Raw genomic sequence first — 230,686 nt, forward strand, 5'->3', positions numbered from 1 at the left:
GCCGAAGCGCTTCGTCACATTCTGGAACGCGATCTCAACTTCCGCACCCTCAGGCGCGCTGAAACGCATGTCGTCGAGGGATAACATATTGTCTACCTTCGCCAAATTCATGAAACCGGCCCCTTAGCTACGTTCGGATTTTGAACGGTAGCGGAAAGCGAACTGCTCGAACTGCGACAGGATCCACTGGAACAGAAGCACGAAAAAGACCAATTGCAACGTCCAGGCCAGGGCGCCGGCCATGTCGAAAAGTTGCTGTTGCTGCAGCAGTTGATAGCCAACGCCGCCGGAAGACCCGACGAGTTCGGCGACGACAACGACGCGTGACGCGTTGCCCAGATTGACCTTCCATGCTGTGATGACTTCCGGAAGCACGGCCGGCAGCACCATCGCGGTGAAAAACTTCCAGCGCGAGGGGCGGAAGCTCATGACCATTTCCAGAAGGTCCTTGTCCATTCCGCGCAGTGCGCCAACGACCTGAAACGTGAAAGCCGGCAGCGTCGTCATCACCATGATGAAAATGATGCGGAATTCGACCCCGTGAAACCAGATAATCGCGAAAACGACCCATGAGAGCGCCGGGATACCCTGAAAAAAGGTCAGCGTCGGCGTCAAAAGCCGATCGGCCATTCGGGAGTTCGTGATGGCGACGCCGAGAACCGCCCCGAGCAGGAAAGCGCCCGCCAAGCCGCCGAGGATACGCATCGCGGTCGCCAGAACCGACGAAAACTGGGACCAGGTCGTCAGGATATCCCACACCCTCGCAAAAACGTCGATCAGCGAGGGAAACAGGAATGGCGGGAAAAACAGCGAGGCGACCTGCCACGCAGCGGCAATCAGAACAAAGGGTGCGGCGAGCCAGAAGGCCCACCGCACGGTATCGAATACCGAATCGGCATAGGATTGCCGATCGGAAGCAATGTCCCTCATTCGCCGGATGCTCCGTAGATCGTGGCGTCTGTCGGCATTGCGGGCAGGTAATCCAGTTCAACGCCAACCTTGTACACGCTGCGGATTTCCTCCTGCATGTCAGCAGCCAACGCGACATTGAGCCCGAGCCGGTCGTTCTGTTTGATCAGGGTGGTGTAGTTCTTGCGAACATCGTCCGTGCCGTCACCCGCGATGATGGCCGCAGCCTCCTCGGGGTTTTCCCTGACGAACTTGGCAGCATCCGAATAGGCGGCGTAAAGCGCCTCGACGGCTTCCGGGTTCTCTGCCACCCAATCGCGATGCGCGGCGACGCCGAGATACGGGATCTTTTCGGAGCCGGCGAACTCGGACCAGGCACCCTTGATGTTCAGGTCGATCGACCGGATGGCGTCATTCTGCGCGGACAGCGACGTGAAAGCCGGTTCCCACAGCTGGACGGCAGCAGCACGGTCCGCCATCGCATAACCGACGAGGCCGGGAGGCGCGGTGTTGACGGCGGTCACGGAGGAGAGATCGACGCCCTGCTGCGCGGCAAGCCACCTGAACATCTGGTAGTTCGTTGTTCCTGTCGCGGCGGCCAGATCCTTGCCTGCCAGATCCCCGAGAGACTGGACATCGTCACGCGTGGTCACCACGGCGCCCCAGTAATCGAAGAGGTTGAAGAGGTAAGTCGCCTCGACACCGCGCGCTTCGGCCAGGCCCACGGTCAACAGGGCGGCCGAACCGCCGACCTTGAACTCGCCAGAGTTGAACTGCGCGGCATAGGCGTCGGGCGTGCGCTGCTCGAAAGTGATCGAAAGACCATGCGCTTCATCGAAATTCTGGCTTTCGATGATCGGCGGCAGGAAGGCCCCCAGCGACGGCGGCCCGAACACCACGATGGAGACGTCGGTGAGCGCGTCCTGAGCCGCTGCCGGGCCACAAATTGCAAGGCTCGCCGCGATTGCGGTGGCGGACATCAGGTGTTGAATGCTTTTCATATCTTCCTCCCTTTGCCACGCATTCGAAGGCCATGAAAGCGACCCGTCGCGCGTGATGATGAGAAACGTTACAGTCCGATTGCGCAAATTGTCAAATTAATTATAGTTCATTCCAGAAATTGGATCACAAAAATGATACAATCATGCTGCACATGCGAAGGTCAATTGCATCGAATTCCGATTTATCCAACTATTTCAAAGCCTGTGCTGTTCGCACGTGCCACATCGCCTGCGTGGATAAATCAGATTGTCCTATCCCGGAATGATGCACAATGAGCGTCGGCATCGCCATCGCGGGCTTCGTTCTGCTGGCGATCGGGGCTGCGGTGAAGGGAATTCTCGGCATAGGCCTGCCGATGATCGCCATCCCCGGCCTCGCGCTTCTCGTGGGCTTGCCAAAGGCGCTGGCCATTGTCGCGTTGCCCGTGGCCGCGGCCAATCTGGTTCAAATCTGGCAGTTTCGCCGCTCTGTGCCCGATCGGAAAATTCTTCTGCCGTTCATTGTCGCGGGCGGGATCGGAACGGCACTGGGCACGTCTCTTCTCATCAGCGTTGCCGAAGTCCTGCTCGAGGTCGGGCTCGCGGCCATCCTGGCCATCTATATCGCGATGCGGCTCATGGCGCCTACGTTGACGCTGCAATCACAGGTCGCGCGACGCCTCGCCGCTCCGGTCGGGTTCGCCGCAGGCCTCTTGCACGGGTTCACCGGCATCTCGGGCCCGATCGGAATCACCTATTTCCACGCGCAGCGGCCGACGCGGCCGGAATTTATCTTTTCAACCGGCGCCATGTTTTTCGTTTTCACCGCCGTACAGGTCCCGGTGCTCGGCATGACGGGACTTTATTCGGGCGGCATTCTCACGACCGGGTTTCTCGCCCTGCCCGCGGTTGCCTTCGGCCTTTGGGTCGGCAATGTCCTGGCGCGCCGAATTCCGATCAAGCTCTTCGACAATCTGGTGCTTGGGGTTTTGGGCTGGACCGCCCTCGCGCTGCTGTGGCGCGCGTATCATGGCGGTTAGGCCGCCGCGCGGAACCTTCCGGGATCAGCCGCGCTGCCCCGGAGATCCCACAGTAACGGCGCGCGGGTCAGCCTTTTTGCGCCTCGCATTTTGCGACGAAGGTTTCCAGCGCTGCCGCGAAGGCGTCGGATGCCTCGATGGCGGAAACATGCGCCGCGTCGAGAACGACCATATTCGCGCCTGACGCCAGCCTCACCATCTCCTCCGACCGGGAGACGGGGGCGGATTGGTCATGTGCTCCGGCGATGACAAGCGTGGGACCTGCCCAGGCCGAAAGGGCCGCTGTCGTGTCCCCGCTCTCCAGTGCATGACATGCCGCCGCATAGCCCTCGGGCGGCATTGCTTCCAGCATGGCGCGCACGCGCGCGGTCTCCTGCGGATGCGAATTGCGCCAGCCCTTGGTGAGCCAGCGCTCGAGCGTCGGCGAAACGAGATCGGCGTACCTCCCCTCGCGGGCCGCAAGCGCACGCTCGCGCCACATCTCGACAGGAGGGAAATTGACGGCGGTATTGGCAAGCACCAGCCCGGCCACGCGTTCCGGTGCCTGATCGGCGAGATGCATCGCGGTCATGCCGCCAAGCGAGAGGCCGCACAGCACCGCGCTTTCGATATTTTCCGCGTCCATCACCGCCAGCGCATCCGCCGCGAGGTCTTCGACCGTAAGCGGCGATGCCGGGATATCGGAAACACCGTGTCCGCGCGCATCAAAGGCGACCGTCAACCGGTCAAGCCGCGCCCGCACTGCGTCCCACATGGTGTGATCGGCGGCGAAGGAATTGAGGAACAATACCGGCAGCCCGCCGCCATCGCTGCGCGAAACAGCCAGCCCGTGGCCCTCCGGCGTCGTTATCCTGTGTGTATCTCCCACCGCTCGTCTCCTCTCGGCTTCGATTGCGGCCGTGCTCAACCGGCCGCTTTTTCAGCGCCGAAATGCTTTTTGAGCGCAGTGAAGAATTGTTTTGTCAGATGCTTGGCGACAGATTTCAGGACTCGTTGCCCCACTCCGGCCACGAGGCCGCCAATCTCGCCTTCACCTTCGTAGTCCAGCCGCGACTTGCCCGGCTCCAGTTCAGAGATCGTGAATTTCGCGGTACCGTCGCCGGTGCCCAAAGTGCCGCCACCGGACACCGTGATATGGCAGCTTTCCGGTTCATCCTTGTCGAAAAGGCGAACCTTGCCATCGAAAGACCCGCCGACAGCCGCGACCTTCAACTGCATCTTGACCTCGTAATCGTCCGGGGCGATTTCGGTCATTTCCTTGCAGCCGGGAATGCACTCCGTCAGCACCGCCGGATCCTGCAGCGCATCCCAGAGGTCCTGACGGCTGGCAGCGATTTCTTCGCTGCCGTAGAGTTCCATCTTCATCGGGTTTCTCCCATCAGTTCGAGAGCAAGACCGGATTCGATACTCAGGCGCTGTTCCGGGGTCAGCTGAACGCCATCCAGGATTTCACGCGGCTTCGGATCGCCAATCGGAAACGGCATGTCGGACCCCAGCATGATGCGGTCGGCGCCGACGCAGTCGATCAGCAATTGCAGTGCCCGGGGGTCATGCAGAAGCGTGTCATAATAGAGCAGTGACATCGCCTTGACCGGGTCTGCCATGTCTTCGGGATGAAGCGCATGGTTGTGGCGCAGCCGGCCGATAACATACGGCAGCGCGGCACCGCCAATTCCAACGACGATCTTGGCATTCGAGTATTTCTCGACGTGACCGGAATATATGATCCGGGTGACCGCGATCAGGCTGTCGGTGATACGTCCCAGCGCGTTCGGCATGCCGAAGTCGTGTACCCTGTCGTCGCCCGCATCGAAAACGGGATGAATGGCAACGATGGAGCCCAGGTCATGGGCCGCCTGCCAGAAGGCATCCAGCGCGGGATCGTCGAGTTCGCCACCGCCATTGTTTGGCTGCGTGCCGATCATTGTCCCTGAAAATCCGGCTTCATGCGCCTCGCGGAGCACTTCCGCCGCCGCCGCCCCATCCTGGGTCGGCGTTACGGAGAGACCGACGAAACGACCGCCGTTTTCCTTGCCGGCGGCCAGAAGATGGGCGTTGATGGTGCGCGCCCAGGCCTTGCCTTCCTCGGTGGGCAGGTCATTTCCGAACATGTCGAGCCATCCGGCGACGACCTGCCGATCGATTCCCTGCGCATCCATCCAGCCAAGGCGCTTCTCGATATTCGTGAGGCCGGGCGAAACCGGACGCGTCGCCTTCTTGCCTGAGAAGGAAAAGCTCACGCTCCCGTCCTTCGGCGTAATCGCGACGCTCGGGAACTCCGATGCGCGATCCTGAAGTTCCTCCAGAAGCTTCGGCGGTACCAGATGGGCGTGGGCGTCGATGATCATGTGTTCTCCTTGGCCGAAGCGATGGCGTCGCTGATTGCGCTCATCCGGATCGGCAGTTTGTTCAGGTGGATGTTCCAGGGGCGGAGCGCATCGTGGATCGCGCCGGAGATCGCCGCCGGCGCACCCAGATATCCGCTTTCGCCCGAACCCTTCTGACCAAATTCGGTAAAGGGCGACGGGGTACAATGGTGCACGATCTCGACCTCTGGCACCTCGTTTGACGAAGGCATCAGATAGTCGAGGAAGCTCTGGGTCATCAGATGACCCTCCGCGTCATAGGCAAATTCCTCGAGCAGGGCCGCGCCGATCCCGTGAGCGATACCGCCCAGCGTCATGCCCTTGACGATGTGCGGATTGATGACCGTGCCGCAGTCGTGACCGATGATGTAGCGCCGGATCTCGGGCTTCGCGAGCACCGGGTCGAATGCCATCAGCACGACATGAAACTCGAAGGAATAGCAGGGGTACATCTGTGCCTTGCCATCCTTCGGAAGAGCAACGCCCGTGGGAACCTGCTGAATGAAACTGGCGGTCAGGCCCGGATTGGTGCCTTCCGGCAGGTCGTGGAAACGCCGGTGCGCTATGTCCACCACCTCACTCCATTCGACCTTCCGGCCGTCCGGCCCGTGCACGACGCCCTCGGCATAGGTCACGGCGTCGGGCGCCACGCCCATCGAATGGGCGGCGATGGCGGAAATCTGGCGCTTGATATCGCGCGCGGCATTCGCAGCCGCGCCGCCAAGCATGATCGCCATGCGGCTGCCAACCGGCGAGTTGCCGGGCAGAGAACCGAGACTGTCCGGCCTCACGACACGAATGCGGTCTGGGTCGATTTCGAGCACTTCACCGACAACGGTCGCCGCCAGCGTCTCGTGCCCCTGCCCCGAACTCGTGGTGTGGATTGTCACCGTGACGTCGCCGAGCGCATCGACGTTCACGCGGCTGCCTTCCATCCAGGTGGATGTGCGGTTCTTGGGATTGAGAAGCGGTTCGAAGGATGAGTTGCCGCCGGACGGCTCGAGGCAGGCGGCGATTCCGATTCCAGCGCAGAGGCCGTCCGCACGCAGGCGGTCGCGTTCGGCGACGATGTCCTCGTAGCCCGATTGCGCCAATACCTTGTCGACCACCGCATGATAGTCGCCGCTGTCATATTTGCTGCCGGACGGGATCTCCCACGGAAACTCGTCCGACCGGATGAAGTTCTTGCGCCTCAGCGCGATCCGATCCATGCCGAGGTGCTCGGCAACCCGGTCCATCATGGTTTCCAGCGCGTAGTTGGTCGGAGACTGGCCGAAGCCGCGCACCGCCTCCTGGACCGCCTTGTTCGTGGTCACCGATTGCGCGCGATACTGCACCGAGTTGATGCGATAGGGGCCAACGATCGCTCCGATCGGCTTGCCGAGCTGGAACGGCGCCCGACCGGCGTAGGCGCCGGCATTGTCAAGCGCACGCATCTTCATCGCGTTGATCGTCCCATCGCGGTCAAAGGCAACCTCGATATCGAAAATCCGCTCCGGGCCGTGGGCGTCGCCCGAACGCATGTTTTCCAGGCGATCCTCGATAAGGCGAACCGGGCGTCCGAGCTTGCGCGCCAGATAAGCCGCCAGAACCGTGTGCTTGATCCCGCGCTTCACTCCGTAGGAACCGCCGACATCGACATCGTAATACACGCGAACGTCATTGCCGCGCAGGCCAAGCGCGCGGGCGATCTGGTCGGCGTATTTCGGCATCTGGATCGAGGCCCAGACTTCCAGCACGTTTTCCCAGGCGTTCCACTCACAGATCACGCCGAATGTCTCGATCGGCACGGTGGAGTTGCGACCCCAGGTCACGCGCAGCTTGAGCGTTTCGTCGCTCTTGGCGAAATCGTCCTCGACAGGGCCCCAGTCGAAGGTACGGTCGAGCAGGACATTGGAACCGTGCGACGGATGGACCGGGGTGGAATCCCCTTCCATCGCCTTTTCGGGATCCATCACATAGCCGAGCTTCTCGCCCTTGACCTTGACCTTTTCCGCCGCGTCTTCGGCGAGCGCCCGGCTGGTCGCGACCACGGCCGCAACCCATTCCCCGGCATATCGGTTCTGCCCAACTGCAAGCGGGAAACGGCGCACTTCCGGGGTATCGAGGCCGTTCATCAGCGGATTGACGGCGTTGGAAAGTTCGTTTCCGTCCACGACAGCAACCACGCCCTCCATCGCCAGCGCCTCTGACGCATCGATGTCCTCGATGGTCGCCGCGGGATGTTGGCTGGCGACGAGCGCCACGTGCAGCATGCCCGGGCGTTCGATGTCCTGCACGAAATGGCCTGCACCGGCGACAAAGCGGGTGTCCTCGCGGACCCGACGATCCGACGAAACGTAACGGCCGGAAAATGGTTTGGCGTGCTCGTTCATTGGCCTGCCTCCACCGCCGCAGCGTTGCTTTCACGCAACCGCCTGGCCGCGAGCCGCACCGCTTCGACGATCTGCCCGTAGCCGGTGCAACGGCAGATATTGCCCGAGATCGCTTCGCGGATCTCTTCGTCTGACGGGTCGCGGTTCTTGGCCAGCAAGGTCTTTGCAGCGAGGATCATGCCCGGCGTGCAATAACCGCATTGCAGGCCGTGGGTGGCACAGAAGCTGTCCTGTATGATGTCCATTTCGCCCGGCGCCGGCACGACGCCTTCGATGGTTGTCACCTCCGTCCCGTCGCACTGAACGCCGAGTATGAGGCAGGAGCGCACGGCCTCGCCGTCAATTTCCACGGTGCAGGCACCGCATACACCATGCTCGCACCCGGCATGCGTGCCCTTGAGACCGAGTTCATCGCGCAGCGCATCAAGCAGCGTCACGCGCGGCTCGACATCGATCTGGACCTGCTGGCCGTTGACTGTGAGGTTTGTTTTCATGCCGCCTCTCCCATTGCGGCCACACGCGCGTCTTCCAGCGCCTGCCCGGCGAGACGCGCGGCGGCACGGCGGCGATAGCTCGCAGTGGCGTGAAGATCCTCGACGCATTCGAGATCCTCGAGCGCAGCTTCGACCGCGTCCTGAACATCCTTCTCGCCGAGACCGGTTCCCGCGAGACTCGATACATCGACAGCAACCGGGACATCGCCGACTGCGCCGATGCCCAGCAAGGCCTCGATGCATTTTCCTTCGGCATCCAGCACGACCTGCGCGCCGGCGGAGGCAAAGGCATAGTCGCTGCGACGGGACGCCACTTCACGGAACCCGGCTCCAACGCGACCGGATGGCCGTTTCGGGAAGATGACGCGTGTCAGGAGACCGCCCATCGGGGCCATTGTGACAGTGGGACCGATGAAGAAGTCTTCGGGCGTGATCACCTCTTCCTCACCGTCGGCGAGGAAGACGATCCGGGCATCCAGTATGGTTGCGGCGAGCGCGATCTCCGCGGACGGATCACCATGCGCAACAGATCCACCGACAGTGCCGCGTGCGCGGGTCGGCGGGTGGCCGACATTCGGAAGCGCTGCCGCAAGCAGCGGCACCTCACGGGCGATCAAATCCGAGCGCAAGGCGACCGCCTGACGCACGGCCGCACCGATGGCGATGCCTTCGCCGGAATCCTCTATGGCGCCCAATTCGTCGAGCCGAGTGATGTCCACCAGCAACGACGGACGGGCGAGCCGCATGGCGAGCATGGGCACGAGCGTCTGGCCACCGGCCAGCACACGCGCCTCCGCGTCGTCCGCCAGCGCTTCGCAAGCCTCCGTCACGGAGGCCGGGCGCAGATAGTTGAATGGGGCCGCTTTCACGACATACTCCTCCAGAGGCCTGCCGGGACGGTCAGCTGTTCGGCAGTCCGGGAACCAGCGGCTTCAGCACCGTTTTGTGCTGCTTGGCGATCAGAGGACCATTGGCCTCGGAAGCCGCCTTCGCAGCCTTCCAGCCCTCGTCGCCTCCGAACGACGCCCAAGCCTTGTCACGGGCTTCCTCGTCTTCGTAACGCGTCAGGTAGGTCAGCATGCCACTGTCGGCATCGGTGAACACACCAAGCAGTTCAATGCCGTGCCCCGGCAGGCGCGGCACCACTTCCTCGATGAAACGCTGCCGCACTTTGTCCGCACATCCTTCGACGTGCTCATAGACACGCATTTCATATAGCATTGGAATGACCCACTAACACAATGTTTCTCAATTTGCCCAACGGTACAATGACAATGCGATATGTCAAACGGAAAGTTATACAATTAGTGGTTTAATTTCCAGATTCCTTTGGACGCAATGCAACAATCCATATGCGGCAGCGCAAAAAAGACGGCGAACACGTGCGGATACCGTCTCCGGGAAGGAAAATGTTGCGACAATCCGAAAATTGTCCTATTCGTCGAAAAAGCGCAGAGGATGCAATGGACTGGTACCCGACACTCCCTTTCGGCGAGGGCCCACGCTACGTTCAGATCGTCGCCGCCCTGAAAAGCGACATCGCGAGTGGCCGGGTTGCCGGCGGCCAACGCCTGCCCACCCACAGGGAGATGGCGTCCCAGCTCGGATTGAGCGTGGGAACGATTTCCAAAGCCTACGCGCTTGCCGAACGTCAACGCCTTATTTCGGGGCAAGTCGGGCGCGGCACATTCGTACTGCCGCCTGCAAACAATATCGGCGTCGTCGAATCGACGACTGGCGCGGAGCAGGTCAATATGGCCCTGAACGCGCCTCCGGCCACGGGTGAGGCCGCGATCTTTGCGAAGGTCCTCAACGAGATCGCGGCGGATGACGATTTTCCGTCGTTGCTGAGCTACCTGCCGCACCAGGGTATAAGACGGCACCGCGCGGCGGTTGCCGGGTGGCTCGGACGGCATGGAACCGCCGTTGAGCAGAGCGACATCTACATTACCAACGGCGCGCAGCATGCCATCTCCGTTTCGCTCCGTCTTCTGGCGCGGCCCGGCACACCGGTCCTGGCCGAGAACCTCCCCTATTCGGGGCTGACCGCTCTCGCACTCATGGAAGATTATGTGCTGCACGGCGTGGCGATGGATAACCACGGGCTCGTTCCCGACGCCCTGGATGCCGCGTTGCGAGAAACGGGTTCCAAGGTTCTGTGCTGCACGCCCACGATCCAGACTGCGACCGGTTCGATCATGCCGACGGAGCGCCGTCGCGAGATCGCCGAGATCATTCGTCGCCATGACGCGTGGATCATCGAGGACGACGTGTACAGTTTCCTCTGTCCCGATCCGCCGCCAACGCTTTCGTCCTTCCTGCCCGAGCGCTCATTCTACGTGATCAGTTTCGCGAAATGTCTGATGCCCGGGCTCAGGATCGGCGCATTGCACGCGCCTGCCGCGTTTCGCGACAGGATTGTCAATGCCATCCGCTCCACCGGCTGGATGGCGAACGCGATCATGAGCGAAGCCGTTGTGAGGATGATCGAAAGCGGCGCGCTCGAAAGCCAGATCCGGCTGAAGCGCAATGCGGCTGCGGAAAGAACGATGCTGGCGCAGAGCATTCTGGGCAGCTATCTGCACTCGACGGCGGTGCCCGCTTTCCACGCATGGCTCACCATGCCCGCGGGGCGAACCGCGACAAGTCTCGCCGCTCAGGCCGCGTTCCGCGGCATTACGCTGGCAACGCCCAGCCCGCTGAGCGCCGCATCAGGCGTCGCGCCGGGCATTCGCGTGTGCCTCGGCGCGGCAGAAACGCCCGAGAAACTCAGCTCGGCCCTGCATGTTTTGGGGTCGATTCTTCGGGAGTCCGAGGAGATGGCGTTCGTCTGAACGCCCCAATCCAATGCGGCCGGACTGAAACTCGGCTGCGCCGGCATTTTTCCAAAGCCGGCACCTACGTCCCTCACTCCCACTCGATCTTATACTGGGTGGATAGTGCATTGTTTTCGCGAGTAAACTTGCGACACTTGGGCTGCTGTACCGTCATTGATACCGTCGCAATCTCAAATTATTGAAATCATTAAAATATTTCTTGGATCAAGTTTTCGTTATCTAAATGCGGCGTCCCGGAACGACTGCCAGGGCCGTTCCGGGCAGACGAATCCCCGTCCTCATTTCGCGGCAATGGCACTCCAGTGGCGATAGGCGGTGGTGTGGTCGTCGTCGGAACTGCCTGCCTCAAGTGCCCCACGCCACCAAGAGCCGGTTTGCGCGACCATGGGCAGATTTGCCTCGAGCTCCTCGGACATGGTGGCGGCGATGCCAACATCCTTGGTTAAGAGTCCGAGTGTGAAACCCGAATTGTAGCGCTCGCTTAGCACCTGGGCACCAAGCAGATTCTCGGTCGCGAAATTTCGGCCCGTAGACGTGTTGATGATGTCCAGCATGACAGCACGATCCAGGCCAAAACGTTCGCCGAGGATCAGCGCTTCGCTGGCGGACGCGAAGTTCGAACCGGCGATGAAGTTGTTCAGCGCCTTCATCGCGTGTCCCGAACCGACGCCCCCAGTGGCGATTATCTTCTTTCCGAAGGTCTCGAGCACGGGGCGAAGCCTGTCGACCAGTGCGGCATCCTTCGCGCCGACCATGATCGTCAACGTTCCGTTCACCGCGCCCGGCACGCCACCTGAAACCGGAGCGTCCGCAAACACGACCCCCGACTTTTCCAGTTCGTCCGCCAGCATGCGCGATCCACCGGGCTCCGACGAACTCATATCAACGATGACGTCGCCGGCGGACATTCTGCCAGCAAGCCCGCCATCGCATGTCACAACCTCGCGAACCACGCTTCCGGTCGGCAGCATCGTGATCACGATGCCACTGGCCTCGCCCAATTCGGCCAGATTTGCCGCTGCTGTCGCTCCGATCTCCTGCGCGAAATCCCGGGTGAGAAGATCGTCGACATCGTAAACGGTCAGAGAGAACCCCTTGGCGACAAGGTGCCTCGCCATCGGCTTGCCCATGTTGCCGAGGCCGACCAGTCCTATGTGTTCGCCGCTCATGCGTTCTGCTCCCCGTCGATTTCGTCAAATACTTCCTTCGCTGCCAGCATCGCGTCGACCATGAGCGGGATACCGCAATAGAGATGAGCATGAAGAAACAGGGCCTGAAGCTCCTCGCGAGAGGCACCATTGGAAAGCGCACCGCGCACATGGATCTTGATCTCGTGCCTTCGCCCTGCAGCGGTCAGCATGGCCACGGTCAGCAGGCTGCGCCATTTCAGGTCGATGACCTCATTCTGCCAGCCGTCGCCGAAACAGTGTTCCGTGACGATGGCCTGCATCGGCTTCAGAAAATCGCCGCATTCGCTCACCTGGCGATCCGTCGTTTCTTTTCCAAACATCGCCCGGCGCAATTCAAGCCCGCGCTCGGCATTTTTGCTATTCATCGTCTTTCTCACTTTCTTCGTTGTGCTGGCAGGACTTAGTGGCGAGCCCAGCGTTGCTCCGCAAAAAATCAGCGCTGTCACCCATCGGCGAGCATGAAGTTTGCCGTGCGATCGGCGATCATCATGACGGGCGCATTGGTGTTTCCGGATACGAGCGTCGGCATGACGGAACAGTCCGAAATCCGCAGCCCTTCCATGCCGTGAACCTTCAACTGCGGATCGACGACGGCCATCGTGTCAGTGCCGGGGCCCATCTTCGCTGTCCCGGCCGGATGATAGATCGTCTTGGCGACCGACCGCACGTAATCGCGCATGGCCTTCGGATCCTTCTCGACGCCGGGTTCCGGCAAGGCGCGGCGTTTCACCAGCTTCTCAAGAGACGGCTGCTCGCCGATACGGATGGCCAGTTCGGTTCCGCGCACCAATGTCTCCAGATCCTCGGGATCGGACAGCGAATTGGGTTTGAAGTCCGGCGCGACATTCGGGTCGGATGATTTCAGCTTGACCTGCCCTCGTGACCGCGGCCGCAGGAAGGCAGGTCCGATGGCGATACCGTGGCCGGGCTCCGGATCGCGGTCCACGAAACCGATGAATGTCGGCAGCACATGGAACTGGATGTCAGGCAATCCGGTCCCAGCCGTATCTGCGAAACCGCCGGATTCGATTATGTTCGAAGCGAGAAGGCCGGATTTGCTCGCCAGATACCGGAAGAAATGCTTGAGGGCGGAAAATCCCTTGTCCTGACCCAGAATGGATATCGGGTCGTTCAGTTCGAACTGGACAGTCGATTCCAGATGGTCCTGATAGTTCTCCCCGACGCCCGGCAGGTCATGAACGACATCGATGCCGAGGTTCTGCAGTTCCTCGCCATTGCCTATGCCGGAGCGCTGGAGGAGAACCGGTGTCGCGATGGCCCCGGCGGTGAGCACGACCTCGCGTTTTGCGCGGATGCTTCGACCATCGGCCAGTCGCACCCCGACAACGCGCCGCCCCTCGGTTTCCAGCCGGTCAACCCGTTGTTGCGTCATGATCGTAAGGTTCGGCCGCGCGCGGGCCTCCTGGAGAAACGCCGTCGCGCTGCTCCAGCGTTTCCCGTCATGGGTGGTCGTGTGATAGAAGCCCACCCCCTCCTGCGCCGCACCGTTGAAATCCTCATTGTAGGGAAGGCCCGCCTCCTGCCCCGCGCGTACGAAAGCGCGCGCCAGGGGATGGGCATGAAGATTGCGCGACACGCACAATTCTCCCGCGGAACCGTGATAGTCGTTGGAGAGAAATTCGTGCCTTTCCATGCCGCGAAAAACCGGCAGAACGTCGCTGTATGACCAGCCGGTGCAGCCCATTTGCGCCCAGCTGTCGTAATCGGCAGCCTGTCCGCGGATATAGACCATCCCGTTGACCGACGACCCCCCGCCAATCACCTTGGCCTGCGGGACAATTGTCGAACGGTTTGCCAGCCCGGCATCGCCGTCGCTTCTGTACTCCTTAACCTTTTCGCCTTTCGCGAGCACCCGGAAGAATGTGGCCGGCGTACGGATGTCCCAGCTGTCATCCCAGCCGCCCCACTCAATCAGCAGAACCCGGTTCGAGGATGACGCCGACAGGCGGTTCGCCAGCACGCAACCGGAGGAACCGCCGCCGACCACGATAAAATCATAATCAGACATGGGATGCGGCTCCTACCCGTTGATGACCTGCAGATCGGTGTATTCGGCCAATCCCCACTTGCCGAACTCGACACCCAGGCCGGAGCGCTTGACCCCGCCAAACGGCACGTCCGGGCGGACCGGACCGTGATTGTTGATCCAGGCCGTGCCGCATTCGAGGCGCCGCGCCAGTTCCCGCCCACGCTCCAGGTCCTTGGTCCAGATCGAACCGCCCAGTCCGTTCGGATTGTCGTTGGCTCGGGTGATCACATCGTCGATATCGCTGAAGCGGATAATTGGCAGGACCGGGCCGAACTGCTCCTCGTCGACGAGGCGCACGCCGTTATCGACGTCGGCGACCAATGTGACGGGATAGAAAAGCCCCTCGCCCGCGGCGTCCGGGTCACCGCCCAGAAGAAACCGGCCGCCATGGGCACGCGCATCCTCGACGAGGTTGGCGACCTTGTCGTACTGCATGCGGTTCTGGATCGGACCGAGATGCGTACCTTCCTGCAGGCCGTTACCGACGACGATCCCCTTGGCGAAGTCGGTCAGCTCCCGACACACCTCGTCATAAATATCGTCATGGACGTAAAGCCGCTTGAGCGCGGCGCAGGTCTGGCCGTTGTTGATGAATGCGCCCCAGAAAAGGCCTTCGGCGATCTGCCTGGGATCGCAGTCGGGCAGAACGATCCCGGCGTCATTGCCGCCAAGTTCCAGCGTGAGCCGTTTGATCGTCTCGGACGCGCCGGCCATCACCTTGCCGCCGGTCGTCGACGATCCGGTGAAGACGATCTTGGCGATCCCTTCATGTGCGGACATGGCTCCGCCGATCTCGCCATCGCCGGTGATGCAGTTGACGACACCGTCAGGTAAGACCCCCGCAATCAGTTCGATCATTCGCAAGGTGGACAACGGGGTATAGGGAGACGGCTTGATGATCGCCGTGTTCCCCGACCGGATCGCCGGCATCAGATGCCAGATTGCCGTCATGAGCGGCCAGTTCCAAGGCGTAATCGAGCCGACAACACCAACTGGCTTCTGATAGACGGCAACCCGCCCCTCATTGTCATCCTGAATGATCTCGGGTTCCATACTCAAGCTAGAAGCGTGGCGCGCCCAGCCAACGCATCCACCGAGTTCGAAACGCGAACCCAGGCCATCGAGCGGCTTGCCCTGCTCGAGCGTGACCAGCTTCGCGAGTTCCTCGGAATTGGCCTCGATGACGTCGGCGACCTTGTTGCAGTAGTCCCTCAAGGCAGCATCTCCGGACATCGAATAGGCCGGGAAAGCGTCTTTCGCGGCCGTCACGGCGGCGTCGAGGTGGGCAAGCGTGGAAACCGGCGCCAGTGCGACGACTTCGTTCGTCGCCGGGTTCCTGACTTCCGTGTGCTGTTCGGTGGCAATTTTCTGGCCGCCGATAATCAGGTCATACTTTTCCATTTCCGTTCCTCCAGTTTTCAGGTGGCCGCTCGGTACGGCCCATTGCTATGGCGTTTCCGCCGCTGTTTTTCCGCGCGTTTTTCCCATGCGTGCCGCTTCGCCCGGGACAGGCCGGCGGACGCCGAAAATCTCGAAATTCAGTTTCCGGTGGAGAAGGCCCCAGATCCCCTGCGGAGCGAGCAACATCGTCACGACCGCCACCAAGCCGGTCAGCACGAGGTACCAATTGCCGTAGTCCGAGAAGAGCTCGCGGAGCGCGAAGTACACCACGGCGCCGATAATCGGTCCTTCGACGCGGCCGATGCCGCCGATAATGGTGATGAACAACATCATCACAGCCCAGTTCAGATCGAAGGCTGCGGCGGGCACGACCTGCAGCGACGAGACGAAATAGACCGCCCCGGCGAGACCGACACCCGCGGCCGAAATCACGAAGGTCACGAACCGGATCTTCCAGACATCTATGCCCAGGCTGAGAGCCGCCCTTTCGTTATTGCGCACCGCGCTCAGGGCCAATCCGATATCCGAGCGAAGCACCGCGCTGACGACCACCAGCGATCCGAGCGCGACAGCTCCGGAAATCCAGAAGATCGCGATCGAGAACGTGTTGAAATCAAGTTGGCGGATACTCATCAGCGTCATGCCAAGCTGGCCGCCGAAACCCGGTATCTTGCCACTCAATATCGAGAAGACTTCCGCCACGACCCAGATGCCGATGGCGAAATAGGCGTCGCGCAGCCGAAACAGCATTGGCGCGAGCAACGCCGCTGCTAATCCCGCACCGATTGGAGCGGCAAGGAGCGACACATAGGGATTGAGGCCAAGTCCGTTGGAGACCACGAATGCACTGTAGGCTCCGACGCCCACGAAAGCCTGATGCCCGAAGGAGAGCAGCCCGGCATATCCGGCAAGCAGGTTCCACATCTGCGCCATGGCGAGAACGAGTAGTATCTCGCTGCCTATCCGCATCGTACCCTCGTCGAGATACCAGGGGCCGGCGGCTACAAGCCCGGCGGCAAGCAAACCGAGCGTGGCCAATACGGGCAATGGCAGGACACGGGCGGCGCGATCGGAGCCGTGCGTGGCGGATTTCCGGCTCATGTCCTCACCCCCGCAAAACCCTGCGGTCGGAATAGGAGGACCGCCAGAAACGTCAAATGAGCGAACAGCAGCCCGCTGCCGGGATCGAATTTGAGGCCGACCAGATGAGCGACTCCCAGAAGAAGGCCGCCAAAGAAGGTGTAGAACATCGAGCCGGCGCCGCCGATGATCACCACCTCGAGTGCGATCAGCAGCCGATCGACCCCGGAGAAGGGCGTGAAGCCCGACCGCATGCCCAGCAGCACGCCGGCCACACAGGACATCGCTATGGCGATGCCCATCGCTGCCGCGTAAATTCGGCGATGATCGACGCCGAAGATCTCGATAGTATCCGCATCATCCGCGGCAGCGCGGATGTTCCGGCCGAAGCGGGTTTGCCGGATGATCCAGAACAGCAGTCCGAAACACGCCGCAGTAACGACGAACAAGACGAGCGGCAGCACGCCGATCGACAGACCGCCGAAATCGACGCTTGCGGTCTTGAGCGCACCGGCATCGATTGACCTTAGGTCAGCGCCGAACAGTTCCGCCATGGCGTTGCGCATGATGATCGACAGGCCGAATGTCAGGATCAGCGGCCGCAGCGGGTCGGCTCCGATCACCCTGTTGAGAAGGCCGGCCTGAAGCAGATAGCCTATAGCGACACCGATCAGCGCGACGACAATCACATTGAGAGCCGGCGGCAGACCGAGACTCGTGCTGAGAAAATAGCCGATATAGGCGGCAAGCACGATGAATTCGCCATGCGCGACATTGACGATCCGCATGATGCCGAAGGCGAATGCCAGCCCCAGCCCGAACAGGCCATAGAGCGACCCGATCAGCAATCCGTTTACGATTGTCGATACCCAATCCATGAGTCACATACCAAAATAGGCGTCAGAGATTTCATCCATCGAGAAACCATCGCTGCGGCCGGTCAGGCTGAAGCGGCCCTCGAGAAGGCAATACAGGCGGTCGGAGGCGTCTTTCGCGCGGGCGACGTCCTGTTCAACGAGAATGATCGATACGCCGCTCTCGCGGATCTGACCGAAACAGGCGTAGATTTCCCGGATGACTTTCGGCGCGAGGCCCAGCGAGATCTCGTCGCAGAGCATCAACCTCGGATTCGAGATAAGGGCGCGACCGATCGCCACCATCTGCTGCTGTCCACCGGAGATCTGGCTGACGGGATGGCGGCGCAGATCACGCAGGACCGGAAAAAGCGAATAGACCGCGTCGAGCGTCCAGGCGCCCTCGCGTCCGGTCATGCCGCCAATCTGCAGGTTTTCCTCGACATTCAGCGACCGGAACAAGCGTCGCCCCTCGGGGACGAGGGTTATGCCGGCACGAGCATTGGAAAATACGTGTTCGCGCGTGATGTCGACACCGTCGAATTCGACCGTGCCGTTCTTGGAGGCAAGTGAACCCAGAATGGCCGACAGAAAGGTGGATTTTCCAGCTCCGTTGGCGCCGATGACCGCAACGGTCTCGCCGCTCCCGATCGAAAAATCGAGATCGAACAGGGCCTGGAAATCGCCGTAGAAGGCGTTCAGCTTGCGAATGTCAATGAGCGGCATCGACTTCGATCCCGAGATAGATTTCGCGCACCTCGGCGCTGTCGAGCGTTTCGCGAACAGGGCCTTCCAGCAGTTTCTGCCCGAAATGGAGAACCATGAGACGGTCGGCCACGGCGGTAAGCGCGTGTGCCACGTGCTCAATCCAGATCATGGCGACACCGGCCTTGAGACTGCGAAGAAGCGATACCAGTTCCTTGCCTTCGAGCTCGGTGAGGCCGCCTGCGATTTCGTCGAGGAGCAGAACCTTGGGACGGATCGCGATCGCCTTGGCCAGTTCCAGCCGCTTGCGGTCCAGCAGCGTCAGGGCGCCGGCATTGCGATGCCGCTTGTCATACAACGCGGTCTGCTCAAGAACCTCGCAACTGTATTCCGCCGCTTCCTTGTGATGCATGCCGCCGCCAAAACGGGCTGCGACCAGAACATTCTCGAAGACCGGAATATCGGCGAAGGGTTGCGGCACCTGAAAAGCACGGGAGATGCCGGCGCCTGCCCGCTTGTGGGCCGGCAGATTGGAGATGTCGGCGCCCTCAAGCAGAACCTTGCCGGCATCCGGCCTTATCGATCCGTCCATCAAGTTGAACAGCGATGTCTTGCCGGCGCCATTCGGTCCGAGAATGCCAAGGCACTCATCTTTCCCGACCGAAAACGATATGCCTTGAGCGACATGGATCGCGCCGAAGCGTTTATCCAGTCCTTCCACGCGGAGGACTTCATTTGCGTTATGCATGATCTCGACATCCGGTGTTGCCGGCCGCCGGACTATCCGGCGGCCGGTTTGCAGGGATCAGGCCCGTAATTCAGACAGAAGCTTGAAGTCCGCCTGGGGGTTGATCGCCGGCGCTGTCGGATTGGAGGTGATCAGGAGATCGTACTCGAACGGCCCGTCAGGCGTCCGGAACCACTGCCCCATTGCCATGTCCGTGATTGCGCAACTCTTGACCGGCGACTTGACGAAGTCGATCGGTCCGAGAACGGAATCGATCTGCATTGCGTTGATTGCGTCACGCACGGCTACAGGGTTTTTCGGATCGCCCGATGTCGCGAGAGCATTGAAGCCGACCTCGAACAAGGCATGCATGTAGCCGATCGGCTGCGTCCACTGGCGTCCGGTATCTTTTGTCCACTGCTGGGCGAGCTCCGCCGCGCTTTGCCCCGTCTGTGACGAGGAAAACGGTACACCGGGGCTCCACCAGACTTCGGTCGAGACGCCGTTACCGCGATCGCCGAGCGCTTCCACTCCGGAAGGGAACAGGAATGCCGCGGCGATTGTGACGACCTCCGGCGAGTAGCCCATTTGAGCAGCCTGGTTCCAGAGCGTCACGAAGGACGGCGCAAAAACGAAGCCGGTCATGATGTCGGCGTTCGCATTCTTGAACTTGCCGATCTGGTTGCTGAAATCATCGGTGTCCAGTCGGTAGAACCCGCCTGGGACCTGCTCGTAGCCGGCCTTGATGAATGCGCCGGCAAGGCCATTGTCGGTGTCGGCGAAGACATGGCCGGGAGGATTGTCGACATAGAGATCGCCGACGACCTTGTTGGTGTCCACCGCGTTCCACTGCCCGACATAATTCTTGGCCAGATCACCCGCGGAAAACCCGAAGAAGAAGGTGAATGGATAGCCTTTTTCCGGCGTTGACCCGCGTGCCGCTATGAACGGCTCCCACTGGGTCAGTGTCGAAACGAAGGGGACGCCGACCTGATCAGCGAGCTCACCGCCAGTGATGTGCGAATCGGCATCGTCGGCGAGAAGAATATCCACGCGGTCACGCAGGATCAGGTCGGAAACGACCTGCCCCGCTCTGGCCGGATTGGACTGTGTATCGCGAACAAGGATCTCTACCGGGTAAGACTTACCGCCGATATCGATGCCGTTCGCATATTTTTGGCGAAATTTCTCAACGTTCCACTCGGCCGGCTCGCTGAACTCGGCACGCGGCCCAGTAAGCGATGTGATGTAGCCGATCTTGATGGAATTTTCCTTGGCGCGGGCGATGTTCGGCATCGCAAGCCCTGCGACTGACGCTGCGCTTGCCGCCAAGAAATGCCGGCGCGGCATGATAATAGCCGAGTTTGATGGCCCCTTCGGGGTGTTCTTTCCCATATGATCCTCCCTTTTTGTCCGGAGTACGCCAGCCACTTCCCTCCTCCCGTGGAGGAAACACTGCGAACTCCGATTGGGCCAATCCTGCACGGACACCAAAGGCGAACAACGAGGTTGCGTCGATGCTTAAGTTCGATATTTTCGAACGGTTAGCGGACAAAGCACCTAAAACATGGAGTATTTAGATTGGAGCGCGAAGACCTGCTGAAAGTCGATTTTCATACCCTCCGCGTGCTGGTTACGGTCCATCAATACTCCTCGATCCGCAAGGCTGCGGACAGTCTGGATATGAGCCAATCCTCGATCAGCTATCTGATCGACCGCTTGCGTTCAGTGTTCAACGACGAGCTTTTCGTGCGCCTCGGCCGCGGGATCACGGCAACGCGGAGATGCGATACAATCGTCGAAGGCGCGAAGTCCCTGATTACCCAACTGGACGAACTTGCCTCTGTTGCCGAATTCGAACCCGCATCGACGACCGAGCACTTTGTCCTGAGCTGCAATTTCTACGAGCGCAGCATCTTTCTGCCCCCGCTCACCCACCGTCTGAGCGCCCTCGCACCTCACGTAAAACTGTCGGTCGTGACAGTCGGCGGGCACGGCTTGCAACTGCTGGAGTCGGGGAATTGCGACGTTGTGATATCGCCGCTGCAAGGAGAAACCGGCGGCTTGTACTGCAAACGCCTGATGGCCGAATCCTATGCGTGTTTCGTTTCGGAAGGCAGTCGCTGGGCGAAGGAACCCCTGACGATGGAAAGCTACATGGACGCCAAGCACATCATCGCGAGACCGGCACCTGAATGGAAACCCCATTTCCTCGCGACACTGGACGCGATGGGCGTTTCCATAAGGCCGCAGATCGAGGTATCCGGTTTCGGGGCAATCGACCGCGTCGTAGAGGATACCGACCTGGTTCTCACCGCTTCTGAAGGGTTTTCACGAATATTTTCGCCGAGGATCAAATCGGTAGCGGCACCATTCGAATGCGAATTTCCCTTCTACATGACCTGGCACGGAAGAACCCACGCATCCCCCGCTCATAGATGGTTTCGAAATCAGATAAGCGAGACCGCTCAAGAACTGAAATCGACGTTCGGGGCATCAAAAAAGGCCGGCTAAAAGGGAGCCCCACTGTTGATTTGGGCACCGTGCCATCCGCCCGAAACAATGCACTCAAGAATGCAGGACTTTCACCGACCAACTATCAGCCGACAGGTTGAAGCGTCCGTGAAACGAATTCGGACGCATCACGAACGAGATCCAGGCGGGCGCGATTTTTATATATAAAACAAAGAACTAGAGCGGCACCCGATCTGATTGAATCGGCAGGGATTCCCAAATCAGCGGTTTGATGATTCATGATGTCTGCCGGAGCAAGGAGGCCGGCGGACATGTCCAAGGCTCTGTCGCTCGATCTTCGCACACGTGTTCTCGCCGCTGTCGCCGGCGGTCTCAGCCATCGTCAGGCGGGTGAGCGCTTTGGCGTCAGCGCGGCCAGTGTCAGCCGCTGGCGGACGCGTGAACGCGAACAAGGCGATCCTCGTCCCAAGGCGCTGGGCGGCGATCGACGGTCCGGGCGCATCGACGCCTGCAAGGGATTGATCTTGTCGCTGCTCAAGGAGACGCCCGACATTACCATCCAGGAGATGCGCCAAGCGCTTGCCGCACGCGGCCACGTTTTCGGCTTCGGCACGATCCAACGCTTTTTCAAGCGTCACCGGATCACGCGCAAAAAAAGACCGCGCACGCCAGTGAGCAGGACCGTCCGGACATCCTGAAGCGACGAAGGACGTGGTTCAACGACCAGATCGACCTCGATCCGGCAAGGTTGGTCTTCATCGATGAAACCTGGGCCAAGACGAACATGGCGCGCACCCATGGCCGGGCTCCGCGCGGTGAACGGTTGCGGGTGGGCGTGCCTCATGGCCATTGGAAGACTACGACCTTTGTCGGCGCACTGACGCTGCGGGGCATGATCGCGCCCTTCGTCTTGAACAGGCCGATCAACCGGATCGCTTTCGAGGCCTATGTAGAGCAAGTGCTCGTGCCGGAACTGCGGCATGGCGACATCGTGATCATGGACAACCTCTCCAGCCACAAGGGACCTCGGACCCGCCAGATGATCGAGGCGGCCGGAGCCTCCCTGCTGTTTCTTCCGCCCTACAGCCCAGACTTCAACCCTATCGAGAATGCCTTCTCCAAGCTGAAGGCCATGCTCAGGAAGGCGGCCGAGCGGACCATAGATGACCTGTGGGACAGGATCGGGAGCCTGATCCCGACATTCACGACGCAGGAATGCGCGAACTACTTCGCCGCCGCCGGATACGATGCAGCATGAACGGATTCTGCTCTAGAGAGATTAGCGCCTTCTCACTCCCATTCCATCATATCCTGAAGTCCTAACTGCTTGATTTCATAGGTAGTTCTCGAGCTAGCAAGCCCGCGTACCGTCAGAAATACCGTCAAATACTAAGCATTTGTTTTGTAACCATTTTTCGAAATTCACGTTTCTGTGAAAGCTTGCATCTAACCTCTACCATGGCTCTTTGCCGGTCTAACCAGTCATCAAACACGCTGGTAGACGAATGCTCCTTTGCCCATATGAACCGGGCTCCTAACGTGCACAACTGATCTCAGATCTTCTGCACTCAAAAAAATCCGTCCCCACGTTCGGCAAAGCCCGCTTCCCGCAGACGTTTAGTCAGACGACCCAATCTGGTGCCGCCAATGTTGGTGGGGAAACACTCTTCCTTCGAACAGCTTGCGGGCGGTGCGCACGATTTCGGCCCGGTGAATGATCGGTTGCGGTCCAGTTGAGCGCTCGACATCCATGAGGACGGTCACCTCGCCCGATGGGTGCTCGATAGACATTCGGGAGTAATCGTCATCCTTGAACCGTGCTGTTTCGGCTCGGAGAACCGGTCGCGCTCGACCGGCAAGCCTAGCCGTCCGCGTACCGATTCCAGCTCGGAGATACGCACGTAGCCAAGCTCGGGACATTGCATGCCGAGATCGCAAAGGCCGAAGGCCATATCGGTACCTTCGGGGTCGAGTTCGCTCAGCAGCCATGTGCATTGCGCATCGGGCGTGAAGAGTTTGACGACCGGCAGGAAGTCGGGATCGTCCTCGCCCTGCTCGTCGAGCCTGCGGCGAGTTTGCCATTGCGCAAGAGCTTGTCGCGGATGGATTTGGTCAAGAGTTTCATGATGGTCTCCTTTCGCTAAAGGGTTTCTCAAGGCGCGAAAGAAGACGGCCGGGGGCTCCAGCCGGCCGGTCCACCGGTCACACGGACCCTTGGAGCGGGCAGCCGGTTGACCGGACGGCGCGCCCGGCCAGAAAGCGTCATTCCTTGAGAAACGGTAGCGGAAGGGACCATGAGAGCTGTGCCCATCGATCCTGCCAGCGACAACGGAAAATCGGCGATGCCTTGAACCGGAAAGGCATACTAGCCGTCTAACTGGTCATGAAACTAGACATACACGTGGCAAAAAACCAGCTTTTGAATTCCTATAAATATATGGCATTATTGAATTTATGAGCGATGATAAATGCGACATTGAAGTAGACATAGCAGCCGATCGCGGTGAGCCGATCGGCCTGATAGAGCCTCTAACCATTGGTGAGAGCTCCCGGCAACGCACGCAGCTAATCGATCTCACTGTAGAGCTCGCGCAGCGCTCCGCCGGATTCCGCAAGAGCCTACCCGACGGCGTGATAAAGGCGCTCGCCGATCTCGTTCGGGCGATGAACTGCTATTACAGCAATCTGATCGAAGGGCGCGATACCCATCCGATCGATATCGAGCGTGCTTTGAAGAACGACTATAGCGCCGATCCCGAAAAGCGCGATCTGCAGCTCGAAGCGAAAGCCCATATCGCGGTTCAAGAATGGATCGACGAGGGCGGGATGGATGGCCGCGCCTTCACTGCCGAAGGCATCCGCGAAATCCACCGCCGCTTCTGCGAGCTTATGCCGAAAGAGCTATTGGTGCTAAAAATCGAAAGCACCGGCGAAGAAGTCCCGGTCATCCCCGGTGAGTACCGCACCCGCGATGTCGAGGTCGGCCGGCATATCCCCGTCAGCCCTGGTGCGGTACCGCGCTTCATGGCGCGTTTCGAAGAGGTCTATACGAAGCTGGGGCGAACGGACACGATCCTTGCTGCCGCGACGGCCCATGTCCGAGGTGAATTGTTGACACAGGAAACCTGTCCATGACTTCATCCATACGTCTTAAGAAGACCGAAGAATTGGACGTCAAGTATGATAGATGACTGTTAGGCCGCATTTCGTGCTACGCATCACGCGCGCGTTTCGATGCGACGAGAGTTCGCGCAGCACTTGCGATGTCCACTGCATCTGGAATCAGCGCCTCCTGAAGCACCGGACTCGCCGGAATACGAGTATCGGGGGTAGTCACCCTCTGGACGTCCAGTTTCAACCCCGGCAGCCATTCCCCGAGGCGCATGGCCAACTCCCCCGCAAATCCGCCGGTTCGAACGGCTTCATGCGCGATAAGCACGTTGCCACCCGCTCCTTTCACCACTTCGACGATCGCGTCCCTGTCGAGCGGGTTGAGCCATCTAAGGTCAAGCACCCCGGCTTCGATGCCTTCGTTTGACAGTTGCTCGGCCGCTTCAAGTGCTATTGGCACCATGGCGCCCCAACTCAGGATCGCCAGGTCATGGCCATCCCGCCGCCGCCGTGCCACACCGACCGGCTCAACCCCCTCCGTGATCGCCACATCGGCCTTAGTGAGGTAGAGTTTTCTTGCTTCAATAATGATGCAGGGATCCGGATCGGCCGCCGCCGCCCGCAACAGCGCATATGCATCGGTCGCTGAGGCCGCCAATCCTAGTTTCAGTCCCGGCACATGCGCTAGTATCGCCTCAATCGACTGGGAATGCTGGGCACAGGAGCCCGGGGTTGCCCCCTGCTGAGTGCGCACCACCATGGGAACTGTCGCAGCACCGTCGGTCATGAAGCGAACATTGGCCGCCTGATTGATGAGCTGGTCGATCGCGACGAACAAGAAATCCGCCCACATGATCTCCACGATCGGTTTCATTCCGGCGAGTGCCGCACCGACCGCCGAGCCCAAGATGGCGTTCTCCGCAACAGGGGTGTCGAACACCCGGTCTGCGCCGAAGTCTCTTTGCAGATAACGACTGGCGCCGAATATACCGCCAGCTTTGCCGACATCCTCGCCGTAGACCAAGGTGCGCTGGTCCGTTTCCAATTCGGTGCGCAAAGCCAGATTGACCGCCTCGATATAGCTCATCTCCCGCGTCTCAACGGTAGCGGGGCGGCTCAGCGTAGAGGCGGCCGAGAGTGTGGCCGGAATACGATCACCATCGGGCAAAGCCGAAATCATGACGGCGCGGGCCATCTCATCGACCTTCTCACCCTCTCGCGCGATAAGGGTCTCGGTCTCGCCTGCTGTCATGAGCCTGGCGGCCACAAGCCGTTCGGCCAACGCATCCAGAGGGTCAGCCCGTTCGGCGGAAGTCCGGTCCGATTTGGGCCGATAGTGTTCGATGTCCTTGTTGTAGTGCCCCCAAAGCCGCGGCACACGGCATTCAAGCAGACTTGGTCCCTCGCCTTTGCGCGCCCGATCCGCGGCCATGGCCACGCTGTCGCGCACAATCATCGGATCGGTGCCATCAATCGTCGCAGACGCGATACCATAGCCCGCTGCCCGCTTGGCCAATCGGTCGAGCTTGAACATGGCTGAAGTTGCAGTCATTTCTGACCACCCGTTATTCTCGACAACAAAGATCACCGGCAGTGAACGGGCAGCCGCGAAAGCCAGGGCTTCGTGTGTACCCCCCTGATTGAGCGCGCCATCGCCGATCGTCACCACCGTGACTCCATCAGCACCTCGGCTTTGCTGTGCCATGGCCACACCACAGGCGATGGTGGTACCGGCCCCCACGATGGAATTCTCACCGATGAAACGGGTCCCGGGTGCCATCATATAGGCGGACCCGCCCCGTCCACCATTGATGCCTCCGGCCCGCTGGGCAATTTCCGCGAACACAGCATCGGGATCGAGCCCGCAAGCCAGCGCCCAGCCATGTCCGCGATAAGTGGCAATTACCCGGTCTTGCTCACCCAGTGCACTCAGGGCACCAAGGGGCACAGCCTCCTGCCCGGCGCAGAAATGCATCGAACCATCGATGCTGGGTGGCTTGGTCATGGTCAAGTCCCAGGCCTTCTGCTCGAAAGCCCGGACAAACGCGATTTGCGCTAGCATTTCGCGGGCAAAGTTGTGGTCATCAGATTTGATGGCAGCGGGGGAATCGCTGGACATGTCAGTTCCTTTGGGAGGGTTTTCAGCGGGCGTGAGCCTGGTCACGAGGATCGGCTGATCCGGCGACACACATTTCAGGGACCAGCACGAGGCTTCCTGCCTGCAAGCGCCGCAATGGGTGGGCAATTACAATTCTGCTCAATTTGCGTATCTCGAGATATCAAGTCCCTCGAGGTTCACCTCGGGCTCTCGACCCAGCACGAGATCTGAAACAATGCGGGAAGACCCGCAGGCCATGGTCCATCCGAGTGTACCGTGGCCGGTATTGAGAAAGAGATTTTTGAATGCCGTACCACCAATCACCGGTGGACCGTCGGGCGTCATGGGGCGCAATCCCGTCCATGATTCAACGCGGGAGAGGTCAACGCCTCCAGGAAACAAGGACTGAAGAACAAAACGTACGGTATCGGTGGCCCGCTTGCCCAATCGCTTGTTATAGCCGATGAGCTCCGCCTGTCCTGCCACTCTGACGCGGTCACCCAGCCTGGTGATGGCGACCTTGTAGGTCTCATCCATAATCGTCGACTGCGGCGCGACATGAGGGTCCGAAACCGGGACGGTAATGGAGTATCCCTTCACGGGGTAGACCGGCAACGAAATGCCAATGCCCCTTAGAAGTCTAGGCGAGTAGGATCCCAGGCAGCATACATATGCGTCTGCCTTCTCGTACCCCCTATCGGTCCAGACACCCACTATCTTGCAACCGTCGTACTCAAGTCCGGTAATGTTGACATTGTAACGGAAATCAACGCCACGCTCCGTCGCCATTGATGCAAGCGACCGTGCGAACTTATGGCAATCACCAGTACGGTCGCCAGGCAACCTCAGCCCACCGACAAAGCTATCAGAAACTGATGCCAGACCCGGTTCGGCCGCCACGCAGCCTGCCCTATCCAGGACCTCAAATGGAGAACCAAACTCTGACAGAATTTCCTGATCGGCGGTCGATGCTGATACCTGCATCTGGGACCTGAATAGTTGGAGCGTACCCTTCTCCCGCAGATCAAAGTCAAAATCTGCGCCAGACTCTATCAGGAGTTGGCCGAGTGCGCGTCGACTGTATTCCGACACGCGAACCATGCGTTCCTTGTTGATGCGATAGGCGTCAGGATTGCAATTCGCCAGCATGCTCAGTCCCCAAGACCACATCTTCGGACTGACCATCGGCCAAATGGACAGTGGGCTGTGACGCATGAGCGACCATTTGAGGGCCTTCCGGGGAATGCCCGGTGCAGCCCAGGGTGAGGACATTCCGTAGGATAGCTGGCCAGCATTAGCATAACTGGTTTCCAGTGCTGGAGCGGGTTGGCGATCCATCACCACAACTTCGGCACCCAGATTTGCGAGGTACCAAGCCGTTGTTACACCAATGACACCCGAGCCGAGAACGATAACTTTCAAGCCCACCTCCAGTAATATTACCAATTACATTAAAATCATTGAATATTCCGTCACGTATACTATCCCGCCACAGACAACTCCCTTCTTGCCACTTCGCATACCTCATCGATAGCCTTGGTCAGCACCTTGGCAATGAAATGTACTTGTTCGCGGGTGACAATGTAGGGCGGACAAATCGAAATCGTATCGCCCAGATTCCGCAATATCAGCCCGTTCGCGCGACAGACTCTTTCAATGCGCTGTCCAACGGCCATGTCTCGAGGGAAGGCGGTACCGTCGGACGGATCGGCGACGATCTCGACGCCCGCCATGAATCCTCTTGAGCGTATTTCTCCAAGGTTCGCATGTCCGGAAAGGCTGCTTGCGAGCTCACTTTGCAAACACGCCCCAAGGTTTGCCGCTACAGCCGGTGCATCCATTTCTCGCAATGCCGCAAGCGTTGAAAGAGCGATTGCCGCACCAACAGGGTGCGCAGAATAGGTAAACCCATGGGAGAACACACCAACATCATGCGCGGATTCCGCAATTGACTGATATATCTTGTTGTCAATAACAACGGCACCCATCGGAAAGTAACCCGATGTAATACCCTTGGCTAGACTCAACATATCAGGCCTCGAATTAAAACTTTGCGAGCCGAACCATTCGCCCGTCCGACCAAATCCGCAAATTACTTCATCGGAAAGCATGAGAATATCGTGGCTTCTGAGAGTCCGACTCGAAACTCATGCTGACCGGGCCAGTCGTCGTGTGAGCAGCATGACGGATGCGGCGTAGAGGAAGACCTCGGCGGAGGCGATGGTGCCTTCGAAATCCTTGGCCAGCCGTCGGTTGCGACTGATCCAGGCGAATGTGCGTTCGACCACCCAGCGGCGCGGCAGGACGTGGAAGCCGATCTGGTTGGCGATCTTCTTGACCACCTCGATGGCGATGCATGTTGCATCCTTGACCCTCTGGGCGCCATAGGCGCTGTCGGCGAAGGTGATTTCGACGAAAGGGAAGGATCGTCGTGACGCCTTGAGCAGCGGGACGGCACCGTCACGATCCTGAATGTCGGCCGGATGCGCCTGGATGACCAAGGCCCGGCCATCGGTATCGACCATGGCGTGGCGCTTGCGCCCTTTGATCTTCTTGCCAGCGTCAAAGCCCCTGGGGCCGCCGGCCTCGACGGTCTTGACGCTTTGGCTGTCGATCACCGCCGCCGAGGGACTGGCCTCACGTCCGGTCCGTTCTCGATCGGTCATGACAAGGTGGTGATTGATTGTCTGGAACAGACCTTCGCGGCGGAAGCGCAGGAACCAGCCATAGACCGTCGTCATCGGCGGGAAGTCCTTGGGCAGAAGCCGCCAGGCGATGCCACCCCGCAGCACATAGAAGATGGCGTTCATGATCTCGCGCATCGGCCATTGACGCGGCCGGCCGGTCCTTGCCGGCGCCGGCATGAAAGGGGCGAGAATTTCCCATTCCGCATCACTCAGATCGCTTCCATAACGCAGATGATCGCGGCTATGCTGCCGCCGGGTGGCCGGTGTCCACATGAGGCTCTCCAAACTGGCTTTGACAACCGTTTGGAATCACATTCGGGACCGGCCATCCAGCCTCGCCCCGAGTTTCAGGACGGCCTCTGAGAACTTTCTCCACTTCGATCAGATAGTTTTCTGGTGGAACAATAACACCACCGGCACCCATTACTGGCTCAACAATCATCGCTGCGATCGTATCCGGGTTCTCTCGGACGATCAGATCGTCCAATTCCTGGGCCAATCGTCTGCCGAAAGTGATGGGATCTTCCTGCCTGCGCGCATACCGGTAGTGATATGGTGGATCCGTATAGATGACGTTCAAGTCGGGTAAGTTGAAATTCTTGTGCATCTGCGGCAGACCGGAAAGAACCGCTCCAAGTACAGTGCTGCCGTGATAGGCCTTAGTCCGACTTATTATGCGGCGTTTTTCTGGCAAACCCCTTGACATGTTGTAGTACCACGCCATCTTGATCATGGTGTCGACAGCATCCGAACCTGAATTTGTGAAGAAGACTTTGCCATCAGGCATGTCTGCCAAGGCCAAGATCTCATTCGACAGTTCAATCGCCGGCGGGTTTGTCCGATAGTTAAAAGCGTGATAGGTCGACAATGCCTCGAACTGCTGGAAAGCTGCCTCCCTCAGTCTCTGATCATCAAATCCCAAAGACGCGCACCAGAGGCCAGCCATACCGTCAAGGTATTCACGCCCTTCGCTGTCGCACACAGACGCACCATTCCCGCGCGTCATGACCAGAGGTCCTTCAAGCTCAAGCACGCGCGGGTCCGACTGCGGGTGAAGATGCGAGGCAATATCGAGATTCACCAGTGAATTTTTCATATGAACAGGCACTGTGGTTGTCATGCGAAGCTCTCCATGCCACCTGGACGTCAGCGTGAGGAATTCTTGCCGGCCTGGCACCCTGCCGCCAATCGAACCCCATTATCTGGTTAGGCTTTCTGCATCTCATTGCAGAAATGTCAGGATTGTTGCGATCTGCTTAGTGTACCCGTTCACAACTTGCGCGGGTTCTCGTATCCATCATCGGATTGCGCAGTTCTGCCCGATGACAGTGTCTTTGTGATATCTGCATAGATGATGCGACCGCCCGGACCTGTCCCTTGAACATCAGAGAGCGCAATCCCGTTCTCCATCGCGGTGCGGCGCGCCAGCGGTGAAGCGACAATACGTTCGCGCTGGGAACCCACCGAGGCCAGAGACCACGCATTGCAGATCTGGATGGATCGCCGGGCAGCTTGCGCGACGACTGAATGTCTTTTCTTCTTACACATCAATGCGCCAATTCTCCGCCGCGAAACGCTATGATCCCAATAGGTTCTCAACGCCGACTTCCGAAAACAATATCACAATTTAAATATAACTATATTTGATATATAGTTTTTCACTTGGTTTTTCCGTATTCATTTTCTAACACCAAACGCGTTTTTCTAATGTGCGCCTCTATTAGATTTTCTGCTTCTTTCAAATCTCTCTGGACGATGGCATTCATGATCATTCTATGCTCAGCATGTATTATCCATTGGCCATTATCTCCAAGTATTCTTGAATAACTTCGCCGGTAATGTTGGGTCGTGTTCCAGAATTTTTCGATTATCTTCATCAAATCCGGCATCCTGGACCTGGAATAACTCAATAGATGAAATTCACGATCGATTTGAAGGAAACTCTCGATATCGGGAGCCGCCTCGATATGCTCTACGAGTTCCATCAACCTATTCTCGGTTTCTTCATTCATGTTCTTAATGCTCTCTGACAGTGCGAGAGGTTCGAGGCGCTCACGGATCTTGTAGACTTCAATACACTCGGTCATATCGAGATCGGCCACCCACGCTCCATTGTTCGGAATGAATATGACCAATCCACTATTCTCAAGAATGCGAAGCGCCTCCCTGACCGGTATTCGGCTGGTGCCGTATCGTTCTGCCAGAATTTCCTGCTTGATCCTTTCACCGGGCTTCAAAACACCGGTCAGAATCTTCTCCCGGACATCGGCTGCGATCTCGTTGCTCATGGTCTTGGACATGATTGGAACTGCTCTCGCTGGGTCGATTCAGTTATTCAATAGAGTCGTTCGAGACGCTTCGAATGAAGCGCCAAGGCCCTTATGTCGGTGCGGGCTGCCAAAGCCTACGACCGCCTTGGCGTTCGTACGCCTTGCCTGTCGGGTAGCTCACCAGTTCACATTGCAGTCCCCAGGGGGTAAGGAAATAAATCCAGGACTGGCCGCCACTTGGACCTGAATCCCGAGCCACAGGGTCCCCGAGCACCTCAACCTCGTTGTGACGCAAGCAGTCGAGCGCCGCGTCAAAGTCATCGACATAGAACGCGAGATGATGACCACCTATGTCGCTGTTTCTGGGTGGAAAGGCGGCCTGCTCTGTCGTTTCGTACTCGAACAGTTCGAGATTTGGCCCGTTGGCGCATCTCAAAAAAGCCAAGCGCCGCATGACTGTTCCGCGAGGAACGTTGAGCTGGCTGCGCATCCAGTCATCTCCTCTAAACGGACCCAGCTCATATACCTTCTCGAATCCAAATACCCTTGCGAAGAATTCGATCGCCTGGTCGAGTGATGGAACGGTAAGGCCGACATGCTCTATGCCGCGGCAATCAATGCGATGGTTGGGACTCTTATCGGTCATGTCATCTGTCATGCGAGATCGGCTTCCTGGGAGTCTGGTCGTAGCGACAAAGAACGAAGGTGGAGATATGGCCTGAAGTCCGTATCTCACCTAGTGTTCGCGTGGGTTGCGCAATCCGGCGGTCTCTCCGCCATCAACCGTGATAACGTCTCCGTTCACGAATTGAGACCGCGGAGAGATAAGCCAATATGCTGCCTCGGCGATGTCTTCTGGGCTGCCAAGGCGCCCTGCAGGAATACGGCTTTCCAATAACTGACGCCGACCCGGTATCGACAATGTCCGCGCCATCATCGTGGTTTCGATCTGACCCGGACAGATGGCGTTGACCCTTACTTCTGGCGCGATTTCCAGCGCGAGCGCCTTGGTCAGACCCAATAGGCCGGCCTTTGAAGCGGTATACAGCGCCAGGCCCTCCTCCCCGGTCTTGCCGGCGATGGAGGAGATCATGACAATAGAGCCATTGGCGGCCCTCAAGGCGGGCAGGCAGTAAGTCGTCAACATGATCGGTGCACGCAGGTTCAAGGACAGCACGTCGTCACACAACGACTCGGTCGTTTCGCCGAACCGTGAACGCGCACCGACTCCCGCATTGTTGATCAAACCCGCCAGACGGCCATCGGAGATTTCGCAAGCCCTATTCGCCAGATACCGGGCGGCCTCCGAACGCGAAAGGTCGCTCTCCACAAAAGTCGCATTCTGCAGCTCTTCGGCTAACCTTTCTCCAGTTCCAGCGTCACGTCCACTGAGGATGACGCTGTAGCCATGAGTGGCCAGCAGTCTGGCGCAGGCCGCACCAATCCCACCTGTACCTCCAGTGATGAGCACATAATCCGTCATACTAGTACTCCTCAAGTCCGGTGGTCAGGCGGGGATCCGTGTGTAGCTCCCAATAGGCCTTTCGCAGGGCCAGCGTTTTCGGACCTGGGCCGCCGTTTCCGACAGGTCGGCCCTCGAACTCGGTAACCGGCATTATCCCGCCTGCCGTACTGGTCACGAAAATTTCCTGTGCCTTCTCCAGAACTTCCGTACCAATTGCCCCTATGTTCAAGTTCAGCTGAAAGCTCGGCGCCAGCTCAATGACCGTGCGGCGCGTCACACCTTCGAATATCCCGGTCGCGGGCGTGAAAAGCTGGTTTCCATCAAGCGCGAATATGTTGAATCCCGCCCCTTCGGTGAGCTTGCCGTCCAGACCCAAATGGACGGCAATGTCCGCGCCTTTATCCTGAGCCTCAAAGATCCCCATTGTGAGATCGAGCCAATGAAAATTCTTGATCCGCTGATCGACCGACTGCGAAGGAATTCGCATGGTATCCGCGACAACAAGCCTGAGACCGGCTTCTTGCTGCTCGAGGCTGGATATCCAGACAAACGGCTGTGAAAACACACTCAGTCGACTGCGGCAAAGGCGAGGATCACGTGTCCCCGCAGGAGGCACCCCGCGCGTACAGGTCATCTGCACATAGGCGTCGGTCAGACCGCTGCGCCGGGTCGTCTCACAAATGATAGCCTTGAGCTCCTCGGGCTGCTGTTCAATTTGAAGCCTGAGCCCCCTCATCGACCGATAAAAACGTTCCAAGTGATCGTCCAAACGGAAGAACCTTCCGCCCCACAGGTGCACAACGTCATACGTCGCATCGGAGCGCACAAAGCCCCGGTCAAGCATATGCACATGAGCTTCGGACAAGTGGGAATACGTGCCATCGACATAGGCAAAACCTTCGATCGCATCGCATTGCGGCATAACTGAAACCTGACCAATCACCTCGCACTCCTCCGGACACCTTGGGACGCATTTCCCCTCTTCTGCGGGCATCACAAAAAACCACAGCATGGCGTGGAATACAACCCCAATGGATACATTTTCTATTCAACTCATGGGACTATGATCGGTGGATATATGGCGCATGTCCAGATTCCAATCCGAGAGCGCCCTATGGCAAAGCTAATCCACCAAGAGCCAAAACATTTTTCACTTTATTTTCAATGTTTTACGATATTTTCGTATTGGCATCGGGGGACGCTTGTAGAAATACCGCATTCTCGCGAACTGAGCAGCCAACAGGAAGATCGGCTTTTTTTTCAAAAAATGGATACATTATTGTTGACTCATGAGTGATGGTCGTGGAACCTGAACCCCAAGACGGCACGTGCTGCGAAGGTGCTTGACCAACTCGTTATGCGCAAAGACAGCGGTGCTGATTTTTGAGAATCGCAGGCGTGACGAGGCATACGCGGCCACAAAAGGCATTCGCCAAATCATCCTGATCATTGCCCGCACAGAGTTGAACCATGCCAAAGACAAGAACACTCAAGCCGGCTGCCGCATGGCAGGAAATCGAACCATCCGAAAAGGACTGGGACAACCTCGGTAAAAGCGAGGCTCTTCGGATGTACCATCACCTTCGTCTGGTGAGGGCATTTGAAGAGCAGGTTCTCGAACTAGACGCGCAAGGTCTGATCCATGGCCCTGCGCATTCATCAATCGGTCAGGAAGGTGGTGCCATAGGCTCCATTTCTCCCATGCGGCCAGGGGATCAGGTGAGCGGCTCCCATCGTGGGCACCATCAGTTTCTGGCGAAAGGGCTGAATTACCTCGACGCTGACGGATACGATCCGTTGGCCGAAGCGACGCCACAGGTCATAGAAGAACTCGTTCTGAAATCATTGGCCGAAATCATGGGGCTGGCGCCTGGATTCTGCAAGGGGCGGGGCGGCTCCATGCATCTGCGTTGGTCCGAGGCCGGCGCCCTGGGGACAAATGCAATCGTGGGAGGTGGCGTGCCGTTCGCCACGGGGGCTGCCTGGTCCAAAAAGCGAGACGGCTCCGGGGATGTAGTATTTACCTACTTCGGCGAGGGCGGCGCCCATATTGGCTCGGTGCATGAATCGCTTAACCTGGCCGCATTGTGGAATCTTCCCATTTGTTTCTTCGTTGAGAACAACGGTTTTGCTGTCTCGACAACGTTGGCAGAACAAACCCGCGAAACCAGGATTTCGTCACGCGGCGTTGCCTACGGCATTCCCTCCTTCCGCGTCGACGGAATGAACCCACTAGCCGTTCGGCTCGCGACCGAGAGGGCCATGGAGATCATGCGATCCGGTGGCGGGCCAGTTTTGATAGAGGCCATGCTCTACCGATTCTACCATCACGGCGGTGGACTGCCCGCAAGCGCGTTCGGATACCGGTCAAAAGATGAAGAGACTGAATGGCGGAACCGAGACCCGCTCTTGGTGATGTCCGGCGAACTTAAGGCGCGCGGATGGCTTGACAATGCCGTTGATGCAGAACTTGCCGTCATCACCCAAGACCTGATGAACAGGATAACGAACGAACTGACAGATCGCCAAGACAACCAACGTCAAATCAAGCCTTCGCTCTGGCCGGACACGGCCACACGCGATGAAGGTCTGCGAGGGAACCTGTCGGAGCTGGACGGCCGGCCCCACATCGAACAGGAAGACTTCGAGGGCGAACTCGCCCCCATCCGCTTTGTTGATGCGGTCTCAAAAGTGATGAACCGCCGGATGGAGATGGAAGAAGACATTTTCTGTATGGGTGAAGATATTCACCGTTTGAAAGGTGGTACCAACGGTGCCACCAAGGGACTCAGCGAGCGATTTCCCGACAGGGTCATACCGACCCCCATCGCAGAGGCGGGATTTTGTGGCCTCGCGGGCGGCGTGGCCTCCCTGGGGCGGTACCGTCCCGTCGTGGAGTTGATGTATCCGGACTTTTCACTGGTCGCAGCGGATCAGTTGTTCAACCAGATCGGGAAGGCCCGTCACATGTTTGGTGGCGATACCGACATGCCCCTGGTTCTCCGCACAAAAATTGCCATTGGAACTGGATATGGAAGCCAGCATTCGATGGATCCGGCGGGCCTGTTTGTCAACTGGCCAGGCTGGAGAATCGTCGCACCTTCGACTCCTTACGACTATGTTGGCCTAATGAACAGCGCCTTGGTCTGTCGAGACCCAGTGTTGGTTATTGAGCACGTGGACTTGTACTCTGAGAAAGGACTTTGCCCTGTCGAGAACTATGACTTCTTCTTGCCTTTGGGCAAGGCAAAGATCCGACGTCCAGGAAGCGACCTGACCATCCTTACCTACTCCAGTATGGTACAGGAGACGCAGCGCGCCGTTCAGAACACTGGAATTGATGCTGAAATCATTGACCTCCGCTCGCTCGATCGAGCGGGCTTGGACTGGGAGACCATTGGCACGTCGCTGCGCAAGACCAATACTGTCCTGATCGTGGAACAAGGCTCATTGACCTGTTCCTACGGAGCAATACTGGCAGATGAAATCCATAAACGCTTCTTCGACTTCCTGGACCATCCAGTAGAACGGATCGTTGGAGGCGAAGCATCTCCCAGCGTTTCGAAAGTCCTGGAGCGCTCCACATATGTATGCGCAGAAGATATCGAACTTGGCCTTCGCCAAGTTATGATCAATGTTTCCCACCCCCGTTTTGTAGCGTAACGGAGAATACGAGATGAAACTCACCACAGATCCCGAGATATCAGGTCCATTTGGCCCCTATTCTCACGCCGCGTTGATACCCCACAACTGCAATGTTCTCGCCATTTCCGGCCTGGTTGGCTGTGACGCAAATGGCATGGTACCGGAGAGCCCGAAAGCCCAGGCGACACTGATCTTCGAGTCTCTATCATCGCTTCTGACCAGGCACGGCCTTGGAACAAAACACATGGCCAAGCTCAATCTGTTTGTAACGAACCGCGCGCATCTAGCGGACATTCGGGGGGTCAGGGACAACTGGTTAAAGGATCACAGGCCTGCCATGTCCCTGATATTGGTCGCAGGTCTGGGCAATCCAGATTGGCATATTGAGGTGGACGGCTTCGCGGCCTTCGAACCGCGCGCGGAACCATCTGCCTGAAACTGTGGCGCGGGTTAACAAGACCCATTCGGCCGCGGCTGCTGCAATCAGGGTCCGAAGAAGCTGACGATTCACCGTGGAAGCACCAATGCTGAGGGGTCTTCGCCAGCGATTCCAATTCCGGCCACGACCTCACCCGTTCGTCAAATCGGTTCAGCCTCTCTTTCCCTAACCAGACACCTGACTTTGTGCTCGGCTTCGAGTTCGACCATCTTTGGACGATTCAGTTCGCATTGAGATTCCCGGAGTGGGCATCTCGAGGCGAAGGCGCAACCTTGAAAGACACTAAGCGGGCTCGGGAGTTCGCCCTCAAGTATCTTGCGCCCCCTACCCTGTTCCACACAGGGATCAGGTACAAGCACCGCGGAGAGTAGCGCCTGCGTGTAAGGATGCCTGGGTGTATCAAACAGCTGCGTGGCGTCCGCCTCCTCGACGATCTGACCCAAATACATTACAAGAATCCGGTCCGCAATATGACGCACGACTGACAGGTCATGTGAAATAAACAACAGCGTCAAATCAAGTTTCTTTTGAAGATCCAGAAGAAGATTAAGTATTTGCGATTGTATTGAAACATCCAGTGCCGAGACAGGCTCATCGCAGATAATCATCTTTGGCCCTGTTGCCAGCGCCCTGGCAATCACGGCGCGCTGACGCTGACCGCCGGACAGTTCGTTGGGAAACCGATCACGGTGGGACTGCTGGAGACCCACAAGTTCCATTACTTCCGAAACACGCGCGTTCTCACTGCCAACAGACCTTCCCAGGATCCGGAGAGGTTCACCGATGGACTTACCAATGGTTCTGCGTGGATTCAGCGCCGCCACGGGATCCTGGAAGACCGCCTGAATATCCTTCCAATAGTCACTCCGCTGTCCGGCCGGAATTGCCGAAATCTCATCTCCGTCAAAAAACACGCGTCCCGACGTGACTGGCGTCAATCCCAGCAACGCGTTTCCAGTGGTTGACTTGCCACATCCTGATTCCCCGACAACTGCCAGTGTCTCACCCTGTTGAATATCAAAGGAAACACCATCAACGGCGCGCAAGATCAGCTTGTTGGACGTCAGGCCTTGATTTCTGACCGGAAAATGAACCTTCAGGTCCTCGACGCGCATGAGCGGCTGCATGGCAATTACTCCCTGGTTACTATTTCATTAGTTCCGACACGCGGCCGCTGTGCCAGCAGGCAGCCAAATGGCTGCCCTCTTGTGCGAATTCGGGACTTCTCAGCTCTGGCGTTGTCTTGCACTGCTCATCGGCAATAGGGCACCGGGTTCGAAATCGACAGCCCTCGGGCCAGGCACGGATATCGGGGACTGCTCCGGGTATCGAGTACAATGCCTGCTTTCGTTCGGTCTCCAGCCGGGGAATCGTCTGGAGCAGCATGCGGGTGTAGGGATGCGCCGGAGACCGAAACAAATCCTTCACGGAAGCTGTTTCAACGATCCGGCCTCCATACATTACGCAGACACGGTCAGCCATTGAGGCAACGACACCGAGATCATGGGTAATGAACAGAATGGAAGTGCCGGTCTTATCTCTCAGACCGCGCATCAGCTGTAGTATCTGTATCTGAATGGTCACATCCAGCGCGGTAGTTGGCTCATCGGCTATCAGCATTTTGGGCTCGGCAATCAGTGCCGAAGCAATCATGACTCGCTGACACATGCCGCCAGACAGTTCGAACGGAAACTGCTTCGCGCGCTTGGCCGGATCGGGTATTCCGACGTCTCTCAACATTTCAATGGCAAGGTCCCAGGCTGTCTTGCCGCTCGCCTTTCCGTGAATGATCAGACTTTCGCTGACTTGATCACCTATCCGCATGAGCGGATTGAGCGACGCCACAGGCTCTTGAAAGATCATTGCCATCTGCGTACCACGAAGCCGGTTCATGACAGTGGGAGAGGCGTTTTCGATCCCCTCTCCCAGCAATGTAATCGAGCCTCCAGTAACCCTGGTCGAGCCTGAATGAAGTCCCATGACCGATAGAGCGGTCATGCTCTTACCGGAGCCGCTTTCTCCAACAAGAGCGACGATCTCTCCTTCACCTACATCGATATTCACATTCTCGATAATTGAGATGTTACCGACCTTGACGGTCAGGTCCGAGACGCTCAGTACAGGCTTGCTGCTCATGCAATCAGTCCTCCGGGATACAGGCCGTCCACGGACTGGCGGAGTGCACCATCCCAATATTGCCATTGCCGGTCGGATCGAGCATGACAGCGGACGGAATCGCATAGTTGATGGGATGCAATCCGTTGGGCATGATCCTGATCGGAAATTCCTCTGCGACTGTTGCGGCCACCGTATCCTCAGCCGCCACGTCGACCGTGATTGTCGGCGTGCTGGCGTCGATGCGTGGGGAGTTGAACGCATCCTCGAGCGTCATGCCTTTGTCGACCACATACGATATGATTTGAGCGATCGCAGGGAAGATCTGACGTCCGCCGGCGGCCCCGACAGCCATTGACGGTTTACCGTTCTGTCGGAGAAGTGTCGGCGACATGTTGGCCAACGGACGAACGCCCGGCGCTATCGAATTGGGTTTGTCCGGTCGCGGATCGAACCACATCAAGCCATTGTTCATCAGGATACCGGACTTCTCCAAGGTCACCTTTGAACCGAACCGGGACAGCAATGTGTTGGTCAACGACACCATGTTTCCGTCCGCATCGACGACCGACACATGGCTGGTGCAGTCCTGGCCGATCCGGCCGGCATGTCCCATAGTCTTCAGGCGTTCCTCATATGAGCGACGAATGGCCCGTGCATAGATGACGGCCGCGCTCGCGGCATCGCCTTCGATATCGAGTTCCTCAGACAGATAGTCCAAGGTGGATAGCAGACTCGGACCACCGCAAAACTCGGGCGGGACATTGACTTCGAAACCGCGATAGTCGGTCGTGCCGGGCTTCTTCCATACCGCCTCATAGTCACGCATGTCGGCGGCCGAAACAGGGGCACCGCCGGCCTTGAGGTCTTCCACGAGTTGGCCAGCAATCTCGCCCTCATAGAAGTCGCGCGCGCCCGCCTTCGCTAGCCGACGAAGCAGAGCCGCCTTTTCTGGCATTGGAAGCAGATATTCCGATGTGTTGGCACCGGTGGGCTTTTCATGCTCAAGGAATAACTCTGCAGAACGCCGATACTCCGCCAGATTGCCTCTGTCGATGGCGAAGCACAAGGACGCAAACCAGTCGACACGCATTCCGCGTTCGGCAAGTTCCGCTACCGGCTGGACCGCGTCCTCCCAGCTTATCGTGCCGTATTTGTTCAAAGCTTCAGCGAAACCCGCAATCGCGCCGGGGACACATATCGAACTGTAACCGACGATGTTCCGGTTCCCCTGGACCTTAGGCCAACCGAACCAGTCGCTGTCGCTACCACCTGCCAGCGGATAGTCAGCCGGGTTCAGTTCCCGGCCAGCGCGTACATTGAAGTCCAGAGTATCGACCGATTTGCCGGCACCATCGGCCCAGAGGAGAAATCCGCCGCCACCGATGCCGCTCAGCCATGGCTCGACAACCGAGAGGGCAAGCGCGGTCACAACCGCAGCATCCATGGCATTCCCACCGGCCCGAAGCACCGCAGCCCCGGCTTCCGACGCTTCATAATGTTGCGAGGCCACAAGACCACGTTTGGTTGTGACCTGCCGCTTCTTGATGTCCCAGTGATGCATTATGATTGACCCCACGCATGATGGTCAAACAGCGAACCAGGCCGATCCGAATTGACCGCATCCCGATCCAAGGCGGTTTGTTCATGGTGCCTGGCAATTTCGCCAGCCGTCGCGATCCACACGTCATCGCTCGCAACGATGTCACCCAGGAAGCGGTCAAGCATGTACGCTCTGGACGCCCGGCCGGATATGAAATCGTGGACAGTCGACATGTATAGCGTTCCGTATTCCCGGCTTGCGGCCAGTTCTTCTTTCCAGGCAGAGTAGACGACGTCCGTGCCTACCGGCGGCCAAAGATCATTTCCCGCCCCGCCATAGAACTTGAAAAATATTGCATCATCGGTGGCCCAACTGACGGGCAGCTCGGTCACGCCATCCACCGAATAGGGTGTTTCCTGCCCCATCAGTGAGCTGTCGTACAAACCAAAGCGCTTGCATTCGCGCAGCATGTGCGGCGTCATTTCCCAGGCCGGCGATCGGAACCCCTTTGGCACTCTGCCAATCTGCTGCTCAAAAAGGGAAATCGATGCTTCGAGAACGCCGGTGAATTCAGCGTCGCTGACTTCGGTCACGAGCTCGTGAAAATACCCGTGCAAGCCAACCTCGTGCCCTGCCTCGACGAGGTGAGGGAGCAACCAAGGATGGTGCTCAGCAACCACAGCCGGCACAAAGAAACTTCCCTTGATGCCGTGACGCTGCAATAGCCCCGCTAACCTCAGAACCCCCACCCTTGGGCCGAAGTTGCGCTGCTCGAGATGAGCGAGCAGCTCGGGTACCTTCTGACGATGGGACCACATCCAGGCAGAATGAGCGTCCACATCAACAGTGAAGCAAAAAGCTGACTTCTTTTCGTCTGGCCATGGATATTTTTCAATATTATTCACGTCTTACTCCGTGGTTCACACACATCTATATTCAACTATTTATTTATCGATCTTGGGTTCAAACGCTCGCTAACCTGATCTCCAATCATGTTTACTGTCAAAACCAACACGAAGAGACAGACACCAGGCAAAGTCGCTATCCACCAAGCGTTGGAAACGTAGTTTCGACCGACGCTAAGCATCGCCCCCCAGCTCGCCATCGGAGGCTGAACCCCCAAGCCGAGAAACGACAACGCAGCCTCGAACAGAACCATCAGTCCGAATTCGAGCGTTGCCACGACAGCAAGCGGCGAAAGGATGTTCGGGAGAATGTGAATGACCAGCACTCGTGGCCATTTCGCTCCCATCGCTACCGAGTAGCGAACGAAGGGCGAGCTGGCGACGGACAGGGTCTGGCCGTAAGCAACTCTCGCATAGCGAGGCCAACGGGTGAGCGCCAGAACGAATACTACATTGACGAAACCGGGCCCAACGACCGCAACCGTGATTACTGCGAGCAAGATGGCCGGGACGGAGAGAAAGATATCCACCAGCCGCATGATGACCACTTCCAGCCAACCGCGCTTGTATCCTGCGATCATCCCCAGCGTCGTTCCCACGACTCCAGACAGAACAACAGACAGGAAAGCCACCGAAAGTGATATCCGCGCACCATAGACCAGGCGGCTAAGCAGATCCCGGCCAAGTTCGTCGGATCCCAGCGCATAGAACACGCCAAAAGACTCAGTTCCCGGCGCTTTGAGGCGACCGAGCAGGTTCTGCGCATTCGGATCGTAGGGCGCAATAACGGGTGCGAATATCGCCGCCAGAACCAGGACGGCAAGGATAGCGAATAAATATCCCGGGACCCAAAGACGCAACATAGAAATACTATGCGCGATCCTCTTAACCATGCTGCTCGGAGACTTTGCTTTATTCATTGCTGAATTCCACCAATTCTAATTCGCGGATCAACAACACTATACAGTATATCTGTCGCAAAATTCACAGAAACACTTACCGTGGCACCTAGGAGAACAATGCCCTGCACGACCGAGAAATCCCGATTCAGAACCGATTGCACAGTGAGAAGTCCCAATCCAGGCCAGGCAAAGACTGTCTCGACAATCACAGCGCCTGCCAGAAGTTGTGACACTTCCAGAGCCGTTATCGATATGACTGGAATGATCGAATTTCGGAGAAGATGCCGTCCGATCAGCCTCTTCGTTCCAACGCCCCGCGATCTTGCGGATCGCACATAGTCCTTAGACAATTCCTCGAGGACCGAGCTTCTGGCGATCCGCGCATAGGTCGCCATGGATAGCAAACCCAACGCAACGGAGGGCATTATCAAATGCTGGAAGGAGCCTATGCCTGAGGGTGGCAACCAGCCCAGCCAGACTGCGAAGACCATGATCATCAGAATGCCGCTCCAGAAAGTCGGCATGCTTTGAGCGGCAAGTACAAGTGCCATCAAAGACCTGTACAAGATCCCCTTACGGACAAATGCCAGCATCAACCCAATGGGCAAGCCAACGAGGAGCGCAAGCAGGAGTGCTCCACCTGCAAGCTGCAACGTGTGCGGTAAGCGGGCAGAAATGACCGTGACCACATCGACGTTCTGCACGTAGGACTTACCGAGATCGAACCTGATGATGTTCCAGAGGAACTCGACGTATTGGATGAAGATTGGGCGATCCAGCCCCAGCGTGTGGCGCATAGCCTCAATGTCGGCCTGGGTCGCGGTTTCCGGGACCAGAAGATATGTCGGGTCTCCGGCCAGACGCTGGATAAAGAATACCAACGTCATGACCCCGAAGAGTGCAACGATAGCCTGCCCCAGGCGCTTCAAGAAGTAACTTAGCATCGCCCAATCTCTCAGCCTACTGCGACGACCAGCTCATGCGGTTGAGGAACATGCTTTCGTTGGACGTCGGGGTCCATTCAAGTTCGTCGGCCGCACCGTAGAGAATGGCAGTCTGGTACAGCGGGACTATCGCAACCTTTTCCAAGATGGTTCGATTGACGTCCGCATAGAGTTCCAGGCGCACTTCGGGATCGAGCTCTTCACGAGCCTTGTCCAGCATGGCATCAACTTCGGGATCGCTAACCCGCGACCAGCTGGAGTCCGAATGCAGAAGCGGGAACATGATCCCGTCAGCGTCCTGGCAGGTGCATGACCAGCGCGAAAATGTCAGCATCGGTGCCTGTTCTGACGTTGACTGCTGCCCCTGGAGCCACGTGGACATGTCTGTGGTTTCAATCGACACGTTCAGGCCGATATCGTTCAGCATTTGCTGGATTGCCTGCACGATCCGTTGATCGAAGATCGGCGATGTTGCGATGGCCATTTCCGTTTTCGCCGCATCGCCGAGTTCCGCGACAATCTCGCGCGCCTTCTCGGGGTTGTATTCCACACCCTGAATGCCTTCGGACCAACCAAAGTGAGCCGGGGACAGCAACTGATCAACCACGCGCGGAAATCCACCGAGCAGACCGTCGACGATGGCCTGACGATTGATTGCGTGCGAGATTGCTTGCCGCAGATCTGCATCGTCAAGCGGCGGCCTGGCCAAGTTCATGGCGAAGTAGGCCACTCTCTCGGTGTTGACGGCCAGAATCTTGCCTCTACTCGCACCCTCCAATTGCATGGCCAGGTCCGTGTTCAGCGCCATGACAAGATCGGCAGCCCCTGCCCTGAGGTTTGCAACCCGTGTTGCAGCATCCGGCACAGCTCGGAACACTGCCGATTCAAAAAACCCGCGATCACCCCAATAATTGTCGTTCCGCACGAGGCGAACTTCGACACCACGAACCCATTCGTCGAACACGTAGGGCCCGCTTCCCACGGGAGCCGCGTTGAATTCATCATCGCCGACAGCGGTCACCACATGCTCAGGCACAATCGAAAGCTTGACCAATTGCGCAAGCAGCGCCGGATATGGCCCTTTGGTCGTGACCTTTACTCGCCCGTCATCCAACACTTCCGCATCGGCAATCTTGTTGAACTGACCAAGTTGCGGACTACCGAGCTCCGGATCGGTAATTCTCTTGATGCTGAAGACGACATCGTCAGGGCCCAGCACCTCGCCGTCGTGAAATCTAATGTCGTCCCGGATCTCGAACACCATTTCGGTATCGCTTACCTGGTCCCAACGAAGTGCGACCTGCGGAACGATCTCGCCCTCGTTGTTCCTTGTGACGAGGTTGTCGAAGATGTTGCGGTAGACATAGTAGCTGCTCGGATCCCATTGCAGATGTGGATCAAGCGTTGCCGGCTCACTAACAGCATTTACAATAATCTCATCCTTTGCAGATGCGCTAACAATCCCCGCACCTCCTAGAATGATTGCGCAAGCCAACAACAATGATAATATTTTCATTTTTGTTTCTCTCCCTGGTTGTCAAGTTTTTCGCTTCTTTCGCCTTCATTCCGAATATCAATATCGATTTTCTCGGAAGACATACTTATTGATGTTTTCATAGCTGCTTCGCTCCTGCCAGGCGCAGTGTCTACTGACTGACGAAGCGACATTTCGGACTTATCCTGAAGAAAGGCAGACATTGCGAGTTCACGCAGAGCGAGAAGATCGGAACGAATAACCTGCCTGAGTGCATCGCGATCACCGGCAATCACAGCAGCGACAAGGCCCTGAGAATCGCGCGCCGGGAGCTTTGCATCGCAACGCCCTTCCAAGAACCGAACGATGCGATCAGCGCAATCCCACAGAAAATGCAGGTGCGTCGCGATGTATGGATTGATCTTTGACGCAACGAGTTCGCGCAATTCGCGCTCATATCCTGACCGCGACAGACGCGCCGCTGCCTCGCTCCTGCCCGCCAGCGGCTGCAGAATTCCAGCCAACTCTTTCAGGCGCGCCACCTCATCCACCTCCAGCGCACAATCGGCCAACGCTTCCTCGGCAAATTCCAGGGCACCAACAATCTGACCGATATGGGCACCACTGACTGGAAGCACTCTCCATCCCAACCTCGGAATGGCGTGCACAAACCCGACAGCTGACAACTTTGCCAGCGCTGCGCGCGTTGCAGCTCGGCCCAGCCCAAATCGCTCAGCCAGCTCAACCTCCGTCGCTGTCGCACCGGGCGCCAACTCGCACCACAAGACTGCCTCGCGTAATCGCACCTCGGCTTGATCAGACTTCTGGCTGGGCGGCGACTTATCGCTGGATTTCAAAAATGGTGAGTCCGGATCGTACATGAGCTGCCCACTTCGCCCCTTTAACATCTTTATTGACCATCTTATAATTTCTATACTCCATTTTAGACATGTTTACAAGCCGTCTTTGAAATTTTTATAAATTGCCCTACTCAGTCTGATACGCGTTTTAGGCATGTTCATTTCGCGGAGAACGCCGATCGGCGGCGGCAAGGTCATCAAGGAACGCCGCCGAGGCCGTGCGCCTGTTCGAAGAAGCAGCGGTACCGTTTGGGCCGGGCAAAGCCGCCAATGCCGGTGGTGTCGCAACAAGTGCCCTCGAAATGCGGCTGAACGCATCACGGGATTCATGGACATTCGAGCAGACCGAAACACGCCTTGCCGAGATTGTGTGATCTGCTTCCGATAAATGCCCTCGAAGTGATGTAGAGTTATCCGGGTCGTTTCCTTGGCTGGGAGAGGAACGGAGACAGATGAAAGCATCGAGGTTCACGGACGCGCAGAAGGCGTGCATTGTCAAACAGGGCGAGGACCGCATTGCGGTTGTCGAGTTTTGCCGGCAGGCGGGCATCCGCCAGGCGACATACTTCAACTGGAAGTAGAAGTATGCCGGGCTGATGCCCTCGGAGATGAAGCGGCTGCGGGAGCTGGAAGAAGAGAACAACCGGCTCAAAAAGATCGTTGCCGACCTGTCGCTCGACAAGGTGATGCTGCAGGATGTTCTCAAACGAAAAATCTAAGGCCTGACCGGAAGAGAACGCTGGTCGACATCATACGATCGGAAAGGGTGATCTCGATCCGCCGCGCCTGTGCGGTGATCCTGTTCGATCCCAAAACCTATCGGTACAAGTCTCGTCGACCCGGTCATGCCGCTTTGGAACAGCGGATAAAGGCGATTTGTGAGACCCGTGTGCGTCTCGGCTACCTGCGCGTGCATGTGCTGCTGCGGAGAGGGGGTTGGGAGGTCAATCAGAAGAAGACCTACAGGGTTTACAAGGAGTTGGGCGTGCTGCTGCGCAACAAGACTCCCAAACGGCGGGTCAAAGCCAAGCCTCGAGATGATCGCAACGAGGCGGTCGGCCCCAACGATGTCTGGGCGATGGACTTTGTCCACGACCAGCTGGCAACCGGACGAAAGTTCAGGGTGTTGACCGTGGTCGACACCTACTCCCGCTATGTCCCTGTACTCGATCCACGGTTCAGTTATCGCGGCGAGGATGTGGTTGCAACGCTGGAACGGGTCTGCGGTCGGATCGGCTATCCAAAGATCATCAGGGTAGACCAGGGGTCGGAGTTCATATCACGCGACATGGATCTGTGGGCCTATCAGCGCGGCGTGATCCTCGACATCTCACGCCCCGGATATCGGATGTCCCTGCCACTTGGCTTCCAGCAGATAGACGTCGCTGCTAAGCTGGAAGCTGCCGTCGATCTGTTCGCCGCGGAGCCGGAATGGTTCCTGGGCGGCCAATCCGAAGGTATCGAACAAGTCCTTGAGAAATGTCTCGTACGCGTAGCCTCGAGCCTGGGGAGCAAGTGATGAGATTTGGATGAGGTCCGACTTCGCCTTTTCGATCTTCTTGCTGTCGATGGCAGTAGCTGCAGCATTTGTCGCGGCCGATGGCCGGGTGGATTTGCCCGAGAGACGATTGATAAGCGCCTGATAGCGGTCTTCGGCATTCTTGACCGGGTCCTTCGTATCATTGCGGGCAAGGTACTCGACCCGGTGCTCCCACAGCGCTGCGAGAGTGCGAACTGCTGTGGCATCATCACACTGCTGAAGGAAGTATCGCAGGCGCTTGCCTTTCGAACCACCCTTCACAGAGTATTTCGGGTCATCGATATCGACCTGGAGTTCCGACGCAAAGAACTCGGCAAAGCTCGAGTCGGAGAAGTCCAGCACGAAACCCTGCCCTCGGACGAAGTCAACGAGATCATCTACAAGACGGAGATCGATGGATCGTATCGAGCTAATAAGGCCTCCCCCACAGCTTGGGAAAATGAGCTAGCTATTTATTGATTCCTGAAGCTTTCCGATTTTGGCAAGTATCTCGTCGAACGAGAGCGGATTTTCGTCAAACATCATGGGTGCCATGGCACGATAATCGGAGCGTAAGTCTTTGATCCGGGGCTCGCTGGGCATCAGTAACAACGTTCCTGGTCGCGCTGTCTCGTAACTGGCCCAACCTGAGCGAAAGAAGGTGGCCTTGTGCTTTGCCACTGTGGCCAGGAGTTCAAGATCAGCCGCGGCGGCCCTGCCCTCATCGGAACCGAATAGCATGGCGAGATCGTAGTAGTGTCGCGAGAAATATTGCGGCGTGGGCGACTCCGCCGGACGATTCGCCTCCGCGTGCAAGGCGGTCGCCTTTTCCCAGAAGGTTCTCCGTGCCGAAAGTACCGTGACGGTCGTGTCCGGATCCTCGAAGAAGTCAGGGAAATCCTCTGCCGCGTAGGGCCGAATGACCTTCTTTTCTGCGGGCCATGGATCACCTCGCGCGCCGAGTTCCAGCTTCACCCGCGGTGTGATGTAGGCCATCCCTTGATATTCTGAGGCAGGCAGCGCGATCGGGTAGTGAAAGTTCAATGTCTGCGCGTCAGCCTCATCGATTGAAAGCGACCACTCCTCTTTTTGTGGCTCGCCGAGTTCATCGACGAACGCCGCGTGAAGTGCCGGAAGCAGGTTGTGGGCGATGTGTTTCTCCACATCGCCCACAAGATCGTCAATGAGCCGTCCTGCCTTCTTTCGGCTTAGACCCTCTTTCTCCGGATCGCGATCACCTGTGTAGCCGAGATGAGCCCGATCGAACGACAAGTCGATGTCCTCCGAAAAGCGCCTGACGATTTCTCCCGGGCAATCGCTAGAGATATCCCGACTCTTCCATAACGACCTAAGACGATGGTTTCTCGTCGGCCGTTGAGACGGTAGTCGTAGCGGAACGTGACGGCACCGCTCGAACTGACATGAGCGTACATCCCGTCCCGATCGGCGACCTTGTATGGTTTTCCCTTTTGTTTCAGCTTCTTAAGTGCTGCGTCGGTGAGCATTTCAGCCTCCACAAGACAGCAAAATACCGTCAGCCCGAAAACAGGCTGTTTCGCATGTCTTTACTCAATGAAATCAGTGGGTCGGGGCAGAAAAATACCGTCACAACCACCGAACGGACTGACGGTATGCGGCAACGCGCCCAGGTTCAAGCCTTCCGCGTCCCGTCAGATATACCGTCAAAGCGGTTTTCATGCCCAAACTAGCGAAAACCGGCCAGGGCCGGATCAGATTGGAAAGTTTATTGATTTCAATAGATTAAGGCTGGCGGAGATTTCCTCACGCCAGCCTCTACTGGAAAATCACTATTCCCATTCGATCGTTCCCGGCGGCTTCGAGGTGACGTCGTAGACGACGCGGTTGATGCCGCGGACCTCGTTGATGATGCGGGTGGCCGTGTTGCCGAGGAAGCTCATGTCGTAGTGGTAGAAATCCGCGGTCATGCCGTCGACGGAGGTGACGGCGCGAAGGGCGCAGACGAATTCGTAGGTGCGGTAGTCACCCATCACGCCAACAGTCTGGACAGGCAGCAGGACGGCGAAGGCCTGCCAGATGTGGTCATAGAGGCCGGCGGCGCGGATTTCCTCGAGATAGATCGCGTCGGCCTCCTGCAGGATGCGGATCTTCTCGCGCGTGACACCGCCCGGGCAGCGGATGGCGAGGCCCGGACCGGGGAACGGGTGGCGGCCGATGAAATGTTCGGGAAGCCCGAGCTCGCGGCCGAGCAGGCGGACCTCGTCCTTGAACAGTTCGCGCAGAGGCTCGACAAGCTGCATGTTCATGCGCTCGGGCAGGCCGCCGACATTGTGGTGCGACTTGATGGTGACGGACGGGCCGCCGGAAAAGGAAACGCTCTCGATCACGTCGGGATAGAGCGTGCCCTGGGCGAGGAAATCGGCGCCGCCGATCTTGTTCGCCTCTTCCTCGAAAACGTCGATGAAGAGCCTGCCGATGGTCTTGCGCTTCTTCTCGGGGTCGGCCTCGCCTTCCAGCGCGTCGATGAACAGGTCCGCCGCGTCCACATGGACCAGCGGGATGTTGTAATATTCGCGGAACATCGAGACGACCTCGGCCGCCTCGTTTTTGCGCATCAGGCCGTGGTCGACGAGGATGCAGGTCAGCTGGTCGCCGATCGCCTCGTGGATCAGCACGGCGGCGACGGAGGAATCGACACCGCCCGACAGTCCGCAAATGACCTTTCGGTCGCCAACCTGCTCGCGAATCGCGGCGATGGCCTGTTCCTTGTAGGCGGCCATGGTCCAGTCGCCCTTCAAACCGGCGATGCGGTGGACGAAATTGGCCAGCAGCTTGGCGCCGTCGGGCGTGTGCACCACCTCCGGGTGGAACATGGTCGTGTAATATTTGCGGCTCTCATCGGCGGCGATGGCGAAGGGCGCGTTGGGCGAGGTGCCGATCACCTCGAAGCCGTCGGGCAGTTCGGTGACGCGGTCGCCATGGCTCATCCAGACAGGGTATTTCGAGCCCTTGGTCCAGAAACCGTCGAAGAGCGGGCTTTCCTTGAGGATCTCGACATCGGCGCGGCCGAATTCGCGGTGATGGCCGCCCTCGACCGTGCCGCCAAGCTGGTGGCAGAGCGTCTGCTGGCCATAGCAGATGGCGAGGATCGGCACGCCGGAATCGAGAACCGCCTGCGGCGCGCGCGGGCTGCCTTCGTCGGGCACGGAGGACGGGCCGCCGGAGAAAATCACCGCCTTTGGCTTGAGGCGCTCGAAGCCTTCCTCGGCGGACTGGAACGGCACGATCTCGGAATAGACACCGGCTTCGCGGACGCGGCGCGCGATGAGCTGGGTCACCTGGCTGCCAAAGTCGATGATGAGGACGTTTTCGGGATGGATGGTCAAGTCGGGAGCGTTCATGAAGCGGCTTTAATGCGAGTCCGCCCGGCTTTCAATTGCTGCGCTGCAATGCCCACCGGGATTTGCGGGACTTACCGCTGTTTGAGAACTTGCACCGAGGCCTATCCCACCCTCCGTCATCCTCGGGCGAGAGCCGACGACCCAATCCGTGAAACTTGAGACCGCCACCGATGACGGAGGCTGCCACTTCATTCTGGATATTCGAAGCGGTGTCGAAGTCTCCGGAATGGGTCCTCGGGTCAAGCCCGAGGATGACGACCTATGGTTGGCCTCTCCGCCAATCGCCGGTATCCAGCCAAGCGGCATTATCGCCAAACCACATTGCGGTCTGGCGTCCGTCTCACCGAAGTATCCATCCTCCCCATTCAAGACGTGTTCCAGGCTTCGAGCCCGAGATAGTTGCATTCCTTCAGCACCTCCTCGATCTCGGTCTTGGGCCGTTTCCTCCATCCGGGCGGAGAGCCGGGGCGGAAGGGGCTGAAACGGATTGGCCGGCCGGAACCGGCGGCGCGGCGTGCGCGCCAGCGGGCCAGCCGCAGCGCCTGGCCGTCCAGATCGTCCAGCGCATTGGCGAGCGCGCGGATGCGCCGGCCGAGCGCCCTTGCATCGACCGGTTCGTTCGGCCGCGAGGCCGGGACGATCACTCCGTCGGAAGGATTGGCGAGCGCGGCGATTTCCGCCTCTGCCAGCCACGGTTCGGCGAAGGGCTTGAACGGGTCGAAGAGGGCGAATGCGGGTTGTGGCGTGTTTTGCGCGGTGTCGGCGGCTTTTCGCGGCGTCTTTTCACGCACGCCATCCTCTTGCTTGACGCGAGGATTCGCTCCGTCGAGCCGGAGAACGCCGGCGATGACAGAAGATGGCTCCTCGTTCTCGGTCTTCGAAGCGGTGGCGGCGTCTCCGGAATGGGTCCTCGGCTCAAGGCCGAGGATGACGGAGTTTGGTGACTTCCTCTGGCGCTCTGTAACGGGCTGCACAGTGATCATCACCAGCTTGCAGGCGGCCATGGCGATCAATCGGCGCGCGGCGAATTCGGCGGGGCGGAGAAGCGCGAGGATGCGCAGATAGAGATAGCGCGGCAGGGTGTCGGCAGTGCGTCCTGCATGAATCCCGGCCATGACGATCAGCCGCCCGGCGATGGTGCAGAGTATCTCGCAGTTGCGATCGACCGCCCTGCGCCAGTTGAACTCCATGCCTCATGCGCCTCCGTTTGGTGCGAGGATTGTGAGGGGAGGTTTGGGGGTGGTGGATGAGAACGTTTTGTGCCCATTGGCCTATAAGGTCGCAAGGGACTGAATTCGCGAGGACTCTTTGATTGTCGCTTCGCGACGACCCCCACCCTTCATCCCTCCCCACAAGGGGGAGGGAAGCCGGCCGCATCGCCGTTCGTGCCTGGCTCATCGTGGGAAGTGGGACGTTCAGTGCTGGTGACCTCCCTCCCCCTTGTGGGGAGGGATGAAGGGTGGGGGTACTCCAGAAGACGCCACTTGGATCCGGCACTCCGCGTTCAGCACTCGACACGGTTCACCGGATCGTTTCGCCCTATCCGGCCCCCATTTCAGGCCCTGTGTCGTAAACAAACGCCCAAGCGGCGCTGGAACGGGGGTTGCGGCGGGCGGTCTGGGTGAAGTTGACTGAGGGGAATGAATTACCCGGTGCGTGAAGGGACGTCGCATGTTCAAGACATTGTCCGGGGTGTGGGCGCTTCTGCTCGGCATCTTGCTGATCATGCTGGGCAACGGCATGCAATTCACGCTGATCGGCCTGCGCGGCGGCATCGAGGGGTTCTCGGCGACCGCGCTGGCGGTCGTCACCTCGGCCTATTTCGCAGGCTTCCTGTCGGGTGCGCGCTTTACGCCGGTGCTGATCCGGCGTGTCGGCCATGTCCGGGTTTTCGCGGCGCTGGGCAGTTTCATGTCGGCGGCGTTGATCAGTTTTCCGCTGGTGACCGAACCCTGGGCGTGGACGCTGCTGCGGCTGCTGGTGGGGTTCTGCATGTCGGGCATCTATGTCACCGCCGAAAGCTGGCTCAACGATGCGTCCACCAACGAGACGCGGGGCCAGGTGCTGGCGGCCTACATGATTGCGCAGACGCTGGGCATCATCGGCGCGCAATGGCTGCTGACATTCGGCGACGCCGGCACGTCGGTGCTGTTCATCGGCGCGTCCATCCTGGTCTCGATCTCGTTTGCGCCGATCCTGCTGTCGGCCAGCCGGACGCCGACGACCGAGGTGGCGCGGCCGATGCCGTTGCGCGAACTCTTCGGTGAATCGCCGCTCGGCACGGTCGGGATCTTCCTGCTCGGCAGCATCTACGCCACCCAGTCGGGCATGGGGGCCGTGTTCGGCTCACAGATCGGCATGGCCGCGGACCAGATCGCGCTGTTCGTCGCGATGCTGTTCGCGGGCGCGCTGGTGCTGCAATATCCGATCGGCTGGCTGTCGGACCGGGTCGACCGGCGCCAATTGATCTTCGGGGCGTCGGCGGGCGGTGTCATCTTCTGCGCGGTCGGGTTCCTCTCCGGCGGGCAGGTGTGGTTCCTGATGCTCTCCGCCTTCATCGCCGGCGGTGTGACCACACCGCTCTATGCGCTGTTCCTGGCCTATACGAACGATTTCCTGACGACCGAGCAGATGCCGGCGGCGTCCGGCGGCCTCGTCTTCACCTTCGGGCTCGGGGCAATCGCCGGCCCGCTGGCGACCGGCTTCGGGATGGAGCGTTTCGGCCCCTTCACCTTCTGGGTGGTGCTGGGCACGACATTCGCGGCCATCGCGCTCTACGCGCTCTACCGCATGACCCGGCGCGCGCCCGTCCCGGTCGCCGACACCGAGAGCTATCTCGGCGTCCTGCCGACCGCGACTCCCGTGGCGGTGGAGGCGGCGGGAACATGGGCGGCCGAAAATGCCGAGGCGGGCTCGGACGCGGAGGAGTGAGCGCAGCCGCGAACGAAGGGCATCGCCGAGGCGGGCGGCCTAGTCGGAGATGACGCGGTAGCCCTTGGAGATGCGGTCGACGCGGTGGCCGGATTTCAGCGGCACTTTCTCGTCGACCTTGTAGGTCACGAAGCCCATCCGGTCGTAATAGGCGAGGCCACCGGCATTGTCCGCGCGGATGGTGGCGTTGATGGCCGCGAGTTCGAAACGGCGGGCCTGGGTCAGCGTCTCCGCAAAGAGCGCGCTTCCGACGCCGGACGTTTGCGAACCGACGCGCGCGAAGGTGGCGATGTCGGCCCAGTCCTCCGGCAGCTTTTCATGGGCGGCGAGGACCTGGAACCCCAGCAGGTCGCCACCCGAAGCTTCGGCGACCATGAAGGATATCTGGATCTGGGACCGGAAGAAGGTATCGAGAAAGCTCTCGATCGTCATCGGCGTTTCCATCGCCGTGGTCCCGCCGATGCGGATAATCTCGTTCAGCAACGCGCAAAGGCCCGGTATGTCGGCTGGACCGACGGGCCGGACCGCGAATTCTCCAGCGCTCATTCCAGCAGGCCGGCCTCGATCGCCGCCTCGACGCGGTCGACGGCATCGGCGAGTTTCTCGTCGATGACGTGGAGATATTGCGTCCAGTCATCGTAGTGATGCAGGTCGCCGGCACCGTCGGATACGCCGCGCAGGCCGATCAGCGGTATGTAGTATCCCATGCAGGCACGCAGGAGCGCGAATGTCTCCATGTCGACCATGTCCGCATCGATACCGTCATAGGCCGCGCCCGACACGATGTTGCCGCCGGTCGAAAGGCGCACCGCGGGCAGTCCCTCGATGCGGTGGGGAAGCTCCAGCTCGACCGGAAGGTCCAGAAACGGGGTCTTCCCCTTTTCGAAGCCAAGCGGCGACGCGTCCATGTCCCGATAGGAAACCGAAGCGACCTGGAAGACCTCGGCCTGCTCCAGCGAGCGCGACCCGGCGGAGCCGAGCGATACGACGACGTCCGGCTTGCCGGCGGCGAGCGCGCGGGCGAGATTGACCGCCGCCTCGACGGGTCCGACGCCGCAGATCAGCGGCTCGAAACGCGCTTTGAGATGCGGCCCATATTCGGGATCCGCCGCCATCACGTAGAGCACCTTCGCGTTTCCGACTGTCTTCATCTTCAATCCTTCACATCGTCGCGGCCATGCACGCACATCATGGTGGCCGTCATCGTCGCTATGCGTTTCGTCGTTTCCCCGGTCACGGCATAGGCGGTGCCGTCCACCACCGTGATCGTGCGCCCCGGCTTGACGACGGTTCCCTCGAAACGGAACCGCTCTCCCCTGGCGGGCGCGAGCAAATTCACCTTGAACTCGATGGTGAGAATTCCCGCGTCCTCCGGCAACAGCGTCAAGGCGGCAAATCCGCAAGCCGAATCCAGTGCCGCAGAGATCATGCCGCCATGGATGAAACCATGCTGTTGCGTGAGTTTGCGATCGTGGGGCATGACGATTTCGACCTGCCCCTCCCGCACGGCAGCCAACGTCGCGCCCATGGTTTGCATGGCGGGCTGGCGGGCGAAGGAGTCGCGGACGCGACGCTCGAAATGAAGCATGGCGTCTGTCATCGGGTCACGCCGCTCTGGTCTGTCACGGTCATCATGCGGTTTCCGGTGCGTTTGCGCTCACGGAAAAGGCGTTCATGCGCGCGATCTTTTCAAGCAGGTTGCGCGATATTCCCGCATGCAGCGCATGCCGGACCGGCTCCACCCTGGCGACGAGCCTTTCCAGCGCGGCGCGCTCGAAGACGAGCATCTCGCAAGGCTCGAGCGTGGAGGCGGTGGCGTTGGCTTCTCCTCGCGAAAGCAGGCTCATCTCGCCCAGGAAGTCTCCCTTCCCGCAGGTTCCGATGACGACGCCGTGCTGGACGATCTGAACCTTGCCGGACACGACGAAATAGAGCTTGTCCGGAACGGTGCCCTCGGTGACGATCACCTGCCCGCCGGGCACTGTTTCGTGGCGCGCCTGATGCACCATCTTGGCGGCATGGACCGGCTTCAGATCCATCAGCGCGCGGGTGACGAAGTCGCGCTCGGCTCCGTCGAACTGGCCGGGGCGGTTTTCGTACCAAAGCAGGAACAGTTGCGCGACATTGACCGTCACGTAGCAGGCTTCCCAGAACGCGCTGACATAATCGCCGCGCACGAGACCGAAATAGATGAGCGCGACAAGACCGGACAGGATCGCGAAAAAACGCAGCCATGACATGGTGCGCATGATCATGGAGACGATCGCCAGGACGTAGGTCAGATGACCGAAAATGTTTTCGTAGGCGGTAAAATCATCAAGAAACTGCGCAAATTGCATCGGGACAGACCGGGTCGGGAATAGGGATTTCGCCGGACGTCCGGCATGGAACGCGAAATACTCGCGCGGTCAGCCGCGAAATCCAATCGAAAAAGTCATCTTTCCCTATCCGGCCGTCCCCAGTGGCGTCAGTTCAGCCACCAGATCGACAGGTTCAACAGACCGGCAAACGTGACCCAGCAGGCATAGGGCACAAACAGGAGAGCGGAGATCCGGTCCGGTTTCCAGGTCAATTGAATGAACAGAACGATCAGCGCCAGCATGACGGTGAGGACCAGCAGGGCAAGACCGGTGGTGTGCATGCCGAAAAAGGCGGGCGTCCAGATGAAATTGAACAGGAGCTGCCCGAACCACAATTGCATCGGAAGGCCGGCGGGGCCGCGCCGCCAGGTGCGCCAACCCGCGATCGCGATCATCAGGTAGAGCAGGGTCCAGACCGGCCCGAAGATCGCGTTCGGCGGATTGAACCAGGGTTTTTCGAGGCCGGCATACCATTCGCCCGGCGTGAAGGTGATGCCGATCAGAGTGCCTCCCGCCATGACGAAGAACACGAACAGGACGAGGGTAACCCACTTCCAACCGTTGTCGCGGGCATGAACATGCTGCATCGAAACCTCCAGCAAATCGCTATTATGACAGTACTACGCAGAACACCCGCTTCGGGTTCACATTTCCGGCGTTATTTGCGCCGCTGCATGACCGCGAAGAAGAAGCCATCGGTCCCGGTGGAGCGCGGTGTCAGCGTGATGCACTTCATGTCCGCCGACCAGGGTTGCGGCTTGTCGAAGCCGAAAAGATCCTGCCAGACCTCGCCGGCCGACAACAGGTCGTAATCGCCGTGCCGGTCGCCGAATGCATAGACCTGGTATTCGTTTTCCTGCGAGAACACGGAACAGGTGACGTAAACCAGGAAGCCACCGGGCTTCACATAGGCTGACGCCTTGTCGAGCACGTCGGCCTGCTCCTCGATCCGCTTTTCCAGCGCCGAAGGCTGCAGCCGCCATTTCGCGTCCGGATTGCGCCGCCAGGTTCCCGAACCGGTGCATGGGGCATCGACGAGCACACGATCCATCTTGCCCGCGAGCGGGGATAGATCGGCATCGGCGGCATGAACCTGCACATTGCGCGTGCCCGCGCGCTTCAGCCGCTCGAAGATCGGCGCCAGCCTGTTCCTGTCGGCGTCCCAGGCGTGAACCTGACCCTTGTTGTCGAGCGCAGCCGAAAGCGCGAGCGTCTTGCCGCCGCCGCCCGCGCAGTAATCGAGCACCTGCTCGCCGGGCTGGGGGAAAACGAGGTCGGCGACGATCTGGCTACCCTCGTCCTGGATTTCGAACCAACCCTTCTGGAAGGCGGGCTCGGACTGGACATTGGGCATCCGGGCAGCGCCCCTGCCCGCCGCGATACGCAGGCCCTGACGGGCGATGGCGGTCGGCTTGGCGCCGAACTTCGCGAGTTGCTTCTGCACCTTGTCGCGATCCGCCTTCAGGGTGTTCACGCGCATGTCGAGCGGCGCGCGTTCCGACAGGGCGGCCGCCTCGGCGATCCATTCGTCGTCGAAATTCTCCTCGAAATAGTCGGCGCACCAGTCGGGAATATCGGCCTCGACATGCGGCTTGGCGAAGGCGAAATCGCGCTTGGCTGCCGCTTCGAGGCTCTGTTCCGGTATCTCGGGTGCGAATTTGTCGTCGGCGAAGGCCTCGCGCATCTGATCGAGCGACACGTTCCACTGTCGCCACAAGGTGCCGAAGGCGAGCGCCCTGCCCCCGTCGTCATTCATCAGGTGCGCGGTGGACAGCTTCTTGCGCAAAGCGTCATGGACCAGATTGCCGATCGCGGCGCGATCTCCGGATCCCGCGAAGCGATGCGAAAGGCCCCAATCCTTCAGCGCATCCGCCGCCGGACGTTTGCGGTCCGCAATGTCCTGCAGCACTTCGATGGCCGCGCCGACTCGTCCGCCAAGACGCATGGTTTTCGCTCCGTTGGAAATTGGAGCGTGGTTACAGAGCGGCCGGACGCTTGGCAAGCATGCGAGACGAATTGCCCTTGGGATCGGGCTTATTCAGCCGGTTACAGCCGGGACGGCCATCTGGACGCCGAGATAGTAGGGCCAGATCACTATCGCGAGGACCCCTTTCCAGAAACCCAGGTCCATATAGCCCAGGGTGAACAGCCAGCCGGCGCACCAGACCAGGCCCAGGCCGCCATGCTGCTCAATCTTGATGCGCTGCTTGTCCATGATCGCCTCCGTGCTTCCAGCGAAACGCCGACGTTACGCTGAAATGATGGGGAAGCCATTGGCGACGATCAATGACAGAAAAAGCCGGCGCGGAGACCGCGCCGGCTCTTATCGTTTGTGCTTTCGCCGTGATCAGACGTCGAAGCGGTCCGCGTTCATGACCTTGGTCCAGGCGGCGACGAAGTCCTTGACGAACTTCTGCTCGCCATCGTCCTGGGCGTAGACCTCGGCATAGGCGCGCAGCACCGAATTGGAGCCGAAGACCAGATCCATACGCGTCGCGGTCCACTTGGCCGTGCCGCTCTTGCGGTCACGGATTTCGTAGATGCCGCCATCCACAGGTGCCCAGCTGTTGGCCATGTCGGTCAGGTTGACGAAGAAATCCGTCGTCAGCGCGCCTTCGCGGTCGGTGAAGACACCGTGCTTCGTGCCGGCATAGTTGGCGCCCATGGCGCGCATGCCGCCGACCAGAACGGTCATCTCGTTGGCCGTCAGACCCATGAGCTGGGTGCGGTCGAGCATCAGTTCCTCAGGGCTGACCGCATAGTCTTTCTTCAGCCAGTTGCGGTAGCCGTCGGCGAGCGGTTCCAACACGTCGAAGGAGTCGGCATCGGTCATCTCGTCGGTCGCGTCGCCGCGGCCCGGCTTGAAGGGAACCGTGACGTCGTAACCGGCTGCCTTGGCAGCCTTCTCGACGCCGACACTGCCGGCAAGGACGATCACGTCGGCGACGCTGGCGCCGTATTCCGCCGCGATCGGCTCAAGAACGCCGAGGACCTTGGCGAGACGGGCCGGCTCGTTGCCCTCCCAATCCTTCTGCGGCGCGAGACGGATTCGCGCACCGTTGGCTCCGCCCCGCATGTCGGAGCCGCGGAACGTGCGGGCGCTGTCCCATGCGGTCGAAACCAGTTCGGCCACGGACAGTCCGGACGCGGCGATCTTCGACTTGATGGCGCCGACATCGTAGTTGGTCGGGCCGGCCGGAATCGGGTCCTGCCAGATCAGGTCTTCCGCAGGCACATCCGGACCGACATAGCGCGCCTTCGGGCCCATGTCGCGGTGGGTCAGCTTGAACCATGCACGGGCGAAAGCGTCCTTGAAATACTCCGGATCGGCCATGAATTTCTGGCAGATCGCGTTGTAGGCCGGGTCCATCTTCATGGCCATGTCGGCATCGGTCATGATCGGGTTGTGACGTTTGGAGGGATCGGTCGCGTCGAGCGGCTTGTCCTCTTCCTTGATGTTCACGGGTTCCCACTGGTTGGCGCCGGCGGGGCTCTTCTTCAGTTCCCACTCGTAGCCGAACAGCAGGTCGAAATAGCCCATGTCGAACTGCGTCGGGTTGGTCGTCCATGCGCCTTCGATGCCGGACGTCACCGCATTGGCGGCCTTGCCGCCCATGTTGGGGTTCGCCCAGCCGAGACCCTGCATTTCGGGGCCAGCGGATTCCGGGTCGGGACCGAGCGCTGACGCGTCGCCGTTGCCATGCGTCTTGCCGACGGTATGGCCGCCTGCGGTCAGTGCGACGGTTTCCTCGTCATTCATCGCCATGCGGGCGAAGGTCTCACGCACCTGAGCGGCCGTCTTGAGCGGGTCCGGCGTGCCGTTCACGCCTTCCGGGTTGACGTAGATCAGGCCCATCTGAACAGCGGCCAGCGGGTTTTCCATCGTCGACGGATCGTCGACGTCCTCGTAACGGCCGTCGCTGGGAGCCAGCCATTCCTTCTCGGCGCCCCAATAGACGTCCTTTTCGGGATGCCAGATGTCCTCGCGGCCGAAGCCGAAGCCGAACGTTTTAAAGCCCATGGATTCATAGGCGATATTGCCCGCCAGGACGATCAGGTCGGCCCAGGAGACCGCGTTGCCGTATTTCTTCTTGATCGGCCACAGCAGACGGCGGGCCTTGTCGAGGCTGACATTGTCCGGCCAGGAATTGAGCGGAGCGAAGCGCTGATTGCCGGTGCCCGCGCCGCCACGGCCATCGGCCAGGCGATACGAACCGGCAGCGTGCCACGCCATGCGGATCATCAGGCCACCATAGTGACCCCAGTCCGCCGGCCACCAGTCCTGGCTGTCGGTCATCAGGGCGTGGAGATCTTTCTTGAGCGCCTCGATATCGAGCGTCTTGAGCTCTTCGCGATAGTCGAAGTCCAGCCCCATCGGGTTGGTCTTGGAGTCGTGCTGGTGGAGAATGTCGAGATTGAGCGAATTCGGCCACCAATCCATCACCGAACTGCCGGTATGCGTGTTGCCGCCATGCATTACGGGGCAACCGCCCGCCTTATCAACTTTCGCGTCCATTACTGTCTCCCGTTGTGACCGCATTTATCTGGGGTTTGTTCCGTACATGATGATCATGTCTTCCGGGTGTCGTTACCCGACGTGCAATTTGCCGCGCATTCGCACGGCACGCCTCCCTTCACTGGAACAGTTCCAAATTACAGATGCGCCAGCCCGGCCATAATTTCAAATTGTAATTTCCAATCTTGATGATAAGAAAAACCTATGAAGCTCACGCTCAAGCAAATGCACTATTTCGACGCCCTGGCGCGCAGCCTGCACTTCGGAAAAGCGGCGGCATCGGTCAATATTTCGCAGCCCGCGCTGTCGGCCCAGATCATGGACATGGAGGCCCGGCTGGAGCGCAAGCTGGTTGAACGCCGCCATGGCAAGGTGGTGCTCACGGAGGCCGGCCAGCGGCTCCTGCCGCATATCCGCCGCATCCTCGGCGACGTCCAGTCGCTGGAGGAAATGGTCTCGCAGGATCGCGGCCTGCTGGTGGGAAACCTTCGGGTCGGCATGATCCCGACGATCGCGCCATATTTGTTGCCGAAGCTGATCCCGCATCTTCAGGCGCGCTTTCCGAAACTGGACCTGAAGGTGCGCGAGGCGATTACCGACACGCTGACCCGCGAACTCGTCGAAGGACAGCTCGACGCGATCGTCGCCGCCGAACCGATCGCCGAAGCCGGACTTCATACCGAGCACCTCTTTCGCGACCGGTTCTTCATCGCCAGCGCCGCGAACGGCGCCGACGTCCTGCATTCGCCGCTGGCCGAGGACCAGGTCGCGCTCGACCGGTTGCTCCTGCTCGACGAAGGCCACTGCCTGCGCGACCAGGCGCTGGCGGTCTGCGCCAAGGACAAGGAGCGCCGGCTCGTCAATTTCGGCGCCACCTCGATGACGACCCTGCTGCAACTGGTTTCGAACGGCCTTGGCCTGACATTGCTGCCGGAAATCGCTATCCCGGTCGAAACCGCGCATCTGCACAGCCTGACAATCACGCCATTCGCCGATCCCGTGCCGCATCGTGACATCGCATTGTTCTGGCGCAAATCCTCGCGGCGGCTTCCCGATTTCGGCGCGCTGGCCGGCGCGATTACGCACGTGGCGGGCGAAATCCTGCCCGAGGCGGAAGCGGCCTAGCCCATTTCAGGTTGCAGCAGAATCAAGAAGCGCTGCCTCTCGACTTCCTCTCGAACGCGCATCTTGATGAAGATGTTTCGATCTAAACCTGAATTGCACTACCGCCCGCGAACATGATGCGGATGGCGAACCATCCCCACATCGCGATGACGATGACGAAACCCAGGATGAACAACCGGCGGCGCATCAGAACGATGTTCGACGTCATGTGGACCCATGCATGGGCGATACGCGCGGCGACGAACAACCAGGCAAGGACCAAAGCGACGAGGTCCGCTCCGCCGGTCTGCTGGAAAGCCAGGCACACCACATAGAACAGAACCGGCAGCTCGAACTGGCTCGACACGTTGCGCGCGGCGCTGGCGCTCGATTCCGGATCGCTTGGGATGCGGAAATCACGGGCCCGCGCCTCGCCCGATTTGACGGCGGCGATGCGGCGCGCGCTCATGATGGCATAGGCGGCGATGGTCAGGGCGACCTGTACGATCATCGGCCAGAAAATAGCGGTGGATTGCATGTGGAAAGCACCTCCCCTCCGCAGCAAAGCCGCCGGTGCGCGATCTTGCAAGCCCGCCACCGCTCCGTGCACCGGCTTTGCATTCGCGGCAATTCTTAACGGGCCGTAAACCATATTGATGCAACCTGAGATAGTCAGCCTCGAGTGGTGATTCTCGTCTCCGGAGATCAACGTGACCGCCATCGGTACATTCCATCTTCAGCCGGCCCTTGCCGTGATGAAGGGCATCGCAGCGCCGCAGAACGCAATGCGGGGGCAAGGCGAAGACACGCCCATGGCAGCGGCGGCACTCGGGCAAACCCAATCCGCGGAAACCACCGAGGCGAGTGAGGATTTCTACTTCGGCACGCAGATGACCGTGACCAAGCTGATGTTCCTCATGATGGAAAAGATTACCGGCTATCTGAACGGCAAGCTGGAGGTCGGGCGCGACGGCGATTTGAAATCCGTCGAAGCCGGAAACCAGTGGCGCAAGCAGGCATTGCTCAAAGAGATTCCCGTCGATTCGGAAAAGGACTTCACGATCCCGAAGCCGGGCGAGAACGGCGTCACGTTCCGCGAGGTCGCGGGCACGATCAAGAAGCAATTCAGCATGGGTTTTCTCGCCGGTGACCGCGATCTGCTTCAGATGCTGGAGAAGTTCGTCGGCTTCCGGCTCTACGGCACGAACGCCGCCGACATCATCGAATCGTTCACCGATCCCGACGGTCCGGCCGCGCGACGCGTCCGCGCGGTTCTGGAGAACGGTCTGGCGGGCCAGGAAGGCAGCAAGGTTTCGCAGCGTCTCGAACGCGCAGCCGAAGGGCCGCGATCCGTGTCGGACGTGCTGACGGAAAAGCGGTCCGCCGCGGATGTCGTCGACGAGGAAACGATCGAGGAAGACCGGGAAGCACTGGAAACCGCGCGGATGCAGGAGCGCCTGCAGTCGGTCGAAGAAATGCAGGACAAGCTCGCCGAGGCATTGGAGGCAGACCGGAGTTCCGCCTCGCAACCCGACCGCGACACGGCCATGCGCGCCTATGAACGGGCGATGGAGATCATCCAGCAGCTCGCGGCGATGCCGGCCGGCGAGGAAACGGACGACGCTGAGGCTCCTCCGGCGCCAGAGGTATACGGCACTGTCGAGACGACCGAACAGCGCCTCGAAGGGCTTGAAGAAGAGCAGCAGGAAATCGAGGACTCGGGCAAATCCTATGCCGCGCTGGCCGAAGCCTACGATATGGGTCCCGAGCGGGAGCGCGAGGAAGACGAGGACGTCAGGACGCGTTTCCTGATCTAGCGGCTGGACGCCGACAGAACTCCGTCAGGCCCGCGCCGAACGAAGCTTCAGAAAGACCCTTGCCCAGATCGCGATGACGATCAGGATCGCCGCGCCGAGCGTCGCGAACTTCCACGACGTGAAGGCGGGCAGCATTCTTGCGAGACCGAGCGGAACGTCGCCGGAAAGCGACGGCTCGGAAAAGAGCGCCTGTGCCAGGCCGTTCTCACGCAGATCGATGACCAGATACGGTACCGCGATCGCTCCGGATGCGATGCGCGCGAGCGGCGTGGAGATGTTCGAGCCGAGCTTCGCCAATGCCGCGAAACCGGAAGCGGCAAGCATGGTTATCGAAAGCGCCAGCAGCGCCGGAAATGCGAAATCGAACGTGCGATAGGTGCGATTGGCGATCGCGGCCGCTTCCGGGTTGGCTTTCACGCGGGCATGCAGATCCGCGACATCGGCCGGCGTGTAGCCGAAGACCCGGCCATCGAGCATCGGCGCACCGGCCGCGCGCTCGAAGGCAGGCCCGGTCACGAACGCCATCCAGAGAAAGACCGCCGCCGTCGCGACGAAGAGCGCAGTCACGGCCGGATTTCGGAGTGGATTGCTCGCGCCGGGATTTTCTTCAGTCATAGGCCCGCTCACATATTTCCGGGATAGTTGGGGCTTTCGCGCGTGATCGTCACGTCATGGGCGTGGCTCTCGCGCTGGCCGGCGCCGGTGATCCGCACGAAGGTCGCTTTTTCATGGAACTCCGGCAAGGTCTTCGCCCCGGTGTAACCCATGGCGGCGCGCAGGCCGCCGGCGAGCTGGTGCAGGACGCCGGAAACCGGCCCCTTGTAGGGCACCTGCCCCTCGATGCCTTCGGGCACGAGTTTCAACTCGTCGCGCACCTCGGCCTGGAAGTAGCGGTCGGCGGATCCGCGCGCCATGGCGCCGACGGAGCCCATGCCGCGATAGGCCTTGTAGGAGCGGCCCTGGTGCAAATACACCTCGCCCGGGCTCTCTTCCGTGCCGGCGAGCAACGAGCCGACCATGGCGGCCTTGGCTCCGGCGGCGAGTGCCTTGGCGAGATCGCCCGAGAACTTGATGCCGCCATCGGCGATAACCGGAATACCCTGCTTGTCGGCCTCCTCGGCGGAGGCCATGACGGCGGCCAGCTGCGGTACGCCGACACCGGCGACGATGCGGGTGGTGCAGATCGAGCCGGGGCCGATGCCGACCTTGACCGCGTCCGCACCGGCATCGATCAGCGCCTTGGTGCCGTGCACGGTGGCGACGTTGCCGGCGATGATGCGCACCGAGTTGGACATTTTCTTCACGACGCCGACCGAATCGAGCACGCGCTGGGAATGACCGTGGGCGGTGTCGATGACGATGACGTCGACGCCGGCATCGATAAGCCTTTCGGCGCGCTCCTGCGCATCCGCGCCGACCGATACGGCGGCACCGGCGCGAAGGCGGCCCTGTACGTCCTTGGCGGCGTCGGGATTGAGCTGCGACTTTTCCATGTCCTTGACCGTGATCAGGCCGACGCAATAGCCGCGCTCGTCGATGACAAGCAGCTTTTCGATGCGGTGCTGGTGAAGCAGCCGCTTGGCCTCGTCCTGCTCTACAGTCTCGCGCACCGTGACCAGCCCCTCGCGGGTCATCAGTTCGTAGACCTTCTGGCCCGGATCGGAGGCAAAGCGCACGTCGCGGTTGGTGAGGATGCCGACGAGGCGGCCGGGCGTCTGGCTGCCGAGACCGGCGTTCTCGACCACGGGAATGCCGGAAATGCGGTGCGCCTTCATCAGTTCGAGCGCATCGGCCAGGGTCGCATCGGGGCCGATGGTGACCGGATTGACCACCATGCCGCTCTCGAACTTCTTGACCTGGCGAACTTCCTCGGCCTGCGCGGCCGGGTTGAGATTGCGGTGAATGATGCCCATGCCGCCGGCCTGCGCCATGGCGATGGCGAGGCGCGACTCGGTCACCGTGTCCATGGCCGAGGAGAGGATCGGCAGCGACAGGTGAATGTCGCGCGCGATCGTCGTGCCGATAATGGTCTCGCCCGGCATGACTTCCGAGTGGCCGGGCTGCAAGAGCACGTCGTCAAAGGTAAGCGCCTCGGCGCCGGTAATCGTCTGTAGGATGGTCGCCATCGCTGTTCGTTCCATTATCCGGATATGCCGAGCGGGAGGACTCGACGCTGCGTTGGCAGTGGCTGGTACCACGCTTGTTTGCATTGCGAAAGCCTCCCCGAACCGATTGACACCGCATTATATCACGATATAACCAGTTTTATGGTTATATTAGACGAACCGCATATCGAAGAGGCCGCGCAGGGCTTTGCGGCAATGGGATCGGAAGCGCGCCTTCAGGTCCTGCAAACCCTGGTGAAGGCCGGGCACGGCGGCCTGACCGTCGGAGATATCCAGTCGCGAACCGGCATGGCGGCGTCGACGCTTGCCCATCACCTGCGTTTTCTCGCCTCCGCCGGCCTGATCGAGCAGGAGAAGGACGGCCGCTCCGTGATCTCGCGCGCCGCCTATGGCCGGCTCGAGGCGCTGGCAGGATTCATCCTCAAGGAATGCTGCATCGACGCAGATACGGGAGACTGTTCATGAGCGACGTGTTGCAATCGCCGGCGCGTGACCGGTTTGCCTGGAAAGACCGGCTACTGACCCCATGGACGATCACACTCGCGGTTCCACTGATCGTGGCCGTGGTCGATCCGGGCCGGTTCGCAGACGTGGTCTCGATTGCGGCCGGCGCATTTGCGGGCACCCTGCCCTACATCATCGTCGCCGTTCTGCTGATCGCCGCGCTGAAGGCGACCGGCGCGGAAACGCTCGTGGCCAAGGCCTTTCAGGGCCGCGAGAACCGGATGATCGTGCTCACCGCCCTGTTTGGCGGGCTTGCGCCGTTCTGCTCCTGCCAGGTCATTCCGTTTATCGCCGGCCTGCTTGCCGTCGGCGCGCCGCTTCCGGCGGTCATGGCGTTCTGGCTGTCCTCGCCGCTGATCGATCCGCCGACCCTGCTGATCACCGCTGGCGCGCTCGGCTGGGATTTCGCCATCGGCAAGGCGTTGGCAGCGGTCGGACTCGGCCTGTTCGGCGGATTCGCCATGCAAGCGGCCATTTCCGGCGGCTGGTTTTCCGATCCCTTGCGGCCTCGCTCCGGTGGCGGCTGCGGATGCAGCAAGTCACCATTCGGCGGATCGCCTGTCTGGAAATTCTGGCACGAGGAAAGCCGAAACGCCGTGTTCCGCAGCGAAATCGCAACGAATGCGCTGTTTCTCGTCAAGTGGCTGGCGCTGGCTTACGTCCTGGAGGCGCTGCTGATCCTCTACGTGCCGGCCTCGCTGATTGCCGGGCTGGTCGGTGGCGAGGGATTGCTGCCGATCGGGATCGCGGCGCTGGTCGGCATGCCGGCCTATCTGAACTCCTATGTCGCGCCGCCGCTTCTGGCCGGCCTGACCGAACAGGGTATGAGCGCGGGCGCGGCGATGGCGTTCATGGTCGCGGGCGCGGTCAGTTCCGTCCCCGCCATGGCCGCCGTCTGGTCGCTTGTGAAGCGCGAGGTGTTTGCGGCCTATCTCGGTCTCGGCATTGCCGGCGCGATCGTGTCGGGAGTGCTGTTCCAGGCGATCGCGAGAGGCTGAGATGGGCGCCGAGATCACGACCGTCACCGTCACGGTTCATCCCGAGAGGCCGGGTTCCGGTCGATTGCTGGCGCCGGTCGGCATCCCGACGCCCTACCAGACGCCGCTTTCCTTTACCGCCAATGGCGCCTCCTGTTCGCTCGCCGGCGAGATGGCGACAGGCCAGATGGTGGCGTTGATCGAACCGGATGGCGACGGCCCGATCACGCTGTCCTATCGCTTCGCGGAGATCGCGGGGCATTACCCGGAAGCCCTGTTTCGCCCCCGCGAGACGCGGTTCACCCGTGCTGCCGCCGATCTCGTTCGCGACGCGCGGCGGATCGCCGAGGACGCGCGAGACGCGCATGCGGCGATTGCGGCCATCGTCAACGACACGGCCGAGAAGTTCACCTACGGCCATCCGGCAACGCGGTTCAATGACGGGCTGGAAGCGATCCCGCATCTCGGCTGCGGTCTGACGGAAGGCTCCTGCATCGACATCAACACCTACCTGATCGCGGCACTGCGCTCGGCCGGGTTCGAGGCGGGATATGTGACAGGCTATTTCTTTCCGGCGGAGAAAAACGGCTGCTGCGACGACATGCATTGCTGGGTCGTCACCCGCCACGACGGCGCGGTGCTGGAGTGGGACATCGCCCACCACCTGAAGATGGGCACGCGCCGCATCTGCTGCGGGCTCAATCCGAAGCCGGGCAGCCGGGTTGCCGTGGCGCATTCGATGGGGCTCGACATCCCCGAGGCCGGCCTGAAGGCGATCAAGCTGATCGGCGAGCCGGTGTGGCTGGATGGAAATGGCGGATTGAATGCTGCGCGTCTCGATATCCGGCTGTCGACGAAAAAGCCCGGCGCAACGGCCGGGCTCTCGCAGGACAATGTGGTTCCGATCAGAGATCGAGTTGATAGGTCTCCGGGATGAAGCGGTAGCCTTCCCCGATCTTCTCGACATACCCCACAGACGGGAACGGCATGTGATAGCCGATGAAGGGCATGCGATCGGTGGCGATCATGTCGAAGACCTTCTTGCGGGTTGCCGCGGCAGCCGCCTTGTCGGCGTCGAAGCGGACTTCCCAATCCGGGCGCTGCAGCGACAGGACGAAGTGGTTCGCGGTATCGGCCGTAATGACCATCGACTTGCCGCCCGAGGACACGGTGAAAGCAAGATGGCCCGGCGTGTGGCCGAAGGCGGCCATCGCGGTGATGCCGCTTGTCACGTCATCGCCGTCGCCGATGAAGGTGGTTTTCTCGGCGAAGGGCTGGACCTTGGAAGCGACCAGCTTGGCAACGCCTTCGGCCGGAGTGCCGGCGCGGTCCGCACTGGTCCAGAAGTCATACTCCGCCTGGCCGGCGACATAGGCGGCGTTCGGGAAGGCCGGCGCGCCGCCCTCGGTCATGCCGCCGATATGGTCCGGATGCATGTGGGTGAGGACGACATGGGTGACCTCGTCGGGCGCGTAGCCGGAGGCTTGCAGATTGGCGAGCGTCTGGCCGACCCCGCCCTCACGGCCACCCTCGCCATTGCCGGTGTCGAACAGGATCAGTTCGCTGCCGGTGTTGATCAGCGTCGGCGCGAAGGTGAACTGCATCTGGCCGACAGGCAGATAGTTCTCGGTCAGCAGCGCCTCGACGTCCTCCTTCGTCGTGTTGGTGCCGAAAATCGACTGCGGGTCCGGCACCGCCCTGTGACCGTCGGACAGCGCCGTGATCTCGAAATCGCCGAGCGTGAAGCGCTTGAAGGCCGCCGGCATGGTGGCCGCCATGGGCACCTCGGCCTGGGCGGCACGCGTCATCAGCATCGGAGTGGCGAGCGCCGCGGCGCCCGACAGCTTGAACATGGAACGTCTGGTAAGGTTCATTGGTCTCTCCCCTGGAATGGATAGAGGCAAAATGGCGCGGAAGAGGGTTTCGGCAACGCCGATCACGGCGCTGTGATCGGCTGCTTCGCCGCCACGTGCCGGCGACTTACCGGGGGCAATGCTTGCCAATAGCGCCTCAAGCGCCTTATCACGATGCAGCCCGATCGACCGAAGCCCCACCGTGAATCGCACCGTCCCTCTCGTCCTCGCCATCGCCCTCTTCATGGAGCACATGGATTCGACGGTCATCTCGACCGCGCTTCCGGCAATCGCGGAGGATATCGGCACGACGCCAATCGCCCTGAAGCTGGCGCTCACGGCATATCTGGTGGCGCTGGCGATCTTCATCCCGATATCCGGCTGGATGGCGGACCGTTTCGGTGCACGGCGCGTATTCGCCAGCGCCATCGTCGTCTTCATGATCGGATCGATCGCCTGCGCCGTCTCGGGCTCGTTGACGCAGTTCGTCTTCGCGCGGTTCCTGCAAGGCATGGGCGGCGCGATGATGACACCTGTCGGCAGGCTCGTGCTGGTGCGATCGACGGCGAAATCCGATCTCGTCAACGCCATGGCGTGGCTCACGATGCCAGCCCTGATCGGCCCGCTGGCCGGACCGCCGGTCGGTGGTTTCCTGACCACCTTCATGTCCTGGCACTGGATCTTCCTGATCAATATTCCCATCGGGATCGCAGGCGTCATCTTTGCCCTCACCCTGCTGCCGGAAAGCGAGGCGCCACCGGTGCGACGCGTCGACTGGACAGGTTTCATCCTGGCGGGAGCGGCCGCATCCGGCATCGTGTTCGGCCTGTCGGTGATCAGCCTGCCGGCCCTGCCGCCGGTCTGGGGCATGATGGCGACAATCGCCGGCGCGGCTTGCTTCGCCGGCTATGTGGTGCACGCGCGGCGTACGCCCGATCCGCTGCTCGATCCGAAGCTTTTTGCCAACCAGACCTTCCGCGCCGCGATCATCGGCTCGAACCTGTTTCGCATCGGCGCGGGCGCAGTGCCCTTCCTGCTGCCGCTGATGCTGCAGATCGGGTTCGGCCTGACACCGTTCCAGTCCGGCATGGTGACCTTCGTCTCCGCCGGCGGCGCGATCGTGATGAAGTTCACCGTCAAGCGGATCCTGCGGGCGGGCGGGTTTCGCATGGTCCTGATCGGCGCGGCCGGCGGTGCGGCGATCTCGATCGCGGTGAACGGCCTCTACACGCCGGCAACGCCTCTGGCGCTGATCATGGTGCTGCTGTTCGCCTCCGGGCTGGTGCGTTCGCTCTTCTTCACCTCGGCCAATGCGCTGACCTTCGCCGAAGTGTCGGACGCGGAGGCTTCACAGGCAACGGCCGTGACCTCGGCGATGCAGCAGGTATCGATTGCCGTCGGGGTGGCGCTGGCCGGCGGCGTGCTCGATCTGGTCACCGTGTTGAGCGACGGCGCGCTGGAGCTTCCGGCCTTTCACATGGCGTTCTTCACGGTCTCCGCCATTTCGGCGCTCGCGATCATTCCCTTCCTGTCCTTGCCGCCAAGTGCCGGAAACGCCGTTTCCGGCCATTCGATCCGAAGCGCGGGCGCTCGCGCGGCGGCGCCGGTGCGGTAACGCCCGGGACAGACGCTCTCAGACCGTTTTGGATGACTCGACGAGCCGGACAAGCTCGGCCTGCCGGTGCGATCCCGTTTTCTGCATCGCCGATTTGAGCTGATTGCGGATCGTGTGGATGCTCACCGAGCGCATCTCGGCGAGTTCGGCCGGAGACAGGCCTTCGGCTATGCCGACCGCGACATCGGTCTCAGTGGCCGTCAGCCCGTGAGCCGTCATGAAGGCGTCGCGATCCAGCCGCCGCCCGGCAACCGGACTGACCGTCACCAGAAGTGCGGGACGCCAATAACCGAGCATAAGGGCGAAGGGCGATACCGGATGGTCCTCCGGCGTGAAACGAACGATGCGGCAGGCGTATCGGGAGCCATCGGCGCCCGTGCTCACAAACGTCGCGGAAATCGGCTCGACGCCCGCCCGAAGCTGCTTGAGGCATTTCTCGAGTATATCGGCAGCATCAGGGTCGCGGAACGACAACCGCCCGGCATGATCGTCGAGCATGACCGCCCGGTCCTCCGTCAGACGGTCGGTGCTCGTATTGGCATAAAGCAGGAAGCCGGTATCGGCGAGGACCATGACGGCCGCGCCGGGCATGATGGTTCGGTCGTGCAGCAGGTCCAGTTCCAGCGACTGGCCGGACATGAGGCGGCTGATCTCGAAGGCCTGCTGGAGATGCGGGACCAGAAGCCCCACCGTGCGCAGCCAGGGCGCCTCCAGCTTCTCCTCGTCCTTGAGGCGGATGTTGCCCCCGAAGGCCAACATGCGCGTCACATCCTTGAAGATCAGTGCGCCGCCGCCGGCAGCCACATTCTCCTGCGGGCGCACCCAGTCATTGTAGAATTCTGTCGAGTAGAGCGTCTCTTTCGAACACATCCATTGCGATGGCGTGGCGATCCCGACTTCGGCATTCGCAAAGCCCGGCGCCCAGCTGTTCACCTCGCCATAATACTCGTTGTAACTGTCGACATATTCCGGCGCATATCCGGCCGCCGTCAGACCGAGCGAAATGCCGGCAGGCATGTCGAAACCGAAGAGATGCGTACAAACGCCTCCGGAGACATGGGTCAACTCGGTGAGGAAGTCCTGCCAGCGCGCCTGATCCAGAGCCGACGCGTAGATAAGCCTCGTCAGACGGGCATAGGACTCCACATCAAGATCGGGACCTGCCAATACGCTTCTCCCCCACTTTCCCCGGCAGTGGGAACATGCTTGGCTATCAAGCGCCTGACCGCAAAGTTACGCGGACGGAAATGGCAAGACAAGCACAAGTTGCAAAATCTTGCCCCCCACATGCCACAGCCACACACGATGCCGGGTCAATCTCCGTCGAGAGCCGGCCCGTCGCTTTTGCGCCCCTTGAACTCCTTGGCGAGGATATAAAGCTCGACCGACTCGGCGCGCGAGGACGGCGGCTTGACGTGAATGACGGACTTGAAGTTGCGCTTCAGGAGATCGAGCAGGTCCTTCTCCGTGCCGCCCTGGAAGGTCTTGGCGAGGAAATGCCCGCCCGGCTTGAGGACGCGAATGGCGAAATCGGCGGCGACCTCGATGAGATGCATGGTACGCAGATGGTCGGTCTGGCGATGGCCTATGGTTGGCGCCGCCATGTCGGAGACCACCAGATCCGGCATGCTGCCGAGCGCCTCCATCAGCTTTCCGGGTGCTTCGTCGTCGAGGAAATCCATCTGCAGGATTTCGACGCCCGGCATCGGATCCATCTCCAGATAGTCGATCGCCACGATCCGCTTGTCCTCGTCGCTCGAGCCGACACGATGAGCGGCGACCTGGCACCAGCCGCCCGGCGCCGCGCCGAGGTCGATCACGCGGTCGCCCCTGGCGAGAATCTTGTGCTTGTCGTCGATCTCGATCAGCTTGTAGGCGGCGCGCGAGCGCATGCCTTCCGCCTTGGCGCGCTGGACATAGGGATCGTTGATTTGCCGCTCGATCCAGCGCCGCGACGAGTTCTTCAGGCCCCTGCCCTTCTTGACGCGCTGGTTGATCGAGCGCCCCGTCCGGCCGGATGGCGAGCCGCCGCGCGGTGGTTTGCGTCCGCTCATCGCCGGCTCCAGTGCGGTCGGTTGCGCCACGGATTGGCGCCGCGCCGCCAGACGCCCTCGGCGGCCATCATCTCGGTCAGGATGCCCTCGCGCAAACCGCGGTCGGCGACGCGCAGCCGGTTGGAGGGCCAGACACCGCGGATCGCCTCGAGGATCGCGCAGCCGGCCAATACGAGATCGGCCCTGTCGGCGCCGATGCACGGGTTGGCGACGCGCTCGTCGAAAGACCAGGACAGGAGGCGCGCATTCATCGCGTCGACTTCCTCGGAGGTCATCCAGAGCCCGTCGACCCGGCGGCGGTCGTAGCGCGGCAGGTCGAGATGGATGCCGGCAAGCGTCGTCACCGTGCCGGACGTGCCGAGCAGGTGAAAGCCGTCATTGCCGACACGGTCGGCCAGCCTGTGGCGGTCGTCGAAGCGGTGCAGCAGTTCCGTCGCGTAGTCGATCATGTCGGCGAAGGTCTTCTCGCTGACATTGCGCCCGTCGAATTTTTCGGAAAGCGTCACGACGCCGACCTGCAGCGATGTCCAGGCAACGATGTGGTCGGCCAGCCGGCGCGACCGCCGGTCCTTGACGTCAACCAGCGCGATTTCCGAGGAGCCGCCGCCAATGTCGAACAATACGACGGAATCGGTGTCGCGGCCGACCAGCGACGAACAGCCGGACACGGCAAGCCTGGCTTCAGTCTCGCGATCGACGATTTCCAGCTTCAGGCCGGTTTCCTCGAAGACCCTCTCCAGGAATTCCTCGCCATTCTCGGCGGCGCGGCACGCTTCGGTGGCAATCAGGCGCATGCGCCGTATCGATCGCGACTCCAGCTTGTCGCGGCACACTTTCAACGCCTCGACGGCGCGGTCCATGGCCGCGTCCGACAGCCTGCCGGTGCGCGACAGCCCCTCGCCGAGCCGCACGATGCGGGAGAACGCATCGACGACCCGAAACTGGCCGGGCCGTGTCGGCGTGGCGACCAGCAGACGGCAATTGTTCGTCCCGAGATCGAGCGCGGCAAAATATTCCGATGTCCGCGGCGCCCGTTGCTGACCGTCGGCCACCACTGCGGGATGCTGTTGTGTCACGACCGGCGGCGCCGGCTGTACCGCCGGCGGACTGCCCGAATCGACCGCGGTCTGGGTGTGCGGCTTCCTGCGCCGGCGGCGGCGCTTGCCCTTCGGCGCCGCGGGCTGCGGCGCTTCCCCGTCGGTCGGAACGGTGTCCAGCTGCGGCGTCGCGATCAGGCCGGCTTCGCCGGTCTTGCGCGCACCCCTGCGCCGACGGCGGCGCTTGCGGCCCTTCTTTTCCTTGTGATGATCAAGCCTTCCGTCCTGCGCGGCAGCGGGCGCTTCGGGCTCCCCCGCGTCACCAACCGGCCGTGCAGTCTTACCGGACATCGCTTCGGCGGGCGCTGACGCACCGCTTGCGACACCGGCCGGCTGCGGCTCCTTCGAACCGAAACCGGATTCGGAAGGTCCCGATCCGGATGCATACGCATCCGCCCCGGTGCCCTTCACGTCCTATCCCTTCCTGCGCCGCGCTGCCCGAGAAGGCGCTGCAGGCGCATGTCATATGTTGTTGGCAAAATGGTATCAGGACATGGCGAATTCACCAAGTGCAATTGTCGCAGATTGATGTTTGCATTTTCGTCGCCAAGGCTCTATATCGCCGGTCTCGTCAAGGCGATGGGGAATAGGTTAACGGTAGACCCACGGACTCTGACTCCGTTAGTCCTGGTTCGAATCCAGGTTCCCCAGCCAACCTCTTTAGTGTCAATAAAATCAATCGTTTATCGCACTATCAATCGCCGGTTGCCATCGATTCTAGGGGACCTGCCGAGGGGTATCCGAGATCAGTTCAAAATCGCATTGAGCTTTTTTCCATGCACTGCGAATTCGTTGAGTGTGTGACCTGCGCCTGCCATTTCCCGCGTAGTCGGCGGATCGTCGCCATGAAGCACCTCCTTACATTGTGCCTCTGACGCGTAGGACGCCGCCCAGACGGCGCCAAGGAGGTTTCCCAGGTCGAGTGTGATCAGATTGTGCCGGGAGCGTCTGGGGGCGCCTGGGCGACGTTCATGACTGCGAGGGGATGCAGAAGGATCAAGGACTTCCGGCGCGTGGAATACGCCGGAGAGCGCTGCCTAAAGTTGGCAGTTATTGCCTTCGAGCGCGCAGTAGCCGCATGGCGTTCGCCGTTACCAGGACGGTAGCGCCAGTATCGGCGAGAATCGCCGGCCATAGGCCGGTGATGCCGGCAATCGTCGTCACGAGGAATATGCCCTTCAATCCGAGGGCGATGGCGATGTTCTGCCAGATGGTGTTCATGACGCGATGTGAGAGGTCGATCATTTCCGAGATGTCTTCTAGCCGGTTGTGCAAGATGGCAGCGTCTGCCGTGTCGAGAGCGACGTCGCTGCCTCCGCCCATCGCGATTCCAATGTCTGCCGTGGCGAGTGCAGGCGCGTCGTTGATACCGTCGCCGACCTTGGCGACGACCTCGCCCTCCAACTGAAGGTTTCGGACGATTTCTTGTTTGTCTTGCGGTAGTAATCCTGAGCGGGCTTCGATGGCGAGTTTGCCTGCTACCGCTTCGGCGACGCGCGCGTTATCGCCCGTCAACATTAGCGCGCGGATACCGCGTTGAAGAAGCATGCGCAGACCGTCGGCGGCGTCAGGTCGCACAGTATCCCGCAAAGCGATGAGGCCGGCTGCCTCTCCATTCACCAAGACCGCGACGAGGGTGTTGCCGGTTTTCATAAGGCGTTCGATTTCCGGCATCGCCGTTGCCATGTCGGCATGGACTACAGCCGCCGCTGGTGATGCCAGGAAGACCCTGTCGCGACCGACGCTGCCCTTCATTCCTTCGCCGGGAACAGCTTGCACGTCGAACGCAGGTGGAATTGGCGCCTTCTTCGCTTTCGCATAGGCGACGATGGCGGCGGCGAGCGGGTGCGTCGAACCCAATTCTACCGCACCAGCAAGCGAAAGCACGTCGCGCACGCCGCGAGCCAGCGGAACGATCTCCGTCACTTCGGGTCGTCCCTCGGTTATAGTCCCGGTCTTGTCGAGCGCGACCACGGTCACATCGCGCAGCCGCTCGAGCACCGCTCCGCCCTTCATCAGCAGGCCGCGTCGTGCGCCGGCGGAAAGCCCGGCGGCGATGGCGGCCGGCGTCGAGATTACCAGCGCACAGGGGCAGCCGATGAGGAGCAGCGCCAAGCCCTTGTAGACCCACTCGCCCCACGGTTCGCCGAAGCCGAGTGGAGGAACGACGGCGGCAATCGCCGCGACCGCCAACACTCCAGGGGTATAATAGCGCGAGAAGCGATCGATGAAACGTTGCGTAGGCGCCTTAAATCCCTGTGCCTCTTCCACGAGCCTCACGATGCGCGATATTGTGTTGTCGGCGGCGGCGGCGGTCACGCGGATGCGGAGCGTGCCGTTGGCGTTGATTGTTCCTGCAAACACCTCGTCTCCGGTCTTCTTGGGAACCGGCACGCTCTCACCCGTAATCGAGGCTTCATCAATCTCGCTCGTGCCATCGACAATCGCGCCGTCTGCCGGAATCCTGTCGCCTGGTCGCACAACAACGACCATGCCGACCGCGAGTTCTGGCACAGACACCTCAACGAGGCCCTCTTCGCTCTCTACGCACGCCGAGTCCGGCAGCAGCTTCGTAAGCGCGCGGATATTACGCCGCGCGCTGCCGGCTGCTGCTCCCTCCAGCATCTCGCCGACTAGAAATAACAGCACCACAGTAGCGGCTTCTCCAGTCGCCCCGATTGCGGTAGCGCCGGCAGCCGCGACTGTCATCAATGTTTCGATTGAGAACGGGGTCCCGGCCCGCGCCGCAGCGAAGGCGCGCTTGGCGATAGGGACGAGGCCGATGAGCAAAGCCATAAGGAATAAGCTCTCGGAGGCGCCCGGCAATGCGAGCCCGACGATCCATGCAGTAGTCAGGGCAACCGCATAGCCGAGCGTGATTTTCGCCTTCGGCGTCAGCATCCAGGGGCTATCCACGATCTCCGAGGCATCGCCGTGAAGGCTATCCTCTGTCGCGCCGGAAATGCCATAGCCGAGATTTCGGACGCGCCGAGCGATTTCGTCCAGGTCAGCCGCGCCGTCATGCGCGACAACTAGTCGGCCTGTCGACAATGATGCGTTGGCTGTATCCACCCCCGGCAGGCGCAAAACCGCCGTCTCGACCTTCGTGACGCATGCGCCGCAGTCCATCCCGCTGACGCGGAAAATACTCTCAGTTGATGGCGGGCCGGGGTCGCCGTTTTCGAGTTCGGTATCCATGGCCGAAGACGCTAAGACCTCTAGCGGCTGGAGAAGCAACATCGAATTTGGGATTTAGTCGCCATTCGAACTCGAACTAGGGCTACGTGCGCCGAATTCGTGCCTGTATCAGATCCTGGACAGCGAGGGGTGTTATCAGCCGAATGCTAGTTCAAGGGCAACCAATGCGGGTTGGTCGGCAGAAACATCAAGCCGGGGACTCTTCGGAGGGCAGCGCTCTATCCAGCTGAGCTACGGGTGCTCGCGGCGCAAGGCCAAAGTCCACCCTTGATAACCGAGGCGGGCGATTCCATCAATGCGAAATTCCGATGGGGAGCCGCGCTGTCTCCCCAGGCAGAGGTCACAGGTTCGAAGCCCGTCGGGTTCGCCGGGGAAAGAACATTACTGTCATCGGTATTTCCCAACTTCCTTTCAGTAGGTAGCTGGACTCCTAATCACTCCGCAGAAACAATCCTCTGCTGCTCGGGATCATATCGGAGTTGATGCAATGTCCCCGCACGTATCGCCCGGACCGCCTGGGCTACATGCTCCGGTAGTAAATAGAACCACTCTCTTGGTCGCACTTTCCGGCCGAAACGATCCTTAATCCAAAGGTCCTGAGGTCTGGCGGCATCGAAAAAGCGATGTAGGAGGCTCTCAACTTTTTGTCGGGACAGGTTCTTCAATTCATAGGTCGCGATGACATCGACCGGCGCGAGAAGGAACGTTGGATCGTTGCGGGCATCGGCAACGCGCCTGTTCACGTCCTGGGTCGTAACCCCGATTTTGAGGAGTATGTCGCGCACTTCTTTAATCGCGGGCTCATCCGATCGACTCCTGGCAACATAGATCGTGCCGGTCAGGTCGAGTTGGTCTGCCTCCCAATCTGGGTCAAGGGGTCCGAGACCGGGGCGGTGTATAATGCGCGCTGTTGGATCGGCGGCAAGCGCCTTGCGAAAGGATGAGATCAGCGGATCGCTCTCGGTGCCGTTCGAGAAGACAACCCGGAGGCGATGATCCCGTTTGCCGCCGCGGGCGGTCATCTCGGCCTTCTCCGCGATATAAGCCAGGAGCCCATTCCGAATGAAGTAGCTGCCCTCCTGGACATCGATCACCTCGCGCGCGCCTACGGCCGTTGCCTCCCTGGTGCCGACCTCAAGCTCCGACTGGAGCTCCTCGAAAGCCGGCCGAAAGACCTCGAAATCGGGGCAAGGGAAGAACTCGGCCCGGTGGTCTGGAAGGTTGCGTTGGGCGACCCGCGTAACATGCTCGATCCGCGTGAACGCTTCGGACAGGTCTTCGTCGTCCTCATCGAAGATGTCGTCCATGCTGTCTGGGATCTCGTCCTCAAGGGGATCGTCGCGCCAATCGCGGGCCGGCGGCGTATCGTCGACCGGCGCCATGGCAAGCAACCCATTGCGATCGACATCGCGAAAAACCTCGGGGTCGGCGCGTCCTGAAAGACCGCTCCAGATCGTTCCGAGCCGCATCTCATCGTGATCGGCGGCGTCCTCGTTCGGCAGTCGGCCATGCCGGTCATAGAAATCGTTCACCTCACGCACGAGACCCGCGTCGCGCTCGAGCTCCGGCGGCCGCGTGCCGCGCGGACTAAGCTGGACATCGAGCAGGCCGAACTCATCCGGTTCGTCAAAGATCTCGTCAAGCGTCGGGCGCGGCATACATTCACCCCGCGGCGGCGGAGCGCATCCGTTCCGCTTTCTTGGCGCGAATATAAGCGAGAGCCTCGGCCATACGCTTCTCCAGGGGGTCGGCTGCATGCGGGTTCGGCTCCCGCCCCTCGGCCTCGCGGAAACGCTTGATCCGCGGCCAGAGCGTGCGCGCCTCGTCCTCGGTCATCTGGATGCGCTGCGCGATCATGGCGCTCTGGATCTGTTTTAATAGCGGTGTGTCTAACGCCTTCGAGGCGACGTCGAAGCCTTCTCGGAACGGGTTGATACCGTCGATCAAATCAATGTCGAGCTCTCGCACGTTGATGAACTTCTTCACCATGTTGATCAGGTTCATGCCGTCTGGCGCGTGTTCGAACTCTTCAGAGTCTTCCGAAAACTCCGATTGCGACGACGCCTGTTCCGCTTCCTTGCGGGCGATTGAGGCGATGTTCATGCGCGCCGCCAGATCTTGACGGATCGCCTCCGTCTCGTCCTCGGAGAGATCCTCGTAGCTCTGCTCGATGATGTCGGTGAGCACCATCTGGGTGGCGACCTCAGGTGCGATGTCGTCAGCGACAGTGCGGCGATCCATGGCCTGACACGCCTTGGCGATCAAATCCTGCATGTCGTTCTCGCAGATCGCCTTCGATCGATCGGTCGGCGGCTCCATCAACCCCTTGATGCCGATGTGGATGGTGCCAGTGTCATCGAAATGGACCGGTTCGCGGATGTCGCCGTCTTCGCGCCGGTAGAATCGGAAGTTCGGCTGAAGCACCTGCTCCATCAGCAACGCGCCCGAGATTGCCTTCAGCATGTCGTTGACCGCATCAGCCACGACTGTGGTCTCGACGCCGGGCTCGGCGATCAGGTTGGTGAACTGGGCATGGGACTTTCCCGTGGCGTCCCGTGTTGCGCGCCCTATGATCTGAACGATCTCTGTTAGCGAGGAGCGGTAGCCGATCGTCAGGGCGTGCTCGCACCAGGGCCAGTCGAAGCCTTCCTTGGCCATGCCAAGCGCGATGATGATGTCGACCTTGTCGCGGTCAGCCGTATCGTCCCGGCGGCCGTCGGGGCCGGTGATCTCGCGTGTCAGCGCAGCCTTCACGCCGCCGCGCTCCTCGTTATCGTTCACCAGGTCCGCGACCTTGAGGATCTTGCCGTCCGACTTGCGGCGGACCAGATCGAAGCCGGTCTCCTTGTCTCGTCCGACATGCTCGCCGATCGCGTCGATGATCCGACCGACCTCGTCGTTCTTTTCGCCATAGGCCTCGGCCGAGCCACGGTGCGGGATATGCACGATTGTCTTGAGGTCAGTGTTGAGGACGTCCGGGATCGCCGAGATGTATTTGCCGCGGTAGAAGCTGTAACTGATGCCAAGCGACTTGAGGTGTTCGTATCCGTCGAGCTGCTCGTAGTATGAGTAGGTGATCGACCGGAACTTGGCCTCATCCTCGGGCCGCAGGACCGGGATGCTGTCTCCGCGGAAGTAGCTGCCGGTCATGGCCACGACATGTGCCTTCTCGCGCACCAGAAGCCGCCGCAAGATCTCGCCCAGGCGGTTGCCGTCGCCGGCGCTGACATGGTGGAATTCGTCGATCGCGATCAGGCAGTCGTCAAAGGCCTCTACGCCCGCCTCGGCCTCGATGGCGTCATAGGCAAAGCGGAAGGTGGCGTGGGTGCATACGATCACCTCCTCATCGGAGGCCATGAACTCCTGAAAGGCTTTCACCTTCTGAGACTTCGACCCGTCCTCGGTGCCACTAACGCAGAGGTTCCAACGCGGCTCGACGTTCCAGTCCCAGAAGAAGCCGTGCGAAGTCAGGTCTGTCGACCGGAAAGAGGCCCCGATCGAGGTCTCGGGCACGGCTACGATCACCTTGCGCACGCCCTGGTGCTCGAGTTTGTCGAGGCCGAGGAACATCAGCGCCCGAGACTTACCGGCAGCGGGCGGCGCCTTGAGCAGGATGAACTGGGCGCCGCGTGCCTCGAAGACCCGCGCCTGCATCGGCCGCATGCCCATGGCGTTGGTGGTCTTGGATGTGCCCGTGCGTCCGTAGGCGACCTTTACCAGATCGACCATCACGCGGCCTCCTTCTTTGGCTTCTTCACTTTGGCCGCGTAGAGCTTGAATAGATGTTCGAGGCGTTCGGTGTCCGTTCTGAAAGCTCTGCCTATGTAGATCTCCTCGACCAGCCTATCGTTCGCCATATGGATCGTGCGAAGATCTTCCGGCATGGTATCCGGATTATAGAGTTGGGCAATAGTCGCTGGGTGATGCTTGTATCGCACTTTCATGATTGCCCGGGCACTCTCACCCATCCGTTTCGTCTCTTCGACCGTGAATTTGGGGGCCGGGAAAGTATGCCAGCCCAAAGAGTTGGAGTAACGGTAATCTCGTTTCCATTTTCCACAAATGGTTGCCACCCAAACGAGATGAAGCCGTGAGGAAATGAGGGCAAAGCACCAGTCAGGCGCGTCGGGTATGACGAAGCACAGATTCGAAGCGACCACCTCCGCAGGGAAGCGATCCGACGGCAACACTTCGCGCCGCTCAGACGAGGCGCTGGCAACCAGAAGCGAGTGAGAATTTGAAGTCAGACCCGGGTGCCAGAAGCGATGTGCGCTGTCCGCTCGTGCATTGGTCTCAGGATTCTTGCTCTTTTCGCGATGGATCTTCGTGCGTTCGATACGATCAGCGATGTCCGAAACCTGCTGGGCTTCAGCCAGATCACCGTCCTCAATCCAGAGGCAGTATCGAGCGGTTCCTTCCATAATTTCCGTTGTCCCGAGCAACGGCCGAATGAACCGCGCCGCGCGGCTATCTCGTGCCACGAATTCATCTCGTTCCTCGGACGAGAGGATAAGCCCGCCGCCGTCGTTGGGCATCGCGCCATAGACCATCTGCGGAAGACCAAAAAGCGATGCGTTTTTTTGCTTCACATAAAGGTCCGGTCCAGGAACGAGATAGGCATTGATGCGGGACACGAGGGAGACGCCCGCGTCTTCAAAAAGTTGCGCCTGGCGTCCCGATGGTGCTCTTAGTCCAGCGATGATGCAGTCAACAGCGGCATTGGCTGCCGCGTTGTTGCGCCATTTGAATGGCCGGTGCGCGAAAAAGATCTCGTGCTCTTCAAGCAGGTAGGGCCAAAGAGCCGGCACTTGGCGACCCTGCGTGATCGAGCTTGTTGCAACTAGCGCAAATCGGCAATTGGGAGAGGCGCGACGGTATTTCGCAGCAAGATAGAACCACGCCGATACGAGGTCGAGGCATTTGTAGCCTTTGCGACGATCTGCGTCGAAAACACTGTTTCGGTCCTCCTTCTGTTCGTCAGTCTGATTACCGGTTCCGACGAAAGGCGGATTCGAGGCAATGACTGTCTCCCATCCTTCGTCGTGCGGACAGACCTCAGCCCAGTCGACATGCAGAGCGTTGCGGCAAACGACCCTTGCACCGGTCTTGAGCGGGAGGTCTGCTGGCCGTTGACCAAAAACCTCGCCGAACATGGCATTGGCCTGATACTCAGCGATGAACATGGCAAGCTTGGCAGTCTCGGCCGAGAAGTCCGTGATCTCGATGCCATAGAAATTCGTGATCGGGATCAGCGACCACATCTGGATCTGGGTCTGACGCTCAAGCTCGCCGAGGCGCCGCAGGATGCGGATCTCTCGGGCCCGCAGCTCGCGATATGCGACGACAAGGAAGTTGCCGCTGCCGCAGGCCGGATCGAACACCCGGATCGCCGACATCCGGTCCACAACCTTGCGCAGCCCGTTCGGCCGGTTCCAGGCCTTGTTAATCTCGGCGTCAATTTCGTCGAGGAATAGCGGGCCCAGCACCTTCATAATATTTGGCACGCTGGTGTAGTGCATGCCGAGTTCGGCACGGGCCTTGGGGTCGGCCACTGACTGGATCATCGAGCCGAAAATGTCCGGGTTGATCTCTTTCCAGTCGAGATCGCTGGCCTCGCGAAGATAGCGGAAGGCGATGACGTCGAAGCGCGGCGCGTCGATCGTGCCGGCAAAGAGGCCGCCGTTGACGTATTCGAGGTCCTGGCTCCAGGCTGGGAGATCCGTCCGCTTGTTCTTGGGTAGGTTCATCGCCTGGAAGGCGGAGATCAGGACGCCGTGGGCTTCCTCGCCCTTGTCGCCGGCATGGGTGAAGATGGCGCGGGAGAACTGGTCCTCCGGGAAGATCCCGACATCTTCGGCGAACATGCAAAAGATTAGCCGCGTCATGAACTGGTTCATGTCGTGTCGGCGCGCATCGGTGGCCCAGTCGGGGTTGGCTTTCACCAGGGCGTCGTAGAGCTTCGCGAGCTTGCCCGTCGCCTTGACGTCGACCGGGTTCTCCTCTGCCGGGCGATACCGGTCCTTGCCGGCGGCCGGCAGGAAGAACCCGAAGTGGTCGCCGATCTCGGAGAAGGCGCAGTGCAGCCGCTCACCGCTCTTCCAGTGCTCGGCCGCGACGGTCTCGCCGTCGGTGGCTATTAGGATCGCTGGCTTGTGCTTCGCAGTCCGCTTGCTGCCTTTTATGGCATCGAGAGTGGCTTCAATCCCCAGAGCGTCGGCCGGGGCGTAATGGAATTTGAGGTTCAGCAGCACCCCGCCGTCGATATCGGACCTGTTGAGCGCGCCGGATCGCAAGCGAGCCAAGGTTGCCTTCGCGTTGTCTGTCGCTTCGGCGAACTGGAATGCAAATTCGGACGAACTAAAAGGAGCCTTCGCTAAGGCGTCGAGGGCTTCGTAAATATCAGTCGGGTTCATATAATACTTTGACCGCCAAGAGTATGCTGCGCCTGCAATGAATAGGACAAATTACCTACGTATTTCCAGCCTTATGGGTATACGCGGCGGTTTCCCTCGAAGATTTCCGCGTATTCTCCGTCATCACACCAAGCCGCCTGGTCCACGAGATCCAGCCCGGCGAAAAGACCAAGCTCACCGACCTGGTCCTCGTCTGGTCGAACTGTCACCGCATGATCCATCGTCGTCGGCCCTGGTTGTCGATGGGCGAGTTAAGGGCGACGGTGCGCAGCTAATTGTGCTCTGTTTGACTCGAGGTTCGTCCGTGGCGAGCGCCGAAGTGCTCGACGCTGTCAGATTGCATGGCGACCGGCCTCGCTCGTCTGCGAGTCTATCCTGACGGAAATTCTGATATCTTCTGACTTCATTGTTGCAACTTTCTCCCACCAAATCCGCAGTGCTGTCGAGTAAGTGCTTGCTTATCGCACAAGGGTTAAGTGGCGATCGGTTGCTGGCGATCTAATAACTTGTCTAAGGTGTAAGCCTTCTACCCTATCTCTATCACACACTCTGCTTCTTCACCCTCCCAGTCAGCTTCTCCAACGCCATCGCGACACGGTCGTTCAGTTTCTCGTAGGCGACCAGGGTTTGCATCGGCCCGCCTGCTACGCGTTCCGTCTTCAACGTCTTCTCGTTGCGGCGGAACACGGCTCGCATGTCTTTTCGTTGAACCGTCCGGCTGTCTGCCCATGCATCGTCCATCGCTTTGAGGCCGACCACGCCGGCAGCAAGGAAGCGCTTTCGCCTCTCTCCCTCACGCATGTCCTTGACGACTTTCCTCCGGCCGGCGTCCATGGTCGACGTGTCAGCAAAGGTCGGCAGCATGAAGCGGAAGCAGGACTTCTGCAGCGTCGTGAACCTGAAGCGCTTCAGATCCTCGAACGTGACGATGTCGCGCTTCCGGAGTTCGGAGGCCAGAAGCGTCACCTCGATACGAACGCGCCTCCGATCCGGCGGAAGATCGATCCATGATCCTTTCGATTTGTCCTGGCGATCGATCACCTTGTCCATGATGCGCCAGGAAGACACTGCGCCTTTCTGGAACCGCATTCCCGACGACATCCGAGAAAATATCATCGACCTTGCGCTTGATGAGCCGGAGCTGTCACCGCGCGAACTGGCGGTGACGTTCACCGACACGCGAGGCTACTTCGTCTCGGAATCCTCGGTCTACCGCCTGCTCAAGGCGCAGGATCTGATCACCAGTCCAGCCTTCATCGTCATCAAGGCTGCCGATGAGTTCCATGACAAGACGACCGCGCCGAACCAGCTGTGGCAGACCGACTTCACCTATCTGAAGGTCATCGGCTGGGGCTGGTTCTATCTGTCGACCATCCTCGACGATTACTCGCGCTACATCATCGCCTGGAAGCTATGCACCACGATGAAGGCCGGGGATGTCACCGACACGCTGGAACTCGCCCTGCAGGCATCGGGTTGCGACAACGCCAAGGTGATGCAACGTCCACGGCTCTTGTCAGACAATGGTCCATGTTACGTCGCCGGCGAACTGGCCGATTGGCTCTCCGGCATTGGGATGGAGCACACCCGCGGTTCGCCTTGCCATCCCCAGACCCAGGGCAAGATCGAGCGATGGCACCAGACGTTGAAAAACCGCATCCTGCTCGAAAACCACTTCCTGCCGGGTGCTCTCGAAACGCAGATCGACGCCTTTGTCGATCATTACAATAACCGGCGCTACCACGAGAGCCTCGGCAATCTCACACCGGCCGACGTCTACTTCGGACGCAGCCAGACCATCCTGCAGACAAGAGAAAGGATCAAACGCGAAACTATCAATCAACGGCGCTTGCTGCATCGCAAGGCCGCCGCTTAGAATGAAATCCTGATGGGCCAGAGCCTCCACTAGATCAGGCCGCCGAACTGCTCAAAACCTCTGACGACGGACACGGAAGAGCCAGCGAGGGGAATGGTCGACTTCAACGCCCTCATCCACGAATTCAGGGAAATTGGCTACGAAGGCTTTGCGGTCGTCGAACAGGACATGTTTCCCTGTGATCCGGCGGTTCCCCTGCCCCTCGCCAAACGGACAATCGAATTCCTGACCAGTATCGGATTCGTCACGAATTCAAAAAACTGATCCCCTCTTCGACCAGCAAGAGGCGGGACACTCCCAAATACGAGGCTAGACACCCATGAAACTTCTACGCATCGGCGCCAAGGGCGCCGAGAAACCCGCCATTGTTCATTCCGACGGGACGATCCGCGATCTCTCCTCCGTCGTCGGCGACATCGCCGGCGATGCCCTGACCGATGAGGGGCTGGCGACAATCGCCGCGGCCGATCCCGCCGCACTTCCCGTGCTCGATGCGGACAGCCGTATCGGGCCCTGTGTCGGCCATGTCGGCAAGTTCATCTGCATCGGCCTGAACTACGCCGATCATGCCGCCGAAAGCGGCATGGCCGTGCCCGATGAGCCGATCATCTTCTTCAAGGCGACCAGCGCGATCACCGGACCGAACGATCCTGTCATTATCCCCAAGGGCAGCGAGAAGACCGACTGGGAAGTCGAACTCGGCATCGTGATCGGCAAGGAGGCCCGCTACATCGGCGAGGACGCCGCGATGGATCATGTGGCCGGCTACTGCCTCGTCAACGATGTCTCCGAACGCGCCTTCCAGATCGAGCGGGCGGGCCAGTGGGTCAAGGGCAAGAGCGCCGACAGTTTCGGCCCGATCGGCCCCTGGCTGGTGACGCGGGACGACATCGCCGATCCCCAGAACCTCTCTATGTGGCTGGAGGTCGACGGACACCGCTACCAGGACGGCTCGACGCGCACGATGGTGTTCGGCGTGGCGCATCTGGTCAGCTACCTGTCGCAGTTCATGAGCCTGCAGCCGGGCGACATCATCTCGACGGGTACCCCGCCGGGCGTCGGCATGGGGCAAAAGCCGCCGGTCTATCTGAAAGCAGGCCAGACCATCCGGCTCGGCATCGAGGGCCTCGGCGAACAGACGCAAACGACCGTCGCGTGGGACGCACTGGAAGACTGATCCACAAACCCGTTCGACCTGCCAGCACCACGCTTCCTTTGCCGAGGAAGTCGAGCGGGAAAGCGCTCAAAAAGATCGCCTTCTCTGCGAAGCAAAATAGCGAAGACGAATTGCGATCGGGTAGGCTCGGATAGATGCTGGCAATCTGCGTAACGCCGTGAAAGTGGCCGTTCTCTCAATGACGGCTTCGCACCCCGAAGCGGACACGCCAATGCCCTTCGCTGGACTTCCGCTTCTGACACGGGAACAGTTTCTGAATAGCCGGAATGCGTTGTGCAGAAGTTGCCGTTCTGATTCACTCTCCGCGTTTACCGGCCCAGCACTTGCGGTGGATCGAATGCGGTGACAGCCGGCGGTTCTGTTTCCAGACGTTTTGCTTCAATCAGACAGGTCTGGGCGCTGGGGCCTTGCGCGAGGGTCGATGTCGGCAGATCGCGTGTCAGCGTATTCGGATTGCCGTGTCTGCAACACTCCGGATCATTGTCCCAATCGGGGTCATACCAGGCTCCGGTCGCTATCATGACGACGCCCGGGAGCAGGTCCGCGTCGAGCCTGACCGCGCTGATGCAAGCGCCGCGATCATTGAACAGGCGCACCAGATCGCCCTCCGCAATGTTGCGGGCGGCAGCGTCTTGCGGGTTCATCCGGCACGGTTCGCGGCCCTGCAGCTTTCCCGCGCGGCTGTGGCTGCCATGATCGAGCTGGCTATGCAGGCGCCGCTCCGGCTGATGCGAAATGAGGTGCAGCGGGAATTTTTCCGAAAGTCTTGAGCCCAGCCATTCCGACGGCTCGATCCAGACCGGGTGGCCGGCATGGCCGAACCCCGCGAGCGTTTCCGAAAAGATCTCGATCCGGCCGGAGGGCGTCGGCAACGGATGTCCGGCCGGATCGGCGCGGAAATCGCTCAACATCGTGACGGGTTCGTCCGGGGGCGCAAGCCTGATGGCCCCGGAATCGAGAAATTCCTTGAAGCCCGGAAGGTCATGACCCTTTGCCGATGCCCTTCGCCTGGACTCCTCGTAGATCGCCCGCAGCCATTCGCCTTCGCCCCGCCCCTCCGTGAACGCGTCATCGAAGCCGGTCTCATTGCTGCCGCTCGGGCGCAACCGCCTGGCGATCCCGGCGAAAATAGCGTGGTCGTTGCGTGACTGACCGTATGGATCGGCCGCGCGCTTCATTGCGAATGCGTAATTGTCGCGTGGCGACGCGGCGATGTCGTTGCGTTCCAGTCCGACAGTCGCAGGCAGGACGATATCGGCATGGCGCGCCAGCGGTGTCCAGAACGGCTCGTGGACGATGACCGTCTCGATGCGCCGCCACGCCCTGCGCAACCGGTTGAGGTCCTGGTGATGATGGAAGGGATTGCCGCCCGCCCAGTAGACGAGGCGCGTATCCGGATAATGGTATTGGCCGCCATCATAGTCGAACGGCGCGCCCGGATCGAGCAGCATGTCGGCGATCCGGGCGACCGGTATGAAGCTTCGAACGGGATTGCGACCGGTCGGGAAGGCCGCCCACGGCATATGCGCGCGGTGGCTGCCGACGCTGCTGACCGCGCCGAGGCCGAGGCCGAAACCGGTGCCCTTGATGCCGATGCCACCGAGTATGGCCGCCAGCACGACGAGCATCCAATAGGCCTGCTCGCCATTCTGCTGGCGGGTCAGCGACCAACTCGCATTGACCAGGGTCGGTGTGGAGGCCATTCGCCGGGCCAGCGTCACGATCTTGTCGGCGGGGAGCCCGGTGATTTCCTCGGCCCAGCCGGCGGTCTTCGGCATGCCGTCCGCGGTCCCCATCAGATAGGGAAGAAACCGGTCGAAGCCCGTACAGTGGCTCTTCAGGAATGCCTCATCGTGGCGATCTTCGCTGATGATCGTGTGCGCCAGTGCAAGCATCAAGGCGACATCTGTGTTGGGCCGGATCGGCAACCAGTCCGCGTCCAGTTCCGGCATCGTATCCGCCCTCGCCGGACTGACATTGACGAACTCCACGCCGGCGGCGCGCGCGGCGCGCATCTCCGCTTGTTGAGCATGGCTCCCGGTGCCACCGGGATTCATCTGCGAATTGCGGACCGCAATGCCGCCGAAGGCGACGACGAGCTTCGCCCCCTCCGCGATCGCCTTCCAGGAGGTGTGTCCGAGCAGCAACGACGGCATCGGCGCGACGATGTGCGGAAGGATGACCTCGGCTGCCGCATAGGAGTAGGAATCCTTCGATGTCGTGCAGCCGCCGAACAGGTTCATGAAGCGGCGCAACTGGCTTTGGGCGTGATGGAAGCGTCCCGCGCTCGCCCAGCCATAGGAGCCGGCATAAATCGACTCATGCCCGTGATCGGTGCGCACGCGATCGAGTTCCCTGGCGACAAGGTCCAGCGCGTTGTCCCAGCCAAGCTCGACATAGCTGTCGCGCCCGCGCGCTTCGCGATCTCCCTCCAGCCATCCCTTGCGCACGACCGGCGCCGAGACCCGGCATGGGCCACTCAGCGTGTCGAGCATGGCGTCGCCGATCGGTGACGGTTCGAGATCGTCCTCGAATGGCGTCAACCGTGTCGGGCGCCCATTCTCGGAATGGACGCGATATGCCCCCCAATGGCCGACGGTCAGGGTCGTCGATGGGTCTGGATCGTCGCGATCGTCAATCATGGCCATTCTCCGTGGTGAACCCGCCATGTCTGTCCGGTTCCGCGGGTTTGGTCAGGCTGTCTCCGGACCTTCCGTCGCGATCAGGAGACAGCGGGCGTCCGCTCCAAGACCGGCATTCTCGAGCGCGGCAAGCGGTGCGGCCCCGCTCGGCGTGGTGGAAATGCCGTGACTTGCGAGCAGGCGCGCCGAAGCTTCGGCTTCTTCATCGGTCACCGTCACGAAAGCATTGGCGTCCCGGCGCAGGGCCTCGAAGGCGATCAGCGAGGCATCCTTGCAGTCGAGCCGGCCCATGTTCGACTCCGGGCCGTCAGCGCGCGTCAGCTTGCCGGTTTCGATGCTTTTCAGCAGGCAGGGCGCGGCGTCCGGTTCGACGATGGTGATCCTGGGCTGGACCGGCCATTGGTCGCGGATATGTGCGGAAATGGCCGCCGCCAATCCGCCAACGCCGGCCTGAAGGAAGACATGCGTCGGCCAGTCGCCCGTCTGCTCGAGAATGGAACGGCATTCTTCCGCGAGAACCGTATAGCCTTCCATGACAAGGGCCGGCCGCTCTGTGTATCCATCCCAGGAGCCATCCGCGAGCAGCAGCCAGCCATTCCGGTCGGCGGCGTCGATCGCATAGCGTACGCTGTCCTCGTAGGAACCGTCGACGCGGAGCACCTCGCTTCCGGTCTCCCGAATGCGCTTGGCAAAGCCCTCGGGGACGGCGCTGCACAGCACGATGATCCCGCGCGCGCCGAAGATACGGGCGCCGGCCGCGACCGACAGGCCGTGATTGCCGGCGCTGGCCGTGATGAAGGTCATCCCCGCCGCGGCTTCGCGAGCCTTTTCGCTTAGCAGGTCGGCGGTTCTGGCGGCGTCCTCGACCATCTGGGCGACGGCAAACACGCCGCCGAGCGCCTTGAAACTGCCCAACCGCATGCGGCGCGTCTCATCCTTGATCCACAACGCGCCGATGCCCAACGCCTCCGCCAGGTCCGGCATGAGGCGCAGCGGCGTGGGCTGATAGACCGGGCATTGCCGAAGCATGGCCAGCGGCCGGTCCGGGACGGCCCGAAATCGGCGCGGTATCTCGCCGTGGTTCACGGCTGAATTCTCTATTTTCATTCGCGGCAAGATATGCCCCGTACTTGACTGAGAAACATCAAAATTGCCCAAAAAATGAGAAAATTAAATTCCCGAAACACTATTTGTGATCTGCCCGCATCGAACAAAGTCCGCAAACTCGGGCCGGCGGGCCTGCATTGAACGGTTGGAAATCGGCCCCGGACAATTGGCCTCCTTTAAGCCGCGCAGACCGGCAGGAAAAGGACAAATTCAGCATGGAAACCGCGCGCGCACCGGAAACTCCTGCACGGGCAAGCCTCCCCGAGGACCTTTGTCGGCAAATGGGTGAATGGCGGCATGACCTGCATCGCAATCCGGAACTCGGATTCAGCGAGAAGCGGACGTCGGGCATGATCGCCGCGCATTTGCGTTCGGCCGGAATCGCTGTCCACGAAGGCGTTGGCGGCACCGGCATTGTCGGGGTGCTTCAGCGCGGGACAGGCAGCGGCGCCATTGCCATCCGGGCGGAGATGGACGCCTTGCCGATCTCGGAAGAGAACGATTTCGGATACGCATCGGCGACGCCCGATACCATGCATGCCTGTGGACATGACGGTCATGCATCCATGCTTCTTGGCGCAGCGTTGTACCTCGCCAGACAAGGAGCCTTCGACGGAACGGCGGTGTTCATCTTCCAGCCGGACGAGGAAAACGGGCGCGGCGCGCGTGCCATGATATCCGACGGTCTGTTCGAGCGGTTCCCCATCGACGCGATCTATGCGCTCCACAATTTGCCGGGCCTCGCCTCCGGACGCGTGGCCGTTCGTTCGGGAGCGGTGATGGCCTGCGAGGATACGTTCCGCATCGAACTGACCGGCAAGGGCACCCATGCCGCCATGCCGCATCGCGGCGTCGACCCGATCGTTGCCGGCGCGCAGGTGGTCACCGCCTTGCAGACAATCGTCTCCAGGGAGATGGATCCTGTCGAAAGTGCGGTTGTCTCGGTGACCGATTTCACGACCAGCGGCGTTCGCAACGTTATCCCTGGCCAGGTGGTGATCACCGGAGATGCCCGATCCTATTCGCCGCAGACAGGCGATGTCATCGATGCCGCGATGCGCCGGATCGCCTCGGGCATCGCCACCGCGCATCGCGCCGAATGCGAGGTGCGCTACAATCGCGAATTCACGGCCACCATCAACACACCGCGCGAAGCCGACATCGTGGCGCAACTTGCGGCGACCTTGTTCGGAGCGGACGAGGTTGACGCCGATTGCCCGCCATTGCTGGCGTCCGACGATTTCGGGGCGTTTCTGGAGCACCGTCCCGGCGCCTATTTCTTCCTCGGCAACGGCACGGACGGTTCACATGGCCGCGCGCTGCACAATCCGCGCTACGATTTCAACGACGAGATTCTCGCCAGAGGCGCCGAATTCTGGACGCGTCTGATCGAAACCCGATTGCCGGCCTGAGATCACTTGCCCATGAGCGATTTCCGCCTCCAGACCATGTCCGCCGCCAGCGCTCCGCAGCGCGGATTTTCCTCGTCGGAATTCGAACGACGACTTGCCAAAGCCCAGGCCCGAATGGCGGAGACCGGTTTCGACGGGCTTCTCCTCACGACCGAACCGGAAATCCGCTATTTCACGGGCTTCCTCTCTCGCTTCTGGTTGAGCCCGACCCGGCCCTGGTTCCTGCTGGTCCCGGCGTCGGGCAAGCCGGTCGCCATCGTGCCGTCGATCGGGCGCGAGTGTTTCGAGTCAACCTGGCTCGACGATGTGCGATGCTGGGATTCGCCGCAGCCGCATGACGAAGGCATCACGCTCGTCGCCGATACGCTTCGCGAAGTGCTGGGTGAAAAGGCCAGGATCGGTATTCTCGAAGGGCCGGAGACCCATCTTCGCATGCCGCTCGGGGATTTTCGCAGGCTTTGTGCTTCGCTGCCGAATACGGTCTTCGCCGACGCAACAGGCCTGATCCGGCAATTGCGCATGGTGAAGTCGCCGGCGGAGGTCGAGAAGATCGCCCATGCCTGCGGTCTCGTTTCCGGCGTCTTCGGATCCTTTGCGGAGCAATTGCGCGTCGGCATGTCGGGTATCGAGATCTTCCGGCGCTTCAAGATCGCCTGTCTCGAAGCGGGTATCGACGATGTCGACTATCTTGTCGGCGGTGCGGGACGCGGCGGCTATGGCAACATCATTTCGCCGCCCTCGACACGGCGCGTCGAGAATGGCGATATCCTTATGCTCGACACCGGGTCGACATTTGACGGTTACTTTTGCGACTTCGATCGCAATTTCGCGTTCGGTCCGGTCACCGAGGAGACGGCCAGGGCCTATGACGCGCTGCTCGAAGCGGTGGAAGCCGGACTGCAGGCCTCGCGTCCGGGTGCGACCTGCGCCGGGGTTTTCCATGCCATGCAGCAGATCCTCCGGAAGGACTTCCCCGGCGAAGGCGGCGTTGGCCGAATGGGTCATGGGCTCGGCATGCAACTGACCGAATGGCCGTCCTTTGCCGCCAATGACGACACCGTGCTGCAGGCCGGCATGGTGCTGACGCTGGAGCCGTCTGTCGGCCTGCCGGGCGGCAGGATGCTGGTGCATGAGGAAGACTTTCTCCTGACCGAAGAGGGGCCTGTGCTTCTGACCACCGCAGCGCCGGCCACCATTCCCGTCATCGCCTGACGACAGCTTCTACAGCGGCACGTTCGCGCCGACCTTGGTGCGATCCATGACCACCGAGGTGCGGAAGCGCTTGACGTTGGAGTCCTTGAAGAACAGCCGGTGCGTCAAGTGTTCGTAGTCCTCCATGTCCCTGGCGAGCGCGATGATCGCGAAGTCGGCTTCACCGGTAATGTAGTAGCACTGCTGCACCTGCGGTTCCGCGCGGGCCTTGCGGCGAAACGCGTCGATCTGGTCGATGCGCTCGTGCTCCAGTTCGACAAAAACCAGGAACGTCATCGCATAGCCGACCGACTTCGGATTGATCAGCGCGCTTTCCGCCATGATCGTACCGTCGGCCTTCAGATTGCGGATGCGGCGCTGCACGGTCGCAACCGAAAGCCCGGTTTCCATGGCGATGGCCTCCAGCCTCTCGCGTGAATTTTCCTGCAGCATTCTGAGGATTGTCTGGTCTGCGGCGGATAGGTCCATGTTGATTACTACCGGTCAATTGGGATGCGAAAAATAGCGGTTTTTATCATCTACGGCATTGGAAGTGAACAATACCATCAAATTCCTTTGCTACGCTACGATCTAGCATCACAGAGAGAACGGTTTGTCAAAGAGCTTCGATCTCGTCTTCCGGTAACCCTGTTTGCGTGGCGTATCGCCGGGCAGCCACTGAAAAGGTCATGACTGCTGACTGAGGTTCCCAACATCATCGAGTTCCGGAATGTCCACAAAAGCTTCGGCAGTTTGAAGGTTCTGGACAGTCTCAATCTCGAAGTCGCCGCCGGTGAAAAACTCGCCCTCATCGGGCCGAGCGGATCCGGAAAAACCACCATCCTCCGCATTCTCATGACGCTGGAAACGATCAGCGCGGGTCAGGTCGTCGTCAATGGCGACTATCTCTGGCACGAGGAGAAGGACGGAAAGCTGGTCGACGCCAGCGAGGCGCATCTCCACAAGATGCGCAACGACATCGGGATGGTGTTCCAGCACTTCAACCTGTTCCCGCACCTCAACGCGGTCCAGAACATCGAGCAGCCGCAGGTTCTCGTCCGCAAGACGTCAAAATCCGAAGCGCGCGACAAGGCGATGGAACTGCTCGGCCTCGTCGGTCTGAGCGACAAGGCCAATCACTTTCCGCACCAGCTTTCCGGCGGGCAGCAGCAGCGCGTGGCCATCGCACGCTCGCTGGCCATGGACCCGAAGATCATGCTCTTCGACGAGGTCACCTCGGCGCTCGATCCCGAACTCGTCGACGAGGTTCTGACCGTCCTGCGCAAACTGGCGTCCGATTCCGACACAACCATGCTGACGGTCACCCACGAGATGAACTTCGCCCGCGATTTCGCGGATCGCGTCCTGTTCTTCGACAAGGGAAAGATCGTCGAATCCGGCGATCCGAAGATCATCTTCTCGGATCCAAGCGAGCCCAGGACCCGGGCCTTTCTCAGCAAGTACATCAATGTTTCGTAACTCCCGCCCCCGACCGAAAGGAAAGACCATGATGAAATCCTCCACCCGACAACGCCTCGGACTGACGCTTGCCGGCGTATTGGTGACGATGCTCTCGGTATCGTCCGCATCGGCCGAAGACACGCTCGAGAAGCTTCGCAAACAGGGATACGCGACCGTTGCGGTCGCCAATGAGCCGCCATACAGCGACATCAAGTCCGACGGCTACGTCTCCGGCGCCGCGCCGGAAGTCGCCCGCGCCGTCATGAAGAAACTGGGCGTGCCGGAACTGAGGGCCCAGGTCGTTCCCTACGGCTCGATGATCCCGGCGCTTCTGGCCCGGCGCGTCGACATGGCCACGTCAGGCCTCTACATCAAGCCGAACCGCTGCGAAGCGATCATTTATTCCGAGCCGGATCTCTGCGGCGCGGAAGCCTTCGCCGTCGCCAAGGGCAATCCGCACAACATCAAGACCTATGAGGATATCGCGGCCAATCCGGAGGTCACCATGACCACTTGCGCCGGTTGCGCCGAGGAGCTTTATGCGACCGAGCGCGGCGTGCAGCCCGCACAGATCAAGGTGTTCACCGATCCGCCGAGCGGCATCAAGATGCTGCAGCAGGGCCGCGTCGACGTCTTCGCGCTGTCCGGCCTCGGCACCAAGGATCTCCTGGAGAAGTTCGACGACGACAATCTGGAACTCGTCATGCCGGTCAAGGGTGTCCCGATGGGCTGCGCCGGTTCCGCGTTCAATCCGGAGGACACCGCTTTCCGCGAGGCCTACGACAAGGCTCTCAGCGAGATCAAGGCGAGCGGCGAATTCGCCTCGATCATCGAGCCTTTCGGCTTCTCCGCCGAGGCGACGATGAGCGTCAAGCGCGACGATTTCTGCCCCGGCAACTGATCTGCGGTTTCCCAATTGAAACGAGGGCCGCGCGGACGCCGGGCGGCTCTCGAACGGAGCGGGCATGGAACTGATCGTCGAATTCTATCCCCTGCTGGTCAAGGGAACCCTGCTGACCATCGAACTCACCGTGGTCAGCGCGGTCATCGCCTTGGCGATATCTTTTATCGTCGGCCTCGCGCGCCTGTCGCGTCACTGGATCGTGCGCACCCTGGCGCTGATCTATCTGGAGTTCTTCCGCGGCACATCCGCATTGGTGCAGATGTTCTTCATGTTCTACGTGCTGCCGCTTCTGGGCATCAGCCTGTCGCCCTTTCTTGCCGGCGTCATCGCCTGCGGCTTCAACCTCGGCAGCTACGGTTCCGAAGTCGTCCGCGGCGCGATCAAGTCCGTCGGCAAGGGCCAGTCCGAAGCCGCTCACTCCCTGAACTACACATCCTATCAGCGCTATCGCTACGTCCTCATCCCACAGGCCGTGCCGATGATGATACCGCCCTTCGGCAATCTGCTGATCGAGCTGATGAAGCTCACCGCGCTGACGTCGCTGATCACGCTGTCCGACCTGACCTTCGCCGCCCAGATTATCCGGTCCCAGACCGCGATGACACTGGAGCCGTTCCTTCTGATCCTCGTCATCTATTTCCTGATCGCTTCGGTCCTGGTCGGCTTTACCGACTGGCTGGCGAAATCGATCGCGAAACGACGCGGCATGACGCCCGTAAGGACAAACTGACATGCATTGGGATTGGGCCGTCGCCGCAGAAGTTTTTCCGCGCCTCATGGCGGGGCTCGTCGTCACCGTACAGGCGACATTCGTCGGAGCCGCGCTTGCCTACGCACTGGGGCTTGTTCTGGCTATTCTCAAGATGTCGGAAAACCGCGCGGTGCGCTGGACGGTCTACTGGCTGTCGGAATTCATCCGCCGCACGCCGCTGCTGGTGCAGCTCTATTTCCTGTTCTACGTTCTTCCCGATCTCGGCCTCTTCCTTTCGCCGTTCGTGGCCGGCGTGATCGGCCTCGGCCTGCATTTCTCGACCTACACTTCGGAAGTGTTTCGCGCCGGCATCGAGAACGTGCCGAAGGGCCAATGGGAAGCGGCGAAATCGCTCAACTACACGATGGCGCAGACATGGACCCGAGTCATCCTTCCCCAGTCCATCCCGCCGATGATCCCGCCGTTGGCGAATTACCTGATCACCATGTTCAAGGAGACGCCGCTGCTCGCCGCGATCACGGTGGTCGAGCTGTTCAACGCGGCCAATATCTATTCCAACAGCTACTACAAATATCTCGAGCCGATGACGCTGGTCGGCGCGCTGTTCCTGTTGGTGTCGATCCCGTCGGCCTATGCGGCGATGTGGCTGGAACAAAAATATTCCCGCAGGAACTGATCTGCCCGACGCCGGCTGAAACTTCGAAGGATATCCGCATATGGGCCTCGCATTTGAGACGAACGAACGCGACGAGCCCCGGCTGGGATTGATCGTCCTGCAATCCGACGAAACGATCGAGAACGAGTTTTGCCGGATGATCCCGTCCGAAGCGACGTTGCACGTTTCACGCGTGCCGAGCGCGGACGAGGTCACGCCGGAAACACTGGCCGAGATGGAGCACCACATCTCCGCGAGCGCCCGCCTACTGCCGCTCCCGGCCCGTTTCGACGCCGTGGGCTATGGCTGCACTTCGGGAACCTCAGTGATCGGCATTGAACGGATCGGCGATCTCGTCCGCTCCGGAACCACGACACGGTCCGTCACCGAACCGGTTTCGGCCTTGATCGCCGCATGCGGGGAATTGGGCGTATCCCGCCTCGCATTCCTATCGCCCTATGTCGGGAGCGTTTCGTCCAGGATGCGCGCGGTGCTGGCTGAGAACGGGATAGACACGCCTCTTTTCGGCTCCTTCGAAACGAGCGAGGAGGCACTTGTCGCGCGCATTACGCCTGCATCGATCCTTGAGGCGGCGGTGAGCCTCATGGACGATCCGGCTGCGGAAGCGATCTTCATCTCATGTACGAATCTGCGCACTCTCGACATCATCGAGGAGATCGAGGACCGCACGGGAAGACCGGCCCTTTCCAGCAACCAGGTGCTGGCCTGGCATTTGTGCCGCCTCGCAGGGATGGAGATTCGCAAAAAAGAATTCGGGAAGCTTCTCTCCGACAATAGCTGACCCCGCGCGACGGGATGCGGCACCAGGCCAACTGAACCGCGTCTCGAACGAATGCCGTTTCACAACAGAGGCTTATGTCTTGTTACCGGCGCCGTCTCTGAACCCTTTGACTGCGGCCGCAGCGCCGGCTTCGACGAAGCGGGCGTCGGAACCGATGGTGACCAGGTCCATTCCGTCGGCGGCAGCGCGTGCCGCATAGGCGGGCGAGCCGCAATGGAGACAGCACCGGAGACCCGCGGTTGCCGACCGTTTTCGGATATCGGCGATCAAGGTTTGCATCTCAGGCTCTTCCCGGTCGAAGCCCGGCGAAAAGCCGTGCGAGAGCGAGAGATCGGCTGGGCCGATATATATGCCCGACAACCCCGGCACCGACAGGATCGCATCGAGATTGGCGACAGCGGCCTTCGTTTCGATCATCGCGAAGACGAGGACTTCCTCCTTGGCGATACGCGCATAATCGTCGCCCCATGCGAAGCGCGCTCGCACCGGGCCGAAACTGCGCGCGCCGTCGGGAGGATAGCGGCATGCGGATACAAGGCGTTCGGCGTCCTCGCGCGTTTCGATCATCGGCGCGATGATCCCGAGCGCGCCGGCATCCAGCGAACGCATGATCGCGGCCTCGTCCAGCCATGGCACCCGAACGATCGGCGCGGCACCCGATTTCTCGATCACCGGCAGAATTGAAAGTAGATCGGCATAGTCCGCCGTGCCGTGCTGCATGTCGACCGTCAGCGCGTCCCAGCGCGCCTTGGCCATCGCCTCGACATTGAGCACCGACGGGACCGCGATCCAGCCGTTGACGGCCGCGCGCCCCTCCGCCCAGACGCGACGAACAGGGTTCACGGGCGCCATGTCAGACCGCCATCATGTGGCTGAGCTTCGTATTCTGATAGTCGCGGATCGCCTCGCGCCCCCCTTCCCGGCCCATCCCGGAGTGATCGACGCCACCGAACGGCGCCTCGGCATGCGCGATCATGAAGGTGTTGATCCCGACCATGCCCGCATGGAGGCCGCGCGAAAGCGCCGCGGCCTTCGCCTGGCTGGAGGTAAAGGCATAGGCTGCGAGGCCGTAAGGCGTGGAATTGGCGCGTGCGATCGCATCGTCAAACGAACCGAAAGTCGCGACAGGCGCGACCGGACCGAAGGGCTCCTCGCTCATGATATCCGCATCGTCCGGCACGCCGGCCAAAACAGTCGGCTGGAGGAAATATCCCGCGTTGCGCCCTTCCGGTCGCCTGCCGCCGGTCACCAGTCTCGCGCCCTTTTCCTGCGCGTCGGCGATCAGGCGCTCGACCTTCTCGCGGCCCGAGGCCAGCGTCAGCGGACCCATCGAGGTCTCTTCGTTCTGGCTGTCGCCGAGCACGAGCTTTTCGGCTTCGGCCTTCATTGTGGACAGGAAACGGTCGGCCACGCTTTCCTCGACATAAAACCGGTTCGGAGCGATGCAGACCTGGCCGGCATTTCGGAACTTGAAACCGGCGCACTGCACCGCCGCGGCCTCCACGTCTGCATCCGCGCACACGACGACAGGAGAATGGCCGCCCAGTTCCATCGAGCATCGTTTCACGGTCTGCGCGGCCTCGGCCATCAGAATCTTGCCGACGCGGGTCGACCCGGTGAGCGAGATCTTGCGCACCTCGTCCGCGGCGAGGATCGCGGGGGTGATATCCGCCGCATGGCCGAGCAGAAGTTGCACCGTACCAGCCGGCACGCCGCCTGCGACGAATGCCTCGGCGATAAGCGTCGACGTCATCGGAACCTGCTCCGAGGGCCGCACGAGGATGGCGCAACCGGCGGCGAGCGCCGGCGCCATCTTGCGGACAGGCAGGTTGACCGGAAAATTCCAGGCGGTGAATGCGGCGCAGATGCCGACAGGCTCCGGTTCGATGATCAGCCGCCCGCCCTGGCGCGACGGGATCGTCTCGCCGAACAGCCGTTCCGCCTCGCCCGCGAACCACTCGATCTGTTCGATCGCCGCGCCGACCTCGCCAGCCGACTGGTTGTAGGGCCTGCCGATTTCGAGGGACAACGCACGGGCAATGGCGTCGGTGCGGCCCCTCATTTCCTCCGCCACCTTCCGCAGGATGCGGCCCCGCTCCCAGCCATGGACTCTGCTCCATTCCGCATGCGCCTGACGGGCGTGCGACAGCGCTTCGGCGACATCGTCGCTCGAACAGGCCGGCTGTTCCCACAACACCTCCTCGGTGCAGGGATTGATGACGGGAATTGGAGCCGCGCCTCCGCTTTCGCGAAACTCGCCTCCGATCAGAAGCTTCGGTTGCATGCCAGCCATGGTCCTACCTCGCGTCACAATATCTCGGGTTCCGGCACCGCGGCGCCGAAACCGGTTTCCAGGAAATCGAAGTCGCAGCCCTGGTCGGCCTGCAGAACGTGATCGGAGTAGATCCATCCGTAGCCCCGGCCAAACTTGCGGTGGGGCCGAACCCAGCCGGCGCGGCGGCGGTCGAGTTCGTCGGCGTCCACCTCCATGTCGAGACGGCCGGCGCGGGTGTCGACAGAAATGGTGTCTCCGGTTCGAACCAGCGCGAGCGGACCGCCGACATGCGCTTCCGGGGCGACATGCAGGATGCATGCGCCGTAGCTGGTGCCGCTCATGCGCGCATCGGAAATTCGCAGCATGTCTCGCACGCCCTGTTCCAACAGGTATTTCGGGATCGGCAGCATGCCCCATTCCGGCATGCCCGGCCCGCCTTGCGGCCCGGCGCCGCGCATGATCAGCACATGGTCGGGTGTGATCTCAAGCGCCGGATCGTCGATCCGCTGCTTCATCTCGCCATAGCTTTCGAACACAACCGCAGGACCGCGATGTTTCAACAGACGCGGATCGGCGGCCGAAGGCTTCATCACCGCGCCGTCGGGCGCGAGATTGCCGCGCAGGACCGCCATGGCCGGCTCTTTGGAGACGGGATCGTCAAGCCTGCGGATGACATCGGGCAGATATGTCTCCGCGCCTTCGATCGCCTCGCCCATGGTCCGGCCGGTAACGGTGCGCGCCGCCGGGTCGATGTGATAGCCCATATTCGCCATCAGGGCGCGAAGGCCTCCGGCGTAGAAGAAATCCTCCATGAGATAGGTCGCGCCCGAGGGCCGTATGTTGGCGAGAAGCGGCACACGCTGGCCGGCGGCGTGGAAGTCATCCAGGGTCAACGGAAAACCGGCACGCCGGGACAATGCGATCAGATGGATGATCGCGTTGGTCGAACAGCCCATCGCCATCGCGACATGCAGTGCATTGGCGAAGGAGGCAGGCGACAGGACTGTCGACGGACGCAGGTCCTCACGCACCATCTCGACAGCACGCCGCCCGGTGGCGGCGGCCATGCGGATGTGGTTGGCGTCAGCGGCGGGAATCGAGGACGCACCGGTCAGGCACAGGCCCAGCGCATCGGCGATGCCTGTCATCGTGGCCGCCGTGCCCATGGTCATGCAGTGTCCGTAGGACCGGGCGATGCCGGCCTCGACCTGCTGCCATTCGGCAAGGCCGATCCGTCCGGCGCGACGCTCGTCCCAGTATTTCCAGGTGTCGGAGCCGGAGCCCAACACCTCGCCTTTCAGATTGCCGCGCAGCATCGGGCCGGCGGGCATGAAAATCGCCGGTAGATCCATGCTGATCGCGCCCATCAAAAGCGCCGGCCCGGTCTTGTCGCAGCCACCCATCAGCACCGCGCCGTCTACGGGATGCGACCGCAACAGTTCCTCGGCTTCCATTGCCAGGAGATTGCGATAGAGCATGGTCGTCGGCTTGACGAAGTTCTCCGACAGCGACAGCGCCGGCAGTTCGATCGGGAAGCCACCGGCCTGCAGCACGCCGCGCTTGACGTCTTCCACGCGCGCCTTGAAATGTGCGTGGCAGGGATTGATGTCCGACCACGTGTTGACGATGGCAATGACCGGGCGGCCTTCCCAGTCCTCGCGCGCATAGCCCATCTGCATCAGGCGGGAGCGGTGGCCGAATCCGCGCAAATCGTCGGCGTCGAACCAGCGGGATGAGCGCAATCGGGTCATTGCGATGCCGTGACCCCGCCGTCGATATAGACGATCTGTCCGGTCATGTAGCTGCCGGCCGGGGCGGCGAACACGATCACCTGGCCGCACACTTCCAGCGGATCGCCAATGCGGCCAAGCGGATTGCGTTCGAGAATGAAATCGCGGAACTCGGGCTTGTCGAGATGCATGCGGATACGATCCGACTGGATGAATGTCGGGGCGACACCGTTGACGGTGATGTTGTGCGGCGCAAGCTCCATCGCATGCTGCTTGACGAGCATGGCGAGCCCGCCCTTGGTGGAGCAGTAGGCGGAATATCCGCGCCCGCGCAGCGCGAGTTGCGAACGGACCGACAGGATATGGATCTGCCGTCCGCCCTTGCCGCGAGCGATCTGGTCGCGCGCCGTCTCCTGGGCGAGGAACATCGCGGATTTCAGGTTGGTCTGGTAGACTTCGTCGAAGACATCCTCGGTCACGTCCATCAAGTGCTGCTCGCGCTGGATGCCGACGCAATTCACCAGCGTGTCGATGCCGCCCATGGCGCCAATGGCCTCGGCGGTGGCGTCTCGAACAGAGCCGATGTCCCGCGCATCCAGTTCGAAGCCATGAGCCTTTCCGCCCGCGTCGACGATGCGGTCGGCCAGCGCCCGGGCCTTGTCGATCTTCGGGCCGGCAATGGTCACCACCGCACCGTGAGCCGCCATGGCGGTGGCGGTTGCCTCGCCGATCGCTCCATAGCCTCCCGGTACGAAAACGCGCATGCCCGTGATGTCGAACAGCCTGGCGATCCGCTCCGGGTCGAGACGCGGCGTGAGGCTCGCGGGTTGCTGGTTCATTGCTCTATCTCCACTCCAGCCGCGGCATAGACGCTTTCCATCAGTCGCAGGGTCTCCAGATTGTCGAGGCGATCGGTCTCGAACGGCGTCCCGTCGCGCAGTCCCCGGACGAACCCCGCTATCACCGTGTCGAAACATTCCTGGTAGCGGCCGAGAAGGTCGACCTCCTCAGCCTCGGCCTCCGCACCGACGAGATGAATGCGATTCAACTCCATCAGGATCGTGCCCTTGGTGCCGATGACCTCCAGCCGATCGCCGTGAAGCTGAGGATAGCCCGGCGCAACGAGGCAGCCGTCGGCGGAGGCGATGAAACCGTCCTCGCCGGACAGCAGTATTGCCGCCGTGTCCTCGCCCGGCAGCCCTTCGGCGAGCCGGTTGAGCCGCGCCGCGACGACGGTGAGCGGTCCGCACAGGCAGCGCAGCACGTCGAGATGGTGGATCATCGTCTCGAAGACGAGGTTGCGGCGAAAGCCCGTCAAATATGGCTGGCGCTCGATCAGGAAGGGCGGAGCACCGTCGCGCGGGCACAATCCCGAACCCCGGCAGGAGATCGCCGCGTGACGGACCGCACCGATGCGGCCCTCGCCGATCCAGTCGCGCACGGTCATGTAATGCGGCCGGAAGCGGTAGTTCTCGTGCACCATGAAGCGGACGCGGTCGCCCACATAGTCGATCAGCGCCTCGGCTTCAGCGACCGTTTCCGTCAGCGGTTTCTGACACATGATATGGACGCCATGATCGGCGGCGATGCGGGCAACCGGCGCGTGCGCGCCGACCGAAGCCGCGATATCCACGGCGTCGAACCCGCCTTGCGCGAACATCTCGCCCGCCTCGACATGGACGCGCGAAACCCCGAATTCCTCGGCGCGCGCTTTCGCCTTGTCGATATCGGTGTCGCACAGCGCCACGATCTCAGCGCCCGCTGCCTTCCAGGCGCGCAGGTGGTAGAGGCTGATCAGCCCGCAGCCGACCAGCGCGACGCGCAGCGGCTCAGCCATCCGCGCCTCCGAAGGTTCCGTAGCCGTAGAACCAGACGCTGCCGCCCTGCCGCGAAGTGCGCAGCGTGTGCGACGCGCCGTAGGCCGACTTGCGAAATGCGCTCATGCCGCCCGCTCCGTCAGAAGATCGCCGAGATAGGCGCGCGCCGGCTCGTGCGCCAGCAGGTCGTTATACGAGGCCAGCGGCGTGACCGAGCCCTTCTGGACGAAGATGAAGCGCTCGCAGATCTCCTCGACGATCTCCAGATGGAAGCGCTCGTTGGGGTGGACGCACAGGAACACCAGCCGCCCCTCGTCGCGCAGCCGGCGGAAGAAATCGAGCATGAAGCCGATATAGCCGTCCTGCGTGTTGAACTGCGGCTCATCGAAGAGATGCAGCATCGGGTAGTCCGATCCGGCATTTTCCAGCAGGGCGTTCGGCGTCCATGACCGGAAATGACGAACCTGGTAGGATTGGTGATAATGAATCGCCAGCCGGTCGCGCTGGTCGGTGCGCACGCGGTGAATGTTGCGCCCCATCACCGAGACTTCGCCCGATGTCGGCGCATTGGAGCCGGTGACGAGTTCGAACAGCGTCGTCTTGCCGGAACCGTTCGGCCCCATCATGCCGACGATGCCCGGTTCGGCGATGGTGAAATCCGCGGTCAGCCGGAAGGTCGGCGTGCGGTCGAAAACCGATCTTCTGTAGACCTTCTCCAGACCCTTTACTTCGAGCATCGCTTTCATCGTCACATCCCGATCAGCCGGCGGCGCAAAGCCGCGTTGTCCAGCAATTCGCGCGCGTCGCCTTCGTGGACGATACGGCCGCGATCCATGACATAGACCCTGTCCGATACCTCCAGCGCGGCCAGCGCGTTCTGTTCGACGATCAGCGAGGCGATGCCTTCCGCCTTCATCTTGCGCACCGTCTTGAGCACGTCCTGCACGATCTTCGGCGCGAGCCCCTGGCTCGGCTCGTCGAACAGCACGATGCCAGGCGAGCCGAGCAGCGCGCGGGAGATCGCGACCATCTGCAATTCGCCGCCGGACATCGCCTCGCAGTCGCGCACCATCAGGTGATCGAGCGCCGGGAATATCTCGCACACCTCCTCCTGCCGCCAGGCGCGAAACCGCGTCCTGCGTGCGCCGAGCGCGAGGTTGCGTCGGCCGGAAAGCATTGGGAAAACGCGGCGGTCGTCCGGCACCCAGCCGACGCCCATTCGCGTGATGCGATGGGTCGGCATCCGCGTGATGTCAGTGCCGTCGAAGCGGATCTGACCGGCGCGCGGTGGCGACAGTCCCAGTACCGAGCGGATCGTCGTCGTCTTTCCCGCGCCATTCGGCCCAAGCAGTGCGACGACCTCGGCCTCACCGACGCGCAGCGACGGGCCGAACAGTGCCTGTGTCTCGCCGTGGAAGGTTTCGATACCGGATATCTCGAGCATCACGCCAGTTCCCCCAGCGCTGAGCGGGCGACCCACTTATTGGCCATCAGTTCGGCCGGCGTGTCCTCGGCGATCACCTGTCCCCAATGAATGACCGAGATGCGGTCGGCCAGTTCGAACAGGAAGCGCATGTCGTGCTCGATCATGACGATCGTGTAGCTCTCGCGCAGGCGCCGGACGAGCTGCGCCAGTGCGCGCGTGGCCTCTGCGCCAAGGCCCGAGGTGGGCTCGTCGAGAAAGACGATCTTCGGACGCGCCGCCAGAGCCACCGCGATTTCGAGCGCCCGGCGCTGGCCGTAGGAGAGCGACGCCGCCTTGTCCCACGCCTTTTCGGCGAGATCGACCTGCGCCAGGATCTCCAGCGCGGCGTCGGTCAGCGTGCGGTCGATGAAGACGTTGCGCGACGGGCTGAAGGTCATCGCTCGGAACTCCGGCAGAGCCAGCATGACGTTCTCGATCACCACCGTGTCGTCGAAGAGGTTCATGATCTGGAACGACCGGGAGACGCCGAGCCGCGCGATGCGGTGCGGCTTCATCCCGGCGATATCTCGCCCGGCGAAACGGATCGTGCCGCCGTCCGGAGCGTAGTGGCCGGTCAGGACATTAAAGCAGGTGGTCTTGCCGGCGCCGTTTGGCCCCATGATGCCGTGCACCGCGCCTTGCTCGACGCTGAGCGAGACATTCTCCAGCACGACCCGCGCGCCGAAGCGTTTCTGGATGTTGCGCGCCTCGAACAACGGCATCTCAGGCGCTCCTCTCGGCGGGCGTGGACACCGGCGCCTTCACCGGCGCGCGGGCGAACCGGGCGCGGACGACATGGGCGAGACCCGCCGCCCCTTCCGGCCGCACCATCACCATGACGACGAACATCAGCCCGAACCAGAGCAGCCAGGTTTCTGTGATGCCGCCGATAATGTCGCGCGCGATGAAATAGACCAGTACACCGAGCACCGGCCCCCAGAAGCTTACCAAACCGCCGCCAACCAGGATCATCATCACGATCAGGCCGGACTGGTGCAGGCTCATGACGTCGGGATAGGCGCTTTCCTGCGCCATGGCGAAAAGACCGCCGGCGAGACCCGCCACCGAGGCGGAAAGCGTGAAGACCAGCCACTTGATGCGCCAGACATCGTAGCCGGCAAAGCGCGCGCGCATCTCGTTCTGGCGGATCGCCTGGAGGACGCGGCCGAAAGGCGCGTTGACCAGCCGCCACAGCCCCAGCATTGCCAGCCCCAGTATCGCGGCTGAGAACCAGTGCAGCGACGTGTTTTCCTGCAGGCTCACCCGCAGCGGGCCGATGACGAGGTCTGGCCGCGGAATGCCCAGAAGCCCGTCCTCGCCCCCGGTGAGCCAGCGCAGCTTGATCGCACAGAACCAGAAGACCTGCCCGAAGGCGATCGTCAGCAGCGCGAAATAGATGCCGCGACGGTGAGCGACGAACAGGGCAACCGCCGCGCCCGCGATCGTCGCCGCGAGCACGGCAGCCAGCAGCCCCCCCCACAGGCTGACCCCGACATGATGTTGAAACAGACCGAAGGCGTAAGCCCCAACACCGAGATAGGCGCCGTGTCCGAACGAGTGCAGTCCGGCATAGCCGAACAGCAGGTTGAACCCCATCGCATAGAGAATCCAGATGGTGATCTCGATGCCGAGATAGCTGTAGAGCCCCACGGCCTCGAGCCAGAACGGCGCGGTGGCGAGCGCCAGCAGGAACACGATCATCGGCGGCGTGAAGGGCGATCCGCCACGGGCGGGAATATCCGACAGCGAGATCATCAGTTCTCCAGGGCGCTCTTGCGGCCGAAAAGGCCGCGGGCGCGGAAGCCGACCACGAGGATCAGCAGAATGTACATGGACAGCATCGACCAGGCCGCCGCGTAGGCGCCGGTGATGCCGACGGCGAGGCCGACGAGCATGGCGGCGGCGACCGCGCCCCAGAAGCTGCCGACGCCGCCGACGACGATGATGAGAAAGGCGGGAATCACGACATCGATGCCGATATGCGGCCGCAGCCCCCAGATCGGCGCCATGATGACGCCCGCGAGGCCCGCAAGAGCCGCGCCGAAGGCGAAAACGGCCAAACGCAGCTTGCCCAGATCAAAGCCCAGGGCCCGGACCATCTCGCTGTCGTGGCTGCCGGCCTTGATGATCGCGCCATAGGGCGTCTTCTCCAGGAACAGCCAGACGAGAAAAATCGCCAGAATGGAAAATGCGGCTGCGTAGAACTTGTATTTCGAGAAGATCAGCCCGCCCATCAGGAAGGCACCGTTGATCGCCTGCGGCACCGACAGGCTCTGTTCCCCGGTTCCCCAGACGAGGCGGATGAGTTCCTCGATCACCAGCGCCGCACCGAAGGTCAGCAGCAGGCCGTAGAGCGGCGCCTTGCCGTAGGTCGGGCGCAGACACAGTTCAAGGATCATTCCTGCCCCGGCGGCGCAAAGAGGGCCGAAGATCAGCCCCGAGGCATATCGCGCGCCCGGCGACAGGCTGCTCCACCAGACGCCGAACTCCGTGCCTGCAAACCAGCTTCCGCCAATCGTGGCGAGAGCGAAATATGCGCCAAGCGCGAAAAAGGCCCCATGGGCGAGGTTGATGACCTCCATGACGCCGACGATCAGCGTGAATCCGAGCGCGATCAGCGCAAAGAGCAATCCGAGCGTCAGCCCGTTCACGATATGGGGTATCAGACTGTACATGCGTTATTCCCAGGCGCTCCGGAGAGCGGTGGTCGGGTTGCCGCGACCGGCCCCGGGAGGGGCCGGCCCACCTTTCTTCATCAAGCGTCAGGCGTCGAAGCTTGGCGTCTCGTCGTAGCTTTCCAGCTTGCAGGCAGCGGCAGCACCCTCGTCGCGCACCTCCTCCGGGGCAGACTGGGTGAGGACCTTGAACATGTCGTCCTTGTTGTCGCCCATCTCGGTGTTCGCGGTCGCCAGATAGACCGTCTGCTGCACCTGGTGCGTATCGGGGTCGATCCAGGCATCGTGATGCTGCATGCGGCTCTCGGCGGACATCTTGTGCCCCTCAAGCTGCTTGATGACCGCGATATTGTTGGTGCTGTCGGCCCTCTCGATGGCGGCGAGCAGTTCGCGGGTCGCCATATAGCCGTTGTAGAAGACATTGCCCGGAACCCGCATCGCCGTATCCGGATAGGCTGCCTGGTAGCGCTCGACGAACTCCTTCACGCCGGGCAGATCGAGCCCGTAATACCAGGTCGTGCCGAAGACACCGAAAAGATTGTCCACCGGCAGGCCGTAGACGTCCGGCCAGTCCTGCTGGTTATTGATCCAGGCAGGCTTGGAGCCCATCCCGAGCTGGGCGACCTGCTGGCGCATGGCAACCTGGTCGTCGCCGCCGACAGCCGCAGCGACCACGTCGGGATTGGCTTGCTGGATTTTCAGGAGCGCGGCGCTGAAATCGCGGGTCCCCTGCGGCACCAGAATCTCCTCGACCACCTCGCCGCCATACTGATCCAGCAGCTTCTTCGTCGCGGCTGCGGTGTCATGGCCCCAGCCATAGTCATTGGTGAGCAGCATCCACTTCTTGCCGTAGGCGTCGATGGAGTTCTTGACCGCCGCCTTGGCGAAGTTGGTGCCGTTGCCGTCCCAGACGAACTTGACGCGATGGCAATTCTGCCCGCTTTCGGTGGGCGAGGACGAGTTGGTGTTCAGGTAGATCACGCCGTAGCGCTGAGCCACCTGGCTGATCGCGTTGGCGACGCCGGAGCTGACCGCTCCGACAAGGAAACCGCACTCCTCGCGGGTGATCAATCGCTCGGCGACGCGGCTTCCCGTCGCGGCGGTGGTCTCGGTGTCGAGATGCTGGAACTCGATCTTGCGACCGAGCACGCCGCCCTTGGCGTTGGCCTCGTCGATGGCCATCAGCATGCCGCGCCGGTCGGATGCGCCGGAGTTGGCATACTGGCCGCTTGCATCGGACGTGATGCCGATCCTGATCGGCTTGTCGGACGCCTGTGCATAGGCGCGATTGTGTTTCCACGGACCCGCAAACGCGGCGACTCCGCCGACAGCCGCTGTCGCGCCGGTCAGCAGGCCTCGCCTTGAGAATTTCTTATTGGACATCGATTTCCTCCCTTGAGCAGACCCGCCTCTGGCGGGCCATAACCGGCGCGACACCCCTCCCGCGGGCCAATTGAACGCCGTATCAATTAGTGTGAAAATTTATTCAATCCGTGTCAATGAAAAATTCATTCACAAACATCGAATGCGTGCTATACCACTCGGAATGAACGAAAAAAGTTTCGCGAACGGGCCTGCGGCGCCCGAGACATTCGACGGATTGCGCCAGCGGGTCCGGGACCGTTTCCCGACGCTGAGCCCGCATCTTCAGCGCATCGCGCGCGCCTCGCTGGAGGAACCGAACAGCTTTGCCCTCAACACGACCCAGGTGATCGCCGACGAGCTGGAGATCCAGCCCTCGACCCTGATCCGCTTCGCCAAGGAATTCGGCTACAAGGGTTTTTCGGAGTTTCAGCGGGTCTTTCGCCAGCGCCTGATCGAAGGGCAGGCCGGCGTGCGCGGACAGGTGCTGGAGGACAGCGCGAACATGCCGCCACCCGATGCGAAGGCGCTGCTCGACGCCTCCGTCGCCGCGCATATGGAGGCGCTCAAGCATTTGTCGGAAACCTGCGACCTGGGCGACCTCGCCACGGCGATCCGGATGATGAGATCCGCCCGGCATGTCTATATCGCCGGGCTACGGCGCTCGAGCCCGATCGCGGAGTACCTTCATTATGGCCTGCTGCGCGCCGAACGGGCCTGCTCGATGCTCGACTTTTCAGGCGGGATGGCCGGGCCCCAGATCGCGACGATATCGCGTGAGGACCTGCTGGTCGCGATCGCGTTTCCACCCTATTCGGTGCCCGTTGTGGAAGTCGTGATGGATGCCGACGTCGTTGGTCGCCGTATCCTGACAATCACCGACACCGCGGAAAGTCCGCTGGCGCGGCATGCGGAGACGACCCTTCTCGTCGGCTCTGAATCGAAAAGCCACCTGCAACCGATCTCCGCCGCAATCGCACTCGTCCAGACGCTGATTACGGCGACCGCACAAGACGAGCTCGACTGAGCGGCTGGAGTGAGCGTGGCAAATCTATCTCGTAAGAATTCACTGATGCCGGTTTGAGGCCAGCAAACCGCGCCTGAATCGAGCGAAATCCGTCGATTGCTTGCCCAAGGCATGTGTGGACGGGGACGCGATCCCAGATGCCCGGCGCCGCCGCGCAATTACATCCCAACTACAATGAGTTCAGGTGCGGATATTACAGCGAATAGTCCGCTTCTGGCCCTAAGCTGCCCTCAAATCGCAAGCTCGTGATCCTGAGTCTGGCTCTGGTTGCTGGCGGACCGCGGCTAAGGTTCCGCGAAACCCTGCAAGAGAAGGGGCTGCCAGGAGGGATCAGCCCGAACTGACCAATGCCATATGATCCTCCCGGAGCCATCGGATGATACCGGACTCCTGCGGGAGAAGCTGCTCCGCCAAACCGCCGGCGAAGGCCAGGAAGTCCGGAAGGTTCAGTCCGTTCACGCCGACAACCACGGGAATATCCCGATCGAGCGCTTCGACAATCAGGCTGCAGAAGCCGCGCCCGGCGGCTTCCTGCTTGCCGAACTTGTTGATGATCAGGACATCGGCACCGGCGAAACGCGCCAAAACCTCGGCGACCGCCTGTTCGAGTGCGCCCGCATCCAGCCTGCACCCGCGCGAGCCGGGACCCAGGTTCTGGTTTATGACAAGGAGCGGACCGTCCGGCAGGACGCGCAGGGCGGTCTCGCAGGGATGTTGACCGGGTCCGACAGGGGCTGCCTGAACAACGCCCGAGGGCCGGATCCCTTCATTGCGCAACCGGTCTGCGACGCCCCCCAGGATCAGACCTGCGGCACCGCGCCCTTCCATCATCACATAGCCAAGTTTCACGATCGTTTCCCCTGCTGCAACGCCCGGCCCCCGCCTCGGGGCCGCCCGTCCCACCTGCGGGGTGGCGGCCCGGAAGCCTGGTCATGGCACGTATGGTCAGGCCGACGGCTGGCTGAAGACCGTCACCTCCGGCAGCGGGCCTTCGAAGAGCTCAACTTCTGCCACGCCGGTATGACCGCAATTTCCCTGCGCCAGTTTCGAGGTGGCGACACCAGTCGTCAGGATGTTGACGTCACCATAGACACAGAGACTGCCGATCTCGCGCGGATTCTCCGGATCGAACCAGCCGCCCTCGTTGATGCGAACGACACCTGGCATGATCTCGTCGGTGATCTTCAGGCCGGCAAGCATTTGGCCGCGGTCGTTGAAAACCCGCACCACGTCACCATCGGACAGGCCGCGCTGCTCCGCATCCGCGGGGTTCATCCAGCATGGCTCGCGCTCCGCGATCTGATAGGTTTCGCGGTTGACGGTGCCGCAGAGCTGCGAGTGGAGCCGCATCTGCGGATGGTTGGCCGCCAGGTGCAGCGGGTACTTCGTGGTCGGACCGCCAAGGCGTTCGATCGGCTCCATCCAGGTCGCATGCGGCGGACAATCGTCATAGCCGTATCTCTCGATGGCCACGGAGTAGAGCTCGAACTTGCCCGACGCCGTGCCGAGCGCATTCAGCAACGGATCTTCACGGAAGTCGGCATGGCGGACAAAGTCCTCCTGAGCCTCCGTCACGGGGAAGGCGAGCGGCTTGTTGCTGTCCCAGAAGACATCGAAGACCGGCATCTCCATGCCCTTGGCGCGGGATTCAATCTTGGCCGCCTCGTAGATCTTGCGGACCCAGTCCATTTCGGTCAGGCCCTGGGTGTAGGCATAGCCCTGGCCGAGCTTTTCGGCGATGTCGGCGAAGATGTCGAAATCGCTGCGCGCCTCGAAGACGGGCTCCACGATCTTCTTCATCGGAACGATGTGGCTGAGGGCGTAGTCACCGACCTGCTCGATGTCGTTGCGCTCATAGGAGGTTATCGCGGGCAGCACGATATCGGCATGGCGCGCCGAGGCGGTCCATTGCACATCATGCACGATGAAGGTGTCCAGCTCGCGCCAGGCACGCAGCATCTCGTTGCGGTCCTGCTGGTGCGAGAAGGGGTTGCCGCCAACCCAATAGGCCATCTTGATGAGCGGCAGCTCGATCTCGTGCCCGTTGAACTGCATCGTCTTGCCGGGGTTGAGCAGCGTCTCGACGAAGCGCGAGACGGGGATCGAGACCGCGCCGCCCCCCGCCAGCCATGCCGCGCCCTCGGTCGTCTGCCCCGAGGCATCGTCGACGGCCTTCAGGATCGGCGTGGTATGGGTGGGCGAGCCGCCCGAGGAATAGTGGTAGCTCAGCCCGTAGCCGCCACCCGGCAGGCCGATCTGCCCCAGCATCGCGGCCAGCGTGATCAGCATCCAGTGGACCTGCTCGCCATGGTGCTGGCGCTGTGTCGAATAGCCGAGCGCGAGCATCGTGCGCTTGCTGGCGAAACGCCGTGCCAGATCGCGCAGCGTGTCCGCCGGAAGGCCGCAGATCTCGGCCGCCCAGTCCGCCGTCTTGGGCGTACCGTCGCTCTGGCCGAGAAGGTAGGGCAGGAATTTGTCGAAGCCCGCCGTGTAGCGGTCGAGAAACGCTTGGTCGTGGAGCCCCTCTTCATAGAGCGTGTGGGCGATGCCCAGCATCATCGCGACATCGGTCTGGGGACGCGGCGCGATCCACTCTCCGTTCAGCGCCTCGCAGGTTTCGGTGCGGACCGGGTCGATGCAGAGGACCGGCGTGCCGGCTTCCTTCATGCGCGCGATACCGGGCCAGGCGCCATGATCGGCGACCTGCCAGGAAATCTGCGAATTGTTGAGCGGATTGCAGCCCCAGAACACCATCAGCTCGCAGTTTTCCGCGAGATTGTTCCAGGTCGTGCACTGCTCGTAGACCTCGAGCGAGCCCGAGACATAGGGCAGGATCACCTGCGCCGCGCCGGTGGAATAGTCGCCGGAGCTGTTGGTGTAGCTGCCGGTGAGGTTCAGCATCCGGCGCAGCAGGGTCTGGCAATTGTGGATCTTGCCGGGGCTCTTCCAGCCGTAGGACCCGGCATAAAGCGCCTGTTGTCCGTAGGTCTCACGCACCCGCACGATCTCGTTCGCGACGAGTTCGATTGCCTTCTCCCAGCTCACCCTGACGAAATCGCCCGAGCCGCGGCCATCCGGATCGGCGCCGGGACCCTGTTCGAGCCAGGCGCGCCGCACCATGGGGTAGCGGATGCGCGATTCCGAATAGAGCGAGTCCATCACGCCGGGAAGCTGCGGCGACGGATGAGGGTCTTCCTCCCACGGCTTGAACTCCACCGCGCGGCCGTCCTCGACCATCCCGTAGAACACCCCCCAGTGGCAGCCGGAGAGCACACCCTGCGTCCCGCTCTGCGCGGCAGCGCCGCGTGCAAAGAGCGGCAGGCCGGCAAGGCCAAGCGCGGCGGCAGATCCCTTGAGAAAGCTCCGCTTGGAAAGCATCGGACCGTCCAGTGTTTTATAGGAGTTATTGGTCATAGCCTGTCCTTTCAGATCGAAACCGAAGCAAGAGCCCGGTCCGGGCCCGCCTCGCTCGATTAATTCTGTTCTGCCTTCTCGACGAAGGCGTTCAGCAATTGCGCAACGGCCCCGTAGTAGCCGTTGCCATCCGCCGCGGTGAGGGACGCCGCGAACCGGGCCACCCAGCGCAGCTCGTCAAGCAGAGCGGGAACCAGCTCGGTCCGGCCCTGCCGCAGGGCCTCGGCCAATGCGGCAAGCTGGATGGCAATATGGTCAGGCGGTTCGCAACACGTCTGGTCAAGATGCAGGTCCAGCTCGCGAAGAAGCTCCTGCATCCGGCCGACTGCGGGCCCGTAGAGCCGGCCCGTTCCGTCCCAGACACTGGCATAGGGCGGCAGGCCGCGCTGCCGGAAAATGCCTTCGAAAAGCGCTGTGTACCGGCGCTGGAGCGCGACGGTCACTTCGGGCGCGCTGCCGTTCGCAAGCTTGTGGCAGAGCGCTTCGGCTGCGTCCCGGCGATCAAGAAGAACCCCGATCTGCCGGAGCGCGGCCTGACCCTCGGTCGAGCGCCCTGCCCCGATGCGTGCCGCATCGGGCGCGGTCAGAAACTGGAGGGCGAGCCAGTCCGCGACCAATGCGAGATCAGGGTCAGCCTCGCGATCCGCCACGGGTGCGAAATTCAGGGCGGCGTTCATTCGACCGCTCCGTCACTCGTGTTGAGATCCTTCGAATGGTTCTGCACATAGGCCAGGATCAGGCGATACTGATCATCGGTGAAGGACGTGAAGCGGCGCATCGCCTTCATCGTGCCGATCCACTGGTTCGCCGTGAAGTGGGTCTTCTGCGGCAGGACGTGACACGCGGAACAAGCCTTCTGGTACGTGTCCTGGCTGTAGTCCCACACCGCATCACGATCGGCGTTCAGATCGGTTGCATCCGACCAGAGCGTGACTTCGACCGGGACCCAGGACTGGCCCGTATCGGCATCGGTCTCGGGCTCGCCACGCTGGACGGCCTCGATCGCCGCATCCGAGAGAACCGCCGTCATGACCCTCTGGCCCTTCGCCTGATAGACCACAGACGGAGCGTCGGTCATCTGCCAGCCCTTCAGCCGCAGTTCGGCCTTGTCCCCATCACGGGCTGCGACCGTGGCGAGCGCGCCGCCGAGAAGCTTTCCGTCCTCTTCAGAGCCGCCGTCAACGTCGGCCGCGTCAAGCCAGACATCCTTGGTGCCGATCACGGTGGCCTGCGCCCCCTGGGCAATGTCCGAGGCGGGCGAAGTCGGCAGGTCGGGTGCCGCCGCGATGACGTTATCGAGCATCACCAGCTCGGCGGTATAGTTCGGCTCAGGCATCCCGGGCGCGGGCTTGTCCACGGCGGGGACGTGCTTGAGATAGAGCGCCATGGCTTGCACGTCTTCGAAGGGCAACCGCGACGTATTCTCGATGACTTCCGCCATGTCCCCATCGGCAGTCCGCCCGATCGGGTTCACACCCGTGTGCAGATAGTTCGCGATCGACGCCGCGGACCAGAAACCGATTCCGGTCTCGTCAGGCGTGATGTTGGGGAAATAGCCGGTGCCGTCGGTATTCGGTCCGCCGCCATAGCGCTTCGATGCGATCACGTTCCCCATGAAGCCGCGCGGCGAATGGCATTCGGCACAGTGGCCCGCGCCTTCGACCAGATACGCGCCCTCATGGTAGGTCGCCTCGTCCACCCCTTCCGGGACCGGACCGGGCTCGAACGGCTTGCCGTCGAGAAAGGCGAGCCGCCAGACGCCGACGCCGCGGCGGATATTGAAGGGGAACTTCAACTCGTGCTCGGGCACCTCGTCGGCTTCGGGCGACAATGTCATCATGTAGGCATAGAGGTCGCGGACGTCTTCGCCGGTCAGCCGCTGGTAGGACGTGTAGGGGAACGCGGGATAGAGGTTCTGCCCATCCGGCAACAGGCCGTCCGGCCCGACACCCTGGCGCAGCGCGCGGTCGAACTCCGCCAGCGTCCAGTCGCCGATTCCGTGTTCCTTGTCCGGTGAGATATTCGGCATGTGGAACAAGCCGAACTGCGTGTCGAGCGTCTTACCGCCCCCCAGGATCGTATCCTCCTCCTGTCCGGGCGTGGCATGGCAGGTGGCACAATCCGAAGCGACGAAGACGGAGCGTCCGTTTGCGAGGTCGGCGCCCTCCACCGCGGGGAGATCGCGGGCGGGATGGACGGCCGACCAGGTCCAGGGAGACGTCAACACGAGAAATCCGACGCCGCCCAAAAGGGCGAGGCCGCCCCCGATCTTCATTAGCGATCTACGGTTCAAAGTCATGGTCTGTGCCTCCGGTCTGGCCGACTGGGAGTCATCGGCCATGCATGGCGTAGCACCAACAGCGCGATAAGAGGCTGACAGCCTGTGAACAGATGTAAACGGCATGTAAACACAGCGCGATTGGGGCATGCGCCTTGCCAACGACTCGATATACTGATGGAAGCGCCAGCATCCCCAACGCCAGCGAGATGACGATGCCCTTGTCCCCTGACCGCTTGTCCGAAACACTGCGCCGCGAGAGCGATGCGCTGGTGAAGGAAACGGTGCGGCTCGCGCTGGAAACAGGCTTCACCGACCAGACAAGTTCCATGCGGGCGGCATGGACGGAAGCGACGGAGCGCCTCAACGATTGCATCGTGGCGTATTTGTCCGACCCGTTGCGCCATGGCCGCCTCGACGGGCGGCACAACTACCGAAGCGACGAGCGGTTCGACGCCCTGCGGGAAATCGCTTGGCGGCACCACGATTCGGGTGTCCCGCTCGAGCTGAATCATGGGCTGTTCAGGCTCTACCGCCGTGTCTATCTCGATCATCTTGGACCATTGCTGCGCGCCGAAGACGGATCGTCCGGCGACGGCCTGGCGGACCAGCCCTCCCTCGCGGACCGGCTCGAAGACTTCTTCGACGAGGCGGACCAGGCCATGCTCGCCCCCTGGGCTATGACCGGCGCGAAGGATGCCGCGCTCGGCGACAGTGTTCGCCGCCTCACCCGCGAGCGCGATCAGTATTTCGGGGTCATCGAGAGCCTGCGCGGCCCGGTCTTCATTGCCGACGAAGACGGTCAGCTCGTGAACGCCAATCAGGCGGCGCTGCAGTCGTTTCTTGGCCTGTCCGAGGCCGGTGGCCTCACCTACCGCCTCGCGCTCCAGCCGCATCGCAGCGAACTCCAGGCGGTGATCGACGAGATTTTTGCCATCCCCAGCGAACGCCGGAGCGCGGTCTGGCTGCAGACCGAAGACGGCAGCCGCTGTTTCGACATCCGTGTCCGAGGCGTCGAGGATACCGTATACAAGCTGGACCGCTGGCAGATCATCCTGCTGCACGACGTGACCGAGCACCTTCGCGCGGTCGAACGCGCACGCGATGCCGAAAATACCATGTCGCTCTTTCTCGCCGCGATGAGCCACGAGATCCGTGGCCCGCTTCACTGCGTGCTCGGAGCCGCCGATCTTCTGGAGGGGGCCGATCCGGCAGAGGCGGAACGGCTTGTCGAACTCATAGGCGTCTCGGCCCGCGGCCTCAATGCGACACTTGAAAACGTGCTCAGCTTCTCGCGTTTCGAGCATCAATCGCCGCAACCGAGGCCAGAGCCTATCGCCATTGGAGACGCGCTCGCGAATTGCGTCCGTATGCAGGAAATCCTCGCCCGGCAGCAGGGCGTCCCGCTTCGGCTCGACATGGTGCCCGAGGAGGTCACGGGGGAAGTCCTGCTCGACTGGTCGATGACCCAACAGGTTCTGGGAAACCTGGTCCGAAACGCGCTCAGACATGACGACGGCCGGGGCGTGACGGTCAGCCTGCGCACCGATGCCGACACGCTGCGCTTCCGCATTGATGACCACGGGCCCGGCCTGCCCGCGGAAATCCGCGAGATGCTGGCGCAGGGCGTGGCCGAACTCCGGCCGCGTGCCACCGGGCGCGAAGGTTCGGGGCTCGGGCTCGCCATTGCGCAGCGAATGACCCACGCACTTGGCGGACAGATCATGGTACGCGATACATCGGCCGGCGCGTCGGTCGAGGTCCGGCTGCCGCTGGTTCCTGCCGAAGCCGCTCCGCAGCCTTCCATGCCACGCGACCATGGCGGGCAGTACGATGCCAGCTGTCTTGTCGTGGATGACGACCCGATCAGCGGCCTCGTGACCGGCGCCATGCTCGAGCGCCTTGGCCTCTCGGTCGATCATGCGGGCGATCTCGCCCAGGCAAGAGCGCTCTGTGCGGCCCATCCCGACGCCTATGACTACTTCATCGTCGACTATCGTCTGTCGGACGGCACGGGGAGCGATTTCGCGCGGTCGCTGCGAGCAGACCCTGCGTTACGTGGAAAACCGGTGCTGTTGTTGAGCGCCAATGTCGGCGTGGTCCGCGACCGGCCCGAGGAGGCGGAGATGTTTACGGCCGTCCTCGAAAAACCGCTCGACGCGGTCGCTCTGGCGCATGCGATCCAGATCCCCACACGGCCGCCGGTGGGCACGGCCCTGCTCGACGGCCTGTCCCTCTCCGCGCAACGGCGCATGGCCGAAGCCTTTACCGAAAACTGGTCGGAGTTGAGGGAAATGCTCTCTCTGGAGACGTCCGCCGCGAAAGACCCGACGATCGCAAGCCGGGCGCACAAGCTGGCGAACGGCGCCAAGATATTCGGCCTGACCGAGTTGGCGGAGGCGCTGCGCGCACTCGAAGATGCATACGAAGCCGAGGCGCCGGACGCCTCCGCGCTCGAAGCGGCACGGACGCAGGTGTTGCACCACAGCTTGGCGCCAGGTTCGCTGGACTCCATTGTGAAAGACCCGGAATGACCGACAAAGCCGACATCCTCCTCGTAGATGACGACGTTCTGGCACAGCTTATGGTCGAGGATATCGTCGACCAACTCGGTCACCGCTTCAGCTACGCTCCCGATGGTGAATCCGCCTCCAAGGCGCTCACCGAGAAAGACTTCGACCTGGTGCTCCTCGACCGGCGCCTTCCGGACACGGACGGGTTGCTTCTCGCCCCGCAGATACGGGATGAGAACAAGGCTCCCTTCATTGTCTTGTCGAGCCTCAACTCACCCAACGACCAGGTCCTCGGCCTCGGCATGGGGGCAATGGACTACGTCTGCAAGCCGGTCGAACCCGTCATTCTGAGCGCGCGCATCAAAGCCTGCCGGGCGGCACGCCATAAGTCCCGCGAGCAAACGCAGTTCAGCGTCAGTGATTCGCTGCATCTCGACGCGCGGTCGCGTCGGCTCAGCGTTGCCGGGAGGACGGAAACACTGTCGCCGGCCGAGACACGGCTGCTTGTATGCCTGATCCGGGAACTCGGCCGTCCATGCAACCGGATGCAGATCAGCATTGCCATCTGCGGGCGGGAGTGGTTTTACGGAGATCGCACCATCGATGTCCTGATTTCGCGCTTGCGCCGCCGGCTGCGGGGCAGCAGCGCACAAATCATCACGGTCCACGGTCTCGGCTACAGTCTCATCGAGGACGGATGATCTCTCTGCACGGGTTTGCTGCAGTCGTTCGATTTCCACTGTCAGCCGAAGCCATGGCCCTTTCCAGATCAATGACTTAAGCGAGAACGCCTGAACCGCTTGGGCTGCTGAAGATCGTAAACGACGACCGGCGCAAAGAAGCAGACTGGTCGCTCCCGGTCGCCAGGAACTCAGAAGGCGGCGCCGTCGGCGGAGAAGCGGTGAATGCGGGCGCGGTCCAGTATGAGCGGCAGCGTGTCGCCGGGGCTCACCTGCAAGTGCGGCGGCGCACGCATTGTGACCGGCTCCGGCGTGAAACCGGTCTGCACGTAAACGAGCGATTCCGCCCCCAGCTTCTCGACGATCTCGACGGTGCCGCTAAAGTCGGCCTCGCCGTCGCTGGCGATCGAAATATGTTCCGGACGCACGCCAAGGCGGATCGGACCCTCGGGCAGCCTCGCCGCCTCAATCGGCAGCATGGCCGGGCCGAAGGCGGCAGCCGGCGCGCCGCGGCTCGTGTCGATATTCGCCTCGATGAAGTTCATCGACGGCGCGCCGATGAAGCCGGCGACGAAGGTGTTGGCCGGCTTTTCGTAAAGCTCGATCGGCGTGCCGACCTGCTCGATGCGTCCGGCATTGAAGACGACGATGCGGTCGGCGAGCGTCATCGCCTCGGTCTGGTCATGGGTGACATAGACCATGGTCGCGTCGAGGCGCTGGTGCAGACGAGCGATTTCGAGGCGCATCTGCACGCGCAGCGCGGCATCGAGGTTCGACAACGGCTCATCGAACAGAAAGACCTTTGGATTGCGGATGATCGAACGGCCGATGGCGACGCGCTGACGTTGCCCGCCGGACAATTGCCGCGGCTTGCGCTCCAGAAGCATCTCCAACTGCAGGGTCTTGGCGACATCGGCGACGCGACGGTCGATCTCCTCGCGCGAGACCTTCGCCAGCCGCAGGCCGAAACCGATATTCTCGGCCACCGTCAGGTGCGGAAACAGCGCATAGGACTGGAACACCATTGCGATCTCGCGCTTTGACGGCGCGACATTGGTGATGTCGCGGTCACCGATCCTTATCTGGCCGCCACTGACGGTTTCCAGCCCGGCGATCATGCGCAGCATGGTGGACTTGCCGCAACCGGACGGCCCGACAAAGACAACGAACTCACGGTGCGCGATGTCGAGATTGACGCCGTTGATGACCTGGACACTGCCGAAGGACTTGGTGATGTTTTCGATTGTCAGACGAGCCATTTTCTATCCTTTAACCGCGCCCATGGTCATGCCCTTGATGAAGTAGCGTTGGAAGAAGAGGAAGACGATCAGCGTCGGCAGACTGGCGATCAGCGACAATGCGCCTTGCACGCCCCAGGCGACAGAGTACTGGCCCTTCAGATTGACAAGCCCGAGCATGATGGTGCGCTTTTCGTCGGACTGGGTGAAGATCAGCGGCCACAGGAAGTCGTTCCAGATCCAGGTGAATTGCAGTGTTGCCAGCACGGCGAGCGCCGGCAGGCTCAGCGGCAGGGCGACACGGGTGAGGACCTGCCATTCATTGGCGCCCTCGAGGATCGCCGCCTCGCGCAGGGCGTTCGGCACGGTGGCGAAGAAGTTGCGCATCAGCAATGTGCAGATCGGCAGACCCATTGCGATGTGCACGAAGATCACCGGCCACAGCGTGTCGATCAGCCCGACTGCGTTGAACAGGCGATAGAGCGGGATCAGGATTACCTGCGGCGGAAAGAACATGCCGGCGATGATGACGAGGAACAGCGCCTCGGAGCCGCGGAACGGCAGCTTGGCGAAAACGTAGCCCGCCAGCACGCCGAGCGCCAGCGACACCGACGTCGCCGGGATCGCCACCATCAGCGTGTTGAGCAGGTACCGGTGCACCGCCGGGTTCTGCAGGACCTCGGTGAAGTTGCCGAGATAAAGCCGGTCGGGGATCGACCACAGATCGCCGAGCGCGATCTCGCGTGTCGTCTTGATTGACGACAGCAACACACCTGCGGTCGGCGCAAGGAACAGCAGCGCCAGGCACACCAGCACGATGAAAATGACCGCCGGCCACGGATTGAATTCCTTGCCGGCGGGATGGATGGCGTGGACGTCAGCCATAGATCTCGTCGACTTTCTTAAGTTCGCGGAAATAGATGCCGATGATCGTCAGCGCCACGAGGAACAGCACGACGGAGATCGCGCTGCCGTAGCCCATCAGGTATTTCTTGAAGGACTCGTTGTACATGTGCATGGCGAGCGTGTCGGAGGAGTTGAACGGCCCGCCCCCGGTCATGATGTAGAGGATCTCGAAGCCCTTCAGCGAATTGATGACGGAGAGCGCGACGACCACAACGGTTGCCGGCGTCAGAAGCGGGATGACGACGATGCGGATGCGCTGCCAGATCGAGGCGCCCTCGATCTCGCAAACTTCCAGCAGGTCCTCGGAAATTGAGGTCAGACCGGCCAGGTAGATGACCATGGAAAGCCCCGTCTGCTGCCACGACCACGCGACGATGACCGAGCCGAGGGCCGTGCCGGGCTTTGCCAGCCAGGCGAACGACAGGTCGCTGCCGACAGCCGCGTTGACGGCGGTGTTCAGAAGCCCCCAGTCGGGCTGGTAGATCCAGATCCAGATCTGGCCGACGACGACAGCAGACAGGCAGATCGGGAAATAGAAGATCGACTTGAACACCGATCCGCCCGGGATGCGGCTGTCGATCAACAGCGCAAGAACGAGCCCCAGAAGTGTCGGCAGCAGGATCGCCGCCACCATCCAGATCACCGTGTTCACGGCCGCGTTGAAAAACAGCTTGTCGGTCCACAGCTTGGCGAAGTTCTCGAACCCGACATAGTCGTACTCAGACGAGAAGCCGTTCCAGTTGGTGAAGGAATAATAGAACGAACTGGCCAGCGGCCAGATCACCAGAAGTGTGAAAACGCCGAGCGGCAGGGCGAGGAAGACAAGGCGCCAGACGCCGGTTTCGCGCTCCATGGACCGCATTCTCCAAAAACGATGCCCGGCCGCCGAAACGGCCGGGCGGATTGTCGATTATTCTGCGAAGGCCTTTTCGGCATCCTCGGACGCCTGGGCCAAGATGTCGTCCACCTTGGACGGATCATCCATGAAGCGTGCGAACATGGAAAGCCCGACCTCGGCGACCGGCGGCGGCGTCGACAGGTCGTAGTTGAAGACGAAGGCATCCGCTCCGGCAACCGCCTTCAAAGCGTGCTGCATGACCGGCGTATAGGCCGAGTCGTCGACATTGACGTTGGCCGAGAGCGCGCCCTGGATACCGGCCCACTTCGCCTGTACGTCCGTATCGGAGATCATGAAGTTGAGCAGCTTCTCCGCGTCTTCCGGATTGGCGGCGTTGGCCGAGATGACCAGTCCGTCGACCGGGCCGACAACCGCGTTCGGTACGCCTGTCTCAACCTGCGGGAATTCGAAGAAATCGTAATCGCCGCCGGGCTCAAGGCCGATGCCGTTCCAGTAGCCGGTGATCCACGTGCCCATCAGCGTCATCGCCGCGTCGCCGCGCGCCACCTTGTCGGAGGCGTCCGTCCACGTGTCGGCATTGGCGTTGTCCACGAAGTAGCCCTTGTCGATGAGCTCCTTCCACATCGCCATCGCCTTCTTGACCTCATCGTCGTCATAGGAGGCGGAGCCGTCCATCAGCTTGGCGCGGTAGTCCGGTCCCGCCGTACGCAGGATCAGGTAGTCGAACCAGAACTGCGCCGGCCAACGGTTCTTCGAGCCGAGCGCGATCGGGGTGACGCCGTTCGATTTGAGCGTTTCGCACATGGCCAGGAAATCGTCCCAGCTTTCCGGCATCTCGGTGATGCCGGCCTCTTCGAGCACGGCAGTGTTATAGAACATGCCCGCGTAGTGGTAGCCGAACGGCACGAGGTATCGCTTGCCGTCATACAGCGTCGCGCCGTCGGCGACAGATTTCGCCACCACGTCGTCAAGGCCGTTGGCATTCCACATGTCGTCGATCGGTCGCAGGCTGTCCGAATCGATCACGAACTGCGTGCGTGCGCCCGCCCAGTAGGAAAAGACGTCCGGCAAATTGTTGCCCGCGGCGCGCACGAGGATGCCCGTCTTGAAGTCCTCGTGGCCGATCGGGCTGTCCTTGACGGCGATTCCGGTCTCGTCCTGGAATTCGGCGAAGATCTCCTTCAGGCCACCGAGCCCGAGTTCGCCGGTGAAATAATGCGAGATGGTGACTTCGCCGTCGGCGGCAAGCGTTGGCCCGGCAGTCATCAGCGCCGGCACGGCGATTGCCGTCATGAGCAGGTTGCGTCTCGAAAGCATGGACATGGGCTCCTCCCTTGGAATTAGTTCGTATATGTTGAACATATTGCCGATAAGACCCGCATTCACACTTAAACCAACACCTATGTCAACAAAAAGTGTTGCATATGGGTGGAAAATATGGCGAGTTTAGCGAAATTGGCGGCATTCGACGCATTAGTTTGACTATCTTGTACTTTTGGTATGTAAATGTTGAACTTTACGTCACAGACCGTCGAAAAGGACCGGACCATCATGCGTCTACTGCAATCACTGACCCGCGGGCTGGACACGCTCGACTACATGCGCAGCCAGGACAATCCCGTCCGGCTGACGGATGTCGCCGGCGCGCTCGGTGTGGAGAAGTCCAATGCCGCGCATGTTCTCAAGACGCTGGTCGCGGCCGGTTACGCAGAACAGGACGGCAGCCGCCGCTACCGCCTGACGGCCAAGGCCGCCCCCGCCGCCCGCTCCGAGCACTCGCTCGAGGACATCGTCGCCTGCAAGGAAGCGTGGCGCCCGGCACTTGAGGAACTCGTCGCCCGTACGCATGAGTGCGCGCATCTCGCCGTCCTCGTGGAATCGCGCGTCTGGTACATCGACAAGATCGATTCCACCCTGCCGCTCAAGGTCGACCACCCGATCGGGTCGCTTTCGCCGCTGCACTGCACGGCGCTCGGCAAGGCGTTCCTGGCTTTCGGCGACGCCCGCCCGCAGGACGATCTGACCAGCTATACACGCACAACCATCACCGCGCCCGGCAGGCTCAAGGCGGAGATCGCCGTCACGCGCCAGCGCGGATACGCCATCGACGACGAAGAGTTCGCGCCGGGCATCCGCTGCGTTGCTCGTCCAGTCTACGACTCCAACGGAACCATGATCGCCGCCATCGGCGTATCCGGCCCCAGCGTGCGCGTCGACGACGCGCGGCTGGAGGAACTCGGCCGGATCGTCATGTCGGTTTCAGCCAATAACGGAAAGGACATCGCCTCATGGCAGGAAAGCCTATCGGCGTAGGCATCGTCGGCACGGGCCGCATATCGGACCTGCACGCGATCGAATACGGCCGCAATCCCGACGCGAACATCGTCGCGCTGTGCGACCGCGACATTGACGCCGCCGAGGCGCGCGCCGCCGCCTGGGGATGCGCCGATGCCGCAATTCTCGACGACATGGACGCGCTTCTCGCGCGCGACGATGTCGACCTCGTCGAGATTCTGCTGCCGCATCACCTGCATCTCGACGCCGCGATAAAGGCAGTCGAGGCCGGAAAGGCCGTGTCGCTGCAAAAGCCGATGTGCCTGTCGATGGACGAGGCCAACCGGCTGGTCGAGGTGGCCGCCGCCTCGAAGCGGCCCTTCAAGGTGTTCGAGAACTTCATCTTCTATCCGCCGGTGCTCAAGGCGCGCGAACTGGTGGACGCCGACGCCATCGGCACGCCGCTGTCGATCCGCATCAAGAGCAATCCTGGCAAGAGCGCCACCGCGTGGGAGGTGCCCGCAGCGGCGAATGCCTGGCGCCAGCAGAAGGCGCATTCGGGCGGCGGACCGCTGGTCTTCGACGACGGCCACCACAAATTCGCGCTCGCATGGCACTTCATGGGCAACCCGGAAGCCGTCCACGCCTTTATCGGACGGACCGAGACCGCCAGCGGCTCCGTCCTCGACGCGCCGTCGATCGTCTCCTTCCGGTTTTCGGGCGGACGTATCGGCAATCTCGAGGTGGTCTACTCGCCGGAACTGGAGATCATCACCCGCCACTACGCCCAGGACGATCGCGTCGAGATCACCGGCACCAAGGGCGTCATCTGGATCAATTGCGGCCATGGACGGCTTGGCGATCCACCGCCGGTCGCACTCTACCGCGATGGCCAGATCACCACGTGGCACGACCTCGCAACCGGCTGGGAAGAGAGCTTCGTCCTTTCGACGCGGCATTACATCGACGTCGTGTCGAACGGCGGCAGACCGGTTCTTACCGCCGACGAGGGCCGCCAGGTCCTGCGCTTCGCGCTGGCCGCCGAAGAGTCCGCGCAGACCGGCAAGCCTGTCGAATTCGGGCCACGGGAGGCCGCCTGACCCATGGACGCACGCAGCTCATCCGCACCCTTCCCCGACACGACCGAGGCCCGCGCCGCATTTCTCGCCGAGGCCGGCGGGCTGGACGCGGCGATTGCCGGTGGCACGCTCGGCGAAACCGTCACCATTCCGATGGCCGAGGCCCTCGTCCTCGGACTCATGCGACAGGGGGTCACGACCTATCTCGCAATCTTCGGCCACGGCTCGACCGCGCTCGGTGAGGTGCTGCGTGCCTATGAGGCCGCGGGACTGGTGCGCACATTCCAGTTCCGCAACGAGGTCGCGATGGCGCATGCGGGAACGGCGCTGCGCTGGATCTACGGCGAGACATGCGCCGTCGTCACGTCCATCGGCCCGGGTGCGCTGCAGGCCATGGCCGGCTCGCTCGCCGCCGCGTCGAACGGCGTCGGTGTCTATCACATCTATGGTGACGAGACGACGCATGGCGAGGGCTACAACATGCAGCAGGTGCCCAAGCCCGGCCAGGGCCTGTTCGGGCAGATTACGGCGGCGATGGGCGCGTCCTACACGCTGCATTCGCCCGGCGCGGTCCGCGATGCGCTGCGCAAGGGCGCTTCCGCCGTGTTTCATCCCTGGAAGCCGGGCCCCTTCTATCTCAACCTGCCGCTCAACACCCAGCCGGCGCCGGCGACCCTGAGGCTCGATGCGCTGCCGCTGCGCCCGGAATTCGCACCGCAGAGCCCGGCAGAACCGGCCGTTTTCTCCGAGGCCGTCGATTTGATCGCCAATGCGTCGCGTGTCGCGATCAAGGCAGGCGGCGGCTCCCGGCCCTTCGCGGAGCATGTCCGCCGGCTGGCGGAAGCATCCGGCGGGGTGGTCGTGCAAAGCCCGGGCTCGACCGGCATCCTGCCGGACGCCGATGAGCGCAATATGCATGTGGGCGGGTCGAAGGGATCGATCTCCGGCAACTACGCCATGGACGAGGCCGACCTGCTGATCGTCGTCGGCAGCCGCGCGGTGTGCCAGAGCGACTGTTCGGGCACCGGCTGGCCGCGGGTCGAAAACGTCATCAACATCAACGCCGATCCCGTAGACGTGCAGCACTACAACCGCACGCTGGCGCTCACCGGCGACATCGGCGCGGTGACGGAACGCCTCTGCGCCTCACTCGACGGCAGCGGCGCGAAGGATAACAAGGCGGACTGGCTCGCCGACTGCGTCGAGAAAAAGCGCGAGTGGCAGACCTTCAAGCAGGCGCAATACGACGCCGGCCCGCTTGCCGATCCGGTCTGGGGCGAAGCCGTTTTGACGCAGCCGCAGGCGATCAAGGTCGCCGCCGACTTCTGCAAGTCCGTCGCCGCGATCAAGCTGTTCGATGCCGGCGACGTGCAGGCCAACGGCTTCCAGATCGTCGAGGACGACGCACCCGGCGAAAGCTACACCGAGAGCGGCGCCTCCTATATGGGCTTCGCCGTGTCGGCGCTCACGGCCGGCGCGCTTGCCGAGATGGGCCGCTACATGGTGGCCTTCACCGGCGATGGCTCCTTCATGATGAATCCGCAGGTGCTCATCGACGGCGTCGAGCACGGCGTTCACGCCACGATCCTGCTGTTCGACAACCGTCGCATGGCGGCGATCAGTTCGCTGCAGGAGGCGCAGTACGGACGCGACTTCCGCACCAGCGACGGCGTCGCCGTCGATTATGTCGCCATGGCCGCGTCAGTCACCGGCGTGAAGGCGCTGTGGGGCGGCACGACAGCGGAAACGCTGAGGAACGCGCTCGGCGAGGCACAAGCCCACAAGGGGCTCAGCCTCATTCACGTGCCGGTCTATTACGGCACGGATCCGCGTGGCGGCATGGGCGCCTACGGGCGCTGGAACGTCGGCAACTGGTGCGACGACGTCCAGAAACTCTACCAGAACACGGCCGTCTGAACGGCCCGGCAAACTCCAGGGGAGACACTATGTACGAGGCATACGGCCTACTGATCGACGGGGAATGGAAAGCGGCGACGGACAACGCAACGCTGGAGGTGTTCAGCCCGGTCAGCGAGGAGCGCATCGGCAGTGTGCCCGCCGCAGGCGACGCGGACATCGCCGCCGCGCTGAAATCCGCTGCGGAGGGCTTTCGCGTCTGGTCGTCGGTTTCGGCCTGGAACCGCGCCGCGATCCTGCGACGCACGGCCGACCTGCTGCGCGAGCGCATCGAAGACGCGGCCCGCGTCATGAGCACCGAGACCGGCAAGCCGCTGGCCGAGGCCCGCGCCGAGATCAACGCGTCGGCCGACCAGTTCGAATGGTATGGCGAGGAGGCGAAGCGCATTTACGGCCAGACGATCCCCGGTCGCGCCGCGGACGAGCGCCTCAGCGTCATTCACCAGCCCGTCGGCCCCTGCCTCGCGCTGTCGGCCTGGAACTTCCCGGCCCTGCTGCCGGCGCGCAAGATCGCCGCCGCGCTCGCCGCCGGCTGTTCGGTCATCGCGCGGCCCGCCTCCGAGGCACCCGGCTCCTGCATGGTGCTGGCGCAGGCGCTGCTCGATGCCGGCCTGCCCGCCGGGGCGCTGTCGGTCCTGACCGGCGATCCCGTACCGATGGTCGAAAAGCTGATCGCCTCGCCGGTGATCCGAAAGGTCTCGCTGACCGGCTCGGTGCCGGTCGGCAAGGAAGTGCTGCGCCAGTGCGCCGCCGGCGTGAAGAAGGTGACGCTGGAACTGGGCGGCCACGCCCCGGTTATCGTGCATTCCGATTTCGATCCCGTCGCCGCGGCTGAAAAGCTTGCAGCGACCAAGTTCCGCAATTGCGGCCAGGTCTGCATCTCGCCGAGCCGCTTCTATGTGCATGAATCGATCCGCGAACCGTTCGAACAGGCCTTTGCCGAATATGCCCGAAAGCTGGTGGTCGGCGATGGACTGGAAGACGGCGTGACCACCGGTCCGATGATCCGCCGGCGCGCGCTCGACAGCGCGTTGCGGCTGATCGAGGACGCCTTGGCGAAGGGCGGGCGGCTGATGGCCGGCGGCGGGCGGCCCGAGGGGCTCGACAAGGGCCACTTCCTCGCGCCGACCGTGATCGCCGGCGTGCCGGACGACGCCGCGATCATGAGTGAGGAACCCTTCGCACCGGTTGCGCCGATCGCCGCCTTCAGCGATTTCGACGAGGTCATCGCCCGCGCCAACGCGACGCCCTTCGGCCTCGCCTCCTATGTCTTCACCCATGACGGCGCGCTCGCCTCGCAGACCGCCGAGGCGCTCGAAGCGGGCATGGTCGGCGTCAACGAGACCCTGCTGGCGACGGCGGAAGCGCCGTTCGGCGGCGTCAAGGAAAGCGGCTTCGGCCGCGAGGGCGGTTCGCTGGGCATTCTCGATTACCTGACGCCGAAATACATTCGCCACAAGCTGGTGCGCGGAGCCGTCCATGTCTGAGAAACCGAAGGGACTCGACAACGGCCTGACCAATTACGGCGACCGGGATTTCGCACGCTACCTGCGCCGCTCCTTCGCCAAGTCGATGGGCTATACCGACGCGTCGCTCGACAAGCCGATCGTCGGCATCTGCACCACCGAAAGCGGCTTCAACAACTGCCACCGGCATTTCCCGGAAATGCTGGAGGCGGTGAAGCGCGGCGTGCTGGCGGCCGGCGCGCTGCCGGTGCCCTTCCCCGTCATCTCGCTGGGCGAAGTCTTCCTGAGCCCAACCTCGCTGGTCTACCGCAACCTGATGGCGATGGCCGTCGAAGAAATGATCCGCGCCCAGCCAATGGATTCGGTCGTGCTGATGGGTGGCTGCGACAAGACCGTTCCGGCCCTGCTGATGGGCGCCGCTTCGGCCGGCAAGCCCGCATCATTGGTCGTCGCCGGGCCGATGATGACCGGGCGCCATCGCGGCGAGCGCCTCGGCGCGTGTACCGACTGCCGCCGATTCTGGGCCAATTACCGCGCCGGCACGGTCGACGACGAGGAGATCAACCAGGTCGAGGGACGCCTCGCGGTCACCGCCGGCACTTGCGCCGTGATGGGCACGGCCAGCACCATGGCGCTGATCGGCGAAACGCTTGGCATGATGCTGCCCGGCACGGCCGCGATCCCCGCCGTTCACGCCGACCGGCTGCGGGCGGCCGAGGAAACGGGCGCGCTGGCCGCGAAAATGGCAACGACAGGCGGTCCGACGCCAGAAAAACTGATCACCAGGGAATCCGTCGAGAACGCCCTGCGCGTGTTGCTCGCCGTTTCCGGTTCGACCAACGCCATCATCCACCTGGCGGCGATTGCGGGACGCCTCGGCATCGATATCGATCTGGAGCGGTTCAACGCACTCAGCGACGAGACGCCGGTGCTGGTCGACCTGAAACCGGTCGGCTCCGGCTACATGGAGGATTTCCACACCGCCGGCGGCCTCGACGGCGTGCTGCGCGGCATTGCCGGCAAGCTGAACGCCGGCTGCGCCGATGTCACCGGCCTGACCATGGAAGACCGGCTCGCCCGTCCCCTCGCCGACCCGATCGACGCCAGCTTCATCCGCACCGCGGACTCGCCGGTCAACCCGGTCGGCGGACTGATCGCGCTGACCGGGACGCTGGCGCCCGAAGGCGCGATCCTCAAGCGCGCGGCGGCGACGCCGGGCCTGCTCGAACACGAGGGCCGCGCCGTTGTGTTCTCCTCGCTGGAGGACCTCGCCAACAGGATCGACGATCCCGATCTCGACGTTACCGCCGACGACATACTGGTGCTTCAGAATGCCGGTCCGCGCAGTGCTTCGGGCATGCCCGAAGCCGGATACCTTCCGATCCCGAAAAAGCTCGCCCGCCAGGGCGTCAAGGACATGGTGCGCATCTCGGACGCGCGCATGAGCGGCACCGCCTTCGGCACGATCGTGCTGCATGTGACGCCGGAAGCCGATGTGGGCGGCCCGCTGGCGCTGGTCCGGGACGGGGATCGCATCCGCCTCTCGGCATCACGGAAAAGCATCGACCTGCTGGTCGATCCGGCGGAACTCGCCACACGAAAACCGGCCATCGCGGCCGGCGACAAGCCCGCCGACCGCGGCTACGCGAAACTCTACCGCGACAGCGTCCTTCCGGCGACGCTGGGCTGCGATTTCGATTTCTTGAGACATTCGTAGGCCATATCAGCCAACGCAGGCCGATGTGGGATCCGAAATAGGGAGAGAATTGAGCGGCGGCGGCCTTACGGCCGCTTTGGGTTACATCCGGACACGGTTTTGAGTTTCGGAACGTCAGTTCCGCAACATGGCATTGCTTCCGTTTCGACTAGCGGCTTGCCCAGAGCAGCCCGCGGCGAAGGATCTCTCGCATGGCCTCGTGTTCGAATTCGTCGGGTCCATGGCCAAGTGCGCTGAAAAATACCTTTCCCCGGCCAAACTTCTTTCTCCACACTGTCGGCATAACCACGCCGTTGATCCACGGATATGGATTGTCGTCGAAGCGCGTGACGGCCAGAACTTCGACGCCGCGTATGCGATACAAGCTTTCGCATGTGCCGTTTCTGCCCCGAGATTGACAATTCGCGCCTCGCATCGTTAGCTTTCCTTGGGGAAGGTCTGGGGCAGGAAAATCCTTGTGTTTCTAATGGATTATCCCGGGCGAAATATTGCGTGAGCCTTTTAGGAATCCAACAAAGCTGTTGCTTGTCGAAAGCGCATAGGAACGCCGATGCGGCTTTCCGGGTCTTCTCATGATCGGGGACGGCGATCCCGCGAGTGTGGCGTTCAGTGAAGACCGCGCCTCGGTCACTTTCGGATCCGGCGACGTGGTGCACTTCACCCGGGCCGAAAGAAAAGTTCTCGACTATCTCTTTCGAAACCCGACCCGTATCCTCAGCCGCAGCCAACTTCTCGACGCAATGGCCGAGACCGGCTCGGACAGCAGCGATCGCAATATCGATTTCGTGATCAACAGGATCAGGCGGAAACTGCGCGACAGCGCCCGCTCGCCGAAATTCATCGCGACCCATTACGGCGAGGGCTATCAGTGGATATTCCAGGGCGATCAGGCGGCGTCGGAGGCGGGCGAAGCCCATCTCGTCGTCGGACCGCTGTTGGGGCTTGCGAGTCTGGAAGGGCACGAGCAGACCGGCCGGACATTCGCGCGTTACCTCGTCAATGAACTCCAGCAGCATCTCGGAAGCGGGAAGCTCGCGGCATTTCAGGAGAGCTACCAGGCACCGGAAAAAGCTAGGGCCGCTGGCCCGGAGATCAGTATTCAGCTGGGTTTCTTCAGGGACGGCGAGAGCACCGAATGTGTTCTGACCGCGCGAAACGATCTCGACTGGCGCATTTGTCACGTCGAACGCGTGCGTATTCCATCCGACAACTCGGCGCTTGCCGAGCTTTCCTCGCAGGCCCGGCGGCTGGCTCCAGCCATTCTGGCCAAGTGCTGGAAGACGTCGGCGGACGACGCGGTCATGTCCATGCCGCTGCCGGTGGCGATGCATGTGGCGGGACGGCCGGAGAAACTGGAGGATCAGCCCTGGCCCGACAATGACCGGCGGCTGAAGGCGCTCATGGCCGAAACGCCTGACGACCCGGTCCTGAAGATGTTCTACGCGTCTCATCTGCATACGAAATACGTCCTGCTCGGCCCGCGGCTGTTCAGGACCGGGAAAGACACATGCGCCGAGGACGAGGCCGAGATCGAGCGCCTTGTCACGGAAGCGCTTCCCTTCGTTCAAGCGCAGCCGGAATACTCAGCGATGGCGGCGAAACTGCTCTATTTCGTCGATCGGGGTTATCGGGATCTGGCGCTTGAACTCGCAGACAGGTCGCTTCGCGAAAGCACGTCCGTCGCCTCGTCCCTGGCGATCTCCGGGCAACTGCGCGGCTTTGTCGGCGACATGGATATCGCGCAGAACCATCTGCTTCAGGCCGAGGCGTTGTGCACGCCGCGATCCCAGTTTCATATCTACGTACTGGTGCTCCTTTGCCAGGTGCTCATGGCTGCCGGAGAAAGGGACAAATTGCTCGAGGCGACGCGCAGGATGTATCGCGCCAATGCCGCCACGCGTTTCGTGTTCGAGCCGCTTTTCTCCGACCCGGATCGCCCTTCACTGAGCGCCAAGGGTGTCACTTTGGCGTTGTCCCGGAAGAAAATCGACGGATTGCTCCGCCACGTGAGCTACATTTCGGCGCGCCTTTTCCAGGAACCCGCGCATCGTGAAAACACGTTGCGGACGCTGGTCAATCTCGCGGTCAGGCGTTTCGGCGCTGATTTTGTCCATGAGGACGTGCGCAAGGTCGCACCGGGCCTGTTCTGACGGACCAGCCTTGCGGCGTGGCACCGGCGGCTTTCTGCGCTCCTCGCGGTTATCAAATAGTCTTGCAACAATTGTGCGGAATTTACGAAGAAGGAAAAGCGGTGCGGGGGAAAAGGCGCGTGACTGCAAGTCGATTGGGGAGGTTTTCGGACCTCGGGAGCGGATTCGGGAAGGCCGATTATCGTCGTGTGTCTTGCAGCATGCTGGCGGTGTGTCTGCTCTCTGTCGTGTCGATCCCGGCAAAAGCCCAGACGCCGGCCGATCTGTTGATCCTGCAGAAACAGCAGGAAGAGCTGGTGCGCAGGCAGCAGCTCGAAGACGCGCGAAGGCAGCGCGATGAGGACTTGCGGTACAGTCCGCCCGGCAGGAGGCCGGTGCAACAGTCCGGGGCCGAACAGGCGCCGCCGGGTGAAAACTGCCTGGAGGTCGACACGATCGACATCGTCGGCTCCACCCGGCTTTCGGAAGACCTGAAGAAAGCGATCGTGGCTCCCTACGAGGGGCGATGCATCGGCCTCGGCCAGATCAACGAAATCGTCCGCGCCACGACCAACCTCTATATCGACAAGGGCTACATCACATCGCGTGTTGTCATCCCGGAGCAGGACCTCGGCGACGGCTCTCTCGAACTGCAGGTTATCGAGGGCTACACGGGCAAGATCGTGCGCGGCGAACTCGCCGGAGACGTCAATTTGAGAACGTCGTTTCCCGGCCTCGCGGGCACCTTGCTGAATATTCGCGATATCGAGCAGGGTCTCGACCAGATCAACAGGCTGCAGTCGAACAATGCAAAGATGCGACTGCTGCCGGGCGAAGAGGCTGGCCAGTCGATCATTGTCGTGGACAACAAGCCGTCCCGCCCCGTGTCGGGTAGCATCAACTTCGACAATCACGGTTCGTCCGGCACGGGCGAAATAAAGGGCAGCGCGACGCTTGTCTTCGACAATCCCCTTCACCTCAACGATCAGTTGACGCTGACTTATGGCCGCAATCTGGAGAAGCCTTCCGACAATGCACTCAGCCAGAACTACGCCATCAATTACTCGGTGCCGTGGGGATACTGGACGTTGTCCGGAGGCTACAGCAATTTCGAGTATGCCAGTCTGCTCCAGGGCGAGGTCGACAATTTCGAGACCGACGGTGACGGCAACACCTCCACGCTTTCCTTGTCCAGGGTGCTGAAACGCGACCAGACGAGCAAGACGACGCTCACGGGCACCCTCACCCGTAAGGACAATCTGAATTACGTGGAAGGCTCGAAGCTGGTCTCGAGCAGTCGCGTGACCACCGTGCTGGATATCGCAGCCGTGCACACATTCTTTGCCGCCGGCGCGACATTCACGGTCGATGGCGGCGTGTCGCACGGACTGCCCGCGTTCGGCGCGCAGAACAATCCCGAATTTGCTGGGAGCGCCGACGACGAGTTTCTGCTGACCCATGCGGGCGCGAGTTTCGCGAAGGTCTGGGACGCGGGCGCCATGGCTTTCGGCGCGAATTCGAACCTGACCGCGCAGATGTCCTTCGACCGGCTGCCGGGGACCGAGCAGATTTCCATCGGCGGCGTCAGCACGGTTCGCGGTTTCCGGAACAGGTCCGTTTCGGGCATTTCCGGCTTTTATTCGCGCAACGAGATCTACGCGATACTGCCCGACACCGGTAATGAAACGCTTACCGAGATGATCGGCAGCATCCGTCCCTATCTGGCTGCCGATTTCGGGCATGTCTTCGAGCAGCAGGATATCGGCGTGGTCGACGGTGCGACGCTGTTCGGCGGCGCTCTGGGCATTCGGGCGGTCGGCGGCAACCTGAATTTCGACGCCGCGATCGGGCGGCCGATCTACGGACCGGACGGGTTCGACACCGATTGGTCGGTGAATGATTTCTATTTCAAGCTCGGCATGAATTACTGACCGACGAAACTCCGGGAAAAGTTTCATGAGCAATACATTTTTCAGTGGCCGTTACCTGTCGATGTGCGGCCTTGCATTGCTTGGCTCCTCATCCCTGACCCCGGCGCTTGCCCAATCGACGACACTCCAGATCGATCCTGCGGGGCAGAACAACACGTCGGTCACATCCGTCGTGGTCGAAGGTGAGGCCGAAGACACACCGGTCCTGAACATCGCCACGCCGAACGCGGCCGGGCTCTCGCACAATGTTTTCACGCAATACGATGTCGGTCCGGAAGGGCTGGTCATCAACAACCACGGCGGCGACGCGCCGATCGCATCCGATCTGGCCGGCGCGGTTCTGGCCAATCCCAATCTCTCGGCGAATGGCGAAGCGCAGACGATCCTCAACGAGATCACCAGCAACAGCCGGTCGTCCCTTCTCGGCCCGCAGGAACTGGTTGGCGGCGCCGCGGATTTCATCCTCGCCAACCCCAATGGCGTCACCTGCAGCGGTTGCGGCTTCCTTGCATTTCCGGGCGCGACGGTCATCACGGGAAAGCCGTCTCTGAATCCCGACGGGTCACTCGGCACGATCGATGTCGACGGAGGAGACGTTGCGATCGAGGGAGATGGCCTCGATGCGAGCACGGTCGATTATTTCGACATCGTCAGCCGTTCGGTCATCATCAACGGGCAGGTCAACGCCAAGAACCTCACCATAACCGCGGGCCGTAATCTCTACGACTACGGTACCGGTATCGCGACGCCGAAGGCCGATGATCCCAATGGGAAACCCGAATTCGGGATCGATTCCTCGGCGCTCGGCGGAATGTATGCCGACCGGATCAAACTGATCGGCACGGAAGCGGGTGTCGGGGTGCGTTTGCGTGGCGACGCCGCTGCCAATGCGGGTGAGATGACCATACGGGCCGACGGCAAACTCGTCTTCAAGAAGAATGCCGGCGCCTCCGCTCGCCCGCGGATTCGCTCGAAGGGCGCGCTGACAGCCACGTCTGACAGCGGTCCCATCGAGATCGATGGCGTCGATCTGGAATCGCAGGGCGATTTGCAGCTGAGCGGCACGGCGCTGATGGTTCTGAACGGATCGAGCGTGCGCTCGGTGACGCCCGATGGCGGGACTGCGCCCACCCTCACCGCGACGGCGGCGGACACTGTCCAGATCTCCGACTCGCTGTTGAGGAGCGACGGCCTGCTGAGCGTGACGGCGTCCACCATCGACGTGAACAGCGACAGCACCGCGCCCGACAAGGGCATCCAGGGATCCGCCGACGTGACCCTCACCGCGACGGACACGATCGCCAATGCCGGGTTCGTCGCCGCCGGAAGCAAGCTGACCCTGGAAGGCTGGAACCACATCACCAATAGCGGTGGCACGCTTCAGGCCGGCACCGAGATCGAATTTCGCGACGGTCCCGGCGGTGACGGCATTCTGACCAACGATGCCGACTCGACGATACTGGCGCCGGTCATCAATGCCGGTCTCGCGGGGATATATAATTCCGGTGCCATCATCGCGAATTCCAACTCGACGAAGAGCAGCCTGACTGCCGGTATCATCGAAAATACCGGAGACGGCGACAGGGACGTTTCCAGCACCAATGGCCTGATCTATGCCTATTCCGGCATCGATATTCTCACGTCCACACGCTTCGAGAACACCAGCGATGCGTATCTCTACGCGATCGAAGGCCCGATCACGCTTGGCGGTCTCGACATATCACAGGCGCAGGGCACCGTCCGGAATTACGATTCTTCGATCGAGAGCTTCAACGGCGATGTGTCGATCTATGCGGAGGTCTTCGAGAACACCGGCACGCCGGCGGTCGTCACCGATGGAGCCGCCGTGTTGATAGCCGATACGGGCTGGGACGACTTTATCGTTGTCGGTAGCCAGTTGATTCACCTCGTAGACTCATGCGGATCATTCGACGAAGGCAATTTCGACGAACATGTCAACCAGACGTGCGCCCGAATCGCGACCCAAACGACCCAGACAATCGAGGAAGCGCCAACCGACTATCGCAGCCAGTTGCTGGCCGGCGGCGACATCGAAATTTACGTACTGGACAGCGCGCTCAACAAGGCAAGCATCATCTCGGCCGCGCAGAACGTGACAATCAGCGGTCCGACGGATACGGGCGGCGACCCGTTGGCGACATTCGTCAATGAATCCCAGGCAATCTACACGATCACGACGCTGGCCGAATTCGAAAGGGATTCCTGGACCGGGGAAGGTCACTTCAAGACCCTTACGACGACGCCGACCTATGGCGTCACGTATCGGCAGGGATCCAATCTCGGAATTGCCTGTTACGACCCGGGCGAGATTTGTTTCAGCTACGTCTCGACAACAACAGGGCCCGTCGGGGGCGTCATTATCGGCGACGAGTACCTGAAAAGCTACGACGATATCGATCAGCCCGTTCACTACACCGACAATACCGGAATACGGTCGGCCGTCGAGGCTGGCGGAACATTGGCCGTTACCGGCGGGATGTCTATCCAGAACGTCAACAACGGGGCACACCAACGAGAGGGTAGCACGAGCCTTTCCGCGGGCGAATCCTCGCTTTCGCCACCCGATGCCGCCAGCCTTGTCAGCAACAATCCGCTGGTCGTTCAAAACCCCGACCCCAACGCGCAGTTCGTTTTCCAGACCGATCCGCGGTTCTCCGTTTCCGGCCTGTATGGTTCTTCGGATTTCCTTGCCCAGATGGGTGTGAATGTTGCCGAGTACCAGTTCCTCGGCGATTCCTACTATGAACAGCTCTACCTGCGGCAGCAGATCCTGAGCGCAACCGGTCAGCGTTTCGTGGCCCAGGGGCTGGGGAGCGAGGAAGAGCAATACAAGTACCTGCTCGAGCGTGGCGAGTCGCTGCGCGGCGATCTGAATATCGGCATTGGCGTCGCGCTGACGCCCGACCAGATGGCCAATCTGCAGGAAGACGTGGTTCTGCTCGTCGAAACCGAGGTCGACGGCAAGTCCGTATTGGCCCCCAAACTCTATCTCGCGGCGAACCGCGACACGACAATCGTCGGCGGCGCGCTTCTCGCAGCCACAGACATCAAGCTGGATACCGCAGGCTCGGTCACCAATGAAGGAACGTTGCTGGCGAGCAACGACCTGACGGTCAATTCGGGCGGCGAAGTCACCAACGAGCTTGGCCGAATCGAGGCGGGCGAGGACGTCACCATCACGGCCGATGGCGACATCACCAATCTGAGCGCGGAAATCAGCGGCGGTTCAGTCACGCTGGAAAGCCGCGAAGGCTCGGTCGTCAACAAGACGCTGACATCCGACGCTCGCGACTCGAGCGGCGAAGCCGTCGAAACCCAGGTCGGCGATACCGCGACGATAACCGCGCGTGACGATCTGACGATCTCCGCGAAAGACGAGATCGTGTCCAGCGGCGGCGAGCTTGGCAGCGGTGGCGATACGGAACTGAATGCCCAGGACGTGACTCTGGAGGGAATCGAGGAGAAGTCCACGACAATAACGACCGAACAGACGAACGGAGGCCTCGGAGAAGAAAGCTCGACTACGCGTACCGTCGTGGTCGATACCGAGGTCGAGGGTAGCGGGCTCAGCGTTGGCGGGAACCTCACGGTCAATGCCGGCAATCAGGTTACTGTCAGGGGCAGCGATGTGGATGTCGAGGGCGATAGCGATATCAACGCGGCCAATGTCGTCATCGAGTCGCAGACGGAGACGACGACTGTATCGGAAACGACCGAGCGGTCGGACATCTATGAAAAGCGAGACGACGGATCGATCGTCCTCTTCGGTACCGGCGAAACGACGGTCGAGGGCACAGTGACGACCGAGCGCGGCTCGAACGTCGATTTCGGCGAAAATGTCACGATAAGCAACGGCGTGGACGAGAACGGCAAGGTTCAGGCAGCAGATTCCGTGCGGATTTCCGGATCCGACGTATCGGTCGGTAACGCGACGATAACGTCGAGGGACGTCACTATCGAGGCGGCGACCGAAACCGTGGATGTCACCCAAACGGAGACGGACCGGGGCAGCGTACTCGGCGGCCAGACACGTTCGGGCGCGCCCAGCGACGAAGACGAAACGGGAGAGGATTCCGCCGGCGCCAGCGGTTCGATCGAAGTCTATACCAGCGAGACAACCACCGACGAACTCTACCAGGAAACGTCCCGCGCCAGCGACATCAATGTAGAGGGTTCGCTGACCATCAATGGCGGCGACGAAGCCGATGGCCAAGATGACGATTCCAGCGTCACCATAACCGGCAGCGATGTCAGTGTCGGCGGGAAGCTGAAGATCGATTCCAAGGACGTCACGATCGAGACGCACCAGACGGAGACGGAATTTTCGACGACTACGACAGAGACCACAGGGGTTCTTGGAGGCAGCGTCGATACCAATGAACTCGTGGTGGAAGGCGGGGTGGATGTCGATTCCAGCACGACCACGCTCAACGCGACCGAGAACCGCTCCACCACCATCTCGGCCGGCGAAGTCGAAATCAACGCATCGGGCACCGTGACCGACCGGGGCACCGTGTATGACGTCGAAGGCGATATCTCGATCAACGGCGATGACGGCGTCTCCGTCGAGGCGCCGACCGATACCACCACGGTCACGCAGGAAGGATCCGAGACAAGCGTCAGGGCCGGCGTGGCCGTCGATTACAGCACGATCGGCGGAGCCATCGACGACGTGCAGGACAAGGTGCTTGCCGAAGACGAGAAACGGCGCATCGCGGCGATCGAGGAAAACGACCCCGACCAGGCGCAAGAGGAACGCGAAAACACGAATGTCGATCTCGACCCGGAAATGGACGGTCTCAGCCCGCAGAACATCGACGATATCGTGCCCGGCGCGGAGGTCTATGTTTCCGCCGAGCACAACGAAACCACCGACACGGTTGTCAACGAAGAGGCAGTGACTTCCGACATGACCTCGCGCTCGGGAAAGATCACCATCACGAGCGGCGCCACAGGCGACGGTATCACGATTGAGGGGGCGGAGCTTTCGGCGGATAAGGGCATTGAGATTAAGTCAAGAGCCGGTGTCGATGTAACAGTGGCCGAAACCACCGATACGCGCACGACAAGTGAAACCGGCGGAAGCGGTCGAGCCAGTTACGATGTGATTGACCAGAGTGTCTCGCTTGAAGGCGAAGGCCATTCAACTGAACTCGATGGTGATGATCCGAATGTGAAGATTACCAACCAGGATACGGCAACACTAGCCACCAGGTCTGGCGGCGTCACGATCGACGGCGGACAGGGTGGAACCAGTCTGACCGGCACCAAGGTCGACGGTGGCGGAGGAGTCGTGATCTCTGGTAAGGATGTTACCCTGAACGCTGCAGAGAACACCTACGAGACGAAGGAACAGTCCACCTCGGGCGGCGGCAGCGTGACTGTCGGAAAGAAGGCGCTCTCCGTCTCCGGGAGCGGTGCTTTCTCCTCCAGCGAGGAAAGCTACTCGGAGGCCGATACGACCCAATTGTCGAGCCCGGACAGCAGCATCACAGTCACAGCAACGGGTTCCGAGGGCGAGACCGGCAAGCTGGCGTCTGAGGGGACCGATTTTTACGCAAAGTCTGGCGACGTCAACCTAAGCGGCGGCGAGGTAAAGCTGGATACTGCCACGAACACATACCACCGTGAATCCGAAAGCGTGTCCGTGGAGGTCGGAATCGGTGGCACGCAAGCCGGATCAAGCGAAGTCCAGGACAATGTCGATGGGGGGCTGAGCAATTCGGGGCAAAGCGGCGATGTCGGTGCGTCCGTCCAGTATTCGACATCCAACGAGACGACAAACGAGGCCGTCCAATCCACCTATAACGCGCAGAACCTGACGGTCACCTCGACGAATGGGGGCGTAACGATCGTCGGCGGCGAGGCGAATGTCACCGAGGAGACGGATATATCCGCAAATGGCGGCTCGGTTTCCTTGGAGGCCGCGACCAGCACCTACGAAAAACAATCCACCGATATCGATGTGAGCGTGGGGCTGAGCCTTGATATCGGCACAAACAAGACAGGCCAGGGAACAAAGGACTCGGGTGGGTCTTCGGATTCGGACTCAAGCAACGGCGGGAACTCCAGCCAAAGCGACGGCAGCAAGACCACGACGCAAAATGGCGCGCCGCCACGGCCTTCGAACCCCGCGCCAAGCGACGGCGGCAAGACCACGACGCCTGCACCGACCGGCAAGTTGGACGAGAAAGATTCGAGTGAGACGGAAAACGAGAAGAAGGATCCGGGGATTGTCGACACCCTGCTTGGTACAGTTGATATCGAGGGTTCGATCGAAGTCGAGGACACCACCATCGTGGAAAAAGAGGGTGGCACCTTCAACTCGGGTGGCAGTTTCAATGTCAAGGGAGACGGGATCGAGATGGAGGGAACCCAGGTCAATGCGAATGGCGGGAGCCTGGATTCGAATGGAAGGGATCTGACGGTCTCGTCCGCGGAATCCACAATCGACTCCACCCAGTTCGGGCTGGAGATCGGCGTCGGAGTCGAAGTTCAGAAGAAGTCGAAGACGACCAGCAGCAACTCCGGTAACGACACGGACAAGACTACCACGCAAGACGACTCGTCATCGAAATCGTCCACATCGTCATCAAGCGATGCGGGCAAGACCACGACGCAGGACGACGCGTCGTCGAAAACATCCACATCGTCATCGAGCGATGCGGGCAAGACCACGACGCAGGACGACGCGTCGTCGAAAACATCCACACCGTCATCGAGCCATGCGGGCAAGACCACGACGCAGGACGACGCGTCGTCGAAAACATCCACATCGTCATCAAGCGATGCGGGCAAGACCACGACGCAGGACGACTCTTCGTCGAAATCGTCCACATCGTCATCGAGCGATGCAGGCAAGACCACGACACCGAACGCGGCCCCGCCACGGCCATCGTCGCCCGCGCCGGCGACACCGTCCGTCAACGATCCCTCCAAAGGCTCGACCGGCAAGACCACGACACCGAACGCGGCTCCGCCACGGCCATCGTCGCCCGCGCCGTCGTCTCCTCCGGGCGACGATTCCGCGAAAGGCTCGACGGACAACGATGCCGACACGCCCCGGACGAAAGACGGTTCGCTGAAGACCTACGACCTCGCCGGCATACTCGATACTGGCGCGGACATCGATCTGAACCACTCGGAGAAGGAGAACACGACGGCCGGTGAACAGAGCGGCATAACGGCGACAGGCAATCTGACAGTCAATGTGGGCGGCAAGACAACCCTCAACGCGGGAAAGATTGCCGCTGGCGAAGACGGAACGCTCGATGTGACAACAGGGGAACTGGTGGTCGGCGACGATCTGGAAGGGTCGAAAACCCAGGACATGTTCAATTTCCGCTTTGCCGCGACGGCGACGGATGTTCAGGAGATCGCCGAGAACTGGGACACGACGGAGGATACAGCCTTCCAGGAACAGGGCTTCATAAAGGCCGACGCCCAGGGTGACAGCACGGAACTCGATCAGACCGTCAGGAGCACGATTGGCGAAGGCAATGTGACGGTGACCGGCTCCGGCGCCAACGAGCTCGACGAGGCGAACCGGGTTGTGGAAACGGCCGTGACGACGACCGGAGAGGACCGCGAACTGAACCTGAAGGATACAAACGTGCTTGCCGGCGATATCGCCCAGGATGCGATCGACGATCTCAATTCACGAATCGGTTCGAGCATCGAGACGGGAGGGGAGGTCCAGGAGGATCTCACGAACGATATCGAGCTTCGATCAGAGGAAATGGGCGACATTGCTGACGCCGTGGAGCGCGGAGAGGAACTGGGAGACAGCGCGCGCACCATGGTTGCAGTCGCGGAAGCCGGCGCGACGTCCGATGTGCTGACCGGCCGGTTCGGCGACGATGTTACCGAAGAGCAATCGGTCGCGGTTCACGAAAGCGAGGCCGTGCGCAATGCGTCCTATTTTTCGGCGGAGTTGCGAAAGGCGCAGGCCGGCAACCGGCAGCCAACCCCGCAAGAGGTCGAGGCGATATTCCGGAAGGCGGGCATATCGGTCGATCTGGTCAATGCAGCCGATCCGCAGGCAGCCTACGACGCCGCCGTCGAAGCCCTCGTCGCCAGCGCCGGCAGCGACCTGAATACCATCCTGGGCAAGAACCTGGCGCCACAGGAAATCGAGGCGCTGATCAATGACCTGTCGAAGCAGTAAACGCCGATGCGGCAGCCAGCGGTTGCCGGCACCCGGCGTCGCCTTGCTCTTGATGATGCTGCTGTTGCCGGCGGCCGCATGGGCTCAACAGGATGAAACCGCGGACCCGCCGCCGGCGGAGATCGGCAGTCGCGCGGAAACGACCGAGGTGGCGTTCAAGGACTGGCGGGTGATCTGTCCGGCGTCGGACAGCGGCCCGCTCGCCATCTGTGTCATGGCCCCGCGCATCGTTTCCGATGAACAGGCCCAGGCACCGATCAAAATGGCCCTGGAGTTGCACGGCGAAGGCGCGAAAGAGCAGGCGCTGGTGATCTTCAGTGCGCCGCAGGATACGCTGCTTCCCGCGGGGGTGGTGTTTCAGGTCGACAATCGCCGCGGCGTGAAAGTGCCTTTCCGCTCCTGTTCGAACAACGGATGCCTGGCGCCGTTCAATCCCGACAAGTCGGTGATGGACGGGTTTCTGCGCGGGCTCGACCTGAAGGTCGCCTCGCTGGCTTTGGACGGGTCGCAACGAACCGCCGAGGTCTCGCTTCGCGGATTCACCGCTGCCCTGCGCGCGCTTCGCGAGTCCGTTTACGGGAAGCAAGATTAGGCACGAAGGTTTCTGACAGCGGCTGCGGAGTGACGCGGAACTACCAGTTTACGATGGTTCCGTCGTCAAGAACGGCGGCCTTTGTATGATAGACTTCCGGCGAGAACGGGTGCCTGGCGCATTCGTCCTCGTCCACCTCAATCCCCAGACCCGGCGCGTCCGGGACCTGCCAGTGTCCGTCCTTCATGACGATCGGTCCGCGCACCACGTCAAAATACCACGGAACCGCGCCGACCATCTCTTCCTGGATGATGTGGTTGGGCGTGGAGACGGCGAAATGCAGCGCCGCGGCGCCGGCGATCGGCCCGAGCGGGTTGTGCGGCGCGACGCCCATGCCTGCCGTTTCCGCCATGGCGGCGATCTTCTTGGCCTCCAGCAGGCCGCCGCAATGGCAGATATCGGGCTGAGCGATATCCATAGCGCGCATGTGAAAATGTTCTTCGAATTCGCTGCGCTCGATCAAGCGTTCGCCCGTCGCGATGGGAACGGGCGATCTGTCCGTTACCCGTTTCATGCCGCGAACATCGCCAGGCTGAACGGGTTCCTCGACAAACATCGGCGCGTAGGGGGCGACGGCATCGATGAACGACATGGCGGCAGCCGCCGATCCCGGTTTTCCATGAAAATCGAGCATGATCTCGGTGTCCGGGCCGGTCGCCTCGCGCAGCCCCGCCATGAGGCGCTCCACATGCGATACGGCCTTGCGCGGCGCATAAGCATGAACATAGGGCAGGATCACAACCTTGAACGCGGTGTACCCCTTCGCGAGCACCTCTTGCGCGCGTTCGATCAGTGGATCGACGCTTTCGGTCTCGTAGACGGCGCGCATGTCGCCGAAACCGAGATGGGTATAGACATGCACCTTGTCGCGTGTCTGCCCGCCCAGAAGCCGCCAGACCGGCACGCCGAAATGCTTGCCCGCGATGTCCCACAGGGCGAGTTCGATCCCGGAGACCGCGCTCATGCCGATCGCGCCGAGCGGCCAGAAGGACTGTTTGCGCATGGCCCGGACCGCCTGCTCGATATCGAGCGGATTCCTGCCGATGACCAGCGGAGCGAGATCCTCGATCGCGCCGGCGACGCCGCGTGTCTTCCATTCGAGCGTGGCTTCGCCCCAGCCGTGAAGGCCCGGCACGTCGGTCTGGACCTTGACGAAGACCCAGTTGCGCATCTCGGCGTTGACGACATGCGCAGTGATAGAGACGATCTTCACCCGATCGTCTCCTAGATGGGCCAGATGGCAAGCGGCGGATAGAACAGCAGGATGCCCAGCACCAGCAACTGAAGCGCGATGAACGGCAGCAGCGCCGTGTAGATGTGCTTCAGGGTGATGTCGGGCGGCGCCACGCTCTTCAGGTAGAAGGCCGCCGGACCAAAGGGCGGTGTCAGATAGGACACCTGCATGTTGACCGCGAACAGGATGCCGAACCAGATCGGATCATAGCCGAGCTGCTTGACGATCGGGACGAAGATCGGAAGCGTCAGCAGCGCGATTCCGATCCAGTCGAGGAACATGCCGAGCACGATCAGGATCGCCATCATCACCATGATGATGATCACCGGCGAGGCGTCGAGCCCGAGGATCGCGGCGGACACGAACCGGTTGCCGCCCATGAGATTGTAGACGCCGACCAGCACGGCGGCGGCGATGCCGATCCAGATGATCATGCCGCAAGTCTCCAGCGTGTGGACGAGACTTGCCTGCAGCATCTTGACATTGAGCTCGCGGCGCAGCGCGGAAATGATCAGGACCGACGAGACGCCAAGCGCCGCGGCCTCGGTGATCGAGGCGACGCCGGCATAGATCGACCCCAGCACCGCGATGACGATGAAGAGCGGCGCGATCAGTGCCTTGAGCGCGGAGCCGACGGATTCCTCTGCCTGCTCCTCCACCGACATGGGCGGACCGAGGGCGGGGTTTTTCAGGCAGCGTACCAGCACATAGGCGATGTAGAAGCCGAGCAGCAGCATGGCCGGCGTGATCGCGGCGACGAACAGGTCGGCGATCGAGACGCCCGCGACGAGGCCGTAGATGATCAGGACGATCGACGGCGGCATCATGGTGCCGAGCGAACCGCCCGCACAGACCACGCCGATGGACAGCGAGCGGTCGTAACCCAGCCGCAGCATTTGCGGCAGCGCGAGGATGCCCAACAGGACGATCTCGCCGCCGATGACGCCGGACATGGCCGCCATCAGGATTGCCACGATCAGCGTTTGAACCGCGACGCCGCCGGGCAGACGCCCGGCGAGTATTCGCATCCCGTTGAACAGGTCCTTGGCGATGCCCGACCTGTCGAGCAAGGCAGCCATCAGGATGAACATGGGAATGGCGACGAGCGAATACTCGGTAATGAAGCCGAAAATGCGCGAGGTCACGAGCGGCAGGGCATTTCCGCCGAACCAGCCGAAGGTGAAGATCAGCGCGACGAGCCCGGTCACCCAGGCGAGCGGCTGTCCGGTAATCAGCAGCAGAAAGATCAGCCCGACGAGAAGGAAGGTGCCGTACTCGATGCCGAGAGCGTCAAGTCCCATGTCAGCGTTCCCCGCCCTGTTCCTGCCGGACGTCGCGGCGAATGGCCTTGACCAGATGAGTGGCCGACTGGACGAACATCAGCACAACGCAGAACAGGATGATGATCTTGAGCAGCGCCGGCGTAGGCGGGTTCCAGGCCGTACCCGTCCCCTCGAAGTGAATGTCGCCGGTCGGCGTATGCGTCGCCTTCCAGGCAAGGATCCAGCCGGCGTATCCGAGGCCGGCGAAAAATATCATCGCGATGATCGAGTTGACGATGTCGAGCCAGCGGCGCGTGGCCGGCGACACGGTGTCGTAGATCATGCGCACGCGGATGTGCTTGTCGCGGGCAAGCGCAATGGGGCCGCCGACAAGGAAGATCGCGGCGATCAGGAATGTCGTGGATTCATGCACCCACATCGTCGGGCTGTCGAAGACATAGCGCGCGATCACCTCGAAGACGCTGATGGCGAAAGCGACGAAAATCGCCCAGGACAGGATTTTCGCGGAATTCGCGACAACCCGGTCGAGACCGCTTCTAATCTCGACGTCTTCCTCCGGCGGCTCCGGGATCAGATCCGGATTGTCCGACATGGTTTCCTCCCCGTCAGGTGTCCGCGCCCGGCCGATTGTCCGGCCGGGCGCTTGTCTTTTCCGGTCAAATTGTCCGGATCAGAGCTGGTTGCGGCCCTTCAGGTAGGAGACCACGGCGTCGTAGTAGCGCTGGGTCATCTCGGTCTTGCCAGCCCAGTTCTCCCACTCCTGCTGCGCGATCTGGCGGAACTTCGTCCGCTCATCGCCCGACCAGTTGATGATCTCGATCTCCGGGTTTTCCTTCGCCGTGGCGACGGCTTCGGCGTCGAGCTTGCGCACCGAGTAGACGTGCTGGAAGATGAACTTGTCGACGGATGCGTTGAGGATCGCCTTCAGGTCATCCGGCAGATCGTCCCAGATCGACTTGGTCATGGAGATGTCGATCAGCGGCAACGAGTGGAAGCCCGGATAGAGCGGATAGTGGGCGATGTCGTTCATGCCCTGCGCCTGGTTGGTGGCGAAGACCGTATAGTCGGCAGCTTCGACGACACCCTTGTCGAGCGCGGTGAAGACCTCGGAACCCGGCAGCGCGACAGGCGACGCTCCAGCCTTGGAGAAGATCTCGTAGACCATGCCTTCAGGCGCGCGCAGCTTCAGGCCCTTGAGGTCCTCGACCGTGCGCACAGGCTTGGAGGAAACGAAGGCCTCCGGTTCGGTCGCCGCGGCACCGATGAAGTGCACGCCGTAGGGTTCGACCAGTTCGGCGTAGAGTTCGTGACCGCCGCCCGACTGCATGAAGCCGAGCAGTTCGAACGGATCGCTCCACGCGCCGACCAGGTTGCCCATCATGGCGAAGGCCGGGTCCTTGCCCGCGAAGTAGCTCGGGTCAGTCAGGTGGCCCTGCAGGATGCCGGAGCCGACAGCATCGAGTGTGTCGGTGTGCGGGACAACGGCGCCGATCGGCAGGATCTCGATCTCGATCCGTCCGCCGGACATCTCTTTGACGCTTTCGGCCCATTTCTGTTTGTTGATGAAGCCCGGCTCGCCGGCGGTTTCGGACGTCTGGAACGTCCAGTTATAATCCGCGGCCATGGCCGCACCGGACACAAGAAGTGCCGAGGCCGTGACAAGCGCATGGCCAAGTAATTTCTTCAGCATTTGGTTTCCTCCCAAGAGACTGCTCTCATTGTCGGACCGGACGGTCCCTCAGGCCATCGTTTCGTGGACTGAACGGCAACAAATGCATGAAGCGCACGCATGATCAACAGCTCCCATCGGAAATAATCATACTTTTTACCGCGAATGATGCGGTTCCGAGATATCGCGCTTCAAGGCGAAGATTACCAAGATCGTAGCGGAATCCCGCCAGTACGATCACGCAGCTGGGGAGGTGAGCCGGGGGCAGTCAGACGAATCCCAACCAGTCTCTGTTTCGCGAAAACGCCCTGCCCCATGCCATAAAAAGCTGGCGCCACTCTTCGGGAAATGATTGTCGGGCGGAAGCCGATGGGGGCGATAATTGAGGCGCTTCGTTCTTCCAGACGATCGCCTGTCAGGGACAAGGGCAGCCGGTTTTTTTGTGGCGATGTCCATAACCGAGCGTTCCGGCACTGATCCGTCGCCACTCTACCACCTGTAGGGCAGACTAAACGTGGAGCGTCACTCCCGGTCTGTTATCATTCGACCTCGCGCCGATTCGCGCGTAACTTGGCACTGAAACTAACTTTTCGACTTCAGCAGTTACAAAGAGAACGCTCTTATGCCCGCCACCGCGTCAGTTGTTGTCCCTTTCACGCCGAAAGATTCTGAGCCGGATGACGCACCCGCGGCAATTCCCGAGCGAGCGTCTCGCTACCCCGAAATGCGCTATATGGGCTCCAAGAAACGCCTCCTGCCATGGATTCATGAAGTCTTGGAAACGCTGGACTTCGAAACGGCGCTTGATCCCTTTTCCGGAACTGGCAGCGTCGCCTACTTGATGAAAACCATGGGCCGACGGGTGGTGGCGTCAGACTTCCTCAACTTTTCGAGTCTGGTGGCGAAGGCGACGATCGAGAACAATCGCACCCACCTGGACGGCAAAGCGGTCAAACAACTGCTCGACCGGAGCCGATCCGCGCACAGCTTTATCGAAGACACCTTCAACGGCGTCTTCTACACACGGGAAGACCTCCAATTTCTCGATAGCATATCGGGGAATATCAGGCTCCTTCAGCACCCACACCAACAGGCCTTGGCTTTTTCCGCCTTGTTTCGGTCTTGCTTGAAACGGCAACCTCGCGGCGTTTTCACGCTTTCCGGCGATCTCTCCAGATATGACGACGGCAGACGTGACCTGCGCCTTACCATCGAAGAGCATTTCCTGGAGCAGGTTGAAGTCTACAACGCCGCGGTCTGTGACAATGGGCGTCGCAACCTCGCCTACCGCTCAGATGTATTCGAACTCCCGAAGAAGGCGATTGATCTTGTATATCTCGATCCGCCATACGTGCCTCGCGCCGACGATAACTGCTATATTAAGCGATATCATTTCTTAGAGGGGCTTTCATGCTACTGGCAAGGGATGCCGGTCGACCAAACAACGAAGGTCAAGAAGATCGCCAAAAAGCACACGCCCTTCAACTACCGGCGAAACGCGGTAGACGCCTTCGAGCGCATGTTTGCAAAATTCTCGAACAGCCAGATCGTGCTATCCTATAGCTCGAATGGTTACCCGGATCTGGATCAACTCATTTCCCTCCTGAGAAGGCACAAGGACACGGTGAAAGTCTTTGAGAAGCCGCACCGCTATCACTTTGGCACGCACAAGAACGTCTCCAGGGCCGCAGTTACCGAATATCTGATCGTGGGCCGCTGATGCAGGCAATCGAACAGCGCCTTGATGAAGTTGTTGCGTCACTCAGCCCGCTGGATGTGGACTGGATGGATGATGCGGCAGCCGCGGCAATAGCGAAGCTCGCCGACCTGCCTAAGAGTCCGACTCGAAACTCATGCTGACCGGGCCAGTCGTCGTGTGAGCAGCATGACGGATGCGGCGTAGAGGAAGACCTCGGCGGAGGCGATGGTGCCTTCGAAATCCTTGGCCAGCCGTCGGTTGCGACTGATCCAGGCGAATGTGCGTTCGACCACCCAGCGGCGCGGCAGGACGTGGAAGCCGATCTGGTTGGCGATCTTCTTGACCACCTCGATGGCGATGCATGTTGCATCCTTGACCCTCTGGGCGCCATAGGCGCTGTCGGCGAAGGTGATTTCGACGAAAGGGAAGGATCGTCGTGACGCCTTGAGCAGCGGGACGGCACCGTCACGATCCTGAATGTCGGCCGGATGCGCCTGGATGACCAAGGCCCGGCCATCGGTATCGACCATGGCGTGGCGCTTGCGCCCTTTGATCTTCTTGCCAGCGTCAAAGCCCCTGGGGCCGCCGGCCTCGACGGTCTTGACGCTTTGGCTGTCGATCACCGCCGCCGAGGGACTGGCCTCACGTCCGGTCCGTTCTCGATCGGTCATGACAAGGTGGTGATTGATTGTCTGGAACAGACCTTCGCGGCGGAAGCGCAGGAACCAGCCATAGACCGTCGTCATCGGCGGGAAGTCCTTGGGCAGAAGCCGCCAGGCGATGCCACCCCGCAGCACATAGAAGATGGCGTTCATGATCTCGCGCATCGGCCATTGACGCGGCCGGCCGGTCCTTGCCGGCGCCGGCATGAAAGGGGCGAGAATTTCCCATTCCGCATCACTCAGATCGCTTCCATAACGCAGATGATCGCGGCTATGCTGCCGCCGGGTGGCCGGTGTCCACATGAGGCTCTCCAAACTGGCTTTGACAACCGTTTGGAATCACATTCGGGACCGGCCATCCAGCCTCGCCCCGAGTTTCAGGACGGCCTCTAAGAAGGATGACTACGACCGCAGAGACATTGCTCTGCTTTTCGATGGCCCGTTTGATATCGGCATTCTTTGTTGCCGTCTTTTTCTTATAATGTCCAAAGACTCAATGGATGCCAAGTTGAAGAGAGCGCTCGGGAAAAGTGGAAGCGGTAAGACGCGGCTGAAAAAAGATCCCGAAGGCTTCTATGCCGCTCTTGAGGAGATGGGCCTTTTGGAAGCCATGGCCGAAACAATCAACTACAAGCCTATCTGGAGCGACATTCTCGTGGAGCGACTGCGGGCTGGACGAGGCTCTGCGATCTCCGGCCAAAGGCGAGGCCGCGGACTTGAAGACGTCGTCGAAGGCCTAGTTGGCGAGGTTTTCGGGAAGGACGGCTACGAGACTCGCTGCACTTTCTCTGGCGTGCGCGGCAAGAGCGCGAAATGTGATGTGGTGATTCCAGATCGCCACCACCCGCGGATAATCATCGAAGTTAAAGGGTACGGCGCAACCGGCTCAAAGATGACGGACGTCATTGGCGATCTTGATGCGATCGTAGAAGCCAAGCGGCACGACACAACTCTCCTGTTCTTCACCGACGGGACCACATGGGAAGCACGCCTTTCGGACCTACAAAAGATCATTGAACGGCAGAACGATGGTAGGATCGCGCGAATCTACACGACCAAAATGAGGGAAAGGTTTATCGAAGATCTTCAGGTATTGAAGAGTGAGCACGGGATATAAGCTGCCGTTACTCCCGCTGAGCCAGCAACAATCGCGGATAGACCACTGCTCCCATTGACATTTGTCGTATAACCCAGCGTTCTCGAACTTTAGCCACACCGACCGATGGCTGAAACAAACGATCCAGCGGTCAACGAGCGATTAATTTAGAGTTCCTATTCATCGCTTAAGTTACCAAAAGCATAAACAGCTATCGTCTGGAACGTCGTCTGGATCCGAACGACAAGACCGGGGACTCGATGCCCGACCGCAGGATTTTCGGCGCGTTCGGAACGCCTGCATTATAGCCCCAATCTTCGGGACGAATTATCCAGATGGAATTGCATCGCCTGACGTGCGCCCTCGGGATCATGGGCAGCGAGGCAGCGGAAGATTTCGTCGTGCTCCTCGGCGGATACCTCGATCGTCTCCTCGAAATTGAGCGATTTCAGCGCTACCGAGATGCTCTCCTTCAGCTTCATATCGACGAAGGAAATGAACAGGACGAGGAACGGGTTCTTGCTTGCGGACGCTATCGCTCGGTGGAAGGCGATATCGGCCTCGACATAGGTCTCATGGTTCACGTCGGGCCCGATCATCGTCGCGAGGTGTCTACGCAATTCCTCGAGATCGTCTTCGTCGTGGTGCAACGCCGCGAGGGCCGCGGTGCCGCTTTCGAGCACTTTTCGGACATCGTACAGGCGTTGATAGTCCTCCGGTCGGGAGAGCGCGGACTGCGCGATGGTCAGGAAACGGCTTTCTTCGGGGGAGGCGACGAAAACACCCCGCCCCTGCTGGGAGGTAACCAATCCTTCGTGACGCAGGCGCGCAATCGCTTCGCGGACAACCACGCGGCTCACGCCGTGGTTTTCGCTCATTTCGCGTTCAGTTGGCAGCTTGCTACCGGTAGCGAGCTTGCCTTTCACGATCTGACCGCGAATTTCATCGGCGATGATCGCAGGAAGATCCGACGTGCCGAGGCGCCTGCGGTTCTGCGAGTTGGCTTTTGTCTCAGGCATGCAATTCCTCCCACTCCTGAAGGGCGATCCGGACTATACTCCGAGTTGCGCTTTCAGGCCTCCGTCGACCGAAAAATCTCCGCCTATGCAGAATTGTGATTCCGGGCCGACGAGAAATGCCACCATTGCACCGATCTCTTCAACGGTTCCGACGCGTCCGGCGGCATGCGACGCGCCGAATTCCGCGAGCGTGGCCTCCATGTCTCCACCTTCAGGCGTCAGTTCGCGCGCCGCGAATTCCAGCAGCGGCGTGCGAATGGAGCCGGGGGAAATCGAGTTCACGCGAACCCGGTCGCGGGCGCAATCGACAGCCATGGCGCGGGTGAGTGCATGGATCGCACCCTTGCTGGTCGCATAGGCAAGCACGTTGTTCTGGTTCAGGTGGCCCTGCACCGAAGCGATATTGACGATGGATGCGGTCTCGCAAGCCTTGAGCAGCGGATAGAGAAAATGCGCCATGTAGAAATATCCGCTCAGGTTTACATCGATCACGTGGCGCCAGGCCTCCGGTGTCGTGGTCTCGATCGTCCCATAGGGCTGAATGCCGGCGCAGTTTACAAGGGCATCCAGACGCGATGTCTGTCCTGCGATGCCGGCCGCGAATGCGCGTACATCCTCTTCCCTGGACACGTCGAGCTGGACGACCTCTATCGGCTTGCCGGCCGTGCGCTCCCGCGCGGCCTTGTTGTCGGCCGGATCGACACCGCAGAGAATCACGCCGAAGCCCTCTTCCAGCAAGCGGGTCGCCACCCCCAGTCCGATTCCGGCACTGCCTGTGACAACGGCCAGTTTCGAGCAGTCTTTCCAGTTGGTCATTCCCTCAGCCTTTCTTTACGTTCCGCATTCCGTCCTGCACCTGGCGATCGATGATGATAGCCGCAATCAGGACGATGCCTTGCGCCACCCACTGCCAGAAAGGCTCAACCCCGGCGAGGTTCAGTCCATTGCCGAGAACAGCGATGATCAACGCGCCAATGACAGTGCCGATAATACGCCCCTCGCCTCCGGAAAGACTTGTGCCGCCGATGATAACCGCCGCGATAACCTGAAGCTCGAAACCGACCCCGATATTCGGGTCCCCGGCACCGACGCGCGACGACAGGACGATACCGGCAATCGCCGCAGTCGTGCCGCACAGGACGTAAAGCAGGATAAGTGCGCGCGGGACGTTGATGCCCGAGAGGCGCGCCGCCTCCTCGTTGCCGCCGATCGCATAGATGCGCTTTCCAAAAGTGGAGTAGCTCATGATGACGTGAAACAGGCAGGCCACGACGATCGCGATGACGATCGGCATGGGAAGGCCCGCAAGCTTGCTCGTTCCCAGATCGCTCCAGTTGCGCGGCAGGCCGACAAGGATCGCGCTCGGCGTGATGAGATAGGCGACGCCGCGCGCAATGTTCAGCATTCCGAGCGTGACGATGATCGGACTGACCGACAGCTTCGCGATAATCGTCCCGTTGATCAGCCCGACGCCACCGCCGAACAGGATACCCAGCACGAAGGCCGCGTAGAGCGGGACGCCGGCGACCACCAACGATGCGGCCAGCACGGAAGCCGCCGCCAGCACGCTGCCGACCGAAAGGTCCAGCCCGCGCGCGATCATGACTGCCGTCATGCCACAACTCGCAATGATCAGCGGCGCCGCGTTGCGCATGATGTTCTGAAAGTTGGACGCTGTCAGGAACCGGTCGCTCAAGACGGCAAAGAGCACGCACATCAGGGTCAGCACCATCAGTGTCGCTATGGTTTGAAGGTTGTGCCCGTCGCGTATCAACCTGACAAACCCGCTATTGCCGTGACCTGGTTTTGCCGTCTGCACGCTGTCTGTGTCTGCCATCTTAATTGTCCTGGAATGCGTTCGATTGTGTGCCGGCTTTTCGCTCGGCATGGAGCATGGAAACCGCGATGACTTCCTCTTCGCTGACATCTCCGGGCAATTCGCCGACGATGCGCCCGCCATTGATCACAATGATGCGGTCTGAAAGCCCAAGAAGTTCGGGCAGTTCCGAGGAAACGAGAACGACCGCGAGACCCTTTTCGGCGAAGTCATTGATGATTTGATAGATTTCCCGTTTGGCGCCAACGTCGATTCCGCGCGTGGGTTCGTCCAGCAGCATGACTTGTGTCTTGGTCAGCAGCCACTTACCAAGCACCACCTTCTGCTGGTTGCCGCCGCTCAACGTGCTGATGCGCTGGGAAAGCGAAGGGGTCTTGACCTTGAGGAGATCGACGATCTCGCCGACTGCCGCCGTCCGGTCGGATGCCCCGTCCCGCTGGCCGGGGAACTGATCCCAGACAATTCCGGCATTGTCGCCGACCGTCAGCACCGGAACGATGCCCTGGCTTCGGCGCTCTTCCGGAACGAGACCGATACCGGCCTGGATCGCCTTGATCACCGAATTCGCACCGATCCGGCGGCCATCGACACTCACGGTTCCCGAATGGACGATATCCGCGCCGAAGATCGACCGCAGGAGTTCGGTGCGTCCGGCGCCGGCGAGCCCGGCGATACCGAGCACTTCGCCGTGCCGGACGTCGAAACTGACATCGGTTATGCTCGGGCCGGTCAGTCCAAGAACTTCCAGGGCAATGTCGCCCGGCGAGTGCGACTTGGCCGGAAACATGTTCGACAGTTCCCGACCGACCATCAGTTGGACCAGATCCTCGCTTGTCGCCTCGCCCCGATTGAGGGTCGCCACCCGCTCTCCATCCTTGAAGACGGTAATCCGGTCGCCCAGCAGGTCGATTTCCCGCATCTTGTGCGACACGTAGATAATCCCCTTCCCCGCGGCTTTCAGGCGCTCGATGACGTCGAAAAGCTTTCTGACCTCGGCATCCTCGAGCGGCGACGTAGGCTCATCCATGATCATGATGCGGGTATTCTGGCGCAGCGCCTTGGCGATCATGACGGCCTGTTTTTCGGCCGGCGAAAGCTTGCCGCAAAGCCGGGTTACCGGCAGATCCGTGAAGCCGATGCTGGCGAGGAGCTGTTCAGCACGTTTCCTGGCCTGGGACTGCCTGAAAATGCCGAACGAACCCGGCTCGTCGCCAAGCGCGATGTTCTCGGCGATCGTCAGACCGTCGACGACGGTCAGTTCCTGAAAGATACAGGCGATACCGGCGTTCTGGGCATCCAGCGGGCCGCTGAAACTTGCGGTCACGCCGTTGACCTGCATGTCGCCCTCATCAGGGGCCTGAACGCCGGCGATGATCTTGACCAGCGTGGACTTGCCGGCCCCGTTCTCGCCGATCAGGCAATGAACCTCACCGGGTTTCAGGTCGAAATCGACATTGTGCAGCGCGCGGACACCCGGAAAGGACTTCGAGAGCCCGCTGACGGCAAGAAGCGCGCCGTCAGCGGCTCGCGCGGTTTCGGCTGACGGAGGCGTGCGGGCATCCATGAGAAACGTTTCCTGAAAAGTGTTTCGGAAAGGGTTCCGGAGAGTGTGCAGCGGCAATGCCGCTGCACACAAGACCCGTCAATCGCGCGGATACTGCCGATCGAGCCAGGACTTGATGCCGTCCTCGGAAGGCGCGATCGGCGGATACCCGACCACAACCTGCGTGTTTTCATCGGCCTCGCCGGCGACCGCCGCACCGAGCAGATTGAACGTCGCGATCGTGAAGTCGTAGGGCGGGTAGCCGCTTTCCGCTTTTTGCGGAGACTCGTCGCTGCTCAGTTCGGACATGATCGGCTCCGATCCGTCGACGGAAGCGACGACGCCCCAGTCGCTGGAGTAGGAACCGGCAGCGCGAAGCGCCGCAAGCGCGCCGAGCGAGCTGTCATTGTTGATCCCGAAGATCACGTTGATCTCGGGATTGGCCTGAAGCATGTCGGAAGCCGCGGCATTGGCTTTATCGATGACCGCGCCGCCATCCACCATCTGCGCGACCGTGGCGTCGGGCACGATGGACAAAAAGCCGTAGAGAAAGCCATTTCGGCGATCCTGCACCTGCGGCAACTGCGGAAAATCGACCACGCCGATGATGGCCGGCTCATCGCCGAACTTGGCCTTGTAGTAGCGACCGGCATTGCAGCCGACGATACGCGGACCGTCATAGTCATTGGCAAAGACGCGCGGCGCGACGACTTCGGCCGGCTGCACGTTGTAGGTGACGACGGTCAGGCCCTCATTCTTCATGCGCTGAACCTGCGGAACGGCGGCGGCGCTGTCGAGCGGCGCGAAGGCAACCGCGTCCGGAGCGTAGGAAATAACGTCATCGACGAGGCGCTGAACGGTGCCGGCATCGAAGCGACCGTCGAAGACGCGAAGCTCAAAGTCGTACTTTTCCGCGAGACGCTTCCAGTGACCGGAGATGGCGAGGAAGTAGGGCTGACCGAGCCCCATGACGGTCAGCGCGACGCGTTTGCCGGTGAGCGCGCTTGCTTCCGGCTCCGAGAGCCACGCGCCCGGCGCCGAGTCATATCCGGTAAAGCCGGAAACGCCCGAAGGAATGTCGGCAACCGCAGCCGGATCGGCCGGTTCGCAGACTTCGTCCGAGAAGGTTTGAACAGCCAGGGCCGTCGCATCTTCCGCAAGCGCTGTTGAAATCATGGCGCCAAGCGCGATCGCGCTCGCACCGGCGAGCCGCAGTACATTCCGATTCATGAGAACTCCTCCGTTCCTGTTGGTCCGCGCCGATCCTCAGTGCGTGAATTGCCTGTTGCTCATTGGTGCGGATGATGTATAGTTATATGATGTCATACCAATTTGCAAGCGCGAAAACCTTCGGGAGGGGCAATGTTCGAGAACCTGGATCTACTGCATCAAGCCAATGCGACCCTGGCCGAAGGCCCCGTATGGGATGATCGCCTCGCCTGTATTTACTGGGTGGACATCCGACGCTGCCGGATTGCCCGCTTCGAAACGGCATCCATGAGCCAGACCGGTATCTGGATCACGCCGAACCGGCCCGGATGCATCGGACTGACCGACGATCCGGGCGTCCTCGTGGTTTGTCACGGGGCCGATGTCAGCCTGCTGAACACGAGGTCCGGCACCCTTGCTCCCCTCGCCCGGCTTCCGATCGAGACGCCGCGATACAGGGCAAATGACGGGCGGGTCGATTGCGCCGGCAGGCTTTGGGTCGGGACCATGATCGATGACATCCACGCACCGGACAGCTTCTCCGGCGGGCAGCTGTTCGCGGTCGGCGGGGACGGCTCCGTCACCGCAACGGACGAAGATTTCGAGCTACCGAACGGGATGGGCTGGAGTCCCGATCAAACGACCTTCTACATCAACGACACGACTGCGGCCAAAACCTATCGGTACGACTTCGACGCGAAAGCGGGCCGCATCTCAAACCGCGCCGTCCTGTACGATCACTCGGGCGGCGAAGGCTTCCCCGACGGGCTGTCCATCGATTGCGAAGGGAACATCTGGTCGGCGCAATGGGACGGCTGGAACGTCAGGAAGATATCGCCTTCGGGAGAACTGCTTCAGGAGATTCCGATGCCCGTTCGCCGTCCCTCCTCGGCGGCTTTCTTCGGCGAGGGAATGGACCAGATCGTCATCACGTCGGCGGCCGTGGATTTCACCTCGGATGACTTTATCAAGAGCCCAGACGCCGGCTCCCTCTTCGCCATGGCTGCAGAGACCCAAGGGCTTCCGGAACATCGATTCTCAAGCTGACGCCACTTCACTATCAAGCGGAATTTCAATCACATGATGAATGACGAACACACGATTGCATGGCCACATGGCGAGTTCAGCGTATTGCGGAGCGGCGCGATGTGCGCGCCCGCGACCTTCACCCTGCCGGACGGGCGCAAGCTGCAGCCTTTCGCTGTCGCGCCGTGGCAGGATGATGGATCGGCGGAATTCGCCGAACTGCCCGAACTGTTGAAAAGACTGCGCGGCGAGTGGCCTTGCGTGCCCTTTGGCATGCCGGTCACGCGCGACGATCTTCCGCCGGCATGGCAACCGGAGACGGGCGCCGAGCCCGGCCTCGGGAATTTCCTGCACGGGCCCAGCGCCAATCTCGAATGGTCGGTCACGGGCGAAGGCGATGGCGCGATCGCGCTGGAGCTCGCCTATCCGGAAGAACACCCGATCGAGCTCGTGCGGCGCCGGATCACCGGAGATCCGGATGGTGCGCGCCTCATCTTCGATCTGGAGATCGTTGCGCGCAGGGACTGCGCCCTTCCCATCGGCGTCCATCCGGTGTTTCGCCTTCCCGAACGCCCCGGCGCGGCGCATCTTGAAATAAACGGAAAGCTGCGGGTCTGTACCTACCCCGTGCAGGCGGAACCCGGCGTATCGAGGCTGGCGGAAGGACAGGTTTTCGACGCCCTTTCATCCGCGCGGTACACGGACGGATCGCCAGTGGACCTGTCGCGCCATCCGCTCGAAGAGACGACCGAGGAGATTTTGCTGGTCGCAGGCGTGCAAGGCCGTGCCGTGCTGAGCAATCACGATGAGGGTTACGCGGCAACACTGCGCTGGGACGCGGAAGCCTTCCCGTCCTGCAACCTCTGGATCTCGAACAAGGGCCGCAATCCCCGCCCGTGGAACGGCGCGTTCCAGGCTATCGGCATCGAGCCGGTTGCCGCGCCCTTCGATCTCGGCGCCGCTATCGCTGCGCATGATGGGAACCCGCTGCAAGAAGCGGGCGTTGCCTGCCGCCGGGAATTTACGGCCGGAGAACCGTGGACCACGCAATATTCGATCGAGGTGTCATCGCTATGAAGCGGGTGGCGTCAAATTCCGACCTGAGGAAAATCGCCCGCCGACGCGTGCCCAAGATGTTCTTCGATTATGTGGATGGCGGGGCCTGGACCGAGGCCACGTACCGGGCCAATGCCGACGACCTCGCGCGAATTCGCCTCAAGCAGCGTGTCGCGGTCGACGTATCGCGCCGGTCCGCCAAGAGCACCATTCTCGGCCAGAACGTCTCGTTGCCGATCGGCATGTCGCCCACCGGGCTGACGGGCATGGTCTGGCCGAACGGGGAGATCGAGGTCCTCAAGGCATGTGAGGGCGCCGGCATCCCCTATTGCCTTTCCACGGTCAGCATCGCCTCGGTCGAAGACGTCGCCAACGCCGCTTCGGCACCGTTCTGGTTCCAGGTCTACATGGTGCGGGATCGCGACTTCATCGAAAAGCTCATTCGCCGCGTTGAAGCGGCCGGCGTGAACACGCTTGTCCTGACCCTCGACCTGCAGATGTCGGGTCAGAGAAACAAGGACATCCACAACGGCCTTTCGTCCCCCCCCAAGCCGACTTTGCGCAATATCGCCAACCTAGCGACGAAACCGGCCTGGTGCCTGAACATGTTGCGCTACCGGAAAATGGAGTTCGGCAACCTCTATGGTCATGTCTCGCAGGTCAGCAGTCCGAAAAGCCTGTCGAAATGGACCGACGAGCAATTCGACCCGACGTTGAACTGGGACGACGTGAAGCGGTTGCGTGAACGCTGGAAGGGCAAGCTTGTCCTGAAGGGCATCCTGTCACCGGAAGACACCGGGATGGCGATGGATGTCGGTCCCGATGCGATCGTCGTCTCCAATCATGGCGGCCGCCAACTGGACGGCGCGCCCTCGACGATCGAGGTGCTGCCGAACATCGTGTCGACGGTGGCGGGACGATGCGAAATCCTGATCGATGGTGGCTTCACCTCCGGCCAGGACGTGTTCAAGGGACTGGCCCTCGGCGCCGACGGCGTGATGATGGGGCGCGCATTGCTTTATGGCCTCGGCGCCGGCGGCCGCAAAGGTGTCGCCAAGGCGCTTGCGATGATCCGGCATGAACTCGAGACCACGATGGGTCTCTGCGGGATCAACTCGACAGCCGAGATCGGCCCCGAGAACCTCTTCCACAAGGCATGAGATGAAAGCGGAATTCGATCATATCGTCGTCGGCGGCGGCGCCTCCGGCTGCGTTGTCGCGGCGGAACTCGTGGCCAGGGGGGACCGCAAGGTTCTTCTGATCGAGGGAGGCCATTCGCATCGGCATCCGCTGATCGACATGCCGCCGGGGATTTTCAAGCTGATCTCGGGCAACAAATACATGACGGTCCATCAGACCGCTCCGCAAGACCAGCTCAACGGTCGCGTTCACGATATACCGCAAGGCAATGTTCTTGGCGGCGGATCCTCCGTGAACGCGCAAGTCTACATGCGCGGCCGTCCGTCCGACTACGAGGCGTGGGACAGCGCGCTGGCGAACAACGCGGATCCGGTGTCCTGGGGCTGGCAGACCATGCTGTCCTGCTTTCGGGACATGGAAGACAACAACCGCCTGAACGGCGAACTGCACGGAGTGGGCGGTCCTCTGAAAGTCTCGGATCCGGGATATGTCGACGTCGCGTCGCGCTGGTTCCTGCAAAGCGTCCAGCAGCTTGGCGTTCCGTTCAACTCGGATTTCAACGGAGCCTCCCAGGCCGGTGTCGGCTTCTACCAGTTCATGAACCGAGACGGGCAACGCTCAAGCGCGGCCACCGCCTATATCGATCCGTTGCGCCACAATCCGAACCTGACCGTTTCGCTCCGCTCACGGGTCGGCAGTGTCCTGATCGAGAACGGGACGGCATGCGGCGTCCGCTATACCGACGCCTCGGGCGCCGAGAAGGTTGCCCGAGCCCGTTCTGACGTGATTCTGGCCGCCGGCGCGCTCATCACGCCGAAACTGCTGATGCTTTCGGGTATCGGGCCGGCAGACGAACTTCTCGGACACGGCATCCCCGTCGCCGTGGACTTGCCGGGTGTGGGCCGGAACCTCGTGGACCACCCGGAAATCCCGATGATCGCGCAGTTCAAGGGCCGTCACGGCTATTTCGGCGAAGGCGAAGGCTGGCGGATGTTGCGCAACGGCCTCAATTTCAAGCTCTTCGGCACCGGCCCGATCAATACGGTCGGCTTCGAGGCCGGCGCTTTCATCAATCCGGTCGATATCGACGCCACGCCGACGATCCAGGCCTTCTGCATTCCGATCATGTATCTGGATCACGCCCTGCGACGCGAAATCAGGGAGGCGAGCGGGATCACGATCACGACAGTGCTCTGCAAGCCGCGCTCGCGTGGAACGGTCAAACTGCGCTCGGCAAATCCGGCGGACCTGCCCGTGGTTTCACCGAACCTTCTCAAACATCCCGATGACATGCGCGACGTTATCGACGGTCAACGCTTCCTGAGGCGCGCTTTCCTCGAAGGGCCGCTTGGCAAGCATGTCGAAAGGGTGATCGCGCCGGAAGACAACAAACTGGACCAGGCGTCGATGGAGGCGCACTGCAAGCGGTTCGTGAAAACCGACTATCACCCCTGCAGCACAGCGCGCATGGGAGCGGACGGCGACGAAACGGCCGTTCTGGATTCGAGGCTTCGCGTCCGTGGCATCGACAACCTCCGCGTCTGCGACATGTCGGCTCCGCCCGATCTGATCGCCGGCAACACCAACGCCCTGGCGATGGTGCTCGGCAAGCGGTGCGCCGATTTCATCCTGGAACCAACAGACCATTCGCGTGAGCGCTTTCAGCCCGCCGAAACCGAGGGAGTATGAACGAAATGATCCTGGACAAATTCCGGCTCGACGGAAAAATCGCACTGGTGACAGGCGGGACACGCGGCATCGGATTGGGGATATCCCGTGCCCTGGCCGAGGCGGGCGCACATGTGATCATGGCCGCCACAGCAGATCGCCCGGACGTCGTCGACGCGTTTCGCGCAGACGGACTGAGCGCCGAATGCATGACAGGTGATCTGCTTGACAGCTCCGCGCCTGATCGGCTCGTTGCGGACTGTCTCGCGCGTCACGGGCGGCTGGACATCCTCGTGAACAATGCCGGCATCGCCGACAATGAGGATACCGAGCATTTCGACGACGAACGGTATCGCCGCCTCATGACGATCAATCTGGACGCTGTGTTCCGTTGCTGCCGCGCGGCCCTGACGCCGATGCGCAAGCAGAAATCGGGCGTGATCGTCAATATCGGCTCCATGTCGGGTTTCGTCTCGAACTACCCCCAGCCCCAGGCTGCCTACAACGCCTCGAAGGCGGCAGTTCACATGTTCACCAAGAGCCTTGCCAGCGACTATGCGGAGGAGAACATCCGGGTGAACGCGATCGCGCCGGGATATATCGCCACGGACATGACCCGCGGCGGGCTCGACGATGCCGAAATGGCGAAGGCCTGGATTGACATGACGCCGATGAAACGCGTTGGCGAGCCCGACGACGTCGGCGGCGCCTGCGTCTACATGTGCTCCGACGCGGCGCGCTTCGTCACCGGATCCGTCCTTCTGGTCGATGGCGGCTACACCTCCCGCTAGGCGCCCCGTCCAATCATCGGCGGGACGACGTGCTGCGCCCGCCTGCAAAGCTGGAAAACACAATGCGATTTGACACCAAGACAGTGATCGTCACGGGTGCGGCGGCCGGCATCGGCCTTGCGGCAACCAGGCTCTTCGCCGAAGCCGGCGCGCATGTGGTCGCGACCGACCGGAACCCGGATGCGCTCGAAGACGCCATGCGGGACGTCTCCGGCGCGGTCGAGACGCGGGCGCTCGACGTGACCGACGAGGACGCCGTGGCGCGGGTCGTCGGCCCGGTCCCGGCCGTCGACATCCTCTTCAATTGCGCCGGCATCGTCGCCAACGGCTCCATTCTGGAGACGTCCCGCGAGAACTGGGACCAGTCGTTCCTCGTCAACGCGACCGGCGGCTTCCTGATGGCAAGGGCCGTGTTGCCCAAAATGCTGGAAGGCGGCGGCGGCGCGATCATCAACATGGCTTCGATCGTCTCCAGCGAGAAGGGCCTGCCCAACCGGTTCGCCTACGGAGCCTCCAAGGCCGCTGTGATCGGCATGACGAAATCCATCGCCGCCGACTACGTGACGCACGGCATCCGCTGCAACGCCATCTGTCCGGGAACCGTCGATACGCCATCGCTTCGCCGGCGGCTGGAGGATACCGGCGACTACGATGCCGCGATGAAGGCGTTCGTCGCGCGCCAACCCATGGGCCGGCTCGCGCAGGCCGAGGAAATCGCGGAACTTGTCATCTATCTCGCATCCGATGCCGCCAACTTCATTACGGGCCAGGCGATCGCCATCGATGGCGGAATCTCCATCTAGAGAAAATCACCCATGAAACTTCTGCGCATCGGTGCCAAGGGCGCCGAGAAACCCGCCATTGTGCATTCCGACGGGACGATCCGCGACCTGTCCTCCGTCGTCGGCGACATCGCCGACGATGTGCTGACCGATGCGGGGCTGGCGACAATCGCCGCGGCCGATCCCGCCGCGCTGCCCGTGCTCGATGCGGACAGCCGCATCGGACCCTGTGTCGGCCATGTCGGCAAGTTCATCTGTATCGGCCTGAACTATGCCGATCATGCCGCCGAAAGCGGCATGGCGGTGCCCGAGGAGCCGATCATCTTCTTCAAGGCGACCAGCGCGATCACCGGACCGAACGATCCTGTCATTATCCCGAAGGGCAGCGAGAAGACCGACTGGGAAGTCGAACTCGGCATCGTGATCGGCAAGGCGGCCCGTTACATCGGCGAGGACGCGGCGATGGACCATGTGGCCGGCTACTGCCTCGTCAACGATGTCTCCGAGCGCGCCTTCCAGATCGAGCGGGCGGGCCAGTGGGTCAAGGGCAAGAGCGCCGACAATTTCGGCCCGATCGGCCCCTGGCTGGTGACGCGGGACGACATCGCCGATCCGCAGAACCTCGCCATGTGGCTGGAGGTCGACGGACACCGCTACCAGGACGGCTCGACGCGCACGATGGTGTTCGGCGTGGCGCATCTGGTCAGCTACCTGTCGCAGTTCATGAGCCTGCAGCCGGGCGACATCATCTCGACGGGCACCCCGCCGGGCGTCGGCATGGGGCAAACACCGCCGGTCTATCTGAAACCGGGCCAGACCATCCGGCTCGGCATCGAGGGCCTCGGTGAACAAACGCAGACGACCGTCGCGTGGGACGAACTGGAAGACTGATCCACAAACCCGTTTGCACTTCAGCCGTTTTCGCAGCAATTTCAATGCCGCTTCAGCATCTCGGCGCTTGGTGACAACAGCATCAAATACCTCACCTCCATTATCGACAGTCCGCCAAAGGCAGGCGGATAACTTTGGGCGGCGTCTTGAAATAGCGAAACGGAAAGATCTTGCTCGTGCCCAGACGCTACGAAACCGCCCTCGTCTGCTCAACACCGGCTTCTTCCGACAAGCACCTCACGAACAGGGCGAGAGAATACGCGGCCCCAAATTGCCCACGTGGCGCGCGTTTGCCGCAGGCCGGCAACTGAACGTCCGGAAAGCCGAGACGGCGCCGTTGCGATTGTCGGCGGGCAGGTTCTACCAGACGCTTCCGAATAGCGTGGCGTAGACGACGAAAGCGACGACCAACGTAACCCCGATCGATACGAACAGAGCCGGATAATCGACGAGGTAAAATCGATGCGGAATTAGTTCTCTAATAGGTCTCATACGGATCTCCATCTTTTTTGCAGGATAAAATTCGTCCGAAGGTCCAAGCGGCACAGCCTGGCAACCCATGCAACGCAGAACATATTTCCAACTGCTCTCAGGAGCCCATGCTCACTGCAGGTCTTTTGAAGTGAGGATGTATACCGACTTGCGGGCATCGGAATACACGCGCCCGGCAGCCCGTTCGATCGTTGACCGCCTTGCGTCGAAGGCTCTGAGACATGCCGTTTCTACCGGCGTGGTCTCGCCGGCAATACTGCCGATCAACGCGTCGGCATCAATTCGAAACGGAATAGATTCCATGCCTACATGGCCCAGGAAGCGGACCTGGCGCCGCACGTCATCATAACTTCGGCTCTGGTTGGGGAATGACAGTTTCACAGCATTTCTCATCTGCATGCCCTTCACGCGGCCATCAGCGACGGTGCCCCGCCCTCATCGTCCCAGCGATCAATGAATCGATCCGGGACGATGGCCACGCGTAGCCAAACCTCAAGGATGCGGCGTAATTCACCTTCGCAGGTCACACCGGCTTGAAAGTTCTTGACGAGAAGCCGGGCCGGTTCTGAAAAGAACGCCAAGCTTCGTTCCGGATATTTTCCGCGCGCCTCGACAAGAAGGACGCCTATCATGTTCATTTCGGAAGAAGTCAGGAAAACGGAAGACATATCGTCCTCCTTCCATTTGGGGCGAGCGAAGCTGAGCCGCTCATTAGGTGACGCCCTTTTCAGAAGTCACCTATGCCTTCATATAGGAATGGCGTGCTTGCCGCACAAGGCACGGCGCTTGGCTCATCACATCTCAGCCGGGCGGAACTTCGCTTCCTCGGTCGCCGGGTTCAATTCGGCCAAATCCGTCAGCACGGTCTGATGCCGTCAAGCTATCCAGTTGGTACGCTGCCCGATCGCGATATGGGCCGACTTCACTTCGGTGTATTCTTCGATGCCGAGCATGCCGCCCTCTCGACCGATGCCCGACTGTTTGAAGCCGCCCATGGGCTGGCCCGGTCCACCGGCGATTGTCGTGTTGACCCATGTCCTGCCCGCATGAACCCCGCGCATCAGGGTCAACGCCTTGTCGATGTCCTTGGTCCATATGCTTGCGGCGAGACCGTACTGACAATCATTCGCGATCTTCAACGCCTCTTCCGCGTCGCCGAAGGTGGTGACCGTCAGGACCGGTCCGAAAATCTCTTCCTGCGCGATGCGCATGTTCGGCTGAACATCCGTCAGGACGGTCGGCGCGATGTAACGACCGGACAGGCCCTCGCATTCTCCACCACCCAACGCCACCGCTGCGCCCTCCTTTGCCCCGAGTTCGAGATATGAAAGGATCTTTTCATGGTGCTGTTTACTGACGATGGCGCCGAGTTGCGTGTCCGGGTCCAGGCATTCCCCTATCTTCACGCGGGCGAGCTTGTCTTTCACCATTTCGGTGAACCGCTCCGCGATCGCGTCCTCGACGATCAGCCTACTGCCGCTGACACAGCACTGGCCGGCATTGAAGCAAAGACCGAAGGCAACGCCATCGGCGGCCGCGTCAAGGTCCGCATCGGCGAAAACGATCTGCGGGTTCTTGCCGCCGAGCTCGAGGCTCGCCTTCTTGAAGTTCGACGTCGTCGCCTGCAAAACCGCGGCACCAGTCGCCGTCGATCCGGTGAATGAGATGATATCGATGTCCGGGTGGACCGACATGGCCTGACCAACGACCGGGCCGAGCCCGGTCACCACGTTATAAACCCCGTCCGGAATGCCGGCCTCAGCCAGGATTTCCGCCAGAACAAGTGTGGTCGTGGATGTCATCTCCGACGGTTTGACGACGACGGAGTTTCCCGAAGCGAGTATGTAAGGCAGGCGCTCCGCCAACACGATGAAGGGGAAGTTCCATGGGGTTATGAGTCCGACAACCCCGGCTGGCTGGCGCGTGACGACACCGAACATCTGGTCGCCCTGATTGTTGTAAGTCTCGCCATGCAGCATCCGTGCCGCACCGGCGCAGTATTCGTAGTGGCCGGCCGCATCGCCGATTTCGGCTCGTGCCTGGGTTATGGGCTTCCCGGTTTCCAGCGTTTCCCAGTAGGCGATTTCGTCCAGACGCTCGCGGATTCCTGCTGCAACACGAAGCAGCGCGGTTGCCCGCACGGCGGCGTCGCAGCGCGACCATGCACCGCTTTCGAAGGCGCCGCGCGCCGCGGCAACGGCATCATCGACATCCGACGTCGTGCACAGCGTGACTTCCGAAACCGGAACCAGATAGCCCGGCGCCTCGCGAACGAGCGTCTCGCGATCGCCAGCGTCGCGCATACTGCCGTTTACGTAGAAGCCGAGCGAACGAACGGAGCCGGGCAACGTCGAGTGGTTTTTCAGTTGGTCCATTGAATTTGTCTCTTTCGCTTTCGGTGTTCGATCAGACGGCCTGCGCCATCCGGGGGCTTTCCACCCCCGGGGCTAGATTGCGGCCGAGGATCATGTCCGCCCCCTTCTCGCCAATCATGATCGTGGGTGCATTGGTGTTTCCGCTGGTCAGAACCGGCATGATGGAACTGTCGATGACCCGAAGTCCCTCGAGCCCGTGGACCTTCAACTCCGGATCGACAACCGCAGTTTCATCGGATGCGGTTCCCATTTTGCATGTGCCGACGGGATGATAGTCGCAACACGCATACTGCCGGATATAGGCCATCAATTCGTCGTCGCTTTCCTTGCCGTCGCCCGGCAGGCGCTCATGCGACACATAGGGCGCGATTGCCGGTTGCCGGAGCAGTTCGCGAATGATGCGAACTGAGCGAAGCGCCATTTCGCGATCATAGGGATCGCCCAGATAGTTCGGATCGATCAGGGGTTCATCGGCCGGATTTGCCGATGCCAATCGAATGCTTCCGCGCGCTCGCGGACGCAGCGACGTCGAGTTCACGGTGAAGCCGTGTCCCGCGATGCGCGTCTGACCACCGCGAACAACCGTCGCCGGCGCAATGTGAATCTGGAGATTGGGGGTTGCTTCCCCTTCGGTCTGGAAGAAGCCGCCTCCCTCGACGATGACCGAGGAAACGGGCCCGGTCCGGTAAAGCAGCCATTGCAGGCCATGCAGGATCGAACGCGGAAAGCGATCCTGTCCGTCGTAGGTTATCCGCTCCTTGGTCTGCACGTGAACGTTGGTGCAGATATGGTCATGGAGGTTCTTGCCGACACCCGGCAGATCATGAACCGGATCGATCCCTATCGCTCGCAATTCATCGGCGTCGCCGATTCCCGAGAGCATCAGCAACCGCGGCGAGTTGATGGCGCCGGAGGATACGATCACCTCACCGGCTGCTTTTTCAATGCGACGGGAGCCGTTCGCGTCGGCGAGTTCGACACCGATGGCGCGGCCCTTCTCCAACACGAGCCGTGTCACCCTGGCGCCGGTTTCGATTCTCAGATTCTTGCGATCGCGGATAGGGTTCAGATAGGAAACCGCCGCCGAGCGACGGCGGCCGTCGCGGCAGGTTACCTGATAAAGCCCGGCGCCATACATGGTTTCGCCGTTGAAATCCGAATTGTAGGGAAGCCCCCATTGCTGCGCCGCCTTGACGAAAGCGCGGGTTATCGGGTGCGGGCCAACCTGATCCGAGACCCAAAGCGGTCCACCGTCGCCGTGATACCGGTCGGCAAGCCGGTTGTTGTCTTCCGCACGACGGAAATACGGCAACACCTCTTCATAGGACCAGCCGGTGTTCCCCAGCGCCGCCCAATTGTCGTAGTCCTCGGCCTGGCAACGGATGTAGATCATCGCATTGATCGAGCTCGAGCCCCCGAGCGTCTTTCCCTGCGGATACCAGATCCGGCGGTTGTCGAGATGCTTTTGCGGCTGCGTGAAGAAACGCCAGTTCACGCCAGGGCCGAACAGTTTCCCGAGGCCGCCGGGCATGTGGATCATCGGATTCCAGTCGCGGCTGCCCGCCTCCAGCAACAGCACCCTGGTGCCCGGATCCTCCGACAGGCGATTTGCCAATGCACATCCCGCCGACCCGGCTCCGATCACAATGAAATCCCAGTCATCGCGCGCCATTGTTCTATTTCCCCTTGAATTTGGCCGGCCGTTTTTCGGCGAAGGCCCGAAGGCCTTCCACCCGGTCGTGGGTTTCGAATGCCTCGATCGTCAATTCGCGCTCACGCAAGAGGCCTTCGGCGAGGGGCAATTCCGCGGCGGCGCGGACCGCCGTCTTGGCATAGGGCGTGATCGCAACCGATCGCTGCGCGATCTGACCCGCGATCTCCAGTGCCCTTTCGAGCAGACGGTCTGCCGGCAATACCTCGGAGATGAGGCCTTTTCGCTCCGCCAGATCCGCCGATATCGGTTCGCCCGTCAGCACCATCTGCATGGCAAAGGAGTTGCCGACGAGACGCGGCAGACGCTGTGTGCCGCCATCACCCGGAAACGAACCGATCTTGATCTCCGGCGTTCCGAGTTTCGCAGTGTCGGACGCCAGAAGAATATCGCACAGAAGGGCCAGTTCCAGCCCGCCGCCGAGCGCATATCCGTTGATGGCGGCAATAAGCGGCTTTCGAAACCCCTCGATCCTGGCCCAGCGGGATAGCCGCTCGGGATCAGCATAGCTGTCCACACCGCGCTCCAGCATATCCGATATGTCGGCACCTGCGGCAAAGGCACGGCCGGCACCCGTGAGCACGACGCATCCCGTTTCGGGATCCGCTTCGGCGTCCGCGAGATGCGCTTCCAGTTCGCCAAGAAGCGCCTTCGAGAGCGCATTTAGCTTGTCGGGACGGTTCAACGTCAGCAACACGACCCCATCGGCGGGCCGGCTGGCGAGAACGAGTTGGACATCTGAGGTCTTCGGGGAGTCGCGATCTGTTGACATTGCCATCGGGCCGTTGGGTGGTCAGGCTGCGTTACGATAGACGTTTTCCGGCGTAAGGCCCGCATCGATCATGCACTGCCTGATCTTCTCGATTTCCGAGGCGGACGGTTTCATCAGGGGCGGACGCACGTGAGCCTCTTTCGCCTTTCCGAGGATGACCAGCGCTTCCTTCATCCTGTTATGCATGTCCAGCAACGGTTGGTCGTAGAAAGCGCGAACGGTCGGATAGATCCGGTCATTGATGGCGCGGGCCGTTGCGAGGTCGTCGTTCTTGATCGCCTTGAAAAGGGCGACCTGAAGGTCCGCTATCACGCTGCCCGCTCCGGAAAGAAGACCGTCGCATCCCAGGGCAAGCGAACCGAGCAGCCAGGCGCTGTGGGTCGTCAAAACGTTCACCGGATTGTCGAGAGCATGCAACTCGCGGATCTGCCGTTCGTGCATGTTGCCGTCACCGATCTGATCCTTCACCGCGCGGATGGTGGGGAACCGCTCACACAGCTCCAACAGGGTCGAGAGAGGATAGGAGAGGTTGGACGCATAGGGGAACTGGAAGAGAATGATGGGCAAGTCCGAATTGTCGGTGATGCGCTTGACGTGCTCGATGATCATCTCCGGGCGCATGTGGCCGCCCAGCGTCATGAAAGCCGGAGGGAAGACAAGAAGGCCGTCAGCGCCTTCCTTCTGTGCGTAGGCGGCCATGCGGCCGGCCTCGATACTGGATTCGGTGTAGACGCCCGCTATGACCGGAACACGGTTCCCCAGAACATCCTTGGAAACGACGACGGCACGCTCCTGCTCGGCAATCGTCAGGGCATGCACTTCCGCGGCATGCCCGTTTATCGCAATACCGGCGATGTCATCGACCGAAGCGATGTCTTCCAGATGCGACCGAAAGCTGTTTTCGTCGACCGCCAGGTCGGCATCGAAAGGCATCAGGCACGCGGGAATTACACCGCGCGGTTCGAAGGCATCTGCACTCATGACATGCTCCAGTTGATCGTTGGGAGGGCACCGCCCGCGAGGGGCGGTGCTTATTCAGGTTTGCTTAGAAGCCCTTGCCGAGCATCTCGTCGATGTTGGTCGCATCGACCTTCTTGCCTTCGAGGACGACTTCCTCCGGCATCTCTTCACCCGTGGCGATCTTGTAGGCGATCTGGACGCCTTCAGGAGCCACATAGGGGTAAACGAAGGAGGCATCGAGCCGGCCTTCCTTGATGGCCTCGAAAGCCGAATTCTGGCCATCGATTCCGACGACGACGACCTCATCGAGGCGATCCGCCGCCTCCAGGGCCTGCACGGCACCCAGAGCCATCTCGTCATTGTGGGCGTATACGGCCTGGATTTCGCCAGGACCGAACCGCTGAAGCTGATCTTCCATGAACTTCAGCGCATTCTCGCGAAGATAATCCGCGTGCTGGGACGCCACGACCTCGAGATCACTACCCTTGATCGCATCCATGAAACCGTCATGACGATCAACGGTGGCCGACGCGCCGGCCGTGCCCTGGATTTCGATCACCGCGCCTTTGCCGCCGAGTTTCTCGGAGATGAACTCGCCGGCCGATTCACCGATCGGGCGGTTCTCGGCGCCGACATGGACGGTAACCGGGACGTTGACCTTGCGGTCCATGGTGACGACCGGGATGCCGGCATCCATCGCGTCCAGAACCACGGGCGTGAGCGCGTCAGACGTCAGCGGGCTGATCATCAGCACGTCGATGCCCCGGGCGAGAAGTGTCTCGACGTCGGTTACCTGCTTCTCCGAGGAGTTTTGCCCATCGGTGACGATAAGCTCGACATTCGGCAGGTTTTCTTCCGCGTATTTCTGGTTGCCCTCGACCATTGCGACGCGCCAAGGGTGGTTCATCGTCCCCTGGCTGAACCCGATGACAATCTTGTCCTGTGCCAGAGCCGTATTCGCCATCAACAGCGCGGCGCCGCCGACGATTGCACCTTTCAGAAAACTTCTCTTATCCATGGATACCTCCTCTTTTGGATATTGGGTCGTGGTAGTCTCGTTTCGCTTCGCCGGACGATCGATCCGGTCGAGAGCGCAAACTGCTTTCAAGTCTTGGAGCGACGCTTGCTCCACATTTCGTAGAGGACCGCGATGACGATGATCGCGCCCTTGACGATCTGCTGAGTGAAGGGCGAAACGCCGACCAGGTTCATGATGTTGGCGAGCACGGCCAGGATGGCTGCGCCGATAATGGTGCCGACCACGCCACCCTCCCCGCCGAAGAGGCTCGTGCCGCCGATAACGGCGATGGCAATCGCCTCAAGCTCGATACCTTCGCCCGCCGTCGGCTCGCCGACCGTCAGTCGCGAAACGAAGATGAGAGCGGTCAGGCTCGCGAGGAAGCCGCTGACGACATAGACGCTGAACGTCACGAACCGGACATTGATACCCGACAGCCGCGCGGCTTCGGCATTCGATCCGACCGCGTAAATCTGCCGGCCATAGGGCGTGTATCGCAGGACGTAGATGGCGATTGCGGATATGGCGATGAAGACCCAGACCGGGACCGGCAAGCCGGCGAAGTCGCCGCGTCCGAGCCACATGAAGTCCTTCGTGCGGCTGCCGAGGCTGATCGGCTGGCCATTGGCGAGCGTCAAAGCGAGGCCACGGCCCATCACCATCATTCCAAGCGTCATGATGAAGGCCGGCACACGCCCGAAGGCGACGCCTATTCCGTTGATCGCGCCCATGAGCGTGCCGGCGACCAATGTCAGGATAAAGACGATGACAATCGGCAGATCGAGCCCGATAAGCAGGGCCGCCGTGACCGCACACACACCGAGGATGGAGCCAACCGAGAGATCGATCCCTTTCGTCAGAATGACAAAGGTCATGCCGACGCTGACGATGCCGAACAGCGCGACCTGGCGCAGCACATTGGTCAGGTTGATCGGATTGAGAAAGGCCGGCGAGAGAAATGCCGCCACCACACAAAGCCCGACGAGAACCCAGACAAGCCCCGCCGCCTTCGGAAGACGTATGCCGGTGCGGCGTCCGCTCTTCGTGTCGCTTGTTTCTATCGAAGCCATCCGGCTACTCCTTCAGTCAGGTCACTCCGCATCGGATGCGGCCGCGCGGTCTCAGTGGAACGTCGCGTAATTCATGATTTCTTCTTCGCTTGCGTTGCGCGGCAGCTCGGCGGTGATCTCGCCTTCGCGCATCACCAGAATCCGGTCGCACATGCCGATAATCTCGGGCAGTTCGGACGAAACCATGAGAACGGCCATGCCGCGGGTCTCGACGAGTTCGATCATCAGTTCATAGATTTCGCGCCGCGCGCCGACATCGACACCACGGGTCGGCTCATCGATCAGCAAGACGTCGCACTCGGCGTTCAATTGCTTGGCGATGACGCATTTCTGCTGGTTTCCACCCGACAGATTGCCGACGGGTGTTGCGATGTGAGGCGTCTTGACGCGCAAACGCTGAACGTGCTGCTCGACGGCTTTCCGCTCCTCGGCAAGTTTCAGCCGTCCAAAGTAGAGAAAGCGCTTGAGCCTGGAAATCGTGACGTTGAAGCGCACGGATTGTCCGAGGAAAAGCCCTTCCGTCTTCCGGTCTTCGGGAGCGAACCCGATATGCAGGCCGATCGCATCGCGCGGGCTTGCAATCCGGGTCGTCTTGCCATGGACCCTGATGCTGCCGCTATCCAGTTCATCGGCGCCCATGATTGCGCGGAGCACTTCGGAGCGCCCGGCGCCCGCAAGCCCGCAGATGCCCAGGATCTCTCCCTTGCGCAGCGTGAAGGAAATGTCGCGGATGATGCCGTTGCGGGTCAGTCCCTCGACATGCAGCACTTCCTCACCCGGCGAGGGATTGCGCGGCGGAAAATAGTCGGAAATGGAGCGCCCCACCATCGAACCGATGAGCGTGTCGGTCGTCCAGTCCTCCACCGCCCGTGTCGCGATCCACTTTCCATCGCGAAGAACCGTCGCCGACTGGCAAAGCTCGAACACCTCCTTCAGCCGGTGGGAGATGTAGATGAAAGCAACGCCTTCCTGCCGGAGCCGGTGAATGATGGCGAAGAGCGTGTGGAGTTCGCTGTCGCCGAGCACGGCGGAGGGTTCATCGAGCACGATAAGCTTGGCTTCGCGCGATATCGCTCGCGCAATCTCCACGAGCTGGCGCTGCGCGACGCTGAGGCTATCGATCGGCAGGTCGGGATCGATCTGAAAGCCAAGGCGCTCCATCGCCTTCGTCGCGTCGCTGCGCAATCTCCGCCAGTCGATACGGCCGAACGCGGTGCGCGGCATGCGGTTCATGAAGATATTCTCGGCGACCGAAAGATGCTCGGCCTGTGCGAATTCCTGGTAGATCACGGCCACGCCGCGATTGATCATGTCAGAAGGCGAAGGCGCTTCGATCCGCTCGCCCTCGAGCCAAATCTCTCCGCCATCCGCCTGATAGGCACCCGAGAGGATTTTCATCAGTGTCGACTTGCCGGCGCCGTTTTCTCCGACAAGGCCGTGGACTTCGCCGCGCCGCACCTTGAAGCTGACCCCCTGCAGCGCCTTCACGCCGGGAAACGACTTCTCGATTTCTTTCATCTCCAGCAGATCGGAAGACGAATTCATGCCGTTCGCCTCCCCGCCGACACCGTCCGCAGCCGTGCGATCTTCTTGTGAAATCGATTTCTCGAAAGCGCTGTCGAAAGCGTCAGAGACGGGCAATTTGCATTCCTCCGCCTATGTGGAAAATGTCGCCGGTGCTGTAGGGAATCGCACCGGTCGCGAGCGATGCAATGCTGAGCGCGATATCGTCTGGACGACCCCAGCGCCTCAAGGCGCATATGCTGCCGTCGCTGATCCTCGGGGAATATTTCTCGTTCACTTCGGCTGTCATCTCGGTCTCGATGAGACCGGGCCGGATTTCGTGAACTCGGATACCCGCCTCCGCCAGACGCAGCGCATAGGCCTGCATCGCCATCGAAAGGCCCGCCTTCGAGATGCAATAGGCGCCCTTTTCAGGCGAAACCAAACCGGCATTCGCCGATGTGATTGTGATGATTGAACGCTGACGATCCTGCCGATCCGTCTCGAGCATGTGCCTTGCGACAGCCTGGGTGAGGAAAAACGTGCCACGAAGATTGATACCGACAAGGCGATCGAATTCGGCTTCGTCCACATTGAGCAGATCGCCCCTGACCGAAACCTGCACGCCTGCATTGTTCACGAGGCAATCCACAGGGCCCAGCTTTTCGACGAACCGGTCCAGCATGGTCTGCATGTCGCGGGTGTTGGCGATGTCGGCTTTTTCGAATTCGACGCGCCGACCGATTTCGGCAACGAGCTGCTCGGTGCGACGCGCATCATCGTCATAGGCGAGATCAAGAAAGGCGATGTCATAACCACGACGCGCCAATTCCACGCAGATTGCGCGCCCAATGCCTCTTCGTCCGCCCGTCACCAGCGCCACGCCCAGCGCCGGCCCGGCGCCTTCAACCCTTGCGGTCTCCTTGGTCGTATCCAGCAACATCAGACCGCCTTCTTCTGCTCGCCATGACTTGCAGGCTCGACGATCGCGCCGGCCGCAAGCATCCGCTCCATGTCTTCGGAGGAGTAGCCGAGTTCGTTCATGATCTCGCGCGAGTGCTCGCCAATCTCCAATGCCAGGACCTTAAGCCCGGGAACCTGCCCATCGTAGCGGTTGGGGTGGTTGACGAGCTTCACCGTGTGACCACGGACCTCGATCTCGCGAAAAATTTCACAATGCTCGACCTGCGGATCATCCGCGAGATCGTCATAGGTTTGAACAGGCGAATACCAGACACCGTGATCGGCAAATCGCTGCGAAAGCTGCGCGATCGTCATCGATTGCGTCGTCTCCCGCACGGCAGCGGCCCAGGCATCGCGATGATCGTAGCGGTCCTTACCCACCAGATCGCGGAGCGCATCGGAATCCAGCGCTTCCGCCAGGGCTTCGTCGGAACACAGCGAAATCACCATATCCCCGTCTTTCGCCGGATAGACGCCGTAGGGCGCCTCATGGAACCAGGTCGCCAGGCTCTCGTCGCGCTCGAAGCGATCCTGCGGCACCTGGCCTGCGAAGTAGTTCACGAGAGGCTCCGTCTGGAGGTCTAAGCCGGAATTCAACAGGCTGGATTCAACGCGCGTCGTCTTGCCTTCGCGCTCTCGCCGAAGAAGGGCGCCAAGAATACCCATCGCCATGAGAGCGCCGCCATGCTGGTCGCAGACAGCCGCGCCGACCGCGGTCGCGCCACGCGAGGGCGCTCCCGTCGCGCTAATCAGGCCCGAAGCCGCCTGGATCAGAATGTCCTGACCGGGCCTTCCCGCCATCGGACCGCTCGACCCGAATCCGCTTGCCGATGCGAAGATAACGTTTGGATTGATCTTCTTCAGATCTTCCTCGCCGAAGCCGAGCCGCTCGAAAACCCCCGGCCGGAAATTTTCCATGACGACATCCGCGCTCGCGACAAGTCGGCGGGCGATTTCCTTGCCGCCTTCCGACTTGAGGTCCAACCCGATCGATCGCTTGTTTCGATTGGCGCAGAGATAAAATCCGCTGACGCCCTCGACGAAAACATTGGCCCCGGACCAGTGCCGCTCATGCGCGCCAGCCACCGGCTCGACCTTGATCACATCGGCACCCATGTCGGCCAGATACTGGGCGGCCGCCGGTCCCTGAAGGAAGTGGCAGAAACTGACGACCCTGATTCCGTTGAGCAACAAACCCGCTCCTCCCTGTCGTGCCGAGCTTCCGCCGGCTTGAGAAAACGTTTTCTCAAATTGCCGGAAACACGTCAATAAGAATTTTTTTATTGCTTATTATCAGGTACTTAAGTCGATCTATCTTCTGAAATCGGTTCCAGAGACTGCTTATCGATCACTACCAACCAAATTCATCCGCGCACTCCGCCAAGGCCATTGCGACGCCGCCGTCCTCATTGCTCGCGGTGATCCTCTTCGCGGCGGCCTTCACGGTTGGCGAGGCGTTTCCCATCGCGATCGAAAGTCCGGCAATGGCAAACATCGGAAGATCATTCTCGGAATCACCGATCGCGATCAACCTGTCCCGGGGTACCGCCCAGGACGTGCCGAGCCGCTCCAGCGCCCGGCCCTTGGAGACATCGGGATGCGTGATTTCCAGATAGTTCGCAAGCGAAAAATGGCAGGCGAGACGTTCCGCAAATCGGCTCTTGAGATGCGACAATTCCGCGACCCGCTCGACAGCCGAGATCGCCAGGAGTTTCGCAACAGGCGCATCCAGCGACGTCAGATCCGCCACGCGCCCCTCGACACCGGTGAGAGCGAATTCCCGGTCCAGCAGCGGGTCCGTCCGGTCCGTGTAAACAGCATCGGCCGTGTAGGCGGCCAGTGCCACATTGCGTTCGCGGCAGGCCAGTATCACCTCACGACAGAGAGCCGGAGGGACCGGACTGTCAAGCGCCGGCAAGGCGCACCCAACGCCGGGCCGATACCAGGTCGCCACCCCTCCGTAACAGATCGCGGCATCCACCGAACCAAGCTCTTCGAGAATAAAGGCGACGGACTGCGGCGAACGCGCGGTGCACAGCACCACCGCGACACCGGCCGCGCGGGTCTCCGCGACATGCGCGCGAACCTCCGGCAGAACGCGATAATCATTGGTGAGAATTGTCCGGTCGACGTCGAGCGCGACCATCCAGGCAAAGCTCATAAGCATGTTCTTTCTTGTGAAATCGTTTTCTCAAAGTTCTTGTGCACCGTCAACATGCAACCTATGATCCGCCCAACGGAGGGATCGTTCATGCAATTTCTGGTGATGTCGCGCCGCAAACTGGAGTCGTTTCCGCAGGACGCGTTTTCGGAACTGTTCGATGACGAAGTGGCGAAAGCACGAGAGTTCTATGGTGACGGATTTACCCGGCAGATATGGCATCGGGCGGATAATTCGGGGGTTTGCCAGATCGTCGAGGCCGCCAACGAGAGCGAGGTGCGTGAAAAGCTCGAAACTCTCCCGTTCTATCGCGCCGGAATGCTGGAGATCGATGTCATCGGACTGAAGCCCTATTCCGGTTTCGGGACATAGGCCGCATGTCTTCGGAAGAAACCTCGTCCGACGGCTCCACGAGATCGCCCGCCGGGGTCGTACGGCTTCGAGACGTCGCATTGCGTGCCGGATGTTCGGTTGCCACGGCCTCGCGCGTTCTCAATGGCAACAACAAGGTCGGGAAGGCCGAGCGCGAGCGTGTTCTCGCCGCCGCCACCCAGCTCGGCTACGTTCCCAACAGCTCTGCGCGCGCGCTGCGCTCGCAAAGCACCCGGCTGGTCGGGGCGATCATACCGACGCTCGACCATGCGATTTACGCGAAGATGGTCGATGGGCTGCAGGAGCAGCTTTCCGCACTCGGCATGTCGCTGATCATCAATACATCGGAATACGACCTCGAACGCGAAAAGACCCAGGCGCGGATTCTGGTGGGACGCGGCGTGGAATCGATAGTGCTTGTCGGGACCGAGCACGATCCGGACACAACGCGTTACCTGCGCGATGCCGGCGTGAGGCAGATCTACACCTACACCTGCGTGGTGGATGGAGGCGATGCGGCGGTGGGTTTCGACAACTCGGCCGCCGGTCGGATGATCGCGAACTATCTGCGCGACCTGAACCACGAACGCATCGCCATGATCGCTGGCGTAACCAAGGGAAATGATCGCGCCCGGCTCAGAAGGGACGGTTTCCTGGAAGGGTTGGAAGCATCGGGGCTTTCTGCCCAGGACGTGTTCGTGATCGAGGCGCCATACAAGATCGAGAACGGCATTCATGCGATGCAATCGCTGATGCAGACATATCCGCGGCCAACCGCCGTGTTCTGCGGCAGCGACATTCTCGCAGCCGGGGCGGTCAAATACTGCAATTCTCACGGCATCCGGATTCCCGATGACGTCTCGATCGTCGGCTTCGACGACCTCGAAATTGCCGAACTTGTCGATCCATCCCTGACGACCGTGCACGTGCCCGCAAAGCAGATGGGCGAGCATGCCGCACGCATGTTAAGCAAGACGCCGTCCGAAAAGAGCGGCCATGACGTTCACGAACTGCAGACAAGGCTCATCGTGCGTGCAAGCACCGGACCGGCGCCGGCGTGAGCATGTGTCGGGCGCGAAGGCGGCCGATCCGGCTCGCAAGCGCGGGGGCAGCGGGACGGCCCGTATTACCGGAAGGCTAGAATACCAAGCTGAGGAATCTGTTCGCGGACCAGCGATTGTGCGGCTCGGCTGCCTAGCCGTTCTCCAGAGACTGCAGCGCTCGGGTGAAGCCGCGAAGAGACACCGTCCATTCCCTTTCGCTACCGTCCAGCGCATAGCCTGTAATCGTCAGGTCGAGTCCGTTTATGAGCTGCCGCCTGATGGCACCCGACGGGCGAAACGGGACGAGACATCCCTGCCGGACACCATCGGCGTGACAGGATCGAAATGCGAGGCTGAATGGCGCCCCGCCGTCAATTTGGAGCTTCAAGCCCTTTGGCAGCAGCCAACCAAGCGGAGTCGTGATCACGACGACCAGAGAAGGCGCGCGCTCCCCCGGCACAGTCACAAGCTGACCGCTCATTTCCAGGCTTGCGCCAGCCGCCGCCTGATCGCTGCCGTCAGCCTTCGGTGCGATTGCCGCAGGCGCGATCTCGCAGTTCAACCTTTCGTCCGTGGCTACGAGCGGGCACAGCACCTGCCAGTCGCGAAATCGATCGACAATCTGCCTGGTCTCATCAAACGCACCAGCGGGATCGTTCGCCGGCCTGATAGTGCGCTCGATCAGTAACGGTTGTGCATCAGCGGACGGAATGGCCCCCGCGACCGCGACTGCGAATATCAGCCGCCTCGCCAGTTCTTTCACGGTTTCAATGTTGCGCTCGCGGCATCGCCGAAACCGTTCAGCGAGATGGCCACACGAACGCGACGATCGGCGCCATCGACGAACTGCAATTGCGCAGTCTCCGCGGATCTCAGCGACTGCAGATCCTCATCCGGCAAAGATGCTTCAGCAAGGCACGCCTGGCCAATGCAGCGGAAGTAATTGGCCGCGATCACTGCGGTGCCCCCATCGCCCTGCGGGTTTGGATCGACAATGACCTTGGCATCCTCACGGAGGCTCACGCCAATCGGCAGCTGGATGACCATCGTCGTTCCAGCGGCATTTTCGCTCTCCGCAGATGTAGCGCCGATGGCGATTTGCGCCAGCGTCTGCTGTCCCTGGCCTTGCCTCACGACATTGATGACAGTCGCCATTTCGCAGATCTTATCCGATCCGGTTTGCGACGCTTCGCTTCCTCCGGCTGGAGGATTGGCGCGGCAGCGGACGACCCAATCGCCATAAGTCGCAGTTGTGGCAGTCGGCTGCTGGGCCTTGACGCTAACGACCGTCGAGACCCCGAACGCCAAGAGGACAGCAGCAAGCAAATGGTTTCTGGAATTCCAGCTTGTTCTTGCAGTAATGGACAAAGCGACCCCCACAAAGATGGTTAACGTTCACTTAACAAAGTAATGAGTTTCAGTTATTCGAGAAACAACAATCCTGATGTAAAGTTAACAGCTCAAGAAACCACTGGTCCCGCATCAGAAGCTCGCTGTAACGTCGGCATAGACGCTTGGTGCGTAGGCCCTGGTCTTTGGGCCGGCGACCAGAGAAACAGCTCCCGCGACCGATGCGGTCAAATTACGGCCAGCTGCGAGATCTATACCCAAGCCCGCACTGAGAAGGTTCTGCGTTGTATCATTTCCAATGTCGTAGGCAGAGCCAATGTCCACGAAACTGAAGGGCTGCGCCGCGAACCGGCCGGCGCTATCGCCGGACAGATCCAGGGAGATCCAACGAAGCTCGTTCTGGGCAAAGGCACCGACCTCGCCTGTCAGCTCATTCGTGGCGTAACCGCGAACCGAGTTCTTCCCGCCCAAGGCGATCTGCTCGACGCCCGGCAGGATTTGGGGAGCCCCCTGAACCGCCGCTTTCGTACGCGCGACGAGAGCGGATGACAGTGCGGTCGTGTGAGTAATCTCACCATAGGCATAAACATAGCTCGCGCGCGCATCGGGATCGCCGCTGGCCGCGACAAACGCGGCATCGTCATTGTTGGCAAGCAGGTCACCCGGGCTGTAGACCAGGCGCAGATCGAAGCTGTTGCGCACGCCGCCGGTCGGCAACTGTTCACCGTAGGATCCGCGGATACCGCCAACAACCTGAAGGATGTTCAGGGTCGTGGAGGTCGAGAGTACGCCGCCGAAGAAGACATTCGACTTCTGCTGCTTGAAGTCCACGCCGCCATAGGTCTCAGCTTCGACCCCATCGATCGCGGAAAGTGGCGTCGCATAGTCTCCGTACACGCTCAGCGTATCGCTCGACTGGGTGAACGGAGCTGTCAGTTCGTCGCCGGATTGAACATAGGATGCATCAAGCCGCAGCTTGTGGCGAACTCGGTTGCCGTAACCGATGGGCGCAAAGTAGCTGCCCGCGTGAGACACATAACCAAGGTCTTGTCCGAGCTCGAACAGGTTACCGGACGCGAAAGCATCGGGACTGACGGTCAACTGATAACCAATCTGGTGCTCGGGCAGGAACGGATTGGCAAAATTGATGCCCGCGAACAGACGCGTGTCGTCTCCCTGAGGAACACCGTTGTAGCTGGCGCCCGTATAGACGCGCCATGGTTTGCCCTCTGTGGTGCGGATGGCCAGATCGGTCGTTCCAGGCTTCGCGCCCGGCTCGAAGACGACGACAGAGTTGCGAAACGGGTTCTGGTTGAGCCAATTGATATCGTCGAGCAGCTGCTCGCTGTCGACCGGCTGACCTCGTTGTGCCCGCACCGTGCCGAGGATATAGCTGTCAGAGGTGCGTTCATTGCCTTCGGCCCGCTTTTCGGCGAGTACGTATTCGCGGACACTGACCTGAAGCGAACCATCCGTCACCTCTTGTGGCGGCACGGTGACCGCGACAAGCGGGCGGCCGATATCGCGCATGTAGCGGGTTACCGTGACGGTGATCTCCGATATCAGTTTCCGCGACAGCGGACGGTTGAGGAAACCGGTCAGACGCATCGTCAGCCGGGGCGATTTGAGCTCGTCGGCTGCCTTGCTGACATCGATACCCCTGACGGAGGATCTCACCAGTCCCGGCGTCTGCGCGCTGTCGACAATGACAATAGACCGCAGCACCACACCGAGCGGCATGTCGTCACCACTGACGGAAAGATCCGGATCAGGCAGCGCTCCGGATTGCTCGCCGATGAGAATTTGTGCCGGGTTGGTCTCAACAGCTTGGGCAAGAACGGAGGTGCCCGTTGTCGAGAGCGCAAGTCCCGCCAAAGCCACACAAGCCGTTAGACGCAACCATGTCTTCCGTGGCATCCCGGCAGCAACAAGCTTCCTGCCGTCCAATTTTACCGACCGCCCCACAGGTATCACCTTGATTGAATCACTCATTGGAGCATCGCCACATCAGGAAGATTTTCTACCAGGAACGCGCACAGGCCACCTTCCGAATCCACGATTTCCATGCAGTAAGGATCATCCGGTTCGAACAGCTGGATCGGACCCGGCAGCACAGGCACAACAATCTCCGACGTCTGCGGTTCACTCTCGATGGTCAGTTCGCCATCGACGAAGCTGATCAGATAGTTGCCCGACGTCAGTCCGCCTGGCGTGATGACGTAGGAGCCCGGATCAACGGCACCTTGTGACGTGCCTGTGTAAACGAGCGTTCCAGCGAGGTCAGACTCGTCTTCACTTGCCACGAAGCCCGCGTAGACCACACCGTTGCCACCCGTATACGGCGTGCCGTCGAAGTCCTTACCAAAGTCCAATGCCGTCACGACCAGCGTCGCGGGATCGATCGTGAAGTCCGCGCCCGTGAAGTCGATCGTGTAGTTCGAGCCGGCATCAAGGCTGCCCTGCCCGATCGCATACGGTCCGTCCGCGACCGTCTCGCCCGACGCCCGCACCAGGACGCCTGTCAGAAGCGCGGCGCTGTCGCTCAGCTGCCAGCCGCTCGTCTGGTAGGTCAGCGTCGGGTCCGCATCGCCATAGGTCTTCGACAGCGCATCCGCCGTCACGACCAGCGTCGCGGGATCGATCGTGAAGTCCGCGCCCGTGAAGTCGATCGTGTAGTTCGAGCCGGCATCAAGGCTGCCCTGCCCGATCGCATACGGTCCGTCCGCGACCGTCTCGCCCGACGCCCGCACCAGGACGCCTGTCAGAAGCGCGGCGCTGTCGCTCAGCTGCCAGCCGCTCGTCTGGTAGGTCAGCGTCGGGTCCGCATCGCCATAGGTCTTCGACAGCGCATCCGCCGTCACCGTCAGCGTCGCGGGATCGATGGTGAAGTCCGCGCCCGTGAAGTCGATCGTGTAGTTCGATCCGGCATCCAGCGTGCCCTGCCCGATCGCATAGGGACCGTCCGCGACCGTCTCGCCCGAGGCCCGCACCAGGACGCCCGTCAGAAGCACGTCGCTGTCGCTCAGCTGCCAGCCGCTCGTCTGGTAGGTCAGCGTCGGGTCCGCATCGCCATAGGTCTTCGACAGCGCATCCGCCGTCACGACCAGCGTCGCGGGATCGATCGTGAAGTCCGCGCCCGTGAAGTCGATCGTGTAGTTCGAGCCGGCATCAAGGCTGCCCTGCCCGATCGCATACGGTCCGTCCGCGACCGTCTCGCCCGACGCCCGCACCAGGACGCCTGTCAGAAGCGCGGCGCTGTCGCTCAGCTGCCAGCCGCTCGTCTGGTAGGTCAGCGTCGGGTCCGCATCGCCATAGGTCTTCGACAGCGCATCCGCCGTCACCGTCAGCGTCGCGGGATCGATGGTGAAGTCCGCGCCCGTGAAGTCGATCGTGTAGTTCGATCCGGCATCCAGCGTGCCCTGCCCGATCGCATAGGGACCGTCCGCGACCGTCTCGCCCGAGGCCCGCACCAGGACGCCCGTCAGAAGCACGTCGCTGTCGCTCAGCTGCCAGCCGCTCGTCTGGTAGGTCAGCGTCGGGTCCGCATCGCCATAGGTCTTCGACAGCGCATCCGCCGTCACCGTCAGCGTCGCGGGATCGATGGCGAAGTCGGCGCCCGTGAAGTCGATCGTGTAGTTCGAGCCGGCATCGAGGCTGCCCTGCCCGATCGCATAGGGACCGTCCGCGACCGTCTCGCCCGAGGTCCGCACCAGGACGCCCGTCAGAAGCGCGGCGCTGTCGCTCAGCTGCCAGCCGCTCGTCTGGTAGGTCAGCGTCGGGTCCGCATCACCATAGGTCTTCGACAGCGCATCCGCCGTCACCGTCAGCGTCGCGGGATCGATGGTGCCGACACTGCCTGAGGCTGATGAGGCGATGAGTGTGTAGCCATAGATCGTGGCGCTGCCGTTAGTCGCAGTCACCGAAAGGCCATTGGCGGTTACGCTCTTGCCCGTGCCTGCATTCTCGTCATCGTAGGATGCCGACGTCGATGCGACGACAAGCAAGTCGCCGTCAATCGCACCGCCCGACGTGAATGTGAAATTGGCCGCGACCACGGTCGCATCGCTGTTGCCGTCATAGGTCTTGGATACGGTGCCGGTGAGCCCGACCGTCAGGCCCGATGCGATCGAATACAGGAACCCGTTGCCGGTGCCGAGGACACTGCTTACGCCGTAGGTGGCGTCGTACTGCTTGAAGTCATAGCCCAGGCCGCCGCGCGTGTCGGCGGAGGGGTCGCCGGACCAGACCAGCCAGCGGCCGTTGACGGCGTTGAGAGCGCTTGTTCCGGCCGAATTGACGAAGCTCGCGCCGGAAATCACGATCGCGTCGCCGATCCCTGTCGAACTGACGGTTCCGGCGAGGTTGACGCCGCCGTCCGCCACGAGCGAAATCCCCGCGTCTCCACTCACCACTGCGCCGGACACGACGTAAATACCGCTCTCACCGATCACCGAGAGACTGCCGCTTCCGGACGTCTGGATGTTACCGAGGGTGATTTGACCGGCCGTGCTGTTGGTTTGGCCGGCCCCGTTCGCGACCCCGGCAATCAGCGAACCGCCGCCAAGATCGATCGTACCGGAGCTGGTGTCTAGGGTCGCGGCTCCGGGGTCGCGCTCCGAGTCAACGACACCTGCCGCGGTACCGGCATTCGCCAGCATGGTCAGATCGCCACCATCGGTCGAGATCGCGGCATCAATCGTGATCGAGCGGCCTGCTTCCAGCACAAGACTGCCGGCAGTTCCGCCTCCCGCGCTGACCAGAACATCTGAAAGCACCGTAATATCGCTGTTGGCCTGAAGCGTTATCGACGTACCGGCCGAAAGCGTATCGGCGAGTGCCGAAGCGCTGACACCGATCGTGTCTCCAGCCATGTAATCGTAGGGCAGGCTCTCCAACCCGTTGGTGTTGATCTGCACGATACTCGTGCTGTTACCCCCGAAATAGTGGATTCCTTCGGTTTCCGACTGGACAACCCTGTATCCCAGGCGCTGATTGGCGACCGTTCCTACAATGGAATTGGAGGTCGAGACCGCACCGACTGCGGCTGCGCTCGTGCCGAGAAACGTGCCGGTGGCAAGGTCGATCAGCGTCACAGCGCCAGCATCCGTCGCGCCGGTATTGTTCCAGAAGTACGAGCGAATGGAGGCGACGCCGCTGTCGCCGAGCAGGCTCACGCCGGCATTGCCGACGCTGTCACTAGCGGTGCTGCCGACAATGGAATTGGAGGCCGAGACCGCGCCGACAGCCGCCGTGCCCGTGCCGAGAAAAGTGCCCGCGGCAAGGTCAATCAGCGTCACTGCGCCAGCATCCGCGGCACCGGTATCGTCCCAGTCTTGTGAGCGAATGGAAGCGACGCCGCTGTCGCCGAGCATGTAAACGCCGTGGGCTCCAATCCGGTCATATGCGTTACTGCCGATGATGGAATTGGAGGCCGAGACCGAACCAACAGCCGCCAAACCCGTGCCGAGAAACGTACCCGCGGCAAGGTCGATCAGCGTCACGGCGCCCGCATCCGTCGCGCCGGTATTGTTCCAGTTTTGTGAGCGAATGTAAGCGACGCCGCTGTCGCCGAACAGGCTGATAGCGGTGTCACCGACGTAATCATAAGTCGTACTGCCGGTGATGGAATTGCCGGCCGAGACCGCACCGACGGCCGTCGTGCTCGTACCGAGGAACGTGCCGGCGGAAAGGTCGATCAGCGTCACCGCACCCGCATCGGTCGCACCGATATTGTCCCAGTAGTACGAGCGAATGTAAGCGACACCGCTGTCGCCGAGCAGGCTCACGCCGCCATAGCCGACGGAATCACCAGTCGTACTGCCGGTGATGGAATTGGCGGCCGAGACCGCGCCGACGGCCGTCGTGCTCGTACCGAGGAACGTACCCGCGGCAAGGTCGATCAGCGTCACCGCCCCGGCATTCGTCGCACCGATGTTGTCCCAGTTTTGTGAGCGAATGAAGGCGACGCCGCTGTCGCCGAGCAGGTTCACGCCGTCACTGCCGACGTAATCATAAGTCGTACTGCCGGTGATGGAATTGGAAGCCGAGACCGCACCAACGGCCGTCGTGCCCGTGCCGAGGAACGTGCCCGCAGCAAGGTCGATCAGCGTCACCGCGCCCGCATCCGCCGCACCGGTGTTGTCCCAGTTTCGCGAGCGAATATAGGCGACGCCGCTGTCGCCGAGCAGGCCGACGCCGTAATTGCCGACGTAATCATAAGTCGTACTGCCGGTGATGGAATTGGCGGCCGAGACCGCGCCGACCGCCATCGTGGCGGTGCCGAGAAACGTACCCGCGGCAAGGTCGATCAGCGTCACCGCACCCGCATCGGTCGCACCGATATTGTCCCAGTAGTACGAGCGAATGTAAGCGACACCGCTGTCGCCGAGCAGGCTCACGCCGCCATAGCCGACGTTGTCACCAGCGGTGCTGCCGACAATGGAATTGGCGGCCGAGACCGCGCCGACAGCCGTCGTGCCCGTGCCGAGGAACGTGCCCGCGGAGAGGTCAATCAGCGTCACCGTGCCAGCAGCCGCCGCGCCGGTGTTGTTCCAGTATCGCGAGCGAATGTAAGCGATGCCGCTGTCGCCGAGCACGGCTACACCGTCATTGCCGACGTTGTCATTAGCGGTGCTGCCGGTGATGGAATTGGTGGCCGTGACCGCGCCGACCGCCGTCGTCGCCGTGCCGAGGAACGTACCCGCGGCAAGGTCGATCAGCGTCACAGCGCCAGCATCCGCCGCGCCGGTATTGTTCCATAAGTACGAGCGAATGGAAGCGACACCGCTGTCGCCGAGCAGGCTGACACCACCATTGCCGACGTTATCACCAGTCGTACTGCCGGTGATGGAATTGGTGGCCGTGACCGCGCCCACCGCCGTCGTCGCCGTGCCGATGAACGTACCCGCGGCAAGGTCGATCAACGTCACAGCGCCAGCATCCGCCGCGCCGGTGTCGTTCCAGGAATACGAGCGAATGTAAGCGATGCCGCTGTCGCCGAGCACGGCTACACCGTCATTGCCGACGTAATCATAAGTCGTACTGCCGATGATGGAATTGGAGGCCGAGACCGCGCCCACCGCCGGCGCCCCTGTGCCGAGAAACGTGCCGGCGGAAAGGTCGATCAGCGTCACGGCACCGGCATTCGTCGCGCCGGTCGTGTCCCATGCTTGTGAGCGAATATAAGCAACGCCGCTGTCGCCGAGCAGGTTCACGCCGCCTTTGCCGATATTGTCATTAGCGGTGCTGCCGACAATGGAATTGGAGGCGGAAACAGCGCCGACGGCCGTCGTGGACGTACCGAGAAACGTGCCGGCGGAAAGGTCGATCAGCGTCACAGCGCCCGCATCCGCCGCGCTGGTGTCGTTCCAGTAGTACGAGAGAATGTAAGCGATACCGCTGTCGCCGAGCAGGCTCACGCCGTAGGTTCCAATCCGGTCATCAGCGGTGCTGCCGAGGATGGAATTGGAGGCCGAGACCGAACCAACAGCCGCCAAACCCGTGCCGAGAAACGTGCCGGCGGAAAGGTCGATCAGCGTCACCGCGCCAGCACCCGCCGCGCCGGTATTGTTCCAGAAATCCGAGCGAATATAGGCGACGCCGCTGTCGCCAAGCAGGTAGACACCGTTTTTGCCGACGTTGTCATTAGCGGTGCTGCCGGTGATGGAATTGGAGGCGGAAACAGCGCCGACTGCCGTCGTGGCCGTACCGAGGAACGTGCCGGCGGCAAGGTCGATCAGCGTCACAGCCCCCGCATCCGCCGCGCCGCTATTGTTCCAAATATGTGAGCGAATGGAAGCGACGCCGCTGTCGCCGAGCAGGTCCACGCCGTAGGCTCCAATCCGGTCATTCGCGGTACTGCCGACGATGGAATTGGAGGCCGAGACCGAACCAACAGCCGCCAAACCCGTGCCGAGGAACGTGCCGGTGGCAAGGTCGATCAGTGTCACTGCGCCAGCATCCGCCGCGCCGGTATTGTTCCAGACATCCGAGCGAATGTAAGCGACGCCGCTGTCGCCAAGCAGGCCGACGCCACCGGATCCGACTACGTCAGAAGCGGTGCTGCCGGTGATGGAATTGGAGGCGGAAACCGCACCGACGGCCGTCGTGGCCGTGCCGAGAAACGTGCCCGCGGCAAGGTCGATCAGCGTCACCGCACCAGCGCCCACCGCGCCGGTGTCGTTCCAGACATGCGAGCGAATGTAAGCGACGCCGCTGTCGCCGAGCATGTAAAGGCCGCCAACGCCGACTTGGTCATGAGCGGTACTGCCCGTAATTGTCCCGATCAATTGACGGGTTTGCTCATCGAACACATAGACCGCGCCAGCATTCTCGGCCGCATCGTCGTCATTGTAGTCGGAGACGAGAAGCAATCCGTTGCTTGCGGCAGTATAAACGCCGAAGGCGCCGGCGGCCCCGGAATTGTTGGGATCGTCGATCGCGTAGGCGACGAACGTGCCAGCGGAGTCGTCGACGATAATGAATTTCGGATCGAGCAGCAGCGTCTCGCCTTCGGCGAGGCCGCCATAGCGTATCTGCTCATGACCGGAGACTTCCATGAAGCCCCAGCCACCCGACGCCGTCGTATCCAGATGGCTGCCGACGGCGGTATCTTCCGTCGACCAGAAGGTTATCGTTCCACCTGTTGCCGCGGAAGCCGTGGCAGTCGCCGAAAAGCTCGACGGGCCGTCGGCAAAGATCTGCCTGGCGGACGTGTCCTCACGCGTACCGCCGATGAGGATCGTGCCGCCACCGTCCAGCCCATCTGCCGAGAGGGACGCGGAGGCAAACTTGATCGTCTCGCCATCGACCGAAATGGTGCCGCCGTTGCCGGTGGTGCTGTCAACCAGCAACGCGCCCGAGGAAAAGAAATTCGTTCCGGCATCGATAGCAACACTGCCGCCACCGGCACCCCCGGACGCATCGATCGTCGTTCCGGCCACTCCAAGGAAAGTCTCGTCCGTATTTAAGGCCACCGTTCCGCCGTTACCGACATCTCCGGTCGCTTGAATATCACCGTAAAGATGAACGGCACGGCCATCGACACGCGCTGTCCCGCCCTCGTCGCCGGAAATATCAAGCAGTCCGCCGATGGACACAAAATCCGCATTGGCGAAGATGGTGCCGCCATCTGCTTTCGGGCTTGCCGGCGTCGGCTTTTTGCGTGCGCGGACGGTTTTCTTCACCGTTACCGAACCGCCCGGCGTGGTCAGGAAAACGCGGCCACCGCTCGTTGCGACACCGGTCGCGTTGATCGCGCCGTCATTGTTGCCGGCCAGCGCGTAGATGTTGCCGCCATTGGCGCGCAGTTCAACCTCGGCGGCCTCGACATGGCCCTTCTCGGTGATGGAGGAGCCCGGATCGCCGATACGGACAAAAAACTTGCCGTCATCAAGCGCAGCATCGCGCAACAGGATTTCCCAGCCGACAGCCAGGCCAACCGTGCCGTTCGGTGCGCTGATCCGGCCGTCGTTGACGACGGTTTTCGAAATCATGGCGACATCGCCGCCAAGAGAACCGATCCGGCCCAGATTGACGACCTGGGTATCGGCGGCCCCTGCAAAGGTGGTGTCGCCACCATCAAGGAAATCTCCGTCCGCGACATCAAGCGTCGAGGCAATGAAGCTTCCCCCGGTCTCGACGACACCGTCCTCGCCTATGATCACGCCGTTTTCGTTGATGAGGAAAAGCGAGCCGCTGGCCGTCAGAGACCCATCGATCGCGGAAATCGAACTGCCGGTCACCCGGTTGAGGGTCGCACCCGTGCCGTTCTGGAAACTGACCGCGCTGCCCGATCCGACGGAAAATCCGTCCCACTCGATTATTCCATACTGGCTGGATTGGTCGATCAGGAGTGAGCCAGCGGCCGGCGCGGAGATGTTCGCACTTCCCGATACGGCATTGCCGCCGGTTGGCAGCGTGTCCTGCGCTGACACGGGAAACGTCGCGATCGCCTGACCCAGCAGAAACGTCGCAATAAAACCGGTCGTCCCGGCGCGCCTGCAGCGGCACCCGCGCATTCCGGCACCTGGTATCTGGCGCGCCCCCACGCTTCGCATCCCTCTAAACTCGGCACCCCTAAAAACTGTTAGGCAAGATTTAACATTTTTATGTATCGACAAGTCAATTCCCAATGCACTTCGTTCCGCAATACAGCGAATGATATGTTGGTGATACTTGCCTGTTTTCATTTCTCTGCATCGAAAGTACCCGGCAGGGATTTCAGACTTTCCGAAATCCAAGTCAGGATACTAACCTCCCGCTTTGCGCACCCGATGCACACGCAACCAAAGGTGATTTCCCCAATTCACGAGACTAAATAACGAAATACAACGCCACTTCATGACCCATATGAGCTATATTGCGCGATGAATCGCAGCCGCTCGCCGAAATCCGCTTTCGCGCAGCTCAATTCGAGGATGTCCCTCCGGGATCTGCCGGATGCATATGCGCCAAGCTCGATACCGGAGACTGGTATGTACTGAGCGCCCCTCGCGTCACCTCGATCCTGTCCAGCCCCCATTGTCGGGGCCACTGATTCGGGATTTCCCTGTTCGCATTTCCGGAACGGATGCTCGCATGCCAAGCGCGTGATGCGGGCGGATGTGATTGTGCTGGCGCAGCCATTGATTGATGGCGATCCCGGCCTGTCGGATCGAGGCGAAGCGCCGCCGAGCAAAGGGAGAATGGCTGCTGCGAGAGCTTCAATGGCCATTTCTGCGATGAATTGCTCGACACGGTCATCGCCTACGGCCTCAGCGAAGCGCAGATCCTCGTCGAGCAATGGAGGAAACATCACATACAAATGGCCGCAGAGTTCTTTCGGTGACGTCCACCGGCTCCCGAAACCATCGTCCGGATGGACCGAAGGCCGGTCACGCGCGAACAATCAACATGGTCTACTCGGGTGGGCCTGATCCGAAAGGCCAGAATCCGCTCGCGTGTAATCGTTCACGATACGGGAGGAACGCCAACTCGAAAATGCCTGTTGGCACTCGAACGAAAGGCCGCTTGATTGAGATAATCAAGCGACGTCAATCTGTTACGAGTTGAGGGCTGATGACAACCCGATCCGGCCACCAAACCCTCATTCCTCGACGTAACCGTGTTACGCTTGCAATGCGCCGGCCTATAACGCGAATTCGGAAACGAATTTCGTGCGCTGAAAGGCTTCCAGGCCTTCCAGGCCGCTCTCCGAGCCGAAGCCGGATTCATTGACGCCGCCGAAAGGTGTTTCGGGTGTTGAAATGGCCATGTGGTTCACACCAACCATTCCGGCGTTCAACCGCGATTCCGTCTTTTGCGCGAGGGCGGAACTGCGGGTGAAGCAGAACGAGGCCAATCCATAGGGAAGCGCATTGGCACGATCGATGACTTCATCCACATCCGAAAAGCGCATCAGCGGCGCGATCGGGCCGAACGGCTCTTCGGCGAGGATACGCGCATCGTCACTCAGATCGGTCAGCACCGTCGGTTCGAAGAAATAGCCCCGGTTTGCGATCCGGCGTCCGCCAAGAGCAACCGTCGCGCCCTTGGATTTGGCGTCCTCGACAAAGTCCTCCATCACGCCAAGCCGGCGCTCGGCGATCATCGGCCCCATCTGCGTGCCGTCTTCCATGCCGTTTCCGACAACCAGCGACTTCGCTTGCGCGACGAAACCATCGACAAATTTTCCGAAGAGCTTGTCATGAACAAAGAAGCGGGTCGGCGAGGTGCAGACCTGACCGGCGTTGCGGAACTTGGCCGCCACCAGCGTCTTGACCGCATGATCGAGATCCGCATCCTCGTGGACGATCACAGGCGCGTGGCCGCCGAGCTCCATCGTGCTGCGCTTCAGCGTTTCCGCGGCACGGCGCTGAAGCAGCTTTCCGACCGCTGTCGAGCCGGTGAGCGTGAGTTTCTTGAAAACGGGCGATGCCAAAAGCGTTTCCGAAACGTGATCCGGCTCACCGAAAACCACATTCAAGACGCCGTCCGGTACGCCTGCCTCCTGGAAGCAGCGCGCCATCGCGATGGCCGTACCGGGCGTTTCTTCCGCGGGCTTGACGACGATGGAGCAACCGGCGCCCAGGGCTCCGGCGATTTTGCGGATGACATTGCTTGCAGGGAAATTCCAGGCGGCAAAAGCGGCAACCGGCCCCACGGGCTCCTTCAGAACCATCTGGCGAACGTTCGGCATGCGAGCCGGAACAATGCGGCCATAGGCGCGCTTGCCTTCTTCGGCGTACCAGCGCGTGGCATCTGCCGAAAACTGGACTTCCGGCACGGCTTCAGCGAGCGGCTTGCCGTTTTCGATGGTCAAGGTCCGGCCGATCGCTTCCTTGCGCTCCTCGATGAGGGCGGCGGCCTTCATCATGATCGCATAGCGCTCGTTTGCCGTCTTGTTCTTCCAGACTTCGAAGCCGCGCTCGGCCGCATCGATTGCCTCGCTCAGATCGTCGTCGCTGCAAAGCGGGACCTGACCGATCACATCCTCGTTCGCCGGATTGACGAGATCACGGGTGCGTCCATCGCTCGCCTGTCGCCATTTGCCATTGATCAGCAGTTCCAATTTTTCCTGATACATAGGTTGTCTTTCTTTCCGTTTTTTGTGCGGTTCGGAGGATGGTCACGCGCATAGGAAACCGTCCTGAAGCGGATCGTTTTCTCCGAGGATGAAAAAGTGTGTGCCCGTGACGTGCGCCATGCCCTCGATGCGGGGCTGGTAGAGAGTTGGGGCCGAGGATGAAGGGGACGGTTCGGGCCGGGCAGACGCGGCGAAGTCGATATCCAGAATGTTGCGCATTCTGACGCGTTCGCCGGGCTTGATCTCCCCGTCCTCCAGCAATTGCGCCAGACGCGCCGAGCTTCCCGTTCCGCAGGGCGACCGGTCGAACTTGTTGGGCGCCAAAACGACCAACTGGCGCGAAACCATACCGGCTCCAACGCTTTGCGTGTCGTAAAAGAGCACGCTGTGGACAGGCTCGACGGCACCATCGATCGCGCCGTTTTTGATACGGGTGTTGATGTCCGTCTTGATGGAGGACCCGATGGAAAGCGCATTCTGCACGCCATCGGGCTTCAGGGAGACGCCCACGTCGCTCGCCTTCACCAGGGCATACCAGTTGCCGCCATAGGCGATGTCGCATTCATGGTTTTCTCCCGACAGGGAGAAAGGAACGCGTCGTGCCGCAAGGTAAGCTGGCACGTTCTCAAACTCGACACCGACCAGCCGGTCGCCCTCGTAACGGGCATGCACCGTGATCACGCCTGCGGGAACTTCGAGAGTGAAGCTGGCCTGTCCTTGCCCATCCGGTTTCAGCTTGCCCAGATAATCGAGTGTCGCGGCGAGGCCGATCGTGGCGTGGCCGCACATCGGCAGGTAATTGTAGCTGCCCATGAAGAACGCGCCGTGATCGGCGATATCGCTTTCGAACAGCACCGCACCGACCATTGCGGAATGGCCGCGCGGCTCGTGCAGAAGCACTTTGCGGACATCATCGTGATGTTGCTCGAACCAGACGCACTTTTCCTGCGCGGTCCGGCCTTCGAGCGTCGGCACGCCGGACATGATGACCCGCGTCGGATGGCCAGCCGTGTGACTGTCGATCGTCCGGATTTCGTGTTTGTGGGCCACAGGGACCACTCAGTTCCCGGCCTTGATGGCATCGGCGATTTTCTCGCCGGCCATCACGGTCGTCAGCATCGTGTTGCCGCTGATGACGAATGGCATGATCGAGGCATCGACCACGCGCAGGCCATCCACACCGATAACCCTGCCGTTATTGTCCACGACGGCGTTCGGGTCGTCCCTGTCTCCCATCTTGCAGGTGCCGCTGGCGTGCCAGCTGCCGCACGCATTGTCGATGATCCATGAGCGCAGCATGTTCGGGGAGTTCTGCAATCCTGCGATATCGACATCGGGAACGATGACGTTTTCGATCAGCAGCCGACGGAATATCGATCCCATCTGCATGATGCCGGCCGCAATCAGAGTCAGGAACCAGTTCATTGAACTGACGGCCCCGAGTTTTCGAACGCGCTCCGAGAACGTCGCGGGGAAGATCTCGCCGACAGCCGACTTCATCTGCGGGTCGGACATGATCTTGAACAACCGCTGCATCCCGTCTTCGAGGCGCCTGAGATCGCGCTCATCGGTCAGTTGCCTGAAATTCACATGGGGCCCTGTCGACGGATCACTGTCTTTCAGACGCACATAGCCGGTGGAGTAAGGCCGGTTCACGCAAACGAGGATCGAAGCAAGCCGCCGTCCGAGCGGATGCCAGGCTGCGCGGTTGGAGGCCAGGATAAACATGTCACCCGGCGTGGTTTCCGGCATACCGGATGTGTAGCGATAACCCATCTGGATATGCCGCCGCATTGTCGCTGGGAGGCGCGATTTTGCGGGTAGGTAAGCTGCCAGCGCCACCATCGGGTGGTCCTGGAGGTTCTGTCCCGTACCGGGCCGATCGGCCCGCACGGTAATTCCGAGTTCCTTGAGGTGCTCGGCCGGGCCAATGCCGGCGCGCATCAACATCGCAGGCGACTGCAGTGCGCCAGCCGACAAGATGACCTCTTTGGCGTGAAGCGTCCTTTCGCCGGACGGCCCTGCGACCTCGACTCCGCGTGCGCGATTGCCCTCGAACAGGATCTTGCGCATGTCGGTCGAGCCAAGAACAGTCAGGTTCGGCCGGTTGCGAACCTCATTGGTTAAATATGCCCTTGCCGTCGAAATCCGCTTTCCGTCGACATTGTTGGTCGTCATCGGAAAATAGCCATCGTCCCAACAGCCATTGTGGTCGCGGATGTTGGTCTGACCCTGTTTCTCGAGAACATTTGCCGTTGCTTTCGAAAAAGGCGACCAGTCCTTTTCCGGGATACGGCGCAATTTCATCGGCCCGCTATCGCCGTGAACATCGCTCGGGCCGAAATCCAGATCGTTCTCCAGCTTCTTGAAATAGGGAAGCACGTTTTCCCAGTTCCAGCCGGTCGCGCCTTGCTCGGCCCAGGAATCATAATCCCAAGGCAAACCCCGGAACGCGAACTGGCCGTTGATGGCCGTTCCGCCCCCAATGACCTTCGCCTGTTCGTAGCGACGCGGAGGCTCGTTTGCTGCCTGCTGATCGTTGAGATGAACCTGGATGTTCTGCCAGTGGTAATGGCGATTGAAGTAAGCAACGATCGGATAGGCATCGAGAATGTCGTCCGGCTCTTCGCCGGGCTTCATGTCAGGGCCAGCCTCGATCAACGCCACCTGGCGGCTGCTGTCTTCGGACAACCGGTTTGCAAGAACCGCGCCGGCGGCGCCGCCGCCGACAATGATGTAGTCAAAATGATCAGTTTTCATGTGACTAGCCGTGATTGACCCAAACGGTTTTGAAACGCAGGAAGCTTTCGAGCCCTGCGCGGCCCATTTCCTTGCCGAAGCCCGATCCGTTGAAGCCGCCTTGCGGTGTGGAGAAATCCGGTTGACGGCCATGCGCGTTGACCCATACAGTCCCTGCCTCGATCCGTCCCGGCAGTGACATCGCCTTGTTCAAATCGTCGGTATAGATGCTTGCCGCGAGGGCGTAGGAGGGATGGTTCGCCATGGCGATCCCCTCTTCCTCGTCGTCATACTCGTAGACCGAGAGGACCGGACCGAAGAATTCCTCGGTGAATCCGACAGACGTGTCGGGCACATTGCGAAGGATCGTCGGCTCGTAATAGGCGCCGGCATTCTGGGATGCGACACGGCTTCCGCCGATGATGGCTTCCGCGCCATCCGAAAGCGTTTGCCGCATCAGATCATCAATGCGTTTTGCCTGTTTTTCGGAGATGATCGGCGGAAGCGTGTTTCCAACCTCCCAGGTTGGACCCGCTCGCCGCTCGCCGGCGATTTTCGCGACTTTTTCGATGAGTTCATCGCGAAGTCCGGTCGGCGTGATCAGTCTGGTCCCGGCTGTGCAGACCTGACCGGAGTTGGCCAGAAACCCGTTGGCGATATTCAAGGCGACCGCATCGACATCACGGATATCCTTGAGAACCAGCTGCGGTGACTTGCCGCCAAGCTCCAGCGTCAGCGGCTTGGTCCCGGTGGCGGCCGCATCGGCCATGACCTTGGCACCGGTTGCCGATGACCCGGTAAAGGTGATCTTACGGACGAGCGGATGGCGTACGAGTTGCGAACCAGTGTCGCCGGCGCCCTGGATGACATTGAAAAGACCCGCCGGAAGCCCCGCTTCGATGGCGAGTTCCGCAATCGCCAAAGCCGAAAACGGTGTCATTTCCGACGGCTTGAGAACGACCGCGTTGCCCACGGCCAGTGCCGGAGCGGACTTCCAGATCGCATTGATTGCGGGAAAGTTGAACGGTGCAATCGACGCCACCACGCCGTAAGGCTCGGGCCGCGCCATCGCAGTGGTTCCGGACTTGCCGGCCAGCAATTGCCCTTCGACCTTGTCGGCCCATTCGGCGAAATAGCGAAGCGCCCCGCTGGCGCGCACAAGATCGCGGTTGACGAGATCCTCGACGGGTCGGGTCGACGAGGCCGCTTCGATCTTTGCGATCCGAATACGATCACGATCGAGCAAATCGGCCCATCGCTTCAGGACCTCGGCTCGCTCCATAGGCGAGGCTTCCGGCCAGCCGGTGTTTCGGAACGCGGTGTCGGCAGAACGCACAGCGCGGTCCACCGTGTCTTCATCCGCAACCGACATCTGCGCAGAGCCGTTGCCGTCCGAGGGACGATACACCGGCATTTTATTATCAGAATGGACCCGCTCACCATCAATGAGGTGCGCGCCGACAAGCTCAACGCTTGAAGGGTCAAATGATAAGCTCATGATAACTCCTTGCGATCCGCTCAAACGCCGGTCAGGCGAAAGCCATTCGGGAACGGATCATTTGGATCGAGGAAAAAGTTGAATGTGCCGGTGAGATAGGCAGATCCCGTCACCGTACAGGTGATCGCCGGGAGGTCACCCACCGTCGTTTCTCCGGTAACATTTCCAGTGAAGACCGTGTCGAGTATGCCGGAGTGACGGAAACGATCACCTGGCTTCAGTTCGCCACGCGCAGCCAGCATTGCCATTCTCGATGCGGTACCGGTTCCGCAGGGCGACCGGTCGATCACGGTCGGCGGGCAGATGACGGCATTCTTGCCGTCACATGTCTCGCCGTCGCCATCCTGGATGATTTCGATCTGGTAAATCTCGTTGATGTGCGACAGCGTCGGATGCTGGACCGGATGATCCTTGAGGCCATCGCGCAGCTCCGATGCGGCGCCGACGATTTCCCACGCACGCTCCGGCGAGATTTCGAGGCCGAGGTCACTTGCCTTGACGATCAGATAGAAGTCGCCGCCGTAAGCAATATCGGCCCGCACTTTGCCGAAGCTCTTCGTCTCCACGAGGATGTTTTCCTTGTAGAGAAAGCTGGCCGGCATCTCGAGCGTGACGGAAACCGCGCGGCCACCCTCCACCTGAAGCCGGGCGGGCACGACACCGGCAGGCGTGTCGAGCCGGACGAGAACTTCTCCGTCCTTTGCATCGACATAGCCCGCTTCGACCGCGATCGTCGCGACAGCCATCGCGCAGTGTCCACACATCGGCGGGTAGGTATCCGGCTCCAGGATGATCATGCCGATGTCCGCGTCTTCCGAGCACGCTTCCGTCAGCACTGCGGCGGGCATGTTGAAGCTGCCGCGCGGCTCGAACAGAACCAGCTGCCGCAGCCAGTCGCGCGTCATCAGATCGGCGCGCTTTTCGACCATCGTCTTACCGCGGATCGGGCCAAATCCGGACGTGATCAGCCGCAGCGGACAACCCGCCGTATGCGAGTCGACGCCCTGAATGATACGGGAACTGCGCATCAGGCGTGTTCTCCGGCTTGCTTGATCGCCGCGGCGACATTGTTGTCGGCGAGAATTGTCTCGACCTTCGCCATCTGGTCAGCGGTGAACGGTAATAGCGGCTCGCGGGGCAGGCCGGCACTTTGGCCGAGCGTGTTCATCACCGCCTTGATGCCGGCGTAGTAGCTGCCCTGCTTGAAGCAGGCGTAGATGGCAAAGAGCGCCGGCTCCAGGCGATCGATCGTCGCCTGATCATTTGCGGCACAGGCATCGAAATACGTACGGACCAGTCGTCCGGACAGCTGGTGCGCCATGGCGACGACGCCGACGGCTCCAACGCTCAGGGCCGGACGGATCATCGTCTCGTAACCCACGAAGACACTGAGCCTGTCGCCGAGCCGGCGCGCCAATTCGCTGACCTGAACGATATCGCCCGAACTGTCCTTGATGGCGGCAACCGTCGGCAGCTCCGCAAGCTCGCTCACGAGTTGCACGTCAAGCCCGACGCCTGCCCGGCGGGGTGAATTGTAAAGCATGACCGGCAGGCCGCTGGCAGAGCACAGCTGCTTGAAATAGTGCAGCGTCTCGCGTCGGTCCGGCATCGCATAGAGCGGCGGCATGGCGAGGACACCATCAAGGCCGAGCTTTTCCGATGTGCGTGCGAGTTCCATCGCATTGGCCGGGAGAAGGTCCGAGACACCGGCGATGACGGGCACGCGTCCATTCGAGAATTTGGCGGTCTGCCCGAGCAGTTCGGCGCGCTCCGCCATGGTCAAGGCGTAGAACTCTCCGGTGCTTCCGCAGGCGATAAGGCCGTCCGCACCGTTTTCGATGTTCGTTTCGACCTGTTTTTCGTAGGTGGCGAAATCGATCTTACCGTCCGTATCAAAAGGGGTGATGAGGACGCTGTGGATTCCGGACCATTTCGGCGTGTGCATGTTTATTCCTGTTCAGATTATTAGCTGACGAACGGCTTCATGAGCTGTGCCGTCTGGTGAAAGCGGTTTACGAATCCCTTGACCCGGTCATTGGGCGGATTCATCAGGATTTCGTGCGGGGCGCCCTCCGCACAGATCGTCCCCTGATCGAGGAAGACTGTGCGTTTTGCGACTTCCAGCGCGAAACCAAGTTCGTGCGTGACGACGATCATCGTCATCCCCTCTTTCGCGAGGTCGATCATCGTGTTGAGGACTTCGCCAACCAGTTCGGGATCGAGCGCCGAAGTGGGCTCGTCGAAAAGCATGACCTCCGGCTCCATGTTGAGAGCGCGGGCGATCGAAACCCGTTGTTTCTGGCCGCCTGAAAGGTTGTCGGGCCGCCGGTCGGCATATTCCGCCATGCCAACCTTCTCGAGAAGGGACATGGCGCGGTCCCTGTTGGTCTTCTCCGCCTCTTTCTTGACGGTCCGAGGCCCTTCCATGACGTTGGCAAGAACGGTCATGTGCGGGAACAGATTGAACTGCTGGAAGACCATCCCGATGTGACTGCGGATGGCGTTGGTCTTGGCGGACGACAGCTTGAGGACGTCCTTTCCGGAGTCATGTTGAAAGAACGGCTCACCGTTGAGCGAGATACGCCCGTGATTGGGATGAGCGAGCAGGTTGAGGCAACGCAGGAGTGTTGTCTTACCGGACCCGCTGGATCCGATGAGTGCCACGACGTCTCCACGCCCTACCGTAAGATCAAGCCCCTTGAGGACCTTCGACTCGCCGAAGGACAGATGAAGATCTTCAACCGCTATGACTGCGTTGTCGGTTTTCTTGTTGTCGTCACGCATTATCTTGGCCCTTTGTCCTCGAGGCGTCGCGCGATGTAGGTGAGCGGGACCAGTACGATCAGGAAGATCACGGCGACTGCGGTGTAGGTCTCAAGCGGACGATACGTGAACGAGGCTATGTAATCGGCCTGATAGAGAAGGTCCGGCACGGTGATGACCGACAGAAGTGTCGTGTTCTTGAGCTGAATGATCATCTGCCCCGCAAGCGGCGGAATCATCCGACGGAGCGCCTGCGGCAGGATGATGCGAGTCAGTTTTTGCCGATAAGACATACCGAGCGCGACAGCGGCGTCGCTCTGTCCCGGATCGATCGACTGAATGCCGGCCCGGAATATCTCTGCGAAATATGCGGCGCCATACAGGCTCAAGGCGAGAATGCCGGCGGATTCCTTGCTGATGTTGATGCCCATGAAGATCGGCAGGGCGTAATAGGCCCACAACAACCAGACCAGAAGCGGGATATTCCGGAAGAACTCGACGAATAACCGTCCGACAAGGACAGTTAATCGCGCTGACGTTAACTGCATCAATGCGACGATCAGACCAATCGCGAGCCCAAGGGCAGAGGTGATCACGGTGTACTTGATGGTGATCCACAACCCCATGAGGAGAAGATGGGAATTTTGCTCAATGACGGACCAATCAAACATGATGGCTTTCCGATTTCAGTTTTAGCTGCCGACACTGACATGAAGCAGTGTCGGCATGTGTTGATCAGAAGCTGAAGTCGCCCGGCAGGACCGACATATCGAGGCCTGCGTCTTCGAACGACTTGGCGAGCTTGCCCTGTGCAAGGCCAAGCGAGCGCTGCTGTGACGTCCAGTTTTCGAGCCAGTTGATCCAACCCGCGTTACCGGCTTCACGCCGCACGCCGATCACCGCCGTGTTGGTCAGCGCCGGTGTGGGAACGAACACATCGCCTTCAACCTCTGGCGCAACCTGGATCGCATCAAAGCTCGCCAGGAGCATCGCGTCGGCGCGACCGGAGTTGATTTCGAGGACGCCGAGAGGACGCGTACCGACAACGATGATTTCCGCCTTCGGTGTCAGAGCTTCCGCGACCACCTGCATGGTGCTGCCCTTCTGGACGGCAAGGCGGACGGACGGATCGTTGAGTTCAGCCCAGCTCGTTTTTTCGAAGCCCTTTTTGGCAACGATCGTCCACGGTCCGTAGAAAAGCGGGGTTGTCGTGTAGTCGACGACGAGGCCGCGCTGCGGGTTCGGGTTCAGGCCGATTGCGATATCAACCTTCTGCGACTGGAAATCAGCTGCAAGGTTGCCCCAGGTCGTCTCAACGAACTCAAGGTCAACGCCGAGGATGTCAGCGATTTCCTCGCCCCACTCAACGTAAAAACCGCTCCATTCGCCGGTTTGCGGATCCTTGATGTAGCTTGGCTCCTCGCCGGTGATGACGGGAAACTTCAGAACGCCAGAATCGCGAATCCTGTCGAGTACAAGTGAGGGATCTTCCGCGTGAGCAGGTTGAAGTGTGGCCGCGGCCACCATGGCGAATGCGCCGAACGCAACTGCCAAGGATTTCAGCTTTTTGATTAGCATTTACCTGTGCCTCCTTTTGAAGGGTTTTTGGTTCAAGTCCCGAGGAAACCGCGCTTCAGGGGGTCTTCCGGCTCAACGATGAGCGTGGAAACGCCGTTGAGATGCGCACGCCCCGAGATATTCGGGACGCATACGAGGCGCCCATCGGTCGCCTTCGCAATGCTGATGATTTCGCCGCTGAGGCGGCCGCCAAAGATACTTTCAGCCTCGATCTTCCGGCCGGTATCCAGCGTGCCGCGTGTCGCCTCCAGCGCCATGCAGGCGGACAGGCCTGTCACGCCGGGCGAACGGTCGTAGCGATGCCGATCGATGGCAAGAAAGAGACGCCGCGTGCCCGCATCCGGCTTCCTGAACAACAGGACATTGTCGATCGGCGGATGCGATGAGACCGCCTTCGCGGTGTAGGCCTGCTTCAGCGCAGCGCCGAGCGAAAGGAGATCATCGAGATTTTCCGAATTGAGGTCGATGTCCGCCTGATCGCAGTCAATGAGCAACTGGCACGAACCGCCACCGACAAGTGCGCCCTCGAAGGTTCTGCCGCCCTGCTCGATCTCGATACCGTCCTGCAGGACGAACGTACCCGGCATTTCGACGTCGATCTCATCGCGTGTGCGACGCAGCTTCACCGCGACTGTGGCGCCGGGCATTTCGATTGTAAAATCGGTGCGCCCTTCCAGCCGGTTCAGCGCCGACAGCGCCTTCGCGTAACCGAAGATCGCATGGCCGCACAAAGACGGATAACCATAGGACGTTATGAAAAACGCGCCGAAATCCGCTGTCTGAGACGCGAAGGGAATTAACCCGAACGAGCCCGTGTGGCCGCGCGGTTCCTGCAGCAGAAGGTTGCGCAGATGGTCGTATTTTTCGCGAAATGCTTCTGCCTTTTCAGCGGCCGTCTCGCCATCCAGCCCCTCGAGCGCTTCGATGAGAATGCGTGTCGGATGGCCGGCGGTGTGGGTCTCCATGACCCGGTAGGTTTCGCACCCCTCCTGCAACTGCAGATCAAGCGCACCTTCTCCGAGGCCGTCGCTGTGACTGGTGCCTAGCTCCAGCCGACGCCCGCCACCCCGGAACTGCATCGCCGAAGCGCGCGCGCTGTCCGTGTTGACCCACAGAACTACCGCCTTCCCGGCGCCGGGGTTACGCCAGCGGTGCTCTGTGGAACTGCTGAAATAGGCGCTGTCACCGGAACGAAGGAGAACCGGATCACGAGCGCCCAGCGTGACTTCCAACTCACCGGAGAGCACATGGAGAAGCTCTTCACCATCGTGGGAGTAAAATCCGTCGCTCTCGCGGCCTGACTCGATCGTCCAGAGCTCGACGTCCATCATGCGCTCTGCGACGGTCACCTGCTCGATGGATACACCCGGCCCGAATGTGCCGACGATGCGCCCACCGCCTTTCCTGACGAATGGCAGATTGTCGTTGCTCGTTCCGCCCAGCAGCTCGGCCAGCGACTTGCCGAAAACATCGGCAACCGCGCTTAGCCGCGCCGGCGACAGGAACGCCGCGCCGCGTTCGAACATGCTGAGATGCGAAACCGTGATGTCGGTCTTGACGGACAGATCCCTCAGCGACATGCGCGCGAGCTTTCTCATCTCGCGCACCTTCGCACCGATCTTGTTGTAATCTATCGGGAGGCGCTGGACCTTGCTTTCATCAGCTTCATCCGCCTTCGGAAGCGGATCGGATGAGATTTTCTTGCGTATTGCAGAGAGGCTTTGCCCCTCAATCCGCCGGAGCTTTTCAATCTTGCGAATGCGTTCGATGTCTTCCGATGAGAACGAACGATGCCCGCTCTCGGATTTATGCGGCTGAACCAGGCCGAGACTTTCCCATGACCTGAGCGTCGAAACCGAGACGCCGCCCATCTTGGCCGCGTGGCCAATCGAAAAGGGGCGCCGTTGGTTCACTGGATCAGACATAAAACCTACATATCATCCGTAGATATATTGAATTTTGCAGATCGTATGTTGATATTTTGAACGAGTCAAGGGCAGGAGACACCGGCTTTTGACGCAGAGGCATCCGACGTGGCGGCATCGGCAATGCCGGCGCATTGGCCACAGGTGCGATTGGAGGGGCTTTAAAGCTCCCTAAGGGAAGCCGATGGCATGGACCGCCGAGCTTGCGCTTCTCGCGATGGATGAAAGTGTCTCGTCAGACGGCCATGTGAAAATTGAACCGCCCCCCCGGGGTTTGCCGGAAGCTGGTTGGAGCGGGCCGTCGGACAAACTCCACAGCCTCCGCTTCCCGAGAACGCCCTGCCCCATGCCGCAAGAAGCTGGCGCCACTCGTTGGGAGCGCCGCTGCGGTTGTGCTTGAACTTCTGTCGGCCAGGGAGGCGGCATTTCTGGCTGAAACGAATGTAGACCAGGCCATGAATGGCGGCGCGCTTCTACACACTTATCACGCGCCGAAATCCCGGTATCGCCCGTTCTCGTCTTCGTAACGGAAGGGCTGATTTCTGTTCTGTGGTTGATCCATCGGCCGCCGGTTTCACGGCGGCTTGCGTCGATGCCGGTTTACCGCATCGCGGCGCCAAAAGGCTTCAGCTTGTCGGTGACGATTGCCTCTGGCTTCAGCTGCTTTCGCGGCAATTCCAATGCCGTTTCTGCATCTCGGCGCCTAGTGACAACAGCATCAAGCACCGCACCGTCATGGACGACTGCCCGCGAAAGGCAGGCGGATGACTTCGCGCGGCGTCTTGAAATAGCGAAACGGATTGATCCTGCTCATGCCCAGTCGCGACGAAACCGCCCTCGACTGCTCAAGACCGGTTTCTTCTGACAAGGCAGTCTCGACGCAAGCATCGCCTGCATTCGGATTTCACGGCGACGCCAAGCTGCTATTTTCGGTCTGAGCGTATCGCTTTGGAAAGCCCTTTGGCGCGTATTGCGGCGAACTCTTCGGTCTCATGGCTGAGCTGATGAAGCTCGAAATGAGCTTCCAAGGCCGAACGCATGCCCTGCACGTCGAAGGTGCGATTCAGGGAACGCTTCAGGAGGCGCAGGGCAAAGGGCGGTGCCGCCGCGATCTTGGCGGCCTCCGCAAGAGCGGCGGCATCGAGGTCGTCTCGCGGAACTACGCTGTTGACCATCCCGATCCTAAGCGCGTCTTCGGCCTTCAGGCGACCACCGGTGAAAAGGAGATGTTTTGCCTGGCGCAAGCCCATCACCCAGGGGTGAATCAACACCTCGATCGAAGCGGTTGCGAGCGTGTGGCAAACGGGATCGGCGAAGAAGGCGTCGTCGGATGCGATTACCAGGTCGCACATATTGGCCATCATGAAGCCGCCGGCGACACAGGCCCCCTGAACCTGCGCGATCGTCGGCTTCGGGCTGTCCCAGATGCGGATGCAGTAGTCGAAATATCGCAGGGATTCATAGGCCCAGCGCTCCTCGACCGTGAAATTCGCCCGCTTCGCCTGCGCCTCCTTGAGGTCATGCCCCGCCGAGAAGTGCTTCCCCTTGCCCGCTATGATGATGACGCGGATATCGTCGTCGGCTTCGGCTCGGGTGAAGGCCGCATCCATTTCGTCGAGAAGAAGCTGGCTCTCCGCGTTGCTCGCTTCGGGACGGTTATGGGAGATGCGCGCGACGTTATCGAGCTTCTCGTAGGTAATGCATTCGTAGTCCGCCATGACGTTCCGCCTATCGGTCTTTTCTTGCTGTCAATTGTTGCGTTGGGCCGGACCACCTTTGGCGATACCGGCCCGGCCGTTTCCGAAATCAGACGGAACGATCACCGCGAGGCTGCTGCGAGCTTCTTCACCAGCAAATCAGATTCGACGAAATCGTGTTTCTTGAAAGCCGGACGAAGCTTGAGCTCGTCATACCAGGCGGCCAGGCCCGGATGATCCGCACGCCAATCCTTCTGACCCCAGCGGAAATCCAGATAGGCGAGCGCGTTGGAACACGCCACGGTTCCGACGGTCATTGACGCGGACACGCTTTCGATTTCACGTTCGAGGCAGTCGAGCCCCTCGTCGACCTTGCTCAACTGCTTGGAGATGCGCTCCGGCATCTGCTTGTCCGCCGGACGGGACAGCTCCTGCCGGGCGAAGATCGCCGCGTCGACCATCCCGTCACCCAGCGCCTCGTAGCGCAGGGCCTTCCACAACTCGTCGGGATCCGTGGGATAGAAGGAATTCCCGGCATCGCCGAAGGCATCAACATAGCGGCAGATCACCCGCGAATCGAAAATCGCGAAACCCGGCTCGATGACCAGCGCCGGCATTTTCGCAAGCGGGTTCTCCCGAACGATCCCTGCCTGCCCTTCCGGGGTGAACGGCGAAATGAACTCGAAAACGTCATCCTTACCGTGCTCGGCCGCAATGATGAGCACCTTCCTGGAATAAGGGCAGTTGGAATCGTGATACATCTTGAACTTCATGGTCTCCCCCGACTTTGCATGGACCGGGATCCGGTCAAACGGCCGCATGGCCGGCCATGCCTCACGCTAGCAAGCCGCCGCCACATTGTCCAGAATTGTTTCAAACGTTTGTTGTAATTTTTGAATGCATGCGGCCTACCGAGAGGCCTTTGAAGGACCCTTCCCCCACCATCGCACCAACCTTGCGCCGGCGCATTTGACGGGGAACGCCGGTGCATTGCGCTTCGGCCGGCACGGCAAATAGCGCTTTCCGGCCAAAGCAAAATCGGAAACCGTTGTTTAAACGTTTGATAAAAAACTGTATCTGTCGGATCGTGCTTCGGATATCACGTTGAGCGCGATCTCTTGATGGAACAGAGCCCGGATAAATAGATGCCAGAAACCATGAAGCGCGGCGAAAAAGCCGGAAATTCGGCGGGCAAGAAAGCCGCTCCGCGCAAGGGCGATATACCGCCGACAAAGGAACGTATCCTTGACGCCGCCGAACGACTATTTGTCCGATACGGATACAAGGGCGTGTCCATGCGCCTCCTCACCCGGGAGAGCAAGGTCAATCTGGGCGCGGTACATTACCATTTCGGCGGGATGGAAAGCGTTCTCCGCGCGCTGTTTGAAAAGCACATCGTACCGCTCAATCAGGAACGTCACGAGCTTCTGGACAAGTGCCTGGCGGAGGAGGCCGACACTTATACGAGTGTTCGGAATTTGATCGAGGCCTATATCCGTCCTTCGCTGCGCTATCCAGCCAGTTCCAAGCCGCCCAAGAGCCTGTTCGCGAGGCTGCAGGCGCAGCTTTCCGTCGACCCCTCGCCCGAAGTCCGACGCGTCATCGACCGGGGATATGACGAGATCGGCACCAGGTTCGCCCGGATGCTGCGGGCGCATTGCCCTCACCTGGCGGACCATGAATTCTTCTGGCGATTGAACTGCTTGTACGGAACAATGTTCTACACCCAGGCCGATACCGGACGGACACAGAAGATCGCCGAACTCATGGGCGTCGAATTCGACCAGACCGACCGGGCGGATGACATCACGCTGATCGCCGGTTTCCTCGCTTCGGGATTTCTCGCGCCGGCCGTCGACACAAGCACATCGCCCGCCGCGACGGCAAAATCTCAATCCGGCAAGTCACCTTCCGGCAAGTCTTCGTCCGGCAACGCAAAGGGCAAATAGTCCTCCGTTCGCGCCGTGTTGACGAGCGCGACCTCCCAATCGATGTAGCCCTTCATGGCCGCCAGAAGATCGGCCGACCCGTCATAGATCGAACGGCGCATGTCGTGCGCGGGATGCAACAGCGAGCGCGCGCCGGCCTCCAGCGCGAACCCCGCTTCGCGCCAAGCCCGGTTGCCGCCGCGCAGCACCGCAACCGGTCCGGCGAAAAGCTCGGAGACCTCGGGTTTTGCCAGCATCGCGCGGACGCCGTTTTCGCTGGTGAGCACGACAAGCCGCGGCTGGCCGAGCCTTTCAATCGCCTCGGGCGAAAGCTTCGACCGGATCGCGAAATGCGCGCCCGGTACATGGCCCCTCTCGTAGTCGAGGCTGGATGAGAGATCGATCACGGCGGCTTCCCCGCCGGCCAGCATCCGATCCAGCGCTTCCGGCTCCACCAGCCCGGCCGGATCGAACCCCGCCGGACATCCGTTATCCTTGTCCGGTTCGGCCGCAAGCAGCGGCTGCGCGCAACGGTCCAGCCGAATCCATGCGATGTCCCGCCAACCCATGCGCCACAACCAATATGCGGCGAAGGCGGCCCGGTCGCCCAGATCGTCGAAAAGAACGACCCTGGCGTTGCGGACGGCCATGAAACGGTCGGTTTCCTGCACCAACTGCCCGGCCGGCGCATGGCGTGCCAGCGGATGATGGCCGGTATCGAATTCGGCCGCGGAGCGCACATCGAAGAAATAGGTCGACCGGCTTTGGGAATGCGCGATCAATTCCGCCAAACCAGCCTCGTCGATTTCCCGCGCCCGGCTCGCGCCATACAGGCGGTCGAGTGCGAGAGGCAGGCCAGAGCCGGCCGACTGAGGCGGCTTATGGGAAGCCTGTTCCGGGCCAGGGACTGTTTCCCGCCCCGATAATCGCCAGCCGATCGTCCCGTTCTCGAGCACCGAAACCGGGTGAGGCAGCCCCGCCGCAACCACGGTCTGCGCGGCGATGATGCCGCGCGTTCGCCCGCCACAATGCAGGACGACCAGCTTTCCGGCGTCGACGGCAATGTCCGGCAAGGAACGCAGAAGCTCGCCCGCCGGAATGTTTATCGAGCCGGGCAAGGTCGATCGGCGGTATTCGTCGGGCGGGCGGACATCGACGACGATCGCGCCTTCGCTCTCCTGTTGCGCGCCGGCGAGTTGTTCGGCTGTCACCGACTTCAAGCCGGCATCGTGCTCTACGACTTCGCCAAACAGCTTGCTGAAGGCGTGGATCCCGGTGAATGCGGAATAGCCGGCACCGACCCAGCCCGACAGCCCGCCGTCGAGAACGGAGACATCCTCATATCCGAGCGACGCCAGCTTTCGCGCCGCGCGAACCGCCAATCCGTTTTCCTCCGCCGCGTCGTCATCCTTGACCACGACGGGTGACGCCTTGCACGGCACGAGCGCCGGGACAGCCATTTCCAGCGAACTCAACGGACAGGACGATGCCAGCAGCGCGTGGCCCCGGCAAAAATCCCACTGCTCACGCACATCGAGAAGGGCGATCTCCTCACCATTCCGATAACGGCGCGCAACCTCCCGGGCCTCAATCCGCCGCACGTCCGGCCGCCAGATCGAAACGTCTGATGTTGGGCCGATGGGCGAAGTAGCTCCATTCGCCGGACGACTCTGAATAAAACATGCGCTCGGTCGTCTTCTCGAACGGCATGCCGTAACAGTGAAAGCTGAAGAAGCGTTCCGGCGTCTTCTCGATGCGGATCGAATGCAAGTCCTCCGGCATCATCATGATCGCCGTTCCGTTCTCGACAACGCGGTGATCGGTGGCGACAGGCCGCCCATCGCCATCGCGCGTGTAGAACTGGTTGAACTCGGCTCCGCGCAATCCGGCGATGACCGCCCAGGTCGTATGGAAATGGACAGGCGTCGTCAGGCCGGCGGGAGCGACACTGACATAGAGCGTCGGCCCGTCATTTTCGCAGCGGAACAGCTCGAACATGTTGGAATTGCGCTTCGGATCGTCCGGAGGCGCGAAATGTTCGGGCTGGAAGCATTCCGGATGTGCGGTCAGCCCGAGAAGCGTCTGCCGGACCCGATCGAGCCTCGCGCGATCGATCGTGTTCGACGAAACGATCGCGTTGACGCGATTCATCACGTCACTGACGAGTTTTTGACGTTCTTCCGTGATGGATGACATGAGACTCCCCCCCGTTCAGTCGCAGTAATCGTCGACGAAATGATCGATGATGGCATTTGCGTCCGCATCGGCTTCGAGGCCGCTCTCCAGCGCCCAACGATTGTCGACCGCCTGCGGCCTGCCCTTGAATATCCGCGCTATTGCGGGGTCTGCCTTCCAGGACAGCGCACCGACCTCACGGCCGCCTCTGTTTCCGACGGCGGCAGCCAGTTCGCTGACACTCACATTGAGCGACGGCATGTTGATCACGCGGCCTTCCGTCAGCTGTTCGGCCGCGAGATCGTTCACGCGAACCGACATTTCGGCGGCTTTGTGCGCCGAGGTGACGGGCATCCGGAGTTCCGGATCGAAGGGAATCGCGAAATCGGCTCCAAGCATCGGCTCCCGAATGATGCCCGACATTGTCCCAGACACGGAGGTGTCGTTGCGCCCGGGGCGCGTCAAAACCATCGGATAGCGCAAGCCGCGCCCGTCGATCGCGCCAGTGCGCGAGAAATCGTCGATCAGCAGCTCCCCGATCGCCTTGTGGCTGCCGTAGGAACTGACCGGGGCGTGACGGGTGAAGTTGTCGATCGTGTCATGACCGTTCGCGTAAACACCGATCGAACTGGCGAAGAAGAATTTCGGCTTCGTGCCGAGCATGCGGCACCGTTCCAGCAGATCGATCGTCGCGCGTACGTTGAAGTTCAGTGCCGCGGAGAAATCCTTCGACGCATCGGCCTTGAGCATCGCTGCGAAATGAAAGACCGCACCGCATTCCGGCGTGATCACGGATTCCAGAATTTGCGGGCTGGTGATGTCGCCGACGACCTGCCTGACACGCCCGTCCGACGCCCATGACTGGGAAACGGCATTCAGGTCGGCGACGACGAGTTCGGAAATCTCCCGGGTCCGGCCAGATGAATCCGTGAACGTACCCTGCTGCAGGAGAACCCGGGCAACGTGAGATCCGAGAAAACCACCGCCACCTGTCAAGACTACCCGCACATCATTCCTCCCAATCAGAACTTTTCGGGCGCCGCACCTCCCTGCGTCCAGCGCCGCGCCGGATGCTAACAGAGGGATATTTTTCTATCAATCGTTTGTTTTAATTTTTGACATCTTTGTTTCCTTAAATGGCGATGATATAATGATTTTAGGCGAGGTTTTGCTGATATAGAAAACTCTCGTGATTTCCATACGTTTGTATGAATTTTTACGTTTCTGCATGGAGGAGAAAGCTTGAATAACGAAACCAAGAACCCGATCCCGCCGCTCGTCTCGACGGATTGGCTGCTGGATCACCTGGACGATCCGGACATCCGGATTTTCGATTGCAGCACCTATCTGGCGCGCGATCCGGAAACGACGTTTCGCGAGGTTACGGGCGAAAGCGACTGGTGGAACGAACACATTCCGGGCGCCGGGTTCCTCAACATCCCCGAGGCGCTGTCGGACAAGACCAGCAGTCTGCGCCTGACCATGCTGCCGCCGGACGAGTTCGCACGGCGCATGGCCGCCTATGGCGTATCGGAGGATACGCGGGTCGTGCTCTATGCGGCAGGCCAGATCATGTGGGCGACCCGGGTCTGGTGGATGCTCCGGGCGATCGGTTTCGACAATGCCGCGGTCCTCGACGGCGGTTTCCAGAAATGGAAGAGCGAGAACAAGCCGGTGTCGAACGCGCCGTGCCTCTACACACCCGGAACGCTCACTGCCCGCCCGCGCCCCGAGGCATTTTGCGACAGGCGAGAAGTCCTCTCCGCGATCGACGCACCCGGCTGCATTATCGTCAATGCGCTACCGCCGGATCAGCACCGCGGCGAGTCGGATGTCAGCCACGGTCGACGCGGCCGGATCGCCTCCAGCATCAACCTCAACGCCTTCGACCTCATCAAGCAGCCCGACGGCACGTTTCACGGCACGGACGATTTGCGAAAGCTATTCGAGGAAGCCGGAATCGGAAAGGAAGACCGCGTGCTTTGCTATTGCGGCGGCGGCATTTCGGCGACCGGGGACGCATTTGCGCTCCTGATGGCCGGATACGACAATGTGTCCGTGTATGACGGTTCGATGAACGAATGGGCGAAGGATCCCGACCTGCCGATGGAGACCGGTTAGGCCATCGCCTCGCAATGAGGGAACCCGCCGGCCAAGCCGGCGGGAACAGCGCTCACTGCATGTAGGTGCCGCCGTTGACGTTCAGCGTGTGCCCGGTGATGAAGGCAGCCTGATCGCCGGCCAGGAAGCGGATGGCGGCGGCGACGTCCTCGGGACGGCCAAGACGACCCAGCGGAACGACCTTGCTGAGAGCATCCCACTTCTCGCGCGGAATCATTGGCCCTTCGATCGGACCCGGCGCGACGCAATTCACACGAACCCCTTTCAGCGCCAGTTCCATGGCGAACGACTTGGTCATGGCGATCACGCCAGCCTTTGACGAGACATAATGCGGTTTGGTCGCCACCGGATTGACCCCGTGTGCCGATGCACCGACCTGCCCTGCCCGCGACGAGATCAGCACCACGCTGGAGGGTGCAGTGTCGACGAGCAGGTCCATCGCCGCCTGCATCAACAGGAAGCTTCCGGTGAGATTGACACGGATGACGTCTTCCCAGTCAGACAGCTTGATCTCGCCGGCAGGCACGGTTTCGCGGGTGATCCCCGCCGCATGCGCCAGGACGTGCAGACCGCCGGCCTGGCGAGCCGTATCGATCCACCGACGGCAGTCTTCTGCATTCGACACATCGCCACGCACGGATATGGCCCCGTTGCCGATCCGCTTGGCGAGTTCGGTGGTATCCACGACGTCCGCAAGAATAACGGTGTGGTCGCGACCAAGGTCCTCCGCCGTGGCCTTGCCGATATTGCTGGCCGCACCTGTCACCAGGGCGATTTTGTCTCCCGACATTCAATCCTCCAAAAATACAAATTGGTATCGCGGCCCCAGAGCCGCGAGAAAATGGTCAATCGTAGCTCACACCAAGGCCCTCTGCCGGATCCATCCCGGTACCGTAGGGTAGAATCGGATAGCGGATGCCGACCTTTTCGAGTTCGGCGAGGCCGACAATCGCCTCGATGAAATCACTCGGCGTCAAGGCGAACAGCATCTCGTCATCCGCGACACCTCCGAAGCGCCTTTCGGCGAAACACGGAATCGAAAGGGAGGAACGGCCGCTCGCCAGCGCCTGCCCCCAGGAATCCGCGCAGGCGCTCTCGCCGGTGATGCTCATTTCGATGCGACGATAATTGTTGCGCTGGAGCCCGTTGATAAACAGGATCATCTGCGCGGGACTGGCGTAGAGCAGGATCGTGTCCGGCGGATCCAGGCGGGCTTTCGCCACCGGCGATGCCACAAGTCCCTGGTAGCGCCCCTTTTCGACACGCGGCATCTGGTCCTGATGAAAACGCGCGGCTTCCTGATTGCCGAACCACACACCGTTCATGCGCTCTCCCGAAAGATGCTCATCGCTGGCCGCTGCGAGCCCGATCACGTCCGAACAGGTTGAATTGCGGATCACGGAATCGGACACGATCCCGAGCGTATAGCCGATCATGCGGCATTGGCTGACGAGCTGGCACGTCGTCAGCCGCCGCCCGCCGACTTTCAGCCGCAGGCCGGGCGTCTCCATCATCTCTTCACGGCTCTCGAAGAGCTTCAGTCCAATCGGTTCCGTCCTCAGGCGCAGCAGGCGCACCAGTTCGGTGGAACGCTCCTTCAGTTCTTCCGCATTCGGGCTCATTTGAACATTTCCGTCAGCTTGAATTTCTGGGGTTTGTCGGAAGACGATCGCGGCAGCGCATCCACGAAATGGACCCGCTTCGGCACCTTGAAGCCGGCCAACTGCGATCGGCAGAAATCCCGGACCTCTTCCTCGGTCAGAGAGGCATTTTCGGTCGTTTCGACGGCGACGCACAGCATCTCGCCCAGATGATCGTCCGGAATGCCGAAGGCGGCGGCGTCGCGGATGCCGGGACACCGGATCACGACCTGCTCGACCTCCTGGGCGGCAACATTCTCGCCTCCGGTCTTGACCATGTCCTTGGAGCGGCCGACGAAATAGGCGAATCCGTCTTCATCGAAACGGAACAAATCGCCCGACTTGAGCCAGCCGCCGTCCACAATCGCTTCGCTGGTCGCCGCCTCGTTGTTCCAGTAGCCCTTGAACACGACGGGGCCCTTGACCTGAAGCTCCCCGCTGTTGCCGATCGGGTCGAGCACGGTCCCGTCTTCATCGACAAGGCGATAGCGCACATGCCGCCAGCCATATCCCAAGGTACCGGCGTGGCCTTCCAGCTCTTCGGTTCGCTGCGACTTGATGGTCGTGACACAGCTTTCCGTCATGCCGTAACCCCAGCCGAACTCAGCATTCGGGAAACGGGCGCGAATCTTTTCCTGGCGCTCCTCGCTGAGAGGACCGGCAGCGGTCGATACGAATGTGGTGCCGGGGAAGGTTTCGCCGAGAAAACTCGGATCCTCCGTCACCTTCACCCACATGGCGGACACGAGGAAGACGTGGCTCGGCTGAAAGCTCCTGATCGCGTCGAGCACCGCTTCGGTCGAGAACCTGTCGACGATGTACAGCGCCCCTCCCGCATGGAGGAGCGGACCGTGCAGGACACCGAAACCGGAAATATGAAAAAGCGGCGCGACCAGGACTGCCGAATGCGACGGCCGCAACTCGCTTTCCATGATGTAGTTGATCGAATTCCAGGCGAGATTTCCGTGCGTGAGCATGGCGCCCTTGGGACGTGACGTGGTGCCGGACGTGTAGATCAGCATCGCCACGTCATCCGTGGAAATGCAGCCATACTGAACCTGCTCGTAGTTGCGCGCAGCGCGCCAGTCAGCGACGGCCTGCGGCGACGGCGTTTCGCAATAGGAGCGTATCTCCTCGACCCGGGGCGGATTGACCATCCCCGAAAGCGCCTCCGCAAGAAGCGGAGCATATTCCTCCCCGCACAACACAAGCGATGGCGTGGAGTCGTCGATGAGGAAACGCAGTTCGTCGGCGGAGTAACGGGTATTCGCCGGAACCATGATGCAACCGTTCAGAGCGGTCGCATGGAGGAACGCGATCGTTTCGATGCAGTTGTCGACGAGGATGACAACCCGATCGCCGAAACCGACGCCGTCTCCGTCAAGCCTGACGGCAATGCCGTAGATGTATTCGGCGAGCTCGCCGAAATTGAAGCTTCGGCTCCGATCGCGAACAGCCAGTTTCCCGGGCCGACGGAGCGCATGCCAATTCAATGTCTGAAAGATATTCAAGCGAAGGTTTCCTCCCAAAACACTCCCGGCCGAAAACGCTACCGCAGCACCGCGCCGGGCCTTGATCGATGATAGAAAACTGTGATTGATATGTAAACAAACGTTTGTATTAATTTTCATCGCCACAAGACAGCGATGGACGCGAGGGAGAGAGACGATGTCGAACACAAACGGGCGCTTGCCCGCCAGAAGCACCGCGTGGCTCGAGGACAATCTGGCCGACCCCGGCCTGCGGATTTACGACTGCACGGCCTACCTCCGGCCTGACCCGGAGACCGTTTTCCGCGTCGAAAGCGGGCGCGAGGAATGGGCCCGGGCCCATATCCCGGGCGCGAACCATGTCGATATCGAGAAGGACATTTCCGATCCCGACAGCCCGCTGCGCTTCACCATGCCGAAACGCGCGGACTTCGCGGCGGCGATGGCGGCGCTTGGCGTCAGCGACCGCACCGAAGTCGTGCTCTACAGCGCGACCCATTACATGTGGGCAACGCGCGTCCTCTGGATGCTCCAGGATATCGGCTTCACCAACGCCTCCATCCTCGACGGGGGGCTGCCCAAATGGCTCCGCGAGGATCGCCCGATGACCAGCGAAGCACGGTCCTACGCCCCGGGAAACCTCACCGTCCGGCCGGCCGGCACGCACTTCGTCGGCAAGGACGCGGTGCTGTCCGCGATCGACGGCTCCGGCGCGGCGCTGGTCAACGCACTGCCGCCGGGCCAGTTCCGCGGCGATCCGAACGAGACCAATCACGGCCGGCTCGGCCGCATTGCGTCCAGCATCAACATTCCGGCCAACGCCCTGCTCGATCCGAAGGAAGGCATCCTCCGAGAGATCGATGACATCGCCGACATGGCGGCGGGCGCGGGACTTTCGCGGGACCAGCCCGTCATCTGCTATTGCGGCGGCGGCGTGTCGGCGACCTGCGTCGCGATTGCGCTTCAGGCGTGCGGATACAACGATGTCAGCGTCTATGACGGATCGATGAACGAATGGGTGCAGGATCCGGATCTTCCGATGGAAATCGGCTGACATGACAATGCCGGCGGCTCTCGCCGCCGGCATTGAACAGGCTGACATGGTTTGTGTCGGCCCCGAGGAATTCAGGCCTCGGCAGCCGGTTTCTGCGTCTCGGCGCGCGCACGGCCGAACCAGGCCGCGGCAAAGCCGGCCACGGCGGCGGCACCGCCGACCGAATCCGTGAACACACCAGGGCTCAGCAGCATGCCGCCCGCCAACAGGAAGAGCGCGCGCGGCACCATGCGGATCGGACCGACACGATAGGCCCAGCCCTCCATCGCCTGCGAGATCAGCACGATGCTGATGCATGCCGTGACCACGGCCGCGACGCAGTCGATGAACTCTCCATGCAGGATCAGTTCGGGATTGAGCGCGAACATGAACGGCAGCACGAACAGAATCGCGCCGATCCGCATGCTCTTGAAGCCCACCGGCATGGTTTTGGTGCCCGCCACGCTACCCGCGGCCATCGCACCGAGTGCGACGGGCGGCGTGATGAAAGACAGCATGCCCCAGTACAGGATGAACAGATGCACGGCCATCGGGTCCAGCCCCTGCTGGACCAGCGCGCTTGGCAGGATCGTCGCCAGCAGCAGATAACATGCGGTGATCGTCATCCCCATGCCGAGAATGAAGCTGGTGATCGCGCCGAAACCGAGCAGGAGAAGCGTGTTGTTGCCACCGAAAAGGATCAGTTCGCGCGAAAAGGCCGCGCCGACGCCGGTGAAGGTCAACGCCCCGATCACCATGCCGATGCCGGCCAGGATGGCGAAGATATTGACGATCGTCCGGATGCTCTCCCGGACCAGCTTCAACAGGTCAAGCAAACCGATCTGGCGGCGCAACAGCGACACGCCGACGACGAAAACCGTCGCATAATAGGGCGCGTAAGTTTCCAGGCGCATGCCGATCAGAAGGTAGGTCAGCAGAACGAGCCCGCCGAGATGATGCCAGCCGCGTCCCAGCACCTCCCACACACTCGGCAGGTCCTCCATCGCGGGAACCGTCAGCTTCTTGCGCGCGGCGAACATGTCCACCTGCAACACCAAGGCAAGGTAGAACAGGATCGAGGGCACCAGCGCGGCGATCGCGACTTCGACATAGGACACCCGCAGGAAGTCCGCCATGATGAAGGCGACCGCGCCCATGACAGGCGGCATGAGCGTACCGCCCGTCGAGGCGCAAGCCTCGACAGCGGCGGCATAGGTCGCCGGATAACCCGCCTTGCGCATCGCGGGGATCGTCAGCCGCCCGGTTGTCACGATGTTGGAAAGCACACTTCCGCTCAGCGAGCCGAACAGCGCGCTGGACATGATCGCCACCTTGGCGGTGCCGCCGCGCGTGCGCCCGAGCAGAGCCATGGCGATGTCCATGAAGAAACGCCCGCCGCCGGTGACGATCAGGGACGCGCCGAAAATCAGGAACCCCATGAGGACGGTCATGACAACCCTGATCGGCTGGCCGAGAATGCTGTCGGCGCCAAGAGCGTGCTCGCGCAGCACCGTGCCGACATCCAGTCGCGGCGCCCAGAGAAAGCCCGGCATGACGTGCGCGATGATCGGATAGGCCCCGAAGATCGCGCAGACCACAAGGATAACCGTGCCGCCGACGCGGCGCACAGCCTCGAGCGCAAGCAGGCACAACAGGCCGCTCGCCACCGTCGCCGCAACCGGCGAGCGATAGACCCAGCCAAGATTGACGATGTTCTCGCCATTCAGCGCCAGGTAGCCGCAGGTCGCTGCACAGCAGACAAAAAGCAGCCAGTCATACCAGGGAACGGCGCCGCTGGCCGTTTTTCTTGCCGGGTAGAGGAGGAAGGTGATCGAAAGGAACAGGACCATCTCAAGATAGAGAAAAACGTTCTCCACCAGGACGATGCCCATTATCCGGAGCCCAAGAATGTGATTGAGCGCGACCAGTATCCCGGCCGCACCCATGAATAGCGCGATCATGTCCGGGACACGCCGAAGATTTCGCTCCTGCGCCTCGAAAGTGAATTCTGCTGATTCCAATTTCACAATCCTGTGCGTTACGGACTCCGGCTGGCATGCTTACCTGCCCGGAGCACAGTGACCACGCGATAAAGCCCGCCCGGGCTCATGCCAAACTGACGCAGGGTTGGCCGGTCGCGGCGGATTTCGAAGGTTGAAGTCGCGCCCCGCCGCCTATCCGACAGCGGGGCGCCAGCCGGTCTTGGGACTAGCTCGTACGATATGCTTCCCAGAATTCGGCCCAGGCTTCGTCATCACTGCCCGTATAGCCGGCAGCCTTTTTCTCTTCGAGCCAGGGACCAAAAGCCTCCGTCGCCGCATTCCACTTCGCCTTGGCTTTCGCGAGGCGATCGAGGCGCTTTTCCTGCCAGGCGCGGTCTTCGTCCGTCCAGACACCCTTCTCCTCGAGATAGCGCACCGCGCCTTCGTGGAAGGGAACGTCCGCCGGAGAATGACCTGCCTTGGAGATATGAAGGTTGCCTATGTCGGGATGCGCATTCTTGTAAATGTCGTAGGATTCATCGAGCGCCTTGATGAAGGCGTATACCTCGTCGGCGTCGCGCGAGTCGTAGCAGGCGACCTGCGGATACTTCCAACCCATGATGTCGACCGGATTCTCTTTCGACATCGCCTCGCCATTCGTGTCGTGACGCGGCGTGATCGCCGGCATGATCGCCTGCAGGCGCGCCCAGCCTTCCTTGTCGTCCGGCGGGAACTCGACCCAGCGCAGGCCGCGCGACGAAAGCTCGACTTCCTTCATGGCGGGAGAGTTGGTCGTGTAGGTGACGGCGTCGATCTGGTTGTTGATCAACCCCTCCTTGGAGCCGACCGACGAATTGCTGAGCCAGACCACCTCGACATCATCGCGCGTCAGACCCGCGAAGGCGAGATAGGCATCCGTCTTCACATTCACCGACGGGCTACCCTTCACATAGCCGACGCGCTTGCCCTTCAGGTCCTTGGGATAGAAAATATTCGCGTCTTTCGCGCTGGCGAGCGCCAAGGCTTTCGGCGGCGCGAGCACCATGCGCAGATCCTGCGGCCCGCCCCAGTCGCGCGTGCCGAATTCAAAGGCGGCTTCCGACGCAAAGAACAGCTCGTTGGCCGCGAAGGTGTAATCGGCCCCGCCGAGTTTCAACGGCAGGACAAGAGCCACACCATTGGCCGCGGGAGAGATTCTGACCCGTGATGATGTGGTCTTCTGCAGCGCATCTGCCACCGCGGTGGCGATGATGTTGCCGGACCCGGTGCCGTGGCACTTGAAGATGAGTGTATCGGCCATGCCCGTCGCCGCCCTGGCGACATGCGGTGCAAAAACCGCTCCGGCGACGCCGGCGCCGCCGAGCTTGAGTACGCTGCGGCGAGATACGCCGGCGCTGCCCTTTGAATCGCGCATAGATTCCTCCCAAAAATGTTCGTTTGTCGAGCGTGATCCTCTTCACGCAGCTGAACGTTAACGAAGCCCCATTTGTGTGTCAAACGTTTGTTTGAATTTTCAAACTCTCCGACCCGCCGCATGCTCAAAATCCCCTCGTGCCGAACCTCCTGTCGGATGGCGCCAGATCGTGCGCCCCTCCCCCGATTAAGTGGTTTCGGTCTTCCGATATGGCGATGTACGAAACCTCACAACTGTCGGCCAAGTATGGCCCGAGCTTCGATCGCAATGCGTGGACGAATGGCGGAAAGGCCCACATGGACAGGTTGCGTGGGCGTGGGCGGCCGGTTCGCATCGAGAGCGTCGGCGGAACCGTTCTCCTCGTCCGCGCCGACCTGCACCGCGACGGGCTGATCTTCCCTCCATATCGCTACGGGCTGGAGAGCCCGGTCATTCGAGACGTTCACCCGGTCTGGGGAAAAGGCGAAATCGAGACCGAGGGGCTTGCGGCCATGGCACATGACATGGGCGTCCAGTGCTGGGGACTGCCGGACCTTCAGGTCGTGCACGCCTGACAATTCGGTGTCGTCTTGTGCCGGATCAGCCCAGTTCGAATGTCGTGATGCCGAAAATCCGGTCGAGCGGGAGGTGCGGATCGGGGCCCCGATACATGCGGGCTGTTTCGAACACTGGCGCAAGGCCGGCGCGCACGGCCAACGCGACTGCGGCCGCGTTGTCTTCCGGCGTGTCCAGCGAGACTTCTGCCTGCCCCGGCATCGTTTCCACGAGCGTGGCGAACAAGGCTTCCGCGATTTCGGGTCTGTCGGCGAAAAGCGGGCCGATCTTGTAGCCCGTCCGGCATGTGCGGATCGTCCCGTACCCGACCATCCGGCCGTCATCGATGGCGACGAGGCTCTGACGCTGCGTGCCGTCCGCCGGCAAGACCCAGTCGGTCACGAAGGCGTCCCGGTCGGCGGGGAAGTGCGCCCGGTCATGGGCGGCAAGCGCCGAAAGATCGGCCACACGGACCGGCCTGATTTCGCAGCCTGGCGAGCGGACGGGCATTCGCTTCGGCACGCCGGTGTGGCGGATGTTGCGCCCCGCCAGGACGAAACCGCTTTTGCGATAATTGTCCTGCTGCGCAACCACCCCGTCCAGCCCGATAACGCGATCTCCCAGATGCGCCATGCCGGCATTCCAGGTCGCCATGCCCGCACCCAGCCCGCGATGTCCGGGCCGGACGACATAGAAACCGAGGAAGCCGAAATCCATGCCGTAGCGCACGACGGATATCGACGAAACAGGCTCGCCGCCGTCAAAGCCCATCAGGAACCCCTTCGGGTCCGCTGCGTGGAAAGCTGCAAGATCGTCGAGACCGGGATTCCAGCCTTCCTGCGCCGCCCATTCGACCGCGACCGCGAACTCGTCGAGGCTGGCAGGCCGAATATCGAGGCCCTTCATGCCACGCGGTCTCCACGATCCGGGCCGGCCCAGCGGTCGGCATTGGCCGCGCGCAGCGCTTCCGCGAAGGCGACCGCAGCCGCCACGCCGTCGATGACAGGCAGCCGGAAGCGGTCGGATAATGTCTTTGCGAGATCGGCCATGCCCGCGCATCCAAGCACGATCGCATCCGGATTGTCATCCGCGACGGCCCGCGCGATTTCCGCGGCGATGATATCGCGGGAATCATCCTTCGCCGATTCCAGTTCCAGCACGGGCACTTCGGAGGCGCGAACCTTTCGGCAGCGTGACGCGAATCCATGGGCTTCCAGATTGGCTTCGAGCACGGGCACGGATACGCCGAGCGTGGTCACGACCGAAAAGCTCTCGCCGACAAGCATCGCAGCGTGAAACGCCGCCTCCCCGATCCCGATCACGGGAATCGGCGACCGGCGTTTCAGGGCCATCAGGCCCGTATCGTCGAAGCAGGCGATCACGCAGGCGTCGTAGCCCCCCTTTTCGATGACCTCCGCATCGAAAAGGCGGAACAGGCCCGGCAAGGCGGCCGCGCCATCCTCGGCGCCCTGGATGGCGGGCGGCGTGCCGGTCGGATTGATCGCCGTGATCCGTGTCTCGCCCCGTGCGGCGTCCTGCGCCGCCTTCCCGATCGACCGCGCCATTGCCGCAGTCGAATTGGGATTGATGACGAGAATGTGCATCAAACCATGCCCTGGCCCGCATCCGAGCCCTGGCGCGCTCGCCGGCGGTTCATGATCACCACCGTAACAAGGAACACGGCGATGATAACGAGGGAGAATGCCGTGGTCAGCGTGCCGAGCGCGAAGATGACCGGCGTGGTGACATTCGTGGTCATGCCGTAGATTTCGAGCGGCAGCGTGTTGTAGCTGCCCGCCGTCAGCAGGGTCCGCGCGAACTCGTCATAGGAGAGCGTGAAGCCGAAAAGCGCCACGCCGATCAGCATCGGCGCAATGATCGGCAGGACGACATGCCAGATGGTCTGCCATGCGGTTGCGCCCTGGTCGCGCGCCGCTTCCTCGTAGGATTTGTCGAAGCGATTGAAGACCGCGAACATGATCAGGAGCCCGAAGGGGAGCGTCCAGGTCAGTTGCGAACCGTAGCCCGATGTCGACCAGTGAATGTCGAGGCCGGACTGCGAGAAGATCAGGCCGACACCAAGCGAGATCAGGATCGACGGAATCACCAGCGAGGTGATGATCAGGTAGAAGATGATGCCAGAGCCGGGAAATCGCTTGCGGAAGGCGAGACCGCCCATCACGGAGACGACGACGGTGGTTACCATGACCATCAGGCCGAGCACGAAGGACCGCGCGAAAGAGCCCCAGATATCCCCGACCGCCTGCTGCTGGAAGAGTTCGTGGAACCAGTGCACAGACACGCCCCGCATCGGGAAGGTCAGACCGCCCTGCGGCCCCTGGAAGGACAGGATCGCGATCGTGACCGTCGGGCCGTAAAGGAAGATCAGGAAAGCGCCGAAGACAGCGGCCATGACGTAGAAGGAGCGAGGCCTTTTTTCCATCTCAGAGCTCCTTCCTGATGTCGACGAAGCGCAGCAATATCCCGATGACGATCAGGACCGTGATCAAAAGGATGACCGCCGTGGCCGCCGCTGACGGATATTGCAGCAGGGCGATGTCGTTGGAGATCAGCCGGCCGACATTCGCCTTCTGGCTGCCGGACATGAAACGCACCGTGATGAAATCGCCCATCACCAGCGTGACGACGAAGATCGACCCGATCATGATGCCTGGCTTGGTAAGCGGGATGATGACGTTGTTGAGTGTCTGGAAACCCGTCGCGCCATTGTCGTAGGCGGCCTCGATCAGCGACTTGTCGATGCGCATCATGGTGTTGAAGATCGGCACCACCATGAACAGCGTATAAAGATGCACGAAGGCGAGGATCACCGAGAAATCGGAGAAAAGCAGCCATTCCAGCGGTTCATCGATCACTCCCATCGAGATCAGCGCCGAATTGGCGATGCCGTTACGTCCGAGGAACGGAATCCACGAAATCATGCGGATGATGTTCGATGTCCAGAACGGGATGGTGCACAGAAGGAAGAGTACGATCTGCCATGTCAGCGTGCGGACGTGGAACGCCAGGAAATAGGCGATCGTGAAGCCGAGAACCAGCGTGATGGCCCAGGTGACGACGGCGTATTTGATGGTGTTGAGAAACACCGAATAGGTCACGGGCGAGGTGAGCAGAAATTCGTAATTGTCGAACTGGAAAGCCGGATAGATCGAGAATTCGGTCGCGCCCCAGAAACTGACGATGACGATCATCACGATCGGCAGCACAAGGAAGAAGAACAGGACCAGCGTCAGCGGCAGCGAAAGCAGCCAGCCGGTCAAGGTGTCGGAGAGACCGAGCGATTTGCGCGCCTTCCCCGGTGCGGAAGTTTGGGCTTCGAGTGCCATGGTTTGCGTCAGATCCGACATGGTTTCGCGTTCGGCAGTTTTGTCGGCGCCCCGGCATAGGGAAGACCGGAGCGCCGCAATCTCATCGCGTTACGCCGCGATGAACTCGTTCCACTTGCGAACCATGTACTGGTTCTCGTCCATGACGGCGTTCCAGCAGGCGACCGACCCCATGCGGTCGTAGAACGATCCGCCATCGCGCGTTTCGCCGGCCTCGGCCAACTTGTCGCCGGTCGGGCTGGTGATGACGTCCGTGGCTTCCTTGCCCTCGAACCAGTAGCCCCACTCGTTCTCGCTCATGAACTCCTTGGAGGTCTCCGGCACCGCGGAGTAGTAGCCCTGGCGCATCAAGTAGCCGCCGACCCAGCCGGAAAGGTACCAGTTGATGTACTCGTAGGCTGCATCGAGCTCGAGACCCGAAAGCGATTTCGACAAGCCGATGCCACCGCCCCAGGACCTGTAGCCTTCCTTCAGCGGCTGGTAGACGCAGGGAATGCCGCGGGACTTCACAGCGGTGATTGCCGGGGACCACATGGACTGGATCACCACCTCACCGGAGGCCATCAGATTGACGCTCTCGTCGAATGTCTTCCAGAAGGCGCGGAACTGACCGTCCTTCTTGGCCTCGGTGAAGATCGCCATGGTCTTGTCGATCTCTTCCCTGGTCATGTTGCCCTTGTCGCCATACTGGATCTCGCCCATCGCCTCGCAGACCATGGCCATATCCATGATGCCGATCGAGGAGATATCGAGGATCGACGCCTTGCCCTTGAACTCGGGGTTCAACAGCTCGGTCCAGCTCTCGATCGGACGACCGATCAAGTCGGGACGGATACCCAGCGTGTCAGCGTTGTAGATCGTCGGGATGAGCGTCATCCAATTGGTCTGCTCGTCGGCGAAAGTCGTGGCGCCCGGCTCGGGAATGAAGCCTACCGTGTGCGGCGCGGTGCCTTGGGCGATTTCGCTTTCCGGGGTCAGCTTGCCGCTTTTGAAGATGCCGACGATCTTGTCGTAATTCTTGATCTTCGACACGTCCATCGCCTGCAGGTTGCCTGTCGGCCAGACCTTTTTGCAGATCCAGTATTCGATATCGGCGATGTCGAACGAGTCGGGCTGGGTCGCCGCACGCTGCGTGACCGCGTCGGAATCGAGCGCCGTCATTTCGAGCGTGAAGCCGAGGTCTTCCTTCACCTTCTGGGCAACGTCATTGAGGTTGGAGACGCCGGTGCCGAACTGGCGCAGCGTCACGTCCTTGATGTTCTGCGCCCAGATGGTCGGAAATCCGGTGATCGCGCCGGAACCGACAGCCGCACCGGCGGTGGCGGCAGCGCCCTTGAGAACAGAACGTCGGCTGACGCCCTTCTTTTCCTGTTTGATGCTCATGGTGGGGGCTCCTTTTCCCTTCCAGTGGCTGGCCGGCGACCGCAGGCCGCAGGCCCTTTGCGGCTTACGCCGCAAGCGAGTGGGCATCCTCCGGCTTCCACGACAGGAAGACGGATTGGCCGATTTCTATGGGATTGGCGAAGAATGCCGTGTCGCCAACGGTCACGTTCAACTCGCCGGTATCGGGCGCCTCGACGGCGACGTTGACGCTTGTGCCGAGATATTCGACCGCGCGCACGACGGCCGACAGCGCGGCATCGGGGGTCTGCTCCTGATGCAGGAAAATCCGGTCGGCGCGTACAGCAAGCTTGCCGCTCTCGCCCGCCATGATGTTGTGACCGCCGATGAAGCGCGCGACGAATTCCGTACGCGGCGCGTCGAAGACCTCCTGCGGCTTGCCGTCCTGCTCGATGAGCCCGCCATTCATGACGATGATGTGGTCGGCAAGCGCAAGCGCCTCGTCCTGGCTGTGGGTGACGTGGATGAAGGAGATGCCGAGTTCGCGCTGCAGGCGTTTCAGTTCGGTGCGCATGCGCAGTCGCAGAAACGGATCGAGCGCGGACAGGGGCTCGTCGAGGAGCAGGATGGACGGCTTCGTGATCAGAGCGCGGGCAAGGGCGACGCGCTGCTGCTGGCCGCCGGACAATTGTTCGGGCAGGCGCTCGCCATAGGCGGACATGTCGACGAGTTCCAGCAGTTCGCGGGCGCGTTCCTGCCGGGTGCCCTTGTCGACACCCTTCATCTTCAGGCTGAACGCGACATTTTCGGTGACGCTGAGATGCGGGAACAGCGCGTAGCTCTGGAACATCATCGCCGTGCCGCGTTTCGCCGGCGGCAGATCGGTGATGTTGTGCCCGTCGAGGACGATATCGCCCGATGACGCCGTTTCGTGGCCGGCGATCATGCGCAGCGTCGAGGACTTGCCGCATCCGGACGGGCCAAGCAGGCAGGTATAGGTTCCGCCCGGTATCTTCTGGTCAATCGCGTCGACGGCGATCGTGTCGCCATAGCGTTTTGTCAGGCTGACAAGTTCAAGCGCCGACTTATCGGACATTGGCAGGCTCCTTGCGCATCTGCGCGAAGCCTTGCAATCGCTGTGCCAGAAATCGAAAATCTATTAACTATCTGATTTTAAAACGCTATAATTACTCCTTCCACATTCCAATTTCAGAATGTGCCCGATATTTAAGCATGTCGGATACAACTTGCGCAATTTTTGTATATGATTTTTCTGTTGATTGAATCGCTCCACGGGCGTATCTCAAGGCTTCCGGCATAAGCTCTACCGACATCCAATTCGGGGAACCGACCTCAGATGAATCCTGGTGTGATCAACGGCACCTACTCCCTTCCTCCGGGACGGGCGCTGGAGATTTGCCACCAGATCGAGGGCGCGATTCTGCGCCACCGCATTCGCCCCGGCACGAAGCTGTCCGAGGACGAGGTCGGCGACACGTTCGGCGTCAGCCGCACGGTTGCGAGGACCGCCCTGCAGGCGCTGGCGCATGGCGGTCTCGTGACGATCGAGCGCAATCGCGGCGCCTTCGTATCGAGGCCGACGATCCGCGAGGCGCATGAGGTGTTCGAGGCGCGCACGCTGATCGAACCGCGCATCGCCCGCATGGCCGCGAAAGCGATGACCGATGAGGCGCTCGCCCGCCTTCAGCGTCACATCGACGCCGAACATGATGCCTTCGCAAAGGGCGAAATGGGGTTGGCGCTGTCGCTGTCGGGCGCGTTCCACCTCGCCATCGCCGAGATCGCCGATCAGAAAGTTCTGACCCAGATCCTTCACTCGCTGGTTTCGCGATCGTCGCTGATCATCGCGCTCTACTGGAAACGCCCGGACACGGCTTGCGAAAGCCATTCGCACCACGCCCTTCTCGATGCCTTCTTGCGCCGCGACCAGTCGGTGGCCGAAGAGATCATGAACAGTCATATCGTCGACCTTCACTCCGGCCTCGACCTCATTGACCGCGATGAGAACGAGCCGTCACTCGCAGACGTCTTCGCGACGAGCTGACGGGTTCGGTATCGCCGATTTCGGTCGGCAGAGGACCGGGAAAGCTGTCCGGTTCGGGTCGGCAGGTCTTCCGGCTCCTGGGACGCGAAGCAGAAATGGAGTTGCCTCGCCGTCGATGGCTCTCGTCAGCGCAGCGAATGAACCTCAACCAGTTGACAGGCGGCAGTGGATAATCACCATATATTGTGTGTGGTTCCGGCGATTCGCATCGCCGGCGAAGATGGGAATCCGGTGCGCATGACGCTAGGCCGGAGCTGCCCCCGCAACTGTAAGCGGCGAGCCCGCGTCCGATAACGCCACTGGGACGAATGTCCCGGGAAGGCCGGAAAAGGGCGGTGACCCGCGAGCCAGGAGACCTGCCACGCATCGACGACAACGACGGGCGGGGTGCCCGGAAAGGATGTATTCGTGACAGAACGGCCTGACCGCCTGCCCGCATTGCCTTTTCCGCGCGCCCGCATTTTGCGCGGAGGGCGCCATGAGCATCGATCTCACACTTCAACAATTGCAATCGAAGACCGAATCGCCCGAGCGGGCCAAGGAATATGGCCAACTCGGCTACATGCAGTGGCTTGGATGGCTACCGGCGGACGCCTGCTACCGGACGGCGGCAATCCGCGCCTATGCGACGGCGAAGCCCATCATGCGCACCGACCCGGCCGTCGCGGTGTTTTGCCAATTGTTGATCGAGTCGCTCGAAAATCCGCTTGCTCCGCTTGATCTCGCCCTGCCGAAACCACGACGGCGTGGCGGCGCGAGGGAGCGGCGGCTGTCACTCTGAGCGCTTCCGGAAATACGCCGACCGCGGATTTCGCCTGATCGATTCACACATCTTGAAACCGGCAGGTCGGACTGACGACGGCCGGGTGCGACATGTTCGACCGCTGCCTTTGGAATCGCCAATTGCGCGCTTAACTACGTATCCGAGATACATCTTAATACATGCAGCGCGAGATGAGTGAAGACGATGCAAGCCGAAAGGCGGTTGCGGAAGCCCGGCTTGCCGGCCTGCTTACGCCGGTAACGGGCAGGCTTTCGGCGGCTTCCGGACTGACCGTTCTCGCCGCGCTGCTCTGGCTTCCGCAGGCGGCATGCGTCGCGGCCCTGCTCGCAGCGCTGATCGTGGGCGAGAGCCCGCTTCTCGGGCCTTGGGGCACGAGCGCGGTCTTCCTCGCGCTGGGTGTCGCGCGCGCCGGGCTCTCGTCATATGCGTCCGGGCTGGCCTTCTCCGCCTCCGACGAGGCCGTCTCGCTTGAACGTAATCGATTGCTGGCAGCGCGAAGCCGCCGTTCGCCCGTCCTTGCGGGACGCTATTCCTCCGCGGAAATCGCGACGCTGGCCGCCGACAAGCTCGATCTCGTCGCACCCTACGTGACCCGGTACGCACCGGCGATGGCGCGGACGAAATATGTCCCTCTGGCGATCCTGGCGGTCGCCTTTCCCCTCTCATGGGCCGTCGGCGTCATCCTGATGGTCGCCGGACCGTTGATCCCCGTCTTCATGGCGCTGGTCGGGCTCGCGGCACGCGATGCGAGCGAAAAACAGATGCAGGAGATCGGTGGCATGAACGCACTGCTCCTCGAACGCATCCGCGCGCTGACGGATTTGCGCCTGCTCGATGCGGTGGGGCGCACCGTCACTGATTTCGAGGCGGCGGCCGACCGGCTGCGTCGCCAGACCATGGAAGTTCTGCGCATTGCCTTCCTGTCATCGACCGTGCTGGAACTGTTTGCCGCCATAGGCGTCGCGCTGGTCGCGGTCTATGTCGGCTTCGCGCTGATTGGCGAAATCCCGTTCGGGGCCTGGGCGACACCACTGACCGTGGGCGAAGGCATATTCCTCCTTCTGCTTGCGCCGGATTTCTTCCAGCCGCTCCGCGATCTGGCTGCCGCGTGGCACGACAAGGCGGCGGCCCTGGCCGTCACCGGCGAACTCGCCGACATGGAAGACGAGGCCGCGGTCGACATGCTCGGCGAAGGCACGAGCCGTTCGGCGCTTGCCGGCCCCGCAAGCGTCACCACCCGGTCGCTGGCCTGGGAGACACCGGCCGGTCGGCAGATTCGCTTTCCCGACCTTGCGATCCGGCCCGGCGAAACGGTCGCGATCACCGGGCGCAGCGGCAGCGGCAAGACGACGCTGCTCGCACTTCTTGCCGGTCTCGCGCCGGCCCATCAGGGCGTCATTGAAGCGGCCGGCCACACGCTCGACGGGGACAACGCCGATGCATGGCGGGCGCGACTTGGCTGGATCGGGCAGATGCCGCATTTTTCCAATGAGAGCCTGCGCGCCAACCTGATCATGTCCGCAGCCGACCGGGACGACGCGCGCCTCGACAAGGCGCTTGCCCACGCATCCGCGGACGGGATCGTGAAGGCGCTGCCCCGCGCGCTCGACACCCGGCTCGGCGAAACCGGACACGGCGTTTCAGGCGGCGAAGCGCGGCGGCTGATGATCGCACGCGCACTCTATTCCAATGCGGATATCGTGCTGGCCGACGAACCGACCGCCGATCTCGACATCGCAACCGCCGACGCGGTGACCGAGGGGCTGCTGACGCTCGCCGCACGCGGCGCGACGCTGATCGTTGCGACCCACGACATGACGCTCGCCGAACGGCTCGACCGCGTTATCGATCTGGAGGCCGGGACATGAAGCACCTCGTGCCGATCATCCGCCATGTGTGGTCGCAGGACTGGTGGTCGCTCTTGCGCGGCACGGCGCTCGCGATCGTCGTTCTGATCGCCGGCATCGCGCTGCTCGGCCTTTCCGGTTGGTTCATCACCGCGGCCGGAGCCGCCGGACTGGCGGGCATCGGCATCGCCTTCGACATGTTCCGCCCCAGCGCCGGTGTCCGGTTCCTCGCCCTTGGACGCACCGCCGCGCGCTACGGCGAACGCATCCTGACCCATGACGCGACGCTGCACAGCCTCGCGCGACTGCGCGTCAGACTGCTCGAGGCGATGGCAAAGGCTCCTTTCATCCGCCTTCCCGCTCTTCGCGCATCGGAACAGTTGAATCGCATCACACGCGACGTCGATGCGCTGGACGGAATCGCATTGCGGCTCTTCATTCCGATCATCGCGGCGGCCTCGGCCCTGGCGCTGACGGCCGCCGTGTTGTGGTTCCTGGTCGACCCCGCCCTGGTGATCTGGCTCCTTGCCGGATACGGTCCCGGAACGATTCTGGCGCTCGTCTTCGTCGCACTGCGTTCACGCGATGCCTCCCGCAGCGGCCAGCTTGCGCTCAACGCGTTCCGCACCCGTTTCGTCGACCTGCTTCGCACCCGTACCGATCTCGCCGTGTTCGGCAGGCTGGACGCGAAAGCGGCCCATGTCCGGACGGCGGAACGGCGCATGCGCGACGCGAAGACGGAAAACGACCGGATCGAGCGTACCGGCGGGTTCATCCTGTCGACGACGGAATATGCCGCGGCAGCAGGCGCGCTGCTGATCGGAGCGCTGCTCGCAAGGCAGGGCACGATCGATCCGGCGCTGGCCGCGCTCGGTTTTTTCGCCACACTCGCGCTTGCCGAAATCCTGATGCCGCTCAGGCGCGGAATGAGCGAGATCGGCCGCATGACCGATGCGGCGCGACGGGTGAACAGGTTGCTGGAAAGCAAGCCGGAGATACGGGCCGGAACGGCAACTTCCGCGGTTGCCGGATGCCCCACCGCGCTCGTCATGCGCGATGTCGGCTTCGCCCATGAGGGCGCCGAGACGCCGGTCATCGCGGAACTCAGCCTCGACGTCACGGCCGGCGAGATCGTGGCGCTTGTCGGTCCAAGCGGCGGCGGCAAAACGACGCTCCTGCACCTTGCGGCCGGCATGGCCCCCGCGACTGGCGGTGTGGTCGAGATATGCGGGCGAGACATCCGGGATTGGGACGAAGCGGCACTTCGCGACACGGTCGCACTGTTGCCGCAGCGAAGCGCTCTCCTGAGCGGCACGATCCGCGAGGCGCTTGCACTGGCAAAGCCCGAGCTCGAGGATTCGGAGGCCTGGGCGGCCTTGAAGGCCGTCTGCCTTGATGAGGTGATCAAAGACCGCGGCGGCCTCGACAGCCGGCTGGGCGAATCCGGCGCCGGGCTTTCCGGCGGCGAAAGCCGCAGGCTGGCGCTTGCCCGCGCGATCCTGCGCCGACCCGCCCTTCTTTTGCTGGACGAACCGACCGAGGGACTGGACCGCGCAACGGCGGAGGAGGTCCTGTCAGGCGTCCGGGACTACCTGCCCGAGGCCGCTATCCTGCTCGCCTCGCACCGGACGGCCGAGCGGCAATTCGCCGACCGTATCTGCGAAATCCTGCCGCAAAGGACACCCGCCCCACTCGCGATTTGATTTGCATCAATGCCGCGCGGCCGGCCAATTGCGATGAGGGTGGCATAAACATGCAAACAAGATGCATGTTTAATTGAGAAAGGACCGAAAGATGGAGCTTGATGTCGTTGAGCTGTCTCGCCTGCAATTTGCGATGACGGCCATGTACCATTTCCTCTTCGTCCCGCTCACGCTTGGCCTCTCGATCATCGTCGCTATCATGGAGACGGTCTACGTCATGACCGACCGTCCCATCTGGCGGCAGATGACGAAATTCTGGGGCACGCTGTTCGGGATCAACTTCGTTCTCGGTGTCGCCACCGGGATCACCATGGAATTCCAGTTCGGCATGAACTGGAGCTATTACAGCCATTATGTCGGCGACATTTTCGGCGCGCCTCTGGCGATCGAGGGCCTGATGGCCTTCTTCCTCGAGGCGACATTCGTCGGCCTGTTCTTCTTCGGATGGGACAAGCTCTCCAAGGTGGCGCATCTGGTCGTTGCCTGGCTGGTCGCCATCGGCTCCAACTTCTCCGCATTGTGGATCCTCATCGCCAATGGCTGGATGCAGAACCCGGTCGGTGCCGAGTTCAACCCGATGACCATGCGCATGGAGATGACGTCGTTCTACGAGGTGCTGTTCAACACCGTCGCACAGGCGAAATTCGTGCACACGGTTTCCGCCGGTTACGTTACGGCGTCTGTCTTCGTGCTCGGGGTTTCGGCCTGGTATCTCCTGAAGGGGCGGCACATCGAGCTGGCGCGCCGGTCGATCGGCATCGCGGCGAGTTTCGGCCTCATGTCGGCTCTCTCGGTCGTCGTGCTCGGTGACGAGTCCGGCTACACGACCACGCACGACCAGAAGATGAAGCTCGCGGCAATGGAGGGTATGTGGGAGACCGAGCCTGCACCGGCCTCGTTCACCCTGATCGGATTTCCCGACCAGGAAGCGCGCGAGACCAAATATGCGATCCATATTCCCTGGGTGATGGGGCTGATCGGCACACGGTCGCTCGATACGGTCATTCCGGGTATCGCCCAACTCGTCGACGAGTCCGAGGACCGCATTCGTTCCGGAATGATTGCCTATGATGCGCTGATGACGATCCGTGCCGACCGGGGTGAAGTCGCCCAGGACATCCGCGACCGGTTCGAGACGCACAGCGACGACCTCGGTTACGCGCTGCTGTTGAAGCGCTATGTCGACGACCCCCGGGAGGCGACGGACGAGCAGGTCGCACAGGCCGCGGAAGACACGGTTCCGACT

Annotated in this window: 195 protein-coding genes, 1 tRNA gene, 7 pseudogenes and 1 riboswitch (2 of these 204 cut by a window edge); of the genes and pseudogenes, 60 read left to right on the forward strand and 143 right to left on the reverse strand. The window is 61.4% G+C overall.

The window, feature by feature from the left end; genetic code table 11:
• The 3 genes in view from ACQK2M_RS20025 to ACQK2M_RS20035 are tightly spaced (at most 36 nt apart) and all read right to left on the reverse strand, a layout consistent with a single transcriptional unit that may run on beyond the window.
• Positions 1 to 87, reverse strand: partial view of an ABC transporter ATP-binding protein gene (locus ACQK2M_RS20025; RefSeq protein ID WP_223478471.1) — the 5' end (the start) only. Its footprint begins 687 nt before the window's first position; the window shows 87 of its 774 coding nt (coding positions 1-87); it begins with the start codon at positions 85 to 87; its stop codon lies off the left edge, out of view.
• A gap of 36 nt (positions 88 to 123) precedes the next feature.
• Positions 124 to 930, reverse strand: coding sequence for an ABC transporter permease (locus ACQK2M_RS20030; protein ID WP_425419245.1), 807 nt, complete (start codon positions 928 to 930; stop codon positions 124 to 126).
• Positions 927 to 1,910, reverse strand: a complete 984-nt coding sequence (locus tag ACQK2M_RS20035; RefSeq protein ID WP_425419246.1) for an ABC transporter substrate-binding protein — start codon at positions 1,908 to 1,910, stop codon at positions 927 to 929. Before ACQK2M_RS20035 ends, ACQK2M_RS20030 begins: the two co-directional genes overlap by 4 nt.
• A 272-nt stretch (positions 1,911 to 2,182) precedes the next feature.
• Between ACQK2M_RS20035 and ACQK2M_RS20040 the strand changes: the two genes are divergently transcribed.
• Positions 2,183 to 2,929 carry a TSUP family transporter gene (locus tag ACQK2M_RS20040; RefSeq protein WP_425419247.1) on the forward strand — a complete coding sequence of 249 codons (747 nt, stop codon included), beginning with the start codon at positions 2,183 to 2,185 and terminating at the stop codon, positions 2,927 to 2,929.
• Positions 2,930 to 2,996: 67 nt separating this feature from the next.
• Here ACQK2M_RS20040 and ACQK2M_RS20045 read toward each other — a convergent pair whose 3' ends face one another.
• Genes ACQK2M_RS20045 through ACQK2M_RS20075 form a run of 7 tightly spaced genes read right to left on the reverse strand, consistent with a single transcriptional unit; the run spans position 2,997 to position 9,385 of the window.
• Entirely contained in the window at positions 2,997 to 3,797 is an 801-nt protein-coding gene (locus ACQK2M_RS20045; RefSeq protein WP_425419248.1) for an alpha/beta fold hydrolase, read from the reverse strand.
• A 35-nt stretch (positions 3,798 to 3,832) separates the two neighbouring features.
• On the reverse strand, positions 3,833 to 4,294 hold the full coding sequence (locus tag ACQK2M_RS20050; protein ID WP_425419249.1) for an SRPBCC family protein: 462 nt from the start codon (positions 4,292 to 4,294) through the stop codon (positions 3,833 to 3,835).
• Positions 4,291 to 5,277 (reverse strand): amidohydrolase family protein, encoded by a 987-nt coding sequence (locus tag ACQK2M_RS20055; protein WP_425419250.1) that lies wholly within the window; start codon positions 5,275 to 5,277, stop codon positions 4,291 to 4,293. The genes ACQK2M_RS20050 and ACQK2M_RS20055 overlap by 4 nt, the downstream gene beginning before the upstream one ends.
• Positions 5,274 to 7,670 carry a xanthine dehydrogenase family protein molybdopterin-binding subunit gene (locus ACQK2M_RS20060; RefSeq protein WP_425419251.1) on the reverse strand — a complete coding sequence of 799 codons (2,397 nt, stop codon included), beginning with the start codon at positions 7,668 to 7,670 and terminating at the stop codon, positions 5,274 to 5,276. The genes ACQK2M_RS20055 and ACQK2M_RS20060 overlap by 4 nt, the downstream gene beginning before the upstream one ends.
• A complete protein-coding gene (locus tag ACQK2M_RS20065) occupies positions 7,667 to 8,164 on the reverse strand; it encodes a (2Fe-2S)-binding protein (RefSeq protein WP_425419252.1) in 498 nt (165 codons plus the stop codon). The genes ACQK2M_RS20060 and ACQK2M_RS20065 overlap by 4 nt, the downstream gene beginning before the upstream one ends.
• Entirely contained in the window at positions 8,161 to 9,033 is an 873-nt protein-coding gene (locus ACQK2M_RS20070; protein WP_425419253.1) for an FAD binding domain-containing protein, read from the reverse strand. Before ACQK2M_RS20070 ends, ACQK2M_RS20065 begins: the two co-directional genes overlap by 4 nt.
• A 31-nt stretch (positions 9,034 to 9,064) precedes the next feature.
• Positions 9,065 to 9,385, reverse strand: a complete 321-nt coding sequence (locus tag ACQK2M_RS20075) for an NIPSNAP family protein (protein WP_223478481.1) — start codon at positions 9,383 to 9,385, stop codon at positions 9,065 to 9,067.
• Between the two features lie 242 nt (positions 9,386 to 9,627).
• Between ACQK2M_RS20075 and ACQK2M_RS20080 the strand changes: the two genes are divergently transcribed.
• Positions 9,628 to 10,998 (forward strand): PLP-dependent aminotransferase family protein, encoded by a 1,371-nt coding sequence (locus ACQK2M_RS20080; RefSeq protein ID WP_425419254.1) that lies wholly within the window; start codon positions 9,628 to 9,630, stop codon positions 10,996 to 10,998.
• Between the two features lie 281 nt (positions 10,999 to 11,279).
• Here ACQK2M_RS20080 and ACQK2M_RS20085 read toward each other — a convergent pair whose 3' ends face one another.
• Genes ACQK2M_RS20085 through ACQK2M_RS20125 form a run of 9 tightly spaced genes read right to left on the reverse strand, consistent with a single transcriptional unit; the run spans position 11,280 to position 20,304 of the window.
• On the reverse strand, positions 11,280 to 12,170 hold the full coding sequence (locus ACQK2M_RS20085) for an NAD(P)-dependent oxidoreductase (RefSeq protein ID WP_425419255.1): 891 nt from the start codon (positions 12,168 to 12,170) through the stop codon (positions 11,280 to 11,282).
• Entirely contained in the window at positions 12,167 to 12,637 is a 471-nt protein-coding gene (locus ACQK2M_RS20090; protein WP_425419256.1) for a carboxymuconolactone decarboxylase family protein, read from the reverse strand. The genes ACQK2M_RS20085 and ACQK2M_RS20090 overlap by 4 nt, the downstream gene beginning before the upstream one ends.
• Complete coding sequence (locus ACQK2M_RS20095) at positions 12,634 to 14,220, reverse strand: GMC family oxidoreductase (protein ID WP_425419257.1); 1,587 nt, start codon at positions 14,218 to 14,220, stop codon at positions 12,634 to 12,636. Before ACQK2M_RS20095 ends, ACQK2M_RS20090 begins: the two co-directional genes overlap by 4 nt.
• Before the next feature lie 12 nt (positions 14,221 to 14,232).
• Positions 14,233 to 15,642 (reverse strand): aldehyde dehydrogenase family protein, encoded by a 1,410-nt coding sequence (locus ACQK2M_RS20100; RefSeq protein WP_425419258.1) that lies wholly within the window; start codon positions 15,640 to 15,642, stop codon positions 14,233 to 14,235.
• 45 nt (positions 15,643 to 15,687) lie between these two features.
• Complete coding sequence (locus tag ACQK2M_RS20105; RefSeq protein WP_425419259.1) at positions 15,688 to 16,743, reverse strand: branched-chain amino acid ABC transporter permease; 1,056 nt, start codon at positions 16,741 to 16,743, stop codon at positions 15,688 to 15,690.
• Complete coding sequence (locus ACQK2M_RS20110) at positions 16,740 to 17,600, reverse strand: branched-chain amino acid ABC transporter permease (protein ID WP_425419260.1); 861 nt, start codon at positions 17,598 to 17,600, stop codon at positions 16,740 to 16,742. Before ACQK2M_RS20110 ends, ACQK2M_RS20105 begins: the two co-directional genes overlap by 4 nt.
• Before the next feature lie 3 nt (positions 17,601 to 17,603).
• The gene (locus ACQK2M_RS20115) at positions 17,604 to 18,302 is read right to left on the reverse strand and encodes an ABC transporter ATP-binding protein (protein WP_425419261.1); all 699 of its coding nucleotides are present in this window, start codon (positions 18,300 to 18,302) and stop codon (positions 17,604 to 17,606) included.
• Positions 18,289 to 19,029, reverse strand: coding sequence for an ABC transporter ATP-binding protein (locus tag ACQK2M_RS20120; RefSeq protein WP_425419262.1), 741 nt, complete (start codon positions 19,027 to 19,029; stop codon positions 18,289 to 18,291). Before ACQK2M_RS20120 ends, ACQK2M_RS20115 begins: the two co-directional genes overlap by 14 nt.
• Positions 19,030 to 19,086: 57 nt before the next feature.
• Positions 19,087 to 20,304 (reverse strand): ABC transporter substrate-binding protein, encoded by a 1,218-nt coding sequence (locus ACQK2M_RS20125; protein WP_425419263.1) that lies wholly within the window; start codon positions 20,302 to 20,304, stop codon positions 19,087 to 19,089.
• 285 nt (positions 20,305 to 20,589) lie between these two features.
• Between ACQK2M_RS20125 and ACQK2M_RS20130 the strand changes: the two genes are divergently transcribed.
• Positions 20,590 to 21,522 carry a LysR family transcriptional regulator gene (locus ACQK2M_RS20130; protein WP_425419264.1) on the forward strand — a complete coding sequence of 311 codons (933 nt, stop codon included), beginning with the start codon at positions 20,590 to 20,592 and terminating at the stop codon, positions 21,520 to 21,522.
• Positions 21,523 to 21,794: 272 nt separating this feature from the next.
• Positions 21,795 to 22,741 (forward strand): IS630 family transposase gene (locus ACQK2M_RS20135; RefSeq protein WP_425416454.1). Its coding sequence is split into 2 segments (ribosomal slippage): positions 21,795 to 22,143 and positions 22,143 to 22,741, totalling 948 coding nucleotides; the frame shifts between segments, so codons are not numbered across the junction.
• A gap of 359 nt (positions 22,742 to 23,100) precedes the next feature.
• Here ACQK2M_RS20135 and ACQK2M_RS20140 read toward each other — a convergent pair.
• Complete coding sequence (locus tag ACQK2M_RS20140) at positions 23,101 to 23,274, reverse strand: hypothetical protein (protein ID WP_425419265.1); 174 nt, start codon at positions 23,272 to 23,274, stop codon at positions 23,101 to 23,103.
• Positions 23,244 to 23,639: a DUF2958 domain-containing protein gene (locus ACQK2M_RS20145; RefSeq protein WP_425419266.1), complete on the reverse strand. Its 396-nt coding sequence runs from the start codon at positions 23,637 to 23,639 to the stop codon at positions 23,244 to 23,246. The genes ACQK2M_RS20140 and ACQK2M_RS20145 overlap by 31 nt, the downstream gene beginning before the upstream one ends.
• Before the next feature lie 298 nt (positions 23,640 to 23,937).
• Here ACQK2M_RS20145 and ACQK2M_RS20150 point away from each other — a divergent pair, with 298 nt between their 5' ends.
• A complete protein-coding gene (locus tag ACQK2M_RS20150; protein WP_425419267.1) occupies positions 23,938 to 24,618 on the forward strand; it encodes a Fic family protein in 681 nt (226 codons plus the stop codon).
• Between the two features lie 76 nt (positions 24,619 to 24,694).
• Here the strand turns inward: ACQK2M_RS20150 and ACQK2M_RS20155 are convergent, their stop codons facing one another.
• From ACQK2M_RS20155 to ACQK2M_RS20200, 10 genes are all read right to left on the reverse strand, one after another.
• Positions 24,695 to 26,713 (reverse strand): alpha-ketoacid dehydrogenase subunit alpha/beta, encoded by a 2,019-nt coding sequence (locus ACQK2M_RS20155; RefSeq protein WP_425419268.1) that lies wholly within the window; start codon positions 26,711 to 26,713, stop codon positions 24,695 to 24,697.
• 138 nt (positions 26,714 to 26,851) lie between these two features.
• Positions 26,852 to 28,114 (reverse strand): D-amino acid dehydrogenase, encoded by a 1,263-nt coding sequence (locus tag ACQK2M_RS20160; protein ID WP_425419269.1) that lies wholly within the window; start codon positions 28,112 to 28,114, stop codon positions 26,852 to 26,854.
• Between the two features lie 59 nt (positions 28,115 to 28,173).
• Entirely contained in the window at positions 28,174 to 28,809 is a 636-nt protein-coding gene (locus ACQK2M_RS20165; RefSeq protein WP_425420101.1) for an aminotransferase class III-fold pyridoxal phosphate-dependent enzyme, read from the reverse strand.
• Positions 28,810 to 28,839: 30 nt separating this feature from the next.
• Complete coding sequence (locus ACQK2M_RS20170; RefSeq protein WP_425416307.1) at positions 28,840 to 29,652, reverse strand: IS5 family transposase; 813 nt, start codon at positions 29,650 to 29,652, stop codon at positions 28,840 to 28,842.
• Complete coding sequence (locus ACQK2M_RS20175; RefSeq protein ID WP_425419270.1) at positions 29,621 to 30,499, reverse strand: aminotransferase class III-fold pyridoxal phosphate-dependent enzyme; 879 nt, start codon at positions 30,497 to 30,499, stop codon at positions 29,621 to 29,623. The genes ACQK2M_RS20170 and ACQK2M_RS20175 overlap by 32 nt, the downstream gene beginning before the upstream one ends.
• Before the next feature lie 149 nt (positions 30,500 to 30,648).
• A complete protein-coding gene (locus ACQK2M_RS20180; RefSeq protein WP_425419271.1) occupies positions 30,649 to 30,927 on the reverse strand; it encodes an E3 binding domain-containing protein in 279 nt (92 codons plus the stop codon).
• Positions 30,928 to 31,037: 110 nt separating this feature from the next.
• A complete protein-coding gene (locus tag ACQK2M_RS20185) occupies positions 31,038 to 31,679 on the reverse strand; it encodes a GntR family transcriptional regulator (protein ID WP_425419272.1) in 642 nt (213 codons plus the stop codon).
• 79 nt (positions 31,680 to 31,758) lie between these two features.
• On the reverse strand, positions 31,759 to 32,307 hold the full coding sequence (locus tag ACQK2M_RS20190; RefSeq protein WP_425419273.1) for a VOC family protein: 549 nt from the start codon (positions 32,305 to 32,307) through the stop codon (positions 31,759 to 31,761).
• Positions 32,308 to 32,385: 78 nt separating this feature from the next.
• Entirely contained in the window at positions 32,386 to 33,132 is a 747-nt protein-coding gene (locus ACQK2M_RS20195; protein ID WP_425419274.1) for an SDR family NAD(P)-dependent oxidoreductase, read from the reverse strand.
• A gap of 1 nt (position 33,133) precedes the next feature.
• The gene (locus ACQK2M_RS20200; RefSeq protein ID WP_425419275.1) at positions 33,134 to 34,057 is read right to left on the reverse strand and encodes an aminotransferase class IV; all 924 of its coding nucleotides are present in this window, start codon (positions 34,055 to 34,057) and stop codon (positions 33,134 to 33,136) included.
• Between the two features lie 527 nt (positions 34,058 to 34,584).
• Here ACQK2M_RS20200 and ACQK2M_RS20205 point away from each other — a divergent pair.
• Entirely contained in the window at positions 34,585 to 36,777 is a 2,193-nt protein-coding gene (locus ACQK2M_RS20205) for an alpha-ketoacid dehydrogenase subunit alpha/beta (RefSeq protein ID WP_425419276.1), read from the forward strand.
• Positions 36,778 to 36,790: 13 nt separating this feature from the next.
• On the forward strand, positions 36,791 to 37,195 hold the full coding sequence (locus ACQK2M_RS20210) for a RidA family protein (protein ID WP_425419277.1): 405 nt from the start codon (positions 36,791 to 36,793) through the stop codon (positions 37,193 to 37,195).
• Positions 37,196 to 37,338: 143 nt separating this feature from the next.
• On the opposite strand, the gene ACQK2M_RS20215 is transcribed toward ACQK2M_RS20210, so the two are convergent.
• The 8 genes from ACQK2M_RS20215 to ACQK2M_RS20250 are packed head-to-tail and all read right to left on the reverse strand — an operon-like array spanning position 37,339 to position 45,962.
• Positions 37,339 to 38,325 carry an ABC transporter ATP-binding protein gene (locus ACQK2M_RS20215; RefSeq protein WP_425419278.1) on the reverse strand — a complete coding sequence of 329 codons (987 nt, stop codon included), beginning with the start codon at positions 38,323 to 38,325 and terminating at the stop codon, positions 37,339 to 37,341.
• Positions 38,326 to 38,344: 19 nt separating this feature from the next.
• Positions 38,345 to 39,334 (reverse strand): ABC transporter ATP-binding protein, encoded by a 990-nt coding sequence (locus ACQK2M_RS20220; protein ID WP_425419279.1) that lies wholly within the window; start codon positions 39,332 to 39,334, stop codon positions 38,345 to 38,347.
• A gap of 4 nt (positions 39,335 to 39,338) precedes the next feature.
• Positions 39,339 to 40,877 (reverse strand): gamma-glutamyltransferase family protein, encoded by a 1,539-nt coding sequence (locus tag ACQK2M_RS20225; RefSeq protein WP_425419280.1) that lies wholly within the window; start codon positions 40,875 to 40,877, stop codon positions 39,339 to 39,341.
• Positions 40,877 to 41,761, reverse strand: a complete 885-nt coding sequence (locus tag ACQK2M_RS20230) for a polysaccharide deacetylase family protein (protein WP_425419281.1) — start codon at positions 41,759 to 41,761, stop codon at positions 40,877 to 40,879. Before ACQK2M_RS20230 ends, ACQK2M_RS20225 begins: the two co-directional genes overlap by 1 nt.
• Positions 41,762 to 41,796: 35 nt before the next feature.
• Positions 41,797 to 42,681 carry an ABC transporter permease gene (locus ACQK2M_RS20235; protein WP_425419282.1) on the reverse strand — a complete coding sequence of 295 codons (885 nt, stop codon included), beginning with the start codon at positions 42,679 to 42,681 and terminating at the stop codon, positions 41,797 to 41,799.
• Positions 42,678 to 43,607 (reverse strand): ABC transporter permease, encoded by a 930-nt coding sequence (locus tag ACQK2M_RS20240; RefSeq protein WP_425419283.1) that lies wholly within the window; start codon positions 43,605 to 43,607, stop codon positions 42,678 to 42,680. Before ACQK2M_RS20240 ends, ACQK2M_RS20235 begins: the two co-directional genes overlap by 4 nt.
• Positions 43,608 to 43,623: 16 nt before the next feature.
• Positions 43,624 to 45,123 carry an ABC transporter substrate-binding protein gene (locus ACQK2M_RS20245; RefSeq protein WP_425419284.1) on the reverse strand — a complete coding sequence of 500 codons (1,500 nt, stop codon included), beginning with the start codon at positions 45,121 to 45,123 and terminating at the stop codon, positions 43,624 to 43,626.
• Entirely contained in the window at positions 45,120 to 45,962 is an 843-nt protein-coding gene (locus tag ACQK2M_RS20250; protein WP_425419285.1) for a GntR family transcriptional regulator, read from the reverse strand. The genes ACQK2M_RS20245 and ACQK2M_RS20250 overlap by 4 nt, the downstream gene beginning before the upstream one ends.
• A 191-nt stretch (positions 45,963 to 46,153) precedes the next feature.
• Between ACQK2M_RS20250 and ACQK2M_RS20255 the strand changes: the two are divergent.
• From ACQK2M_RS20255 to ACQK2M_RS20265, 3 genes and pseudogenes are all read left to right on the forward strand, one after another.
• Positions 46,154 to 46,312 (forward strand): annotated as a pseudogene (locus ACQK2M_RS20255) (NADP-specific glutamate dehydrogenase); the annotation flags it as partial.
• An 81-nt stretch (positions 46,313 to 46,393) separates the two neighbouring features.
• A pseudogene (locus ACQK2M_RS20260) lies at positions 46,394 to 47,283 on the forward strand (IS3 family transposase); the annotation flags it as partial.
• Positions 47,284 to 47,466: 183 nt separating this feature from the next.
• Positions 47,467 to 47,940, forward strand: coding sequence for a hypothetical protein (locus ACQK2M_RS20265; RefSeq protein WP_425419286.1), 474 nt, complete (start codon positions 47,467 to 47,469; stop codon positions 47,938 to 47,940).
• Here the strand turns inward: ACQK2M_RS20265 and ACQK2M_RS20270 are convergent.
• The 4 genes and pseudogenes from ACQK2M_RS20270 to ACQK2M_RS20285 form a co-directional block, all read right to left on the reverse strand.
• On the reverse strand, positions 47,926 to 48,732 hold the full coding sequence (locus ACQK2M_RS20270; protein WP_425419287.1) for a nucleotidyl transferase AbiEii/AbiGii toxin family protein: 807 nt from the start codon (positions 48,730 to 48,732) through the stop codon (positions 47,926 to 47,928). The two genes, ACQK2M_RS20265 and ACQK2M_RS20270, sit on opposite strands and share 15 nt — an antisense overlap.
• A gap of 32 nt (positions 48,733 to 48,764) precedes the next feature.
• Positions 48,765 to 48,965 (reverse strand): annotated as a pseudogene (locus ACQK2M_RS20275) (Arm DNA-binding domain-containing protein); the annotation flags it as partial.
• A gap of 303 nt (positions 48,966 to 49,268) precedes the next feature.
• Positions 49,269 to 50,840 carry a glutamine-hydrolyzing GMP synthase gene (gene guaA, locus ACQK2M_RS20280; protein WP_223478483.1) on the reverse strand — a complete coding sequence of 524 codons (1,572 nt, stop codon included), beginning with the start codon at positions 50,838 to 50,840 and terminating at the stop codon, positions 49,269 to 49,271.
• Between the two features lie 365 nt (positions 50,841 to 51,205).
• Positions 51,206 to 52,030 carry a hypothetical protein gene (locus tag ACQK2M_RS20285; protein WP_425419288.1) on the reverse strand — a complete coding sequence of 275 codons (825 nt, stop codon included), beginning with the start codon at positions 52,028 to 52,030 and terminating at the stop codon, positions 51,206 to 51,208.
• 481 nt (positions 52,031 to 52,511) lie between these two features.
• Here ACQK2M_RS20285 and ACQK2M_RS20290 point away from each other — a divergent pair, with 481 nt between their 5' ends.
• Positions 52,512 to 53,771: an MFS transporter gene (locus ACQK2M_RS20290; protein ID WP_425419289.1), complete on the forward strand. Its 1,260-nt coding sequence runs from the start codon at positions 52,512 to 52,514 to the stop codon at positions 53,769 to 53,771.
• A gap of 39 nt (positions 53,772 to 53,810) precedes the next feature.
• Here ACQK2M_RS20290 and ACQK2M_RS20295 read toward each other — a convergent pair whose 3' ends face one another.
• From ACQK2M_RS20295 to katG, 8 genes are all read right to left on the reverse strand, one after another.
• Entirely contained in the window at positions 53,811 to 54,317 is a 507-nt protein-coding gene (locus ACQK2M_RS20295) for an N-acetyltransferase family protein (protein ID WP_425419290.1), read from the reverse strand.
• On the reverse strand, positions 54,314 to 54,922 hold the full coding sequence (locus ACQK2M_RS20300; RefSeq protein ID WP_425419291.1) for a 5'-methylthioadenosine/S-adenosylhomocysteine nucleosidase: 609 nt from the start codon (positions 54,920 to 54,922) through the stop codon (positions 54,314 to 54,316). The genes ACQK2M_RS20295 and ACQK2M_RS20300 overlap by 4 nt, the downstream gene beginning before the upstream one ends.
• 2 nt (positions 54,923 to 54,924) lie before the next feature.
• Positions 54,925 to 55,371: a PaaI family thioesterase gene (locus tag ACQK2M_RS20305; RefSeq protein ID WP_425419292.1), complete on the reverse strand. Its 447-nt coding sequence runs from the start codon at positions 55,369 to 55,371 to the stop codon at positions 54,925 to 54,927.
• Positions 55,372 to 55,402: 31 nt separating this feature from the next.
• Positions 55,403 to 56,110: a Crp/Fnr family transcriptional regulator gene (locus tag ACQK2M_RS20310; protein WP_425419293.1), complete on the reverse strand. Its 708-nt coding sequence runs from the start codon at positions 56,108 to 56,110 to the stop codon at positions 55,403 to 55,405.
• 128 nt (positions 56,111 to 56,238) lie between these two features.
• On the reverse strand, positions 56,239 to 56,718 hold the full coding sequence (locus tag ACQK2M_RS20315; RefSeq protein ID WP_223478491.1) for a TspO/MBR family protein: 480 nt from the start codon (positions 56,716 to 56,718) through the stop codon (positions 56,239 to 56,241).
• Between the two features lie 71 nt (positions 56,719 to 56,789).
• Positions 56,790 to 58,076 carry an RsmB/NOP family class I SAM-dependent RNA methyltransferase gene (locus ACQK2M_RS20320; RefSeq protein ID WP_425419294.1) on the reverse strand — a complete coding sequence of 429 codons (1,287 nt, stop codon included), beginning with the start codon at positions 58,074 to 58,076 and terminating at the stop codon, positions 56,790 to 56,792.
• 93 nt (positions 58,077 to 58,169) lie between these two features.
• Entirely contained in the window at positions 58,170 to 58,346 is a 177-nt protein-coding gene (locus ACQK2M_RS20325; RefSeq protein WP_425419295.1) for a hypothetical protein, read from the reverse strand.
• 132 nt (positions 58,347 to 58,478) lie between these two features.
• On the reverse strand, positions 58,479 to 60,647 hold the full coding sequence (gene katG / locus ACQK2M_RS20330; RefSeq protein WP_425419296.1) for a catalase/peroxidase HPI: 2,169 nt from the start codon (positions 60,645 to 60,647) through the stop codon (positions 58,479 to 58,481).
• Positions 60,648 to 60,851: 204 nt separating this feature from the next.
• On the opposite strand from katG, the gene ACQK2M_RS20335 reads away from it, so the two are divergent.
• A complete protein-coding gene (locus ACQK2M_RS20335) occupies positions 60,852 to 61,772 on the forward strand; it encodes a LysR substrate-binding domain-containing protein (protein WP_425419297.1) in 921 nt (306 codons plus the stop codon).
• Between the two features lie 82 nt (positions 61,773 to 61,854).
• Here ACQK2M_RS20335 and ACQK2M_RS20340 read toward each other — a convergent pair whose 3' ends face one another.
• A complete protein-coding gene (locus ACQK2M_RS20340) occupies positions 61,855 to 62,472 on the reverse strand; it encodes an MAPEG family protein (protein WP_425419298.1) in 618 nt (205 codons plus the stop codon).
• On the opposite strand from ACQK2M_RS20340, the gene ACQK2M_RS20345 reads away from it, so the two are divergent.
• Positions 62,462 to 63,568 (forward strand): hypothetical protein, encoded by a 1,107-nt coding sequence (locus ACQK2M_RS20345; protein WP_425419299.1) that lies wholly within the window; start codon positions 62,462 to 62,464, stop codon positions 63,566 to 63,568. The genes ACQK2M_RS20340 and ACQK2M_RS20345 overlap by 11 nt on opposite strands.
• Positions 63,569 to 63,592: 24 nt before the next feature.
• Here ACQK2M_RS20345 and ACQK2M_RS20350 read toward each other — a convergent pair whose 3' ends face one another.
• Together ACQK2M_RS20350 and guaB are read right to left on the reverse strand one after the other, a co-directional pair.
• A complete protein-coding gene (locus ACQK2M_RS20350) occupies positions 63,593 to 64,135 on the reverse strand; it encodes a hypothetical protein (protein WP_425419300.1) in 543 nt (180 codons plus the stop codon).
• A 56-nt stretch (positions 64,136 to 64,191) separates the two neighbouring features.
• Positions 64,192 to 65,694, reverse strand: a complete 1,503-nt coding sequence (guaB, locus tag ACQK2M_RS20355) for an IMP dehydrogenase (protein ID WP_425419301.1) — start codon at positions 65,692 to 65,694, stop codon at positions 64,192 to 64,194.
• A gap of 141 nt (positions 65,695 to 65,835) precedes the next feature.
• Between guaB and ACQK2M_RS20360 the strand changes: the two genes are divergently transcribed.
• Genes ACQK2M_RS20360 through ACQK2M_RS20370 form a run of 3 tightly spaced genes read left to right on the forward strand, consistent with a single transcriptional unit; the run spans position 65,836 to position 68,112 of the window.
• Positions 65,836 to 66,159, forward strand: a complete 324-nt coding sequence (locus ACQK2M_RS20360; RefSeq protein ID WP_425419302.1) for an ArsR/SmtB family transcription factor — start codon at positions 65,836 to 65,838, stop codon at positions 66,157 to 66,159.
• Positions 66,156 to 67,196: a permease gene (locus ACQK2M_RS20365; RefSeq protein WP_425419303.1), complete on the forward strand. Its 1,041-nt coding sequence runs from the start codon at positions 66,156 to 66,158 to the stop codon at positions 67,194 to 67,196. The genes ACQK2M_RS20360 and ACQK2M_RS20365 overlap by 4 nt, the downstream gene beginning before the upstream one ends.
• Position 67,197: 1 nt before the next feature.
• Positions 67,198 to 68,112 (forward strand): transglutaminase domain-containing protein, encoded by a 915-nt coding sequence (locus tag ACQK2M_RS20370; RefSeq protein WP_425419304.1) that lies wholly within the window; start codon positions 67,198 to 67,200, stop codon positions 68,110 to 68,112.
• Here the strand turns inward: ACQK2M_RS20370 and ACQK2M_RS20375 are convergent.
• On the reverse strand, positions 68,081 to 69,049 hold the full coding sequence (locus tag ACQK2M_RS20375; RefSeq protein WP_425419305.1) for an MBL fold metallo-hydrolase: 969 nt from the start codon (positions 69,047 to 69,049) through the stop codon (positions 68,081 to 68,083). The two genes, ACQK2M_RS20370 and ACQK2M_RS20375, sit on opposite strands and share 32 nt — an antisense overlap.
• Positions 69,050 to 69,230: 181 nt before the next feature.
• On the opposite strand from ACQK2M_RS20375, the gene ACQK2M_RS20380 reads away from it, so the two are divergent.
• On the forward strand, positions 69,231 to 70,643 hold the full coding sequence (locus tag ACQK2M_RS20380) for an MFS transporter (protein ID WP_425419306.1): 1,413 nt from the start codon (positions 69,231 to 69,233) through the stop codon (positions 70,641 to 70,643).
• Between the two features lie 18 nt (positions 70,644 to 70,661).
• Here the strand turns inward: ACQK2M_RS20380 and ACQK2M_RS20385 are convergent, their stop codons facing one another.
• From ACQK2M_RS20385 to ACQK2M_RS20395, 3 genes are all read right to left on the reverse strand, one after another.
• Positions 70,662 to 71,810 carry a helix-turn-helix transcriptional regulator gene (locus ACQK2M_RS20385; protein WP_425419307.1) on the reverse strand — a complete coding sequence of 383 codons (1,149 nt, stop codon included), beginning with the start codon at positions 71,808 to 71,810 and terminating at the stop codon, positions 70,662 to 70,664.
• A 146-nt stretch (positions 71,811 to 71,956) separates the two neighbouring features.
• Positions 71,957 to 72,697 carry an RlmE family RNA methyltransferase gene (locus tag ACQK2M_RS20390; protein WP_425419308.1) on the reverse strand — a complete coding sequence of 247 codons (741 nt, stop codon included), beginning with the start codon at positions 72,695 to 72,697 and terminating at the stop codon, positions 71,957 to 71,959.
• A complete protein-coding gene (locus tag ACQK2M_RS20395) occupies positions 72,694 to 74,085 on the reverse strand; it encodes a Ppx/GppA phosphatase family protein (protein ID WP_425420102.1) in 1,392 nt (463 codons plus the stop codon). The genes ACQK2M_RS20390 and ACQK2M_RS20395 overlap by 4 nt, the downstream gene beginning before the upstream one ends.
• 289 nt (positions 74,086 to 74,374) lie before the next feature.
• Here ACQK2M_RS20395 and ACQK2M_RS20400 point away from each other — a divergent pair.
• A tRNA-Gln gene (locus ACQK2M_RS20400) sits at positions 74,375 to 74,448 on the forward strand.
• A 396-nt stretch (positions 74,449 to 74,844) separates the two neighbouring features.
• Here the strand turns inward: ACQK2M_RS20400 and ACQK2M_RS20405 are convergent.
• From ACQK2M_RS20405 to ACQK2M_RS20425, 5 genes are all read right to left on the reverse strand, one after another.
• A complete protein-coding gene (locus ACQK2M_RS20405) occupies positions 74,845 to 76,992 on the reverse strand; it encodes a heavy metal translocating P-type ATPase (RefSeq protein ID WP_425419309.1) in 2,148 nt (715 codons plus the stop codon).
• Between the two features lie 434 nt (positions 76,993 to 77,426).
• Entirely contained in the window at positions 77,427 to 78,650 is a 1,224-nt protein-coding gene (locus ACQK2M_RS20410; RefSeq protein WP_425419310.1) for a GIY-YIG nuclease family protein, read from the reverse strand.
• A gap of 4 nt (positions 78,651 to 78,654) precedes the next feature.
• Positions 78,655 to 80,721 (reverse strand): DEAD/DEAH box helicase, encoded by a 2,067-nt coding sequence (locus ACQK2M_RS20415; protein ID WP_425419311.1) that lies wholly within the window; start codon positions 80,719 to 80,721, stop codon positions 78,655 to 78,657.
• Positions 80,721 to 83,405, reverse strand: coding sequence for a class I SAM-dependent DNA methyltransferase (locus ACQK2M_RS20420; RefSeq protein WP_425419312.1), 2,685 nt, complete (start codon positions 83,403 to 83,405; stop codon positions 80,721 to 80,723). Before ACQK2M_RS20420 ends, ACQK2M_RS20415 begins: the two co-directional genes overlap by 1 nt.
• Before the next feature lie 540 nt (positions 83,406 to 83,945).
• A complete protein-coding gene (locus ACQK2M_RS20425; RefSeq protein ID WP_425419313.1) occupies positions 83,946 to 84,473 on the reverse strand; it encodes a hypothetical protein in 528 nt (175 codons plus the stop codon).
• A gap of 10 nt (positions 84,474 to 84,483) precedes the next feature.
• On the opposite strand from ACQK2M_RS20425, the pseudogene ACQK2M_RS20430 reads away from it, so the two are divergent.
• Together ACQK2M_RS20430 and ACQK2M_RS20435 are read left to right on the forward strand one after the other, a co-directional pair.
• Positions 84,484 to 85,281 (forward strand): annotated as a pseudogene (locus ACQK2M_RS20430) (IS3 family transposase); the annotation flags it as partial.
• Between the two features lie 319 nt (positions 85,282 to 85,600).
• Positions 85,601 to 86,458: a fumarylacetoacetate hydrolase family protein gene (locus ACQK2M_RS20435; protein WP_425419314.1), complete on the forward strand. Its 858-nt coding sequence runs from the start codon at positions 85,601 to 85,603 to the stop codon at positions 86,456 to 86,458.
• A 308-nt stretch (positions 86,459 to 86,766) separates the two neighbouring features.
• Here the strand turns inward: ACQK2M_RS20435 and ACQK2M_RS20440 are convergent, their stop codons facing one another.
• Positions 86,767 to 89,100 carry a molybdopterin-dependent oxidoreductase gene (locus ACQK2M_RS20440; RefSeq protein WP_425419315.1) on the reverse strand — a complete coding sequence of 778 codons (2,334 nt, stop codon included), beginning with the start codon at positions 89,098 to 89,100 and terminating at the stop codon, positions 86,767 to 86,769.
• A 51-nt stretch (positions 89,101 to 89,151) separates the two neighbouring features.
• Complete coding sequence (locus ACQK2M_RS20445; RefSeq protein ID WP_425419316.1) at positions 89,152 to 90,186, reverse strand: diaminopropionate ammonia-lyase; 1,035 nt, start codon at positions 90,184 to 90,186, stop codon at positions 89,152 to 89,154.
• A gap of 302 nt (positions 90,187 to 90,488) precedes the next feature.
• Between ACQK2M_RS20445 and ACQK2M_RS20450 the strand changes: the two genes are divergently transcribed.
• Positions 90,489 to 91,619, forward strand: a complete 1,131-nt coding sequence (locus tag ACQK2M_RS20450) for a M20 aminoacylase family protein (protein WP_425419317.1) — start codon at positions 90,489 to 90,491, stop codon at positions 91,617 to 91,619.
• A 12-nt stretch (positions 91,620 to 91,631) separates the two neighbouring features.
• Entirely contained in the window at positions 91,632 to 92,831 is a 1,200-nt protein-coding gene (locus ACQK2M_RS20455) for a M24 family metallopeptidase (protein ID WP_425419318.1), read from the forward strand.
• 9 nt (positions 92,832 to 92,840) lie between these two features.
• On the opposite strand, the gene ACQK2M_RS20460 is transcribed toward ACQK2M_RS20455, so the two are convergent.
• Positions 92,841 to 93,299 carry an Lrp/AsnC family transcriptional regulator gene (locus ACQK2M_RS20460; RefSeq protein ID WP_223479411.1) on the reverse strand — a complete coding sequence of 153 codons (459 nt, stop codon included), beginning with the start codon at positions 93,297 to 93,299 and terminating at the stop codon, positions 92,841 to 92,843.
• Between the two features lie 207 nt (positions 93,300 to 93,506).
• Here ACQK2M_RS20460 and ehuA point away from each other — a divergent pair, with 207 nt between their 5' ends.
• From ehuA to ACQK2M_RS20485, 5 genes are all read left to right on the forward strand, one after another.
• Positions 93,507 to 94,289, forward strand: coding sequence for an ectoine/hydroxyectoine ABC transporter ATP-binding protein EhuA (gene ehuA, locus ACQK2M_RS20465; protein ID WP_274385126.1), 783 nt, complete (start codon positions 93,507 to 93,509; stop codon positions 94,287 to 94,289).
• Positions 94,290 to 94,320: 31 nt separating this feature from the next.
• Positions 94,321 to 95,172 (forward strand): ectoine/hydroxyectoine ABC transporter substrate-binding protein EhuB, encoded by an 852-nt coding sequence (ehuB, locus tag ACQK2M_RS20470; RefSeq protein ID WP_223479418.1) that lies wholly within the window; start codon positions 94,321 to 94,323, stop codon positions 95,170 to 95,172.
• Positions 95,173 to 95,236: 64 nt separating this feature from the next.
• A complete protein-coding gene (gene ehuC, locus ACQK2M_RS20475) occupies positions 95,237 to 95,905 on the forward strand; it encodes an ectoine/hydroxyectoine ABC transporter permease subunit EhuC (RefSeq protein ID WP_223479410.1) in 669 nt (222 codons plus the stop codon).
• A 1-nt stretch (position 95,906) separates the two neighbouring features.
• Positions 95,907 to 96,563 carry an ectoine/hydroxyectoine ABC transporter permease subunit EhuD gene (gene ehuD / locus ACQK2M_RS20480; RefSeq protein ID WP_425419319.1) on the forward strand — a complete coding sequence of 219 codons (657 nt, stop codon included), beginning with the start codon at positions 95,907 to 95,909 and terminating at the stop codon, positions 96,561 to 96,563.
• A 40-nt stretch (positions 96,564 to 96,603) separates the two neighbouring features.
• Positions 96,604 to 97,344 carry a maleate cis-trans isomerase family protein gene (locus ACQK2M_RS20485; RefSeq protein WP_425419320.1) on the forward strand — a complete coding sequence of 247 codons (741 nt, stop codon included), beginning with the start codon at positions 96,604 to 96,606 and terminating at the stop codon, positions 97,342 to 97,344.
• 72 nt (positions 97,345 to 97,416) lie between these two features.
• On the opposite strand, the gene ACQK2M_RS20490 is transcribed toward ACQK2M_RS20485, so the two are convergent.
• The 11 genes from ACQK2M_RS20490 to ACQK2M_RS20540 all read right to left on the reverse strand — a co-directional run bounded on the left by ACQK2M_RS20490 (position 97,417) and on the right by ACQK2M_RS20540 (position 108,689).
• Entirely contained in the window at positions 97,417 to 98,196 is a 780-nt protein-coding gene (locus tag ACQK2M_RS20490) for an HpcH/HpaI aldolase family protein (protein ID WP_425419321.1), read from the reverse strand.
• 1 nt (position 98,197) lies between these two features.
• Positions 98,198 to 99,637: an NAD-dependent succinate-semialdehyde dehydrogenase gene (locus ACQK2M_RS20495; protein ID WP_425419322.1), complete on the reverse strand. Its 1,440-nt coding sequence runs from the start codon at positions 99,635 to 99,637 to the stop codon at positions 98,198 to 98,200.
• Positions 99,638 to 99,651: 14 nt separating this feature from the next.
• A complete protein-coding gene (gene araD, locus ACQK2M_RS20500; protein WP_425419323.1) occupies positions 99,652 to 101,370 on the reverse strand; it encodes an L-arabinonate dehydratase in 1,719 nt (572 codons plus the stop codon).
• Positions 101,367 to 102,188 (reverse strand): SDR family NAD(P)-dependent oxidoreductase, encoded by an 822-nt coding sequence (locus tag ACQK2M_RS20505; RefSeq protein ID WP_425419324.1) that lies wholly within the window; start codon positions 102,186 to 102,188, stop codon positions 101,367 to 101,369. The genes araD and ACQK2M_RS20505 overlap by 4 nt, the downstream gene beginning before the upstream one ends.
• Positions 102,185 to 103,186: a Gfo/Idh/MocA family protein gene (locus tag ACQK2M_RS20510; RefSeq protein WP_425419325.1), complete on the reverse strand. Its 1,002-nt coding sequence runs from the start codon at positions 103,184 to 103,186 to the stop codon at positions 102,185 to 102,187. Before ACQK2M_RS20510 ends, ACQK2M_RS20505 begins: the two co-directional genes overlap by 4 nt.
• Before the next feature lie 102 nt (positions 103,187 to 103,288).
• Positions 103,289 to 103,912 (reverse strand): ATP-binding cassette domain-containing protein, encoded by a 624-nt coding sequence (locus ACQK2M_RS20515; protein WP_425419326.1) that lies wholly within the window; start codon positions 103,910 to 103,912, stop codon positions 103,289 to 103,291.
• A gap of 2 nt (positions 103,913 to 103,914) precedes the next feature.
• Complete coding sequence (locus ACQK2M_RS20520; protein WP_425419327.1) at positions 103,915 to 104,610, reverse strand: ABC transporter ATP-binding protein; 696 nt, start codon at positions 104,608 to 104,610, stop codon at positions 103,915 to 103,917.
• Positions 104,610 to 105,353 (reverse strand): ABC transporter ATP-binding protein, encoded by a 744-nt coding sequence (locus ACQK2M_RS20525; protein WP_425419328.1) that lies wholly within the window; start codon positions 105,351 to 105,353, stop codon positions 104,610 to 104,612. Before ACQK2M_RS20525 ends, ACQK2M_RS20520 begins: the two co-directional genes overlap by 1 nt.
• A 1-nt stretch (position 105,354) precedes the next feature.
• The gene (locus ACQK2M_RS20530) at positions 105,355 to 106,386 is read right to left on the reverse strand and encodes a branched-chain amino acid ABC transporter permease (RefSeq protein ID WP_425419329.1); all 1,032 of its coding nucleotides are present in this window, start codon (positions 106,384 to 106,386) and stop codon (positions 105,355 to 105,357) included.
• Entirely contained in the window at positions 106,386 to 107,306 is a 921-nt protein-coding gene (locus ACQK2M_RS20535; protein ID WP_425419330.1) for a branched-chain amino acid ABC transporter permease, read from the reverse strand. The genes ACQK2M_RS20530 and ACQK2M_RS20535 overlap by 1 nt, the downstream gene beginning before the upstream one ends.
• Positions 107,307 to 107,393: 87 nt before the next feature.
• Complete coding sequence (locus ACQK2M_RS20540) at positions 107,394 to 108,689, reverse strand: ABC transporter substrate-binding protein (RefSeq protein ID WP_425419331.1); 1,296 nt, start codon at positions 108,687 to 108,689, stop codon at positions 107,394 to 107,396.
• Positions 108,690 to 108,852: 163 nt separating this feature from the next.
• Between ACQK2M_RS20540 and ACQK2M_RS20545 the strand changes: the two genes are divergently transcribed.
• Entirely contained in the window at positions 108,853 to 109,695 is an 843-nt protein-coding gene (locus ACQK2M_RS20545; protein ID WP_425419332.1) for a MurR/RpiR family transcriptional regulator, read from the forward strand.
• Between the two features lie 330 nt (positions 109,696 to 110,025).
• On the opposite strand, the gene ACQK2M_RS20550 is transcribed toward ACQK2M_RS20545, so the two are convergent.
• The 4 genes from ACQK2M_RS20550 to ACQK2M_RS20565 all read right to left on the reverse strand — a co-directional run bounded on the left by ACQK2M_RS20550 (position 110,026) and on the right by ACQK2M_RS20565 (position 115,408).
• Positions 110,026 to 110,544 (reverse strand): DUF2478 domain-containing protein, encoded by a 519-nt coding sequence (locus ACQK2M_RS20550; RefSeq protein ID WP_425419333.1) that lies wholly within the window; start codon positions 110,542 to 110,544, stop codon positions 110,026 to 110,028.
• A gap of 96 nt (positions 110,545 to 110,640) precedes the next feature.
• Complete coding sequence (gene torA, locus ACQK2M_RS20555; RefSeq protein WP_425419334.1) at positions 110,641 to 113,109, reverse strand: trimethylamine-N-oxide reductase TorA; 2,469 nt, start codon at positions 113,107 to 113,109, stop codon at positions 110,641 to 110,643.
• 59 nt (positions 113,110 to 113,168) lie between these two features.
• Entirely contained in the window at positions 113,169 to 113,786 is a 618-nt protein-coding gene (locus ACQK2M_RS20560; RefSeq protein ID WP_425419335.1) for a TorD/DmsD family molecular chaperone, read from the reverse strand.
• Positions 113,783 to 115,408: a c-type cytochrome gene (locus ACQK2M_RS20565; protein WP_425419336.1), complete on the reverse strand. Its 1,626-nt coding sequence runs from the start codon at positions 115,406 to 115,408 to the stop codon at positions 113,783 to 113,785. The genes ACQK2M_RS20560 and ACQK2M_RS20565 overlap by 4 nt, the downstream gene beginning before the upstream one ends.
• Positions 115,409 to 115,602: 194 nt before the next feature.
• Between ACQK2M_RS20565 and ACQK2M_RS20570 the strand changes: the two genes are divergently transcribed.
• Together ACQK2M_RS20570 and ACQK2M_RS20575 are read left to right on the forward strand one after the other, a co-directional pair.
• Entirely contained in the window at positions 115,603 to 117,921 is a 2,319-nt protein-coding gene (locus tag ACQK2M_RS20570; RefSeq protein ID WP_425419337.1) for an ATP-binding protein, read from the forward strand.
• Positions 117,918 to 118,601, forward strand: a complete 684-nt coding sequence (locus tag ACQK2M_RS20575) for a response regulator transcription factor (RefSeq protein WP_425419338.1) — start codon at positions 117,918 to 117,920, stop codon at positions 118,599 to 118,601. The genes ACQK2M_RS20570 and ACQK2M_RS20575 overlap by 4 nt, the downstream gene beginning before the upstream one ends.
• Positions 118,602 to 118,771: 170 nt before the next feature.
• Here the strand turns inward: ACQK2M_RS20575 and ACQK2M_RS20580 are convergent, their stop codons facing one another.
• The 4 genes from ACQK2M_RS20580 to ACQK2M_RS20595 are packed head-to-tail and all read right to left on the reverse strand — an operon-like array spanning position 118,772 to position 122,906.
• The gene (locus ACQK2M_RS20580; RefSeq protein ID WP_425419339.1) at positions 118,772 to 119,839 is read right to left on the reverse strand and encodes an ABC transporter ATP-binding protein; all 1,068 of its coding nucleotides are present in this window, start codon (positions 119,837 to 119,839) and stop codon (positions 118,772 to 118,774) included.
• A gap of 3 nt (positions 119,840 to 119,842) precedes the next feature.
• Positions 119,843 to 120,703, reverse strand: coding sequence for a carbohydrate ABC transporter permease (locus tag ACQK2M_RS20585; protein ID WP_425419340.1), 861 nt, complete (start codon positions 120,701 to 120,703; stop codon positions 119,843 to 119,845).
• Positions 120,696 to 121,577, reverse strand: coding sequence for a carbohydrate ABC transporter permease (locus tag ACQK2M_RS20590; protein ID WP_425419341.1), 882 nt, complete (start codon positions 121,575 to 121,577; stop codon positions 120,696 to 120,698). Before ACQK2M_RS20590 ends, ACQK2M_RS20585 begins: the two co-directional genes overlap by 8 nt.
• A 57-nt stretch (positions 121,578 to 121,634) precedes the next feature.
• Positions 121,635 to 122,906, reverse strand: coding sequence for an ABC transporter substrate-binding protein (locus tag ACQK2M_RS20595; protein WP_425419342.1), 1,272 nt, complete (start codon positions 122,904 to 122,906; stop codon positions 121,635 to 121,637).
• A gap of 228 nt (positions 122,907 to 123,134) precedes the next feature.
• Between ACQK2M_RS20595 and ACQK2M_RS20600 the strand changes: the two genes are divergently transcribed.
• The 5 genes from ACQK2M_RS20600 to ACQK2M_RS20620 are packed head-to-tail and all read left to right on the forward strand — an operon-like array spanning position 123,135 to position 130,036.
• On the forward strand, positions 123,135 to 123,896 hold the full coding sequence (locus ACQK2M_RS20600) for an IclR family transcriptional regulator (protein ID WP_425419343.1): 762 nt from the start codon (positions 123,135 to 123,137) through the stop codon (positions 123,894 to 123,896).
• Positions 123,872 to 124,957, forward strand: coding sequence for a Gfo/Idh/MocA family protein (locus ACQK2M_RS20605; RefSeq protein WP_425419344.1), 1,086 nt, complete (start codon positions 123,872 to 123,874; stop codon positions 124,955 to 124,957). Before ACQK2M_RS20600 ends, ACQK2M_RS20605 begins: the two co-directional genes overlap by 25 nt.
• A 3-nt stretch (positions 124,958 to 124,960) precedes the next feature.
• Positions 124,961 to 126,853, forward strand: a complete 1,893-nt coding sequence (locus ACQK2M_RS20610; protein WP_425419345.1) for a thiamine pyrophosphate-binding protein — start codon at positions 124,961 to 124,963, stop codon at positions 126,851 to 126,853.
• Positions 126,854 to 126,882: 29 nt separating this feature from the next.
• Positions 126,883 to 128,340, forward strand: a complete 1,458-nt coding sequence (locus tag ACQK2M_RS20615; protein WP_425419346.1) for an NAD-dependent succinate-semialdehyde dehydrogenase — start codon at positions 126,883 to 126,885, stop codon at positions 128,338 to 128,340.
• The gene (locus tag ACQK2M_RS20620) at positions 128,333 to 130,036 is read left to right on the forward strand and encodes a dihydroxy-acid dehydratase (RefSeq protein WP_425419347.1); all 1,704 of its coding nucleotides are present in this window, start codon (positions 128,333 to 128,335) and stop codon (positions 130,034 to 130,036) included. The genes ACQK2M_RS20615 and ACQK2M_RS20620 overlap by 8 nt, the downstream gene beginning before the upstream one ends.
• 148 nt (positions 130,037 to 130,184) lie before the next feature.
• Here ACQK2M_RS20620 and ACQK2M_RS20625 read toward each other — a convergent pair whose 3' ends face one another.
• Positions 130,185 to 130,451, reverse strand: a complete 267-nt coding sequence (locus ACQK2M_RS20625; RefSeq protein ID WP_425419348.1) for a ThuA domain-containing protein — start codon at positions 130,449 to 130,451, stop codon at positions 130,185 to 130,187.
• 184 nt (positions 130,452 to 130,635) lie between these two features.
• Between ACQK2M_RS20625 and ACQK2M_RS20630 the strand changes: the two genes are divergently transcribed.
• The 4 genes from ACQK2M_RS20630 to ACQK2M_RS20645 all read left to right on the forward strand — a co-directional run bounded on the left by ACQK2M_RS20630 (position 130,636) and on the right by ACQK2M_RS20645 (position 142,876).
• Complete coding sequence (locus ACQK2M_RS20630) at positions 130,636 to 132,186, forward strand: winged helix-turn-helix domain-containing protein (RefSeq protein ID WP_425419349.1); 1,551 nt, start codon at positions 130,636 to 130,638, stop codon at positions 132,184 to 132,186.
• Positions 132,187 to 132,395: 209 nt separating this feature from the next.
• Positions 132,396 to 134,096 carry a ShlB/FhaC/HecB family hemolysin secretion/activation protein gene (locus tag ACQK2M_RS20635; protein ID WP_425419350.1) on the forward strand — a complete coding sequence of 567 codons (1,701 nt, stop codon included), beginning with the start codon at positions 132,396 to 132,398 and terminating at the stop codon, positions 134,094 to 134,096.
• Between the two features lie 25 nt (positions 134,097 to 134,121).
• Positions 134,122 to 142,284 carry a hemagglutinin repeat-containing protein gene (locus ACQK2M_RS20640; protein ID WP_425419351.1) on the forward strand — a complete coding sequence of 2,721 codons (8,163 nt, stop codon included), beginning with the start codon at positions 134,122 to 134,124 and terminating at the stop codon, positions 142,282 to 142,284.
• Positions 142,285 to 142,336: 52 nt separating this feature from the next.
• Positions 142,337 to 142,876, forward strand: coding sequence for an invasion associated locus B family protein (locus tag ACQK2M_RS20645; RefSeq protein ID WP_425420103.1), 540 nt, complete (start codon positions 142,337 to 142,339; stop codon positions 142,874 to 142,876).
• Between the two features lie 40 nt (positions 142,877 to 142,916).
• Here the strand turns inward: ACQK2M_RS20645 and dgoD are convergent, their stop codons facing one another.
• From dgoD to ACQK2M_RS20665, 4 genes are all read right to left on the reverse strand, one after another.
• Positions 142,917 to 144,089, reverse strand: coding sequence for a galactonate dehydratase (gene dgoD / locus ACQK2M_RS20650; RefSeq protein ID WP_425419352.1), 1,173 nt, complete (start codon positions 144,087 to 144,089; stop codon positions 142,917 to 142,919).
• Between the two features lie 11 nt (positions 144,090 to 144,100).
• On the reverse strand, positions 144,101 to 145,411 hold the full coding sequence (locus tag ACQK2M_RS20655; RefSeq protein WP_425419353.1) for a TRAP transporter large permease: 1,311 nt from the start codon (positions 145,409 to 145,411) through the stop codon (positions 144,101 to 144,103).
• Between the two features lies 1 nt (position 145,412).
• On the reverse strand, positions 145,413 to 145,985 hold the full coding sequence (locus ACQK2M_RS20660; protein ID WP_425419354.1) for a TRAP transporter small permease subunit: 573 nt from the start codon (positions 145,983 to 145,985) through the stop codon (positions 145,413 to 145,415).
• A gap of 78 nt (positions 145,986 to 146,063) precedes the next feature.
• On the reverse strand, positions 146,064 to 147,083 hold the full coding sequence (locus ACQK2M_RS20665; RefSeq protein WP_223479372.1) for a TRAP transporter substrate-binding protein: 1,020 nt from the start codon (positions 147,081 to 147,083) through the stop codon (positions 146,064 to 146,066).
• Between the two features lie 601 nt (positions 147,084 to 147,684).
• Between ACQK2M_RS20665 and ACQK2M_RS20670 the strand changes: the two genes are divergently transcribed.
• Positions 147,685 to 148,782 carry a DNA adenine methylase gene (locus tag ACQK2M_RS20670; RefSeq protein WP_425419355.1) on the forward strand — a complete coding sequence of 366 codons (1,098 nt, stop codon included), beginning with the start codon at positions 147,685 to 147,687 and terminating at the stop codon, positions 148,780 to 148,782.
• 131 nt (positions 148,783 to 148,913) lie between these two features.
• On the opposite strand, the gene ACQK2M_RS20675 is transcribed toward ACQK2M_RS20670, so the two are convergent.
• Entirely contained in the window at positions 148,914 to 149,726 is an 813-nt protein-coding gene (locus tag ACQK2M_RS20675) for an IS5 family transposase (protein ID WP_425416307.1), read from the reverse strand.
• Between ACQK2M_RS20675 and ACQK2M_RS20680 the strand changes: the two genes are divergently transcribed.
• Entirely contained in the window at positions 149,725 to 150,540 is an 816-nt protein-coding gene (locus tag ACQK2M_RS20680) for a DpnII family type II restriction endonuclease (protein WP_425419356.1), read from the forward strand. The genes ACQK2M_RS20675 and ACQK2M_RS20680 overlap by 2 nt on opposite strands.
• Positions 150,541 to 150,821: 281 nt before the next feature.
• Here ACQK2M_RS20680 and ACQK2M_RS20685 read toward each other — a convergent pair whose 3' ends face one another.
• From ACQK2M_RS20685 to ACQK2M_RS20705, 5 genes are all read right to left on the reverse strand, one after another.
• A complete protein-coding gene (locus ACQK2M_RS20685) occupies positions 150,822 to 151,538 on the reverse strand; it encodes a FadR/GntR family transcriptional regulator (RefSeq protein WP_425419357.1) in 717 nt (238 codons plus the stop codon).
• Between the two features lie 33 nt (positions 151,539 to 151,571).
• Positions 151,572 to 152,354 carry an SDR family NAD(P)-dependent oxidoreductase gene (locus ACQK2M_RS20690; protein ID WP_425419358.1) on the reverse strand — a complete coding sequence of 261 codons (783 nt, stop codon included), beginning with the start codon at positions 152,352 to 152,354 and terminating at the stop codon, positions 151,572 to 151,574.
• A 4-nt stretch (positions 152,355 to 152,358) separates the two neighbouring features.
• Positions 152,359 to 153,375, reverse strand: coding sequence for an ABC transporter permease (locus tag ACQK2M_RS20695; RefSeq protein WP_425419359.1), 1,017 nt, complete (start codon positions 153,373 to 153,375; stop codon positions 152,359 to 152,361).
• A gap of 1 nt (position 153,376) precedes the next feature.
• A complete protein-coding gene (locus ACQK2M_RS20700) occupies positions 153,377 to 154,939 on the reverse strand; it encodes a sugar ABC transporter ATP-binding protein (protein WP_425419360.1) in 1,563 nt (520 codons plus the stop codon).
• A 78-nt stretch (positions 154,940 to 155,017) separates the two neighbouring features.
• Positions 155,018 to 156,148, reverse strand: coding sequence for a sugar ABC transporter substrate-binding protein (locus ACQK2M_RS20705; protein WP_425419361.1), 1,131 nt, complete (start codon positions 156,146 to 156,148; stop codon positions 155,018 to 155,020).
• A gap of 132 nt (positions 156,149 to 156,280) precedes the next feature.
• Between ACQK2M_RS20705 and ACQK2M_RS20710 the strand changes: the two genes are divergently transcribed.
• From ACQK2M_RS20710 to ACQK2M_RS20740, 7 genes are all read left to right on the forward strand, one after another.
• Complete coding sequence (locus ACQK2M_RS20710; protein WP_425419362.1) at positions 156,281 to 157,174, forward strand: SMP-30/gluconolactonase/LRE family protein; 894 nt, start codon at positions 156,281 to 156,283, stop codon at positions 157,172 to 157,174.
• A 33-nt stretch (positions 157,175 to 157,207) separates the two neighbouring features.
• Positions 157,208 to 158,230, forward strand: a complete 1,023-nt coding sequence (locus tag ACQK2M_RS20715) for a hypothetical protein (RefSeq protein WP_425419363.1) — start codon at positions 157,208 to 157,210, stop codon at positions 158,228 to 158,230.
• Positions 158,227 to 159,369, forward strand: coding sequence for an alpha-hydroxy acid oxidase (locus ACQK2M_RS20720; RefSeq protein WP_425420104.1), 1,143 nt, complete (start codon positions 158,227 to 158,229; stop codon positions 159,367 to 159,369). The genes ACQK2M_RS20715 and ACQK2M_RS20720 overlap by 4 nt, the downstream gene beginning before the upstream one ends.
• Position 159,370: 1 nt before the next feature.
• Positions 159,371 to 161,038, forward strand: coding sequence for a GMC family oxidoreductase (locus ACQK2M_RS20725; protein WP_425419364.1), 1,668 nt, complete (start codon positions 159,371 to 159,373; stop codon positions 161,036 to 161,038).
• Between the two features lie 5 nt (positions 161,039 to 161,043).
• Positions 161,044 to 161,808 (forward strand): SDR family NAD(P)-dependent oxidoreductase, encoded by a 765-nt coding sequence (locus ACQK2M_RS20730; RefSeq protein WP_425419365.1) that lies wholly within the window; start codon positions 161,044 to 161,046, stop codon positions 161,806 to 161,808.
• Between the two features lie 62 nt (positions 161,809 to 161,870).
• Positions 161,871 to 162,611, forward strand: coding sequence for an SDR family oxidoreductase (locus tag ACQK2M_RS20735; protein WP_425419366.1), 741 nt, complete (start codon positions 161,871 to 161,873; stop codon positions 162,609 to 162,611).
• A 12-nt stretch (positions 162,612 to 162,623) separates the two neighbouring features.
• Positions 162,624 to 163,481, forward strand: a complete 858-nt coding sequence (locus ACQK2M_RS20740; protein ID WP_425419367.1) for a fumarylacetoacetate hydrolase family protein — start codon at positions 162,624 to 162,626, stop codon at positions 163,479 to 163,481.
• Positions 163,482 to 163,505: 24 nt separating this feature from the next.
• Here ACQK2M_RS20740 and ACQK2M_RS20745 read toward each other — a convergent pair.
• The 14 genes and pseudogenes from ACQK2M_RS20745 to ACQK2M_RS20810 form a co-directional block, all read right to left on the reverse strand.
• A pseudogene (locus ACQK2M_RS20745) lies at positions 163,506 to 163,697 on the reverse strand (DDE-type integrase/transposase/recombinase); the annotation flags it as partial.
• Between the two features lie 144 nt (positions 163,698 to 163,841).
• Complete coding sequence (locus ACQK2M_RS20750) at positions 163,842 to 163,973, reverse strand: hypothetical protein (protein WP_425419368.1); 132 nt, start codon at positions 163,971 to 163,973, stop codon at positions 163,842 to 163,844.
• 111 nt (positions 163,974 to 164,084) lie between these two features.
• Positions 164,085 to 164,354 carry a DUF1488 domain-containing protein gene (locus tag ACQK2M_RS20755; RefSeq protein ID WP_425419369.1) on the reverse strand — a complete coding sequence of 90 codons (270 nt, stop codon included), beginning with the start codon at positions 164,352 to 164,354 and terminating at the stop codon, positions 164,085 to 164,087.
• A gap of 23 nt (positions 164,355 to 164,377) precedes the next feature.
• Positions 164,378 to 164,641: a hypothetical protein gene (locus ACQK2M_RS20760; RefSeq protein WP_425419370.1), complete on the reverse strand. Its 264-nt coding sequence runs from the start codon at positions 164,639 to 164,641 to the stop codon at positions 164,378 to 164,380.
• A gap of 207 nt (positions 164,642 to 164,848) precedes the next feature.
• Entirely contained in the window at positions 164,849 to 166,348 is a 1,500-nt protein-coding gene (locus ACQK2M_RS20765) for an aldehyde dehydrogenase family protein (RefSeq protein ID WP_425419371.1), read from the reverse strand.
• A 31-nt stretch (positions 166,349 to 166,379) separates the two neighbouring features.
• On the reverse strand, positions 166,380 to 168,020 hold the full coding sequence (locus tag ACQK2M_RS20770; RefSeq protein ID WP_425419372.1) for a GMC family oxidoreductase: 1,641 nt from the start codon (positions 168,018 to 168,020) through the stop codon (positions 166,380 to 166,382).
• Between the two features lie 4 nt (positions 168,021 to 168,024).
• Entirely contained in the window at positions 168,025 to 168,831 is an 807-nt protein-coding gene (locus ACQK2M_RS20775) for an enoyl-CoA hydratase-related protein (RefSeq protein WP_425419373.1), read from the reverse strand.
• A gap of 21 nt (positions 168,832 to 168,852) precedes the next feature.
• Positions 168,853 to 169,812 carry a dihydrodipicolinate synthase family protein gene (locus ACQK2M_RS20780; protein WP_425419374.1) on the reverse strand — a complete coding sequence of 320 codons (960 nt, stop codon included), beginning with the start codon at positions 169,810 to 169,812 and terminating at the stop codon, positions 168,853 to 168,855.
• 64 nt (positions 169,813 to 169,876) lie between these two features.
• On the reverse strand, positions 169,877 to 170,809 hold the full coding sequence (locus ACQK2M_RS20785) for a substrate-binding domain-containing protein (RefSeq protein WP_425419375.1): 933 nt from the start codon (positions 170,807 to 170,809) through the stop codon (positions 169,877 to 169,879).
• Positions 170,810 to 170,895: 86 nt separating this feature from the next.
• Positions 170,896 to 171,879 (reverse strand): ABC transporter permease, encoded by a 984-nt coding sequence (locus ACQK2M_RS20790; protein ID WP_425419376.1) that lies wholly within the window; start codon positions 171,877 to 171,879, stop codon positions 170,896 to 170,898.
• 51 nt (positions 171,880 to 171,930) lie between these two features.
• A complete protein-coding gene (locus ACQK2M_RS20795; protein WP_425419377.1) occupies positions 171,931 to 173,520 on the reverse strand; it encodes a sugar ABC transporter ATP-binding protein in 1,590 nt (529 codons plus the stop codon).
• Positions 173,507 to 174,325, reverse strand: a complete 819-nt coding sequence (locus ACQK2M_RS20800; protein WP_425419378.1) for a 3-ketoacyl-ACP reductase — start codon at positions 174,323 to 174,325, stop codon at positions 173,507 to 173,509. The genes ACQK2M_RS20795 and ACQK2M_RS20800 overlap by 14 nt, the downstream gene beginning before the upstream one ends.
• The gene (locus ACQK2M_RS20805) at positions 174,325 to 175,536 is read right to left on the reverse strand and encodes a CaiB/BaiF CoA transferase family protein (protein WP_425419379.1); all 1,212 of its coding nucleotides are present in this window, start codon (positions 175,534 to 175,536) and stop codon (positions 174,325 to 174,327) included. The genes ACQK2M_RS20800 and ACQK2M_RS20805 overlap by 1 nt, the downstream gene beginning before the upstream one ends.
• A 160-nt stretch (positions 175,537 to 175,696) precedes the next feature.
• Positions 175,697 to 176,506 (reverse strand): HAD family hydrolase, encoded by an 810-nt coding sequence (locus ACQK2M_RS20810; RefSeq protein ID WP_425419380.1) that lies wholly within the window; start codon positions 176,504 to 176,506, stop codon positions 175,697 to 175,699.
• A gap of 90 nt (positions 176,507 to 176,596) precedes the next feature.
• Between ACQK2M_RS20810 and ACQK2M_RS20815 the strand changes: the two genes are divergently transcribed.
• Entirely contained in the window at positions 176,597 to 176,878 is a 282-nt protein-coding gene (locus tag ACQK2M_RS20815; RefSeq protein WP_425419381.1) for a muconolactone Delta-isomerase family protein, read from the forward strand.
• A gap of 5 nt (positions 176,879 to 176,883) precedes the next feature.
• Entirely contained in the window at positions 176,884 to 177,939 is a 1,056-nt protein-coding gene (locus tag ACQK2M_RS20820) for a LacI family DNA-binding transcriptional regulator (protein ID WP_425419382.1), read from the forward strand.
• Positions 177,940 to 178,072: 133 nt separating this feature from the next.
• On the opposite strand, the gene ACQK2M_RS20825 is transcribed toward ACQK2M_RS20820, so the two are convergent.
• From ACQK2M_RS20825 to ACQK2M_RS20845, 5 genes and pseudogenes are all read right to left on the reverse strand, one after another.
• On the reverse strand, positions 178,073 to 178,684 hold the full coding sequence (locus tag ACQK2M_RS20825; protein WP_425419383.1) for an invasion associated locus B family protein: 612 nt from the start codon (positions 178,682 to 178,684) through the stop codon (positions 178,073 to 178,075).
• On the reverse strand, positions 178,681 to 179,301 hold the full coding sequence (locus ACQK2M_RS20830; RefSeq protein ID WP_425419384.1) for an invasion associated locus B family protein: 621 nt from the start codon (positions 179,299 to 179,301) through the stop codon (positions 178,681 to 178,683). Before ACQK2M_RS20830 ends, ACQK2M_RS20825 begins: the two co-directional genes overlap by 4 nt.
• A 102-nt stretch (positions 179,302 to 179,403) precedes the next feature.
• On the reverse strand, positions 179,404 to 181,263 hold the full coding sequence (locus ACQK2M_RS20835; protein ID WP_425419385.1) for a ShlB/FhaC/HecB family hemolysin secretion/activation protein: 1,860 nt from the start codon (positions 181,261 to 181,263) through the stop codon (positions 179,404 to 179,406).
• Positions 181,260 to 189,206 carry an MBG domain-containing protein gene (locus tag ACQK2M_RS20840; protein ID WP_425419386.1) on the reverse strand — a complete coding sequence of 2,649 codons (7,947 nt, stop codon included), beginning with the start codon at positions 189,204 to 189,206 and terminating at the stop codon, positions 181,260 to 181,262. The genes ACQK2M_RS20835 and ACQK2M_RS20840 overlap by 4 nt, the downstream gene beginning before the upstream one ends.
• Positions 189,207 to 189,767: 561 nt before the next feature.
• Positions 189,768 to 189,932: pseudogene (locus ACQK2M_RS20845) on the reverse strand (hypothetical protein); the annotation flags it as partial.
• Positions 189,933 to 189,961: 29 nt separating this feature from the next.
• Here ACQK2M_RS20845 and ACQK2M_RS20850 point away from each other — a divergent pair.
• Positions 189,962 to 190,099, forward strand: a pseudogene (locus tag ACQK2M_RS20850) (integrase core domain-containing protein); the annotation flags it as partial.
• Between the two features lie 300 nt (positions 190,100 to 190,399).
• On the opposite strand, the gene ACQK2M_RS20855 reads toward ACQK2M_RS20850, so the two are convergent.
• From ACQK2M_RS20855 to ACQK2M_RS20920, 14 genes are all read right to left on the reverse strand, one after another.
• Complete coding sequence (locus tag ACQK2M_RS20855; protein ID WP_425419387.1) at positions 190,400 to 191,836, reverse strand: NAD-dependent succinate-semialdehyde dehydrogenase; 1,437 nt, start codon at positions 191,834 to 191,836, stop codon at positions 190,400 to 190,402.
• A gap of 42 nt (positions 191,837 to 191,878) precedes the next feature.
• Entirely contained in the window at positions 191,879 to 192,886 is a 1,008-nt protein-coding gene (locus ACQK2M_RS20860; RefSeq protein ID WP_425419388.1) for a proline racemase family protein, read from the reverse strand.
• A gap of 9 nt (positions 192,887 to 192,895) precedes the next feature.
• Positions 192,896 to 194,596 carry a GMC family oxidoreductase gene (locus ACQK2M_RS20865; protein WP_425419389.1) on the reverse strand — a complete coding sequence of 567 codons (1,701 nt, stop codon included), beginning with the start codon at positions 194,594 to 194,596 and terminating at the stop codon, positions 192,896 to 192,898.
• A gap of 4 nt (positions 194,597 to 194,600) precedes the next feature.
• Positions 194,601 to 195,989, reverse strand: coding sequence for an aldehyde dehydrogenase family protein (locus ACQK2M_RS20870; RefSeq protein ID WP_425419390.1), 1,389 nt, complete (start codon positions 195,987 to 195,989; stop codon positions 194,601 to 194,603).
• A gap of 104 nt (positions 195,990 to 196,093) precedes the next feature.
• Positions 196,094 to 197,101, reverse strand: coding sequence for a proline racemase family protein (locus tag ACQK2M_RS20875; protein WP_425419391.1), 1,008 nt, complete (start codon positions 197,099 to 197,101; stop codon positions 196,094 to 196,096).
• Positions 197,101 to 198,018: a 4-hydroxy-tetrahydrodipicolinate synthase gene (gene dapA, locus ACQK2M_RS20880; protein ID WP_425419392.1), complete on the reverse strand. Its 918-nt coding sequence runs from the start codon at positions 198,016 to 198,018 to the stop codon at positions 197,101 to 197,103. Before dapA ends, ACQK2M_RS20875 begins: the two co-directional genes overlap by 1 nt.
• A 20-nt stretch (positions 198,019 to 198,038) precedes the next feature.
• Positions 198,039 to 198,857: an amino acid ABC transporter ATP-binding protein gene (locus ACQK2M_RS20885; protein ID WP_425419393.1), complete on the reverse strand. Its 819-nt coding sequence runs from the start codon at positions 198,855 to 198,857 to the stop codon at positions 198,039 to 198,041.
• Entirely contained in the window at positions 198,857 to 199,507 is a 651-nt protein-coding gene (locus ACQK2M_RS20890; RefSeq protein ID WP_425419394.1) for an amino acid ABC transporter permease, read from the reverse strand. Before ACQK2M_RS20890 ends, ACQK2M_RS20885 begins: the two co-directional genes overlap by 1 nt.
• A 64-nt stretch (positions 199,508 to 199,571) precedes the next feature.
• Positions 199,572 to 200,363: a transporter substrate-binding domain-containing protein gene (locus tag ACQK2M_RS20895; protein WP_223476148.1), complete on the reverse strand. Its 792-nt coding sequence runs from the start codon at positions 200,361 to 200,363 to the stop codon at positions 199,572 to 199,574.
• 83 nt (positions 200,364 to 200,446) lie between these two features.
• Positions 200,447 to 202,327: a proline racemase family protein gene (locus ACQK2M_RS20900; protein WP_425419395.1), complete on the reverse strand. Its 1,881-nt coding sequence runs from the start codon at positions 202,325 to 202,327 to the stop codon at positions 200,447 to 200,449.
• 612 nt (positions 202,328 to 202,939) lie between these two features.
• On the reverse strand, positions 202,940 to 203,065 hold the full coding sequence (locus tag ACQK2M_RS20905) for a hypothetical protein (protein WP_425419396.1): 126 nt from the start codon (positions 203,063 to 203,065) through the stop codon (positions 202,940 to 202,942).
• A 7-nt stretch (positions 203,066 to 203,072) separates the two neighbouring features.
• A complete protein-coding gene (locus ACQK2M_RS20910) occupies positions 203,073 to 203,207 on the reverse strand; it encodes a hypothetical protein (RefSeq protein ID WP_425419397.1) in 135 nt (44 codons plus the stop codon).
• Positions 203,208 to 203,262: 55 nt separating this feature from the next.
• On the reverse strand, positions 203,263 to 204,057 hold the full coding sequence (locus ACQK2M_RS20915) for an enoyl-CoA hydratase (RefSeq protein ID WP_425419398.1): 795 nt from the start codon (positions 204,055 to 204,057) through the stop codon (positions 203,263 to 203,265).
• Between the two features lie 101 nt (positions 204,058 to 204,158).
• Positions 204,159 to 204,809, reverse strand: a complete 651-nt coding sequence (locus ACQK2M_RS20920) for a glutathione S-transferase N-terminal domain-containing protein (RefSeq protein ID WP_223476151.1) — start codon at positions 204,807 to 204,809, stop codon at positions 204,159 to 204,161.
• Positions 204,810 to 205,181: 372 nt separating this feature from the next.
• Here ACQK2M_RS20920 and ACQK2M_RS20925 point away from each other — a divergent pair, with 372 nt between their 5' ends.
• Positions 205,182 to 205,985, forward strand: coding sequence for a TetR/AcrR family transcriptional regulator (locus tag ACQK2M_RS20925; protein WP_425419399.1), 804 nt, complete (start codon positions 205,182 to 205,184; stop codon positions 205,983 to 205,985).
• Here the strand turns inward: ACQK2M_RS20925 and ACQK2M_RS20930 are convergent.
• From ACQK2M_RS20930 to ACQK2M_RS20940, 3 genes are read right to left on the reverse strand one after another with little or no spacing between them, the layout of a single operon-like run.
• Entirely contained in the window at positions 205,928 to 207,565 is a 1,638-nt protein-coding gene (locus ACQK2M_RS20930; RefSeq protein WP_425419400.1) for a rhodanese-like domain-containing protein, read from the reverse strand. The two genes, ACQK2M_RS20925 and ACQK2M_RS20930, sit on opposite strands and share 58 nt — an antisense overlap.
• Positions 207,552 to 208,160 (reverse strand): hypothetical protein, encoded by a 609-nt coding sequence (locus ACQK2M_RS20935; RefSeq protein ID WP_425419401.1) that lies wholly within the window; start codon positions 208,158 to 208,160, stop codon positions 207,552 to 207,554. The genes ACQK2M_RS20930 and ACQK2M_RS20935 overlap by 14 nt, the downstream gene beginning before the upstream one ends.
• Positions 208,161 to 208,175: 15 nt before the next feature.
• Positions 208,176 to 209,147, reverse strand: a complete 972-nt coding sequence (locus ACQK2M_RS20940; RefSeq protein WP_425419402.1) for an NAD-dependent epimerase/dehydratase family protein — start codon at positions 209,145 to 209,147, stop codon at positions 208,176 to 208,178.
• Between the two features lie 234 nt (positions 209,148 to 209,381).
• Here ACQK2M_RS20940 and ACQK2M_RS20945 point away from each other — a divergent pair, with 234 nt between their 5' ends.
• Positions 209,382 to 210,260 carry a sulfurtransferase gene (locus ACQK2M_RS20945; RefSeq protein ID WP_425419403.1) on the forward strand — a complete coding sequence of 293 codons (879 nt, stop codon included), beginning with the start codon at positions 209,382 to 209,384 and terminating at the stop codon, positions 210,258 to 210,260.
• A gap of 52 nt (positions 210,261 to 210,312) precedes the next feature.
• Here the strand turns inward: ACQK2M_RS20945 and ACQK2M_RS20950 are convergent, their stop codons facing one another.
• Genes ACQK2M_RS20950 through ACQK2M_RS20960 form a run of 3 tightly spaced genes read right to left on the reverse strand, consistent with a single transcriptional unit; the run spans position 210,313 to position 213,531 of the window.
• Positions 210,313 to 211,050 (reverse strand): SDR family NAD(P)-dependent oxidoreductase, encoded by a 738-nt coding sequence (locus ACQK2M_RS20950; protein ID WP_425419404.1) that lies wholly within the window; start codon positions 211,048 to 211,050, stop codon positions 210,313 to 210,315.
• 55 nt (positions 211,051 to 211,105) lie between these two features.
• Positions 211,106 to 211,882: a DUF169 domain-containing protein gene (locus tag ACQK2M_RS20955; protein WP_425419405.1), complete on the reverse strand. Its 777-nt coding sequence runs from the start codon at positions 211,880 to 211,882 to the stop codon at positions 211,106 to 211,108.
• Complete coding sequence (locus ACQK2M_RS20960; protein WP_425419406.1) at positions 211,879 to 213,531, reverse strand: class I adenylate-forming enzyme family protein; 1,653 nt, start codon at positions 213,529 to 213,531, stop codon at positions 211,879 to 211,881. Before ACQK2M_RS20960 ends, ACQK2M_RS20955 begins: the two co-directional genes overlap by 4 nt.
• A 37-nt stretch (positions 213,532 to 213,568) precedes the next feature.
• On the opposite strand from ACQK2M_RS20960, the gene ACQK2M_RS20965 reads away from it, so the two are divergent.
• Complete coding sequence (locus tag ACQK2M_RS20965; RefSeq protein ID WP_425419407.1) at positions 213,569 to 214,444, forward strand: sulfurtransferase; 876 nt, start codon at positions 213,569 to 213,571, stop codon at positions 214,442 to 214,444.
• A 71-nt stretch (positions 214,445 to 214,515) separates the two neighbouring features.
• Here ACQK2M_RS20965 and ACQK2M_RS20970 read toward each other — a convergent pair whose 3' ends face one another.
• The gene (locus ACQK2M_RS20970) at positions 214,516 to 216,444 is read right to left on the reverse strand and encodes a TRAP transporter permease (RefSeq protein WP_425419408.1); all 1,929 of its coding nucleotides are present in this window, start codon (positions 216,442 to 216,444) and stop codon (positions 214,516 to 214,518) included.
• Between the two features lie 187 nt (positions 216,445 to 216,631).
• The gene (locus ACQK2M_RS20975) at positions 216,632 to 217,819 is read right to left on the reverse strand and encodes a TAXI family TRAP transporter solute-binding subunit (RefSeq protein WP_425419409.1); all 1,188 of its coding nucleotides are present in this window, start codon (positions 217,817 to 217,819) and stop codon (positions 216,632 to 216,634) included.
• A gap of 215 nt (positions 217,820 to 218,034) precedes the next feature.
• On the opposite strand from ACQK2M_RS20975, the gene ACQK2M_RS20980 reads away from it, so the two are divergent.
• Complete coding sequence (locus tag ACQK2M_RS20980) at positions 218,035 to 218,373, forward strand: hypothetical protein (RefSeq protein WP_425419410.1); 339 nt, start codon at positions 218,035 to 218,037, stop codon at positions 218,371 to 218,373.
• Between the two features lie 25 nt (positions 218,374 to 218,398).
• On the opposite strand, the gene ACQK2M_RS20985 is transcribed toward ACQK2M_RS20980, so the two are convergent.
• The 6 genes from ACQK2M_RS20985 to ACQK2M_RS21010 form a co-directional block, all read right to left on the reverse strand.
• Positions 218,399 to 219,259 carry a GNAT family N-acetyltransferase gene (locus ACQK2M_RS20985; protein ID WP_425419411.1) on the reverse strand — a complete coding sequence of 287 codons (861 nt, stop codon included), beginning with the start codon at positions 219,257 to 219,259 and terminating at the stop codon, positions 218,399 to 218,401.
• Positions 219,256 to 219,957: an aspartate/glutamate racemase family protein gene (locus ACQK2M_RS20990; RefSeq protein ID WP_425419412.1), complete on the reverse strand. Its 702-nt coding sequence runs from the start codon at positions 219,955 to 219,957 to the stop codon at positions 219,256 to 219,258. Before ACQK2M_RS20990 ends, ACQK2M_RS20985 begins: the two co-directional genes overlap by 4 nt.
• Positions 219,957 to 220,796: an ABC transporter permease gene (locus tag ACQK2M_RS20995; protein WP_425419413.1), complete on the reverse strand. Its 840-nt coding sequence runs from the start codon at positions 220,794 to 220,796 to the stop codon at positions 219,957 to 219,959. Before ACQK2M_RS20995 ends, ACQK2M_RS20990 begins: the two co-directional genes overlap by 1 nt.
• Before the next feature lies 1 nt (position 220,797).
• Entirely contained in the window at positions 220,798 to 221,721 is a 924-nt protein-coding gene (locus ACQK2M_RS21000; protein ID WP_425419414.1) for an ABC transporter permease, read from the reverse strand.
• 69 nt (positions 221,722 to 221,790) lie between these two features.
• Positions 221,791 to 223,083, reverse strand: a complete 1,293-nt coding sequence (locus ACQK2M_RS21005; RefSeq protein WP_223476168.1) for an ABC transporter substrate-binding protein — start codon at positions 223,081 to 223,083, stop codon at positions 221,791 to 221,793.
• 64 nt (positions 223,084 to 223,147) lie between these two features.
• Positions 223,148 to 224,137 (reverse strand): ABC transporter ATP-binding protein, encoded by a 990-nt coding sequence (locus ACQK2M_RS21010; RefSeq protein ID WP_425419415.1) that lies wholly within the window; start codon positions 224,135 to 224,137, stop codon positions 223,148 to 223,150.
• Between the two features lie 261 nt (positions 224,138 to 224,398).
• Between ACQK2M_RS21010 and ACQK2M_RS21015 the strand changes: the two genes are divergently transcribed.
• The 5 genes from ACQK2M_RS21015 to ACQK2M_RS21035 all read left to right on the forward strand — a co-directional run.
• A complete protein-coding gene (locus tag ACQK2M_RS21015; RefSeq protein ID WP_425419416.1) occupies positions 224,399 to 225,106 on the forward strand; it encodes a GntR family transcriptional regulator in 708 nt (235 codons plus the stop codon).
• A gap of 173 nt (positions 225,107 to 225,279) precedes the next feature.
• Positions 225,280 to 225,484: riboswitch (cobalamin riboswitch) on the forward strand.
• Between the two features lie 100 nt (positions 225,485 to 225,584).
• On the forward strand, positions 225,585 to 225,887 hold the full coding sequence (locus tag ACQK2M_RS21020; RefSeq protein WP_223476171.1) for a hypothetical protein: 303 nt from the start codon (positions 225,585 to 225,587) through the stop codon (positions 225,885 to 225,887).
• A 173-nt stretch (positions 225,888 to 226,060) separates the two neighbouring features.
• A complete protein-coding gene (gene cydD / locus ACQK2M_RS21025) occupies positions 226,061 to 227,758 on the forward strand; it encodes a thiol reductant ABC exporter subunit CydD (protein ID WP_425419417.1) in 1,698 nt (565 codons plus the stop codon).
• Positions 227,755 to 229,440, forward strand: a complete 1,686-nt coding sequence (gene cydC, locus ACQK2M_RS21030; protein WP_425419418.1) for a thiol reductant ABC exporter subunit CydC — start codon at positions 227,755 to 227,757, stop codon at positions 229,438 to 229,440. The genes cydD and cydC overlap by 4 nt, the downstream gene beginning before the upstream one ends.
• A gap of 91 nt (positions 229,441 to 229,531) precedes the next feature.
• On the forward strand, positions 229,532 to 230,686 hold the 5' portion of the coding sequence (locus tag ACQK2M_RS21035; RefSeq protein WP_425419419.1) for a cytochrome ubiquinol oxidase subunit I. It continues 456 nt past the right edge of the window; 1,155 of the gene's 1,611 nt are visible here — the first part of the coding sequence; the start codon lies at positions 229,532 to 229,534; the stop codon falls past the right edge of the window.

It is taken from the genome of Oricola indica (genome assembly GCF_965227485.1).
Taxonomy (GTDB): domain Bacteria; phylum Pseudomonadota; class Alphaproteobacteria; order Rhizobiales; family Rhizobiaceae; genus Oricola; species Oricola indica.

What these genes read in the sequence shown, in the direction of transcription:
- ACQK2M_RS20185 (WP_425419272.1), bottom strand. Translation starts at nt 31,679, where the DNA reads ATGTCCAAGACCATGAGCAACGAGATCGCAGCCGATGTCCGGGAGAAG.
- ACQK2M_RS20065 (WP_425419252.1), bottom strand. Translation starts at nt 8,164, where the DNA reads ATGAAAACAAACCTCACAGTCAACGGCCAGCAGGTCCAGATCGATGTC.
- ACQK2M_RS20075 (WP_223478481.1), bottom strand. Translation starts at nt 9,385, where the DNA reads ATGCTATATGAAATGCGTGTCTATGAGCACGTCGAAGGATGTGCGGAC.
- ACQK2M_RS20375 (WP_425419305.1), bottom strand. Translation starts at nt 69,049, where the DNA reads ATGAACCTTACCAGACGTTCCATGTTCAAGCTGTCGGGCGCCGCGGCG.
- ACQK2M_RS20515 (WP_425419326.1), bottom strand. Translation starts at nt 103,912, where the DNA reads ATGAAAGCGATGCTCGAAGTAAAGGGTCTGGAGAAGGTCTACAGAAGA.
- ehuB (WP_223479418.1), top strand. Translation starts at nt 94,321, where the DNA reads ATGAAATCCTCCACCCGACAACGCCTCGGACTGACGCTTGCCGGCGTA.
- ACQK2M_RS20925 (WP_425419399.1), top strand. Translation starts at nt 205,182, where the DNA reads ATGCCAGAAACCATGAAGCGCGGCGAAAAAGCCGGAAATTCGGCGGGC.
- ACQK2M_RS20305 (WP_425419292.1), bottom strand. Translation starts at nt 55,371, where the DNA reads ATGACAGACGCCATGCTTCATTTCGAGCGTCGCGTCCGCGACTCCTTC.
- ACQK2M_RS20140 (WP_425419265.1), bottom strand. Translation starts at nt 23,274, where the DNA reads ATGTCTATCGAGCACCCATCGGGCGAGGTGACCGTCCTCATGGATGTC.
- ACQK2M_RS20695 (WP_425419359.1), bottom strand. Translation starts at nt 153,375, where the DNA reads ATGGCAGACACAGACAGCGTGCAGACGGCAAAACCAGGTCACGGCAAT.
- dapA (WP_425419392.1), bottom strand. Translation starts at nt 198,018, where the DNA reads ATGCACACGCCGAAATGGTCCGGAATCCACAGCGTCCTCATCACCCCT.
- ACQK2M_RS20790 (WP_425419376.1), bottom strand. Translation starts at nt 171,879, where the DNA reads ATGGCTTCGATAGAAACAAGCGACACGAAGAGCGGACGCCGCACCGGC.
- ACQK2M_RS20310 (WP_425419293.1), bottom strand. Translation starts at nt 56,110, where the DNA reads ATGCAATTTGCGCAGTTTCTTGATGATTTTACCGCCTACGAAAACATT.
- ACQK2M_RS21000 (WP_425419414.1), bottom strand. Translation starts at nt 221,721, where the DNA reads ATGTCGGATCTGACGCAAACCATGGCACTCGAAGCCCAAACTTCCGCA.
- ACQK2M_RS20540 (WP_425419331.1), bottom strand. Translation starts at nt 108,689, where the DNA reads ATGTCCAATAAGAAATTCTCAAGGCGAGGCCTGCTGACCGGCGCGACA.
- ACQK2M_RS20620 (WP_425419347.1), top strand. Translation starts at nt 128,333, where the DNA reads ATGTCTGAGAAACCGAAGGGACTCGACAACGGCCTGACCAATTACGGC.
- ACQK2M_RS20405 (WP_425419309.1), bottom strand. Translation starts at nt 76,992, where the DNA reads ATGGATACCGAACTCGAAAACGGCGACCCCGGCCCGCCATCAACTGAG.
- ACQK2M_RS20665 (WP_223479372.1), bottom strand. Translation starts at nt 147,083, where the DNA reads ATGCTGAAGAAATTACTTGGCCATGCGCTTGTCACGGCCTCGGCACTT.
- ACQK2M_RS20760 (WP_425419370.1), bottom strand. Translation starts at nt 164,641, where the DNA reads ATGTCTTCCGTTTTCCTGACTTCTTCCGAAATGAACATGATAGGCGTC.
- ACQK2M_RS21020 (WP_223476171.1), top strand. Translation starts at nt 225,585, where the DNA reads ATGAGCATCGATCTCACACTTCAACAATTGCAATCGAAGACCGAATCG.
- ACQK2M_RS20605 (WP_425419344.1), top strand. Translation starts at nt 123,872, where the DNA reads ATGGCAGGAAAGCCTATCGGCGTAGGCATCGTCGGCACGGGCCGCATA.
- ACQK2M_RS20535 (WP_425419330.1), bottom strand. Translation starts at nt 107,306, where the DNA reads ATGTACAGTCTGATACCCCATATCGTGAACGGGCTGACGCTCGGATTG.
- ACQK2M_RS20730 (WP_425419365.1), top strand. Translation starts at nt 161,044, where the DNA reads ATGATCCTGGACAAATTCCGGCTCGACGGAAAAATCGCACTGGTGACA.
- ACQK2M_RS20565 (WP_425419336.1), bottom strand. Translation starts at nt 115,408, where the DNA reads ATGACTTTGAACCGTAGATCGCTAATGAAGATCGGGGGCGGCCTCGCC.
- ACQK2M_RS20120 (WP_425419262.1), bottom strand. Translation starts at nt 19,029, where the DNA reads ATGCATAACGCAAATGAAGTCCTCCGCGTGGAAGGACTGGATAAACGC.
- ACQK2M_RS20205 (WP_425419276.1), top strand. Translation starts at nt 34,585, where the DNA reads ATGCCAAAGACAAGAACACTCAAGCCGGCTGCCGCATGGCAGGAAATC.
- ACQK2M_RS20580 (WP_425419339.1), bottom strand. Translation starts at nt 119,839, where the DNA reads ATGGCTCGTCTGACAATCGAAAACATCACCAAGTCCTTCGGCAGTGTC.
- ACQK2M_RS20615 (WP_425419346.1), top strand. Translation starts at nt 126,883, where the DNA reads ATGTACGAGGCATACGGCCTACTGATCGACGGGGAATGGAAAGCGGCG.
- ACQK2M_RS20765 (WP_425419371.1), bottom strand. Translation starts at nt 166,348, where the DNA reads ATGGACCAACTGAAAAACCACTCGACGTTGCCCGGCTCCGTTCGTTCG.
- ACQK2M_RS20455 (WP_425419318.1), top strand. Translation starts at nt 91,632, where the DNA reads ATGAGCGATTTCCGCCTCCAGACCATGTCCGCCGCCAGCGCTCCGCAG.
- ACQK2M_RS20245 (WP_425419284.1), bottom strand. Translation starts at nt 45,123, where the DNA reads ATGAAAATATTATCATTGTTGTTGGCTTGCGCAATCATTCTAGGAGGT.
- ACQK2M_RS20685 (WP_425419357.1), bottom strand. Translation starts at nt 151,538, where the DNA reads ATGCCTGAGACAAAAGCCAACTCGCAGAACCGCAGGCGCCTCGGCACG.
- ACQK2M_RS20315 (WP_223478491.1), bottom strand. Translation starts at nt 56,718, where the DNA reads ATGCAGCATGTTCATGCCCGCGACAACGGTTGGAAGTGGGTTACCCTC.
- ACQK2M_RS20390 (WP_425419308.1), bottom strand. Translation starts at nt 72,697, where the DNA reads ATGAGCGGACGCAAACCACCGCGCGGCGGCTCGCCATCCGGCCGGACG.
- ACQK2M_RS20975 (WP_425419409.1), bottom strand. Translation starts at nt 217,819, where the DNA reads ATGCGCGATTCAAAGGGCAGCGCCGGCGTATCTCGCCGCAGCGTACTC.
- ACQK2M_RS20370 (WP_425419304.1), top strand. Translation starts at nt 67,198, where the DNA reads ATGGGCGCCGAGATCACGACCGTCACCGTCACGGTTCATCCCGAGAGG.
- ACQK2M_RS20100 (WP_425419258.1), bottom strand. Translation starts at nt 15,642, where the DNA reads ATGGAAAAGTATGACCTGATTATCGGCGGCCAGAAAATTGCCACCGAA.
- araD (WP_425419323.1), bottom strand. Translation starts at nt 101,370, where the DNA reads ATGACCCGATTGCGCTCATCCCGCTGGTTCGACGCCGACGATTTGCGC.
- ACQK2M_RS20715 (WP_425419363.1), top strand. Translation starts at nt 157,208, where the DNA reads ATGATGAATGACGAACACACGATTGCATGGCCACATGGCGAGTTCAGC.
- ACQK2M_RS20590 (WP_425419341.1), bottom strand. Translation starts at nt 121,577, where the DNA reads ATGGAGCGCGAAACCGGCGTCTGGCGCCTTGTCTTCCTCGCCCTGCCG.
- ACQK2M_RS20520 (WP_425419327.1), bottom strand. Translation starts at nt 104,610, where the DNA reads ATGCTCGAGATATCCGGTATCGAAACCTTCCACGGCGAGACACAGGCA.
- ACQK2M_RS20530 (WP_425419329.1), bottom strand. Translation starts at nt 106,386, where the DNA reads ATGATCTCGCTGTCGGATATTCCCGCCCGTGGCGGATCGCCCTTCACG.
- ACQK2M_RS20210 (WP_425419277.1), top strand. Translation starts at nt 36,791, where the DNA reads ATGAAACTCACCACAGATCCCGAGATATCAGGTCCATTTGGCCCCTAT.
- ACQK2M_RS20435 (WP_425419314.1), top strand. Translation starts at nt 85,601, where the DNA reads ATGAAACTTCTACGCATCGGCGCCAAGGGCGCCGAGAAACCCGCCATT.
- ACQK2M_RS20195 (WP_425419274.1), bottom strand. Translation starts at nt 33,132, where the DNA reads ATGACGGATTATGTGCTCATCACTGGAGGTACAGGTGGGATTGGTGCG.
- ACQK2M_RS20865 (WP_425419389.1), bottom strand. Translation starts at nt 194,596, where the DNA reads ATGAAAACTGATCATTTTGACTACATCATTGTCGGCGGCGGCGCCGCC.
- ACQK2M_RS20735 (WP_425419366.1), top strand. Translation starts at nt 161,871, where the DNA reads ATGCGATTTGACACCAAGACAGTGATCGTCACGGGTGCGGCGGCCGGC.
- ACQK2M_RS20950 (WP_425419404.1), bottom strand. Translation starts at nt 211,050, where the DNA reads ATGTCGGGAGACAAAATCGCCCTGGTGACAGGTGCGGCCAGCAATATC.
- ACQK2M_RS20800 (WP_425419378.1), bottom strand. Translation starts at nt 174,325, where the DNA reads ATGTTGCTGGATACGACCAAGGAGACCGCAAGGGTTGAAGGCGCCGGG.
- ACQK2M_RS20105 (WP_425419259.1), bottom strand. Translation starts at nt 16,743, where the DNA reads ATGAGCCGGAAATCCGCCACGCACGGCTCCGATCGCGCCGCCCGTGTC.
- ACQK2M_RS20815 (WP_425419381.1), top strand. Translation starts at nt 176,597, where the DNA reads ATGCAATTTCTGGTGATGTCGCGCCGCAAACTGGAGTCGTTTCCGCAG.
- ACQK2M_RS20995 (WP_425419413.1), bottom strand. Translation starts at nt 220,796, where the DNA reads ATGGAAAAAAGGCCTCGCTCCTTCTACGTCATGGCCGCTGTCTTCGGC.
- ACQK2M_RS21010 (WP_425419415.1), bottom strand. Translation starts at nt 224,137, where the DNA reads ATGTCCGATAAGTCGGCGCTTGAACTTGTCAGCCTGACAAAACGCTAT.
- ACQK2M_RS20240 (WP_425419283.1), bottom strand. Translation starts at nt 43,607, where the DNA reads ATGCTAAGTTACTTCTTGAAGCGCCTGGGGCAGGCTATCGTTGCACTC.
- ACQK2M_RS20095 (WP_425419257.1), bottom strand. Translation starts at nt 14,220, where the DNA reads ATGTCTGATTATGATTTTATCGTGGTCGGCGGCGGTTCCTCCGGTTGC.
- ACQK2M_RS20110 (WP_425419260.1), bottom strand. Translation starts at nt 17,600, where the DNA reads ATGGATTGGGTATCGACAATCGTAAACGGATTGCTGATCGGGTCGCTC.
- ACQK2M_RS20225 (WP_425419280.1), bottom strand. Translation starts at nt 40,877, where the DNA reads ATGCATCACTGGGACATCAAGAAGCGGCAGGTCACAACCAAACGTGGT.
- ACQK2M_RS20220 (WP_425419279.1), bottom strand. Translation starts at nt 39,334, where the DNA reads ATGAGCAGCAAGCCTGTACTGAGCGTCTCGGACCTGACCGTCAAGGTC.
- ACQK2M_RS20775 (WP_425419373.1), bottom strand. Translation starts at nt 168,831, where the DNA reads ATGTCAACAGATCGCGACTCCCCGAAGACCTCAGATGTCCAACTCGTT.
- ACQK2M_RS20770 (WP_425419372.1), bottom strand. Translation starts at nt 168,020, where the DNA reads ATGGCGCGCGATGACTGGGATTTCATTGTGATCGGAGCCGGGTCGGCG.
- ACQK2M_RS20365 (WP_425419303.1), top strand. Translation starts at nt 66,156, where the DNA reads ATGAGCGACGTGTTGCAATCGCCGGCGCGTGACCGGTTTGCCTGGAAA.
- cydC (WP_425419418.1), top strand. Translation starts at nt 227,755, where the DNA reads ATGAAGCACCTCGTGCCGATCATCCGCCATGTGTGGTCGCAGGACTGG.
- ACQK2M_RS20955 (WP_425419405.1), bottom strand. Translation starts at nt 211,882, where the DNA reads ATGAGCCCGAATGCGGAAGAACTGAAGGAGCGTTCCACCGAACTGGTG.
- ACQK2M_RS20410 (WP_425419310.1), bottom strand. Translation starts at nt 78,650, where the DNA reads ATGCCGCGCCCGACGCTTGACGAGATCTTTGACGAACCGGATGAGTTC.
- ACQK2M_RS20325 (WP_425419295.1), bottom strand. Translation starts at nt 58,346, where the DNA reads ATGGACAAGCAGCGCATCAAGATTGAGCAGCATGGCGGCCTGGGCCTG.
- ACQK2M_RS20585 (WP_425419340.1), bottom strand. Translation starts at nt 120,703, where the DNA reads ATGGCTGACGTCCACGCCATCCATCCCGCCGGCAAGGAATTCAATCCG.
- ACQK2M_RS20340 (WP_425419298.1), bottom strand. Translation starts at nt 62,472, where the DNA reads ATGGCGGTCACGTTGATCTCCGGAGACGAGAATCACCACTCGAGGCTG.
- ACQK2M_RS20510 (WP_425419325.1), bottom strand. Translation starts at nt 103,186, where the DNA reads ATGGCTGAGCCGCTGCGCGTCGCGCTGGTCGGCTGCGGGCTGATCAGC.
- ACQK2M_RS20875 (WP_425419391.1), bottom strand. Translation starts at nt 197,101, where the DNA reads ATGCGCAGTTCCCGTATCATTCAGGGCGTCGACTCGCATACGGCGGGT.
- ACQK2M_RS20990 (WP_425419412.1), bottom strand. Translation starts at nt 219,957, where the DNA reads ATGCACATTCTCGTCATCAATCCCAATTCGACTGCGGCAATGGCGCGG.
- ACQK2M_RS20705 (WP_425419361.1), bottom strand. Translation starts at nt 156,148, where the DNA reads ATGAATCGGAATGTACTGCGGCTCGCCGGTGCGAGCGCGATCGCGCTT.
- ACQK2M_RS20890 (WP_425419394.1), bottom strand. Translation starts at nt 199,507, where the DNA reads ATGTTTGATTGGTCCGTCATTGAGCAAAATTCCCATCTTCTCCTCATG.
- ACQK2M_RS20965 (WP_425419407.1), top strand. Translation starts at nt 213,569, where the DNA reads ATGTCGAACACAAACGGGCGCTTGCCCGCCAGAAGCACCGCGTGGCTC.
- ACQK2M_RS20855 (WP_425419387.1), bottom strand. Translation starts at nt 191,836, where the DNA reads ATGTATCAGGAAAAATTGGAACTGCTGATCAATGGCAAATGGCGACAG.
- ACQK2M_RS20170 (WP_425416307.1), bottom strand. Translation starts at nt 29,652, where the DNA reads ATGTGGACACCGGCCACCCGGCGGCAGCATAGCCGCGATCATCTGCGT.
- ACQK2M_RS20680 (WP_425419356.1), top strand. Translation starts at nt 149,725, where the DNA reads ATGAGGCTCTCCAAACTGGCTTTGACAACCGTTTGGAATCACATTCGG.
- ACQK2M_RS20835 (WP_425419385.1), bottom strand. Translation starts at nt 181,263, where the DNA reads ATGAGTGATTCAATCAAGGTGATACCTGTGGGGCGGTCGGTAAAATTG.
- torA (WP_425419334.1), bottom strand. Translation starts at nt 113,109, where the DNA reads ATGACCAATAACTCCTATAAAACACTGGACGGTCCGATGCTTTCCAAG.
- ACQK2M_RS20360 (WP_425419302.1), top strand. Translation starts at nt 65,836, where the DNA reads ATGGTTATATTAGACGAACCGCATATCGAAGAGGCCGCGCAGGGCTTT.
- ACQK2M_RS20190 (WP_425419273.1), bottom strand. Translation starts at nt 32,307, where the DNA reads ATGACAGATGACATGACCGATAAGAGTCCCAACCATCGCATTGATTGC.
- ACQK2M_RS20320 (WP_425419294.1), bottom strand. Translation starts at nt 58,076, where the DNA reads ATGCGTCTTGGCGGACGAGTCGGCGCGGCCATCGAAGTGCTGCAGGAC.
- ACQK2M_RS20600 (WP_425419343.1), top strand. Translation starts at nt 123,135, where the DNA reads ATGCGTCTACTGCAATCACTGACCCGCGGGCTGGACACGCTCGACTAC.
- ACQK2M_RS20675 (WP_425416307.1), bottom strand. Translation starts at nt 149,726, where the DNA reads ATGTGGACACCGGCCACCCGGCGGCAGCATAGCCGCGATCATCTGCGT.
- ACQK2M_RS20460 (WP_223479411.1), bottom strand. Translation starts at nt 93,299, where the DNA reads ATGGACCTATCCGCCGCAGACCAGACAATCCTCAGAATGCTGCAGGAA.
- ACQK2M_RS20125 (WP_425419263.1), bottom strand. Translation starts at nt 20,304, where the DNA reads ATGCCGAACATCGCCCGCGCCAAGGAAAATTCCATCAAGATCGGCTAC.
- ACQK2M_RS20175 (WP_425419270.1), bottom strand. Translation starts at nt 30,499, where the DNA reads ATGACAACCACAGTGCCTGTTCATATGAAAAATTCACTGGTGAATCTC.
- ACQK2M_RS20115 (WP_425419261.1), bottom strand. Translation starts at nt 18,302, where the DNA reads ATGCCGCTCATTGACATTCGCAAGCTGAACGCCTTCTACGGCGATTTC.
- ACQK2M_RS20560 (WP_425419335.1), bottom strand. Translation starts at nt 113,786, where the DNA reads ATGAACGCCGCCCTGAATTTCGCACCCGTGGCGGATCGCGAGGCTGAC.
- ACQK2M_RS20155 (WP_425419268.1), bottom strand. Translation starts at nt 26,713, where the DNA reads ATGTCCAGCGATTCCCCCGCTGCCATCAAATCTGATGACCACAACTTT.
- ACQK2M_RS20750 (WP_425419368.1), bottom strand. Translation starts at nt 163,973, where the DNA reads ATGAGACCTATTAGAGAACTAATTCCGCATCGATTTTACCTCGTCGAT.
- ACQK2M_RS20055 (WP_425419250.1), bottom strand. Translation starts at nt 5,277, where the DNA reads ATGATCATCGACGCCCACGCCCATCTGGTACCGCCGAAGCTTCTGGAG.
- ACQK2M_RS21015 (WP_425419416.1), top strand. Translation starts at nt 224,399, where the DNA reads ATGAATCCTGGTGTGATCAACGGCACCTACTCCCTTCCTCCGGGACGG.
- ACQK2M_RS20235 (WP_425419282.1), bottom strand. Translation starts at nt 42,681, where the DNA reads ATGAATAAAGCAAAGTCTCCGAGCAGCATGGTTAAGAGGATCGCGCAT.
- ACQK2M_RS20285 (WP_425419288.1), bottom strand. Translation starts at nt 52,030, where the DNA reads ATGGAGTTCAACTGGCGCAGGGCGGTCGATCGCAACTGCGAGATACTC.
- cydD (WP_425419417.1), top strand. Translation starts at nt 226,061, where the DNA reads ATGAGTGAAGACGATGCAAGCCGAAAGGCGGTTGCGGAAGCCCGGCTT.
- ACQK2M_RS20690 (WP_425419358.1), bottom strand. Translation starts at nt 152,354, where the DNA reads ATGACCAACTGGAAAGACTGCTCGAAACTGGCCGTTGTCACAGGCAGT.
- ACQK2M_RS20595 (WP_425419342.1), bottom strand. Translation starts at nt 122,906, where the DNA reads ATGTCCATGCTTTCGAGACGCAACCTGCTCATGACGGCAATCGCCGTG.
- ACQK2M_RS20040 (WP_425419247.1), top strand. Translation starts at nt 2,183, where the DNA reads ATGAGCGTCGGCATCGCCATCGCGGGCTTCGTTCTGCTGGCGATCGGG.
- ACQK2M_RS20215 (WP_425419278.1), bottom strand. Translation starts at nt 38,325, where the DNA reads ATGCAGCCGCTCATGCGCGTCGAGGACCTGAAGGTTCATTTTCCGGTC.
- ACQK2M_RS20150 (WP_425419267.1), top strand. Translation starts at nt 23,938, where the DNA reads ATGAGCGATGATAAATGCGACATTGAAGTAGACATAGCAGCCGATCGC.
- ACQK2M_RS20490 (WP_425419321.1), bottom strand. Translation starts at nt 98,196, where the DNA reads ATGGCGCCCGTGAACCCTGTTCGTCGCGTCTGGGCGGAGGGGCGCGCG.
- ACQK2M_RS20080 (WP_425419254.1), top strand. Translation starts at nt 9,628, where the DNA reads ATGGACTGGTACCCGACACTCCCTTTCGGCGAGGGCCCACGCTACGTT.
- ACQK2M_RS20885 (WP_425419393.1), bottom strand. Translation starts at nt 198,857, where the DNA reads ATGCGTGACGACAACAAGAAAACCGACAACGCAGTCATAGCGGTTGAA.
- ACQK2M_RS20300 (WP_425419291.1), bottom strand. Translation starts at nt 54,922, where the DNA reads ATGAAGACAGTCGGAAACGCGAAGGTGCTCTACGTGATGGCGGCGGAT.
- ACQK2M_RS20960 (WP_425419406.1), bottom strand. Translation starts at nt 213,531, where the DNA reads ATGAAAATTAATACAAACGTTTGTTTACATATCAATCACAGTTTTCTA.
- ACQK2M_RS20660 (WP_425419354.1), bottom strand. Translation starts at nt 145,985, where the DNA reads ATGTCGGACAATCCGGATCTGATCCCGGAGCCGCCGGAGGAAGACGTC.
- ACQK2M_RS20485 (WP_425419320.1), top strand. Translation starts at nt 96,604, where the DNA reads ATGGGCCTCGCATTTGAGACGAACGAACGCGACGAGCCCCGGCTGGGA.
- ACQK2M_RS20725 (WP_425419364.1), top strand. Translation starts at nt 159,371, where the DNA reads ATGAAAGCGGAATTCGATCATATCGTCGTCGGCGGCGGCGCCTCCGGC.
- ehuC (WP_223479410.1), top strand. Translation starts at nt 95,237, where the DNA reads ATGGAACTGATCGTCGAATTCTATCCCCTGCTGGTCAAGGGAACCCTG.
- ACQK2M_RS20820 (WP_425419382.1), top strand. Translation starts at nt 176,884, where the DNA reads ATGTCTTCGGAAGAAACCTCGTCCGACGGCTCCACGAGATCGCCCGCC.
- ACQK2M_RS20575 (WP_425419338.1), top strand. Translation starts at nt 117,918, where the DNA reads ATGACCGACAAAGCCGACATCCTCCTCGTAGATGACGACGTTCTGGCA.
- ACQK2M_RS20415 (WP_425419311.1), bottom strand. Translation starts at nt 80,721, where the DNA reads ATGGTCGATCTGGTAAAGGTCGCCTACGGACGCACGGGCACATCCAAG.
- ACQK2M_RS20050 (WP_425419249.1), bottom strand. Translation starts at nt 4,294, where the DNA reads ATGAAGATGGAACTCTACGGCAGCGAAGAAATCGCTGCCAGCCGTCAG.
- ACQK2M_RS20870 (WP_425419390.1), bottom strand. Translation starts at nt 195,989, where the DNA reads ATGCCGGTGTATCGTCCCTCGGACGGCAACGGCTCTGCGCAGATGTCG.
- ACQK2M_RS20670 (WP_425419355.1), top strand. Translation starts at nt 147,685, where the DNA reads ATGCCCGCCACCGCGTCAGTTGTTGTCCCTTTCACGCCGAAAGATTCT.
- ACQK2M_RS20290 (WP_425419289.1), top strand. Translation starts at nt 52,512, where the DNA reads ATGTTCAAGACATTGTCCGGGGTGTGGGCGCTTCTGCTCGGCATCTTG.
- ACQK2M_RS20610 (WP_425419345.1), top strand. Translation starts at nt 124,961, where the DNA reads ATGGACGCACGCAGCTCATCCGCACCCTTCCCCGACACGACCGAGGCC.
- ACQK2M_RS20810 (WP_425419380.1), bottom strand. Translation starts at nt 176,506, where the DNA reads ATGAGCTTTGCCTGGATGGTCGCGCTCGACGTCGACCGGACAATTCTC.
- ACQK2M_RS20780 (WP_425419374.1), bottom strand. Translation starts at nt 169,812, where the DNA reads ATGAGTGCAGATGCCTTCGAACCGCGCGGTGTAATTCCCGCGTGCCTG.
- ACQK2M_RS20395 (WP_425420102.1), bottom strand. Translation starts at nt 74,085, where the DNA reads ATGTCCGGTAAGACTGCACGGCCGGTTGGTGACGCGGGGGAGCCCGAA.
- guaA (WP_223478483.1), bottom strand. Translation starts at nt 50,840, where the DNA reads ATGAACGCTCCCGACTTGACCATCCATCCCGAAAACGTCCTCATCATC.
- ACQK2M_RS20700 (WP_425419360.1), bottom strand. Translation starts at nt 154,939, where the DNA reads ATGGATGCCCGCACGCCTCCGTCAGCCGAAACCGCGCGAGCCGCTGAC.
- ACQK2M_RS20525 (WP_425419328.1), bottom strand. Translation starts at nt 105,353, where the DNA reads ATGCCGTTGTTCGAGGCGCGCAACATCCAGAAACGCTTCGGCGCGCGG.
- ACQK2M_RS20985 (WP_425419411.1), bottom strand. Translation starts at nt 219,259, where the DNA reads ATGAAGGGCCTCGATATTCGGCCTGCCAGCCTCGACGAGTTCGCGGTC.
- ACQK2M_RS20740 (WP_425419367.1), top strand. Translation starts at nt 162,624, where the DNA reads ATGAAACTTCTGCGCATCGGTGCCAAGGGCGCCGAGAAACCCGCCATT.
- ACQK2M_RS20085 (WP_425419255.1), bottom strand. Translation starts at nt 12,170, where the DNA reads ATGAGCGGCGAACACATAGGACTGGTCGGCCTCGGCAACATGGGCAAG.
- ACQK2M_RS20250 (WP_425419285.1), bottom strand. Translation starts at nt 45,962, where the DNA reads ATGTACGATCCGGACTCACCATTTTTGAAATCCAGCGATAAGTCGCCG.
- ACQK2M_RS20655 (WP_425419353.1), bottom strand. Translation starts at nt 145,411, where the DNA reads ATGGGACTTGACGCTCTCGGCATCGAGTACGGCACCTTCCTTCTCGTC.
- ACQK2M_RS20785 (WP_425419375.1), bottom strand. Translation starts at nt 170,809, where the DNA reads ATGGATAAGAGAAGTTTTCTGAAAGGTGCAATCGTCGGCGGCGCCGCG.
- ACQK2M_RS20720 (WP_425420104.1), top strand. Translation starts at nt 158,227, where the DNA reads ATGAAGCGGGTGGCGTCAAATTCCGACCTGAGGAAAATCGCCCGCCGA.
- guaB (WP_425419301.1), bottom strand. Translation starts at nt 65,694, where the DNA reads ATGGCGACCATCCTACAGACGATTACCGGCGCCGAGGCGCTTACCTTT.
- ehuD (WP_425419319.1), top strand. Translation starts at nt 95,907, where the DNA reads ATGCATTGGGATTGGGCCGTCGCCGCAGAAGTTTTTCCGCGCCTCATG.
- ACQK2M_RS20030 (WP_425419245.1), bottom strand. Translation starts at nt 930, where the DNA reads ATGAGGGACATTGCTTCCGATCGGCAATCCTATGCCGATTCGGTATTC.
- ACQK2M_RS20915 (WP_425419398.1), bottom strand. Translation starts at nt 204,057, where the DNA reads ATGGCGGACTACGAATGCATTACCTACGAGAAGCTCGATAACGTCGCG.
- ACQK2M_RS20335 (WP_425419297.1), top strand. Translation starts at nt 60,852, where the DNA reads ATGAAGCTCACGCTCAAGCAAATGCACTATTTCGACGCCCTGGCGCGC.
- ACQK2M_RS20495 (WP_425419322.1), bottom strand. Translation starts at nt 99,637, where the DNA reads ATGGCTGGCATGCAACCGAAGCTTCTGATCGGAGGCGAGTTTCGCGAA.
- ACQK2M_RS20710 (WP_425419362.1), top strand. Translation starts at nt 156,281, where the DNA reads ATGTTCGAGAACCTGGATCTACTGCATCAAGCCAATGCGACCCTGGCC.
- ACQK2M_RS20895 (WP_223476148.1), bottom strand. Translation starts at nt 200,363, where the DNA reads ATGGTGGCCGCGGCCACACTTCAACCTGCTCACGCGGAAGATCCCTCA.
- ACQK2M_RS20980 (WP_425419410.1), top strand. Translation starts at nt 218,035, where the DNA reads ATGTACGAAACCTCACAACTGTCGGCCAAGTATGGCCCGAGCTTCGAT.
- ACQK2M_RS20035 (WP_425419246.1), bottom strand. Translation starts at nt 1,910, where the DNA reads ATGAAAAGCATTCAACACCTGATGTCCGCCACCGCAATCGCGGCGAGC.
- katG (WP_425419296.1), bottom strand. Translation starts at nt 60,647, where the DNA reads ATGGACGCGAAAGTTGATAAGGCGGGCGGTTGCCCCGTAATGCATGGC.
- ACQK2M_RS20295 (WP_425419290.1), bottom strand. Translation starts at nt 54,317, where the DNA reads ATGAGCGCTGGAGAATTCGCGGTCCGGCCCGTCGGTCCAGCCGACATA.
- ACQK2M_RS20640 (WP_425419351.1), top strand. Translation starts at nt 134,122, where the DNA reads ATGAGCAATACATTTTTCAGTGGCCGTTACCTGTCGATGTGCGGCCTT.
- ACQK2M_RS20645 (WP_425420103.1), top strand. Translation starts at nt 142,337, where the DNA reads ATGATGCTGCTGTTGCCGGCGGCCGCATGGGCTCAACAGGATGAAACC.
- ACQK2M_RS20060 (WP_425419251.1), bottom strand. Translation starts at nt 7,670, where the DNA reads ATGAACGAGCACGCCAAACCATTTTCCGGCCGTTACGTTTCGTCGGAT.
- ACQK2M_RS20420 (WP_425419312.1), bottom strand. Translation starts at nt 83,405, where the DNA reads ATGAACCCGACTGATATTTACGAAGCCCTCGACGCCTTAGCGAAGGCT.
- ACQK2M_RS20625 (WP_425419348.1), bottom strand. Translation starts at nt 130,451, where the DNA reads ATGCGAGGCGCGAATTGTCAATCTCGGGGCAGAAACGGCACATGCGAA.
- ACQK2M_RS20505 (WP_425419324.1), bottom strand. Translation starts at nt 102,188, where the DNA reads ATGAACCAGCAACCCGCGAGCCTCACGCCGCGTCTCGACCCGGAGCGG.
- ACQK2M_RS20920 (WP_223476151.1), bottom strand. Translation starts at nt 204,809, where the DNA reads ATGAAGTTCAAGATGTATCACGATTCCAACTGCCCTTATTCCAGGAAG.
- ACQK2M_RS20440 (WP_425419315.1), bottom strand. Translation starts at nt 89,100, where the DNA reads ATGATTGACGATCGCGACGATCCAGACCCATCGACGACCCTGACCGTC.
- ACQK2M_RS21005 (WP_223476168.1), bottom strand. Translation starts at nt 223,083, where the DNA reads ATGAGCATCAAACAGGAAAAGAAGGGCGTCAGCCGACGTTCTGTTCTC.
- ACQK2M_RS20570 (WP_425419337.1), top strand. Translation starts at nt 115,603, where the DNA reads ATGCCCTTGTCCCCTGACCGCTTGTCCGAAACACTGCGCCGCGAGAGC.
- ACQK2M_RS20180 (WP_425419271.1), bottom strand. Translation starts at nt 30,927, where the DNA reads ATGTGTAAGAAGAAAAGACATTCAGTCGTCGCGCAAGCTGCCCGGCGA.
- ACQK2M_RS20450 (WP_425419317.1), top strand. Translation starts at nt 90,489, where the DNA reads ATGGGTGAATGGCGGCATGACCTGCATCGCAATCCGGAACTCGGATTC.
- ACQK2M_RS20935 (WP_425419401.1), bottom strand. Translation starts at nt 208,160, where the DNA reads ATGTCATCCATCACGGAAGAACGTCAAAAACTCGTCAGTGACGTGATG.
- ACQK2M_RS20545 (WP_425419332.1), top strand. Translation starts at nt 108,853, where the DNA reads ATGAACGAAAAAAGTTTCGCGAACGGGCCTGCGGCGCCCGAGACATTC.